General features: G+C 43.2%; 176 protein-coding genes, 1 tRNA gene and 1 riboswitch (2 of these 178 cut by a window edge). Of the genes, 73 read left to right on the top strand and 104 right to left on the bottom strand.

The window, feature by feature from the left end; all coding sequences use genetic code 11:
- Both AC1XUD_RS01345 and rodA read left to right on the top strand, forming a co-directional pair.
- Nucleotides 1-1,101 carry the 3' portion of a penicillin-binding transpeptidase domain-containing protein gene (locus AC1XUD_RS01345; protein ID WP_483359137.1) on the top strand. It extends 762 nt beyond the left edge of the window, so 1,101 of the gene's 1,863 nt are visible here — the last part of the coding sequence; the start codon falls outside the window, past its left edge; the stop codon is at nucleotides 1,099-1,101.
- 36 nt (nucleotides 1,102-1,137) lie between these two features.
- The gene (gene rodA / locus AC1XUD_RS01350) at nucleotides 1,138-2,421 is read left to right on the top strand and encodes a rod shape-determining protein RodA (RefSeq protein ID WP_483359138.1); all 1,284 of its coding nucleotides are present in this window, start codon (nucleotides 1,138-1,140) and stop codon (nucleotides 2,419-2,421) included.
- A gap of 136 nt (nucleotides 2,422-2,557) precedes the next feature.
- Here rodA and AC1XUD_RS01355 read toward each other — a convergent pair whose 3' ends face one another.
- The 4 genes from AC1XUD_RS01355 to AC1XUD_RS01370 all read right to left on the bottom strand — a co-directional run bounded on the left by AC1XUD_RS01355 (nucleotide 2,558) and on the right by AC1XUD_RS01370 (nucleotide 4,963).
- The gene (locus tag AC1XUD_RS01355) at nucleotides 2,558-3,016 is read right to left on the bottom strand and encodes an RES family NAD+ phosphorylase (RefSeq protein WP_483359139.1); all 459 of its coding nucleotides are present in this window, start codon (nucleotides 3,014-3,016) and stop codon (nucleotides 2,558-2,560) included.
- A gap of 1 nt (nucleotide 3,017) precedes the next feature.
- The gene (gene parS, locus AC1XUD_RS01360; RefSeq protein ID WP_483359140.1) at nucleotides 3,018-3,515 is read right to left on the bottom strand and encodes a type II RES/Xre toxin-antitoxin system antitoxin; all 498 of its coding nucleotides are present in this window, start codon (nucleotides 3,513-3,515) and stop codon (nucleotides 3,018-3,020) included.
- Between the two features lie 174 nt (nucleotides 3,516-3,689).
- Nucleotides 3,690-4,226 carry a DinB family protein gene (locus AC1XUD_RS01365; protein ID WP_483359141.1) on the bottom strand — a complete coding sequence of 179 codons (537 nt, stop codon included), beginning with the start codon at nucleotides 4,224-4,226 and terminating at the stop codon, nucleotides 3,690-3,692.
- A 359-nt stretch (nucleotides 4,227-4,585) separates the two neighbouring features.
- Complete coding sequence (locus tag AC1XUD_RS01370) at nucleotides 4,586-4,963, bottom strand: DUF423 domain-containing protein (RefSeq protein ID WP_483359142.1); 378 nt, start codon at nucleotides 4,961-4,963, stop codon at nucleotides 4,586-4,588.
- A 186-nt stretch (nucleotides 4,964-5,149) separates the two neighbouring features.
- Between AC1XUD_RS01370 and AC1XUD_RS01375 the strand changes: the two genes are divergently transcribed.
- On the top strand, nucleotides 5,150-6,211 hold the full coding sequence (locus tag AC1XUD_RS01375; RefSeq protein ID WP_483359143.1) for a glycosyltransferase family 9 protein: 1,062 nt from the start codon (nucleotides 5,150-5,152) through the stop codon (nucleotides 6,209-6,211).
- Between the two features lie 311 nt (nucleotides 6,212-6,522).
- On the opposite strand, the gene AC1XUD_RS01380 is transcribed toward AC1XUD_RS01375, so the two are convergent.
- Entirely contained in the window at nucleotides 6,523-7,185 is a 663-nt protein-coding gene (locus AC1XUD_RS01380) for a YggS family pyridoxal phosphate-dependent enzyme (RefSeq protein WP_483359144.1), read from the bottom strand.
- Nucleotides 7,186-7,323: 138 nt separating this feature from the next.
- On the opposite strand from AC1XUD_RS01380, the gene AC1XUD_RS01385 reads away from it, so the two are divergent.
- The 9 genes from AC1XUD_RS01385 (at nucleotide 7,324) to AC1XUD_RS01425 (ending at nucleotide 15,195) form a co-directional block, all read left to right on the top strand.
- Nucleotides 7,324-8,265: a hypothetical protein gene (locus AC1XUD_RS01385; RefSeq protein ID WP_483359145.1), complete on the top strand. Its 942-nt coding sequence runs from the start codon at nucleotides 7,324-7,326 to the stop codon at nucleotides 8,263-8,265.
- A 241-nt stretch (nucleotides 8,266-8,506) separates the two neighbouring features.
- On the top strand, nucleotides 8,507-8,881 hold the full coding sequence (gene rpsF / locus AC1XUD_RS01390; protein ID WP_483359146.1) for a 30S ribosomal protein S6: 375 nt from the start codon (nucleotides 8,507-8,509) through the stop codon (nucleotides 8,879-8,881).
- Nucleotides 8,882-8,884: 3 nt separating this feature from the next.
- Complete coding sequence (gene rpsR, locus AC1XUD_RS01395; protein WP_483359147.1) at nucleotides 8,885-9,136, top strand: 30S ribosomal protein S18; 252 nt, start codon at nucleotides 8,885-8,887, stop codon at nucleotides 9,134-9,136.
- Nucleotides 9,137-9,155: 19 nt separating this feature from the next.
- Entirely contained in the window at nucleotides 9,156-9,602 is a 447-nt protein-coding gene (rplI, locus tag AC1XUD_RS01400) for a 50S ribosomal protein L9 (protein ID WP_483359148.1), read from the top strand.
- A 593-nt stretch (nucleotides 9,603-10,195) separates the two neighbouring features.
- A complete protein-coding gene (locus AC1XUD_RS01405) occupies nucleotides 10,196-12,436 on the top strand; it encodes a hypothetical protein (protein ID WP_483359149.1) in 2,241 nt (746 codons plus the stop codon).
- 219 nt (nucleotides 12,437-12,655) lie between these two features.
- Nucleotides 12,656-14,242, top strand: a complete 1,587-nt coding sequence (locus AC1XUD_RS01410; protein ID WP_483359150.1) for a M6 family metalloprotease domain-containing protein — start codon at nucleotides 12,656-12,658, stop codon at nucleotides 14,240-14,242.
- 30 nt (nucleotides 14,243-14,272) lie between these two features.
- Nucleotides 14,273-14,491, top strand: a complete 219-nt coding sequence (locus AC1XUD_RS01415; RefSeq protein ID WP_483359151.1) for a hypothetical protein — start codon at nucleotides 14,273-14,275, stop codon at nucleotides 14,489-14,491.
- Between the two features lie 40 nt (nucleotides 14,492-14,531).
- On the top strand, nucleotides 14,532-14,915 hold the full coding sequence (locus tag AC1XUD_RS01420; RefSeq protein ID WP_483359152.1) for a hypothetical protein: 384 nt from the start codon (nucleotides 14,532-14,534) through the stop codon (nucleotides 14,913-14,915).
- 1 nt (nucleotide 14,916) lies between these two features.
- Complete coding sequence (locus tag AC1XUD_RS01425) at nucleotides 14,917-15,195, top strand: hypothetical protein (RefSeq protein ID WP_483359153.1); 279 nt, start codon at nucleotides 14,917-14,919, stop codon at nucleotides 15,193-15,195.
- A 138-nt stretch (nucleotides 15,196-15,333) separates the two neighbouring features.
- Here the strand turns inward: AC1XUD_RS01425 and lysM are convergent, their stop codons facing one another.
- Nucleotides 15,334-15,786 carry a peptidoglycan-binding protein LysM gene (gene lysM, locus AC1XUD_RS01430; protein ID WP_483359154.1) on the bottom strand — a complete coding sequence of 151 codons (453 nt, stop codon included), beginning with the start codon at nucleotides 15,784-15,786 and terminating at the stop codon, nucleotides 15,334-15,336.
- A 239-nt stretch (nucleotides 15,787-16,025) separates the two neighbouring features.
- Between lysM and AC1XUD_RS01435 the strand changes: the two genes are divergently transcribed.
- Complete coding sequence (locus AC1XUD_RS01435; protein ID WP_483359155.1) at nucleotides 16,026-17,687, top strand: glycerol-3-phosphate dehydrogenase/oxidase; 1,662 nt, start codon at nucleotides 16,026-16,028, stop codon at nucleotides 17,685-17,687.
- 2 nt (nucleotides 17,688-17,689) lie between these two features.
- Nucleotides 17,690-18,748: a beta-ketoacyl synthase chain length factor gene (locus AC1XUD_RS01440; protein WP_483359156.1), complete on the top strand. Its 1,059-nt coding sequence runs from the start codon at nucleotides 17,690-17,692 to the stop codon at nucleotides 18,746-18,748.
- Nucleotides 18,749-18,878: 130 nt separating this feature from the next.
- Here the strand turns inward: AC1XUD_RS01440 and AC1XUD_RS01445 are convergent, their stop codons facing one another.
- From AC1XUD_RS01445 to AC1XUD_RS01455, 3 genes are read right to left on the bottom strand one after another with little or no spacing between them, the layout of a single operon-like run.
- Nucleotides 18,879-20,120, bottom strand: coding sequence for an NAD(P)/FAD-dependent oxidoreductase (locus tag AC1XUD_RS01445; protein ID WP_483359157.1), 1,242 nt, complete (start codon nucleotides 20,118-20,120; stop codon nucleotides 18,879-18,881).
- A gap of 2 nt (nucleotides 20,121-20,122) precedes the next feature.
- Nucleotides 20,123-21,652 carry a phytoene desaturase family protein gene (locus tag AC1XUD_RS01450; RefSeq protein ID WP_483359158.1) on the bottom strand — a complete coding sequence of 510 codons (1,530 nt, stop codon included), beginning with the start codon at nucleotides 21,650-21,652 and terminating at the stop codon, nucleotides 20,123-20,125.
- 55 nt (nucleotides 21,653-21,707) lie between these two features.
- Nucleotides 21,708-25,556: a 1-acyl-sn-glycerol-3-phosphate acyltransferase gene (locus tag AC1XUD_RS01455; protein ID WP_483359159.1), complete on the bottom strand. Its 3,849-nt coding sequence runs from the start codon at nucleotides 25,554-25,556 to the stop codon at nucleotides 21,708-21,710.
- Nucleotides 25,557-25,704: 148 nt separating this feature from the next.
- On the opposite strand from AC1XUD_RS01455, the gene flxA reads away from it, so the two are divergent.
- The 19 genes from flxA (at nucleotide 25,705) to AC1XUD_RS01550 (ending at nucleotide 44,515) form a co-directional block, all read left to right on the top strand.
- Nucleotides 25,705-27,234: a flexirubin biosynthesis tyrosine ammonia-lyase FlxA gene (gene flxA / locus AC1XUD_RS01460; RefSeq protein WP_483359160.1), complete on the top strand. Its 1,530-nt coding sequence runs from the start codon at nucleotides 25,705-25,707 to the stop codon at nucleotides 27,232-27,234.
- Nucleotides 27,231-27,962 carry a flexirubin biosynthesis SDR family reductase FlxB gene (gene flxB / locus AC1XUD_RS01465; protein ID WP_483359161.1) on the top strand — a complete coding sequence of 244 codons (732 nt, stop codon included), beginning with the start codon at nucleotides 27,231-27,233 and terminating at the stop codon, nucleotides 27,960-27,962. Before flxA ends, flxB begins: the two co-directional genes overlap by 4 nt.
- Nucleotides 27,963-27,964: 2 nt before the next feature.
- Nucleotides 27,965-29,182 (top strand): beta-ketoacyl-[acyl-carrier-protein] synthase family protein, encoded by a 1,218-nt coding sequence (locus AC1XUD_RS01470; protein ID WP_483359162.1) that lies wholly within the window; start codon nucleotides 27,965-27,967, stop codon nucleotides 29,180-29,182.
- Between the two features lie 369 nt (nucleotides 29,183-29,551).
- Nucleotides 29,552-29,818 carry a phosphopantetheine-binding protein gene (locus AC1XUD_RS01475; RefSeq protein ID WP_483359163.1) on the top strand — a complete coding sequence of 89 codons (267 nt, stop codon included), beginning with the start codon at nucleotides 29,552-29,554 and terminating at the stop codon, nucleotides 29,816-29,818.
- 2 nt (nucleotides 29,819-29,820) lie between these two features.
- A complete protein-coding gene (locus tag AC1XUD_RS01480; RefSeq protein WP_483359164.1) occupies nucleotides 29,821-30,693 on the top strand; it encodes an LpxL/LpxP family acyltransferase in 873 nt (290 codons plus the stop codon).
- Nucleotides 30,686-31,102, top strand: coding sequence for a hotdog family protein (locus tag AC1XUD_RS01485; protein ID WP_483359165.1), 417 nt, complete (start codon nucleotides 30,686-30,688; stop codon nucleotides 31,100-31,102). The genes AC1XUD_RS01480 and AC1XUD_RS01485 overlap by 8 nt, the downstream gene beginning before the upstream one ends.
- 96 nt (nucleotides 31,103-31,198) lie before the next feature.
- The gene (locus tag AC1XUD_RS01490; RefSeq protein ID WP_483359166.1) at nucleotides 31,199-31,624 is read left to right on the top strand and encodes an acyl-CoA thioesterase; all 426 of its coding nucleotides are present in this window, start codon (nucleotides 31,199-31,201) and stop codon (nucleotides 31,622-31,624) included.
- A complete protein-coding gene (locus AC1XUD_RS01495; RefSeq protein WP_483359167.1) occupies nucleotides 31,621-32,715 on the top strand; it encodes a beta-ketoacyl synthase N-terminal-like domain-containing protein in 1,095 nt (364 codons plus the stop codon). Before AC1XUD_RS01490 ends, AC1XUD_RS01495 begins: the two co-directional genes overlap by 4 nt.
- Entirely contained in the window at nucleotides 32,712-33,332 is a 621-nt protein-coding gene (locus AC1XUD_RS01500; protein ID WP_483359168.1) for a hypothetical protein, read from the top strand. Before AC1XUD_RS01495 ends, AC1XUD_RS01500 begins: the two co-directional genes overlap by 4 nt.
- 189 nt (nucleotides 33,333-33,521) lie before the next feature.
- On the top strand, nucleotides 33,522-33,785 hold the full coding sequence (locus AC1XUD_RS01505) for a phosphopantetheine-binding protein (RefSeq protein ID WP_483359169.1): 264 nt from the start codon (nucleotides 33,522-33,524) through the stop codon (nucleotides 33,783-33,785).
- Nucleotides 33,786-33,837: 52 nt separating this feature from the next.
- The gene (locus AC1XUD_RS01510; RefSeq protein ID WP_483359170.1) at nucleotides 33,838-34,920 is read left to right on the top strand and encodes a metallophosphoesterase; all 1,083 of its coding nucleotides are present in this window, start codon (nucleotides 33,838-33,840) and stop codon (nucleotides 34,918-34,920) included.
- Between the two features lie 18 nt (nucleotides 34,921-34,938).
- Nucleotides 34,939-36,138, top strand: a complete 1,200-nt coding sequence (locus tag AC1XUD_RS01515; protein ID WP_483359171.1) for a beta-ketoacyl-[acyl-carrier-protein] synthase family protein — start codon at nucleotides 34,939-34,941, stop codon at nucleotides 36,136-36,138.
- Between the two features lie 97 nt (nucleotides 36,139-36,235).
- Complete coding sequence (locus AC1XUD_RS01520) at nucleotides 36,236-37,159, top strand: beta-ketoacyl synthase chain length factor (protein WP_483359172.1); 924 nt, start codon at nucleotides 36,236-36,238, stop codon at nucleotides 37,157-37,159.
- Nucleotides 37,149-37,919 (top strand): polysaccharide deacetylase family protein, encoded by a 771-nt coding sequence (locus AC1XUD_RS01525; protein WP_483359173.1) that lies wholly within the window; start codon nucleotides 37,149-37,151, stop codon nucleotides 37,917-37,919. The genes AC1XUD_RS01520 and AC1XUD_RS01525 overlap by 11 nt, the downstream gene beginning before the upstream one ends.
- Complete coding sequence (lolA2, locus tag AC1XUD_RS01530; protein WP_483359174.1) at nucleotides 37,906-38,532, top strand: flexirubin biosynthesis/transport protein LolA2; 627 nt, start codon at nucleotides 37,906-37,908, stop codon at nucleotides 38,530-38,532. The genes AC1XUD_RS01525 and lolA2 overlap by 14 nt, the downstream gene beginning before the upstream one ends.
- A 23-nt stretch (nucleotides 38,533-38,555) precedes the next feature.
- Complete coding sequence (locus AC1XUD_RS01535) at nucleotides 38,556-38,912, top strand: ApeI family dehydratase (protein WP_483359175.1); 357 nt, start codon at nucleotides 38,556-38,558, stop codon at nucleotides 38,910-38,912.
- 158 nt (nucleotides 38,913-39,070) lie between these two features.
- Entirely contained in the window at nucleotides 39,071-40,231 is a 1,161-nt protein-coding gene (locus tag AC1XUD_RS01540; RefSeq protein WP_483359176.1) for a DUF2062 domain-containing protein, read from the top strand.
- A gap of 258 nt (nucleotides 40,232-40,489) precedes the next feature.
- Nucleotides 40,490-43,105, top strand: a complete 2,616-nt coding sequence (locus AC1XUD_RS01545) for a sodium-translocating pyrophosphatase (RefSeq protein ID WP_483359177.1) — start codon at nucleotides 40,490-40,492, stop codon at nucleotides 43,103-43,105.
- Between the two features lie 177 nt (nucleotides 43,106-43,282).
- Complete coding sequence (locus AC1XUD_RS01550) at nucleotides 43,283-44,515, top strand: multidrug effflux MFS transporter (protein ID WP_483359178.1); 1,233 nt, start codon at nucleotides 43,283-43,285, stop codon at nucleotides 44,513-44,515.
- A 143-nt stretch (nucleotides 44,516-44,658) separates the two neighbouring features.
- On the opposite strand, the gene AC1XUD_RS01555 is transcribed toward AC1XUD_RS01550, so the two are convergent.
- The 6 genes from AC1XUD_RS01555 to AC1XUD_RS01580 form a co-directional block, all read right to left on the bottom strand.
- The gene (locus tag AC1XUD_RS01555) at nucleotides 44,659-45,597 is read right to left on the bottom strand and encodes a nucleoside hydrolase (protein WP_483359179.1); all 939 of its coding nucleotides are present in this window, start codon (nucleotides 45,595-45,597) and stop codon (nucleotides 44,659-44,661) included.
- A 75-nt stretch (nucleotides 45,598-45,672) separates the two neighbouring features.
- Nucleotides 45,673-46,272 (bottom strand): alpha-ketoglutarate-dependent dioxygenase AlkB family protein, encoded by a 600-nt coding sequence (locus tag AC1XUD_RS01560; RefSeq protein ID WP_483359180.1) that lies wholly within the window; start codon nucleotides 46,270-46,272, stop codon nucleotides 45,673-45,675.
- The gene (locus AC1XUD_RS01565; RefSeq protein ID WP_483359181.1) at nucleotides 46,256-46,504 is read right to left on the bottom strand and encodes an Ada metal-binding domain-containing protein; all 249 of its coding nucleotides are present in this window, start codon (nucleotides 46,502-46,504) and stop codon (nucleotides 46,256-46,258) included. The genes AC1XUD_RS01560 and AC1XUD_RS01565 overlap by 17 nt, the downstream gene beginning before the upstream one ends.
- A gap of 2 nt (nucleotides 46,505-46,506) precedes the next feature.
- On the bottom strand, nucleotides 46,507-47,220 hold the full coding sequence (locus AC1XUD_RS01570; protein ID WP_483359182.1) for a 2OG-Fe(II) oxygenase: 714 nt from the start codon (nucleotides 47,218-47,220) through the stop codon (nucleotides 46,507-46,509).
- A 145-nt stretch (nucleotides 47,221-47,365) separates the two neighbouring features.
- Nucleotides 47,366-48,259: a ribokinase gene (gene rbsK, locus AC1XUD_RS01575; protein ID WP_483359183.1), complete on the bottom strand. Its 894-nt coding sequence runs from the start codon at nucleotides 48,257-48,259 to the stop codon at nucleotides 47,366-47,368.
- 592 nt (nucleotides 48,260-48,851) lie between these two features.
- Nucleotides 48,852-50,252: an enolase C-terminal domain-like protein gene (locus tag AC1XUD_RS01580; protein WP_483359184.1), complete on the bottom strand. Its 1,401-nt coding sequence runs from the start codon at nucleotides 50,250-50,252 to the stop codon at nucleotides 48,852-48,854.
- Nucleotides 50,253-50,634: 382 nt separating this feature from the next.
- Here AC1XUD_RS01580 and AC1XUD_RS01585 point away from each other — a divergent pair.
- Nucleotides 50,635-50,707, top strand: a tRNA-Lys gene (locus tag AC1XUD_RS01585).
- A 267-nt stretch (nucleotides 50,708-50,974) separates the two neighbouring features.
- On the opposite strand, the gene AC1XUD_RS01590 is transcribed toward AC1XUD_RS01585, so the two are convergent.
- The gene (locus tag AC1XUD_RS01590) at nucleotides 50,975-53,401 is read right to left on the bottom strand and encodes an FtsX-like permease family protein (RefSeq protein ID WP_483359185.1); all 2,427 of its coding nucleotides are present in this window, start codon (nucleotides 53,399-53,401) and stop codon (nucleotides 50,975-50,977) included.
- Between the two features lie 563 nt (nucleotides 53,402-53,964).
- Here AC1XUD_RS01590 and AC1XUD_RS01595 point away from each other — a divergent pair.
- Nucleotides 53,965-54,201 carry a hypothetical protein gene (locus AC1XUD_RS01595; RefSeq protein ID WP_483359186.1) on the top strand — a complete coding sequence of 79 codons (237 nt, stop codon included), beginning with the start codon at nucleotides 53,965-53,967 and terminating at the stop codon, nucleotides 54,199-54,201.
- Nucleotides 54,202-54,478: 277 nt separating this feature from the next.
- Here the strand turns inward: AC1XUD_RS01595 and AC1XUD_RS01600 are convergent, their stop codons facing one another.
- From AC1XUD_RS01600 to AC1XUD_RS01640, 9 genes are all read right to left on the bottom strand, one after another.
- A complete protein-coding gene (locus tag AC1XUD_RS01600; protein WP_483359187.1) occupies nucleotides 54,479-54,748 on the bottom strand; it encodes a hypothetical protein in 270 nt (89 codons plus the stop codon).
- A gap of 173 nt (nucleotides 54,749-54,921) precedes the next feature.
- A complete protein-coding gene (locus AC1XUD_RS01605; RefSeq protein ID WP_483359469.1) occupies nucleotides 54,922-56,364 on the bottom strand; it encodes a TolC family protein in 1,443 nt (480 codons plus the stop codon).
- Nucleotides 56,357-59,560, bottom strand: coding sequence for an efflux RND transporter permease subunit (locus AC1XUD_RS01610; protein ID WP_483359188.1), 3,204 nt, complete (start codon nucleotides 59,558-59,560; stop codon nucleotides 56,357-56,359). The genes AC1XUD_RS01605 and AC1XUD_RS01610 overlap by 8 nt, the downstream gene beginning before the upstream one ends.
- Before the next feature lie 26 nt (nucleotides 59,561-59,586).
- The gene (locus tag AC1XUD_RS01615) at nucleotides 59,587-60,669 is read right to left on the bottom strand and encodes an efflux RND transporter periplasmic adaptor subunit (protein WP_483359189.1); all 1,083 of its coding nucleotides are present in this window, start codon (nucleotides 60,667-60,669) and stop codon (nucleotides 59,587-59,589) included.
- Between the two features lie 169 nt (nucleotides 60,670-60,838).
- Entirely contained in the window at nucleotides 60,839-61,249 is a 411-nt protein-coding gene (locus AC1XUD_RS01620; RefSeq protein ID WP_483359190.1) for a hypothetical protein, read from the bottom strand.
- A gap of 488 nt (nucleotides 61,250-61,737) precedes the next feature.
- Nucleotides 61,738-64,344: a phosphatidylglycerol lysyltransferase domain-containing protein gene (locus tag AC1XUD_RS01625; RefSeq protein WP_483359191.1), complete on the bottom strand. Its 2,607-nt coding sequence runs from the start codon at nucleotides 64,342-64,344 to the stop codon at nucleotides 61,738-61,740.
- A 17-nt stretch (nucleotides 64,345-64,361) separates the two neighbouring features.
- A complete protein-coding gene (locus AC1XUD_RS01630; RefSeq protein ID WP_483359192.1) occupies nucleotides 64,362-65,201 on the bottom strand; it encodes a polysaccharide deacetylase family protein in 840 nt (279 codons plus the stop codon).
- Nucleotides 65,202-65,221: 20 nt separating this feature from the next.
- Entirely contained in the window at nucleotides 65,222-67,408 is a 2,187-nt protein-coding gene (locus AC1XUD_RS01635) for a response regulator (RefSeq protein WP_483359193.1), read from the bottom strand.
- Nucleotides 67,409-67,542: 134 nt separating this feature from the next.
- A complete protein-coding gene (locus tag AC1XUD_RS01640; protein ID WP_483359194.1) occupies nucleotides 67,543-68,238 on the bottom strand; it encodes a LytR/AlgR family response regulator transcription factor in 696 nt (231 codons plus the stop codon).
- A gap of 324 nt (nucleotides 68,239-68,562) precedes the next feature.
- Here AC1XUD_RS01640 and AC1XUD_RS01645 point away from each other — a divergent pair, with 324 nt between their 5' ends.
- Both AC1XUD_RS01645 and AC1XUD_RS01650 read left to right on the top strand, forming a co-directional pair.
- Nucleotides 68,563-69,129, top strand: a complete 567-nt coding sequence (locus tag AC1XUD_RS01645; protein WP_483359195.1) for a hypothetical protein — start codon at nucleotides 68,563-68,565, stop codon at nucleotides 69,127-69,129.
- Between the two features lie 110 nt (nucleotides 69,130-69,239).
- Nucleotides 69,240-69,575 (top strand): BON domain-containing protein, encoded by a 336-nt coding sequence (locus tag AC1XUD_RS01650; RefSeq protein ID WP_483359196.1) that lies wholly within the window; start codon nucleotides 69,240-69,242, stop codon nucleotides 69,573-69,575.
- 4 nt (nucleotides 69,576-69,579) lie between these two features.
- On the opposite strand, the gene AC1XUD_RS01655 is transcribed toward AC1XUD_RS01650, so the two are convergent.
- Complete coding sequence (locus AC1XUD_RS01655; RefSeq protein WP_483359197.1) at nucleotides 69,580-69,861, bottom strand: hypothetical protein; 282 nt, start codon at nucleotides 69,859-69,861, stop codon at nucleotides 69,580-69,582.
- Nucleotides 69,862-69,918: 57 nt separating this feature from the next.
- On the opposite strand from AC1XUD_RS01655, the gene AC1XUD_RS01660 reads away from it, so the two are divergent.
- Nucleotides 69,919-70,155 (top strand): hypothetical protein, encoded by a 237-nt coding sequence (locus AC1XUD_RS01660; protein WP_483359198.1) that lies wholly within the window; start codon nucleotides 69,919-69,921, stop codon nucleotides 70,153-70,155.
- 44 nt (nucleotides 70,156-70,199) lie between these two features.
- Here the strand turns inward: AC1XUD_RS01660 and AC1XUD_RS01665 are convergent, their stop codons facing one another.
- The 4 genes from AC1XUD_RS01665 to AC1XUD_RS01680 form a co-directional block, all read right to left on the bottom strand.
- The gene (locus AC1XUD_RS01665; protein WP_483359199.1) at nucleotides 70,200-70,703 is read right to left on the bottom strand and encodes an META domain-containing protein; all 504 of its coding nucleotides are present in this window, start codon (nucleotides 70,701-70,703) and stop codon (nucleotides 70,200-70,202) included.
- Nucleotides 70,704-71,072: 369 nt separating this feature from the next.
- On the bottom strand, nucleotides 71,073-72,368 hold the full coding sequence (locus AC1XUD_RS01670) for a beta-barrel domain-containing protein (RefSeq protein WP_483359200.1): 1,296 nt from the start codon (nucleotides 72,366-72,368) through the stop codon (nucleotides 71,073-71,075).
- Entirely contained in the window at nucleotides 72,368-74,575 is a 2,208-nt protein-coding gene (locus AC1XUD_RS01675; protein ID WP_483359201.1) for a peptidase domain-containing ABC transporter, read from the bottom strand. The genes AC1XUD_RS01670 and AC1XUD_RS01675 overlap by 1 nt, the downstream gene beginning before the upstream one ends.
- Nucleotides 74,576-74,879: 304 nt before the next feature.
- Nucleotides 74,880-75,533, bottom strand: coding sequence for an alpha/beta hydrolase (locus tag AC1XUD_RS01680; protein ID WP_483359202.1), 654 nt, complete (start codon nucleotides 75,531-75,533; stop codon nucleotides 74,880-74,882).
- Between the two features lie 1,570 nt (nucleotides 75,534-77,103).
- On the opposite strand from AC1XUD_RS01680, the gene AC1XUD_RS01685 reads away from it, so the two are divergent.
- The 4 genes from AC1XUD_RS01685 to AC1XUD_RS01700 all read left to right on the top strand — a co-directional run bounded on the left by AC1XUD_RS01685 (nucleotide 77,104) and on the right by AC1XUD_RS01700 (nucleotide 81,329).
- Entirely contained in the window at nucleotides 77,104-77,364 is a 261-nt protein-coding gene (locus tag AC1XUD_RS01685; RefSeq protein WP_483359203.1) for a YdaS family helix-turn-helix protein, read from the top strand.
- A gap of 188 nt (nucleotides 77,365-77,552) precedes the next feature.
- Complete coding sequence (locus tag AC1XUD_RS01690) at nucleotides 77,553-78,341, top strand: DUF3050 domain-containing protein (RefSeq protein ID WP_483359204.1); 789 nt, start codon at nucleotides 77,553-77,555, stop codon at nucleotides 78,339-78,341.
- Nucleotides 78,342-78,655: 314 nt separating this feature from the next.
- Nucleotides 78,656-79,144 (top strand): (2Fe-2S)-binding protein, encoded by a 489-nt coding sequence (locus AC1XUD_RS01695; RefSeq protein WP_483359205.1) that lies wholly within the window; start codon nucleotides 78,656-78,658, stop codon nucleotides 79,142-79,144.
- A gap of 22 nt (nucleotides 79,145-79,166) precedes the next feature.
- Complete coding sequence (locus AC1XUD_RS01700) at nucleotides 79,167-81,329, top strand: xanthine dehydrogenase family protein molybdopterin-binding subunit (protein ID WP_483359206.1); 2,163 nt, start codon at nucleotides 79,167-79,169, stop codon at nucleotides 81,327-81,329.
- A gap of 73 nt (nucleotides 81,330-81,402) precedes the next feature.
- Here AC1XUD_RS01700 and AC1XUD_RS01705 read toward each other — a convergent pair whose 3' ends face one another.
- The 3 genes from AC1XUD_RS01705 to AC1XUD_RS01715 all read right to left on the bottom strand — a co-directional run bounded on the left by AC1XUD_RS01705 (nucleotide 81,403) and on the right by AC1XUD_RS01715 (nucleotide 84,621).
- The gene (locus AC1XUD_RS01705) at nucleotides 81,403-82,947 is read right to left on the bottom strand and encodes a phosphatase PAP2 family protein (protein ID WP_483359207.1); all 1,545 of its coding nucleotides are present in this window, start codon (nucleotides 82,945-82,947) and stop codon (nucleotides 81,403-81,405) included.
- A 92-nt stretch (nucleotides 82,948-83,039) separates the two neighbouring features.
- Nucleotides 83,040-83,972, bottom strand: coding sequence for a hypothetical protein (locus AC1XUD_RS01710; protein WP_483359208.1), 933 nt, complete (start codon nucleotides 83,970-83,972; stop codon nucleotides 83,040-83,042).
- A gap of 124 nt (nucleotides 83,973-84,096) precedes the next feature.
- Complete coding sequence (locus tag AC1XUD_RS01715; RefSeq protein ID WP_483359209.1) at nucleotides 84,097-84,621, bottom strand: hypothetical protein; 525 nt, start codon at nucleotides 84,619-84,621, stop codon at nucleotides 84,097-84,099.
- A gap of 227 nt (nucleotides 84,622-84,848) precedes the next feature.
- Between AC1XUD_RS01715 and AC1XUD_RS01720 the strand changes: the two genes are divergently transcribed.
- Nucleotides 84,849-85,349: a DUF6265 family protein gene (locus tag AC1XUD_RS01720; protein ID WP_483359210.1), complete on the top strand. Its 501-nt coding sequence runs from the start codon at nucleotides 84,849-84,851 to the stop codon at nucleotides 85,347-85,349.
- An 11-nt stretch (nucleotides 85,350-85,360) separates the two neighbouring features.
- The gene (locus AC1XUD_RS01725) at nucleotides 85,361-85,885 is read left to right on the top strand and encodes a DinB family protein (RefSeq protein ID WP_483359211.1); all 525 of its coding nucleotides are present in this window, start codon (nucleotides 85,361-85,363) and stop codon (nucleotides 85,883-85,885) included.
- A 3-nt stretch (nucleotides 85,886-85,888) separates the two neighbouring features.
- Here the strand turns inward: AC1XUD_RS01725 and AC1XUD_RS01730 are convergent, their stop codons facing one another.
- From AC1XUD_RS01730 to AC1XUD_RS01740, 3 genes are all read right to left on the bottom strand, one after another.
- Nucleotides 85,889-86,377 (bottom strand): DUF1440 domain-containing protein, encoded by a 489-nt coding sequence (locus AC1XUD_RS01730; protein ID WP_483359212.1) that lies wholly within the window; start codon nucleotides 86,375-86,377, stop codon nucleotides 85,889-85,891.
- Nucleotides 86,378-86,629: 252 nt separating this feature from the next.
- Complete coding sequence (locus AC1XUD_RS01735; protein ID WP_483359213.1) at nucleotides 86,630-88,645, bottom strand: thioredoxin domain-containing protein; 2,016 nt, start codon at nucleotides 88,643-88,645, stop codon at nucleotides 86,630-86,632.
- A 47-nt stretch (nucleotides 88,646-88,692) separates the two neighbouring features.
- On the bottom strand, nucleotides 88,693-90,327 hold the full coding sequence (locus tag AC1XUD_RS01740; protein ID WP_483359214.1) for a T9SS type A sorting domain-containing protein: 1,635 nt from the start codon (nucleotides 90,325-90,327) through the stop codon (nucleotides 88,693-88,695).
- A 144-nt stretch (nucleotides 90,328-90,471) separates the two neighbouring features.
- On the opposite strand from AC1XUD_RS01740, the gene AC1XUD_RS01745 reads away from it, so the two are divergent.
- Nucleotides 90,472-90,930 carry a hypothetical protein gene (locus AC1XUD_RS01745; protein WP_483359215.1) on the top strand — a complete coding sequence of 153 codons (459 nt, stop codon included), beginning with the start codon at nucleotides 90,472-90,474 and terminating at the stop codon, nucleotides 90,928-90,930.
- Between the two features lie 79 nt (nucleotides 90,931-91,009).
- Nucleotides 91,010-92,320 carry an MFS transporter gene (locus AC1XUD_RS01750; protein ID WP_483359216.1) on the top strand — a complete coding sequence of 437 codons (1,311 nt, stop codon included), beginning with the start codon at nucleotides 91,010-91,012 and terminating at the stop codon, nucleotides 92,318-92,320.
- A gap of 98 nt (nucleotides 92,321-92,418) precedes the next feature.
- On the opposite strand, the gene AC1XUD_RS01755 is transcribed toward AC1XUD_RS01750, so the two are convergent.
- From AC1XUD_RS01755 to AC1XUD_RS01810, 12 genes are all read right to left on the bottom strand, one after another.
- A complete protein-coding gene (locus tag AC1XUD_RS01755) occupies nucleotides 92,419-93,336 on the bottom strand; it encodes a helix-turn-helix domain-containing protein (protein ID WP_483359217.1) in 918 nt (305 codons plus the stop codon).
- A gap of 12 nt (nucleotides 93,337-93,348) precedes the next feature.
- Nucleotides 93,349-94,248, bottom strand: a complete 900-nt coding sequence (locus tag AC1XUD_RS01760; protein ID WP_483359218.1) for an NmrA family NAD(P)-binding protein — start codon at nucleotides 94,246-94,248, stop codon at nucleotides 93,349-93,351.
- 120 nt (nucleotides 94,249-94,368) lie between these two features.
- The gene (locus AC1XUD_RS01765; protein ID WP_483359219.1) at nucleotides 94,369-95,442 is read right to left on the bottom strand and encodes a hypothetical protein; all 1,074 of its coding nucleotides are present in this window, start codon (nucleotides 95,440-95,442) and stop codon (nucleotides 94,369-94,371) included.
- Nucleotides 95,439-97,763, bottom strand: coding sequence for a hypothetical protein (locus AC1XUD_RS01770; RefSeq protein ID WP_483359220.1), 2,325 nt, complete (start codon nucleotides 97,761-97,763; stop codon nucleotides 95,439-95,441). The genes AC1XUD_RS01765 and AC1XUD_RS01770 overlap by 4 nt, the downstream gene beginning before the upstream one ends.
- A gap of 12 nt (nucleotides 97,764-97,775) precedes the next feature.
- Nucleotides 97,776-100,016, bottom strand: coding sequence for a hypothetical protein (locus AC1XUD_RS01775; protein ID WP_483359221.1), 2,241 nt, complete (start codon nucleotides 100,014-100,016; stop codon nucleotides 97,776-97,778).
- A gap of 19 nt (nucleotides 100,017-100,035) precedes the next feature.
- Nucleotides 100,036-102,312, bottom strand: coding sequence for a hypothetical protein (locus AC1XUD_RS01780; protein ID WP_483359222.1), 2,277 nt, complete (start codon nucleotides 102,310-102,312; stop codon nucleotides 100,036-100,038).
- A 27-nt stretch (nucleotides 102,313-102,339) separates the two neighbouring features.
- Nucleotides 102,340-104,469, bottom strand: coding sequence for a hypothetical protein (locus AC1XUD_RS01785; protein WP_483359223.1), 2,130 nt, complete (start codon nucleotides 104,467-104,469; stop codon nucleotides 102,340-102,342).
- Nucleotides 104,470-104,492: 23 nt separating this feature from the next.
- Nucleotides 104,493-106,952 carry a hypothetical protein gene (locus AC1XUD_RS01790; protein WP_483359224.1) on the bottom strand — a complete coding sequence of 820 codons (2,460 nt, stop codon included), beginning with the start codon at nucleotides 106,950-106,952 and terminating at the stop codon, nucleotides 104,493-104,495.
- A 33-nt stretch (nucleotides 106,953-106,985) separates the two neighbouring features.
- Entirely contained in the window at nucleotides 106,986-109,718 is a 2,733-nt protein-coding gene (locus AC1XUD_RS01795; RefSeq protein ID WP_483359225.1) for a hypothetical protein, read from the bottom strand.
- A gap of 12 nt (nucleotides 109,719-109,730) precedes the next feature.
- Nucleotides 109,731-110,750: a peptidoglycan-binding domain-containing protein gene (locus AC1XUD_RS01800; protein ID WP_483359226.1), complete on the bottom strand. Its 1,020-nt coding sequence runs from the start codon at nucleotides 110,748-110,750 to the stop codon at nucleotides 109,731-109,733.
- A 197-nt stretch (nucleotides 110,751-110,947) separates the two neighbouring features.
- Complete coding sequence (locus tag AC1XUD_RS01805; protein WP_483359227.1) at nucleotides 110,948-111,904, bottom strand: O-fucosyltransferase family protein; 957 nt, start codon at nucleotides 111,902-111,904, stop codon at nucleotides 110,948-110,950.
- Nucleotides 111,905-112,167: 263 nt separating this feature from the next.
- Complete coding sequence (locus AC1XUD_RS01810; RefSeq protein WP_483359228.1) at nucleotides 112,168-113,379, bottom strand: C39 family peptidase; 1,212 nt, start codon at nucleotides 113,377-113,379, stop codon at nucleotides 112,168-112,170.
- A gap of 223 nt (nucleotides 113,380-113,602) precedes the next feature.
- On the opposite strand from AC1XUD_RS01810, the gene AC1XUD_RS01815 reads away from it, so the two are divergent.
- The 3 genes from AC1XUD_RS01815 (at nucleotide 113,603) to AC1XUD_RS01825 (ending at nucleotide 116,627) form a co-directional block, all read left to right on the top strand.
- Nucleotides 113,603-114,082 (top strand): GyrI-like domain-containing protein, encoded by a 480-nt coding sequence (locus AC1XUD_RS01815; RefSeq protein ID WP_483359229.1) that lies wholly within the window; start codon nucleotides 113,603-113,605, stop codon nucleotides 114,080-114,082.
- A gap of 166 nt (nucleotides 114,083-114,248) precedes the next feature.
- Nucleotides 114,249-114,716: a hypothetical protein gene (locus AC1XUD_RS01820; RefSeq protein WP_483359230.1), complete on the top strand. Its 468-nt coding sequence runs from the start codon at nucleotides 114,249-114,251 to the stop codon at nucleotides 114,714-114,716.
- A 534-nt stretch (nucleotides 114,717-115,250) separates the two neighbouring features.
- On the top strand, nucleotides 115,251-116,627 hold the full coding sequence (locus tag AC1XUD_RS01825) for a TRAFs-binding domain-containing protein (protein ID WP_483359231.1): 1,377 nt from the start codon (nucleotides 115,251-115,253) through the stop codon (nucleotides 116,625-116,627).
- A 111-nt stretch (nucleotides 116,628-116,738) separates the two neighbouring features.
- Here AC1XUD_RS01825 and AC1XUD_RS01830 read toward each other — a convergent pair whose 3' ends face one another.
- From AC1XUD_RS01830 to AC1XUD_RS01865, 8 genes are all read right to left on the bottom strand, one after another.
- Nucleotides 116,739-117,815 carry a serine hydrolase domain-containing protein gene (locus AC1XUD_RS01830; RefSeq protein WP_483359232.1) on the bottom strand — a complete coding sequence of 359 codons (1,077 nt, stop codon included), beginning with the start codon at nucleotides 117,813-117,815 and terminating at the stop codon, nucleotides 116,739-116,741.
- A 226-nt stretch (nucleotides 117,816-118,041) separates the two neighbouring features.
- Complete coding sequence (locus AC1XUD_RS01835) at nucleotides 118,042-121,251, bottom strand: TIR domain-containing protein (RefSeq protein ID WP_483359233.1); 3,210 nt, start codon at nucleotides 121,249-121,251, stop codon at nucleotides 118,042-118,044.
- Nucleotides 121,252-121,284: 33 nt separating this feature from the next.
- Nucleotides 121,285-121,743 (bottom strand): toll/interleukin-1 receptor domain-containing protein, encoded by a 459-nt coding sequence (locus AC1XUD_RS01840; protein ID WP_483359234.1) that lies wholly within the window; start codon nucleotides 121,741-121,743, stop codon nucleotides 121,285-121,287.
- Between the two features lie 10 nt (nucleotides 121,744-121,753).
- Entirely contained in the window at nucleotides 121,754-122,440 is a 687-nt protein-coding gene (locus AC1XUD_RS01845; protein WP_483359235.1) for a hypothetical protein, read from the bottom strand.
- 2 nt (nucleotides 122,441-122,442) lie between these two features.
- Nucleotides 122,443-123,102 (bottom strand): hypothetical protein, encoded by a 660-nt coding sequence (locus tag AC1XUD_RS01850; RefSeq protein WP_483359236.1) that lies wholly within the window; start codon nucleotides 123,100-123,102, stop codon nucleotides 122,443-122,445.
- 399 nt (nucleotides 123,103-123,501) lie between these two features.
- Complete coding sequence (infB, locus tag AC1XUD_RS01855) at nucleotides 123,502-126,639, bottom strand: translation initiation factor IF-2 (RefSeq protein WP_483359237.1); 3,138 nt, start codon at nucleotides 126,637-126,639, stop codon at nucleotides 123,502-123,504.
- 66 nt (nucleotides 126,640-126,705) lie between these two features.
- Complete coding sequence (gene nusA / locus AC1XUD_RS01860) at nucleotides 126,706-127,947, bottom strand: transcription termination factor NusA (protein ID WP_483359238.1); 1,242 nt, start codon at nucleotides 127,945-127,947, stop codon at nucleotides 126,706-126,708.
- A gap of 88 nt (nucleotides 127,948-128,035) precedes the next feature.
- On the bottom strand, nucleotides 128,036-128,521 hold the full coding sequence (locus AC1XUD_RS01865) for a ribosome maturation factor RimP (RefSeq protein ID WP_483359239.1): 486 nt from the start codon (nucleotides 128,519-128,521) through the stop codon (nucleotides 128,036-128,038).
- A 155-nt stretch (nucleotides 128,522-128,676) separates the two neighbouring features.
- Here AC1XUD_RS01865 and AC1XUD_RS01870 point away from each other — a divergent pair, with 155 nt between their 5' ends.
- On the top strand, nucleotides 128,677-129,786 hold the full coding sequence (locus AC1XUD_RS01870) for an endonuclease/exonuclease/phosphatase family protein (RefSeq protein ID WP_483359240.1): 1,110 nt from the start codon (nucleotides 128,677-128,679) through the stop codon (nucleotides 129,784-129,786).
- Between the two features lie 32 nt (nucleotides 129,787-129,818).
- Here the strand turns inward: AC1XUD_RS01870 and AC1XUD_RS01875 are convergent, their stop codons facing one another.
- The gene (locus tag AC1XUD_RS01875) at nucleotides 129,819-130,160 is read right to left on the bottom strand and encodes a DUF4907 domain-containing protein (protein WP_483359241.1); all 342 of its coding nucleotides are present in this window, start codon (nucleotides 130,158-130,160) and stop codon (nucleotides 129,819-129,821) included.
- Between the two features lie 6 nt (nucleotides 130,161-130,166).
- Complete coding sequence (locus AC1XUD_RS01880; RefSeq protein WP_483359242.1) at nucleotides 130,167-131,198, bottom strand: Kelch repeat-containing protein; 1,032 nt, start codon at nucleotides 131,196-131,198, stop codon at nucleotides 130,167-130,169.
- 544 nt (nucleotides 131,199-131,742) lie between these two features.
- Here AC1XUD_RS01880 and AC1XUD_RS01885 point away from each other — a divergent pair.
- The 4 genes from AC1XUD_RS01885 to AC1XUD_RS01900 all read left to right on the top strand — a co-directional run bounded on the left by AC1XUD_RS01885 (nucleotide 131,743) and on the right by AC1XUD_RS01900 (nucleotide 138,520).
- The gene (locus tag AC1XUD_RS01885) at nucleotides 131,743-133,146 is read left to right on the top strand and encodes a DUF4270 family protein (RefSeq protein WP_483359243.1); all 1,404 of its coding nucleotides are present in this window, start codon (nucleotides 131,743-131,745) and stop codon (nucleotides 133,144-133,146) included.
- Between the two features lie 225 nt (nucleotides 133,147-133,371).
- On the top strand, nucleotides 133,372-136,125 hold the full coding sequence (locus AC1XUD_RS01890; protein ID WP_483359244.1) for a DUF6797 domain-containing protein: 2,754 nt from the start codon (nucleotides 133,372-133,374) through the stop codon (nucleotides 136,123-136,125).
- Between the two features lie 144 nt (nucleotides 136,126-136,269).
- Nucleotides 136,270-137,067: a hypothetical protein gene (locus AC1XUD_RS01895; protein ID WP_483359245.1), complete on the top strand. Its 798-nt coding sequence runs from the start codon at nucleotides 136,270-136,272 to the stop codon at nucleotides 137,065-137,067.
- A 256-nt stretch (nucleotides 137,068-137,323) separates the two neighbouring features.
- Nucleotides 137,324-138,520, top strand: a complete 1,197-nt coding sequence (locus AC1XUD_RS01900) for a hypothetical protein (protein WP_483359246.1) — start codon at nucleotides 137,324-137,326, stop codon at nucleotides 138,518-138,520.
- A gap of 193 nt (nucleotides 138,521-138,713) precedes the next feature.
- On the opposite strand, the gene AC1XUD_RS01905 is transcribed toward AC1XUD_RS01900, so the two are convergent.
- From AC1XUD_RS01905 to AC1XUD_RS01925, 5 genes are all read right to left on the bottom strand, one after another.
- Nucleotides 138,714-141,869 (bottom strand): efflux RND transporter permease subunit, encoded by a 3,156-nt coding sequence (locus tag AC1XUD_RS01905; RefSeq protein WP_483359247.1) that lies wholly within the window; start codon nucleotides 141,867-141,869, stop codon nucleotides 138,714-138,716.
- Nucleotides 141,870-141,954: 85 nt separating this feature from the next.
- Complete coding sequence (locus AC1XUD_RS01910; RefSeq protein ID WP_483359248.1) at nucleotides 141,955-143,085, bottom strand: efflux RND transporter periplasmic adaptor subunit; 1,131 nt, start codon at nucleotides 143,083-143,085, stop codon at nucleotides 141,955-141,957.
- Nucleotides 143,086-143,151: 66 nt separating this feature from the next.
- Nucleotides 143,152-144,492 carry a TolC family protein gene (locus tag AC1XUD_RS01915; protein ID WP_483359249.1) on the bottom strand — a complete coding sequence of 447 codons (1,341 nt, stop codon included), beginning with the start codon at nucleotides 144,490-144,492 and terminating at the stop codon, nucleotides 143,152-143,154.
- 430 nt (nucleotides 144,493-144,922) lie between these two features.
- Nucleotides 144,923-146,623, bottom strand: coding sequence for a sodium:solute symporter family protein (locus tag AC1XUD_RS01920; protein WP_483359250.1), 1,701 nt, complete (start codon nucleotides 146,621-146,623; stop codon nucleotides 144,923-144,925).
- A complete protein-coding gene (locus AC1XUD_RS01925; protein WP_483359251.1) occupies nucleotides 146,620-146,763 on the bottom strand; it encodes a hypothetical protein in 144 nt (47 codons plus the stop codon). The genes AC1XUD_RS01920 and AC1XUD_RS01925 overlap by 4 nt, the downstream gene beginning before the upstream one ends.
- Before the next feature lie 240 nt (nucleotides 146,764-147,003).
- Between AC1XUD_RS01925 and AC1XUD_RS01930 the strand changes: the two genes are divergently transcribed.
- From AC1XUD_RS01930 to AC1XUD_RS01945, 4 genes are all read left to right on the top strand, one after another.
- Nucleotides 147,004-148,743, top strand: coding sequence for an alpha-L-rhamnosidase-related protein (locus tag AC1XUD_RS01930; protein ID WP_483359252.1), 1,740 nt, complete (start codon nucleotides 147,004-147,006; stop codon nucleotides 148,741-148,743).
- Nucleotides 148,744-148,890: 147 nt separating this feature from the next.
- Nucleotides 148,891-149,865: a DUF3078 domain-containing protein gene (locus AC1XUD_RS01935; protein WP_483359253.1), complete on the top strand. Its 975-nt coding sequence runs from the start codon at nucleotides 148,891-148,893 to the stop codon at nucleotides 149,863-149,865.
- A gap of 459 nt (nucleotides 149,866-150,324) precedes the next feature.
- Nucleotides 150,325-152,031 carry an FAD-dependent oxidoreductase gene (locus AC1XUD_RS01940; protein ID WP_483359254.1) on the top strand — a complete coding sequence of 569 codons (1,707 nt, stop codon included), beginning with the start codon at nucleotides 150,325-150,327 and terminating at the stop codon, nucleotides 152,029-152,031.
- 92 nt (nucleotides 152,032-152,123) lie between these two features.
- The gene (locus AC1XUD_RS01945; protein WP_483359255.1) at nucleotides 152,124-153,317 is read left to right on the top strand and encodes an ROK family transcriptional regulator; all 1,194 of its coding nucleotides are present in this window, start codon (nucleotides 152,124-152,126) and stop codon (nucleotides 153,315-153,317) included.
- A gap of 481 nt (nucleotides 153,318-153,798) precedes the next feature.
- Here AC1XUD_RS01945 and AC1XUD_RS01950 read toward each other — a convergent pair whose 3' ends face one another.
- From AC1XUD_RS01950 to AC1XUD_RS01975, 6 genes are all read right to left on the bottom strand, one after another.
- Complete coding sequence (locus tag AC1XUD_RS01950; protein WP_483359256.1) at nucleotides 153,799-157,584, bottom strand: metallophosphoesterase; 3,786 nt, start codon at nucleotides 157,582-157,584, stop codon at nucleotides 153,799-153,801.
- 62 nt (nucleotides 157,585-157,646) lie between these two features.
- Nucleotides 157,647-158,501, bottom strand: coding sequence for an SdiA-regulated domain-containing protein (locus tag AC1XUD_RS01955; RefSeq protein WP_483359257.1), 855 nt, complete (start codon nucleotides 158,499-158,501; stop codon nucleotides 157,647-157,649).
- The gene (gene ppk1, locus AC1XUD_RS01960; RefSeq protein ID WP_483359258.1) at nucleotides 158,498-160,549 is read right to left on the bottom strand and encodes a polyphosphate kinase 1; all 2,052 of its coding nucleotides are present in this window, start codon (nucleotides 160,547-160,549) and stop codon (nucleotides 158,498-158,500) included. Before ppk1 ends, AC1XUD_RS01955 begins: the two co-directional genes overlap by 4 nt.
- 8 nt (nucleotides 160,550-160,557) lie before the next feature.
- Nucleotides 160,558-161,817, bottom strand: a complete 1,260-nt coding sequence (locus AC1XUD_RS01965; protein WP_483359259.1) for a Pycsar system effector family protein — start codon at nucleotides 161,815-161,817, stop codon at nucleotides 160,558-160,560.
- 39 nt (nucleotides 161,818-161,856) lie between these two features.
- Nucleotides 161,857-164,265 carry a GAF domain-containing protein gene (locus AC1XUD_RS01970; RefSeq protein ID WP_483359260.1) on the bottom strand — a complete coding sequence of 803 codons (2,409 nt, stop codon included), beginning with the start codon at nucleotides 164,263-164,265 and terminating at the stop codon, nucleotides 161,857-161,859.
- A gap of 359 nt (nucleotides 164,266-164,624) precedes the next feature.
- Nucleotides 164,625-165,485, bottom strand: a complete 861-nt coding sequence (locus AC1XUD_RS01975) for a hypothetical protein (protein ID WP_483359261.1) — start codon at nucleotides 165,483-165,485, stop codon at nucleotides 164,625-164,627.
- Between the two features lie 679 nt (nucleotides 165,486-166,164).
- Between AC1XUD_RS01975 and AC1XUD_RS01980 the strand changes: the two genes are divergently transcribed.
- From AC1XUD_RS01980 to AC1XUD_RS02005, 6 genes are all read left to right on the top strand, one after another.
- Nucleotides 166,165-166,437: a hypothetical protein gene (locus tag AC1XUD_RS01980; protein ID WP_483359262.1), complete on the top strand. Its 273-nt coding sequence runs from the start codon at nucleotides 166,165-166,167 to the stop codon at nucleotides 166,435-166,437.
- A 29-nt stretch (nucleotides 166,438-166,466) separates the two neighbouring features.
- A complete protein-coding gene (locus tag AC1XUD_RS01985; protein WP_483359263.1) occupies nucleotides 166,467-167,537 on the top strand; it encodes a sterol desaturase family protein in 1,071 nt (356 codons plus the stop codon).
- Nucleotides 167,538-167,618: 81 nt separating this feature from the next.
- Nucleotides 167,619-169,250, top strand: coding sequence for an arylsulfatase (locus AC1XUD_RS01990; RefSeq protein ID WP_483359264.1), 1,632 nt, complete (start codon nucleotides 167,619-167,621; stop codon nucleotides 169,248-169,250).
- A gap of 90 nt (nucleotides 169,251-169,340) precedes the next feature.
- On the top strand, nucleotides 169,341-172,400 hold the full coding sequence (locus AC1XUD_RS01995; RefSeq protein WP_483359265.1) for a SusC/RagA family TonB-linked outer membrane protein: 3,060 nt from the start codon (nucleotides 169,341-169,343) through the stop codon (nucleotides 172,398-172,400).
- 63 nt (nucleotides 172,401-172,463) lie between these two features.
- Nucleotides 172,464-174,032 carry a RagB/SusD family nutrient uptake outer membrane protein gene (locus AC1XUD_RS02000; protein ID WP_483359266.1) on the top strand — a complete coding sequence of 523 codons (1,569 nt, stop codon included), beginning with the start codon at nucleotides 172,464-172,466 and terminating at the stop codon, nucleotides 174,030-174,032.
- 193 nt (nucleotides 174,033-174,225) lie between these two features.
- Entirely contained in the window at nucleotides 174,226-176,535 is a 2,310-nt protein-coding gene (locus AC1XUD_RS02005) for an arylsulfatase (RefSeq protein ID WP_483359267.1), read from the top strand.
- Between the two features lie 74 nt (nucleotides 176,536-176,609).
- Here the strand turns inward: AC1XUD_RS02005 and AC1XUD_RS02010 are convergent, their stop codons facing one another.
- Both AC1XUD_RS02010 and AC1XUD_RS02015 read right to left on the bottom strand, forming a co-directional pair.
- Nucleotides 176,610-177,527 (bottom strand): helix-turn-helix domain-containing protein, encoded by a 918-nt coding sequence (locus tag AC1XUD_RS02010; protein ID WP_483359268.1) that lies wholly within the window; start codon nucleotides 177,525-177,527, stop codon nucleotides 176,610-176,612.
- 63 nt (nucleotides 177,528-177,590) lie between these two features.
- Nucleotides 177,591-178,601, bottom strand: coding sequence for an aldo/keto reductase (locus tag AC1XUD_RS02015; RefSeq protein WP_483359269.1), 1,011 nt, complete (start codon nucleotides 178,599-178,601; stop codon nucleotides 177,591-177,593).
- Between the two features lie 310 nt (nucleotides 178,602-178,911).
- Between AC1XUD_RS02015 and AC1XUD_RS02020 the strand changes: the two genes are divergently transcribed.
- Complete coding sequence (locus AC1XUD_RS02020) at nucleotides 178,912-180,720, top strand: sulfatase-like hydrolase/transferase (RefSeq protein WP_483359270.1); 1,809 nt, start codon at nucleotides 178,912-178,914, stop codon at nucleotides 180,718-180,720.
- 62 nt (nucleotides 180,721-180,782) lie between these two features.
- A complete protein-coding gene (locus AC1XUD_RS02025; RefSeq protein WP_483359271.1) occupies nucleotides 180,783-182,315 on the top strand; it encodes a sulfatase family protein in 1,533 nt (510 codons plus the stop codon).
- Nucleotides 182,316-182,400: 85 nt separating this feature from the next.
- On the opposite strand, the gene carB is transcribed toward AC1XUD_RS02025, so the two are convergent.
- The 5 genes from carB to nuoB all read right to left on the bottom strand — a co-directional run bounded on the left by carB (nucleotide 182,401) and on the right by nuoB (nucleotide 190,293).
- Nucleotides 182,401-185,244 carry a carbamoyl-phosphate synthase large subunit gene (gene carB, locus AC1XUD_RS02030; RefSeq protein ID WP_483359272.1) on the bottom strand — a complete coding sequence of 948 codons (2,844 nt, stop codon included), beginning with the start codon at nucleotides 185,242-185,244 and terminating at the stop codon, nucleotides 182,401-182,403.
- Between the two features lie 220 nt (nucleotides 185,245-185,464).
- Entirely contained in the window at nucleotides 185,465-187,186 is a 1,722-nt protein-coding gene (locus tag AC1XUD_RS02035) for a BamA/TamA family outer membrane protein (protein ID WP_483359273.1), read from the bottom strand.
- Nucleotides 187,187-187,418: 232 nt separating this feature from the next.
- Nucleotides 187,419-189,104 carry a hypothetical protein gene (locus AC1XUD_RS02040; protein WP_483359274.1) on the bottom strand — a complete coding sequence of 562 codons (1,686 nt, stop codon included), beginning with the start codon at nucleotides 189,102-189,104 and terminating at the stop codon, nucleotides 187,419-187,421.
- A gap of 109 nt (nucleotides 189,105-189,213) precedes the next feature.
- Nucleotides 189,214-189,744 (bottom strand): NADH-quinone oxidoreductase subunit C, encoded by a 531-nt coding sequence (locus tag AC1XUD_RS02045; protein WP_483359275.1) that lies wholly within the window; start codon nucleotides 189,742-189,744, stop codon nucleotides 189,214-189,216.
- Nucleotides 189,745-189,753: 9 nt separating this feature from the next.
- Nucleotides 189,754-190,293, bottom strand: coding sequence for an NADH-quinone oxidoreductase subunit NuoB (gene nuoB, locus AC1XUD_RS02050; RefSeq protein WP_483359276.1), 540 nt, complete (start codon nucleotides 190,291-190,293; stop codon nucleotides 189,754-189,756).
- Nucleotides 190,294-190,599: 306 nt separating this feature from the next.
- Between nuoB and AC1XUD_RS02055 the strand changes: the two genes are divergently transcribed.
- Complete coding sequence (locus tag AC1XUD_RS02055; RefSeq protein ID WP_483359277.1) at nucleotides 190,600-191,331, top strand: hypothetical protein; 732 nt, start codon at nucleotides 190,600-190,602, stop codon at nucleotides 191,329-191,331.
- Nucleotides 191,332-191,418: 87 nt separating this feature from the next.
- Here the strand turns inward: AC1XUD_RS02055 and AC1XUD_RS02060 are convergent, their stop codons facing one another.
- From AC1XUD_RS02060 to thiS, 7 genes are all read right to left on the bottom strand, one after another.
- A complete protein-coding gene (locus AC1XUD_RS02060; protein WP_483359278.1) occupies nucleotides 191,419-191,892 on the bottom strand; it encodes an NADH-quinone oxidoreductase subunit A in 474 nt (157 codons plus the stop codon).
- Nucleotides 191,893-191,993: 101 nt separating this feature from the next.
- Nucleotides 191,994-193,022, bottom strand: a complete 1,029-nt coding sequence (moeB, locus tag AC1XUD_RS02065; RefSeq protein WP_483359279.1) for a molybdopterin-synthase adenylyltransferase MoeB — start codon at nucleotides 193,020-193,022, stop codon at nucleotides 191,994-191,996.
- A gap of 3 nt (nucleotides 193,023-193,025) precedes the next feature.
- Nucleotides 193,026-194,141, bottom strand: a complete 1,116-nt coding sequence (thiH, locus tag AC1XUD_RS02070; protein ID WP_483359280.1) for a 2-iminoacetate synthase ThiH — start codon at nucleotides 194,139-194,141, stop codon at nucleotides 193,026-193,028.
- The gene (locus tag AC1XUD_RS02075) at nucleotides 194,131-194,901 is read right to left on the bottom strand and encodes a HisA/HisF-related TIM barrel protein (RefSeq protein WP_483359281.1); all 771 of its coding nucleotides are present in this window, start codon (nucleotides 194,899-194,901) and stop codon (nucleotides 194,131-194,133) included. The genes thiH and AC1XUD_RS02075 overlap by 11 nt, the downstream gene beginning before the upstream one ends.
- Entirely contained in the window at nucleotides 194,895-195,518 is a 624-nt protein-coding gene (locus tag AC1XUD_RS02080) for a thiamine phosphate synthase (RefSeq protein ID WP_483359282.1), read from the bottom strand. Before AC1XUD_RS02080 ends, AC1XUD_RS02075 begins: the two co-directional genes overlap by 7 nt.
- Before the next feature lie 8 nt (nucleotides 195,519-195,526).
- Nucleotides 195,527-196,126, bottom strand: a complete 600-nt coding sequence (locus AC1XUD_RS02085) for a thiamine phosphate synthase (RefSeq protein WP_483359283.1) — start codon at nucleotides 196,124-196,126, stop codon at nucleotides 195,527-195,529.
- 1 nt (nucleotide 196,127) lies between these two features.
- Nucleotides 196,128-196,331 (bottom strand): sulfur carrier protein ThiS, encoded by a 204-nt coding sequence (thiS, locus tag AC1XUD_RS02090; protein ID WP_483359284.1) that lies wholly within the window; start codon nucleotides 196,329-196,331, stop codon nucleotides 196,128-196,130.
- Between the two features lie 69 nt (nucleotides 196,332-196,400).
- A riboswitch (TPP riboswitch) is annotated at nucleotides 196,401-196,496 on the bottom strand.
- A gap of 220 nt (nucleotides 196,497-196,716) precedes the next feature.
- Here thiS and AC1XUD_RS02095 point away from each other — a divergent pair.
- Nucleotides 196,717-197,214: a GNAT family N-acetyltransferase gene (locus AC1XUD_RS02095; protein WP_483359285.1), complete on the top strand. Its 498-nt coding sequence runs from the start codon at nucleotides 196,717-196,719 to the stop codon at nucleotides 197,212-197,214.
- Nucleotides 197,215-197,314: 100 nt separating this feature from the next.
- Here AC1XUD_RS02095 and AC1XUD_RS02100 read toward each other — a convergent pair whose 3' ends face one another.
- From AC1XUD_RS02100 to AC1XUD_RS02195, 20 genes are all read right to left on the bottom strand, one after another.
- Complete coding sequence (locus AC1XUD_RS02100; protein WP_483359286.1) at nucleotides 197,315-198,421, bottom strand: bile acid:sodium symporter family protein; 1,107 nt, start codon at nucleotides 198,419-198,421, stop codon at nucleotides 197,315-197,317.
- A gap of 217 nt (nucleotides 198,422-198,638) precedes the next feature.
- Nucleotides 198,639-199,526, bottom strand: coding sequence for an RraA family protein (locus AC1XUD_RS02105; protein WP_483359470.1), 888 nt, complete (start codon nucleotides 199,524-199,526; stop codon nucleotides 198,639-198,641).
- Nucleotides 199,527-199,805: 279 nt separating this feature from the next.
- A complete protein-coding gene (locus AC1XUD_RS02110) occupies nucleotides 199,806-201,080 on the bottom strand; it encodes an amidohydrolase/deacetylase family metallohydrolase (protein ID WP_483359287.1) in 1,275 nt (424 codons plus the stop codon).
- Between the two features lie 211 nt (nucleotides 201,081-201,291).
- Nucleotides 201,292-201,750 carry a RidA family protein gene (locus AC1XUD_RS02115; protein ID WP_483359288.1) on the bottom strand — a complete coding sequence of 153 codons (459 nt, stop codon included), beginning with the start codon at nucleotides 201,748-201,750 and terminating at the stop codon, nucleotides 201,292-201,294.
- A 113-nt stretch (nucleotides 201,751-201,863) separates the two neighbouring features.
- Nucleotides 201,864-203,423, bottom strand: coding sequence for a SusD/RagB family nutrient-binding outer membrane lipoprotein (locus AC1XUD_RS02120; protein ID WP_483359289.1), 1,560 nt, complete (start codon nucleotides 203,421-203,423; stop codon nucleotides 201,864-201,866).
- A gap of 22 nt (nucleotides 203,424-203,445) precedes the next feature.
- Complete coding sequence (locus AC1XUD_RS02125) at nucleotides 203,446-206,898, bottom strand: SusC/RagA family TonB-linked outer membrane protein (protein ID WP_483359290.1); 3,453 nt, start codon at nucleotides 206,896-206,898, stop codon at nucleotides 203,446-203,448.
- 200 nt (nucleotides 206,899-207,098) lie between these two features.
- On the bottom strand, nucleotides 207,099-208,202 hold the full coding sequence (locus tag AC1XUD_RS02130) for a FecR family protein (protein ID WP_483359291.1): 1,104 nt from the start codon (nucleotides 208,200-208,202) through the stop codon (nucleotides 207,099-207,101).
- A gap of 418 nt (nucleotides 208,203-208,620) precedes the next feature.
- Nucleotides 208,621-209,235, bottom strand: a complete 615-nt coding sequence (locus tag AC1XUD_RS02135) for an RNA polymerase sigma factor (protein ID WP_483359292.1) — start codon at nucleotides 209,233-209,235, stop codon at nucleotides 208,621-208,623.
- A gap of 202 nt (nucleotides 209,236-209,437) precedes the next feature.
- Nucleotides 209,438-209,896: a RidA family protein gene (locus AC1XUD_RS02140; protein ID WP_483359293.1), complete on the bottom strand. Its 459-nt coding sequence runs from the start codon at nucleotides 209,894-209,896 to the stop codon at nucleotides 209,438-209,440.
- 35 nt (nucleotides 209,897-209,931) lie between these two features.
- Nucleotides 209,932-211,410, bottom strand: a complete 1,479-nt coding sequence (locus AC1XUD_RS02145) for a PQQ-dependent sugar dehydrogenase (RefSeq protein WP_483359294.1) — start codon at nucleotides 211,408-211,410, stop codon at nucleotides 209,932-209,934.
- A gap of 17 nt (nucleotides 211,411-211,427) precedes the next feature.
- Entirely contained in the window at nucleotides 211,428-211,856 is a 429-nt protein-coding gene (locus tag AC1XUD_RS02150) for a c-type cytochrome (protein ID WP_483359295.1), read from the bottom strand.
- Nucleotides 211,857-212,105: 249 nt separating this feature from the next.
- Complete coding sequence (locus tag AC1XUD_RS02155) at nucleotides 212,106-213,848, bottom strand: PQQ-dependent sugar dehydrogenase (RefSeq protein ID WP_483359296.1); 1,743 nt, start codon at nucleotides 213,846-213,848, stop codon at nucleotides 212,106-212,108.
- Between the two features lie 48 nt (nucleotides 213,849-213,896).
- The gene (locus AC1XUD_RS02160) at nucleotides 213,897-215,147 is read right to left on the bottom strand and encodes an amidohydrolase/deacetylase family metallohydrolase (RefSeq protein WP_483359297.1); all 1,251 of its coding nucleotides are present in this window, start codon (nucleotides 215,145-215,147) and stop codon (nucleotides 213,897-213,899) included.
- A gap of 51 nt (nucleotides 215,148-215,198) precedes the next feature.
- Complete coding sequence (locus tag AC1XUD_RS02165; RefSeq protein ID WP_483359298.1) at nucleotides 215,199-216,422, bottom strand: aminotransferase class V-fold PLP-dependent enzyme; 1,224 nt, start codon at nucleotides 216,420-216,422, stop codon at nucleotides 215,199-215,201.
- Nucleotides 216,423-216,822: 400 nt separating this feature from the next.
- Entirely contained in the window at nucleotides 216,823-218,406 is a 1,584-nt protein-coding gene (locus tag AC1XUD_RS02170) for a SusD/RagB family nutrient-binding outer membrane lipoprotein (RefSeq protein ID WP_483359299.1), read from the bottom strand.
- A gap of 19 nt (nucleotides 218,407-218,425) precedes the next feature.
- Nucleotides 218,426-221,824, bottom strand: coding sequence for a SusC/RagA family TonB-linked outer membrane protein (locus tag AC1XUD_RS02175; protein WP_483359300.1), 3,399 nt, complete (start codon nucleotides 221,822-221,824; stop codon nucleotides 218,426-218,428).
- A 112-nt stretch (nucleotides 221,825-221,936) separates the two neighbouring features.
- Nucleotides 221,937-222,959 carry a FecR family protein gene (locus AC1XUD_RS02180; protein ID WP_483359301.1) on the bottom strand — a complete coding sequence of 341 codons (1,023 nt, stop codon included), beginning with the start codon at nucleotides 222,957-222,959 and terminating at the stop codon, nucleotides 221,937-221,939.
- A gap of 69 nt (nucleotides 222,960-223,028) precedes the next feature.
- On the bottom strand, nucleotides 223,029-223,571 hold the full coding sequence (locus AC1XUD_RS02185; RefSeq protein WP_483359302.1) for an RNA polymerase sigma factor: 543 nt from the start codon (nucleotides 223,569-223,571) through the stop codon (nucleotides 223,029-223,031).
- Between the two features lie 277 nt (nucleotides 223,572-223,848).
- Entirely contained in the window at nucleotides 223,849-224,961 is a 1,113-nt protein-coding gene (locus AC1XUD_RS02190; RefSeq protein WP_483359303.1) for a lactonase family protein, read from the bottom strand.
- Between the two features lie 115 nt (nucleotides 224,962-225,076).
- Nucleotides 225,077-225,817: a carbohydrate-binding family 9-like protein gene (locus tag AC1XUD_RS02195; RefSeq protein ID WP_483359304.1), complete on the bottom strand. Its 741-nt coding sequence runs from the start codon at nucleotides 225,815-225,817 to the stop codon at nucleotides 225,077-225,079.
- Between the two features lie 294 nt (nucleotides 225,818-226,111).
- On the opposite strand from AC1XUD_RS02195, the gene AC1XUD_RS02200 reads away from it, so the two are divergent.
- From AC1XUD_RS02200 to AC1XUD_RS02210, 3 genes are all read left to right on the top strand, one after another.
- On the top strand, nucleotides 226,112-227,644 hold the full coding sequence (locus tag AC1XUD_RS02200; RefSeq protein WP_483359305.1) for an MFS transporter: 1,533 nt from the start codon (nucleotides 226,112-226,114) through the stop codon (nucleotides 227,642-227,644).
- 156 nt (nucleotides 227,645-227,800) lie between these two features.
- Complete coding sequence (locus tag AC1XUD_RS02205) at nucleotides 227,801-228,052, top strand: DUF6814 family protein (protein WP_483359306.1); 252 nt, start codon at nucleotides 227,801-227,803, stop codon at nucleotides 228,050-228,052.
- 124 nt (nucleotides 228,053-228,176) lie between these two features.
- Entirely contained in the window at nucleotides 228,177-229,358 is a 1,182-nt protein-coding gene (locus tag AC1XUD_RS02210; protein WP_483359307.1) for an acetyl-CoA C-acyltransferase, read from the top strand.
- A 14-nt stretch (nucleotides 229,359-229,372) separates the two neighbouring features.
- On the opposite strand, the gene AC1XUD_RS02215 is transcribed toward AC1XUD_RS02210, so the two are convergent.
- The gene (locus AC1XUD_RS02215) at nucleotides 229,373-229,870 is read right to left on the bottom strand and encodes a GtrA family protein (RefSeq protein ID WP_483359308.1); all 498 of its coding nucleotides are present in this window, start codon (nucleotides 229,868-229,870) and stop codon (nucleotides 229,373-229,375) included.
- A gap of 259 nt (nucleotides 229,871-230,129) precedes the next feature.
- Between AC1XUD_RS02215 and AC1XUD_RS02220 the strand changes: the two genes are divergently transcribed.
- Both AC1XUD_RS02220 and AC1XUD_RS02225 read left to right on the top strand, forming a co-directional pair.
- Nucleotides 230,130-230,651: a hypothetical protein gene (locus tag AC1XUD_RS02220; RefSeq protein ID WP_483359309.1), complete on the top strand. Its 522-nt coding sequence runs from the start codon at nucleotides 230,130-230,132 to the stop codon at nucleotides 230,649-230,651.
- A 10-nt stretch (nucleotides 230,652-230,661) separates the two neighbouring features.
- Nucleotides 230,662-230,686, top strand: the start of a protein-coding gene (locus tag AC1XUD_RS02225) for a hypothetical protein (protein WP_483359310.1). It continues 536 nt past the right edge of the window; 25 of the gene's 561 nt are visible here — the first part of the coding sequence; the start codon lies at nucleotides 230,662-230,664; the stop codon falls past the right edge of the window.

The following is a 230,686-nucleotide window of genomic DNA, read 5'->3' on the forward strand; positions in this document are numbered from 1 at the left end:
GTTGCGATCGAACCTAAAACGGGTCAGATTTTAACAATAGTAAGCGCACCTTCATATGACCCTAACTTGCTGGCGAGCAGGTATTTTTCGAAGAATTTTGCCGCGCTGGTACGTAACCCATATAAGCCTTTATTCAACAGAACTGTTATGGCCAGCTATCGGCCGGGTTCAACTTTTAAATTGATTCAGGCGTTGGTGGGCTTGCAGGAGGGAGTTATCACTCCGAGCAGTGGTTTTACACATGCGAATTGCCCAATCGGTTGCCATAGCCACGCAGCTACTCCAACTGTTGCATCCGGGGTAGCTATTTCATGCAATCCCTATTTCTACAATGTTTTTCGGAGGATCATTTACAACAATGATATTAAAAATACCTATAAAGCGTCGGCGTATGGGTTAGATGTCTGGTCTGGCTATGTGAGTAAATTTGGAATCGGGCAGCGGCTGGGGGTTGATATCACGGGCGAATACAAAGGGAATTTGCCCAACAAAAAGTACTACGATAAAATTATCGGAGAAGGGCGGTGGAAGTTTTCCAATATTTATTCATTGAGCATTGGAGAAGGAGAGCTATTGGTGACGCCGATGAAAATGGCAAACGTAGCGGCTATTATCGCCAACAGAGGCTATTTTTATACACCTCATGTGGTAGCAGGAGTAGGCGATAAGCGCAGGCTTGATACCACTTATACCAAAAGACATGAAACTGGAATAGCTGCAAGGCATTTTGATCCTGTTATAGAGGGGATGATTGGAACGATTGAGGCTGGAACAGGTAAGTCGGCAAGAATACAGGGGATAACTGTGGCGGGGAAAACGGGAACTTCCCAAAACAAGGTTGGAGATGACCATTCTATATTCATCGCTTTCGCCCCGGCTGAAAATCCAAAAATAGCGATTGCTGTTTTCGTAGAAAATGCGGGGTTTGGTGGCTCCGCGGCGGCTCCCATCGCCGCATTGGTTATGGAAAAATACCTTTCCGGTAAGGTGACGAACAAAGCGCTAGAGAAAAGAGTGCTAGAGGCTGATTTTATGAAGAAAGTGGTGATAACCGGACAAAGGAAGCCGGTACGTGCTGATAGTAGCAAAAAAGAAGACTAACAATATGTTCGATAACATATCAAGATATCAGCGTTCATGACAGAAAGTAAACCAATTACCAAAAATGTCGATTGGGTTGTACTCCTGATCTATATAGCCTGTCTGTTTATCGGCTGGGTGAATATCTACGCGGCTGTATATAATCCTGAGAATCATACAAGTATGTTTGATTTGTCCAACAACGCAGGCAAGCAGTTGATGTGGATTGGCACGGCGGCGTTACTGGTAGTATGTATTTTAGTAATCGATTATAAGTTTTACGAAACCTTCGCTTTTGTCATATATGCGTTGGTAATATTTCTGCTGGTTGTCGTTTTATTTGCCGGATCCAATATCAATGGATCGCGCTCCTGGATCAAATTTGGGTCATTTTCGTTGCAGCCAGCGGAGTTTTCCAAGCTTGCAGTCAGCCTGGCCATTGCCAAATATCTCAGTGACCCGACGATCAGTCTGACCAAAAAAATTGAGAGTTACTATCCGATTTTAGGTATTATCGCTTTGCCGGCAGTGTTGATTCTCCTTTCTAACGAAACGGGATCAATGCTGGTTTTTGCGTCCTTCGCCATCGTACTATACCGCGAAGGAATGCCTGGAATCATACCTGTCGTAGGGATGGTGTTGGCTGCTTTGCTGATCATTACGCTGCTTTTCGTGAAGTGGTATATTGTGGGAACGATTGTCGTAATCGCGGCAATTGTGATATGGTTAATGCCAACTATGACACGGCGAAGAGGTGGAATGGTGGCCACTATTGTAGTCGCGGCGATACTGAGTGTCTTCGTTTTTGGGGTGGATTTCTTTATGAATAACGTTCTGCAGAAACACCAGCGAGGAAGAATTATGGTACTGCTGGATCCCGATTCTGACCCGCGGGGGGACGGCTGGAACGTAATTCAATCTAAAATTGCCATTGGTTCCGGAGGTTTGAGGGGTAAAGGTTTCCTCGAAGGAACACAGACAAAATTCGATTTTGTGCCTGAACAAAGCACTGACTTTATCTTCTGTACGGTGGGTGAAGAGCATGGGTTTCTTGGCACCTTAATCGTAGTATCATTATTTGTCGGACTTATATGCCGACTCGTCGTGCTGGCGGAGCGACAGCGGAGCCGATTCGCGAGGGTATATGGATATTGCGTGGCTGGAATCATCTTCTTTCACGTTCTTGTCAACGTTGGCATGACGATTGGACTGATGCCTGTTATCGGGATTCCATTGCCGTTTTTTAGCTATGGCGGTTCATCCTTATGGTCATTTTCGATCCTGCTTTTTATCTTCCTGAAAATGGATTCCCAAAGACCGTTCACGCTGTCAAGAAACTAGGACTGATTTGCTTCTATACTTTGGAGATATCGATGCGACTGCTGGAAAAGTTGCAGTAAGGTTTGATTTTCCCCCAAAGCCGCAGAGGTACTAAGGTTAATTGGCTATTCTGAGAAGTTTTCCAAGAAGCCTAATCTCACTTAAATATTCGCTTATCAAATGGAAATTTCTCAATTGACGTAATTTCTATTCTGGCGAAGTCTTTATGATTCGGATTGATCAGGACGTTGTAGTCGCCTTTCGTTACCACGGAAGGTATCCGGAGGAGACCATATTTATTCTCAAATACGAAATCGTCTCCAAACCTTTGGGTTGCGACAGGATGGGGAAAGTCTTTCCACGCCTGTGGTAGGTTAATTTCGTTGACTTCCTTTACCTGAGTATCGTCAGGAACGGTGATGGTAATCATCATATAATCATCCGGTAGGGTGGCCAGGGTGAAATGTACTGCTACTTCGGCCATGGCCAGCGAACGGTTACTGGCGGTATATATCAGTTCCACGCCGATAGAGTTCCATCTTGCCCCCTTGATTGCTGCGCCTTTTCCGGAAAGTGGTGTTGCAAATTTCTCTCTAGAAAGCCTGAATAACTCCATATTAAACCAATATGCCGTGGTTTATTCTGGTTAACTCAGAAATTACCAGCTCTTTACCATATGAATCTTTGAGTAATTCAATCGGTTTAAGACTTCCCAGCGCGTAGTTAGGAGTGTTGAGCCACAGTTTTAGTTTGTCCATATTGCCAAATACATCCAATCCCACCTGAGTCACTTCTGCCATTTCAATAATCTTTTCGGAGTGAATGGCTTTGAATGAATGATCAGAGGCGGTTTTATATCGGTGCAACGACTTTGTCGAGATATCCAGAAAATCTGCCCAATCGTTTTCGGAGAAAGGAGCGTAATCCTGAATCAGGTCAAACAGGGAATAGGGGATTCCGGTTCTGATTGCAAAAATGATCAGCATTTTATCATTCAGGAACTCATTGTAGCTCACGTTGCTCCTGATCTCAAAATGGAATTTTTGAGTTTGCGGCTTTTTCAGTAGCAAATTTATTTCCCTATTAAGCTTCTCCTGAATGTTTGAATTTGCCATACTCGTTCTTGGACATTTGTCTGTAAATTTAAGACAAATATCTGTAAATAACAATTTACCGTTCTTATGAAATTGGCACACAACGGAGGGAGAAAAAAGGAAAGGTCGACAAGGTTAGTGTTCTGTCAACTTTGCGTTAGCTTACATTACTTTGCGTGCAAAAAAGTGCCTGGTTTATAAATCTTCACCACTTCTAAACACCCAATCCGGGGCATGGTCGATCCCTTGTCGCAGCAGTAAGTTGAGTTGCGCAGCGTGATGCTGAACATGCCGCATATTATAAAGCAGTATTTCCAGAACGGAGAAATCCATGCTTCCCGACTCGTTGATCCATCGGTCGCTTAGTCCTTCCACTGTCAAACTCGCGATTACCTGACGGCATTTTGTCCGACAGAAATCCAGATATTGGAGCAACTCATCCTTGGTATATACCCTTTCCGGCATTTCGTCCTCAAACTCCGAAAAAGTAAACGGCGCTGGCGGCACGAATTCCTTAGGCTCCATGGTCAGATAATAGTCGAGAAAGAAAAGGCAGTGGTATGCATTATACCAAAACTTCTGTTCCGTATCCCAATACCACTCCGGACAAAGCACAATCGCATTTTCAAGCATTTCTACGCTCGCGGAGAATTGGTGGTGGAGGGGTTGGGCGATGGGGTTGGGCATTTTAGGTGGCACGAATGAATATTGATATTTCTTGTCGACATACATAAAGCTGTTCTCCGAAATTCATTGCGATCCATGGCTTTTCTCCATGGTGGTCTGATCCTTTTGCTGATGAAATGATGTACTGAGCAGCTTTTCGTTTGCTATTAAAATCGATAAATTCAGTATTTAAGTTCAAAAAATTAGCCTGGTTTTGCCAGTGTAATGAATTACATCTGGAACATTTATATACTCTCCTGGGGGGAAGTCCTGCAAGATATCTTTTAAGGTATTCATGGTTCTGGATGTAGTTCTTTAAGTTATCTATTTTTTAAGCTTACTCACAGTTGTAACTAAACTTTATCTTGATTTTTTACCCTGATTACTTAGATGTCAACGTTCAGGAAACTAAAGTTTTTTCCCCCTCACATCTTCCCAGCCGCCAAAATCAGCAAAACCCAACCCACAATCAACGCCAATCCACCAATAGGGGCGGTCGCTCCGAATTTGGTGATCCCTGTAAAGCAAATTGCATAAAGAGAGCCAGAGAAGATAATTACTCCGGCAGTGAAGGCGTGGCCAGACCAGCCTAGCATTTTGGCGGCTTCTGGGGTCGCCCTTTGGAGTAATATTCCAACCAATACCATCGCGATGGCGTGGTAGAATTGGTATCTGACAGCGGTTTCAAAGGTTTCGGTTCGGCCTGAGGCTTCGAGCATTCCTTTTAATGCGTGTGCGCCGAATGCGCCAAGAGCTACTGCCAACGCACCCAAAATTCCTCCTGCCTGAATCATAAATTTCATAGTATCAATCTGTTATATTTTTGATGGAATTACCGGACGTCGCGCATGGAGCAGATATATTTCCATGAATTTGAGCTGATACGTGCCGGTTAGTAACTGGTAAAGTTAGGGGTGGGCAGGAGGCCATACAAGTGATATGAAAAGATTTTTCTTTGTTAATTTGCAGCTCAGTTCTAATTACAGGCAATGACCACACAACGATTTATCCAGCTCTGGACACACCGCTATCATAAATATTCCCATATCGCAAAAGCATATTTATTGGGTTTTACTGCAACACTTGGTTTTCTGGTCAAAAGAATTTTCCTGCCCAAAGGCAAGCAGTTGATCGCCATTATACGCACCGAGCATTTTGGGGATATTGTAGCCGCGGAGCCGATATCACGTTATGTCCGAAGCCAATATCCCAATGCCAGGATCGTATGGTTTGTCAAACCGGTTTTCCGGGAGCTGGTTGATTATAATCCGGCTATTGATGAGGTTTTTACGGAATTTTGTGTGACGCAACGAAAGGTTATTCTTGCTTCCAAAGTATTTCACAAGGTATTCGAACTCCAATTCCGGAACAATAACTACTGCCCAAAATGTGACGTATATACCGAAAATCCAGAGTCGCAACAACGAAATATTAACATTCATAACTATCTGGAATACGGCAACCTATTGGAAATATTTGCCCAGAGCGGTGGTCTGATTCCGCCGAAATCTACATTTCCGGGTGACGATCAACCGCGGATCTTCACAACGGAAAGGCATGTTGAAAAGGTAAAGAGTCTGAATATTACGAAACCATATATTGTTATCCATTGTCAGTCCAATTATGCTCCGAAAGACTGGCCGGCAGAACGATGGAAGCAGTTAGTAGATTGGTTGTCAGTGAAATATGATTTTGATATCGTTGAGATCGGGTTAAGGAGCAATTTGGAATGCGGGCTTGAAAACTACCACAACCTCTGCGGCTCGCTTACATTGCTTGAAACGGCTGAAGTTATACGCAATGCGGAGTTTTTTATCGGCCTCGACAGCGGTCCTTCCCATTTTGCCAATGCATCCGGTACTTTCGGGATCATATTAATGGGCGCGCTCAATAATTTTCAAAGTTATAATCCTTATTCTGGCGCTTATGGACGGCTTGAAAATGCAGTTTTGGTGAGGCAGACCGGGCTGTTGTGTGCGGAGTTGCCATTTGAGTTTGTGAGGGAGACGGTGGAGGAGGTGTTGTTGAAACGCAGAGTTTGGGGAGTTTAACGCGGAGTTCGGGGAGTTTTCTATAAGTTTATATATGCATAGGGAATAGCTTTGAATGGTAAAATGTTTGCCACTCTGAACCTGTCGAAGAGTTCGCGGGAGGGCTCATTATTAATTTAAATTGCTGTTTTTTAGCTATTTAAGCTGTTAGTGACGGCCTTCAACCGCAGATCAAGAACGAAAACTCGGGCTGACAAGCTTATTGCAAGTCCACTGATGATTTAATATGTTTCAAAAAACTCCGCGAAACCCAGCGTTATACTCCCCAAACTCGGCGTTTACAAAACAAACTCAGCGTTTACAAAACAAACTCAACGCCCCCCGAAGATGGCACTGCCGATTCTTACCAGTGTACTGCCGTGTTTCATGGCTAACATGTAGTCTCCACTCATGCCCATGGATAATTCCTGCATGTTAATGTTCGGGGTTTCGAGAGCTTTGAAACTATCGAACGTGTTTTTCAATCCGGCGAATTCATTTTCAACAATTTGCTCGTCGTCAGTGTTAGAGGCCATTCCCATGAGTCCCTTGATATGGATATGGGTCATGTTTTTTGTTTCTTCAGACAACAGTATCGCTTTTGCTTCATCTTCCGAAAGTCCAAATTTGGTTTCTTCGCTGGCTATATGAATTTGGAGAAGACAATCGATAATTCGATTGTTTTTTACGGCTTCCTTATTAATTTCTTTCAGCAATTTCATGCTGTCTACACCGTGGATCAGGCTTACATACGGGGCTATATATTTCACCTTGTTGCTCTGTAAATGCCCGATCATATGCCATTCAATGTCTTTCGGCAGAATTTCATATTTACTAGTCATTTCCTGTACCTTATTTTCCCCAAATCGCTTGAAACCAAACTGATACGCTTCCTGTAAGTCTTCAATCGGCTTTGTTTTTGTAACCGCAACCAGATTTGTGTTCGGATGTAATTGCGAGAGGATTCGGGTCAGGTTTTGCGGGATTTCAGACATAGGTTGCTGTAAAATTTTGATAATTAGTGGATTAAACCAATATTTTGATTATAATCCGGTACAAATAGATCCATACTTATTTCAAAATTGAAAAAAACATAGTTCTTTTACCAATCAATACTAAAATTAACCTTCTTTATGGACTATAACCAGGAACAAAAACAAGATCGAAAAACTCTTTTATGGGCTGCTTTGGCGGTTTTGTTAATCCTCAATCTGGTGCTTGTTTATTTCATATACCATGAGAAACAAGAAAATAAGGTGAAGGACGACATCATCACGGCTAAAACTGAGGAAGTATTATTAACCAAAACAAAACTGGATTCGATATCTGCCGAGTTGGATCAGAAAATTGTGGAGATCCAGCAATTGGGTGGAAGTGTCGATTCTCTAATTGCGCTGAAACGTCAGTTGGAGCGTGATAAAGATGATCTGAAAAAGGCCGGCAGTTTCTCGTCTGAAAACTATAAGAGGAAAATTAAGGCATATGAAGATGTGTTGAGTCAGAAAGATCTGGAAATCGCACAGCTAAAGGAGCAATTAGGTATTGCAACCAGCAAAAATCAGGAGCTAAACGAACAGGTGACGGGTTTGCAAAGCGAGAAACAGCAGCTCGCGGACTCTGTCACGAATTATTCTGCTCAGAATCGGGAATTGAGTGAGAAGGTTACATTGGCTTCTGCATTACGAGCGGAGAATCTGGAGGTGAACGCCATTTCAGCAAAGGGGAAGGAGCGCGAAGGCGGAAAATATAAGGCGAAACGCATTGATAAACTGAAAGTAAGTTTTGTCCTTGGAGAAAACGCAGTAGCCAAACAAAACGAAAAAGACATTTATCTGCGCGTATTGGATCCGGATGGAGCCGTGCTTTCTGATATGGCAACGGGTTCAGGATCATTTATTTACGGTGGTAAAGAGATCATTTACAGCTCTCGTCAGAATGTGAATTTCAATAATTCCAAACAGAAAGTTGATATATTCTACGGTCGCGGAGGGGTTACAATGAAGGACGGGAAGTACGTGATCGAATTATATAGCGAAGGTTTCAAGATCGGTCAGGGCGATTTTACGGTAAAGTAGGGGGCGGCTATCGGCAGTCGGCTTTCGATGGCGTCAATCAGGCCCTCAGCACTAGATTCTGATGATTCTGGTTACGGTTATTTTTCCACTAGCTAGTCGTTGAATGCCGATTGCCGAAAGCCGAAGTAATAATATCATCCTTAGGGCTTGGAAATTAACTTTTCAAGCCCTATTTTTGCACCCTCATTTTGAGTTATTTACAAAGTGAGGACATTTTAAATACAATTTAATCAATTACCGTATGTCTAAGCATTATGAAACGGTGTTCATTCTAACTCCCATCTTGTCTGAGGCCCAGACGAGGGACGCCGTTGAAAAATTCAGTGCCATTATCACTTCTAATGGTGGTAATCTTGTGCACGAAGAAAACTGGGGATTGCGAAAGCTGGCCTATCCCATTCAAAAGAAAAATTCAGGCTTTTACACTGTGTTAGAATACAACACAGAAAATGGTGGCCTGGTGGATATTCTGGAAACAGAATTCCGTCGTGACGAACGTATTTTGCGTTTCCTTACTATCGCTCTTGACAAGCATTCATTGGCTTACAATGAAAAGAAGCGTAAAGGACTTGTAGGTAGAAAAAAAGAAGTATCAACTGAAACAAAAGACGCATAAGCTATGTCACTAGTTAACGAACCGGTTGAAAAAAATAGTAACCGCAAAAAATACTGCCGTTTCAAAAAGGCAGGTATCAAATATATCGATTACAAGAATCCTGATTTCTTATTGAAACTTGTAAACGAACAAGGGAAAATACTTCCACGCCGCCTTACTGGTACTAGTTTGAAATATCAGCGCAAAGTATCTGTGGCAATTAAGAGAGCACGTCATTTGGCTTTGATGCCATTCGTTGCGGATCAATTGAAATAATTAGAAAGAGCTACGAACAATGGAAATCATATTATTAACAGATATTGCTGGTGTAGGCTATAAAAACGATATCGTATCAGTGAAGGCTGGTTTCGGTCGTAATTACCTTATTCCACAGGGATTTGCATTATTGGCAAATGCCTCAAACAGAAAGATCGTTACTGAAAACGTACGTCAGGCTGCTCACAAAGCTGAAAAGCTGAAGAAAGACGCAGAAGATATTGCTGCTGCTATCGGAGCATTGGTTATTGATATCAAAACTGTTGTTGGAGAAAGCGGCCGTATTTTCGGACGTGTAACTAATACTCAGGTTGCTGATTTCCTTAAACAAAAAGGATTCGATATCGACCGCAAGAAAATCACTGTTGACGATGTAAAATCAATAGGTACATATTCTGCACTTATTGACCTTCACAAAGAAGTGAAGCACAAAGTTGCTTTGAACGTGGTTGCAGCAGAAGACTAATTCTGACGAAATCAATTAAAGAAAGGGCTATCCGAAAGGGTGGCCCTTTTTTTGTGCCAGGTGCTGGATAAGTTTGAAACGCAATAGCCGCGATGGTTTTCGCCATGGGGCGCTAAGACTTCGGGTAAATTTGCAATTGTTTGATAATTAAGTGATTACTGTGTAAGCCTGAGCCTGTCGAAGTGCCAGCTACCAAGGTTGAATTGTCAATTATTGAAATCCTGGATGGTACGAAAAGCTACTTAGGTCTTCTTTTTTGGAGATTCTTTGACTTGATCAACATATATCATGAAGATGGCCTAAACTTCTGATTATGAATAATATATTATAGTCGACCGGGTTCCGACGAACTCAGCCTGATAAGCATTTTGGTGATTCAAACGCTGTAGTTACGCCCGCTGACCTTTTAACCGCCGCCTGGATTCTGCTTATTTCCTTCATGGCTAACCGTTTAATCAAACAAAATCTCGATTTGTTTCCATTTTGACGTGCAGCCCGACTAACGTTTTCGGTGAGAGTTTCTAACACAACTCATCCGGAGCAGGCTGAAAATCCGATTAAGAGTAAGCGCGACAATAGCAATTAAAATGGTTATGAAAGAAGATTCAGAAAGTAGCATAGTCGTAAGACTATCAAAGGAGGCCGGCGTTGAAAATGCTGATGATCTTCGGGTTTATGTCGTTTCGTCTGACGGAACAATTGTAGAAGAAGCAAAATTTGAGAATTTGGAGGCCAGGCTGGAGTCTTCATTTGATTCTCGTTTGAAACCGGGACGTATTTTAATACGTGAAAAGCTGCGTCTGTATGTTTCGCAGGCTATACCAAAAGAAGCAGAACAACAGGATGAGGATGCACTGAATACAATGGGCGCATACCAGGTTCCACTCAACTTCGAGAGGGATAATGCCATTATTATCAATCGGTTACCATCAGAAATTTTGAAACCGTTTCCCTGGTATTTTTGTCATGTGAAAGGTAACGTAAGCAAGACTTTTAGCATTGACGGGCAAAATATAAAAAGCCCTGTTTGCCATGCGCGTGTGCATATATGCGATGTGAAAAAGATCTTCTTCTGGCCAATATATTTGCGGCCGAAATTCAAGCTTCCTGACTGGGTTCTGGAGGATTTGAAAGTGAAGTTTTTAAATCTGGAAACGTCGCTTCCGAAGTTCAAACTTTCAGATAAAGAGGATATTCGGAATATAAGGAACACCGGAAAGACGAAAATTAACCTGCCACTTCGATCCTTACCAGAAAGAAAAGAGATATTCTCAAAAGACAGTCTGGAAAAGAAACTTCGGTATCACAAGCTGGAGCCACTTCCTGAAAAAGTGTTGGCAGAAATTACGTCCGAATCTTTGGAAACCATGCGCCGTGCATTGGTCGACTATCACGAGTTACTATTTCCATATATCTGCATCTGGCCCATTTTTTGGCCATGGTTTTACTGGACTCGTCAGGAAACTGTGGTTACTACGGACTGTAACGGAGACTTTGATGCATGGCTTTTCACCTTCAACAATACCAATCGCAACATCTACATCTGGGTTGAAGTGGAGGTCAATGGTCAATGGGTGACTGTATACCGGCCGCCGGTTCCTTGCCGTACATATTGGGATTACAAATGCGGAACGGAGATTAATATCAATGTAACGGATTCGCGTGTTCAACCATGTGATTGTGATACGGACGGACCTGCAGATGCGGTATGGTTTACATCCATCGGCGACTCGGCTTCTGCGCTGCATATCGAACAAACTATTGGAAGTGTTGCTGTTCAGGGAGCTTCTATGAATAATGGCGGATGCACTGATATACTGGGAGTCGATGAAGGCATGAAGATTAGCCCGTTTGGCGGCACGCTTAATTTCAATTTATTCTGTGGAGCTAATATCTTTGCTTCGGGCGCCACCCATTACAGATGGAAACGAACCCGCTTGTTTAATGAGAATCAGCTTCCTGTTCCTCCTGAAGTGGCTTATCTGGATGGCCCGGTTAGCCGCCCTTATCTTGTAAAACTTTCGGCGACTCATTATGAAACGCGGGCCGTGTCGTTGGGTACGGGTAGCGTATATCCGATTCCTCATCAAAATATTGCCTCAGAGCCGTTGATTCCTGCTGCCGACCAGCTGTTAAGTCCGCAATGGTCGCATTTCAATTTCTTGAGCGCATCGCTGAATACCGCTTCGTTTGATCCGTCGGGGAATTTAAACCTTCATGTAGACAATGGTATATATAAATTTGAACTGGAGTTATTGAAAGATGTCGGTGGGTCGTTTGTGAACGTCCCGGTACCGAAATCAACTTTCCAGATCTCGGAATTGAACAATATCGGAAATAGCATGGATGCGCCGGATAACTACCTGAATCTTTCCGGACCGGCGACTGCCACTTCATATAAGATGTTCGTGAGAATCGACAATCAGAAATGCGAAGCACAGATACACGATGCTATGTTGATAGAAACAGGCGATCTCTCCGGTGTTTGCGGTTTTATCCAGTATTCTGATCCTGCGCAAAATGTTCAGATCAGTTTCGAAGCTTCTCACCCCCGGAACTTCGCTAAGTATTCTTTTGGCATAGTCAAAGGTAACGGCACAGAAGGGACAGGGGTTGGCGATTCGGGATTTGTGATTTCCAGCACCTCGCAGTTTACATTGTTCAGCGGAGACTTTTATCAAAATGTTCCTGTCAGTCAGTTACTTGGATCTTGTCCCGGTCAAGCTGCATTCTCTGAAAATCTGTACGTTACAGCGCTGGCTACCAATGGCACAAGTCGGCTGGATAGCTACGACGATTCAGATGTTAATGCTTTTGCGTTGAGTAATACCTAAAACGGTAGTTTTGTTTAAATCCCTCGACAGAAAATTAAAACTGTCGGGGGATTTTTTGTTGCCTTGATTTCGAAAAAATTTGAGGACTGAATTTAATTTTTTAACATTTCTCATAAAAAAAGTAAATTTTTTGTTTCCATAAATCAATTCGGCTCGACTAATACCATACAAAGCAATCAGCTTTTGTATGGTATTTTTTCACCCTTAACAATCACGCTTATGTCGAGTCGTGTTTCTTCGGCGGGTCATTTATGTGCAATGCCGCCAGCTCCGGATTTAGAGGAGCGAATACTTAAAACGAAAGCCTCCTTATTAGCAGCAGCCGATTTGAGTGGTTTTTCAGATGTTGATGTGTTGGATCTCCGTGCTTATAGCCAGATCGTCGGTCGGCCCCATAAGTCGAGGGATCATGATTTTGTTGGAGAAAATCGGGAAGCCGCGCCTGTCACAGGTACGCGGAAAGCGATTGTTCTCCTCGTTGATTTTTCGGATAAGGTGGCTACGCAATCCAAAGCTCACTTTAATCAGCTGTTATTTTCAACCAGCACATTGGCAACCGGAAGTATGCGTGACTTTTACAAGGAAGCGTCATATAACCAGCTGGATGTAACTGGTGCAGTTGAAGGCCAGGGTGGACCAACCTCGGGGTGGTTCAGAGCTCCCCGTGCAAAAAGTTATTATACTAACGGGGACTTCGGGTTCGGTGCATATCCTAAGAATGCACAAAAGCTGGCGGAAGACGCTATTGATCTTGCAAATCCATTTGTCAATTTTTCACTATATGATAATGACGGAGATGGTTTTGTGGAAGCACTTGTGATTATCTGTGCCGGAGTTGGAGGCGAAGAGACTGGTAATGTGAACGATATATGGTCGCACAAGTGGAATATCACACCAAAAACAGTGGATGGCGTAAAAATCGATCGCTATTTTATGGCGCCCGAAAATGGTCGGGTAGGTGTGATGGCGCACGAACTGGGTCATCTTTTATGTGGTTTGCCCGATCTCTACGATACTGACAATACTTCCCGAGGTACTGGTCGGTTTGACCTGATGGCGGGTGGTAGCTGGAACGGAAGCCCGCAAGGTGATACCCCGGCCCATCCAACAGCCTGGTGTAAAGTAAAATCAGGCTGGATCAACCCGACTGTAATTTTCAACGCGGAGCAGGAGGTGACCTTGCGTCCATACAAAACATTCAAGGATGTCTTCAAATTGCCTATAGGCAGCGCTGCAAGCACTGAATATTTTCTGATATCGAATCGTCGTAAGGAAGGTTTTGATGCCTTTCTGCCAGCTGAAGGATTGTTTATCGAACATGTCGACGAAAGTAGAACGGGGAATACGGACGAAAATCACTATCTGGTTGATATCGAGCAGGCTGACGGTTTACGACAGTTGAACATAAACGCCAATTCAGGGGATGCCAATGATGCATATCCGTTGATCGCAAATACCTCTTTCACGGTAAGCTCAACGCCGAATAGCAAGTCATATGCGGGAACTGATTCGAAAGTTTCGATCACCAATATCGCTCGATCTGGCAACAATATTACCTGTCGGATAAATGTTGGCGGTGTGGCGGCACTGGCTTTGGTATCTAACAAAAAAGTTCTTCAGGTTTACAGTACAGCCGATTCAATGAATGCCTGGGCCTATATAGAGACCCTCGGCTGGAGAAAGATCAAACCTACGTCGACTGACGGAGTTACCAGTATATTGCTCGCTTTGGTTCAGGCAAGAATTAGCAATCAGACCGTTACAGTTCAGGTTGACAGTACATTTATCTATCAGGTTTATTATTAATCAATCTCTCACTTTTAAATTTTTACAAACATGAACTTCTCAAAAAAAATACTTCAGGTATATTCGACAGCGGATACTAAAAATGTATGGGGCTATATCGACACCATCGGCTGGCGTAAAGTGAAACCGAATTCCGCTGATTCAAGCACCAATATGGCAGCGCTTTTAGTGGCGGCCAAGAGCAGCGGGGTTGTGGTTACCGGTATAATCGAAGATGCCACCAGCCAGATCACCACACTATATGTTTAGTTTTTCAAATCCAATTTAGAACAAATTAAACACGAATGATATGGTAACTATCAATGTATTTCCGCCCAACGCGTCGACGGCAGAGCCGGTTCAGACTGGGGGAGGACAGCCAACCGGAATAAACCCGGGATCAGCGGAAACGGCCTTTTCTGCCCCGGATCCGGTTTTTTTCGAGGCAGGTAATTCAGAAGCTCCGGCGCCAACTTTACTTTCGGACTCTTTTGCAGACTTGCTGGCATCCTCCGAATCTGCACCCGCGCCAACTTTAACACCTTTCAATACAAGTTCTGACATAGAATTTTCTCAGCCGCTGGAGAGCTTTTTGCAAGGAGAATTTGACACGGATGGAGCACCTGCGCCGACACTTATTCCCGGAGGGGCAGCGGAACTTCCAGAACCTGTGGAGCCGAAAAAGAAAAAATAATATGCAAGCAGAACCAAAAATTGTCAGATGCAGAATCCTGATTTTGGCGGTCGCCCAGGATGCGAATGTAGAAGGTAAATTTTACCTCACATTTAAACTTTTAGAGGCCCCGGATGAAGTCAAGGAAAGTGCTTTTTTTTATATCGGCACAGACCTTTCAGGTTACACTTTCGACAATGTTGAAGGTTTGAAACAATCTCTGGAAGTTACAGCCGATGTGGTGTTTCAAGGAGGCCCCGCCAGCCGCAATTATCAGCTCAGTAATTTCTCGATGAATTAACATCTGATTTTTAATTAACAAAAAATGACAGCCCACAAGAGTTGTCATTTTTTGTTAATCGAGAATTTATTTGCAATTAAATTTCTGAAAAAGAGTATGTTAGATAGTGCTTCGCTTTCGCTAACAGCTAACAGCTCCTCACAGCGCCGGAATCCGCAAAACCTGTCCCGGATATATCTTGTCTGGATCAGAAAGCATTGGCTTGTTTGCTTCGAATATGATCGGATATTTCATCATATCTCCATATACGGTCTTTGCAATTTTCGATAAAGTATCTCCTTTTTCCACTGTATGATAGGTGGCTTCCGGTTCTGGTGTCGCAACAACAAGCTTGTTGTTGACTACCGCAACACCTTCAACATTCCCAACAGCCAAAGCTATTTTTTCGGCATCTGCCTGTTTGGTAACTTCTCCGTCAATAGTTACAGTGTCTCCTGAAGTTTTTACGGTTAGTGAGTTATACGGCAATCCTAGAGCTTTCACATGCGCGAGTAATGCACTGGCTCTCAGTGGCTCTGTTTCTGGCGTAGGGGCTGGTTGAGCCTTAAGGACCGGTTCGCCTCCACCCTTGAAAAATGATAATAAGCCCATATTAGTCGTGTGTTTTTTTGTGTAAGAAATTGTATTAATTGATTCAAATCTAGATTAATTTCTGGATCGAACAACTATTTGACATAAATTTAACGCTTACGTCACTCACGGCTCATATTTAAAATATTAACGTTGCCGACTCAGAATATTGTAAGTTAAATTTCCACTTCTGTTGAATTGCACCAATCGGAATTGGTATTTTTACAGAGAAATCTTTATCGCCCACCCCATCGTAAGTTATGAATAGAGCAAAGTCGTTGTCGAGTCTGGAGCTGGAGGAGTTTGATATATGTATTATTGGAGCAGGGGCAAGTGGCGCGGGATGTGCTTTGGACGCAGTGTTGAGGGGATATAAGGTAGCGCTAATTGATAAAAATGATTTTGCGGCCCAAACTTCTTCCAAGTCGACTAAGCTTATTCATGGTGGCGTTCGATACCTGGAACAGGCGTTTAAAAAACTGGACTTTGGTCAATTGAAACAGGTGAAGCATGGTTTGGAGGAACGGCATCTGGTCATAAAAAATGCACCTCATTTGGCCAGGCCATTGGCACTCTTAACACCTGTGGAGTCTTGGATTGAAGGTCTTTATTACAGTGTCGGTTTATTTTTGTATGATCAGTTTGCACAACATGATACACTTCCAAAGAGCAAATGGCTTTCCAAAAAACAGGTTTTGGAAAGGATGCCAACTTTAAATCGTCATAAATTACATAGCGCAGTTTTATACTACGACGGTCAGTTAGATGATGCGCGGTATTGTCTTGCTTTGGCGAAGTCAGCCTCCGAAAATGGAGCGGTTGTTGCCAATTATATTGAAGTCAAAAGTTTTGGCAAGGATGAAAAAGGGACGATCAAACAGGTAAATGCCATAGATGTTGTCTCGAAAAAGGAAATAGGTATTCGGGCAAAACTGGTGATTAACTGCACCGGCCCTTATTCGGATCATATCAGGTTACAAGCCAATTCAGCTCTTGAAGAAAGAATAAGACCGAGTAAAGGTGTTCACTTGATGCTTCCGTACGAAACTTTGAAGAGCAACGACGCAATGCTTATTCCCAAAACATCCGACGGTCGTGTGGTTTTTGCCATTCCGTTTGAAGGTGTGACCATGCTCGGAACCACGGATACGGACGCTGAGGGATTGAAAGAGCCACTGTTAAATCAGAAAGAGAAAGAATATCTGGCGGATACCCTGAATCCGTATCTGGAAAAACCAATTGATCCCGATCATATCAAATCGGGCTTTGGAGGCTTGCGCCCTTTACTTGCGGCGAGCTCCTCCAAATCGACTAAAAGTTTGGTGAGAGATCATGAAGTCGAAGTTGACGAAGCTTCGGGTCTGGTGAGTTTGCTGGGTGGAAAATGGACTACCTACAGATTAATGGCCAAGGATACTCTGGATACCGTTGACAGTATTTTCAAACGTGAAAACAGCTGTAAAACAGCAGATTATATTTTGTCTGGCGGGAAAGATTATGATTACCTGGTTTGGAAAAAATTAAGTTCCAGATATGAAATTCCGGAAGACGTAGCGAAGCATTTGGCAGAGAAGTACGGAACGGAGGCCGAGCAGGTTACGATGTTAGGGCTGGGAAGTCCGGACTTGCTGGAGCGAATTCATCCTGATTATCCATTCATCAAAGCAGAGGTGATATATACGGTGAGAAATGAAATGGTGGTGAAAATCCGTGATTTTACTGCCAGAAGAACGCGGATGGAGATCATGGATTGGCAGGACACCCTGAATAGTATTCAAACCGTTGGCGAGCTGATTGGAAGCGAGCTGGGTTGGGATAGTGAAAAACTGACAAATGAAGTGTCTAAATATTCAGAAAAGCTGCACCATTTTATAAAAATGGCGGGTACGGATCAGATCAAAACACGCGAGTCATTGTTGTAAGAATGATATATATTACTGACCAAACGAGTATTTCGCCACAGCACACTTTTGATAATACCATTTTTGAAGGAGTATTGAAAGCCCACCAGGGAACGCGCTATCTGGCAATAGAACCTGACTATGCCGGGATAATTCCTGCCGGACTTTTGAGGCGGATGGGCAAAGCTGTGCGAATGGGAGTAGGAGCAGGACTGCAATTATTACAACGGCATTACGAAATTCAGGGTATCATTTTGGGTACTGCAAATGGTGGTTTGGAAGATTGCCTCAAATTTCTCAATCAAATAGTTGATTATAACGAAGGAACTCTAACTCCCACCAATTTTGTACAGAGCACTCCAAATGCAGTGGCTGGCAATCTGGCACTGACTAATAAAGTGACCGGCTACAATATGACCCATGTTCACAAGGGTCTTGCTTTTGAAAACGCACTTCTGGATGCCTGTATGCTTTTGGAAGAAGGTAAATACGACAATCTGTTGGTCGGAAGTATCGAAGAAATCTCGCAATACAACTATAATATTGATTCCCTAAACGGATACTTCAAGTGGGAAGAGACTTCCTCTGAGAGTCTGCTGACGAGCAACACCACCGGATCGGTACACGGGGAAGGCGCAAGTTGGTTTGTGATTTCCAACACATCTGGCGAACACCCTCTGGCAGAACTTATAGATATTGCTCAGACAGGAAATTTGGGTTTGAATGAAGTAGAGGGTTGGATATCAGCATTTTTGCAAAAAAATAATTGCGAAGTAAGTGATATCGAATTGCTGATGAATGGCAGATCCGGAGACAAAGACTCTGATGTTTTTTATACCAAAACAGAGGAAGCGCTCTTCGTCGAAACGCCGGTTGCAACATTCAAAAATTTAGTTGGGGAATATCCAACCGCTACCGCATTTGCAGTCTGGATTGCGTCACAGATTCTAAATGGAAAACCAATTCCTGAAAAAATGATATGGCATGGAGAAGTTCCAACCCAGCCTCAGAGTATATTAATATACAATCATTTTCGAGGTGAACAGCATGCGCTGATATTGTTGAAAAGGGTTAACAAATGAAAAGGTGAGGGGTTAATAAAGGGCGTTTTACCCGATTAAATTGCGGCCTCCTTGTTTTGGATGTAAAAGTCAAAACAAGAAGGTTAATCCGGCCACTCGGTTAACCATTAACCGTTTGATCATTAATTCTTTAAATCTCGCCTCCTGCCGCTTCCTTCATCTTTATAACCTTCGCCAAAGTAGGTAAAATGGTATCATGCTTTTTGACGAATGGGTTGGTCTGATCCCAAACATATCCTGCTAAAACCGAGCATATCTGGTTTTTGAAAACGGGATCGACTTGTTTGGCGAATACTATGGTCTGGAAATCTCCGCTATACCAGCCGGTTACGTAGCTTCTGAAGACGTTGATACCATTTTGAACCACATCTTCGTAATCCTTTTTCCAGTCGACGGTTTCGCCGTTCAGATATTTGTGAACCATCTTTGCAGATAGCAATCCGGATGCTGTGGCAAAGGTTACGCCGGAAGAAAAAATAGGGTCCAGAAATTCGGTACTATTCCCGGAAAGCACAAAACCGTCACCCCACATTTTCTTGACACCGATGGAATATCCGAGAATATGTCTGGGTTCAAATCGCAATTCGGAATCTGAAAAGCGGCCACCCAAATCTTCAAACGATCGGATAAACTTCTTATATCCTTTCCCACCTTGTTCTGCTAGTTCAACGATTTTTTCTTTGTCACCCACAATACCGACCGATGTAGTCCCGTCCGAAAACGGGATGGCCCATATCCAGGATTTATTGTTGTCAAACGAGTGGACGAAGATATTCTGGCTTGCTATTTCTGTACGGTTTTTATCCTGAAGATGTGAAAAAATCGCTCCCCTTGGAGTGAACGCAGACGGTTTACTTAAATCAAAAAGTCGTGGTAAAACCCTTCCATACCCACTGGAATCAATGATGAAACGCGATCGGACCTGATGCGTTCTCCCTCTATTGTCTTTATATTCAACCAATTGTTCATCGGCCGAACAATCGACGCTCATTACTTCACATTCAAAATTTACGCTCACACCCTTTTGCTCAGTCGCCATGGCGAGGGTCATATCGAAATCGGCACGTTTTACCTGCCATGTCCATGTCCAGCCTTGGGTATATTGCTCTTCGAAAAAAAACTCACAGCGTTTTTCGCCTTTCATAAAAGCTGCACCTGTCTTTTTCTGAAAATTTTTCGTTTTAACAGCTTCCAGCAGTCCCGCCTGATCCAAATGCTCCATGCAACACGGCAATAGACTTTCACCGATCTGGAACCGGGGGAATTTTTCTTTTTCCAGAATAATTACCTCGTAACCCTGATTTTTAAGATAGGATGCAGCGACCGTCCCTGCCGGGCCTGCCCCAATTACGACAACATCAAAAATTTGCATATCTAAGCGTTTTTTACTTTCTCTACGAGTTTATCTCTGTCAAGGAACGAGAAGCACGTCACAAAGGCACTTACCGTGACTCCCAAAATGCCATGGAGTGAGACGTTTTGGCCCGTCAGGTGCAGGTTGGGAATTCTCGTTCTTGTATTTATTTGTGATCGCGCAGGCGATGTCGAGTTCTTTTTAATACCGTATAATGATCCGTCCTGATTTCCTATATAGTCTCTGAATGTCAGTGGCGTGGCACTATGTACAGACTTGATTTTTGAGCGTATGTCAGGAAAAACCTTTTCGAGGTTCTTAAGCACCTGCTCTTGTTTGGATAATTTGAATTCATAATATTCCGCATCCCGAGTGCCTGGCTCAGCGATTGTATGACTTGACCTGTCCCATTTTTCCGTTTCGCTCGCATTCATATATGTCATGACAGACATCGAATCTGCATATAGGTCACTTTTCGAGGAGGCGGGGGTACATATAAAATAAGTTTCCGGCCAAATATCCTGATTGTAGTGAATCCCTTCCCAAACGTCCTCAATATGATGCTGGTAAATGTTGTAATTCAGGTAGGGAAACGTGTTCTCTTTAAACGATATGTGTACCAAAAAGGTGGAAATACTGTTTTCCAGATTACGGATTCGTGAATTGTATATCTTGAGGAAACGTTCCTCACCAAAAATATCAATTGTAACGGCCGGATGCACATTCGATATAAACTCTTTTCCTTTGAAAACGTTACCCGTTTTGCTCACCACGGCGGTGATATGCCCTGCTTCATCGAACTCAGCAGAGACAATTCTTTCCCGTTTCAGAATTTTGCCACCCAGCTTGCGTATCTGTCGACTGAGCAAAATCGCCAGCTGGGATCCGCCGTCTACGAGTTTATAAGATCCTGATAAATAGCTGTTTATGATTAGTGCATGGACGTAGAAAGGTGTCTTTTCTTTGTCTCCCGCGTAGAGTAAGTTTGAGCCAGCTAAAACACCCCGGAGTCTTTCGTTGGAAGTGATACTGGCGATATAGTCATGTGCGTTGAGCTGCATGAGCTCTTCGTTATATTGGTAATTATTACCGCTGGTTCTCAAATTATAAAGCGGGAACTGACTGCATATTTCCAGGACCTTTTCGCTAAAGGTTTCAATCGCGAGCGCTTCATCCGGAAAATATTCAATCATTTTTTTCTTGAATGCCTCATGCCCTTGCGCATAATTATATTCCTGACCGTCCTCAAACCGGATAGTGTCAAACCGATCTTCATCAAGTTTTTTGAGCTTCAGATCATCAAGGATACCGAAGTATTTGAAAAATTGGTAAAGATTCTCGCCGGGATTCATGCCGCCGATATAATGCACTCCCGTATCGAAAATGGTTTTATCGCGGCTGTAAACCTGCAAGTTGCCGCCAATCTGGTGGTTTTTTTCAAGAACCAGTACGCTTTTTCCTTCGGAGGCCAATATATACGCGCAAGCCAGGCCGCCCAATCCGCTGCCTACGATGATGAAATCATATTCTTTGCCGGCTTCCTGATTCATTTGATGACAGATATCAATTGAGATTTAATAGGCTGAAAGTGTGTTCGTTAATAGCTTAATTTAATGGTATTGCAGCGGATTGAGGCGATTTTCGAAGAACAAACAGCACGTTGGAGGTTGTACTGGAATGCTCCATAATTTCAAATCCTAATCCAGTCTGACGGGCAAATTCTTTAATATCCGATCGGCTGAAAAAATGGAATTCGTCTTCCTTCTTGTTGAAAGAAAATATGCCCGTCGACAATTTTTCGGTCAACTGTGTGTTTTTGTGCTTTTCTTTCAAGTCAGTAATTCCGTCGCGGATAAATAAAATACCATTTTCTGATAGTGAATCAGCGCATCGCATCAGCAATGTAGTTTGTTTTTCTTTTGATAAATAATGGAGTACATCATTCAGGAATATAACATCCTGCTTATCAAATGAGTAGGTCATGATATTTTCGTAAATAAACTGCAGATTCGCGGTTTTGTTATAGCTATTCCGGGCTATAGAAATCTTTTCTTCATCATAGTCCACACCGGTTATAAGTCTCGTTTTATTCTTATAATGCAGGTAGAAAGAAAGGTATCCATATCCACAGCCAACATCCAGAATTTTCCGGCGGCTACCGATCAGCTCGTTGTAATATTTAAAATTCGCTGCTTCAAGTCGCCATTTGGTTTTGAAATACCATTCCAATACGGGCCCTTTGAATACATAGTTGGTGAAAATCCGGTGTTTGAGATATTCCGGCGTTTCCATTTCCATCACGAAATTTTCGTAATCAGATTTGAAAATGGTTGATATGTTTTTGGTCAATGTCCGCAGGTCGGTCTGTCCTTTCGCGTTGCTGATTCTTGGCTGAACGCGCACATTCAATTGACCCGAACTGATGAGGAAGTCGTTTTTGGGTAAAACTTCCGATGCACCGTGTATGAATATAGGTTGGATATCAAGGTCTAATTCTTGCGCCAAATAAAATGCGCCTTTATGGAAACGAGTAATTTCACCGTCTTCTGAGCGGGTGCCTTCAGGAAAAATAAGCAGGGAATATCCGTCAGCGACGAGCTCTTTCATCTTCTCAATATTGTCTTCTGTCCCGGATTCTGAATAAATATATCCTGCATATCGGATAATAGGCCCAAAAAACGGTGATTTGTAAACCCATCCTTTGACCATCAGTACGATCTTCGGATTGAGCATTATAGCCAGTAAAATATCCAGGAATGAGGTGTGGTTGGCGATGAAAATGACAGGTTTGTCCGGATTCAGGTTTTCAATCCCTGAGAAATTCTTTTTGACATGAGGCCCTGAATATATGACCGTCTTTGCATAAAAGGATAACGATTTGTTAATCATAGCCTTTTTGCGTTTTTTAGATATCGGTAATAATAGAATCGTTACCAACTTAGAATGTAAAAAGAGACAGCCTGACAGAAAATAAGTAAAACTACTGATGCTGATTAACAAGGTGAAAAAAGTCACGGGCGCCTTCTTACGTTCGATTCGTTTTTGAACAAAAAAATTGAACAGTATCGGTTGGAAAACAAACGATATCAGCAAAATACAGGCCATCCCAAGCATGCTGATCGTGGCGATAGAGCGAATGGCCGGATGTTCAGCGAAGATAAGTGTGCCCGTGCCAATAATGGTTGTGAGCGCGGAAAGCAAGATCGCGCTCCGGTACGATTTCATATTATCCTTTCCGTCTCGGTATTTGGTGAGTAGACCTTCCGTTACAAAAATACTGTAATCGTCACCTAGTCCGAAAATGAATGTAGTAACTACAACGTTGACGAAATTGAATTTGATGCCCAGCAGCGCGGCTATCCCCAAAATCCATATCCAGCTGATGACCATGGGTAAAAATGTCAATAGCGCCAGTTCTATTCGTCCGTATACTATTATCAATGTCAGGAAAACAACTCCCGCGGAAATGAAAAGGATATAGTTGAAATCGTCTTTCACCATCGTGAGCAGATCGCCGGCCATTTCACCACGATCAAAAATCTCCACGCCGGGTATCTTGCGCAACTCAGCTTTTACATCCGTCAGATATTCAGTCGGCACTACAATAGGGGTGATATAGGTGGTTTTTCCGTCCTTGCTTTCCACGAGGTTATCCATCCCGACTTTTGCCAAAATAGCGGTCTCGGGCATTGGTGTTGCTGGAGTTTTCAGCCATTTTTGGAAACGGCCGAATGCATCGCCGCTGAAACCGTTTGCGGATGCTGACTGGTTAATTTTGGAAAGCAGATCTGATTTCTTTTCCGTTGTCCAGTATTGATTCCAGGTGGCCGCCCTTTTTTCCTGTACAGCCTTCGGTATAACAAACAGCGCGGACGAAACAAAACCGGAAATCAGACCTTGTTCCTTTAGCTCGTTCAATTTTTGAAATATAGTATAGTTGTTTAAGGAAGCAACCGGCTCGGAGGTAGCAGATGCGAATGCATATATCCTTTTTTCTTTGTTTGGATTGAGACCAGTAAAGGCTTTTTCACGATTTTTCAGGTCGGCATTCTGGATGCTCAGGTTTTCGAAATTACTGTCGAATGTGATATATCTGGAATAATATCCAAAAACGAAAGTCAGCAAGATCATAATCGAAAATGCTGCTTTTCTGAACCCAAAAGGCTGTTTAGGAAATTTAACCCCCAATGGTTTCGCCTCAGTTTGGTAGTCGATGCCAAAAAATTCAGTTAAAACCGGAAGACAAACGAGGGTGAAAAAGGCTGCGCCGAGTAACGCCAACGAGGCAAAAAAGCCAAAATCCTGCAACACTGCGGATTTGGCAAAATGCAACGCACTGAAAGCCATAATGGTTGTAAAACTTCCGGTCAGTAAAGGTGTGCTTACTTCTTTGATTGTCAGGGGAATCGAGCGAACGTGGCGTAGGTGGGTGAAGAAATGAAAGGAATAATCCAGTAGAATACCGAAAACGACTGCGCCGGTAGCCAGGGATATTCCCGAAACTTCCGGCCTGACATATCCGGTAATTCCCAAGGCAAAAAGTCCGCCGAAAAGGCCGGGAAGGGTCAGGAAAAGCGGCATCAGCAGTTTTCGATAGTAGCCCATCAACAGTGCCAATATCCCGCCCAGGGCAAAAAGCATGGTAGTGAAACTATCCTTTTTCACCTGGATCGCATTCCTCGCCGATATCTCGAACACTCCAAAATAATCCAGTTTGTTCTGTGGCTGCTTTTTGTTCCAGGCCGATTTATATTTTTCGATCTGATTGTAAAGCGCGACGTCCTTTTCTGAATTGCCTGATTTATAATTTGTTGTGGCCGTGATCAATATGCTTTTGTGATCAGCCGAAAACATGATTCCGTCTTCTATAACAATTCCTGAACTATTGTTGACGGCATTCAGCTTTTTGAAATAAGCAGAACTGATGCCTACGGGATCATTGAGCAGAAATTGTTTGAAAAAGCTGCTTCCGGGGGAAACCAGTTGATTTTTAACATTGATAATCGCAGCATTGACAGAATCAGCCACGATTTTTTCAGATATACCTTTATAATATGCCGGGTCGATCAGCAGTGGAAAATGATCATATTCATAGTCATATACTTCCTGAGCGATATCCGGCCGATTATATTGGATATGGGAAAGTAAACCATTTGAATGCGTTTGAAGCGAATCCGCGAAGGTTCTAGCGATATCTACCGCATCCATTTCATCTTTTTCAATATCATATTGAATCGAAAATATCACCTGGTTGAGAAAGCTTTTGCTTTCCACCAGTTTATTGAACTCTTCAAAAGATTTGCCTTTCGGGAGCGCCGCAAAGATGCTTTCCGTCACACGAAGCTTCGATATCCCTAATCCAAGAATGGAAACGACTATCAACAGACTTGAAAAAAATACGGTCTTATGCCTGGAAAGGAGGGTGTTAAGTTTCAATAATAGTTCTCCTATCATGGATTCGTACTAAGGGAGTAAGGGGCAAAATTATACAAATGTAACAGGACTGTCAACAAAATCGAGTTTACGGCAACAGCGCCATGCGGTTTGTCAAAGCGGTAAAAAAAGATTTATTTTACACTACATTTAATGCTAAAAATCGTAAATGGTTCGGATTTCCCTCGCTCAGGTAGAGCAGTATGCAATTGATAAGAAGGAGTTTGTTTTACCGGAAGATGTACTCAATAGTGTCAGGAAGTCATTTGATTTTCTGACGGATTTTTCAAAGGATAAAATAATATATGGTATCAATACAGGGTTCGGGCCGATGGCTCAATACCGTATCGAAACCGACAAGCTCAACAGTTTGCAGTATAATCTGATCCGGAGCCATTCGAGTGGAGTGGGCAAAGCGCTTTCCGATATATATGCAAGGAGTGTAATGCTGGCTCGTCTCAATTCATTTCTGCAGGCGAACTCAGGTGTAAGCACAGCGGTGATCGAGCAGCTGGTTTTGTTTTTGAACAACGATATTGTTCCTGAAATCTTTGAGCACGGCAGCGTAGGAGCCAGCGGAGATTTGGTGCAGCTTTCGCATTTAGGTCTGAATTTGATCGGCGAGGGATATGTATATGATGGCGGTGTAAGAAGAAAAACTGCTGACGTCCTGAATGAAAAGGGGATTGCGCCGCTAAAAATGCAGTTACGCGACGGGTTAGGTTTGATAAATGGAACATCATGTATGACGGGAATCGCTGCCGTCAACATCATATATGCACAGCGACTTGTTCAATGGGCGATTGCTGCTTCCACGATGATAAACGAGATCATGGAAGCTTTTGACGATTCATTTTCGAAAGAACTGAATGCGGTGAAGCACCATGCGGGACAGCAATATGTCGCGGAACAGATGCGCGAATTTGTAAAAACAAGCAAGCTGATCCGGAATCGGGAGGAATTGTTTAAGGATGATACCGCCATGCACCGGACTGAATTTGAAAGGAAAATACAGGAATATTATTCAATACGTTGTGTGCCACAGATCATCGGGCCGATAGTGGATACGATCAATTATGCGCAGCAGGTCGTTGAAAATGAACTGAATTCGACAAACGATAACCCGATAGTTGCACCTGATGAGAACAATGTTTTCCACGGTGGCAACTTCCATGGCGACTATATCTCGCTGGAAATGGATAAAGTGAAAATAGTTCTGACCAAGCTCTCGATGTTGATGGAGCGCCAGTTGAACTTCCTGATGAACAGCAAGTTAAATGGTAAATTCCCTCCGTTTCTGAACGCTGGAGTGTGGGGCCTCAATTTCGGGTTTCAGGGGGTACAGTTTACCGCGACGTCGACAACGGCAGAAAACCAGGCATTGTCAACTTCAGTATACGTCCATAGTATACCCAATAATAATGATAATCAGGATATTGTGAGTATGGGAACGAACAGTGCGGTGATTGCGAAGCAGGTTTTGGAGAATTCGTTTCAAGTGATGGCCATACATATCATGGCCATTTGTCAGGCGATCGACCTGTTAGACAAAGAAGAATTTGCCGGCCTTTCTGAAAAAGCGATGTCTATATATCATCAAATAAGACAGAAGGCGACATTTGTAAAAGAAGACGTACCACAGTTTGAGAGTATTGCAGCGGTGTGCGAATATATCAAGGAAACCCCTATTAAATTATGAGTTGTGCATTGGTAACTGGTGCGTCCCGAGGTTTGGGAAGAGCCATTGCAGTTCAGTTAGCGAAAGATCATCAATTACATATATTGATAAACTATTCGACCAACCAGGCCGCGGCGGAAGAGACTTTAAAGGAAATTGTGACCGGTGGAGGATCGGGTGAGCTGATTCAATTCAATGTGCAAACCAAAACGGAGGTGGACGGGGCATTGAATCATTGGAAAAAAGAGAATCCCGAAAAACATATCAGTGTGTTGGTGAATAACGCAGGTATCACCCGTGACGGACTTTTTATGTGGATGCCTGAAAAGGATTGGGATGATGTAATGAATATTTCGGCAAAAGGGTTATTCAATGTTACCCAAAATGCGATTGATCAGATGCTCAGGAAACGATCTGGACGGATTGTGAATGTGGCGTCAGTTTCCGGCATGAAAGGAGTTGCAGGACAAACTAACTATTCTGCGGCAAAAGGGGCGATTATCGCGGCGACGAAAGCGTTGGCGCAGGAAGTTGCCAAACGCAAAATTACAGTGAATGCAGTTGCGCCGGGCTTTATCACAAGTGATATGACGAAAGATTTGAACGAGGCGGAGCTGAAGCAAATGATTCCGATGAATCGATTTGGGAAACCGGAAGAAGTGGCTCATGTGGTCAGCTTTCTAGTATCTGATAAAGCTTCCTATATAACAGGAGAGGTAATTAATATCAACGGCGGCATCTATTCCTGATTATGAATAACAGAGTAGTAATTACCGGAATCGGAATTTATTCTTGTCTGGGCGAAAATCTGGAACAGGTTACCAAATCTCTATATGCCGGTAAAAGCGGAATTATATTTGATCAGCAACGCAAGGATGCTGGCTTTCGCTCTGCTCTGACGGGTATGGTCGCGCCTCCCGATTTGAAACCATTTTTGTCAAGAAGGCAAAGATTGGGTATGCATCAGCCCGCGGAATATGCTTTTATGGCTACAAAGGAAGCACTTGAAGTGGCTGGTTTGGATATTGATTTTCTTGAAAAAACGGAAACGGGAATTATTTTCGGTAATGACAGTACGGCCGCCTCTATTGTGGAAGCGAACGATAAACTACGCGAAAAGCGTGACTCCATGCTAATCGGCAGCGGCGCTATTTTTCAAAATATGAATAGCACCGTGAATATGAATTTATCAACGATCTTTAAGTTAAAAGGCATCAATTTCACATTGAGCGCGGCCTGCGCCTCCGGTTCTCATTCCATCGGAATGGGGTATCTGATGATTAAACAAGGACTTCAGGAACGTGTGATATGCGGTGGTGCGCAGGAAATAAACCTCGAATCCATGTCCAGTTTCGATGGATTGGGTACTTTCTCCGTTCGGGAATCGGAACCTGAAAAGGCTTCCCGACCTTTTGACCGCAGTCGCGATGGCCTGATTCCAAGTGGTGGAGCGGCTACAGTAATACTTGAGTCATACGAAACTGCCGTAAAAAGAGGTGCGCCGATATTGGCCGAACTGATCGGATATGGCTTTTCTTCTAATGGAGATCATATTTCAAATCCAAGCATGGACGGTCAGGTGCGGTCATTGCAAATGGCTATCAGTCAGGCAGGTATTAATATTGGCGAGGTTGATTATATCAATGCACACGCCACGTCTACACCAGTTGGTGACAGTAGCGAAGCGAAGGCCATATATCAGGTTTTTGGAGGAAATACTCCTGTAAGTTCCACAAAATCAATGACAGGCCATGAGTGTTGGATGGCTGGAGCAAGCGAGATAGTATACGCTATGCTAATGATGCAAAACGACTTTATTGCCCCAAACATTAACTACGAGAACCCTGACGATGATGCGGCAAATATTAATATCATAAGTCAGACAAAATCTCAAAAGCTTAACTGCTTCTTATCCAATTCATTCGGCTTCGGCGGGACTAACTCTACTTTGATTGTCAAGCGATTTTAATGTTAAGCTTTATGGACTTTCAGAGGTATTTTGGTCAGGTGTTGTCACGAAATAGTCATTTTTAGTAGGGATCCTGCGGCAATAGGCGGGAAAGCCAGTTCCTTGTAACCAGCAAGGTTTTGTAGAGAATTTATACGGAAACTGGCAAAAGGTTTACGCGGAGCTGACTAGAACTCATTCGAACTTCAAGTTATCAAACGGCTTGGTGGCTTTGAATGCGGTTCCGTACATTTGTATCATTCAAATATTTGCTGTCCTTTCAGGTTTTTGATTACAATTGTCAAAGTAATTGTAAAAAATCGTGTCGTGTGCCGCAAAATTTGAAGGCTTTGTGAAACTATCATAAAAGAATACTATATTTTTGCAGCTATGTTAGTTAATGATGTAAAAATGAGTTTGGAAGAAATAATTGAAGAAACCAGAGAATTTTTATCCGAAGAATTCGAAGTGGATAGGAGCGTGATTCTTCCTGAAAACAATTTAAAGGAAACCTTGGATCTGGATAGTCTTGACTATGTAGACCTTGTTGTCCTTATTGAAGAGAATTTGAACGTAAAAGTGACCGGCGAGGATTTCAAAGACGTTGTTACTTTTGGAGATTTCTTTTCAATGGTAAGTAAGAAACTAGCTCTTTAAGCATGAGCCGTTGGGACGGTAAAACCAAGGGATCACTTGCTGGATACAAAATTTTCCTGTTCTTTATCAGGTATTTAGGTCTTGGTTTTGCGTACGGTCTGCTCAGGTTTGTTACCTACTATTATTATCTCTTTGCCGGCGGTCCCCGCAGACATCTCCTTTCTTTTTATCATAATATTCTCGGTTTTTCCAAGCGTGAAGCCCGTCATCTGGCAAGGCGCAATTTCTATATTTTCGGTCAAACGCTGGTAGATCGTGCGGCTTTTCTAATTGGGAAAATGGGTGCATTTACGCATCGGTTTGAAAATGAGCAATATCTGGTGGATATGCAGCAGGAAGGGAAAGGCGGGATTCTGCTCAGTGCGCATGTCGGGAATTGGGAAACTGCCGGAAATCTGCTTCGTGGACGGATTACGCCTACTATTAATATTGTGATGCTGGATGCTGAAGTGGAAAGCATTAAAAAATATATGGAGTTTTCGACCGGTGGCCCAAGGTTCAATGTGATCCCCATTAAAGATGATCTGTCGCACGTGATATCTATCCGGAACGCGTTGCGGAAAAATGAGTTTGTTGCAATTCACGCGGATCGTTATATGGAGGGGGCAAAGTTTTTTGAAATGAATTTCCTGGGAAAAAATGCCAGATTTCCACTCGGACCTTTTATCATTGCTTCAAAATTTGACGCGCCCGTTACCTTTGTTTTTGCCAATAAGGATGGCCTGCACAGCTACCATTTGAGTGCGACCGAACCGATCAGGGAAAAAACAAAACCTGAAGAAATAGCCAGGTTATATGTTTCTGAGCTGGAACGAAAAGTGAAAATGTACCCCGAGCAGTGGTTTAACTACTTTGATTTTTTTAATTATGCCTGAAAAGCAACACATATCGTACTACCTGCCTCATCGTCCACCGTTTTTGATGGTCGACAATTTGGCGAGTATCGAGGAAAACCGGTTTGAAAGTGAGTTTTTGATACTGGAAGACAACATTCTCGTAAATAGGGGTGAATTCCTGGAGTCGGGTTTAATCGAGAATATTGCCCAGACTTCCGCAGCCGGTTTTGGTTATTTGGGGGCTCAAAAAGGCGAGGAGCCGAAGGTTGGATATATTGGTTCGGTAACGAAAGTGGAGGTACATAAACTCCCGCCCGTCGGTGCGACCATTATTACCATTGTCGAAACTTTGGCACAACTTGGAACTATTGTTTTGGTTCGTGGTGTAAACTACCTGAACGGTGACAAGTTGGTGGAATGTGAAATGAAAATTGTCATTTCAGTATAAATTCAACCTTTTTAGATGCCATCTTGTGGTATCCTGCCCGTAGTATTCAAAAAAATATGTATTCTTGTTGCCTTCCGACATAATCCGGGATAGAATATGCTTGCTACTGAAATAGAAATAGAAATAAGATTTAGTGAAACTGATGCAATGGGTGTGGTTTGGCATGGCAACTATCTGAAATATTTTGAGGATGGTCGTGAGGCGTTCGGGAAAGAATATGGCCTGGAGTACCTCACAATCTTCTCCAACGGATACTTTACGCCAATCGTCAAATCAGAAATTGATCATAAAGCACCTGTCTATTACGGTCAAAAAATTAAAGTCATCACAAAGTATGTTCCTACGAAATCAGCCAAAATACAGTTTGATTATCAGGTAATTAATGTGACAACCGGGGAGATTTGCGCAGTAGGGAAAACAATGCAGGTCTTTTTGGAAAAAAACTCACGCACATTGGAGCTGCTCAATCCGGAATTTTATCAATTATGGAAGGAAACTAACGTCTCCGAAAGCCTGACTTGAAAACTTCCATGGTATATATCGGAGCCGAATCTATCATTAGTCCGCTAGGGGATACAGTCGTCGCAAATTGGTCTTCCCTGTTGGCCGGTCAGTCAGGGATTTCTCAATATAAACAGGCGGGTTTCGGTGGTAAGGATCTCTATTTGGCCAAAATTACGGACAGACCCGTGAACGGGAAATTTTCCAGCCTTATTCTCGCTACCTTGAAGGATCTGCAACAAAAAGTTGATCCGTCCATTTTTATTTCTGAAAAAACACTCCTGATCATCAGTTCTACGAAAGGAGCAATTCATGATGATATTCATGACCAGTTTTCGGGTATCGTTCAAAAAACTTTAACGGAATTTGGATTAAAAAACTTACCTGTTGTTGTATCAAATGCTTGTATATCAGGGGTTTCTTCGCTCAATATGGCCGGTAGTTATATTCGAAATGGTTTGTATGATCACGTCGTGGTGGTCGGTTGTGACGTCGTCTCGGATTTTGTTGTATATGGGTTTCAGTCGCTTTATGCAATAAGTGATACCGCATGTCGGCCATTTGATTCGGCAAGAACAGGTATTTCACTGGGAGAAGGATGTGCAGCAGTTGTTGTCTCTAATTCACGCGATGTTTATGAAAATGAGCCACTTGCGCTTTTTGATGGCACAACTTCCAACGACGCGAATCACATTTCAGGCCCCTCCCGAACGGGAGAAGGATTAGTGCGCTCTGTTTCAAGGACACTGGCCAAACACAAGTTATCGACAGCGAATATAGATTTCATTTGTGCGCACGGAACGGCGACGGTATACAATGACGAAATGGAGTCGATTGCCTTTGGTAGATTGGCTATGGAGCATATTCCAATCAATAGTTTGAAAGGGTTTTACGGACATACATTAGGCGCCGCTGGCGTGATTGAAAGCGTAGTTTCGTTACAAATGCTTCGTAATGATTGCATGCTGAAATCTTACGGTTTTGAGCAAAATGGAACATCCGTAATACTCAATGTATTGACTGAAAATGTATCAAAACCTTTTCATACAATATTGAAAACAGCCTCTGGTTTTGGGGGAGGAAATGCATCTTTAATCCTTCTGAAGCTATGAGCAGGATTTCAGGATATTGTCATATCAAGGGTGACGCGGCTTATTTGAATGGCCGAAAGTTGTTACACAACAGCCTGACCTCAGAGGACAAATGGTTAAAACAAATCTATAAGTATCTGAAGATCAGCTATCCGAAGTTTTATAAAATGGATCAGCTGGCGCAGGCAGGATTTTTGGCTTTCGAAATGCTTCGCGCCGACAATGAGCGGATTAATAACTTTGGAGAAGATGAAGTGGCGATGATATTTGCCAATCGATCTTCGAGCAGTGTGACTGATTTGCGTTTTCAGGAATCCTATGCGATCAATGAAACACCAAGCCCGTCGCTGTTTGTATATACTTTACCGAACATTGTGATAGGTGAATTGGCGATCCTAAACAAATGGTTTGGTGAAAATATGTTTGCCGTTTTACCTAACTTCGCACCTGACTTTTACGTCAATTATGGTAAAGCATTATTCCACGACAAGGCCGCAAAAGCCATGTTAGGAGGATGGATTGAGGTACGAGAAAGTGACGTTGAAGTGTTTTTGTTTTTCGTGGAAAGCAATTCTGATCTGGGAGTCGATTTCACAAAAGAAGGATTACAAAATAATTTTGACCTCCGGGAGGTATAATGTTGCACGCAAAGTAAAGAAGACTAAAGGGAAGAGCACAAAGTTTTGCTTTAACGTCTTCGTACTCTTGGGAAACAGCATTTGCGGCTTTCCACGACACTGTTGAGGCAGAAAAAATTAAGGACAAAAGATGGATAGTTAGGTATATCTAAACGAAAAGCTAGCCCCTAACTCCTAAAAGCTAAAGAAATGGGAAATTTAAAAGAAGAGTTAAAGAAGCAATTGATTGAGCAGCTAAACCTGGAAGAGATTAGTGTGGCTGATATTCAGGATGACACATATCTTTTCAAAGATGAAGGTCTTGCGTTGGATTCGATTGATGCATTGGAATTAATCGTTTTGCTGGAAAAATACCACCAGATACAGGTAACCAATCCTGATGAAGGAAAAGAGGCGTTTGTATCAATCAATACGCTGGCGGAATATATCGAGCGGAAAAAGGCGGAAAAGTAGGGGAATGGCGTGTGAAACTTTAAGTATTCGTTGCTAGACCAAAATTGCGCATATGAAGACAAGGTTACTAAATTGGCTCGCTTTCTTGTTCCTTTTGATTGTGTCGAATCATTTATCGGCTCAGAAGAAAACTTACGAGGCTCCTAAATTAACTGATCCGCAATCGTGGTCGATCATTATACTACCCGATCCGCAGACTTATGTGAAGTTTGAAAGAAACCAGCCCATATTTGAGCTCATGACTTCTTGGGTGAGTGAGAATATCGATCCGCTGAAGATCAAGATGGTTTTGTGTACAGGCGATCTGGTTGAGCAAAATGACATCATTTCAACCGAAGGGATCAATGGAAATCAGCACAGTATCCAGCAATGGAAGTCGGTCTCGCGGTCTTTTGGCAGGTTGGATGGAAAGGTGCCATATGTCGCCGCGACTGGTAACCATGATTTTGGATATAAAAGCGCAGAAAATAGGAACACGCGCTATAACGACTATTTTCCGGTAGACAAGAATATCCTGTCTCAAAAGTTGCTCCGGGAAACGGGAACGGATGTAGATGGCAAACCAACGCTGGCCGACGCAACGTACGAATTTACCTCACCTCAGGGAAAAAAATATCTGGTGCTCGTGTTGGAATTTGCTCCGAGAAATGAGGTGATTGATTGGGCGGTGAAAACCATCGCGCAAGAAAAATATAAGGATCATCAGGTGATCGTGTTGACGCATTCGTATCTGAATTCAAAAAACGAGCATATCATAAAGGAAGGATACCCGCTGACGGATGTTAACTATGGTGCTGCGATGTGGTCGAAGTTAATTCAGCCGAGCAAGAACGTTCGAATGGTGTTTTCCGGACATATTGGTGCGCCTGATTCGGCCAGAGAGCATGTCGGATTCAGAACAGATCAGAATGCGGCTGGAAAAAATGTGCAGCAAATGGTTTTCAATGCTCAGGCGATGGGAGGAGGCTGGCACGGAAACGGTGGCGATGGCTGGCTGAGAATTCTGGAATTCCTGCCTGATGGTAAAACCGTAAAAGTGAAAACTTTCTCTCCGTTGTTTGCTATATCTCCCACAACTCAGCAATTCGCCTGGCGCACAGAGCCCTATGACGAGTTTACTTTTTCTCTTGACTAAATTTCACGCTTTTAAAGAATGGCAGGTATCCATATTACAGGTTTAGGTATTGTGTCGGCGATTGGTAATTCTGTAGAGCAAAATCTAAATTCGTTGCTGGAATGTCGATCTGGAATTGGAAGAGCAACTTATTTGAGAGAACGCGATGGACTTCTGGTTGGCGAAGTGAAAATGAGTAATGAAGATATCCTGGAGCTTAACGGGTTGTCCGATAAGTTGTTATCGCGGACGACATTGCTTGGTCTGATGGCAGCAAAAGAGGCTTGGGGAGATAATGAAAATGTGAGTGAGCTTCGGACAGGCTTTATTTCCGCAACGTCCGTTGGTGGGATGGATCGTAGTGAGGATTTTTATAAAGATTACCTTGATAGTAAATCACCGGACTTTAATATTCTAAAATACCACGACAGCGGTAATACTTCTGAGCGTATCGCGAAGGAACTGGGAATATCAGGATATATAAACACGATATCAACGGCGTGCTCGTCAGCAGCAAATGCGATGATGTTAGGAGCAAGATTAATAGAACAGGGCCGGCTGGATCGTGTTTTGGTGGGTGGTGTGGATCCTTTAACGAAATTCACCGTCGCTGGTTTCAGATCATTGATGATATATGATGATGCATGGTGCCGTCCGTTTGACGAGTCGCGTGCGGGGTTGAATTTAGGAGAAGGGGCCGCATTTCTGGTTTTGGAAAATGAGAAAAGTCTGAAAATAACTGGGCATAAAACCAGATGCTATTTAAAAGGCTGGGCAAATGCTGCTGATGCATATCACCAAACCGCGTCGTCTCCTGACGGAAAAGGCGCAACTTTGGCAATTCACAATGCATTGAAAAAAGCGAACCTGTCGCCGGATGATATTGACTATATCAACGCTCATGGAACCGGAACTAAAAATAACGACCTTTCAGAATCTGTTGCGATTCAAAATGTTTTTGGAAGAAATATCCCGGCTTTTAGCTCGACTAAATCTTTTACCGGACATACATTAGCCGCAGCAGGTGCAATTGAAGCGGTTTTTTCAATTCTGGCGATTGAAAACAATATGATATTCCCCAACCTGAATTATACGAACGCGATTGAAGAAACAGGATTAGTGCCTGTTCACGGAGCAGTTTTACGAGGGGAGGTGAATACCGTTTTGTCTAATTCTTTCGGTTTCGGGGGGAATAATTCCTCCTTGGTTTTTTCGGGAGGGAATAAATTGAAAACTTAATTGAACCATTCAGACATTAAGAAACAGTAAGACTTCCCTTATATTTTCTTAACTTCTCAATGGTACATATCAAAGCAAGAAAATAAGTTAGATCCAATTGTACTACATAAAATCAGCATCGTCAGTCACTCATCAGCCTTCCTTTCAGAATAAAGGATTTTCGGCGGAGATTTCTCCCTTGGAAGGTGTCTCAGAGCTTATACAGCCTAATTATAAGGAATATATAGATGCCGGACTGCTGCGGCGAATGAGCAAGATATTGCGAATGTCAGTTGCCTGCGCAATCGATTCTTTGAGGACAGCCGGTATCGAACAACCCGATGCTATCGTTGTTGGAACAGGATTGGGTTGTTTGCTGGATACTGAGAAATTCTTAAATAATGTGCTTAGTCTGGAGGGAATGCTGCCGCCCACTTCCTTTATCCAGTCGACGCATAATACCATTGCCGGACAAATTTCCCTCAGCCTTGGCAACCATGGATATAATATGACCCACACGCAGAATACGCTTTCTTTCGAACATGCATTGCTGGATGCAATGATGTTACTCGCAGAAGGCGGACACAATATCCTGGTGGGTGCTGCGGACGAGCGTATTCCTTTTCTTGACGAAGTGGCTGATAATCTGAGTTTTACGGGAGTTCCACTTACTTCGGGCTCTTCTTTTTTTACGTTGAGCAACGAACCGGAAAATGCCCTGGCGGAGATTCTGGATGTTCAAGCAACCGGATTTGTTGAAAATGTCGACGAGGTAATCGCCGGATTTTTGATTAAAAATGGGTATAAGTTATCAGATGTTACGCGGGTTTTTACAGCTGGAAATTCAGGGAAAGAGCAGGGGGGAGAGGGAATCGAATCCGTTGATTTTTTAAAATATAGTGGCTTATATGCTACTGCTGCAGCTTTTGGGTTACATTTGGCTTTGGACAAGATCGCGGATGGCAAATCGCTGACTTTGATCTGTAACCAAGTTAACCAATCCAATTTAGGACTAATTTTATTTAAGTCTATTGAAGCATAACATCACCACATTTGTCGCCGCGACGGCCCTGGTTGTCCTCGGTTTTATTTTTTGGGAGACGGACTTTGTATATTATATCCTGGGAGGAATCGCCTTGCTATATCTCGCAGCGGTGGCTTACGGAAGTTTTAATATTCAGTCAAATTATTTCCTGACTTCGATCAATACTGGGAAAAAAAAGTCAATTTCACTCACGTTCGACGACGGCCCTGATCCGGATATTACTCCGAAAATCCTGGATATTCTTTCCGAAAAAGGCGTAAAGGCGACATTTTTTGTTATTGGAAAAAAGGCCGAAAGTCATCCCGATATCATCCGCCGCATTATTTCCGAGGGACACGTCATTGGAAATCATTCCTATTCTCACAGTTATCTTCTCGGCTTCTTTTCGACTTCCCGGCTGCGGGCCGATATTGAAAAGGCTAACCAAATCATTCTTGATATATTCGGACAAAAAACCTTGTATTTTCGTCCCCCTTTTGGCGTAACCAATCCACGTTATCGCATGGTCTTGAAGGAACTGGGTATGACCTGTATTGGATGGTCCCTGCGCAGTTTGGACACGAGGGCTAAAACCAAATACCAGTTGATCGACCGGATTATAACGAACATAAAGAAGAAAGATATAGTCTTATTGCATGATAACCAACAGGTTACCCTGGATTCGCTGGAAGATATAATTGAACATTTTAAACAGAAAGGCCTGAAAATGGACGTCCTTTCCGAAGTTATTGATGACAGGCCATATGATGAGAATTAGTTTAGTTGCAGGTTTTTGGTTTTTGATATCAGGTTCACTGTTCGCTCAGGGATTTCAACCTCTCAAAAACCCTCAATCTTTAATTGAATTGTTAAAAAAGACGTCAGCGATTACGCAGAGTATTCAGGCGGAGTTCAGAGAGCAGAAGAAATTGGCGGCTTTGAAAGAACCTCAGAAGACTTCCGGAAGTTTTTTTTACAAACGTCAGAACAAAATGCGGTGGGAGCAAAAGACCCCCAATAGCTATATCATTCTGATTAATGGGGATCAGATGAAAATAATCGATCGGGGTAAAGAGAAGAAGATTGCAGGTGGCGGTATGGCTAGCCAGATCAAAGGTTTGTTAATTGGCTTGGTAAACGGAGATTTTCAGGATAATAAGGCATTTTCGAAGACTTATTTTGAAAACCAAAACGAATATCAGATCGTACTTACCCCAGTCGCAAAACGGTTGAAAAATGTGTATACCTCTATGAATCTGACATTTACTAAAACGACTCTACGTTTGAAAAATATATCTTTTTTTGAAAAAGGTGGAGACCAAAGCGAAATGGAGTTTTTCAATGAAAAGATCAACGCCCCAATTGCCGACGGTATATTTGATAAATTGTAAAACAAAGGCGTAACGAGTCACAAATGTTTTTAAACACTCTATTTACCATTTCTTCAATCGAACAGTCTGATGGACAAGTCATTGCTTCAATAAGATTGAATGCGAAACATCCGATTTATGAGGGACACTTCCCCGGTCAGCCTGTTACGCCGGGTGTAGTACAGGTTGAAATCGTGAAGGAAATACTGCAACAGGTTCTGGATAGAAAATTGAAAATGAAATCCATGAAGAGCTGCAAGTTCCTACAGATTTTGGATCCGGGAAAAACGCCGGTAATCGAGTTTAATATAAAATATTCGGACGATGAGCTTTTGGACGTAGCCGCTTCTGCATCTTCTCAAGACGTTGTGTTTTTTAAGGCCACTCCAACTTATTGGTAGTGCATGTTACTGTTTGTATGTCCGGTTTTGTATTTTGGATGAGTATTGTCAGGAGGTGGTAATGGGCGCGAAACCTTATAATTGTGTAATTTCTATCGTTTTGTCGTTCGAGAGGTATATGCCTGTTGAAACGTCATCTAAGTTTTGTCATTCCTTATATGCTGCTTGAAGATATCCAGGGCTGTATTCTAATTCCGACTTATAATAACCAAAAAACGCTGAAAAGGGTTATTGACGGGGTTTTGCAATATGCCAAAGGCGCCGATGTGATCGTAATCAATGATGGGTCAACCGATGATACTGCTGCCATATTGAAGGAATATGCTGAAACCATCCATGTTCTGGTCAACGAAAAAAATAGGGGGAAAGGGTATTCACTGCGTAAAGGTTTTGCTGAAGCGATTCGTTTGGGATACAATAACGCCATTTCCATCGATTCTGATGGCCAGCATCTTCCATTAGATATCCCGCGATTTATTGAAAAAGCTACTGAAAATCCTGGTGCGCTGATCATGGGCTCCCGGAATATGAAGCAGGAGGGAGTGCCTGGAAAAAGCTCTTTTGGAAACCGCTTTTCAAACTTCTGGTTTTGGCTGGAAACTGGTTTAACACTCCCTGATACGCAAACTGGTTTCCGTCTATATCCATTGGAACCTCTGAAAAAGACCACCTTATTTACCAATAAATTTGAAACAGAAATAGAGGTAATCGTCAAACTTGCCTGGAGGGAGGTTGATATTATACCCATGGATATTCAGGTTATATATGATAAGGATGAGCGTGTGACACACTTTCGCCCGTTTCGCGATTTCACGCGTATAAGTATTCTGAATACTTATTTTGTGGTTTTGACGCTGCTTTATTACCTTCCGAAACGGTTATTTAAGTATATCCAAAAGAAGGGATTGTGGCAAATTGTCAAAAATGAGGCGTTGAAGCCTGACGAGCCCAATTTAAGTAAAGCGAAGTCCATTGGATTCGGATTTTTTATGGGCATTGTTCCTATCTGGGGTTTTCAACTTCTGATTGGAATACCAATTGCTGTTTATTTTAAGATGAACAAGGTTTTGTTCATTACCAGTGCCAATATCAGTTTGCCTCCGTTTATCCCTTTTATCATTTTCGGAAGCTATAAATTTGGTGGCCTTTTCTACAAAAATGGTGTGCAGATTACATCCTGGCGTAACCTCACGCTTGAATCCATTCACGTGAATTTCGTACAGTATTTTCTGGGCGGTACCCTGCTTGCCCTTTTCATTGGGTTGACGGGTTTTTCGGTATCATTAGCCATTTTAAGCCAATTTAGAAGAAAACGCTAAGTATTTCACAAACAAGGTCTTATATATAGACTCTCCTTTTTCTCTAGAATTTTTTCGGCGAAAACACCGTCAAGTAACTGACGGGGATAACCTCTTGATAGTGAGAATATTTAGGTATTTCCTATTTAGTTGAATCTTAGTTAACTGCAAAAAACTGTTCAAATTGCCCAAAAAAAGTGATTTTGCGTTTTGATATGGCAGGGCAATCTCTATATTTACGCATATTTCTTTCCATAAACCAAAATCCTAAACGTTCGCATGAGTTATATTACCTATTTGGTGCCGGCACTTGGTGTAGTTGGCTTGCTTGTCATGTTTTTTAAAAGAGGCTGGGTCATTCGGCAGGATGCGGGTGACGCAAACATGCAGGAAATTGCCGGAGCGATAGCCGATGGTGCGCTTGCTTTCCTGAAAGCGGAGTGGCGCGTATTGATTATTTTCGGAATTATAGTCAGCATATTGTTAGGCTATTCGGGTACACTGGTTGAAAATTCAAGTATTTTCATCGGGGCCTCGTTTTTAATAGGCGCCTTTATTTCTGCATTTGCGGGATATATCGGAATGAATATCGCGACAAAGTCAAATGTTCGTACGACGCAGGCGGCCCGTACCAGTCTTAAAAAAGCGCTTGAAGTCTCCTTTACAGGTGGCTCTGTAATGGGTATTGGTGTGGCGAGTTTGGCAGTTATTGGTCTTGGGAGCCTATTTATAGTATTGTATAAGGCATATGTGGGAGACAGCGCGGATGTGAACGGTCTGGCGATGGAGAAGGTGCTTGAAGTATTGGCAGGGTTTTCGTTGGGTGCTGAATCTATCGCTTTGTTTGCACGTGTTGGAGGAGGTATTTATACCAAAGCGGCCGACGTTGGTGCGGATTTAGTTGGTAAAGTTGAAGCAGGTATTCCGGAAGACGATCCACGAAACCCCGCAACAATCGCGGATAATGTGGGGGATAACGTTGGTGACGTGGCCGGTATGGGAGCCGATTTATTTGGTTCATATGTGGCCACGATCCTTGCCACGATGGTTTTAGGTCGTGAGATTGTTTCGCAGGGAGACAATTTCGGTGGAATTGCTCCGATATTGTTGCCAATGGTGATCGCAGGGGTTGGTTTGATCGCTTCCATTATCAGTATGCTTTTGGTAAAAGTAAGCTCCGATACGGGAGACGTTCAGGGAGCTCTAAACAGAGGGAACTGGGGTTCTATTGTGATTACACTTATTGTTTGTTTCCCGCTTACCAAATGGATGTTGCCAGAGGGAAGCATGAATATTCGTGGGGTTGATTTTACTTCCATGGATGTTTTTTACGCAATTTTGCTTGGTTCAATTGTTGGGGCTATAATGGCCTTAGTGACCGAATATTATACTGCTATGGGTAAAAGACCTGTGCAGTCGATTGTGAATCAGTCTTCTACGGGTCATGCGACTAATATCATTGGTGGGCTTTCAGTAGGTATGGAATCTACCGTGATACCAACGCTTGTATTAGCGGCCGGAATTTATATTAGTTATGAGTTTGCGGGATTATATGGAGTTGCAATTGCAGCAGCGGGTATGATGGCGACAACTGCAATGCAATTGGCTATCGACGCATTCGGACCGATTGCAGATAATGCAGGCGGTATTGCTGAAATGGCGCATTTGCCGGAAGAAGTTCGCGGACGGACAGATATTCTTGATGCCGTAGGTAATACCACCGCTGCTTCGGGAAAAGGCTTTGCAATCGCTTCGGCAGCACTAACTTCCCTTGCGCTTTTCGCTGCGTTCTGCGGGGTGGCGGGAATCGATTCCATCGACATATACAAGGCTAATGTTTTAGCCGGGTTGTTTGTCGGCGCCATGATACCATTTATATTTTCCTCATTGGCAATTGCCGCTGTAGGTCGTGCGGCGATGAAGATGGTGGAAGAGGTTCGTCGCCAGTTCCGTGAAATTCCAGGGATTATGGAAGGAACCGCAAAGCCGGAATATGACAAGTGTGTTGCCATATCAACGCAGGCATCTATTAAAGAGATGATAGCGCCCGGTATGATTGCGTTGATCGTGCCGGTTATTGTCGGCTTTTTGTTCGGCCCGGAAGTATTGGGTGGAACGCTGGCCGGTGTGACCGTATCTGGTGTGTTAATGGGTATTTTTCAAAATAATGCGGGTGGGGCCTGGGACAATGCGAAGAAGTCATTTGAAAAAGGCGCGGTGATCAATGGAGAGACGTTTTACAAAAAATCAGAACCGCATAAAGCGGCTGTAACTGGTGATACTGTTGGCGATCCTTTCAAAGATACGTCAGGTCCGTCTATGAACATTCTGATCAAACTGATGTCTATCGTTTCGCTTGTTATTGCTCCGCATATCGCAGTGATTTCAGAAGAAGTGGTGACGGAAGAGATTATAGAACTGCCTGTTCCAGTAACGACAGAAACTGCCATACTGGAGTTGAATGGAATGAAACTGAACATTGCCGCAGTGGGTAATCCGGTTGAGTCATCATTGCTTGAATTCATCAAGTCTGACGCGCCGGTGGATAAAGAGACCTGGTTTGATTTTGATCGTTTGCTTTTTGAAACCGGGAGTGCTAACCTAAAAGCAGAATCACAAGAACAATTGGAAAATGTCGCGGAAATTTTAAAGGCATATGACAACATAAATGTCAAGTTAGGCGGCTATACCGACAATACAGGAGATTCGGTGGCAAACCTCAAACTTTCGACCGATAGAGCTCATTCTGTGAAAAAAGCCCTGACAGACTTAGGTATAGATGCTTCCAGGTTAGAATCTGAGGGTTATGGGGAAGAGCATCCTGTTGCATCGAATGACACGGAGGAAGGACGATCAAAGAACCGCCGTATCTCAATTCGTGTAACTAAAAAATAATAATATGAATACATTACGAAAGCCGGGTTCGATTTTGTCGGATCCGGCTTTTGTTATATTTCATGGCCCTTAAAATAGTTAAATATAACTATATGCATAACTTGTTATAATTATCAGGTTTGAGGAACTATGACGTCTCTTTTTCCCGTTTTTCCTGCATAACAGTGCAGTAATTAAATGAGCCGCAAGCGATATTCATACATTATTCTTATTCTGGGTTCCCTCGCAACCGTCAGTCCTTTTTCGATTGATATGTACCTTCCGGGCTTCCCTTCTATTTCATCCGACCTGGGGACTACTATTGATAAAGTGCAATTGTCCCTCACCAGTTATCTGATCGGTATTTGTGTGGGACAGGTTGTCTACGGGCCTTTAATCGACCGTTTTGGTAGAAAAAATCCTTTGCTGATCGGGTTGTTTATATATGTTCTGGCGTCGCTTGGCTGTGCGTTGACATCATCAGTGGAGTCGTTAATTGTAATGCGATTCTTCCAGGCAATTGGCGGCTGTGTTGGGCTGGTGGCATCTCAGGCGTTAGTTAGTGATCTGTTTCCGGCAACCAAACGGGCGGAGGTGTTTTCGATGATTCAGCTTGTTATTGCAGTTTCACCCATGATCGCCCCTACGGTTGGGGGGTATGTAACTATTGGTTTTGGATGGGAATGGCTTTTTGTGATACTGGGCGGAATCGTGCTGGCCATGATGGCCGGTGTGTATTTCTTTTTACCTGTTGGTAAGCCAGCAGACCAATCTGTGTCACTGAAACCCGCCGCTGTAATGGGAAGCTATCTGACGGTCATTAAACAGCCACAATTTTTGGTTTACACCCTTGCTGGCGGCTTAGCAACAGCTGCGCCATTTGCTTACATATCCGGATCTTCGGATGTCTTCATGAATTTGTATAAAGTGAGCGAACAGCAATATGGTTGGATTTTCGCGTTACTTGCGTTTGCTATGATCGGTTCGACCCAACTAAATCATATCCTTTTACGTCGATTTACTAGTCAGGAAATTATCCGGGCAACTCTTATAGCTCAGACCCTTGTTGGCACCCTTTTAATTATTGGCGTTTGGAAACATTGGTACAATCTATACAGCCTGATTGGAATGATGTTCATTTTTCTTGCCGGGCAGGGTCTTACCGGTCCTAACACATCGGCATTGTCTCTGGCACCTTTTAGAAAACATACGGGAAGTGCTTCTGCCTTGATGGGAAGTTGGAGAATGGGAGCTGGGGCCATTATTTCAGCGATTGTAAGTTTCCTTCATAACGGCACTGCTCTTCCAATGGTCGGAATGATGGCGGTATGCTCGATCGGTGGGCTTTTGATCTTATTCTCAGGAACCTCTGCCGTTCGTCACAGAGCTTCCAAAGAGTCTGTTGAAGACGAAGTTTCGGTTGTTCTTTAAGCAGGAAGTATTTCGGATTGAGGTTGGTTTTGACCAAGCGGGTGGTCTGCTCAGGTGTTGTCATCAAATGGTCAGGGACGTCTCGTTATTCCGTTACCAAAATTATTTAATCATAATGTGTTCGCACCTTGTAGGGAACTAGTTTAAGGCAACTTCCTAATAGCGTCGGCCAGAAGTTGGATATACCTTTCCCGATCAATATCAAACACAACTTCGGTGTTGGGTTCCTTATTTAGGACATTGTAAAAGTCTACCACTGTTGCTCCTGTTGTTAGTTTTCCGGAAGTTTCTACGTCGACAAAGCAAGGTTGGGAAGTGAACATATCCGGTTCGAGCAGCCAGGCGATCGCGCACGGATCGTGCAAAGCGGCGCCGCCGTCCAGTTCTGTCCTGTTCTCCCGGTAAAATTTAGAGAAGAAGTCCAGCATATCAGCCGCAGCGACGCCGGTTTTATTTCCTATCGCTCTGAACATATCTATATCTTGTTGGAAAACAAGTGCCTTATGCGTCACGTCCAATCCGCACATCGTAATTGGTACTCCGGCATTAAATACAACTGCAGCCGCTTCGGGATCTGCGAAAATATTAAATTCAGCTAACGGCGTCATATTACCGCGGGTTATGCCACCGCCCATAAGTGATATCCGTTTAATTTTGGATTTCAAGTGCGGATAGGCCAGGAGGACCACGGCTATATTCGTGAGCGGGCCGGTAGGAACAATAGTGATTGGGGTGACGCTGTTGGCTAAGATTTCACCAATCCCTTCGACAGCGTTCAGTTTTTCATGTGCAAAAGCAGGCTCAGGCATCATCGGGCCGTCCAGACCTGTCTCTCCGTGCACATAATCGCTAATCACCAGTTCACGATACATTGGTTTTTCGCACCCCCGATAAACTGGAACGTGAGCGCCAATGAGCGTCAATATCCGCAACGTATTATTGAGCGTTTTATCCTGAGTTTGATTTCCCGCAGAGGTTGTTACAGCTTTAACGTCAAATTTCTGGCTTCCAAAAGCAAGCATGAGCATCAGCGCATCGTCATGACCGGGGTCGCAATCGATGATAACCGGTATCTTGTTCATAGTTTGTTGGATATATAATTAAGGATAGGGGATGTCAGCTAGAAGTTCATTTGAGGACTCTTCTGTTGGACTAAATTACAAAACTATTGTCCGAAAGGTCAAATTAACTCTCGGTCTGGTCACTAGTTTTGTAGGTGGTAGACGGTGAAGCCAGTGTGTTTGCGTGGGTCCTTTCATCACGAGCATACTTCCGTGTTCTAAAATAAGCGAAACGCATTCTTTCGTCTCTTTATGTTTAAATGAAAACTTACGCTCCGCACCAAAGCTCAGTGAGCCAATCGCACCATCTTTGATCAAATCCTTTTCCGCATCGCTATGCCACGCCATTCCTTCTGATCCATCGTGATATAGATTTAGCAAGCAGGAGTTAAATTTTTCGCCCGATTCTTGTTCGATTATCTCTTTGATCTTCAGTAATTCGTCTGTCCAGGCTAGCGCTTTTTTTGTGATTTTAGAGTAAGTATATTCAAACTCAGAATCTCCATACCAGGCAACTTTCCGTTTTGTTGTAATTAGTTTTCCATATATAATCGCCTCATCGTTTTTCCATTCAATATGCTTTATTAATTTGTTTAAATAATCATCAGAGGTGCCCACGGAAAATATTCTCCCATAATAATTTACAATCCCATCTTTGGGTAATAGATTAGTTTCCTTATTAGTGAACAAGTTCATTCTTCCATTTTTTATGTTGATCTTTCATACAATGACCGCAAGGTCTAAAATTATTTTGGAGGGCCTCGCCTTCTGTTTTAAAAAATACCCGGTTGTCTGTTTTTATTCGTTTACCGGATTTGCAACTCAGTTTGCCATAAATTTTTAATCTGATATTGCCTCCAAAAAGAATTTCTGATTTTCGAATTTTATTTTTCAAGTCAATATCGCTGATGTCAGAGTGGTTGGTCATAGCTAGTTCAAAGCGTCGTGAAAGATGATACCCACCGTATGTCGCTCACCTTCATGAATCTCGCTCACACCATGTTTCATATTGGTTCGAAAATAGCCACTTTTGCCTTTAACGGGGCGAAAGTTGGTTGCGAAAGCCAATAGATCCCCTTTTTTTGGTTTCAGAACGATGGCTTTGGACTGTGCTCTGGGCGTCTGTTGTACCAAAACAAATTCACCGCCTTGATAATCAACATCTGGCTCATTCAAAAATAAAACGATTTGAATCGGGAAATACACATCGCCGTACAAGTCCTGATGCAAAGTATTGTACCCGCCCTTGTCATATCTGAGTATTAACGCCGTGGGTTTATTCTGATTATTTGCTCGACACTCATTTAAAAATTCTTCATGTGTTTCAGGAAATATTTTTTCAATTTTTAATAATTTGAACCATGTATTCGCGATAGGATTTAATTTGCAATAAATTTTAGATCTAATATTTTCAATGAATTCGGGTAAGGGATAATTAAAATATTTGTACTCTCCCAGGCCGAATTGATGCCGTTCCATTACTACCGTTTTTCTATATAAATCTGATTTTTCATATAGGTTCTTCAATTCTTCTGAAAGTTCATTGGTGAGGAATTTTGGGATAATGGAATACCCTTTTATATTCACCTCATCTGCGAATTTGGCCCAATCTATTTCTCTATTTTTTGTTTTAATGTTTTGCATATAAAATTTATTTTTTGCAAAACTGGGAAGATATAATCGCCAGACAAATCCGAAACTTGCTGAGATCAGCAAATAAACTGGCAGGCGCTTGGGCTGTTGAGACTTGCCCGGCTTTCAAAACCTGGCAAGTAAAAAGCATGGTAATTTACATTTCGTGCAAAAAAGGAGCAGAACTTTGAGCCCCTTGTCGTGTAACCGAAATTGCAGCAGCCCGGCAAGCGAATTCACACGCGAGTTTAATATCTTTCCCAGAAGCTAGCGCGGTGGTCAGAGCTCCATTGAAGACGTCGCCGGCAGCAGTAGTGTCAACTGCCTCCACCACCATCGCGGGTATGAATTCATCATATACGTCCGTTTTCAGGTATATCCCTTTTTTACCTAAAGTGATGATCACCTTATTGACACCAAGACGGTTCAAAGCAATTGCTGCTTCTCTGGTCATATTCTCGTCGGTGGGTTGTATGCCCGTGATGATTTCGGTCTCGGTTTCGTTGGGTGTAATGAGGTACAGGTCTTTTAGTATCTTCGGATCGGGTTTTGTCGCAGGAGCGGGGTTGATAATCACATTGATTTGCTTTTTCTTGCACTGTTCAACTATATAGGCGACTGTTGTTAAAGGTATTTCAAACTGAATTAATACCAGGCCGATATCCTGGAAAACCACATCAGGCAAATCTTCAGGATTAAGATCCATATTAGCTCCGGACGCCACCGTGATTGTATTTTCTCCCTGGTCATTTACTGTGATCAATGCTACTCCGGAAGGAAATTTGGTGGATACTGGTGAGAAATCGATATTGATTTGTTCTTTAAGGAACCCCTCCCGCGACTGAGCACCGAATACGTCATCGCCTGTTTTTGTGATAAACCTGACATCGGCCCCCAAACGAGCGGCGGCCACGGCTTGGTTAGCACCTTTCCCCCCTGCATTCATCAGGAATGTTCCTCCTAAAACCGTCTCGCCAGGATTAGGAAATGCTTTCGTTTTGACCACCATGTCTGTATTAGAACTTCCTATTATAAGTATTTTGAGCGTCATTATTTATTTTATTTTTATTCAAATTGTTCGAATCGGACGAAGAATAGCTGCTATTTGAATTTATTCGAATATTAAGGGTTTTGTGACCGTTATTTAAGGAATGGTATTTTTTTATTAACAGGATTTTGCTGGAGTTGTAGGAATAGTTATAATTATCAAATTTAATTTTGGTCGCTGAGAGCTCAGGCTAGATACAGTGGCCAACTCTCGATTTTCATTTTAATATAACAGATTCTATACTGAGACCGAAGATAATCTCATATAAGTTATCGAACTTTGTTGTACCGAAGTGTCGGTAAAATTTGATGTAATAATGTGATTTACAGTATTTTAAACTAGATTCTTGATTGCGTTATCCAGTCTTTTGATATAAGATTTTAAAGTGTAAACTTTATGAAATATTAGCATGTGAGATGGCACACAATTGAGTTTCATTGGGAGTAATTTCTTTGAAAAATATTATTTTAATACAAGACAGTTTTGTGGTGTTTTTGAAGTTGGACATGCGCACACATTTGTAAAAAAGCTAGCGTTGGTAGTTATTATAGGATCTCCTTTCGGTGGGGGATCCTATTTTTTTGAGGAATCGAATTTATGCACCTTTTATAATATCTTCATAGTGATGTGAAGGGGCAAAAATCCCACCGCTCTGCGCATAAAAAGTCTCGTCGGTTTGATAAACACCTTTCTGCGTTTTTACCCATGTTGCGTTCGGGTAGGGGTGGTAGGTCGCCAACTTATCCCAATTTTTATAGTATTGATGGCCATTGGTTTCCTGAAGCCCAATACTCATGCCTGGGAATGGTTGAAGACGTGCAGCGACGTTTTTATTCCAATCCGCCAGGATAGGATTCACAGTCAGGTCAGCACAAAAACATGGAATATTTTTCTCAAAAGCTAACTGTGTGATTTTCATCGTCATACTCAATGTTTTCGCGATTGCTTTGACTGCAATGGCAGAATATCCAAGTTCAATCCTCCTGGCCGCGTCCTCGACGGTATGAGCACTTTCATCCGCCGCAACCGTTACACCTAAGTCGCCCACAAAAGTTTCGTTGCTTTCCTCAAAAGGCTCTTCAATCACAGCGATTTGGTCGAAAGCACCGATTTTTTTGGCATGGTCCAGAAATCTCAGTAGTGTCTCTTTCTTTTCATATCTGCCGTTTGCATCAAAGTAATAGGGTATCTTGCCGTTATGGGTATATGGTGTTTCGTAGTGACCGATCGCCTTGTGGACGTCGGTCAGGAAAGCGATATCCTTTTCGATCATTTCCTGTTGGGTTCCGGCGGCCCCGGTTTTTAGCTTCAAAATGAAATACCCGTCATCGGCCGCGTTTTTGATTTTCTCAATGGAAGTACCTGCGCTGAAGGAAGGGATGCTAGCCACTTTTTTGTGCCTGTATGCAAGACCTGGCCTGTATTTCTGAGGAATCATCTCATCGAACTGAGTTATGTTGTTTTCAGCAGCGTACAACAACCATGCTGCATTATCGACGCTGACTAACGCATTTAACGCAAAAGTTTTTCGAAGCTCCCGCCGATCTGTAATTTTTCGTCCATAGGCGAGTACTTCCGGAAGCAATTGGTCCAGCAATTCGATAGGATCGGTAAATGAAGTTCCCTTCAACATTTGCAAAGCACGTTCGGTCATGGCGTACATCAACGCATTTCCACCCGTCTCGGAGTGTTGATTGAATACCTGAGAATCAGACCATAACACTCCCTGGGTTCCGAGGCCCAGTTTGCGTATACCCTGTTCCGATTCTAGCAACGATATGACCTGCCAGCTGTCGGTAATGGCACTTCCTTTAAACCGGTATGGATTTAGCGGCTCTCTCTGGAAATTCGAATTCACTCCCGTTATTTTGATGGTTTTCATACTTTGTGAAGTTCCCGGAATCTTAAAATCAGGTGCGATTGCAGAAATTAAGGCAGCGGAGCCTGCTTTTTTTAGAAAGTCCCGTCTGTTAAGCTCGTTTTTAATAGAGTACATATGGAAGGAATATAATCCTGTATTTAACTTTCATAAGTCCTCAACTAGCCGGGTTTACTTAATATCGGCATCGCTGAACAAGCGATCGACTTTAATTTATCAATACTACGGTTGGTACTGGTATTAATTATAAAGACATATTGAACGGGAAAGAGCATTAAAGCCCTATATTTCCAATAAATTTTTATCATTTTTATTATATTGGATATCAGACAATTGTATATTATTTTCGTTTCAGGTTAAAAAAATAGGAAGTCAATACTTGCGTTGAAATATTAAATTATTACTTTTGCACCACGATACGATGTGCCACTAAGAGTAACACAAAGGTCCAGGGCTAAGCTGGGAAGATTTTTATCTCCGAAATTGAATCCAAAAAAATGATTCCGTAGCTCAGCTGGTAGAGCAATACACTTTTAATGTATGGGTCCTGGGTTCGAATCCCAGCGGGATCACTTGAAGAAATAACAAAAAGCATCAAAAGCCTGCAAATCAACAGATTGCAGGCTTTTTTATTTTCCCGATTATCGCAAATTTTTCAATTTTTCGCAGGAAAATGGTGAGTGATTCGGTGAGTTCAAGGATTTGCAACATTTCCAACGAGTAGCATCAGCTAGAATCCTGAAAAGAACCTGTCTTTTTTCAGGATATGATTTCGTTCACGTTTCGTCTGGATATAAATAAGACGCACTGAACTAAACTGTATTTTTTTAAAAACCTGTTTACTCGCTTCTGAGTGACTTAACTGGATCGAGTAATGCGGTAGCGATGGTTTTCATACCGATCGATATTAGAACCATCAGTAGCATCGTCAATGCGGGGCCTGCGAACAGGTAGGGCGTGAGCGTTGCGCGCGTCGAGTAATTGTCAAGCCAGGCAATGGCCAAAAAATACGTAACAGGCAAGCCGAGCGCGATGGCTAGGGTGACAAGCTTCAAATACTCTTTAGACAACAGCACCACCAGGTTGCCTGTGGTTGCTCCGATTACTTTTCGAATGCCGATTTCCTTGGTTCGTTTAGAGGCAGTGAAAGTAGCCAGGCCAAACAATCCCAGGCAGGAAATTACAACCGCGATGATGGTCAAAAAGCCAAAAACCTGACGGAAGCGGTCTTCGGTTTTGTACTGCTTATCGTACTCGCTGTCCAGGAAAAAATAAGTGAAGGGAGAATAAGGGAAATTTGTTTGATAAACGCGTTTTAAAGTTGCCAACTGCTCGGCTGGATTGCCGGGTGCGAATTTTACGCTCGCATAACGGTCGAAGCGGGGTGAATATAAATGGATGATGGGGATATGAGGAACTTTGGGCGAATCGTAATGATAGTTATCGACTACCGCACGAATTGTAGCCTGATTACCCCAGAGATCGACCCGCCTGCCGATCGCTTCCTGCGGCGTTTGGATCTCCCACAACCGGAGCGTTTCCATATTGACGATCAACTGCCGGTTGGTGGTATCTGCGAAGCCCAAAGTGGTCGAGGCATCGAAGTTCTTACCGGCCAGAAGCCGGATCGACATTTGTTCGATGAACGAGGTATCAATGGCGGTAACGTGGTAGTTGTAGTAAGTTTTTTTTGCAGTACCCGAAAGATTGACGCCGGTAGTCGTCCCCATTCCGGCCGTGCCCATTCCCGGTACGGTGCCAGAAAACGAAACTCCTTTTACCTGCGATTGTTCGAGTAGCATTTGCCGAAATGCATTGTAAGTCTGGCGGATGTCGTTCCCGACAGGCGCTTTCACAACCAGTGTGTGGTCAATATTGAGCCCCAGCTCCTGCTCCCGCAAGTATTTAACCTGGCGGTACACGACCACGGTTTGTACCAATAAAATTAATGTCACAGTAAACTGGAAAACAACCAGCGACTTGCGCAGAAGGGCCCCTCTCACTGAGGTTGAGAAATTGCCTTTCAACACCTTCACCGGCTCGAATGAGGCGAGCACTATAGCTGGGTAAAAACCGGACAGCAACACGCTGCATACCAGAAACGCTGAGGCGCTTCCCCAGAAAAATGCATCGTCCAGCACCGCAAATTCTTCCGGTAAGCCAGTAATTTCGATAAATTGCGATTGAAGTAACGACACCATGCCCACAGCCAGACCTCCGGCCAGCAAATTGACCAAAATCGTTTCTACAAGCACTTGCATCCGGATCTGCTGCTGGTTCGACCCAACAGCCTTTCTCACGCCGATTTCCCTCGCACGGTCCAATGCCCTGGAAGTCGTCAGGTTTACATAATTGACAAAAGCACCCAACAATACCAAAACCGCCACACCAAGCAGCAGGTACACAGACCGCGGGTCGCCATTCGCTTCTGTTTCAAATGTTTTGTGGGAGTATAGATGAATATCGCCGATTTTCTGGGCTACCACGCGCTCATTGTTGAACCTCTTTTCCTGCAATAGACGGGTAGTAAATCTCGTAAGTGATTGAGCAAAAACGTCCTGGGAGGTTCCAGTGGTCAGTTGCAGGTAGGTATAGGTATTATTATTGTTCCAATTGTCTTCGTCCTCCCCCAAATCCGATAGCATCGTCGGGTAGGAAATTACCATATCGAATTTCAAATGCGTATTTGCAGGAGAATCCGGGACGACACCCACTATTTCAAACAAAATACTACCGTTGGATTTGGGGATCTTTATCGTTTTCCCGACTACATCCAGCGTATTGAAATAGGTCCGCGCCATGGTTTCAGTTAGAACAGCTTCCCTTGGCCTGCCGAAATGCCCACGCACCGTGCCGCGAAGCAGTGGATAGTTGAACATTCTAAAAAAGGACGAATCCACAGCATACACATTGGAAAGCTGGTAATACCGGTCACCGATCTGTACTGCCGAAAGCCGGTTGCGTAACGGATAAGCGCGCGCATAACTTTCCACCTCCTTCATTTCCGCTAATGCTCTCGATGCGATCGGCGGGTAGGTCTCGGCATCCTGAGCGTCCACGGTTCCACCATTCATATAGTCCATGGAGAGCCGGACGATCCGGTCTGCCAGCGGATTCTCATGCTCGTAGCTTAACTCGAAGCGAACGTATTGCGCAATGAGTAGCGCCACTGCAAGGCCTGTTGCCAGCCCGAATACGTTGATGATCGAAAATGTACTGTTCTTCCGCAGATTGCGCCAGGCGATAATGGTATAGTTGAGTAGCATATTTCGATAATTCTGATTTTTGCCGTCGTCTCTTGAAAAGTCCCGAGGTAAGTCGTCATCCTGTTCTATTGTCCGGAAGGCCAAACAATCGTACCTGGCTCAAAAAATATCCGTTTTCATTCAAATAGCCATTTTTTCGATTTAATCTTGTCCGAAATCGGACAGGTCAGTCCGCTATTGGGCATCCTTCATTTTGTCCAAATTACAAAATGAAAGTTTCAATAACTCAGCCCCACGTAGTTGATTAGGTGGTGAAATTGCTTGCCTGATCCGTCGAACTGGCCCTTTGTTTTGCAATCTTTCTCGTGTTTGCAGTTTGGGTATTTCATTTCACGGGTGCTCCGGCGGATGCGAAGTCGCAGGAGTTTGTTGCTCCTTAGCAGGATTTTATTTCAGGTACTTTTTAGGAAAATCTAAAGACAGGTCGGCTCTCTATTTTATTATTTGCCACAGTATTTGGAATCATTTTTGCTTTCAATATCGTTTACGAAACTTAGGGAAAAGCCGAACTGACTCACTCTGATTTGAAACGAACGAGATATACCACAGATAATAATAGAACTATGTCTGAAACACAACTTACCGGCTTGCAGAAACGAGCTTCCAAATATCTCAACAAAGCAATCGACTACCGGATCGCGCCAGATGAAACGATTAGCGGCTACTTCATTGGTTTTGACAAAAACTCAATAGACCGGGCTGTTATACAGATGTCAAATGCTGCCGACCGAACTACTTTGCCTTTGATGTCGGTGGTGAACTATTTTGAGGGGATTGGGGAGGATGAAAATGAAATATGAAAGATTGCGTGAGCACTTTCGAGAGAATCGGGCTGAAGGAGCAAGGTGCCTGATATTAATAATATAGCATCAATTATTTTTGAAGCGTCAATTAAAAAACTCCCGAAATTCCAGCGGGGATATAGTTTTTTGATCTTGAACAATTTACTGAATGATTACGGATGTTCGAAGCATAATGCATATGCGATTTCGCTGACCGACAAACCGGTAGTTGAAAGTTTTTTCTTCGCCTTCTCAATTATTTTTTCATGATTATGCTGCTGGGCATATATACCCGTCAGCGGACGCAACCATCGCTCAGGTAGCTTGGAGAAAGATGGAGCTGTTCCACTGTCCAATTCAGCATTTTTGATATTCGCTTTTCGAACATTTCTGAGTCGGGAATAGATAGAGGAAAAGGATCGAACATGGTAATATGCACTGGAGGTTTCAGAGCTCTTACATAGCCATATTCTTCCGCGAAGTTCAGGCGCTCATCGTGAATCCTTGCAGATAATTCCGGTGGCGGCATGATTGCGAACATATATAGGTGGGATGAAGTTTCCATTGTATAAATTGTTGGGATAGGATTGTTAACTAATTTAAAACCAAATTGCCCGAAAACAAACAAGTAAGGAATGGTTGTTTCGATATTAAAATGAATTCGCAAGAACAAAAAAAGCGCCCCCAAACGAGGCGCTTCCCAATGCTAATAAACTACTTATTCAATTCAAATATCCCTCAATTCCAACCCCCACCTAAGGCACGATAAATATTAACCGTTGCATTCATTTGGGCTGTTTTTGTTTCGATCAGGTCGAAGCGGGCTTCCAGGGCGTCTCTTTGGGTTAAGAGTACTTCCATATAGTCGGCGCGTGCAGAACGGAAGAGACCATTGGAAATCGTTACTGATTGGGTTAGTGCCTGAACTTCTCTTTGTTTCAGATCATAGGTCTGGCCCAGGTTATTGATATTGTTTAGCTGATTCACTACTTCAATATATGCGTTTAGCAGCGTCCGTTCATAATTGTAAACGGCCTGGATTTGCTTGGCGGTCGCATTGGCGTAGTTCGCTTTTATTGCGTTCTTGTTAATCAATGGTCCGGCCAAATCGCCTACGAGGGTAGCTAACAATGATTCAGGTAATTTGGCAATGTAAGTCGGGCTGAATGCCTGGAGACCTAGTGTTGCCGAAAGACCCAAAGAAGGGTAGAAGTTGGCTCTCGCTACTTGTATATCAAGTTTTGCTGCCAATAATTCCTGCTCTGCTTGTCTGATGTCCGGACGGTTTTGCAGTAATTGTTGCGGAACCCCAGTTTGTGCAATTTGCGGTGTCAACGTCTCGAAATCCTGAGTACTCCTCTGAACAGGCTGCGGATATCTACCCAACAAGAAGTTGATCTTGTTTTCGGTTACGGTAATCCGTTGTTTGATGCCATATTGCAAGCTTTGCGTATTCAACACCTGCGCTTCAAAACGGCGAACTGCGAGTTCGGTTACCCTTGTGGCTTCCTTTTCCATTCTTACCACTTTCAAGGCGTTGTTCTGAATCTCAATGTTCTGTTGGATAATGGCCAACTGACGATCCAATGCCAGCAATTCGTAATATGAATTAGCGATTTCGGCGATCAGATTAGTCATCATGAAATTCTTACCCTCCACGGATGCCAGATATCTGTTAACCGCAGCTTTTTTCGCATTCCGCAGTTTATGCCAGATATCGACTTCCCATCTTGCAAAAGCGGCTACCCGAAGATCGGGTAGGGGCTCCGGCATTTCTTTTCCCGGCTTGATATCTGTCGTAGCTTCGGCTGCGCCCATATTGGTATATCGGCCCAGTTTCTCTACGCCAGCTCCGCCGCCAAGGCCAACGAATGGCATATATTCCCCTTTTCTGGCCTGAATCTCGTTTTTGGAGATCTCAATTTCCTGCAAGGTAATATTCAACTCCTGGTTGTTTTTGAAGGCTGTGTCGATCAGCGCTACCAGATTTGGATCGCTGAAATATTCTCTCCACAGTACCTTTCCCGAGTTGCTGGTCGAGTCGGTGTTCTCCGAGCCGGTGTAGCTCGCAGAGACATTTTTGCGCTCCTGTTTCTGCACGGTGTTGGGTGCGTTACAGGCGGCGAATGCGAGGGTGACAAACGCCACCCCTATATAACTGGCTATCTTTTTATTATACATGATCTTCTTTCTCATCGCTTTGGGTAAAATTGTCAACTGCATGGACAAATCCTTCTGACAACGGACTGTCGTCTTCATCTCTGATCATTTGTCGGCCATCAGCCAAACTGCCAAATATGAAGTACAAACCAGGGATGATAATAACCCCAAAGATGGTTCCGAATAGCATACCACCGAGAGCCGATGCACCGATGGTACGGTTACCAATCGCTCCGGCGCCGCTTGCCGTGATCAACGGGATCAGACCTGCAACGAACGCGAACGAGGTCATCAGGATTGGACGGAAACGTACTTTCGCTCCTTCGATGGCAGCGTTCAGAATCGTTTCGCCCTGCTGTCGCTTCTGGACGGCGAATTCCACGATCAGTACGGCGTTTTTACCCAACAACCCGACCAACATGATCAAACCGATCTGAGCGTAGATGTTGTTTTCCAACCCCATCAATTTCAACAACAGGAAAGAACCAAATACCCCAACCGGAAGCGAGAACACAACAGCCAAAGGAATAATGAAACTTTCATATTGCGCAGCCAACACAAAGTAAACGAAGGCCAATACGATCAGGAATACATATAGCGACTCATTTCCGCGGCTCGCTTCGTCATATGAAAGACCTTCAAAAGCGATATCATATCCTTTTGGCAAAGTTTTCACCGCGACTTCGCGAATTGCCTGGATGGCGTCAGCAGTGGTATATCCCTTGGCCGGAAGACCCTGGATCGCTGCTGAGTTATATAAGTTGAAGCGGGTAATCTCGTTTGGTCCCTGCCCTTTTTTAAGCGTCATGAATGACGAGTAAGGTACCATTTCGCCTGCGTCGTTTTTCACGAAAAGCTTCAGCAAATCAGATGGAAGTCTTCTGAAGCTTGGATCAGATTGTACATATACTTTAAAGAACTGGTTGAACTTGATAAAACCTTGTTCGTAAGTACTACCAATCATGATGTTCAGGTTATCCATCGCTTTTCCGATCGATACTCCTTTCTGCATGGCCAGTTTATTGTCAATCTCCAATTCGTATTGAGGATAGTTCGCGGCAAAGAAGGTAAACAAACCTGTCAGCTCTTTGCGCTTGCCAAGGTTAGCCATGAACTCCTTGTTGATTTTGTCGAACTCGCGGTAATCAGTATCGGTTGTTTTATCCAATAGACGCATCGAGAAACCACCCGAAGTACCGAAACCTGGAATGGCCGGTGGTTCGAAGAATTCCACTACGGCACCCAATCCTCTGGTTTTGCCTTCCAGTTCTTCCATGATTTCCTTCACGTTTTGCTTCCGATCGGACCATGGTTTTAAGTTGATCAAACAAGTACCGGCGTTGGAACCCCGACCCTCTGTCATAATCTCATAACCAGCCAAAGACGATACCGACTCAATTCCATCAACTTCTTCACAAATCTTTTGAAGACGACGGGATACCTCGTTGGTTTTTTCCAGCGTAGATCCTGGAGGAGTCTGGATGATCGCATAGATCGTACTCTGATCCTCATTAGGAATAAAACCTGCGGGCAGAATTTTATTCTCGTAAGCAATACCCGCACAGAAAGCTAGCAGGATGACAAAAGTCAATACTCTTCTGCTCACGATCAACTTCAGCAAGCCCACGTACCATCCGGTCATTTTTTCAAAACCCTGGTTGAAACCGTCTAGTGCCCTGCTCAGAATGTTTTTCTTTTTGGCGTGTCCATGATGGTTTTTCAACAACATCGCACACAATACCGGCGTAAGCGTCAAGGCGATTAAGGCCGAGATGACGATGGAGCTGGCCATTGTGATGGAGAACTGGCGATAGAAAGTACCGACTGGTCCTGACATAAACGATATCGGAAGGAATACCGAAACCATTACGGCTGTGATGGCGATAATCGCACCACTAATTTCACCCAACACTTTTTTGACAGCAGAAAACGGCGATAAATGAGGCTCTTCTTCCATTTTAGCATGGACGGCCTCGACGACGACAATCGCATCATCGACCACAATACCAATCGCAAGTACAAGGGCAAAAAGTGTGATGAGGTTGATGGAAAGTCCAAAAGCCTGAATCACAAAGAACGCACCGATCAGGGATACCGGAACGGCAAGGATCGGAATCAAAGTTGAACGCCAGTCGCCAAGGAATATAAATACCACCAGGGCCACAAGGATAAAGGCGTCACGCAAAGTATCAATTACCTGCTCTATTGACGCATCGAGGAAGTTAGAAACGTCATAACTGATTTTATAGTCCACGCCCGGAGGGAAGGATTCTTTCATCACGGCCAGCTTCTCTTTTACCTGCTCAATTACGTCACTGGCATTACTACCATAGTTTTGTCTCAATACAATCGCGGCAGAAGCCTTTCCATCCAAATTGGAATAGATATCAAAGAATTCACTACCTAATTCAACTTTGGCAATGTCCTTAAGATGTATACTTTCACCCTGAGAATTGGCCCTTACTATAATATCTTCATATTCTTTAGGATCGCTATATCGCCCTTTGTAGGTAAGCACATATTCAAGTGACTGTGCAGCTATACCAGAACTTTGACCAATACGACCCGGACGACCGATGATACTTTGCTCACCAATCGCTTTCATTACTTCTTCTGTCGAGATACTATATGCACGCATACGTTCCGGATTCAACCAAACACGCATCGCATATCTACGGCTACCCAATATTTGCGCCCTTGCTACCCCTTTGGTACGTTGCAGCTCGGGGATCATTTTTACAGTGGCGTAGTTGAAAAGGAATTTTTCGTCGATACTCTTTTCTTTTGAAAAAAGGTTGACGTACATCAACATACTTGGCTGAACGGGCGAAATAATAACCCCTTCGCGCTGAACTAGTTCTGGTAAAAGAGGCATTACCTGATCCACCCTCGTCTTTACCCGGATCACCGCTACGTTGGGATCCGTCCCGGGCTCGAAGATAATTCTGAGGGTTGCTTCACCAGCACTGGTTGCATCGGTTGCGATATAACGCATATCCTGAACCCCGTTGATCGCCTGTTCCAGCGTAATCAGCGTGGACTTGACCAACACATCGGCACTGGCACCGGGGTAAGCGATAAATATGTTTACAGTCGTTGGCGCAATATCCGGGAATTGGGAAATAGGTAATTTCTCAATTGCCAGGATGCCTATAAAGACTATCATGATCGATATCACGATAGCGAATACAGGTCTTCGTATGAATTGATTAAACATGTCTTTTGATTTTTTTTAATGCCTCCTTATTCGGCATATAGACTTAAATGAGACATTACTGAGTCAGGCTGTACGAAAGTGGCGTGGATCTTTTCGTTTTCGTGTACCTGGCGTAAACCTTCAAGCAGGATTCTGTCATCCTTTTTAAGACCAGCCGTAACCACGAAAATGTGAGGAAGTTCTGCGCCGACAGTGATTTCTCTTGAACGAATCACATTGTCTTTATCAACCACATAAACATATTTCTTTTCCAATACCTCGAAAGTGGCTTTTTGCGGGATCATCAACGCATGCTTCAGCGGCGTAGTGATAACGATACTGCCCGTTTCTCCATGTCTTAAAAGGCCTTTTGGATTTGGGAATGTAGCACGGAAAGCGATGTTACCCGTTTCATTATTAAAATCAGCCTCAATCGTTTCAACAATCCCGGTATGGTCAAAATATTCGTTGTTGGCCATACGTAGCTTCACGACTTCTTTATTGTTGGATTTCAGACCGTTCTGATAATTCAGATATTCAGCTTCCGGTACGTTGAAGTATACCCACATTTTGCTGTTGTCTGAGAGGGTAGTTAACAAGTCTCCCTCGTCAACAAGACTTCCCAACCGCACCTGGAAGTGATCCATAATACCATCAAAAGGCGCTTTCACCTGTGTAAAACCAAGGTGAACAGATGTCAGGGATAGCTCAGCTTTGGCCTTGTCCAATTTTGCTTTCGCAAGAGCCAGCTCATTTTTCGAAACGATATTGCTGTCTGCAAGTGCCTTTGTATTTCTGTATTCAACATCGGCAAAATTTGCTTCTGCCTGCGCTTTTTGTTGTTCTGCCTCATACAGCATCGGCATGATCTGGAACATCATCTGCCCCTTTTTGATATGCTGACCTTCGTCAACAAATATCTTTTGCAAATAACCCTTTTCCAAAGCCCGTAATTCGATATGGCTGATGGCGCGGATTTGACAAACGTAATCTTTGTCAATAAGGGTGTCTTTTTCAACCGGACTGGTCACAAGGAATTTGACTTCCTCTTCCTTTTCTTCTTTCTTGGATTCACAGCCTGTTTGGTAAAACAACGCAGACAAGCTCATGAGCATGAGAATTCTCTTCATGATAATTTTTGCTATTTAAGACAATTTGATTTTTTGATAATTATTTAATTGAGTGATAGCATGTTGTAACATGCCAGGGGTTTGGTGAGCTGAAAGGTCGATATTGTCTTTACAGCAAAAGCAATGAAATGAAAGACTATGGATCCAACTTCCCTCTTTGAATTGCGGCTCAAAGTCGGAGAACTTGTAGTGTTAGATACCTTGAAGACCCGTTCGCCAGATGTTGAAAAAAGATCAACTGTTTTTGGGTTTCGGAAAAAAGATATCTGAGTTTTTGAATATAAGGAGCGGTAAAATAGTGGCTGGCAGAAGCTGTTTTTCTGGCAAAATCAAATTTTAGGGAAGTATCTTCTGTTTCTTCGGAGAAAAACTGTTCGTCGTTCTCAATGCCTGATATAGCATATTTGATAGTAGCACGCTCGACTTCAGTGCAGGTTGAAACGGCGCATTCTGACCTTTGAAGAATTTTGCCTGTATCATTTCCGTCAAAATCCTCTTTGACATTGGCGTGTACAAAACCATATCCGCCTAATAAAAGAGTACATAACGTCAGAATATATTTCCTTAATACTTTTTTCATTCAGAGTTAGGGTTTGAGCAGATGGAAGAAACTTTGGTTTGCATATCTTAATTCACTCAGCGGAAATGCAATACTTCTAGTCGTCTTCAAAGTGTCATAATATTGATATTCAGTGTATATGAGGTCAATGGTTTTAGTTTTGACCTGGAAACAAATTATCAGCAGATTCTTCGAATATTGCGGGAGGAGTGGTGACAAAAAATTACATTTTTCATAGAAGTGAGCTTTTAGTAAAACATATACAAAAAGCGTATATTTTCCTTAACTACATGTTAAAAGCGTGTTAAAAGGCCATTAAAATGTAGGTCAAAAAATTCCCTAAACGGAGAAAAATGACATTTTTTGGGCAATGGTTATAAAAAATGGGATTAAAAAAAGAGCTGTTTCCAGGCAAAAACGTCCCGAAAATTTGTGAGCGGATGATTTGTACCAATTGGGTAACAATGGTAGAAAACGAATTTCTTGGTAATATCTGACCGGAATCGTACCTAAGGTTTAATAACCTTGGTCAACACCCCAGGTACCTTAAAAAGATCGAAATCCTGGTCGTATAGCAGATACTTATTGTGCCACTCGGGAGAGAATTTTTCTTTATACGCCCGCAGTCCCTGATAGTGAGAAAATGACCTGATTTTCTCATATGCGAACTTCATCGATCGCTCAGGAAAGTTTCGAGGATCCGTAATGCCGGACAATGGCGCAAAGCCCAGATTAACAGAGGAGTAACCCTTGGCTTTCAAGAAATAGAACATCTCAACCATGATGAAATCGATGACTCCGTTGGGAGCGTCTTTTGTCTTGCGGATCAGATCGTAGGTCCCTTCCCCAGTGGCGTAATCTGGGATAATATTGAGGAATGCAAATACTTTTGATTCAGCATTTTCAATCGTGATAATGGTCTGATGCCTAAGCTCTTCGTGGATAAACATTCCCTGAGAAAAAACAATCTCCGAACGGTTCGTTTCTGACAGCCATTCGTTTGAAACCGCTTCGAGTTTACTTAGTACATCGTCGCCAACCGGAGTACTGTATATTTTGCTAACGAATCCCTGATCTTTTACTTTTTTAATGGCATTCCGAATTGATTTCTTAGCTCCCCCATCCATGCTAAACGACGTCAGGTCAAGCACACCTTCTTGGCCTAGAAACAGTTTCTTTTTTGATGGGAAAGCAAATAACTTTTCCTCGGGAACTCTGAAATAAATGCTTTTCAGGCCATGCCAGTCACAATATTCGTCAAAGGATTTGGCACATTCCAGCAGGTTTTCTTCCGTTGCAACAGGGCACTCCAGTACAACCGCGAAGTTTCCAACGATGCGATATGACACAAACCCGCCTGTCACTTCGCACCGGAAAATAAGTTTGTCAAAATAGGATTTGAAATAATCGAGCGGTGAATTTCCGTATTTGACTAGCTCCACTTTTGCCCACTCCAGGTCGGTTTGATATACTTCGGAGTTGACAAAGTATGGTCGTACGAGCGCATAAACAAGAAAAGATATCGAAAGGAAACCGCTGATATTCAGAGTGTAAAGAAAATCCCGGGCGAAGTCGTCACGTGCGTTGAGATCAGCACTGCCTACTAAAAAGAAATTAGCAAAGGTATATGTAACAGATTGTTTAAAACTAAAATCTATTCCGAAATGCTTTTCATCTAAAAAGTAGAATCCAATGCAACCATATATCAAAACCGCCACGCAGCTAAATGAAGTGACGACAATGCCCATGATTCCGAATCGGCGGCTGTTTTTAATATAATAATCTTTTTTTGATACCAAAAGGATGATTCCGACCACAAGGGAAAAAGCAGATTCTTCATAATCAATTGCTTTTGTAAGGTTGCCGACCAGTGAAATGAAGCAAAGCGCGATGGCAAAGTACCATGCCATTCGCAATCCTTTAAACAGAAATGCTGCAGTCACCAACAGGAAAAGACCAGTCAGCAGGACAAAAAAGTTGGATACTGCGATGGCACTCATCGGCAGAAATTCTTTCAAAAAATGAAGGCGTGTGCCTATGGCTGGTGTGACGACAGAAATGATATTGATAATACCAAGAATGAATAGAAGCATCGCCGGAAATATCCTCAGCAGCAGCTTATTAATCTTGATCAAAAAGCTCAACGCACCGAGCATAAGGGGTAACCAAAACTCAAAAAATCTGTAGAAAAAGGTGACAGATATGGCGTCCACATTGCTGAATCCAAACCGGATCAGAACATATGTCATAGAGAATTCGATGGCGCCGATACCTCGGAGAAACGGGGAGACGATCAACAGAATCACCGAAGTGATATACCCTAAAATTGCGACGGACAGAGAGGGCTCAAGGTGTAACGCGAGCATAGCGACATAGAGATGTGCTATTCCCGTCAATTCTATCACTACGCTATAAAATACAGTTAGCAAAAAGAATTTGGACTGTATCTTGTTGCTAATCAGATTGTCCAGGTATTCCTCCGCGACCGGCCACTGATCGACCAGTCTTTTGTAAAGAAATCCTCGAGTTTGAAAGGATCGATAGAATGCATATGCAATGATTATCAGAACGATGGTTGCGCCGAGAGCTATCCATTCTCCGTAACCAAGGCCGCCTGTTGTCAACGCTACCAGAAACGCTGGAATGGCGACAATTACCACCGACAGGATGCCGACGAAAGCATATATGGAAGAGGCAAAATGTACTTGCGTTTTCGTAATGCCTTTATCTTCAATCGGTTTTGAGAAGAAGGCCAGAGACGATATTCCTCCGGCAGGCAAAAAAACGCTGACAAAATTTCGCTTAAGAAAAAGGACAATGGCATCTGCCCAAGACAGATTTGTTCCGATTGCAGCGAAAGAATTGATATACATCAGTGCCTGAAGTATGACGTAAAATATGGTCAGGAGCGTCCCGACAATAATCCATGCCCATTTGGAGGTCGACAAAACTTGTTTTACCTGATGTAGCTCCCCCTGCTCATGTTGGAAAAACCAAACAGCCAGGGCGAGAGAAAGTACGGTAAATATCGATTGGAAAATGACCTTCAGATTGTCCTGAACAAATTGAATCTCTGACTTTCGGAAGAATCGAAACTGTTTGGCTGTTAAATTCATAACGTGAGTATAAGTGCTTACTTCCCTTTCAGAGGATAGTCCTGCAGTTTTGCAAAAGAGTAGCCGTTTTTTTGCAGAATGGGAAGTGTTTTTTCAAGTGCCTCAAAGTTGTTCCATTCCGGATGATTGAAATGCATAATAATCAGTGCGCCCGGTTTGACGTGGGTCAATATACTTTCCTCAATCGTTTTGGCGGGTGTAAACGGAACCGCGTCACCAGATAGCACATCAAAACTGATCATAGTGACCCCCAGTTGATGGGCAATTTTGGCACAGGCTTCATCGGTAAAAGCCGTAGCTGAACGGAAAAATGTGGGTCTCCTGCCTGCTATGAACTCGATTTTTCGTTCGTTGGCTTCTATTTCGTCAAATGCATCTGGGACGTCCGGTGTTCCTTTTATCCCATATTCACTTTCGCCATCTACTGAACAAGGACGGTGATTCAACCCATGATTTTCGATTTCAAAAAGCGGGTCTTTGCTAAGTTCCAGAAACGTTTTGTAGTTCGCATCAATCCACTTTCCGGTTACAAACAATGTGGCCGGGATCCTTTTTTCTCTGAGATAATTGATCAGTTGCGCATCATATCCGCTGCCGTGTGGGCCACCACATGCATCGAATGTGAGGGCCAGCAGCTTTTTGTTTGTTACCAGGTCAGTGTCAACGCCTTTTACAAATTCGCCCCAGCTGCCGGGAGTGGCGTGGGCGAATTCTTTGTCAACCTGATCTTTTTTTGACATGTAAGATTGATCCTGATATAACTGCCGTAACCAGGTCCCATTGTCCGGTGCGATTGTTTGAGCTTTACAAAAATTCCCGAGACTTAATCCGAGAACAAGAAGTAATAAATATTTCATGGGTAGAATTGCATGATGGTTTACTGAAAATGGAGGTAATATGACCGGGCCTCTTTCAAGGCCTCGCCACAGATATCGTTTATTCTATTGAAAATTTCCCGCTGGATCTCCTCGTCGGATAAACTATGTGATTTGAGGGCGTCGAGGTCATCGTTCAAAATTTCGCTTAGTCCCATAATCGAAACAGTAGAAATCATATCGTGCGCTATCCGTTTAACCTTAGTTGAATCTCCCCGGTTTAAAGCTTTTTGCAAAGCGCCAATTTGTTGTGGAATCAGGTCAACGAATTGACTTGTGGCTACTTTTTCATATTCCAGATTACCCCCGCTTATTTCCTTCATATATCGAAGGTTAATCAGTTTATATTCTTTAATATCAATTGGTTGTTTTGGTGGAGAGGTATTGTTAAGCCCGATATACTTTTCAATAGTTGATTTAACTTTAGTCTGGGAAATTGGCTTTGCGATATGATCATTCATTCCAAAACTTATGCATTTTTCTCGTTCTCCAGCCATGGCGTGCGCAGTCATTGCAATAATCGGAAGGTTAAGCTTTAGATTATTCCTGATCTCCATAGTTGCGGCATATCCGTCTATTTCAGGCATTTGAATATCCATAAAGACGAGGTCAAAGGATTCGTGTTTCAGAATTTCAATCGCATCCTTCCCGTCACCAACTGCTCTGTATGATATTCCGAGTCCGTTCATATACTGAGCCATTAGAGACTGGTTCACAATATTGTCTTCAACGATAAGCACCTTTATTCCTTCGTGTTGAAGCGAATCACGATGTGCCGCAGGTGAACTTTGCTGAGTTTGATCAGAGGAAACTGTATGATAAGGTATGCGGACAATTACAGTGGTGCCTATTCCCGGTGTACTTTTTAGTTCAATGGTTCCATCTTGTAAATGAACCAGATCCCTTGCTATCGAAAGTCCAAGTCCGGTTCCGCCAAACTTGCGGGTTGTAGCATCTTCGGCCTGCCGAAACCTTTCGAATATGCTATCAATTTTGTTTTCCTCAATTCCAATTCCAGTGTCATGAATATTAAATTCGATATCCACCTTATTGGCACCAGTTTTCTGCGCTTTGATTGTGAGGATAATGCCTCCATTGACTGTGAACTTTACTGCATTCCCAATTAGATTAACAAGAATTTGTGAGAGGCGTGTTGCATCACCATTCAATAGATCCGGGGCGTTCTCAGGAAATTGAGTAGTTATGAAAAGACCCTTATCTTCAATTTTGTGGGTAAACATGGTCGTCACCGATTGAACCAGTTCTTTAAGGCTGAAAGGGGCGTTCTCAATACGCATCATTCCTGATTCGATTTTAGACAAATCAAGAATATCATTTACAATTGTTAGCAATGTCTGTCCAGACTGCTGAACGGTTTGAATATGAAGGCGGGATTCGGAGTCGAGCTGTTTTTGCTGGATCAGATCGGTATACCCCAGGATGGCGTTCAACGGAGTCCTGATTTCATGACTCATATTGGCTAGAAAGTTCTCTTTGATCTGCGCCGCATCTCTAAGCTTACGTTCACTTTCATTGAGCTTTGCAATTAATTCAGCCTGTTTTTTATTCCGGGTCGAAATGAGCAGAAATCCTCCCACGATTAAAAACAATACCAGAAACAGAATATATTGGTTATACTTCAACACCTTATTGCCATTCTGATCCACCGCCTCGGTTTTTTTGGCCAGGGCGTAATTCATGGAGATATTGAGCTTGTCGATCAGGTTCTTAATACCATCTCCACTCTGGAGTGGTTCTTTTTCGCTGATCAATCGAACCGCCGCAGGTCTTCCGGCCGAATAAAAGTTGTCGATTAAAACTCGGTCAAACTCCATTCTCTGCTCAAGCATTTTGCTGAGTTGAGCAATATCAGGTTGATACTCCGAGTCACTATTCCGCGTCAGGAAAAGCGCATGCTCCCTTATTTTTGCAATGTGGGTATCGATGTTGCCAATGCTGATGGAGTCGCCCGTGATGACGGCGAGTTTGATTCTATTTTCGACGATCAGCAGATCTTTTTGCAACTCCGTCAAATGCCCACTCATCGCGTAGTGTTTAAGCAACACCTCATTACTCCTTATAAGGGTTTTGACATTGCCGTTTGTGAAATATTGCACAACGAGCAGGAGTGCTATTCCAATTGCGAAACTGGTTGCAATGAAAGTAAAGGAGAATTGCCTGATTTTCATATTGACCTGATATGCTAACTATTTTAACTCAACATATAAAACTACGTCAATCCCAAAGCATAGACAATGCACCGGAGTCAGACAGGCCTGTTCTCTCGCTCAAAGGGTAAGAATGATCGTTTAACAGGGGGGCATTAGATAATTCTCAGGCGTTTGCTGAGCGCTGACCGATATGTATCGGCAACAGGAACGGTCTTGCGGTTAATGATCAACGTGCCACCTTCGATGGTATCAATCTTACTGACTTGAATGATAAAGGAACGATGCACGCGCAAAAACCGGGTATCGGGCAGTTTGGCTTCGACCTGCCGGAGCGTAGAGTGAATGGAGTAAAAAGATTCTGAAGTATATAGTTTGACATAGTCGCCGGTGGCTTCAGCAAAAAGTATATCATCTATATTAATCCTGCGCACAATATTCGAATCACGAATAAATATGAAGCTGTCGTTTTCAACTTTCACTTCCTGACTTCTGCTTCGCTGAATTTCCTTCGCCTTTTCAACTGCTTGTAAAAAACGCGCGGGCATTATAGGTTTGGTGATATAGTCGGCTACGTTGAGCTCAAATGCCTCGGATGCGTATTCACGGTTGCCGGTTACGAAAATAATGATGGTCTTTTTATTAGAAAGGCTTTTTACCAGCTCGATGCCGGTCATACCTTCCATTTCAATGTCAAGGAAAAGCAAATCAATACTTTCAGACATAATTTTCTGAAACGCTTCAATGGCATTTTCATATTCTCCAAGAAGTTCGAGATCATTGGTCTGTTGAATCAATTGCTTCATTGCGCCGCGTGCAATGATGTTGTCGTCGACGATTAGACAGTTCATAATTTAAAACCTGATAGTTCACCTGTTGGGGTGAGTTTCTTTGAAAACGGATACAATGATAGAAACTTGAAAGCAAAGAAAGTAGAGTTTTGAGTCAACTTTATTTGGAGAAAATTGTAACCGGAAATACGCAAGTTCTTGATGGCGGAGTTGTTACATGTCCAAAAAAAGCCGCATATATCAATACAAAGGCCGTTCCGTCCGAAACAAAAGACACTTTGGAGGGTTTTGCCGACAGGTTTTGCCTTTCTACCTATTTTCTATTTCCGGTTTTGAGTGCCGGATATAGTTTTGGATCATTGATTCACAATCACCAAAAAAAAGATGAAAAAGATAATCGCATCCGTCGCTGTAGCACTTTTCGCAATTGTATCGCTACAAACCCAAGCTCAAACCGCAACTAAGGAGGTAAAAAAAGAGCAAAAAACAGAAAAGAAAGCCGAACGTAAGGCATTACGTAAATTAGAGGGCAAACGAGTTAGCCAAACGGCCAAAAATTCATTTTTAGTCGATTTTGGAAATGTTTCGGGTGCAACGTGGATTCGTGGCCCGCAATTTGACGAAGTTACATTTGTTCAGAATGGCACTAAAAAGACGGCATATTATGATTATTATGCTAAGCTTGTTGGCACCACAACCAATGAGAAGTTCTCAGATATTCCGGCCAATGCCCAGAAAAATATTCAGAAGGACTACAAAAGCAAAGGATATGTAATTGGAGCAGTAGTGAAGTACGACGACAATGTGAATAATGATTCTGATATGCTGATGTTTGGTACTCAATTTGAGGATGCTAACCATTATTTCGTGACAATAACGAAAGATGGACACGAGGAAGTGTTGATGGTTTCCTTGGATGGAGAAATTTCATATTTCAAAAAAGTTTCTTGATCGCACACGCGCATTGGTATAATCTCAACCTGTGCTAATGCGCGTTTCCGGTTAGATCCGGAATATTGTTACTTCGTCAACAAACAAATCATAAGGAAACGTTTTGAATTATGCGTGCGAATTCCGAAAATACAGAATACTGGAGCGATGAAGATGCTCATGAACAAACAGACCAGGAGTTGACCCAAAACATACTGGCTGCGCTTTTTTTACATGAAATTCATGCTGAATTTATTCGTGTCCGCGTTCTGCACAGAGATGCATATCTGGAGGGAACAGTGGCCGATGAAAAAGAAAGGATGCTTGCCCAGGAATATGTCGGGGATATTTTCGGTGTAAGGACGGTAATCAACTATCTGACTTTTCCCCACAAGCATAAATATTCAGTAGTTTTGATAAAAACAAAGAGCTTGTCTTCCGGGAAAGGCAGGCTCTCTGTTTCTTAAAAGCTCATTTGAGTCTGGGCTTTTCCCACGCGATATTGATCTGATCGTTGATCACTTTTGATACTTTGCCATCCGGCCCTTTTACAAATATCATTTTCCGGTTGATCGTCTTGTCAAATAATTTTGTATCGGAAATGGCGCCACTTTGTAAAAGTTTGAGGGAATCGAATCCAAACCATTCAATCTCTAAAATACCGTATTGAATCGTTTTTTTACAGAAAAACGTCTTTTTCTTCTTGCACCAAAAAATCTGGTTTTTTCTCCAAAAAATTCTTTTATTGTACATGGATTGGTGCCTGCTATGGGAAGCAGGTGTGGTGATTAATGGAAACAAAAATATAAGATGGGAAAGGGTAAAGATTTGTTTGGCCACTATTACGATTTGGGTTCGTCAAAAGGTTTGAAGAGCAAGGAATATGAATATGCGTGCGTTTTGTTTCAGGCACTATTGATGGTGGGAGAAAGAAAGGTATACGAGCTTCTGGAAGAGGCAGACGCAACGGGGCAAAAGCTTACTTTTGTTTATCCGGAAGGTGCTAACTCTCAGACACCTCAAGGGATTGTACTCACGGGAGGGTAACTACGTATATTACTAGCGTTTGTTTCGAATTTCAAGACGCTATTTCAGTATCTTATGATGCCGAACATAAGCACCAGTTGATTGTTATGATAGAGGTTGAGTGTCTGGTCTGCGATATCGAATTCGAAAGGTGTTTTGAGCAACTTTGAGAAGTCTCGTTCCAACTGGTTATTAGCATCGTTTTCGCATATCATTAAAGTAGTCATGATTTTGCTGAAAGAGATTTTTCCATTTTTCACAACAAATTGCCCCGTCATCGTATTGCAGCCATTATTGCCATTGAAATTACCAGTCGAACGGTCCAGAACCAGAAAAGCGCCATCTGCAACAGGCGACTTTCCGTTAATTTGTATCAGTTTCCAATTATTTGATGTAGTGAAAAGCTTTTGATAAAGGCTATCATTTATGATCACATTATTTGTGATTTTACTTTCCTGGGCTTTACTGTCAATTTCAGGTTTTTCCTGTTGCGCCAAAACGTCCGACTGAACCGATATAGCTATGCATAATCCAAGAATTTTCTGGCCGAATTTTTTTTGGAACATCATAGTTGCAGTTGAGATATTTTTGCAGGATGTTTATTTAAGCAGTAAAGAGTGAGTAGTTCGCAAGCTGTTTAGAGATCCGTTGGTTTCCGCTAGGTCAATCGCCATCAAGTTGACGGTGATATCGAACTTTTCGGGTTATCAAAGGTACAAATTTGCTCGTTTTTTAAATCGGCCTATTGCTGCCTTCGATCTAAAGTAGCTGCCTCAGCTATCGTACGGATCAGAATTTGAGGTCATGCTTATGTTGATATTGTTTGGGGCGGTATATTGTAGCCCTCAAATTATTATCTCAAAGCCTTTTTGGGAGAAATTTTGACAGCCTACGTTGTTAATAAACGACAATATGAAAACAGGTTTCTTTTTAAGAAATCAACGGCTAAGTAATATCCTTCTTCCTTGATAGAATAGACGTTCAATTAGTCTGAGATCTTCAGTAATAATTTCACCCGAAGCGGCCATGCCTGTTTTATATACAAGTATTTTATTGAAATTTGTCGTGAGCCCATGGGGTAGGGATACAGTGGCTGCAAAATATGTATTATCCGGTGATGGAACCTTTGAAATGGAAGTGATTTTTCCGTCCACTGCCCCATATTCCTCAAAGGGGTAACCCTGAAATTTTACCAGGATACGCTGTCCGATGCTTACTCGGCCGGAGTTTGCTTGCGGGATACGGATTTCACCCATATATTTTTTTGTGTTAGTGCCGATATACATCACCTCCGTTCCCGACCTAAGTGACTGCTTTTCCTGTAAAATAGTTGAAAAAAATACATTTCCGGCCGTAGGAGCAACAAGCAAATATCGAGACTTCCAGGATTGGATTGCACTACGAAGGGTGTTTAATACCTGTCCAAAATTTTCAGTCTGCTCCTGGACAGTCCTGTCGAGCTCTAACAATTCATTCTGTTTTGCATTCATCTGTGTTTCGTTGTTAATACGAGAGGTCTCAACATTTTTAATGGGTAGTTGTTTTGCTAATACCTTACTTTCTTCTTTATATATTTCCAGATCAGCTATTACTTTTTCCGTGTGCAGTTTTTTATTGACCTTATACTCCTTTTCTGCCAGTTCCGAATCCCTCACATATATATCCCGCTGTTCACGCAATTGTATATCCATGGTTTTCGCACGCTCGATGTCATTTACCAACAATTCTCGTTTCTTGTGATAAAACCCATCTGCATACAAAGCTTTTATTTGTACAAAACTCTGTTGAAAACTTTGGTAGGCATTCTGAACTTCTCCCAAATGCTCGAAATTACGCAATGGAATTAGTCCAATCTGGGATATATTTTTCCCCTTTACAACATTTCCTATCCTATCTAATTCTCTTTCAAGATTCAATATCTCCTCATGAGCGGACGTACTTTCTACATATGCCAGTATCTCTCCCGTCTCGACCTGTTGATTTTCTTTAACAAACAACTTTTCAATGTGCCCATCTGTTTTAAGTATCACCGCTTTGGGAAGGTTGTCCGAAATGAGCCTGAAATCTACGCTGACAATGGTGGGGTAATGTATTAGCCACCCGATTGCGAAGACGATCATTAAAACAGCAAATAAAGACAGCGTCCCCCAGCGTACAAGCCATTGGGAAGGTTTCTCGAGAAAGTCACTGACAGCCTCGCTTCTTAGATCTATAACTTCGTTTGTATCTTCCATCAGTTTCCAAGCTCTAACTGGTTCTTCACTAAAGTGTAGTAATAACCTCTATTCGCCACCAGTTCCGGATGTGTCCCTTTTTCAATAATAGATCCCCGGTCTAAAACAATAATCTGATCGGCGTTTTTTACCGTGCTTAGGCGATGAGCGACAATCACTACCGTTTTACCCCTAAAAAATTCATCCAGATTTCTCATAATCACAGTTTCGTTGTTGGCGTCCAAAGCGCTGGTTGCCTCATCAAAAAAAATGTATTCCGGGTTTTTATAGACTGCCCTGGCGATCAGGATGCGCTGTTTTTGTCCTCCACTGATTCCCATCCCGCTGGTTCCTATTTTGGTGTTATACCCATTGGGTAATTCTTCAACAAAACTCCCTATGTTGGCAACTTGAACTGACTGTTTAAGTTTCTTGCGATCGATTGCACCATTTTCGTCTGACTCGCTTATATTTCGGGCGATCGAATCTGCAAAAATATATCCATCCTGCATCACAACTCCGCACTGCTTCCGCCAAAAATTATAGCTTATATTTTTTAGATTTCCATTGCCAGCCTCTATTTTTCCAGCAATGGGTTCGTGATATTTAAGCAGCAATTTTAATAAGGTCGTTTTCCCGCTCCCGCTTGCACCTACTATGGCTGTGATTTTGCCTTGCGGAATATTGAAGCTGATATTATTAAGCACCAATGGCGAACTGCTACTTCCGTAGCGGAAATCCAATCCTGATATCCGGATTGACTTGTCGTCTGGCAATTCATTGATCAGTTGCTCGTCAGGGTTTTCTTCATTAGTCATATTGTGGATTTCAGCAAGACGATCTATGCTAAGTTTAGCATCCTGATAACTCCTGATAAAAGCTATAAAGTTGTTTATCGGAACGTTCATCTGTCCAATAATATATTGCACAGAAAGCATTGCTCCCAGTGTCAGTTCTCCATTAATAACCGACCTAGCAGCTATGTAGCTAATGAATATGTTTTTAACTTCATTAATAAATCGGCCACCTTCATTTTGAGACTGGGATAAAGAGAGGCCGGCAATATTTAATTTGAACAATCTTGCCTGGACTGCTTCCCATTCCCATCGCCTGCGTTTTTCGGATCCGTTCAGTTTTATTTCCTGCATTCCGTCGATGAGCTGAATCGTACTGCTCTGATTGCCCGAGGCCTGGTCAAAATACTGATAGTCAATTCTAGCCCTTTTGGCCATAAACAATAATACCCAACCCATGTATATCCCGGATCCGACAATGAAAACGAAAAAAAGCTGAGGATTATAATGGAAAAGTATTGCACCAAAAATGGTTAATATTACCGTAGAAAAAAGTGCATCCAGTGTGGTTGCAGATAGAAACGCCTGTACGCGGTTGTGATCCTGGATTCTTTGCATAATGTCGCCTGTTGATTTCGATTCAAAGAACGAAATAGGTAAGTTCATCAGCTTCATCAAAAAATCTGACAACATACGTAGATTTATACGGCTGGTTATATGCAACAATATCCAGTTTCTGATCACGCTAAGACCGGACTGGGAGATGAAAAGTGCCAGCTGTGCCATCAGCACCACCGTTACGAAATTTAAATTACGAGTATTGATTCCGGTATCCACAATTCCCTGGGTCAAAAACGGCAGTCCTATCTGGAGTAGACTGGCGAGGAGCAGGCCCAGGAAAAGCTGCCAAACATAACCGCGGTATGGCCTGAAATAGCGCGACACAAACCCTGTCATTGATTTTTTCGGAGTATCACTGCCCTTCTGGGTAAAGAATGCAGGAGTGGTTTCGAATAACATCAGTATTCCTTCGGAGTCTTCCTTCGCATTCTTTTCAGGTATCCACCCTTTCAGGAATTCTTGCTTTGTATAAGTAATTAGTCCGTGTCCGGGATCACCTACAATTATTTTGGTGGGTGATGCTTCGTATACAACTACATAATGATGTTGTCTCCAATGGGCTATGCAGGGAAGCGGTATTTGTTCTGCCAACGTACGGTAATCTGCGCCGAGTACCAACGTACCAAATCCAATGTTCTCCGCTGCGTCCGCCAAGCCCCCCATCGTGGTGCCATCACCTCCAAGATTGGCAATTTGTCGAAGATAGGTGCTGTCAAAAGATTTGCCATGAAATTTACTGATCATGCGAATACATGTCGGACCACAGTCCATACGATCGTATTGGCGATAGAAGGGGTATTTTTTGTTTAACAAACTGATTATTTAATTTCTGTCATTTTTGTTAGCTCTTCCAAAGTCCCAAATTCCTTTTGGCCGCTTAGCGGCCAGGAAGCCGAGGACAGACTGAAGTAATGGGATTTTGCATTTACTCTCTATATCAGAGAGAAAATAGCAAAACAACGAAGGCTCCAAAAAAATAGAATCGTCTTCGTAATTCAGCAACTGAATTAAAGCAGGGACTTCCTTATAAAACTCCATAAGGATTGTATTGGATAAGGATAGCCGATTAAATCCAATTAAATCAATATCCAATTTGAAACTATTAATTTTCATAGTATTAAAGGGTAAACCGCTCCAAAGTTCCAATAATATGAAAGGGTTCTAAAACTTGAAACAGTTGCATATGTCCGCCTTTATAATTCACATTTATTTGTTGTTTATTCCACAAAATATTGTCAGTAGCTCTGGTTATTTTGTCATCCTGTCCCCAAAAAGCAATGGTTGGGACAACATGGGGTAGGATTTTGGAGTAATTTTGAGGAAGCTTTAAATTTGGTTTGTTTAATCTCTGCAATACGCCATTCAAATTAAGCATTGCTGAATCTAGGACAATAAAATCCGGCTTTTCTCTGGCAGCCATGGGAAAATATCCTCCCATTGAAAATCCCAAAACACCGATTTTCCCTTTTTTCCTAGCCTTCACGTCTTTGAATACTGCCTCATAGTCGGTCAAAAACTCGCTATGAAATAGTAGCGTGCTGTCAATTTTGAAATTTGAGCTTTCACCAAATCCTCTATAATCAAATAGTATTACATCAAACCCACCTTGTAGTAGACCTTTTGTTTGCTGCATATAATACCCCATATTGCCTGCATCACCGGCACAAAGGATTATACATACTTGTTTTTTAAGCGGCGATACAGCTTGAATTTCCCAAACATTTAGGTCAATGTTATCGTGTGTCTTTACCTTATATTCTTTATATTTCATCCCAAAATCGCTGGGACGGTTGTGGTAGATTCTGTCAGGTTTTATCGTAAACGAGTACTGGGAACAAAGACCAATGATTAGAAATAATTTTACAAACACTGCAATCTTCATCACATTTTAAATTTAACTATGCATATTATGAATTGGGCGGATTAAAATACATTAATCTGCCAGGTATTGTTTCAGATTGTGACACAATATTGAGAAATGGGTTTTAAAAATTCTACTACCCTGGTAATAATTTGAGTCATCGATCTCTAATCCAACTGTTTGAATAATAAATCAACATTAAATATTAACGGTTTGCGATGCATATTCTTTTCAATTGTCTCATAATTAGGTAGATATCATTTCTTTCGGTCGAGTCCTTGCGAATTACCAGAAGAATAGTCAACTATTTTGATAGTCCGGTGATTTCGTAGCTTGTCTCAACAGCACTGTCGAAAACTTATTTCAGAGATTGAAAGGTAATAATTGAGCAAGAGCATAAATAATAACCTGCCTTTTAAACGGGTGAGTAAAAAAATGAGTTTTGAGAAGGGATTAGACACCTGCCAGGTGTATCAAATACCGAAGCCTAAAATGGCTGAGAAGTTGAATTCAATCCAGGGAGACATTCATAGCTTCCTGATAAATTCAGTGTAGAGTATCTTAGTTTTCTTCTTAATATTTAATCGTCTAATATGACAATAATAGCGAAGGCCTTCGGGCTGATGAATTTTAAATAATAGTACTTATTCTTAATTAATACGTAAAAACGATAGGTGGTCGTTATTATAACTAAGATTGTGATAAATGTTTCAATAAATACCTCAATAATTGTAGATGTTGCCTGCAATATAAATTATCTTTTATCAAAAATTAAGTTTACCAAAAAGTGTCAAGGTTTCGCGTTAAATAAATCGCTGATATAAATTAACTATTTTCTATCTATACTCGATTGACAAATTGATAGCACTAATTAAAGTGCTACCAATTTGATATCCCGTTGACCAGGTGTTAGTTCACAGGTGGAACAACCACTGGTTCCGGTGTTGCTGCTGGTTGACAGTGCTTAGCCTTGAGGGCCCATATTAGTAAGCAACAGCCACCGCTTATTGCTTCTAGGTTTCCTTTAATTTGTCCTGATTTCTGAGCTCTCAGCTCTTCCAAAGATAATTTTTTCATTACTAAATTTGATTTTAAATAATTGATAAATCAACCTTCCACTTCCTGGCCAGGTATTGTTTCGGATTGGGATGCAATATTGAGGAATGGTTTTTGGACGACCAACTACCAAGGTAATAATTTAGGTTATTGATTTCAGTCTAGTAACGGAGACATAAAAAATCAGATAGTTATTTTAATATCACATGTAAGGTAAAATATAATATTCTGAGAAGTAGGTGATTAGAGAAAAGTGCCGATGGTGAATTTGCTCGACCGCGCTGACAACTGTTTTAATACTTAGAACAGTTCCATATATTTGTTTTCACAACGGTGTAGAAAGCTTCTTTTTGAAAGATTGAAATTTACCAAATTGGTCAGGTTAAAATTAAATGACCTGCCTTTCAAACTTTAAAGTTGCTTTATGACAGCAGAGGAGGCGCTACACGCATATTACGTCGAAAATCAAGTATCGCAGCCCGAAATTGCCGAAAGGCTGAATGTGAGCCAAGGTACAATACATAACTGGCTGAGCGGTAAAAAGAGAATTCCGATGGAGAGGTATCTCATGATTTCGCGGCTTTGCAGTGTTCCCCTATCTAACTTATTGCCGGATAGCTGGAACTTGGTGCTGAGTGATCACGTTTTCTTGGATCAAACGGAAAAGTTGAGGGATAGCAGATAAATTATTTGTTTTGCATCCCTGGAAGAAAAATATTACTCCTATCTAGTACAGAGACGGAAAGATAGGACCCAAAGCAGTCTTGGCAGAGATATAGAGGGTCAAGACAAATTCTTGCTGGAAGTTAAGCAAGTAGATTAGTAAGTCTGAGGTTTTCAGGGATGAGTTGATTAAAGATTTAATAAGAAGTAATGAGTAACCACATAAACAGAATAGCTGAGGCAATCGAGCCCTTGAGGAATGAGATTATCAGTCACCCGCTATATTCATCGATTGCATCGCCCGGGGATTTACGGGTTTTTATGAAATACCATGTTTTCGCGGTTTGGGACTTTATGTCGTTGCTAAAATCGCTGCAAAACGAGCTAACCTGCACATCGGTGCCGTGGTTTCCGAAGGGCGATCCTGAAACGCGGAGCCTCATCAACGAGATTGTGGCTGGAGAGGAATCGGATGTCGACAGTTTTGGGAACAAGAAAAGTCATTTTGAACTATATCTTGACGCCATGGAGCAGTTGGGATGTGATTTGACTCAGATTAATGTTTTTACCGAGGCACTTCAGAATGGAGCAAGCATTGAAGCAGCCTTTGATCTGTGCGGAGCTGAACCGGAAATCAGAGATTTTGTTGGCTACACTTTCCATACCATCCATAGCAAAAAGGACTACCTTCAAGCTGCTGTTTTTACGTTTGGACGAGAAGATCTTATACCTGGAATGTTTGTTTCGATCGTAAATGACCTGAGCGAAAAGTTTCCGGAGCGCATCTCGATTTTTAAATATTACCTGGAAAGGCATATTGAGGTGGACGGAGATCACCACAGCCATCTGGCGTTACAAATGACGGCAAATTTGTGTGGTAACGATAACGAAAAGTGGAATGAAGCGACCAAAGCCTCCGTTTTGGCTTTGCAAAAAAGAATATCGATTTGGAATGGCGCACTCGCAGAAATAACTCAAAAACAGGAAGCTGTTGTTTAAGGAAAATTTCCTGCTTTGGAAGAGACTGAACTAAATTCGGTCTCTTTTTTTGTGATGTACAAATTCTTCCAATTACCGATTCCGAATCTGCGGGAACATTTTCAGGAGGCAAATCGTGTCGTTCAGGCGGATAAGGTTGATTTTCATCGATAATCGTTCCAGAGCTATTTTAGGTATTGTGTATTTGAGGGTTTTTTAGTTAATTTTAAGTAGTTAACTATTGATTTTTGAGTTACTTTTTGTGCTGGAATTGAGCCATATTCCGCTGATTTAGAAGTCTATATTCACCATCATTGTATCTTGATTTTATTGCTATGAGCATTTACAATCTAAGCGTAAATAATAAAAAAATTAAAGTTGACGTAGATCCCGATATGCCTTTGCTTTGGGTTGTACGTGACTTTGTGGGCCTGAAAGGAACCAAGTTTGGTTGCGGAATGGCATTATGCGGCGCATGCACCGTTCATGTAAATGGGCAGCCGACAAGATCCTGCGTAACTGCAGTATCGACATTGAATAAGTCTGATAAGATTACAACCATAGAAGGTATTGGCGAAACACAGCTACATGCTGTTCAGAAAGCATGGATAGAAGAACAGGTTCCGCAATGCGGGTATTGCCAGTCAGGGCAGATAATGGCGGCCGTGGCTTTGATTAAAGAAAAACCTGATCCTACCGATGCCGATATCGATACTGCGATGGCGGGAAACCTTTGTCGCTGCGGTACCTATGACCGAATTCGAAAAGCGATTCATAGAGCAGCTGATTCTATGAAAGTTAGCGGTAACCTGGGCGGTAAATAACTCACTTCAAACTATATCGACTTTGAAAAATATACAAGCTACAAGAAGAGATTTTCTTAAAGTTTCCAGTCTGACATCGTTTGGGCTGGTACTTGGGGTTTCTTCATTTGCAAAAAATGCCGTCGTAACCAAAATTGCTCATGCGGCGATTAAGCTGGAAATTAATCCATTTATTATCATTGATACGGCCGGGAACATATCGCTCATCAACCCTCGCCCTGATATGGGACAGGGCTCCACTCAGGCGGTTCCTTCTCTGCTAGCGGAAGAACTGGAAGTGGCGTTAGAGAAGGTATTGATTTTACAGAGCGACGGAAAAGATAAGTACGGAAATCAAACAGCCGGGGGAAGTAGTTCCGTGAGAGGACTCTGGATGCCGATCAGAAAGGCGGGTGCGGCGGCAAGAGAGATGCTGACGACCACTGCAGCGTCGCGTTGGGCAGTTCCGGTTACGGAATGTAAAGCGGAAGATGGTAAAATCATTCATATTCCATCAGGTAAGACATTCACGTATGGTGACCTTGCCGACGAGGCTTCCAAACTTGAAATTCCTAAAAATCCGAAATTGAAAGACCCAAAAGATTTCAAGATCATTGGGAAATACAACAAACGACTGGACGTCCCTGAACGTGTGACCGGACAAGCCGTTTACGGAATAGACATCGATGTGCCAGGCATGGTCTATGCTGCGATTGCATATTCCCCTGCCATACACGGCAAAATTGTTTCTATCAACGACGCTGCTGCTCTTAAAGTGAAAGGGGTGACCAAAGTTGTTCGTACGGAGAGGAAAATGCCGCATCGGACAGCTGAGGCCGTTGCTGTTATCGCGACAAATTGGTGGGCAGCGCTGAAGGGTAAAAAGGCTCTGGAGGTCAAATGGGATGATAGTGCCTTCAAAAAATCGATAGATACTGCCGATTATTTCGAAAGAGCATATGCAGCCTCCAAAAAAGAGGGAGTGAATTTTGAGGAAAAGGGCGATTTCGGTGCCAAGTATACTGCAGCCGCTCAAAAACTTGAATCGGTATATGAGACGCCATTTTTGGCTCATGCGCCGATTGAGCCTGAAAATGCAGTCGCTCATGTCAAGGAAGACGGAAGCATCGAGATATGGGCGCCTATTCAGGGGCCAGACTGGGCTTTGCGTGATGTATGTTCTTATATGAATGTGAAGCCGGAACAGGTTAAGATCAATGTAACTTTGTTAGGAGGAGCTTTTGGCCGAAAGGCGTATCATGACTTTTTGCTGGAGGCATGCTCACTTTCCAAGGAATTGAAAAAACCTGTGAAAGTAATATGGACCCGCGAAGATGATATTTCACAAGGGCCATACCGTCCTGGTATGCTAAGTCATATGCAGGGGTTTGTCGAAAATGGAAATGTTGCCGGCTTTCATCACCACGCAATTGGAGAATCTATTTTAGGCCAGGTTTTTGGTGGCTTGAAGAGTGACGAAGCTGATGGATGGGTTGGCGAGGAGCTAAGTGTTGAAAACAATAAATACCATTTTGGGACGGCTTCTAAAATCAGCTGGACGAATGTAAAAACAGACATTCCTGTAGTTTGGTGGCGTTCGGTATATGCGTCCAATTTTGGTTGGGGACAGGAATGCTTTATGGACGAACTGATTCATTTGGCTGGTAAAGACCCGCTTAAAGCCAGAATGGAAATGATCGGGGATGAACGTTTTAAAACCGTGCTCAAAACTTTAGGAGAAAAAACGGGTTGGGATCAAAAACTGCCGTCTGGCAGTGGTCGTGGGTTGGCAGTGTTCAAATCTTTTGGAAGTATTGCCGCTTGTTGTATCACAGTTTCGAAGGAAGGCACTGGCGTGAAAATTGATAAAGTGGTTACTGTTCTGGATTGCGGGCATTACGTAAATCCTGACAATGTGAAGGCACAGACAGAGGGTAATATCGTGATGGGAATTACGGCTGCTATCAAAAACGGCATTACTTTCAAAGATGGCGCGTGCGAGCAAAGCAATTTCCACCAGTATAATATCATGCGTCTCAACGAAATGCCTCCCATAGAAATCCATATCGTCGATAGTGGAGCTGAACCGGGGGGAGTAGGGGAGCCGGGCTTGCCGCCTGTGGCTCCTGCGTTGGGAAATGCGATTTTTGCGGCAATTGGCAAAAGGGTGAGAAAGCTTCCTTTCGATATATACAATATAGTTTAAGCTAAACCGAACCAATACTAAAAAAGCGGCTTTTGTTTGTCAAAGCCGCTTTTTTATTGTCGCTGAATCGAATTTATTCTGCTCCGTCTGTTTTTGCTCTTTCTACTGCAAAAGAACCAACTTTGTGGCCAGTTTCAAGTCCCGCTTCACAATCAAAACGGTAGTGTATCAAACCGTAAATTCTTGATAAAGAGGCTTCGAGCGCCATTGCATTCAGATCTTTTGCCTTGTCTGGGAAAATGTGAGCCAGCACTTCCGCCGCCGCTCCCGAAAACATTGAATGTCCGGATGTGTAGGACGGGAAGTTGGGAAGACCCACCGATGTCCGAACTTTCCTGTTCATTTGGTTCGGACGAGGATAATAATAATAGTATTTAGCATCCCAGCAGCATATACCGGCATCTTCCATCGCAGTTCCTACCAATGCTAAAGTCCTTGCGGTACGCACCTCGCTAAACTTGTTGTCGTGAGCAAGTGTGGCTGCTCTGCGGTGCCAGTGGCCGGGAGGAGTATAACTTCCCACCCCATCAGACCAATAGCTTGCAATCCGGGCCTGCTCACGGGTTTGCTTCTTTGCAACTTCGAGAAGTTCATCTATATTGGCCTGATATTCAGTACTTCCAAGCGCGGGTGGAGGCAATGGTCTTAGTGTGGCCACTGTAGCTTTGCTAAAATTCCATGGCAAAACCTCACCGAAAGTCGGCAACATTGGAGGGCGAAGCGGCAACTCCTGACTGATCCATGGCTCCGTTACTCCAATAGCCTTGGCGTTCGCAATCATTTCAGCTGTTTTCGCCTGGTTATTGGCAGCACCCATTCCGTCCGTTTTGGCTCTTGCCATCACTTTTTCTCCAACTGATTTACCTAACGCCGCACCGGCATCTATATCGCTTTGAACATTCATCCCAGCCAATATTCGCGCTGCTTTGTGCTCTGCAAGTTTAGCGTCCAAAAACGGAACCTCGCCCGGAAACATGGCTTTCAATATCATATAAGAAGCTTGAGCTACGACGGCATCCTCTGAAGGGTATGCAGGAAGGTCTGTTTCCGGCAATGAGGTCACGATCGACTCATCCACTTTCGCCGGGGCTTTACGGTTGTATTTGAATTTATATTTCCATGCACTCACCAACGCGTCATATTGAGCCACACTCAGATAAGCAAGCGCACGCGAAGTATACGGAGGATTCGCAAACGGAAACTTCGGGTCCGCGAGTGGATTTGCTGCATCAGGAACAGGGTATTTCCCCTCTGCATTGGAGGCAGGAGGAAGGTTGTAACGGGCTGAAAGTTCTCTCGCAATTTCATTCCACCGATATACAGCACCAGCGCCCCAGTAATTGATTTGTTCTTTTTGCTGACCGGTAATTTTGGTCATGGCATCTTTTACTGCCTTTATTTCAGCCTGATATTCAGCTGAATTTGTAGCCGTGGGCTCTGGAACGCTAAACTCTTCTGCACTTGAGAGCAGATATGGTTTCCAGTCTCCTGCGTCGGCATCAAGGCCGGAAGGGTTGCTGATAGATGCGGACGGTTCATCAACTGTTTTTGAACAAGCAAATGTCAAAAATGCAATCAATAATGCCGCATATGTCGATTTATAAATATTGAATATCATGGGTGTCTTGTTAGCTTTTATTTTCCTTACTGCAGGATGTTAGTTATCTGTAAATCAGCGGATCGTTTCGAGTTTAGTAAACTCAAAGATTCCTATTGCTTGGATGATTTGATATAATAGAACTGGTATAGCACACCAACAGAAAAGGCGGTGGTTTGTGCTACGTTGGTTCCATCGATGACATATGATGCGCGTGCATTTATACCTAGATGCTTTGGCTGAAATTTGGCATAAACACCTACGGTAGTTGCCTTCATATTGTTAGTAGGGAAAGGCATGTCGTTGCGGCGGATATCGTCACCTCCATCACACCCTGTACGCTCGTAAAACGCTTCTGCCTGAATACCTCTTTTCAGATATCCGGCCCGGGCAGAGAAGTCATATGCATTGGGTACACTAACTTTATTGGTATAATAAACCCTGTCACCAGATTGATACGCGTCTCGGTCTATTTGGATGTTGCTCCTGAAAATGTAACTTCCTGAAACGGTCGCATAAGCTCCCGATTTGTGCCGATAACTTGCCATCAACCGCGCTGTTGCAGTTTTGCATTGAATACCGATAGACATCGGGAGGAAGTCCGGAATATAATTCGTCAAAGGCAAAGAACCACCACCAATTGCATGTAACGACAATCCGTTTTTATTTAGAAAACGATATTTAACAAAGACTGAAAGGTCCTGAACACCTTTTTGCCATTTCAGGTTTCCTGCACTAGCCTGGGTCCACATATAGGGTGCTCCAATAATCAGGTTTAAGTTGTTGGTAAACCCAACCGCGATCATGGGCATCACTGATTGGGTGGTAAGGGTACCAATGTTCTGATTTTCTCTTTTCAATTTGTTCTCCCAATATTTATCCCACGAACCATGCCCATAACTCATTGCAATACAAGCCTGGTTTTTGTTCATATAGATAGCATCGTTCGGCATTTGAGCGAAAACCTTCGCGCCGATTAATAGTAGGGGTATGGCCAGGATCAGCAATTGTCTGCAAATCCGGTTAACAGGTATAAAGTCTGTCATATATCGTTTCTGAAAAATGGTGATTACCGTTTTTACGGTATTAAAACTTATAGCCTACCAGCCGCTTCCCCACCCAAACGCGGAAAGATGTAGCGATTAATGTAAGCAATTTAGAATCAGGATTTTAACAAACCTCAGGAGGTGGCGATAAGTGACTGTATTTTAAAGTCTCATACAGATTGGTAAATTCGCGAAACAAATTCCGCTGGGTGGACGCAATATTTTCAACCATATAGTTTGAGAAGATATCCTTTTTTGTATTAAGGTATACCTTAACCAAATTGCTCAACAATTTGACAGGGTCCGTCGGCGAATTTGTTTTGGATTCCTGATGCGAGGCGTTCTGAATTTTGTCAGCAAGCTCAAAAAAGCGGTCCCTTGCATTCAGATTTGATTTTAACGTTACGTACAAGGTGTCGTTTTCGAGCAGAATGTTGGTCGTATTATAAAATTGACCATCGCTTTCCACAAGCCCTGGAAGCCCATCCTCGTTTTGCCAGCTACTGGTATATGGCAGGGAAGGAACTTCAAATTTCATGATCTTCCATTGGTCCCCGGCGGCAGCGGTGGTGGCAGATTTAAAATCATTTTTGAAAAAAAGAACAGCGAAGCTCAACCCGAGTGTGTTGTAGAGCAGCAGAGCAAGCATTAATGTGGCTGTTATCCTTCCCAATGTTTTGGTAATTTTCTATACAAAATTATAAAAAAATGAGGGACAATAACAAGCTTCCTCGTCTGGATGGCCTGATAAACATATATATTAGTAAATAAACTACGGGCACATTATGAATATTTGCCAATAGGCTTGCCTCTTTGCTATTTCATTAGGTATATTTAGTTGAGCTTTTTCCCTCAATTTGTAATCATATTTTTACGATGGAACGTAATGGACTATATGTCGCCGGATATTCCTTTGCGATTTTGATAGCTGTATGCTGTTTGGGAATGCAGAGTGATAAGGGTTTTTCAAAAACGGACTTCGAGAAACTGCATATTTTATTGGGAAAGTGGAAAATGGTGAAGGGGGCTTCGGCAGTGTTTGAAGAATGGAAGATGGATAAGGGCAATCAATTGAAAGGGCTAAGCTACAAAGTAACTGGATTGGATACGACCTATTTGGAAACGGTTCGCCTATTTCATCATAAACAAAAAATAATTTACGCGCCCACGGCTTACGGTCAGAATGGTGATATGGAGGTGCCGTTTGGACTAGTGGATATAGAAGGAGACAAATTTACGTTCGAAAACGCAAAGCATGATTTTCCACAACAGATTGTATACGAGGCAGTTGGTCAGGATTCAATTCACGCTTATATTCTTGGGACAATCGACGGAAAGTCCCGCCGTTCCGATTATCATTTTTCAAAAATTAAATAAATCACTCTGTTATGAAGAAATCGGATATAAACCCGATGCCCCCTTTTTTTGATAGGTATATTAATCTGGCCGAAGATATTGATTTGCTTGAAGGCCTTCGGAAATATGCTCCGGAGAAAGTGTATCAGGAAGTTGAAAAAATTAAACTTTTAGGAGACTGGGTATATGAACCCGGGAAATGGACGGCGAGGGATATACTTCAGCATGTAATTGATAACGAGCGTGTTATGGCATATCGCGCATTACGGTTTTCCCGAAACGATAAAACGGTTCTGCCTGGCTACGACGAACAAATATTTGGGTCAAATACTATAGCCGCCGATCGCTCTATTGACGATTTGCTGGATGAGTTTAAGGAGGTGAGGGCGTCAACTATATCCCTGTTTCGGTTTATGGACGAAGATATGCTGGTAAGAACCGGAACGGCATTCACAACCGAAATTTCCCCTCTGGCTCTTGGCTTTGTTATAATAGGACATCCGATTCATCACATGAATATCCTTAGTCAGCGGTATTTTCCGCTTTTGGAACAATGAAATTTACTTTTTTGAAAGTGGGGAGGCTCCTGTCGGTATGATATATGCTATGGGAATCCCCACTGCAACTATTAATATGCTCATTCCCAGTGCGATCAATAGCGGGTTTTGGGGTGGTAGCGAGCCGAAAGTAGCTGGTAAAACGATTAGGTTCATGATCAGCCATATGGTGATACCATAGAAAATGCCGCTGATCAGCCGTTGTTTTCTCAAAAAATCAATATAGGAAATAAGAATAAAGTAAAAAGCAGAAAAAAGGAAGGTATTAAGAAAATGAAATGCGAGACCTGCTAGCGCCATAAGGATTCCGCCCTCGAAAGCCGATTTGCCAAAAACACCACTTGCGATATATTGCAGAAGCCGGATGGGACTCGTCTGTTCCATGATGAGCGCATAAACAACAATAGCAAAAACGATATCAAAGGTGCCGGCAAGAAGAGTCGCGCTCAATATTGCTTTAACCGACAAGTTATTGATTCTAAATCTGCTCATCGCTGACCGGAAAGTTTGGGAGTTGTTTGAAATTACGAATTTGAGGAGATTTTCGCAAGCTTGTTTGTTAAACGCGGGGTTTAAGGAAGTTCTGCGTGGAGTTACGCAAAGTTTTTTACTACGAAATCAACCATGTCCCGCGTCTCCACGGGACCCATTTATCAACTTCCAAAAAGTCCCGCAGCGACATGGGGCACGGTCGGATTTATCAGCGAAACTCCGTGTCAAACTCCACCACTCTGCGTTTAAAACCTACGAAGCCACAATAATATCCAGCGCATCTTCGACAGTCGTCACCGGCAACTGGCAGGTTTTGTCATAACACACATATATTGCAGTTTTGCCATTCATATCCGATCGGTTGACCAGCAGGGGCAAGTCGGAGGAGGAGAGAGTTCCCATCACTATTTTGTTGGGAATGAAAAAGCGATCCAGATCTTTCCTCAAACTTTCAAAATCTTCTCCGATAATGGCTATTTCAGCGGTGGGTGAAGCTTTCAGACAATAAAGTGCCGCCCAGTTGGTGGCCCATTGCACATCGGCCAGGAGAATCTTCCTCATTTTTGAAAGCATTTCATCTGAGTACTTGATGTAGTCTTTTTGATCCAGCATCATGCCCAAGTAATGCAGGTTATGCGCCATAATAGAGTTAGAGGCTGGAATTACATTGTCAAAAAGCTCCTTTTTCCGGGCGATGAGTTTTTCTCCGTCGATATCTGTAAAACTGAAATATCCTTCTGAATGGTCATAAAAATTACTGATCGTATATCGGATTAACTCATCCGCGAACTTCAGCCATTTTTCCTCGAATGTGATCTGATATAAACCGAGATATCCCTCGATTACCGCCGCATAATCTTCCAGAAAACCTGTGATGCTGGCTCTGCCATTTTTATATGAGTGAAGCAGTTTAACTCCAGAAGTCATTTTTTGGGAGATGAATTCTCCGGCATTCACCGCCAGATTTCGAATGTTTTCGTCACCAATAGCCCGATATGCGTCAGTCAATCCTTTAATTAACAGCCCATTCCAGCTCGCAAGGATTTTATCGTCCAGTCCGGGCCTTATTTTTTGTGCCCGAGCAATTGAAAGTTTCTCCAAGGATGATGCATATCTTTTTTCCAGATCGGGGATATCGATTCCTTTTTGATGGGCAGTTTGTTCGACAAACTGGGTGAGGTGCAAATGGTTATATCCATGCTCCCAATTTCCTCTTTCGCTGATATTATAAAGTTTGGCGAACCATGAAAAATCCTCGCCGAGGATTGACTCAAGCTCCGCTTTCGTCCATATGTAAAATTTGCCTTCAACTCCCTCACTATCAGCATCCAAGGCCGAATAAAAACCGCCTTCCGGACTTAGCATTTCTGTGCTCAGCCACTGAACCGTCTGAGTTATTCTATCATGATATAACTCGTTTGCTGTAAGGCTGTAAGTTTCTGCATATATGCTCAGAAGCTGAGCATTATCATAAAGCATCTTTTCAAAGTGTGGTATAAACCATTCATCGTCAACAGAATACCGTGCCCATCCGCCACCGACGTGATCATATATTCCGCCTAATGCAATTCGATCCAGCGACAACTCGATTTGGGAAAGTGCTTCCGGATGTTGGGTCGTATCGTAATATCTGAGCAAAAATTTATAAATCGATGGCATCGGAAATTTGGGTGCCCGGTTCATCCCACCTTTGATATCGTCAAAATTTTGCTTCAATTTTTCGAACATCAGATCCAGTTCATCAATCGTAAAAGGATCAGCAGTATAATTGAGCCCATATTTTTGTGATTCGGATTCAACCATGTTCTGGACAAAACCAGTTGCCGAATTAACCAATTCTTCATAATGCCCGGTGAACGCATTGTTTACGCTTCCCAGCAGCTGAGTCCAATTTTGGGTCGGTAAATACGTCACCCCATAAAAAGGTCGGGTATCTGGTAAAAGAAAAACATTCAATGGCCAGCCGCCACGCACGCCCATCGCCTGTACGGCATCCATATATACGGAATCCACGTCAGGCCGCTCTTCCCGATCCACTTTGATACATACAAAATGTTCGTTCATCACATCTGCAACACGCTCATTTTCAAAACTTTCGTGCTCCATTACATGGCACCAATGGCAAGCCGAATAGCCAATACTTACCAGAATAGGCTTATTTTCCGTTTTGGCTTTGGTCAATGCTTCTTCACCCCAGGGATACCAGTCGACAGGGTTGTTGGCATGTTGTAAAAGATATGGGCTGGTTTGTTGAGCGAGACGATTCATGGGATTTTGGTTTAAATGCACGATCTGAAAAAGATGTGGCGTGGGTATTATTGAGCAACCACCACTTTGCGTGTGATGGTGCTTTTCTCTCCTTTGAATCTGGCAAAATACATGCCATGTGGCAGCTTTGGCAAAATCAAAGAGGTTCTGAACTCAGGACTTTGAACAGTAATTGTTTGTTTTTCAAACTCTTGTCCCCGGTGGTTAACGAGTGTGAATTCCACTGAAGAGCCGGTTTTAAAACCTGACAATACCGCATTGAGTTCGTAACTCACCGGATTGGCAAAAACATAAACATCAGTAGCGTCTGGCTCCAGTCCGGTGACGGTGTCGTTCATATCAAATTTACAAAGGAAAATTTCCTTGCCCGTAACTGATATCGTTCTGGTCCATTGCTTGTAGTTCAAAGTAATGGAAGTTTGCTGATTATCAGCTGCATATGGGTTCTGTGCCGCGATCAGGATTTCATTGCCTTTAGCGACACCACGCCAAACCGGATTTTGAAGTTCCATATTTTCCCGGGCGGACATCGGTCTGACCAATTCGTAATTGCCCTGAAACATATCTTTAAATTCCGAAAGTCGATATAGGCCATAAATAAAGTGCTCATATGCAGCGTAATTTTCCTGACGATCCCCCGGATAAGAAGGATTTTCCCATAACCAAAGTCCCGCTGCGCCCGCGAAGAATGGGAAAATGGCCGTTGCTTCTGCTACAAAAGGTTCAACAAAAGGCGTCGTCGGGTCATAGCTATCATGTATCCGTAACCAAACCAATGGAACAATCGGCTTATCACTCCAGGCGCGGTTTACCTCGATATGGAAAAGCAGATAGGAGAGGTAATCCTTTCCAAAAGGGTTATTGTAACCATAATAATAGTATATCGAAGGTGAAAGCAGGGAGTGTTCATTATAGTAACTTCCACCGATTTTACCGCTATCGTCTTGGGCGAGATAATGCGTTCGGGCCGGGTTGGTCGTCCAGTCCGTCCACGTGTTTGCCATGATATTGATCCAGGTATTCCGAACGGGCACGTCGCTGTAGCTCGTCAATGGTATATTAGGACGTTTAGCCTTGAATCTCTTCATAGCTTCCGTATACCACCAGCGAATATCTCTTTTGTATGTGGTCAGAAAGTCGGCGTCATTCAGGTTTCGGTAGGCTTGAGGGATCGCTGAATTGCTCTTTAATGCCAGAATATCCTTGTCTTCACGTTGCATTCTTTCGATATCCAGACAAACCAGGTCTGCGTCATATATAGAGGCTGCATAATTGTCCCAATAATTGCGGTATGCAACCGTATCATTTCCCCACGGGCTGCAAAGTTTGGAATCGGCCCATGGTTGCGTCACTCCGCTATTTGTTGCAACGCCATACCAAAGGTTGGCGCGTTGAGAAGGGGCCAGAGAGCCGGGTTCGGACCCGCTGAAAGTCGCAAGTTGGCTAAAACCATGTTTTATAGGCTGAGATTGCGTATCTCCGAAACGGGGAGCATTGTATATGATTTTAAATGGAAGGCTGAATTCTGGAAATTTGTTCCACTCAATCGTGTTGTTTGACGTAACCGGCGTTAGAGAAAAAGAGGGTTGGCAATTTTGTGCAAAGGTATTTATATGGCTGGCTATCAGTAATATAAATATACATAGTGTATGGCCGTATGCTAATTTGGTATTGTACATCATATCAATTCGTGAAACAAATTCGTTAACTTTGAAGGAATTTGAGTTAAAAAAGAAACCGCAAGGTAAAACTTTGGAAATATAATATAACCAATTTTCTCAAATACAAGCGTCACTATTCAAACGATATACTAGCCAGAAACCACAATGAAAAATTTTATTAATACCTTTTTCTTTTTAGCCCTAGCGATCTCGATTTTCTCATGCGGAAGCAAGGATGATCCTGGAACGCCTACGCCGGCGGAAACTGCAAAGGCCAAGATACTAGTAAATTATCCATGGAAAATGACGGCTGTCAAGGATCTTTCCGGGAAAGTAATACCAGCAAATCAGCTAAACACTTTGACTCAGGCACTACCTACCATGGAAATTCTGTTCCAGGCTGGAAATAAGGTGGTTGCAAAAGATGAGGCACTGCAGTTCCCTAATGGGGGAACCTGGTATCTGATTGAAAACGAAACAAAGCTTGATATCAATATTACTGGCTTCGCCGGAAAGTTCGGGGTAGAGGAATTGACAAGCAGCAAAATGAGGCTAAAAAGTTCGATGCCCGTGAATGGCGTGGATCAGGAGACGATCATGGAATTCGCTCCGGTGATCAAATAAATTTTTTTGATACTTATATATTGAAAGCGGCGGAATTATCCCGTCGCTTTTCTTATTTTGTATCGAATGGTTTCAATATATGGAAAAGAACAACCCTAAGATCATCCGCGCCTGGTGTATGTACGACTGGGCTAACTCGGTTCATGCGCTAGTTATCGTATCAAGTATTTTTCCGGTTTATTTCAATGCCGTTGCTTTGAAAGCTTCCGGGGGGCATGAGATGGAGTTTCTGGGTTTTCATATCAAAAGTTCGGTATTGTTTTCTTATACCGTGTCAACGGCATTCCTGCTGACAGCCTTAATGATACCGCTTTGTACTGCCATTGCTGATTATTCAGGCAAGAAAAAAAGCTTCATGAAGTTCTTTTGCTACCTCGGGGCGGTGAACTGCATGCTGTTGTTTTTCTTTACCAAAGAGACACTCACGTTAAGCGTTATTTTATTCGGATTAAGCCTTGTTGGATGGAGTGGGAGTATCGTTTTCTATGACTCCTATTTGCCTCAGATAGCCACGGAAGACAACTACGACAGGGTTAGCGCGAGAGGGTTTTCAATGGGTTATTTCGGGAGCGTATTATTGATGCTGTTCAATCTGACGATGATTTTGGCACCGCATTGGTACGGCATAACTGACAAAGCAATGCCTGCGCGAATCAGCTTTTTTACGGTGGGTGTATGGTGGATATTGTTTGCGCAGATACCTTTTAAGCACTTGCCAAATACTCCCGGCAATCAGCGCGGAACTCCGGGGAGATGGATTTTTAACGGATTTAAGGAGTTAAAAACCGTGTTTTCCGAATTACAGCAACAACCTTATCTGGCCAAATTTCTGGCAGCATTTTTTATATATACCATGGGTTTGCGTACAGTCATGTACGTGGCAACAATATTTGGTGCTTCTGAGCTCAAGTTGCCATCCGATACCTTGATTATCACTGTTTTATTAATTCAATTGGTTGGGATTGCAGGCTCTTTCTTCTTTGCCTGGTTATCATCTCAAATCGGCAATGTATATGCATTGATGATTGGCGTTACGATATGGATAGGAATCTGCGCAGGGGCATATTACACGCAAACAGCCGGGGAGTTTTACGTTGTCGCCTGCGCGGTAGGTATGGTTATGGGTGGCTTGCAATCGCTTTCCAGATCAACATATTCCAAGCTTTTGCCAACAGAGACGAAAGATACGGCGTCCTATTTCAGTTTTTATGATGTCACAGAAAAGTTTGCGATCGTAATCGGAACCTTCATTTACGGTGGCGTAGAGCACATGACAGGCAGTATGCGGAATAGTATTCTAGCCTTGCTGGTGATATTTGTGTTGGGTTTGATATTGCTTTCCCGGATACCTTCGCGCCGTATATATAGCTACGAGATGGAGGAAAGTTAGGGACGAATTTTGTGAGATTTTGATAGGAGTATTGTCCGGGAGTTGTTATTTTATTAGTAAAGGCCTTAACGGTTCGGTTTTAAATTTCGTTGGCAAAACTAATTAAACGACTGTCGGAATTTGAGCGGAGAAACGGCAGTTTTTGTTTTAAATAGCTTACTAAAAGACTGAGAATGCCCGAAGCCTAATTCATATGCAATCTCGCTCACGGACAAATTCGTTGTCGATAATTTTTCTTTTGCTTTATCTATCAACTTATTATGAATATGTTGTTGTGTGCTCTGCCCTGTCAAGAGTTTAAGCATAGCACTCAGATAGTTGGGAGAGATATTCAACTTTTCTGCCACATATTGTACTGTTGGTAATCCTTTCTCGGCGAGCGCGTCGCTGTTGAAGTATTTTGCCAATAAATCTTCCATTCCATCCAGAATTTGATGATTCGAAATTTTTCGGGTGATAAACTGACGGTGGTAAAATCGCTCGGAATAGTTTAGCAGCAGTTCAATTTGCGCAATGATAATCTGCTGACTGAACTTGTCAATATTCGAATGATATTCCTGTTGGATGTTTTGCAGGATACCGACGATAATTGACTCTTCCTTATCCGAAAGAAACAGTGATTCGTTCACCGAATAGTCGAAATACTCGTATTGTTTAATGGTTTTGGCCAAAGGCGTGTTCCATAAAAAGTCGGGGTGGAGCAACAACATCCACCCCGACTGATTAATAGTGGTATCTTCTTCAACCTCAATTCTCAGAACCTGGCCTGGAGCCATAAAGAACATCGTTCCTTCATTGAAATCATATTCTTGCTGGCCATACTTCATTTTAGCAGTGAAATTACGCTTCAAAGCAATTGAATAGAAATCTTTTACAAAACTGGCCTCCTTGCCCGGTAATCTGTTCATCGTGTCCACATTAATGACGCTGATCAACGGATGCTCCGGTTTCGGCAAATTTCTATATTGATGAAATTCACTGATCGTTTTAAATCTTATAGGTTGCGTGCTAGCCATATCCGAAGTTAGCTATTTGTTGTTGAACACGGCCGCGAATTCTTTGGCAAAATCGACCAGCTTCACCTTACCCATATTTTCCGGTTTATTGTGATTATAATCTTCTGCAAGTTTACCATTGTAAAGACTGCCATACATTTCAACCAAACCGGCGGCGATGTTAGGGTTCATTCCAAAGGATTTTAAGCCATTTTCGGTCTCTTCGTCAGAAATAAGAACCCATTTTAAATCAGGTTCTCCGATAGCTTTGCCTAATATACTTGCAGTTTCATCGCCCGTCAGTTCTTCGCTTGCCACATAGCGCACTTTTCTACCTTTCGCTGGCGTTGAGAGTTCTTCGGCAACTGCCGCCGCAATATCTGCGGGAGAAACCCATGGAATTGTGTGATCGGCACCATAATTAGCTGCGATAACGCCACCATGTTTGATCATATCAATATACCCAAATAAATTGTAGTAAAATGAGGTAGGCCGCATATGCGTTATCGATACTTCAGAAGGAAGACGATTGAGAATAGCTTCCACGTTGTGAGCTCCCCGCAAAATGCCGTTGTCCTTTTCCATATGCGCTCCGATTGTACTAAGATTGACAACGCGTTTTACGCCAGACTCGGCGATGGCCTTTGCATAATTGTTGCCTATTTCATGGTAGTGAGCGAAGATATCAAGGCTTTGATCCAGATAGTTACCCGGCGGTACCATGGTATAAACAGCATCCGCACCAGCGAAGGTGGCTGACAGAAAATTCCAGTCTTTTAATGTGCCGATGGCGGCCGTAGCACCCAGTGCTTCAATGTCACTTTGTTTTTCAGCCTTGCTGCTGATCACCGTTACGGTGTGACCTTTTCCTATCAATTCCTTAGCCAGCGGGTGGCTGATATGTCCCAACGATCCTGTGATTACAATTTTCATGTTTTTTCTGTTTTTTGATGATGCAAAGTTGGGCAGCATTCAATAAACAGATGTAGCCTGATCTACTATTGTTGTAGTCGAAAAGAAGGATTACTGACAACAATGTGCTTCAAGGTATTGTCAGGCAGTCCAAAACTCATTCACCTTATCAATTGTATAGATCGCATATCCACGACTTTCAGGATCTTCTTCGATCCCTACGTGGATCTTATAAAAGTTGATAATATTGGAGAAGTCGGCACCATATACCGTGCTGTTTCGGGGAATGATCATAACCGGATGTGGTGCGTAATGTCCGGAGTAGCTTCGTTCATAATCTGAATATGTGCCGAGATATCCGGCAATGCATTTGATACCGGTATCCCCAACAAAACGACCGGGATACGTTCTGCGAATACCCCTTTTTACATACCCTTTCAAATCTGCGAGCGAACGTGTGAAGGTAGTTTGAGAATTGTCGGTTGGGAAAAACGCTCTGTCAACGTCGTAATATTCGTTTACGAAGGTACCGTTTACCGTAATCGTGAAGGTATCCGAATCCACCAGATTGGCCATTGGTTTACTCTTAAATTCACGGGTTTGCATAAATTTGTAAAGCGTGTCAAAATAGGCACGCGGAAACAGACAACCCCAGACCCAGGCATATCCATCTGACGCGAAAGCGGCACGAAAATTTTTCCAGTCAGCTTCGGGCATATTCTCTGGGAGAAAATCTTTGGTACGGCCGTCGCGATCCCATGGGTCGCGGGTGTTGGCAGTATCGCCTGAGGAGAACTCGCTTCGTTGAAATGAATTCAGGAGGATCGGCCCACCAAACCAGCCATGACCGATGAGACTCAGTTCGAAAAGTGAGCCTGGTTCGGTAGCACCCAGATTGATAACATATTGGTATATAGTCGTAATCGACATCAGATTATTTTCCTGCTGTTTTAAATGCGACTCAGTATAGTGGTTTCTGCGATTGACAGCATCATTTGACTGGGATTCAAGAACCCAGGTTCCTGCGCCCGGCGTCGAGTTATTTCGTTCAATGCGACCATTTTTGACGTCAAATTTTACGAAGACAACATCAGAATCATTGCGCCAGTCAGGATGCAGATCGAGCAGATTTTGCCTTCTTTGATCGGCCGATTGAACGAACGTTCCACCGTTCTGATATTCATATCCGGCAACAAGCAGTATGTATTTTTTCATGGCTGAATTTTAACGATTAACTGATTTTCTTCAATTACACTAAACTCTCCTTTTTCTTTACTCCCGTCCTGAAAACGCTTCACCAATCTCCACTGGACTTTTTCACCGGGGTCGAAAATCTTAAGTATTGGGGCAGGGACATTGGCCCCTGCGAATACAAGTGAATCTTGTGTTTCGATGCCGCCATTGGTTCGTTTTAGTTCCACGGTAAGTGTCTTCAATCCCAATGCATCGGGCGACGGTCCTATCCATTCAAAACTTACCTTTCGGATGGTCGTATTTTTCAAGTCAATAACGAGGGCGTTGGTAGCTACCGGCCCGTCGCTGATATCAAGAATTTTACCTTCTTTGGTAATTGCGGTAGCTTTAAATGATATCTTGTCTTTTTCCGAATGTAGCAAAACGTCGATATCGCTGGTGTCGAAAGCAGGTCCTTTGATTCGGTAAAGATCTTTCAGCGGATCAGTCAAATCGGGCGAGTTGATGATTATTTCAAGCAGAATCTCAACCACTGCATCGTTCTTACCTGCAATAACCGGAATGATTTTAAACGTTGACCGAAGAAATGGTTTATTAATAATTACTTCGTTATCAAGTAAATAGGATGGCGCTGTGCTGATCGAAGGTCGCTGATCACTATAGAAGAAATTTTTAGTAACCTCAAGATCCAATGCATCTTTATCTTTCCCTCTAACCGACAGCAAACCGTTTTTATGCGTTTCGTCAATAATGATAGTTTCTGACTCAATCACTTCTCCAGCGTTGTTTTTCAACTTGACAGACACGTCGACAGTCTTGATCTCATCGAATGAGATGTTTCCCTCCCGAATTTCTACACGTCTGAAAAAGATATAGGTATCCGGATATATATTGAGTGATTCGCTGGTACTGAAAGTAGGTGGTGTAACAATTTCGGCCGGACTGATGATATCCGTTTTATTGGTATCATATACAAACCGCAGCTGATAAAAATAACCGATCGGCTCCGTTCTCTCACAGTTCCAGGCAATGGAAAGCAGTCCGTTGCTTTGCTTGTTGAAGCTCACATTCTTGAGCGGCGCTGCACCGTCAGGTAATGAAAACCGACCTTCTTTCACATTCTCTTTGACTCCATCCTTAGCTCGCCAAACGATTAGTTCGACGTTTAAAAGATCGCTTTCAGGTAAGGTAAAATCATATACTAACTGAATTTTCAGAACCTGCTCGCGCCATATATCGCTGAAAACAACATGTTGGATATACTGGTCGCGATTCGCCTGAATCTGTTTTCCAAAAACCCATAAATGAGATTGCGGATTATGAGTTCTGGTCACAGTCGAACGCTCCCGGAAATCGACATCGATCACCTTGTCATGGGATATCTTTTCCGATGTAAAGCGATATGCAACACCAACCGTTGGCACCAGACCGGCCGCGGTATTTGCTGCTGCGCCGGCGACTGCGGCCCCAACATTGGGTGTCTGAGGATTTACATATGGCCTGAACATTTCCTGTAAGATGCTCGTTTTGAAATCTTTAACCATTTCGTCGATCATCTTTTTGGTCTCGGCATCTTCCGCCTGGCTCAGAACCTCTATCTTCATATCACCATCTTCAATCAGTTTTCGGGTAACCCACTCAAGTTCAGCTCCCAACGAAAATTTGACATAGTAAGTGAACTCTGCTTTGATGCCGAGCTGATGAGATACGCTGTCGTAACATCTGCCCAGATTGGCCCATATCCGAAGGTCGAGTGCCGGACGAATGGCGAGATATTTCAAGTCATATAGTACCCCCGCGACGTTGCCTGCTTCGCCTTCAAGTCCTGCCAACGTGAGTGCGGTGCCCCTTCTGTCGAGTCTGACATTGAATATGCTTTTCAAATCGGAAGACATCAGCGACGGTTTGTTGGAGCCGATGATACTTTTTACAAATGAGTCTCTATCAATGGATGTTTCTTTGGTTGTAATCGAATCCAGCACCATCAGATTGACGCTGCCGTCCGTCCATGGCGGTAAGGTTGCACTCAGATTTTCAGGAAAAACAGCGCTTCCTTTCAATTTTGCCATCGCCTTTTCCAGGCGTTTGGGAGCGACTGCGCACTGGATACCTAGGGACAATATCGACCCTGCCGATTTTCGCAGATCGTCCAGACTGCCCTCGATCGTGCCGCCTTCGTTAAAAACCTGAAAGAATAATTCGTACAAACCTTCAGCTCCTGCGCCGGTTTGAGGAGCCAGACTTACTTCGTCGGGAAAATAGTAGACCAGCGAGGTCAGTTCGTGGTCGCCATAGAAAATTACACCTTCGTGTATGCCAAGTGGTTTCGAAAGATCGAGCATAATATTGTTCTTTTACCAAATGTTGTCGGGGAGTAATATATTGATGCTTTCGAGCTTCTCTGTCACCCAATCCGACTTATAATTATCTCCACTGCTGCTTTTGGCTCTGATGCGATATTTGTATTCCTTTTTGGTGAAATCTGGCATTGAATGCCTGAATTCCACCTTATCGCCTTTTTTCTTAAAAATCAGCCTTTCGCTCACGGCGTTAATGTTGTTTTTGCTATCCTCATAAGTGATTTCTACACTGGCTTGCTGTATATCCTTGGCCGTGAAATCAGGTGCGGAAGCTAGTGTTACGCGTATGATGCGCTCGGGAACAATCTGGTCGGTGATGACGAGAATACCATCTTCATTTCGTAACCAAGGACCATGAACGACATTCGCGTTGGTGGTTAGCCGTGTTACCTTATAATCAAATGTTTGTGCGGGGGTATCGAGACTTGTGGCCGCAATGAGCTTATTATCAGTCGCATCCTTTGTGAAATCGAACTTCATCGTGATTGGATCAGTTCGCTCGGCGTCTGTAATTCGAGTTTCCAAAATGATCTTGCTGGTCGTTTCCCAATCGGCGTTGCAAATCAGATCGACCGACCATTTGTTTTCAAATGGATTCGGAATGAAAAATATTTCGTTGGATATATCCGTCACCTTGTTTTTCAATTCTTTGGAAGCAGAAATGAAATATGTGAGGTCTAGATCAAATTCAATCGGCAGAAGTTTGCTGACTACGACGGTCAGCGGTTTTTGTTCATTTAATGATTTTTTGAAAAAGTAGGTATGCTTTAAAAACGGTGACTTGTCAGTTTTGTTAACAACCGCCAAATCCGCCTGAACGACCGTGACGTGCTCGAAAATATCGGTGTCATCAAGAATAATATTGATCGTCCGGGTTTCGAAATATTCTGGGGCGTTGAAATAGACATATGGATTATCAATCGGCGTCCAGTCGGTTACGAGCTGATCCGGCATATTAATCGACTCACTGTCAATGTATATCGTCGCCCGGTATTGATAGCTGTATGTTTTTTCCTTGTCACGGATAAAGCCCAGTTGCTGAGCCAGTTCCTTGTCATTATTGAAAACAAACGACTGGCTGATTTTGGTTTTTTGGGTATCGACTTCCGTTACTTTGCAGTCAATCATGACCGATTTGATATTGGTAGTACCAAACGTATCGGCAGCCAAACGGATATCCACTTTCTGATCCAGAAACGGTAGTTCGTCAAGCTTGATCCATTTTATTTTATCCTTAATTCCACCGGCCGCTTTGATCAGAGACGGGAGCAGGGCCTGCGGATTGAACGGATAAGTTTTTACGTTTTTTTGCGAAAGATTAATGATCGTTTTGGAAAGATGAGCCTCATCGATATTCCGACGAATATGGTGCGAACCGATAGCGATTGCAGAAACAACCCTGCTGACGCCATTTGCAATCCGATCTTCCCACTTCGAAGAAGCACTTAACGGCGATGATGCTGGCTGGAAAAGTTTTTTAATTACCTCGGTTTTCAGCTCATTCAAAAGCGTTTTTAAGGCATCTGCTTTTATTACCGGATCCAGTTCCTGGATTTCAACCTGTATCGCGCTTGTTTCTGTCAATTTGTCAACCGTAGCCGTAATCTCGTCGGTATAGAAAATCAGGTTCAGCTTGTCAAATTTCTCAAAATGATGATATACCGAACTCCAGTCGACCGTCATTTTGGCCTTAAAAACAGGGGCTATACCTGTGATCTCCAATTCATAATTGACAGACGCGGCGACCGTGTCCGAGTTCAACGCGGCAATTAGCAGCTGCGCGTCCTTTCCCGTGGCACGAATAACCAGTGAGGCAATGTTATCTCCAAAAATTGAAGGTTTAACTTCCTGAGTAACAAACCATTTTTTTGGATCTGGCTCGTCACCCGCCGCGGCCAGGATCAGGAATACTTTTCCGGCGTATACTGGTGCTGATACCAAAGATTTAGCCTCTTTTCCCCATTCTTTTTTGATGGATTTTAAAGCCAGGTCCCGCTGCGTATCTGATATCTCAAGACCGACGTCCATCACCAGACTGGCTTCCAGAATGGCTTCCGTTTCCGGACCCGCACCCGATTCACGCAGTATCGCAAAAGCGTCAATTTTGGGATCGCCATTCTGATCTTTCATGATAACCGGCTGGTTACATGCATAATAGAATGTATCCGGATCCAGATCGTCAGTGAATATCGTCAAGTCGCCCGCTTCCAGAAACGGTGGTTTATAGTTCAGCATAATTCAAAAAATTGCGGTTTCAGGCGTCTTTTAAAAGTAACATATTGCCTTTGCTTGTTCCGGTTCTTTCCACAGATGTCCCGTCTTCTTTGATCAGCGTAAGATTAAAGCTATACGAAGTGGCGTCCATTGTAGTCCGCGGGATAAACCAGCTGAGTGGTTTACCTCCCGAATCCGCATCCAGAAACAGCTCCTTAGTATTGGTGATCGCGCCGTCAACATGGGTCAGCGACAGAAGAGCGTTTACGTAGTTAGTACCAAGTTTGAGCAAAGTCGCATTGATAGTCACTTTGAATATTGGCAAAATGATCGTTTCCTCCGACTCTTCGCCTTGAATCCAGCCGCTTTTCGAGATATTATCATCGGCCATAATCCGGTACCTGTATTGGTATTTCCGTATGGATTTATCTAACAACACGAGTTTGATAGAAGCGGGCTCCCAGCTTTCTTCTCCTGAGAGCTCTACTTTGTCAAAACTTGAGAACTTGTTGACAGTATCTTCATATTTGAACTCAACAATGATCTTTTTCACGCTGGCGTCCGGAGCAGTTGCCAAATCCACATTAAGCGAAAGTGTATCCTGATACGGCGACGGTACTTCGATTTTTTCCTGATTATTTTCGCTGAGGTAAGATTTTTTAACGTCTGACTTAACCGAACTACCATCTTTTGCAAAATAAGTAGCCGTCCAAACAAGAGGAGCGTCGACCAGTTTTCCGATAATACGCGATAGCTTTTCGCCCTCAGGTTTGTCTGTCTTAAGTATCAAACTATCACTAAAATGGTCAGGATCGCCTTCCTCTTTGTATGAAACATCCACCTGGACAGCTACAACTGTGTTATTGCCGGTAAGAGAACTCAAAATCGGATGAGGTGTAAAAATCGCATCGATTAAACCGATTTTACCCACGTTGATATTGAGTTTGGACGAATTGGTCTTTGTTGGTTTTGTAACAGCTGGCTGCGATATGCCCTGGAAATAAACTTCCGTGGTATATACGGCCTCACCGCTGTCGTTTTTAGGCCTTCTGAAGTGCCAGGTATCCGTTTCGCTTCCCTTTTTGAATAAGACTGAGTGTTTTTCCTTGGCCGACGGATATTCTATATTCACTTTGACAGCGCTCACAAATGGCTCCTTATCCCAAGGGGCGTCGGCGGAAGTATCAATTGTAATAGTTTCCACGACCTTTTCACTGAGGTCAACAACTTTGGTAATCTGTGCTTTTCTGTTGTCGGGAATGTTTTCCAAAAAGTTCATGATCGTGCCTTGCGGAGATATCTTCCACTCAACCACGTCTTCTTGTGTAAAACGGAGTTCCACAAAAGAGCGGACCTCTTCAGTCATTACCTTAATCAGAGAATTCTGGCGTTCCTCCTGGGTCATCCCGTGAATACGGCTTTTAATGATTTCCTGAACTTTATCCTCGATCAGTTTCATCGCCATAGTCCTGAGCTGGCTCACATATTCGTCTGAAATTTCAGACGAGCCTTTCCGTATTTCAACGTTCATCAAGCCTTCCTCTGTCAATTTTTCCGTCACTTCCGTTACATCAATACGTTCCACATCCGCATCTGAACAGCCCTGATCCACATTTTTCCAAACGCGTTCTGCTTTCCTGTTAATCTCACTTTCCTGCGTCGAACCCGCCCATGCTCTGATTTCCAGACTTGGAAGCCGCAACTGAAATTTAAGATCGAACCGGATACTGATCGCTTTTACACCTGCCTGCAAAGATTTGAGCCATATGGCTGCTCCTTTTGGATTCAGACGCAAGGCAAAGGCAGCATTGTTGTTTCCGATCAAACTGGCAGGACCACCCGCCGACGACCAGCCAACCAATTCTCCTGCCTGCTCTTCAAGCAACGTAACGGTGCCTTCGGTAAAATTCAAAGCACCATATCTGATTTCCTGAATTGGTGGAATATCCGGATCCGGCACCGTAGTCTGACCTCTTGCTTTGGCGATCAGTCCAAGGCGTTCGTTTTCCTTTTTGATCAATATCTTTCTCCGATTTTCCTGCACCCGACCCGATTTTAGCTTATCGGTAATTTCTTTTAAAACAGCATCGCTAACCCCCAAATGGGCGTCAAAGTTGATCCAGGCGCCGCCGAGGCCTGCGGTTTGCCCAGCCGCACCGTCCGCTTCGTCGGTCCAGAAAAGACCGCTGAAAATAGGCGTCCCATTTTCTACCCGGATTTCAGGAGTGGTTTTGATGGCATAAAACAAATTGCAGTCTTCGTCGTCCGGGTATACGGCAACATCTTTATGGTTAAGGACACTAGGAATCGTTATCATGACATTGTTAATTTTGAAAGTTGGTAACTAAGCAAGCTTTTCTGGTCTCACACTGAGGAAGTTACTGGATGTGGATTCAGGCGTGATCCATTGCGACCATTTCGGATCGTCCAACACGTAATGCGTTCCGATCCTGTATTCATAGGTTCTGCCAGTCAACTGTTGAGAATTGAGAATCTGCGAAATGGAGCGTGCCATTTTTACCGTTCCCGCAGGAGCGGTTCGGGTAAGGTTTACTGAAAAGGTATTGCTGTTGGGGCTTCTCACTTCTACTTCCACACGGCTGATCTGCAGATAAGGTTTAAGCGTTTCCGGATCAATATCAGTCCATCTTTCGAAAAGTGGACAATTGATCTGAAGCTCCCATACCTCCGGATCGCCCGTGGCGTAGTCAATCACTTTGCCAAGAAGGATATCGGGATCTTCGGTCAGCGATACGCTATATGGCTCAGCAACCAGATTGGTCCAAAAGCTGCCATCGGCGAGCGTGTCAATATCCTCAGTTTTCAGATTTACCAACTTTGATTCCTTTCCTACGAAATCTTCGACCCAAGGTGGTTGAACGCCTATTTCATAGTCGGCATCGTATATCGTGCTTTTGATTTCGGAAAGTAGCGTCACCTCCACACCTCCAATTTTGATAGGAAAGTTGTTGGGATTTGTCAAATTGAAACCTTTGATAGAATCTTCAGTGTCAATTACTCCGAAGTCGACCGGAATACCGGCCAGTTTACGGATATCGAGATATACCGGAACCGGCTGTGTTAGCACCTGAGGCCCCTGAGCATTTTCGAAAGGAAGCTCGAAATTGATATCACCAATCGAGAAACCGTCTTTTATTTCTTTTTTAAGAAAATCGAAAGACTCCAGAGAACAGTCGATAGTGAGTGTAAAGCCTGAAACGGGGTCAATTTTATCAATTTTTTCAGGAACCTTACCCCGAAAAACGGCATTGTCACCCGCAAATGCATCTCTCAAAGCGAAGTTCGCGGCGCTATATCCGCCCATCCGAAGGTCACAATATTTGATGACACCTTTTGATTCTTTGTCCAGAATCGTAAACAAATCCTTTTTTGCTCTTGGATTAAAATACGGAACAACCTGTATATTGAGCTTGATCCGATAACTTTCCGGATGCTCTGCACCTTCCGCAGACGGAACCATCGCTATCGAGATTTTAGGTTCACCCGAATATTCATTCACGCTGATCCTGAATTCCTGCGGAAGGAAATAAAAAGTATCCGGGCTGGACGTCGGACGGTAATTGATGGTATAATTCCCGGTGTTTTTGGTCAACGAATGACTTTTCCAAGTCAGTTCTTTTATTTCAAACTGATCCGAAAAGATCCCGAATACGGAATTGTCTTCCTTAGAATATTGCGCAATGATCTCTGCACTCAGGGCGATCGTACCCGAAGCAGGCTGAGGTGGCGGCGCGGGCTGGGTCTGCGCAAAATTGACCAACAGTGTAGGTTCCACCGCCATCATCGCCACTCTTCTGTCAGCAAATGCAAACGGCCTCACTCTTCTGTCGACGACGCTCCCAACTGTTTTTGGCAACGGTCTGGTTATTACCTGGGGTCTGGGTTGAGGCTGAGGCTGCGGAGCCTGAGCAATTTGGGCCCACGGTAAATTAGAAGTAACAACCAGACTGAATGTCGCCGGAACATTATTGGTTAAACCCACGATCATATCCTTGATTTCGTCCCAGGATAATTCCACCTCGGTGTGAAGATCCTGCAGGATATTCACAGCGTTGATCAGCGGAGACTGCGTGAGCGTCATTGGTTTACTCACTTTGGTCGGGCCTGACTGGAAGGAAAGCGTAATCCCGAAATTGCTTGGTATCAACGGATGAACATCCGGCTCATCCCGGTATATCTCGATGATACTATTCAGTTTTATTTTTCCTGTGCCTTCATCTTTTGTAAACCAGAATGCGTCGGAATCGGCCGTAACGCCACCTCCTGATCTGGTTTTGATCCTGAATTTCGGTTGCCCGTATTTATTGCCATTCGCAACATATACCCGGTTTGGATCTGACGGCTCTTCATTCAACATGTTCGGGGCCGTGATCGGGATATATGCGAGTAAAGACGTTTTAGCTTGCAGGGTGTATAATGCAGGCCTTATCTTAAAATTATCAACAGTTTGCATTACTAATTAAGTTTAAAGATTGATCAAGCCTGTGGTGCTTTTAGTAATAAATATCCTGATGTGATTTCTTTTTCTTCGACCATCACTGAATCAGAGCCATCGGCCTTTTCAAACTGGAGCGCGTATTTAAAAGGCTTGCCGATAGAGCTGAAAGCCAGTGCATTGAAGTCGTATTTCTTTTGTTCGGGATCTATTTTTACCGTCTCATTTACGAAATAATCGCGGTCTTCCTCGGTATAGCTAAGCGTTACCAACACGGCGGAGTAGGTCGTCCAGTTAATGGAGCTGCCATCCACGGTAAGCTTCTTTTTATATCTCCTCAGGTTGATCGGCGCAATATCTTCGTCAGAATCAGCTTCGGTCCATATAGAAGTAAAGAGAACACCATCTAGATACTCCACGAAATAGCGATACTTGAATTTGCTGCTGGCTTTGTCACGCTGAGGCATTGTCCAGTTCCAGGTTTCTGTTTCCTTAAACCAATGGTCGTATTCCTCTTTAATGCCAAACTGGGTATCCTGATAAAGCACTTCAACCTTCGCGGATTTAACAGAATTCGTGTCGACGATCACATCAAAAGTAGCCTTCACCCGGCCGGTGAGCATATCGTCAACGATCAACGTATCGCGGGACTCCGGTTTGACCTCGCTCGTAGTTTCCGAGCCGTCGATATGGTGGTACTTGACGCTGTAGTGATAATCCTTGCTCTGGTGTCCGTACATGTAGCAACGCCAGCTGCCGGTAGGGGAGGCCTGCGACAGTTTGATATCCTTTTTAGCATCTGGTTTGCCGCGAGCGTCCTTGTATTCCAGGCTAACAACAGCCTCTTTGATCACGCTCCAGTCGATATCGCCTGCAGTAACATTGACGGCAACAAAGCCAAGACGGTCATATGATATCACCAGAGAACGATCGCTGATTTTGTCCAACTTGATTTCCGGTGGCGATTCCGCGGTTCCGGTATATGCTATTTTTGCTACAACATCATAATAATCAATCAGTTCTCCCTTCTCGTTTCTCGCCATCGTCACGCGGAAGGTGTTAACTTCTTCGCCGGTTTTGTACATGAAGGATTTGGAACTTTCGCGAACCACCCCGCTTTGGGCGTCTTTCTGACGATACGATATATTAACAATTACGCTGTAAATATTATCCAGTTTAAAGTCCGCATTGACCGCAATCTGAACCGTCAGGATCTGCACCAGCGGGCTGCTGACATCGATATATTTAATGAGATCAGTGCGTTGCTTTTCCGTCAACTGCGTAATCAGCGTCGCATTGGGGAATCTGCGAAATTCTACGGTTCCGTTCTTTTTAAAAGTAAAGTTCAGCGTGTTGATCTTTGACTTATCAACATTGTTTTTAAAAGAATAATAGGTATCAACTGTAGGTTTGGTACGTTCCGCCTCGGTCACGCCCATTTCGGGGTTGGGCTTGATGGGAGTACCCGCCGCATCCGTTTTTTCTTCTTGTCCGATAAACGCTGATTCAAAGAAATTCGGGATGATCGTGCTCATGATCGTATCCATGAGCGACGAACGCAAGCTGCTTTCGATATCCTTGATGTCAGCGCTGTTCGCTGCAACATCGCCAAAGTCCGTTATTTCAATGGAGATTACCTTGGCATCTATCATTTGCTCTACCAGTGAGGCAACATCATATTTGCTGGCGGTGACGCTCCTCGCGTCCGTCGTCGAGCTTCCGCCAACCCAGGTTTTCTTCCTGATATATCCACGGTTTTCTTTCCGGTAATCTTCAGAATAGCTTTCCATGTAGTTGTACATCTGCGTAGAATTGGCATATACCTTTGCTTCAATATTTGGCACGAAAGCAAATCCGCTCAGGTCATATCTGACAATGGCCTGAAGTGGCGTTGTTTCTGCGCCTTCGCCGGTGTATCCCTTGGTAAGCGCATCGTAGTATATCTGCGATCCTTCAATACCGAAGGTGGCATAAAAACTGGATGAATTTGACCCAATCAGCGAAGGCTTCACTTCCGCACTCGAAGACTTTTTGAAAGTGTCACCCAAACCTTCCAATATTTCAAGTTTGGCGGTTCCTTCTTTCCAGGTATTCGGCGTGCCCAGTTTAATAACTGGCTTATTATTCCCGGCAGCAGCGATGAATCCCGCTCTTTTCGACAATGTGCTGTAAAGTCTGACAAATCTTGAAGTGGGCGTCGTCAGAATCCCTTCGAGATACTCGGTGATTTTTTTGTGCTCCTCTTCAGTTAAAGCCAGGTCAACAGTTAACAAGAGCTGGCCTAGCTGTGTTTCTACCAAATCTTTATTTGGACTACTCGCATATGCGATATCGGCATTTCTTGAAAAAAAGTTAAACGACATCTGTGGATTCCCGGCTTCATCAACGGCGATTTTCGGACGCCCGCGGAGCGCATAAAAAGTATCCGCTTTTTCGTGGTCGCGAAAAATTTCAATATCGTCTAGTCCCGGTACTTTCACGGTGGGGAATAACATTAGCATGACTAATACAAATTTTGGTGAGAAAATAGATTTTTAGATGTTGGCAATTCTGAGCATGAGTTCGTCCAGCCCGGATGGAACCACGATATTGAGTACTTCTTCGGCACCGGTAGTTCGGAAAATACGGGCTACCACGCTGAGTGGATCCGCAACGCCGACACCTTTCAGTACAACAACGTCTTCGGTTTTTGCTTTGCGAAGAAGTACCGTTTCAAGAGGTGCTTCTCCATTTTGCGCGTCGTTTTCAAAGATCTGAACTTCGATGGCGGCTATCGTCCCTTCGAAGGTGGAAGCTCCAAGTAGTGTGAAAATCTTTAGAACTTTTAATCCGCTGTTTTCCAGGTTAATAGCCGGTGTATCGGTATTGTATGTTTGTTCGACTCCAGTTACAATTTCGCCGTTGGTCAACAAAAACTGGGTTGTTGCACGCCATATTCTTGGTTCGTCCTCTTTCAGCACAACCGCAAATGTTGGCTGTAATGCATTATCGTTCAGCGGAGTTAAAACCAGAGACTTGCTTAATTCTTCTCCTTCAATATTGGTAAAGCTGATTTGAACGATGGCCTTTGCAATGATCTGCATTTTATCGCGGACAATCGGAGATATCGTCAAAACGCCGGTTCTTGGGCTGTTAACAATTACCTGTGAGTCTTTTTGAGCCTCAAATTCTTCTTCAACGGAGTCGTCTTTAAAGAAAAACTCCTGACGTTTAAAGTATTGGTATTTGTTAGGAACAGCGGGCGCGATCAGGAATTTCTGCAGATCCGACGCGTTTTGGCGGAATATAGTCGTCCTTCCATTAGATTCCTTCGCAGGTGAAACAAATACCTGAACCGACTGTATCCCGTCGTTTGAGAATATGATATTACCAGGCTGAATTTCAACGGGGATCAGAGGTGAGTGATCGGAGATATTGACTGCAATGTCTTTTTCCGTAACATTCTCGAAAAGTCTTGATTTGATCTTGGTTTCGTGAGTTCCGATGATCGATCCGGCCTTGTGGATAAATTCCACGTAATAATCATATACCAGCGTACCGAATTCATCTACAAAAAACCGGATGGCTTTCCGAGGTGTATTGTTGCTGACGGCAATGCTTTCGTTGTATTTTCTTTTCGACTTGTCGCCTTGCGCTCCTGCAAAACCGTAGGCAATATGTACAATGGCCTCTGAAATCTGGAACTCATCAAAATCAAGTGCAGCTCTGATCTCGATCGTAATTTCCTTGAAAGGACCATCCCCTAAACGGACCAGCATCACTTGTTTATCTGCATCAAACTGAGTGCCTTCCAAAGTTAAAGCGCTGGATGGGTGATACATATTCGATTTTGCTTCGGCTTTATCGAATACAAATGTGCGTTTCGTTTCCTGAGAAATCGAACGGTGTTTCAACGAGTATCCCGCGTTGATATTGATCTTCGTCTGCACCTTTTCCTCCTGCGGCGGCGTGGTTGACGTCGTTGGCGTGGTCGGGGTTGGCGAAGTAGTTGTTGGCGTTGTAGGGCGTGATGGCGTCGGCGTTGGTGTAGTCGGCGTTGGGGTCGGGGTGGTCACCGTAGTTGTCGGTGTCGTCGACGACGGTGTGGTCGAGGTTGTTGGTGTTATACGAGGCGGTGGCTCCGGAGTTGGAGTTGGGACTGGCGTTACACCGTCATTGCTCGGCGGCACCAAAGTGCTTGGCGACGGTCCGCCGCCACCTCCCAAATTGGTGTTGGTTGTTGTTGGTGTATTAGTTCCTACACTGGTGGAAGGTCCGCCGGTGGTCGGAGTTGTTGGGGTCGGCGAAGTTGGACTTGTTGAAGTCGTCGGCGTGCTCGAACTAGGTGTCGATGTGGTGGACGTCCGTGTTGGAGTAGAACTCGTTGCCGTTGAAGTCGTTGTTCCTCCAGTATTAGGTAAAGTACTGGCGAGCACATTGTAATCTTCTCTTGGTATGGCGGTAGCCTCAAAAAGAGAGGGAGACAGCAACTCGCGCACGAGTTTCATCGCGTTAGGATCGTCGGCTCCCAAAGGTCCGCCCGTTCCGCCCCCGGTGTAATCGACCTGTTTTACGGTGATAGCACCGGTATTGACCAGGTTTCTCATAATCAGGTCAATATCGTTATTGGAAACGATCTTCAAAGAGCCGGTGTCCAGGCTGAAATCAGCGTCAATATGGTGTTGCCAAAAGTCTTCCGTTGCCTTAAAATCAACCGTAATTTCAAGGTGATATGCCGGTAAAACTCCGAGATATTCAAGATCATACACTATACCAACCTGTGTCTGTGAGCCCTTTTTAAGCAGGTTCCACATGATTTGCGCCTCTTTTCCACCTAATTGCAGCGAAAATACCGCAGTTTGTCTCCCAAGTAGTGCCGGTTTAGTAGACCCCGCAACAGTGAATTTCACAGAAGGATTGTCATCTCCCCCCTCACTACCAAACATAACCAGTTTTACGGCTCCATCCTTAAACGGAACCTGCGCGAGGCGAACTTCGCCGGTACCTGCCGAAGCAAGTTCTGATCTGACTTGCTCAATTGTGTTTTCGTCAGGCCCCAGCTCAACTTCCAGCGTTAGAAAGCCACCTTCGCGATCCAGATCTTTGCTGAATTCCGGGTCGGTTCCTTCCAGTACTTCGCCATCAATATAGGCTACGAATTGAATACCTTTTCCGTTGTTGGCAATTTTTACCTTTTCTTCGGGTAAAAAGTAGTATTGACTAAGATTCTGAAAGTCACGGTAAACTGTAAGTCCCTTGATGACTTGCTGATGTTCAATAGATAGCATGATTTTTCACTTTTAATGTTGCGTAACAAAATGTCGGGTGTGCTCAAAAAATCGCAGCAGGTCGGGTTTGGTCAGATGTTTTTCGGCAAAAAAGTCGTTCTGGAATTTAATGAGCGAACTCATCGTCTCCCTTTCGAAACGACCGTCCAATATGCCGGAATAGTAAGGAGTGGTGTTATTGTGGGTTGTGACGGATGATAATATACGTTGCGCTTTTCGGATATATTGACCAGATGCTCCGTACCTAGTCTCCGAGGAGGGAAGTCCTGGGCCGCGGGCGTTAAAATCATTATAACTGAATAAAAGCAAAATGTATTTGGAAGCCAAGTCCGGTTCAGATTGATTGAGGGTATCCATGAACCTTGCCCAACTGTTCCATTTACCACAATTCGGCGGTCGGCTCAAATATGCCGTGGGCTGACCCACAACAGTGATGCATCCGGAGCTGCTGAATGGCATTCGAAGTGCGGCAAGACACTCTTCTTCGGAATTATTGAAATTCCCCAGAGGTTCCATTCTTCCGGCATGCAAATTGTCGCCGGGGAGCAGGATTTTCTCTTCTTTTTGATTAAGATCGAAATACAGACGTCGCTTCGTTATCCTGACAGACGGAATGGATACGTGTCCGAAATCATCCATTAAAAATGCCTGATGACGCTGAAAACTGCCATCTTCCCTGGGATGAAGGCCTCTTGTCAGTTCATATTTGCCAGGTTCGAGTATATTAAAATGCGTTAGCGCCTGTTGATTTTCAAACAAATATTTAACTGACGGAACCGTACTTCCGGGAAATAACGAAACTCGATCCGTCTGCCTGTTCCATATACCTATTGTACATCTGCTGGTGGTATAATTCAATCGGCTTGATTGTACCCGATGCTCTTTTTTGGGCTCAGCAGAAACCTCGGGATTTCCACTCAAAACTGACGGTGGCAAGCCACCTCTGATCCCAAACAATACAAGTCGCTCTTCTCCAATTTCGTATTGGAAATTGCGGCAAATATTCGACAATATGGTACCAGATATTTTCAAAGTATTCCAGGAAATCTTTTAATACTATAGTCTAAACTTATATAAATTTGATGTGGCAAACAATTTATGAGTACTTAAATTTAATGACCTAATTAATCTTCTTATTTATCGGCAGTGTGCTGGTAATCAATTGTATGTGTAATCGAAATTAGATAGAGTTTATACTACAATTGTATAAAAATAGGTCTTGATACTATTTATTGAATATGTATGTCGTCGCACTGGTCACGACCTGTAATGCAAAGCCAGTGGGGATGATTGCCTTCCTCAAACTCGAAATCCGTTTCGGTCAACGATTCATGAAAAAGTACCCGTTTGTCCAGGCGAGGAGCATATACTATGGCCGAACTGAGAAATGCGGCCCACCAGCTGAAAGATGAATTGGCTCTAAATATCACCTTTGCAAACATGAGTTTCAGAAAATCTTCAAACCATGAAAAAACAACATCATCGTAATACATCGATCCCTCAGGATAGCTCCAGTAATCTTCGTATTTCACAGACTGAACACCCCATTGCCCGGTGCGGTCGTCAGTTACCCAGGTTACATCGGCATATTGATAGCCATATTTTTCAAAAGCCTTTTTATATGAATTTAGCGATATCAACGAGTATCCCTGATTAGAAACATTCTGGGCATTGGCTATATCGTCCCTTCTCAAATGAGCAACTATATAAGATTCTTTTTGTGCTTCCATTTTTCTGTACAAAGGTGAAGCTTTCAAAGCAGGCGAAAAGCGGCAATATTCATTCAAAATTTTATCCCTGGAATAGCGTGTGAAAATCGAGGAATGGTAGGAGCAAAGGCTATCAATACAAACATTCACTTTTCCATAGTCACCCGGTTCATCGGGATTCATATAGATCACATTGTCACCGGTTCGTTGATTGTATCTGTAAATCGCATTCATTCTAGCATCTAGATTATCAAGCTCCGGCATGGTCTGATTGAGATAGAGCCGCAACTCAGCATCGGGAATAATCTGATGTCCCGTATGATCGAACAAATAGTCGCCTTCCCACTTAGACGGAACCCAAATGTCCAGATTGAATTTATCAGCATAGTGTTTCAGAAAAACATAAGTGAACATCCGGTTTCCGAAACGACCGTTCCAATGTAATAATATGATCTTGTTTCTCTTCTCCGTACTCATTGCGAATCCATCCTTGAAATGGTAAACCTCGTTAACGAACCGAAACAAATATAGTGTGCTCCACAACAATCTGGTAGCGTATTTTTACGCACCTTATTTAATGGTAATTAATAAGGTGTAGCGGTATAAATTTAGGCAGCCTGATTTACTACGACTGTTGGCTGGAAATGATTTTCCTGTTTCGACCCAAATTTTTCTATAAAAAAGCCGAATTCAATATGGATTCGGTCTTTTTTTCGATGTCAATTGCAATTTCCTACTTCTTATACTAAAGTCAGAACGGCAGTGAATGTTCTGCGATAGGTCTGATTAGCAAAGTTTTCCCATCGGGTTACAACACCACTGGTCGGTGGCCATGGATCGTAAACCAGTAAACCTTTGAACGTATTCCAGGGATTAAAGCGGGTTTGTGTATATCCGGCGACTGTTCGGGAGTGGCCAGGCACAAAACTGATCAATGGTCTGTTAGCATCTATTTCATTAACAAATTGGCTCCATGTCGGAGTGGTATTCATCGTCGCATTCAATGCATTTCGGCTGAGGCGCTCAATCGTGGTTACGACATCGTTGTCTCTCGAGTACGGCAATCCGTTGGGATTGGAAAGCGTACCCAAGCCAAGTTCCGTTGCCAGTCTCGCCTGAGTATAATTGTAACGATAAAAGTCCAATAGCATCTGCACACTCGCACCTACACACCACACATTGGTAAGTTGGCCGCGGAGCTCGTAACAAATATTGTGATCATCGTCATTCGAACTGTAATGAAGCTGTCTTGTCTTAATAAGAGAGAACACAGGTATCAATTCGAGGGCAACAAACCGGTCTTTAATCAATTGATTTTCAATGAATTTGAATTCCCTAGGAGCTTTGGGAAAGCGTTCTGACGGCCATTGTGGGCATATATCATCCCAGTTTGAAAGATATTTTTTGAAGGAAACGAGGTTCTTTTCATGAACTTCTTTGGGAATGGATTCTATAAATGACCATCTTTCAAAGTTGGATAATTCCTCATTTGGTTTTTCTGCTGTTTTCGAAGGCACTCTGGCCCAGGAGAATAATTCCAGCATTTCCACCTCTTTCCCTTTTAATAGAAATTGGAAGGCAAGTTTCGGATAGCTATATGCAACGAGCCGGATCTGATCGTAAGTATCCGCTCTGCTGATTTTTCTGAACTGCTTTTTAGCATCTTCAAGTAGTGACTTTTCATCCCAGGGGCCGAAGCCTACGGCAATTATAGGTTCAATAAATGCAGAATTTGCCGCAATGTCGGCATATCCCGTTTTTGATCTTCCTTTTGTGAGCGAGAGGCGGTAAAATAGCACTTCACCATTTATGTCATAAATGATCGTAGGTTTTGAAAGAATTCGAGCCTTGTCAAAATTCTCGGCAGGTAAAAGTTCTGCCGCCAGAAGAGAGTTGAGCTCGAGGCCCGCCACACGTTTGACTGTTTTTACGTCCAGAATTTGCTGTCCCATTTGTTCAATATTAGATGGTTTATGTAGATTGAAATTGAGAATTCAAAAATCTTAGTCGAGAATCAGAGGGTGCAGGGAAACAAACGGAAGGGAAAAAATTCGATATTCCTGTGGGTTTTATAAAATGCGATTTTGATCCACAAGAAATATTCCCGTTTTTGTTCAGATTTGTGTTGTCATATTGTAGAAGAACACCGGCCAGAATAGTGAAATTTAGATATATATGTTTCTCAGAATAGAACTACTTCCCTTAAAAAAGCTCGTAGGAAAGCATAGAAGAATGTCACTTGCAGTGAACCGGACACGGGAGTTGTGGCAAAATTTTATGCCGGATCTTTTGAAAATTGAGAACAGGGTAGGTGATGAGCTATATGCAGTTCAGATTTATAATGAGGGGCACTTTGCCAATTTTGACCCTGCTACTGAATTCGAAAAATGGGCAACAGTGGAGGTAGAAAACCAGCGGAATATTCCGACCGGAATGCAGGCTTTTGAAATTCCTCAGGGATTGTATGCAGTTTTTTTGCACAAGGGGTCTGCCAGTACGGGAGATGTTACTTTCAATTATATTTTTCAAACATGGCTTCCTAATTCCGGTTATGAGCTGGATAATCGCCCGCATTTCGAAATTTTGGGAGCGAAGTATAAAAACAATTTACCCGATTCGGAGGAGGAAATTTGGATACCCGTTAAGTTAAAGTAGGCTTTGATAAAACGTACCTTAATATGGCGGTCGGTCAAAGCAAAAGAAGTGAAAGGCGGAGATCTCAAAAGTTGCCATGACACTTTGTTTGCGGTCTTGCTTTTTTTCTTGCCAACTTCGCGTGACGATATCCGACGTTTAGAAATCCCCAAAAGAATATCTATACATGTTTTATACGATTCTGTTATTCCTGCATTCCTTAACGAGATGGCTGGTTTTGATCACGCTGATATTGTCTGTTGTGAGGGCCACTGTTGGTCTTGCAAAAAAGCAAAACTTTTCTAAATCAGATGATTCGCTAAGAAATGGGACTATGAGTATATCACATATGCAACTCACAATCGGCATCCTGTTATATGGGGTTAGTCCGCTCATCCTATATTTTTGGTCCAGTATTAAACAAGCAAAAAACGAAAACGACCCGCTTTTCTTCGGGCTGATCCATATGGTTTTGATGGTAACAGCGGTCGTGTTTATTACCGTTGGAGCAGGGTTGGCCAAACGCAGAACCGGAGACAAAGAAAAATTTAAAACAATGTTGATTTGGTTTTCGGCAGCTTTGCTGATTATCCTGGTAGCCATTCCCTGGCCATTTTCACCTTTGGCATTCAGACCGTATATTCGATTTTTTTAGAAACTATTTCCTATAGTAGCTATCCGAATCCATCGCCGACTTTGTCGACATACTTATTTCATTTTTTCTTATCAGGTCAAAGGTTTGTGTGTAATACATACGTCTACGACACACACGGATTTGTGCCTCACCGTTTAGTAATTATTTGACTTTTTGCGGAAAAGTTCACGGTAATTTCAGTAGTTTGACACTTCGTAAGTATTTCATTAATAAATACTTATTGACGTTACATTTGGATATAAAATTACCCTTCGTTATGAACACTTATCAAACCCAAGTTCGTGTTAATCGAGCTGGCAACAGACCGGACGATTTTACCCACTCCTTTGAAATTTACCAGGCTTTCGGATCGAACCACAATGGAGTCTGAAAATCCTGATCAGATACTACTCAAGCCTGCTCCAAACAAATATTAAATAAGAGTCTGATAGACTTCAGTGAAGGAAGCCTCAGATTCAAACATCGTAAAAAGACTTTTCGAGGCTAATATCGGAAGGTCTGGCAAATATTTCCAACCTTAACAAGTGCTTCCATATGTCCACGCCGGATCAAAAAAAGTGTTTTGTAGTGATGGGTTTTGGTATCAAAACCGATTTTGCAACGGGCAGGAAGCTCAATCTGGATAAATCGTATCAGGCTCTGATCAAGCCGGTTGTCGAAAGCAAAGGATTTATTTGCGTAAGAGCTGACGATATCATTCACGCAGGTGCAATAGAGCTGCAGATGTTTCAGGAATTACTTTCCGCCGACCTCGTTATCGCGGATTTATCAACCGCCAATGTGAATGCATTCTATGAATTGGGCGTCCGGCATGCGCTGAAACCCAAAACAACGATCATGATGTCAGAGTCATTATTCACTAATCCATTCGATATCAGGCAGTTCGTGATCAATACATATGAGCATCTTGGGGAGAGTATAGATTATTTTGAAGTGATGCGTTTTCAAAAGAAGCTGGGTGAAATCATTGACACGGTCATGGGCGACGAGAAACTCATCGATAGCCCGGTATATACCTTTTTGGATGACCTGATTCCCCCCAGTTTACAGGAAAAGATTGACAGGGCGATTGATGATGCCACTCCTCCTCCAGCTGCTCCGGCGTCCCTTTCCACTGCATTGACCACGAAATCAATCATGGTTGAACAGGCTGAAAATGCGCTGAAAAACAAGCAGTTCCAAACAGCCAAGGTGCTTTTTAAAGCAGTAATAGACCTTTCCGGCCAAAGTTCGGATACGAAACAAAACGCGAGCGATCCATATTTGATGCAACGTCTGGCACTTTGTACCTATAAAAGTCAGCAACCCGACCTTGTTACTTCACTTCATGAAGCACTCAGTGTTCTGGAAAAAATTGACCTGGACAGAACGAACGATCCCGAAACGGTCTCATTGGCCGGTTCAATTGAGAAACGGTTATTCGAGGAGGGGCAGGGAGATCAGCATGTTAACGATGCAATTTTGTATTATCAACGCGGCTTTTATCTTTTACATAACAGGTATAATGGCGTCAATCTGGCGTATCTCCTCACTGCCCGTGCGACAACTTTATTGGATATCACAAAAGAGGAAAAAATCGCTGATATCGTTTGGGCAAACCGCGCCAGACGCGATGTGCTGGAATTGTGCGCAAGAGACGCCGGGCGCGTGGCGTTTATGCAGACGCAGACAGATGCATCTTCTGAGAATATAAAGAAGGAGCAAAATAAAATGCTCGACGAAGAAAAATTCTGGATCGCAGTAAATAAGGCCGAGGCCCACTTTGGTTTGCGGAATCTGGAAGAATATGCCAAAAGTCTGGAGGAAGCCAAGAATATTCCCCACGACGAGTCGATGATGGAAAGTTTTTCATCGCAGGTCGCGAAGCTGGAAACAATAATTGGAAAGCTGATGGCAGAAGGGTTGATGTAGCTATTAGCATTTAGCTTTTAGGTTGGAATTCTCTTGTTGTTTTTTGGGGAAGAATAAGAGCAGTAAGAAATTTCCGCGCAACTCAGCTTACTCTGCGTTTAAACAGAAACCTCAGTTCGTCAAGTCGTGCATGGCTTTCCAGTCCGTCGTCCATTTGGTAGTTAAATATGGCTCAACGGTTTTTAAGATATCAGAGAAATGTGCGTGATTGCCCGCTACATTCGAAAAATAGGCGATCTTCAAATCCTGACTTGGAATCATTAAAACGGCATTGCTGAATCCGCAAGTCGATCCCGTATGTGTTAATTCGTAACGGCCGGTGTTATTAATTTCCTGGAAAAACCATCCGAATCCATATCCGGAATTCTTCATTTGCGGAAATTTATAGCCTACTTCATTGATCTTTTTTTGCAGATCAACAAGGCGGTTTTCCATGATTGCCTGATACCATTTTAAATAATCCTCAGCGGAGGTATATACACATCCATCGCCCTTCGTCGCGCTCGTCAGGCTTTGGTCTGATAAGACAATATGACCCTTTTCGTCTCTCGCATACCCCATTCCTCTTGGATTTTGAGGAGCCTTACTGTTATAAATAAATGTGTTCTTCAGGCCAAGCGGACCAAAAACGTGGGCTTGCATAAAAGCATCGTACGGCAAACCTGACACCTTTTGAACAACTAAAGTCAGCAGACAAAAAGCGGTATTGCTATACTTAAACCGGGATCCGGGCTGGAAGTATCCCTTTGACTGAGTTCGGAGTAACTTTGGTATATCTTCGTCTAAGATCTGAGTTTTCCAGGTTGCGTCCATCAGATTTTCGTAATCCGGAATTCCTGAAGTATGAGTCAGGAGGTGAGTCAGCGTGATTCGGTTGGCCAGTGAAGGCGGCAGTTCAGGAAAGTAATCGGAAAGTTTATCGTCTAGTTTTAGCTTCTTTTCTTTTTCAAGCAACAATATCGCCATTGCCGTAAATTGCTTGGAAACAGATGCCATCCGGAACGTAGTAGCAGATGTAATCGGAGATCTTGTTTCCAAATCTGCAAGCCCAGAACCGTTCTGATATATTACTTTTCCGTTCTCCCAAACCAAGATCGCCGCCCCTGGTTGATTGGGATCAAAATTTTTTCTTAACAAAGAGTCCAGTTCATTTTTCAAACCCGATTGTGCCTGAGTTGAATTTGTCAAAAGAAAACAGTTAAACCAGATGAAAAGAAAGGCATTTAATTTCATAACGTGACATGGTGTCGATTCAAGCCGTTTTGCTGAAAGCAGATGATCATCTTTTGATAAGTGCCCAAAAACAAAAGATGCAGCTCTATGAATCCGCTCCGGTCTTTCTATGGTGTTCTCCTGGCATCTCTTCGCTGCAATATAAGCAACCTGCGACTGAACGAAGTTCTCAAGGCACCTTTTAAATTTTTAACTTTAATTTGAGTTGAGCGATGATAGTTTTCCAGCTTTCGTCATTGTCAGGTTTGCCAACAAAATACTCCTTTTTGCCTGCTTCGTTAGGGTTGAGTTGCATCTGATATCGGTTCAGGTCCGTCTCATTCCAGCTGCAAGGCTGTAGTTCGATCGGGAATATTTCGCATATACCGCGCGCCTCCATATCCAAAGCTTTTTTGACCTCTATATCCATGATATACGAAGTAGCCAGGAAATCAGGACTGATCAGGAATATGACAATATCCGACTTCTCCATCTCAGTTCGAATCGTGTCGTCCCATTTGCTACCGGGCTCAATCATCCGGTCATACCAGGGCTCGATATGCTTGGCGGCTTTCAAAACAGCCAGGTGAGTTTCGAAACGGCGGATAAAATCTGAATTCTTGGAGGAGTAAGAAATAAATAGCTTTTTGGGGAGTTTGGGGAAAGAAACCAAATCTTTGAAGTCGTTGATACTATACCTCAGATTTTCTTCTTTGAAAGTGAAAATGCCCTTTTCTGCGTTTTTCAGCAACGTTGTAACAGGAAAATATTGGATACTATCGCTCGATACTTCCTTAATATACGACCAGCCTTCATTTAGTTCTTCCAACCTTTGTTCGAGTTCCCGCTCCAAACCCGTTTTCTGAAGAGGATACATTGTCCGGATTTCAATCCGGCATGTCGTTTCCTCCTTCACAAAATTCACAAACACCATCTGGTTTTGATCTTTACTTTTTTTCGAAAGTATCAAACCATTGCGCCAGTAATATACTCCCTTTGTCTGCGCATTTTCGTCCTGATTTTCGGTTTTTTGTTTGAGAAAATCCGCAAATAATGACATCAGCAAGGATTTATGAAAATAGGCTTTGTATATAAACCGGATGTTGCAGTGAACAAATGCCTGGATAAAATGCTGAATACTTTCTTCTGCATCAACGGGTAAAAAATGAGGAACAAGATATTGATTCGGCCCCAAAGTAACGATCGACCTGTTTTTCTGCAGCAAATTGAGCAGTTTGTCAACATGATCCAGTTTGCTGACATCGTCGTAAGTGAACAATCCCTTTTTGTCGCCGAGCTTGGCAATATTCATTAAGTCCTTTATCTGCTCGTTCAACAATCGAATTTGAGTAAACACAATGCCTTCCTGCGAAGCACTTTCAGATCCGGGCAAAAAATAAACGATTCCCAGATTTGTCAACACCGAAGCAATCGTCCGTGCATCTGCAAGGTCCAGTACAATATCAGATTTTGTCAAAGACTGGCATTTGTCGCGAAACTGGCTGATCGTGAGTGCCTCAAACGGCATATCGCTTTTAATATATGCCTCTATAATTTCGTGTTGGTAAGTTACTAAAGTACGGCCTGCCAGATTCAGTTTTCCGATGCAATCGTCCAGCACATCGTTCAGGAGTGAAGTCCTTTTTTTTGACTTGATGGAGATATTGAAGAAGTGGGAGATATTGGCATATTTCTCTTTCAACAGCGTTTGATTCAACGTCGCCTCGACATTTGGAGGATCAATTTTGTTCTGTAAGACAAGGACAGGAGCCGATTTGGCCAGATCCGGATGTTTGATTTGCAACGGTTCCACCTTTGCCGGACCAGCCTTTTTATCATTGGATATACTTTGACCCAACACAGGTTGCGGCCCCTTCAAGCCGGAAGTATAGTCCACCGTTTCTTTACCGTAAAGATTATATTGAATCGATTCAAGCCAATATTCTATAGGGTAGTTTTCGTAGATCAACTTGGTTGTGTCTGTCAGCGGTTCTTCTTTTTCTTGATATTTATTGGAAGAACTGTCCCACAAAAGAACATATGCAGTGTCGTGTGAATAGTAAAGTCGATGCGAATCGTGGTAATAATCCTGGCCGCCAAAGTCGAAGATATTAACCAACATCGGTTCGCCATCGGCTGACTTCAGGAAATCCGGATACCAGCTTTGAATATCTAAAACCTGAGTTGATATATGGTCATTTTGAACCGTTTGGTTTCGTAAGAGCTGGCTTAGATTGGTTTTTCCGACCCCACTGTTTCCGACCAGGATCAACTTCATGATTTCCAACTTTTTGTAGCCGTGGATATTACCCTTGTTAAAATGGTCTAATATGGCTTGCTTACCTAAAGGAATAATATCAATCGGGGGCTCCGCAATCGGATTTCCTTTCACAAAGATACCTGGCTCATCCAGTTTGAGGGCGTATTTGATATAGACAGTTAAGTCTCTGTCTATAAGATTCTTGATTGGCTCAAGCGATGTGATGACGTTATCGGTAAGGATAATTCTTTTAATATTGGGCAGTTTTGCCAGTGCCGACACATCCTTTATTTTGTTGCGTCCCAAATAAAGTGTCTCGAGCTTTTTGAGTTGAGATATGCCCGTCAGTTTTTCAATATAGTTAGTTGAAAGTCCCAATAATTTCAACTGTGTATTTTTTTCAAGCCCGGATATCTGGAGCAGTTTATTTCGTTCCAAATCCAGGTATTCCAGTTTGGTTAACTTTTCCAGATTCTCAATAATCCCAATTCCATTATCAGACAAATCCAGATAGGTCAGCTTTGTGAGTGAGGCTAGATTTTCAATTTTTCCAATGCCATTTTTTTGCAACTCCAGTTTGGTGAGCCAGGAGAATTCCAAAATATCCGGTGGAATAATGGTCAGATCACTATCAGAAAGATCCAGTGATTCCTGTTGAGTTTCCCGTACTGCTCGCAGTCGTTCACGGGCATCACGGTTTTGTAACAGCGTCTGAAGTCTGAATATATACTCCTCAATCTCACCGTAAACATCTTCCTTGGTGATAGAATCATTCGGAGAATTTCGGACAAACGAAAATGTTTGATATTTCTCTAAATCGTTGACAGCCCAGTCACATTTTTCGAGTATAATAGGAACGATATATGCGGTTCCCGCTTTAACTCTGTTAGTGATTTCAGGGAGTTCGCCACTGGTAATAGTTGAAGATTGCAGGTAATAATTAGAAACCAGTAATATGAAAATATTCGACTCTGCCCACAGATTCTGCAATTGGTCCTGCCAGTCTGGGGAATTTGAATAGATCAGCGTATCAGAAAGAACTGACAGATTGAGAGTGGACGACAACCACCTTTCTATTTCTTCTCTACTCTCCGTGTTTCGTTGGGAATAAGAAATAAAGACCTTCTGAGGCGGCGCAATCATGGAAGACATTTGCAAAATGGCAGTTGGTGAATTATAAAAAAATCAAAGAGTCGTCATCACGTCAATCACCCGTCGAATGCCTTTGGCAATTTCGGTATAGGCTATGTCAGGATCAGAAAACTCTGTCACAGGTTTGGCATCTGTGGGTAGTGCCTGAAGTTTAGAGTATGGCATATCTGTATAATCGCAGCTTCTTAATATGATGGGGATTACCCTCGCTTCGCCTTTTTCGTGTCTTTCCATAGAGATTGCGAGCTCCTTCTCCCAGATATAATCGGAAGCGTTGAAGTCAGCGCTGATTAATAAAACTACAATATCGGCGGTTGCGAGCTCCTCTTTAATAGCTGCATCCCATTCCTGTCCCGGAATGCATTCACGATCTTGCCAAACTCTTATCTTGCCTGACCGGATCAAACTGATCAAAAATTTATTCAGCTGAGTTTTCATCGCTTCATCTTCATGAGCGTAAGAAAGAAATACTTTCAGACTGGGAGCAGGCATATGTTAGCTCTTATAGGGTGATTTTTGGATTGTATTTTTCAATGAGAACAGCTGCTTTCATTACTTTTTGGTAGTCGCCCAGCCAAACTTCAAGCTGACCAGACGGAGCTTTGATTGCGTTTTTGATAACAGGAACTTCTCTGGTGGGCACAAGTGCCTGGCCAACAATTTTCGCTACGCTATCTGCAAATGGCTTATCTCCATCGTTGAAATATTTTACGCCAGTTCCGAAATTGATATTACGTATCAGTTCTTTTCCCGGGACGTTAAAATTATTCTCTTTCAAAGTCGACATTACCGTCGTGCTTTGGTCACTATATGAGGGCTGATACTGTAAATAGATCGTGATTTTACGACGATAGGCTATGTTTCGGATAATCAGTTTTTCACGTTCCTTCGGATCTGTCGATGAAGTTACAGGCGGTGGGGGTGGAGTAATAGTGGTTGCAATTTTACTGGTACACTGATCCAACATATTTTGCAAAGTGGTTTTTTCGGTTGCGATGGAATCTTTCACAAAATCCAATCTGAAAATAGCGCGATCTGCACGTTTCTGCTCCTCTTTCAATTCTCCCATGAGATAGAGAATCACGCATGCCAAAGACACGAAGCCAGCCACACCCAGGATCGTGACGCGCTTCGACTTCTTTTCGTTTTCGATGAAGCGTGACAATAAATCGTTATCGTTCGCTGCCATGCCTATATATAGGTTGAGATGTTAGTAGGGTACCACACTTTTCGGATGATAAAAAGAGCGATGCAAAAAAACATAAGCGCGACGAGAATCGTCGCGCGGAAGTCGCCAAAGGTACTTTGCGCGTAACTCGTTGCGACAACACCCATTGCCAGAATGACCGCAGTTAAGATATAATAAAATGCTTTGTCGCTTTTGATCTTTACGGGCGTATTATCGCCCAAAACTTTTGCTCGCAAGGTTTGTATGATGGTCTTGAAAACCAAATTCGGATTTTCAAAGGTATCGATAGGTTGGTCGGGGTGGGGTAGGATATGTTCCCGCAGCGCAGCAAGGTTATTATCACTTTCCCAGTCAAAACTGCTGATGAGAATCGGGATATTCTGCTTCTTTTCTTTAATTCCGTTTACCAATAATGAGAGGCACTGGTTGTCATTCTCAAAATTGATACTCAAAAGGTGCACAATGGCGTCGGAGCCTTCAAAATTCTGTTGAATTTCTTTATCGGGTTCATCGCCGGGTTTAATGAAACTCACCGACCATGGATCTATTCTGTCCCTGATAACCGAAAGGTGCAGCGACAGATTATTATACATCTTCACATCTTCCTGATTACCTGTTGAATAGTTTAAAAACAACTTTTTCCTGGGAAGTGATGTGTCCATTTTTTTGGTTTAGTTTTACTTATCTAAAATATTAAATAAATGATCAAGTAATACTACCATTCGGTAAATTTTGCTGTGAGAGCGCGATTAATTTGTTGGAATTTTGGAGAGAGCTATGTTAATAGTCCATGTTTCTGTCATTATAATTAATAGAAGGGCTGAATGACAAAAAAGGCACGGCTTCGTTATCCGAGAGATGTGTGTTAATGATATGCTTAAATGAAAGGTTCGGTTTTTTCGGTTCTTAAAACGGAAAGGAATTTTAATCTAAAAAGCAAATTTCAGCCACTTCCTTCCTCCATTCTCTCTTTTATCCTCACCTCCCAATTAAAACTCCCGTAAACCAAAAAGATCCGCCTCTAGGTCTAGAGACGGATCTTGAATAATAACTTATTTATCTTAAAGCGAACGCTTCACTTCACGAAGTTCAAAGCTTTCAATCACATCACCGACTTCGATGTCGTTGAAGTTTTTGATACTCAAACCAAACTCGTATCCGTTACGCACTTCTTGTACATCGTCTTTGAAACGTTTCAGCGAGTCGATTTCTCCGGTTAGTATTACGATACCATCACGGATAATTCTGATTTTGTTGCTCCGTTTCACATATCCATCTGTCACATAAGATCCGGCGATCGTTCCTATGCGGCTGATCTTGAATACTTCACGAACTTCGATATTACCAGTGATAACCTCTTCAATCGTCGGAGCAAGCATACCAGTCATGGCGTCTTTGATTTCCTCGATTGCGTTGTAGATAACAGAGTAGTGACGAATTTCGATTTGATCCTGTTCCGCCATCTTCTTGGCATTAGACGAAGGTCTAACCTGGAAGCCGACGATGATCGCATCAGAAGCAATCGCAAGGTTCACATCCGATTCAGATATTTGACCCACCGCTTTGTGGATGATATTCACCTGAACCTCGTTAGTTGATAGTTGCAATAATGAGTCAGAAAGTGCTTCAACAGAACCATCCACGTCACCTTTTACAATCAGGTTCAACTCACGGAACGAACCAATAGCTTTTCTACGTCCAATCTCTTCAAGTGTAATATGCTTACGAGTCCTGATGGTTTGTTCACGTTGGATTTGCTCACGTTTGGTAGCAATATCACGCGCATCTCTCTCATTTTCGAAGACATTGAACCTGTCACCCGCCTGAGGCGCACCGTTCAAACCAAGAAGCTGAACAGGAGTCGACGGACCGGCAGATTTGATTTTTCTTCCCAGGTGATCGGTCATCGCTTTCACTTTACCGAAGTGTGCACCAGCCAGAACGGCATCGCCCACTTTAAGTGTACCGGTTTGAACCAGGATCGTTGTTACATAACCACGCCCTTTATCAAGGGATGCTTCCACAACAGTACCAGATGCACGACGCTCCGGATTAGCTTTCAGTTCAAGAAGTTCAGCTTCAAGCAATACTTTTTCAAGTAACTCATCGATACCAAGTCCTGATTTCGAAGAGATTTCCTGAGTTTGGTATTTACCACCCCATTCTTCTACCAAAAGGTTCATATTGGCAAGTTCTTCACGAACCTTTTCAGCATTCGCACCCGCCTTGTCTATCTTACTAAAAGCAAAAACGATAGGAACACCGGCAACCTGTGCGTGGTTAATCGCCTCGCGGGTTTGCGGCATGACACTATCATCCGCCGCGATGACGATAATTACAACGTCGGTAATCTTGGCTCCCCGTGCACGCATCGCCGTAAAGGCTTCGTGACCCGGAGTATCCAGGAATGTTACCTGTTTGCCGGTTTTTGTTTTAACGCTATATGCACCGATGTGCTGAGTGATACCACCTGCTTCACCGCTTGCCACGTTTTCCTGACGGATATAGTCAAGAAGGGAAGTTTTACCGTGATCGACGTGACCCATGATCGTAACGATCGGTGCACGTTCTTTCAGGTCTTCTTCACTGTCTGTTTCTTCAACCACGTCATTTTGAACTTCTTCTTCTGCCGATATGAACGACACCTCGAAGCCGAACTCATCTGCAATGAAGGTAATTGCTTCTGCGTCCAGACGTTGGTTGATGGATACAAACATACCCATGCTCATACAAACCGAGATTACCTCCTGAACTGTGACGTCCATAAGAGAAGCAAGGTCGTTTGCCGAAACGAATTCTGTTACGCGCAATACCTTTGTTTCCTCATCATCATGTGCATTCGCATCGTTCTGGTCTGCACGGTCACGACGACGAAGGGATTTTCCACCTCTTCCACCACCTCTTGTGTTAGTACCACCACCCATACGGGCCATGGTTGCTTTGATATTATCAGAAACTTCTTTGTCAGAAACCTCTTCTCTTTTAACACCACGCTTGTTTCTGTCTCTTCCGCCAGCGCCACCGCCTGTGTTGCCACCAGCTGTGCCAGTTTTCGGAGCATTTCCAGCAGCAGGACGATCACCTGGTTTAGCAGGAGTCTGACCGCTTGCGTTGTTGTTATTATTCTGAGTATTGGATGTTTTGCCGGGAAGTGGATTTGAAGCAGTACCCGGTGCGCCAAGTCCTGTAATTGCAGGAGGCGGCGTTGAGCCAGGAGCTCCGTCGCGAATTCTCTTCCTCTTTCTTCTTCTCTTTTTATCAGCAGAATCTGTTGAAGCAACAGGATCTTTCTTTTTAAGTTTGTCAGACGGCAGCTCGATTTTACCGATTACCCTCAAACCTCTTAATTGCTCTCCTTTGGCTTCGATCAATTCACCTTCTTCGCTGCCTTCGGTTTCTTTTGTAGTTTCGGTTGCTTCTGCAACAGGAGCTGGTGTTGCAACAACTGGTTCTGTTGGTGCGGCTTTTTGTTCAACTGGTTTCGCTACCGGTTCAACAACAGCCTTAGGAGTTTCCGATGCAGGAGCAGACTCAACTGGCTCTGCTTTTGGAGTTTTAACCTCAGGAACTTCAATAGTTTTCTCTTCTTTTTCAGCCACAGGAGCTACTTCTTTCACTTCTTCTTTTTTCGGTTGTTCAGTCACAACCGGCTCATCTTTCGCTTTTACAGGCGCTGCTTCTTCCTTTATAACTTCCACTGGTTTCGATTCAACCACAGGAGTTACAGGCGCGGAATTTTCCACAACAACAGGAGCTGGAGCTGGCTGTGCCGGCTCAGCAGGAGGAGCAACTGGAACAGAACGTTTCGCGTCCAGATCAATTTTGCCCACTACTTTCAGGCCTGGGAGACTATTATCAAAGGGTACAGTTTCAGGTGCTGCAGGAACTTGTGGTTTCTCTTCAGCAGGTTTGGACGGGGTATTCCGGAAATATAAAATTTCGTCCACGTCACTTTTGATTTTTTCCTCTTTGTGTTCAAAAGGGGTATCTACTGGTGCCGGTTTCGACGCCAATGACTCCTTTAGGAAATCAGATTTGAAATCCTTGGCAAGAAAGTCAATCTGGTCCGCGTTAATTTTGGTATTTGGGTTACTCTCCACCTTATGCCCACTGGCAGACAGATGATCTACGATCGTGGTAATTCCCACGTTCAGAATCCGTGCCACTTGGCTAAGGCGCATCATTTTATCTTCTGCCATATTAGCAATCAGTCGAAAAAGTTTTGCATTTGGCAGAGCCTGCAAAAGAACAAGCTCTACATATTATTATTCAAATTCTTTGCGAAGAATGTCAAGGATATCATCTATGGTGCTGTCCTCAAGATCAGTTCTTCTAATCAATTCTTCTTTACTCAATGCGAGTACACTTTTGGCTGTATCCAGACCAATTTTGTGTAGTTCGCTGATCATCCAATCGTCGATCTCGTCAGAGAATTCTGACAAATCCACGTCTTCATCGTTTTGTTCTTCGATATCTCTGAAGACATCGATCTCCATTCCAACCAACTTCCCAGCCAGCTTAATATTCTGTCCTCCTTTTCCGATAGCCAGTGAAACCTGATCAGGCTTCAGGAACACAGATACTCTTTTTCCTTCCCGGTCAATTTGCATCGAGCTCACTTTCGCGGGACTCAGCGCACGGCTGATCAGAAGTTCAAGGTTGTCCGTGTAGTTAATTACATCGATATTCTCGTTTCCTAGCTCACGTACAATCGAGTGAATTCTGGAACCTTTCATACCCACGCAAGCTCCTACCGGATCTATGCGATCGTCGTATGATTCCACAGCAACCTTGGCACGCTCGCCAGGTTCACGAACCACACGTCTGACAGAAATAACTCCGTCATATATTTCCGGAATCTCAACTTCAAAAAGTCTTTCCAGGAACACAGGAGAGGTACGCGACAACGTAATTTTAGGCGAGCCATTGTTCATCTCAACCTTGTGAATTACTGCTTTAACTGATTCTCCCTTTCTGAAACGATCTTTCGATATTTGTTCCAATCTCGGTAACGACAATTCATTTCCTTCGCCATCCACGATAATCACCTCATGGCGCAAAGTCTGGTATACCTCCCCGGTAATCATCTCTCCAACCTGATCCTTGTATTTCTCATACATGATCTCCTTTTCCATATCCTTGATCTTCTGGATCAACGTCTGGCGGGCAGTTTGAACAAGGCGACGGCCGAATTCAACCAGTTTTACTTCTTCGGCAACTTCTTCGCCAACTTCAAAGTCATTTTGTATTTTTCTCGCTTCGGCAAGTGGAATTTTGTTGTATTCCCAAATATCCTCTGAGTTGTCGTCTACAATTTCCCGTGTACGCCACATTTCAAGGTCACCACTTTCCGGGTTGATAATCACATCAAAGTTGTCATCAGTACCGTATTTTTTGCGAATCATTGTCCTGAAAACTTCTTCCAAAACGCTGATCATCGTAGGACGATCGATGTTTTTGGAACTGGCAAATTCCGCAAATGATTCTATTAATATTCCGCTATCCATTGTTATGATTATGAATATTTGCTGATCTTAGATTATACATTATATGTCTTCAATATGTTCAGTATCAAGTCACTGAACTTCCATTGGCCTATTTGAACGATATCTCGATCAAGGCTTTTGCTATATCTTCCAGTCGAATATCCCGTAACAAAGATACTTCTTCCACGACAGCTTTGGTTTTTTTCTTTTTCGGTTCAGGAAGTTGAATTTTTATGGCATCAACGCCCGCTTCCAAAAGAGTGCCTGAGAAAGATTCGCCGGATTTGAGGCTGATTTTCAAGTTTCTACCGATGTTCTTTTGAAACTGGCGAGGCAAAATCAACGGTTGATCCAAACCGGGAGAAGATACTTCAAGATTGTAGGCATTTTCAAATACTTCCAGATCTTCAAGTTGTTTCGCAAGCCTGCGACTTATAGAAGTACACTCCGAAATTGTGATACCTTCATCACTATCCACCAAAATTAAAACTTTTTGACTTATTTTGGAAGGCTTCAGAACAATGTCGACAAGGAAACAATTGCTTGTTTCCAATATCGGATTGAGCAAATCTTCCAACTGTTCTTTTACTGTCATGTAAGATAGACTACAAATAAAAAAGGGGATTTATCCCCCCTCATTCAACCGATCAATATAAAATTGTGATGCAAAGGTAATACGATTTTCTGACTTTCGCAATGATGTATTAATAAATGGTTGTTCTAAATTTGCATTTTTAGAAAGTTAGATTTATGGTTCGACACGCTATTAAATGGGCGACGATTCTCTGTGCGATTTATACAATTACTGTTTACGGCTTAGTTTATTTCGCCTTCGCGTCCAGCTGGGTTGCGGGTTTTATGATGATGTCCCTTCCCGTAATTTATCTCGTTAATGTAGTCTTCTTTATCTATTGGCTTTTTAAAAAGTCAGGTACGGTTTTGATTCCGGGAGTTATGTTAGTTTTAGGACTTGCATTTCAACCCAGGACGTATAGTTTCAACGGTGATGAAAATGAAACTGTTCAGGAAAAAAGGGATAAGTCATTGAAGATCATTAGTTTCAATGCACATGGTTTTTATATTGGGCCAGGTAAGACTTCTGAGCAAAAGGCAAACCTCAGGGCAGGACTCGTAGAGATAAAGGATTGGCTTTTGAGTCAGAATGCGGATGTATTTTGTTTGCCGGAATACTTTTCAAACAAGTATTCAAGGCCTTATGACATGAATCGTTTTTTCGCCGAAAGCGGGTATCCTTACCGGGTTCTTATGCGGAGAGACGGCCGCGTCGTTCCAGATGAATACATGGGCATGGCCATATTTTCAAAGTATCCCATCGTTGCCTCTCAGGATATTTCTTTTAAAGATACCAACGGGTTAATATCGGCGGACATCAAAGTTGGTGCGGACACAGTTCGCATTGTATCCGTTCATTTGCACTCTATGACCCTTAGAGTCAACCGGATATTCGAACAGGAATCCATGCCTGGGTTGGAATATCAGGTGGAGACTGCGTTTCAGCGAATGAAGAATGGTTTTATCAAAAGAGCTGCGGAAACGGAAAGGCTGAAGCCGTTTTTTGAAAATTGTCCATATCCGGTTGTCGTTTGCGGGGATTTTAACGAGACCCCGTACAGTTTTACATATGGACAACTTAGGGAAAAGTTAAGCAATGCTTTTGAGGAAAAGGGACAGGGGTTTGGATTTACCTATAAGGCGATGCCGAGTTTTATCCGGATCGATAATCAGTTTTTTGATGACAGCCGGTTGCAACTTCTCGAATTCAAAACGCTGAAAGGTGAAAAATTTTCAGATCATTATGGCCTTTCAGGTACTTATCTTATTAAAAACAAAGCCGACTGATCAGCCGGCTTTGTTCAATTTTATAAATCTTTCTAATATTTAATCCCGAGACTATCCAATTCTTTTGGAGTAATAGTGGGCGGGAATATCCCATGATCCAGTTTGTCTTTAACCAAACGGCCGGTTTTCAGGGCCATTTCCTCAGTTTCAAATCCCCGCGACCCTGGAATACCTGGTAATACTTTCTGTTCAATGACCGGGACAGTATCCTGATAAACCCGATATCCCCAGCCACCTATGGAATCCTGAATGGATTCAACGCGAAAGCTGACTGCCTTTGCTTTTTCAGAGTCTGAACTTTTCTTACAACCAGAACCGATTGTAAGAAAAGAGAAAGCAAGGGCAATCAGCTTTAAATATTTGTTTCTTCTCACAAATGACTAGTTATCATCGTCATTGATTTCAGCAGTCGGATCAAACGCCCAGAAATCATCCTGAGCACTAGAAGCAGACGCTCCACCTGTTCCAACATAACCCAGATTCCCAACGGAGAATCCGCCAGAAAAACCTCTTTGAGTCAGGAAAGGCGCAACTTCAGTCCACGTGTTTGTTCCCGGAACATATTCCCACACATCAGATCTTCCTTCACCGCCCACGATATAGGCTTTATTGTTAATTACAAGAGGAAGTGCATATGCACGGGTCGGGAAATCATCGTCATCGTCATGTTCGATCTTAGTCCAAGAACCTTTTCCGCTGTTACCAGCAGGATCGAACTTGTAAAGATCTTTTGTATTACCACTGGAATTGCTGTTACCAAATCCTACATATGCAATGTTATCAATTGTAAATGCAAGAGCTCCACGACGCTTTCCACCTGTGAATGTTGCGATTTCTGTCCAGGCATCCGCAGCAGGGTCATATTGGTAAAAGTCCTGATAATAACCTGAACCATTGTATCCCAAACCTACATAGCCTTTACCACCAACAGTGAAAGCCGTTGCATACTGACGCGTACCTCCTTTGAAAGTAGCGATTGAATCCCATTTGTTGGTATTAGGATTGTATGCATAAAAATCACTTTTATATCCACCGTCTGCCGCAGAAGTTACTCCGTCGAAACCGGTTCCTACATATGCCTTTTCGCCAATCACAAACGCAGTAGCGTTATTTCTTCCCGAACCAGGAAAATCTGCAATTTGAGACCATATTTTGTCGCTTGCGTCATAAGACCAAATATCTTTAACGCGTTGTACTGTTTGATTGGTAAAACCGGTTCCGATGTAGCCCTTGTCTCCAATTAAAAAACTAACAGCACTACTTCTTGCGGCACCACCATAACTTGGGATACCATCGCGGTACCAGTTTCCTAATTTATCTGCATCCGCATCATCATTATTGCAGCTCATCTGAAACACAGCCGTTGAAGCAACTAGAAGGGCTAATGATGTCTTTTTTAAAGTATTGAACATGAAAAAAATATGGTTTGACAATTTATTACTTACTGTGAATAATCGATAATTTTTATAATAAAACTAAGATTGGAGCTATGTCGAATTAAATTGAGTTATAAAAATTTGTGCAAACATAACATCTTGGAGTTGGTAAGTAAAATTATGCTTAGTGTTTTTATTAAAACTTTTGTCTGTACAGGTTCAGATAACGGCAAAAACGTGTAACCTGGTATACGTTAATTCATGTGGATATCAGCAGGCTCTTCTAATCTTCTCCACCAACATACTACCTGGCCCATCTCAATCGTTTTATACATCGTTTGCCACAAAAGATGCTCTGTTATCGTATTTGGTTGTATCGCTTTTCAATAAAGTTTACTTTTGCGGCAGCATTTGTAAACGGGCGTTTGGTATTGAAAAGCAGCATTTAATCTGTAATACGTACGATTTTGGGGTTTTGTTGCAATGTTAACATCTCACAGGAATTGTACTTGTTTGCAACATTCGTGTTGTAAATCTGTTCACATCTGATAATTTTGCATTTTTACTGTTCGTTTTATAAATGAAATTTCATTCAAGTTCTGTAAAGGCGTTATGTTCCCGGGCTACCGGGTTTTTGATAATACTTGGTTTATCTGCTTCTATATCAGGCTGTCAATGGGGAGATGAAATAGTTTCTCTTGTTCAGCCGAACCCTGATGAATTTGCGGTTTTCTATAACGATTCATCATCCGTCAGTTTGTCAACCGTTGCATTTGATTCGATCCAGACAGGAGGTGCATCCAGATTATTGATTGGAAGATATACCGATTCCTATTTTGGGAAAGTAAATAGTGTCCCTTACATGCAGCCCGCATTGGACGCAGCTGTAACTCTGGGAGATAAAACAGAATACGATTCAATTATCGTGTCGTTGAGGTACGACAAATATTTTTACGGAGACACGACCAAATTGATGAATGTAAAAGTTCATGCGCTCCAAACTGACATGACCGACGGGGTGAGAAAATCGTTTTTCAATATCAGTAAATTACCTTATGATGCAACGCCACTGGGCAGTGCGACATTCTATCCCCGCCCTGTAACAGATACGGTGATCAACATCCGTCTTTCCGATGTGTTTGGGCAAAAAGTTTTTACAATGGCTAAAAACAACTTGTTAAATACTTCTGATGACTGGTTTAATGTAATAAAGGGAATCACAATAATTCCTGACGCAAACTACGATGGGACTGTTTTAGGCCTTAATCTAACCGAATCTTCCATTCAACTTCACTACCATACAGTTGATTTTGACGAAGTTAATGAGGATTATACATCATTCAAGGTTAGGGCTGGATTCGGGCAGATCACTAGCGACAAGACCGGAACGCCATTGACAAAGTTGCAGTCAACCCATCGACTCTCAACTCCTTCATCCCAAACCGGCAACATGTCATACATTCAGGCTGGTATTGGATTGGTTACAAAAGTGATGTTTCCAACAGTGCGGGAGATGAGATTTAACAAACGCAATGTCGTTAACCGGGCATTCTTGAAGATGTATCCGGTCAATCAATCTACCAACAATTATTTGGCGGCACCCACAGAGTTGTTTATGTACAGGGTTGATAAAAATAATGGCTATTATCTTAGTTCTTCTGGCGCGCAGGCTCTAACAACGCTCGCAGGCACAGCAGTTACTGCCAGGCTACAGACAGATTACTTGAATAATGAGCAATTCTATCTTTTCGATGTTAGTTCTTACGTTCTCAATGCTGTTTTAAGTGACTATGAACTTGAGGATGGTATGCTGATTTTACCATATCAACTAAAGGGTGGAAGTTCTGAAAGCGTATTTTATCCTGAAATTGGATCAGAATATGCTACTAGTGTAACCAGACTGGTTATTGGTGATCAGAAGTCAGCCAGCAAGCATCCGTCACTTCAAATATATTACACTACTGTCGACGTGGAAAACAAATAGGCTTTTCGCGAAATATATCGAGGGAAGGCTTCCGTAAGGTGGCCTTTTTCTTTTTTAGGGGTAGGCCAAGCATTTCGTTGTCTTCATGTCATGGTTAGTTCTGAAGGGAAAATAAGCCCTGATTACTTAACTTTGATAACTGAATGCGTCTTTCGTCGCATGTCTATCCTGAACCTATATAAATATGAAGAGCCAGTCCGGCAGGGATAGCTCTCCCCCAACATTATGCTTCGTAACATTAGTAAGAGAAACTCTTTGAAATTGGTTTTGGCAGGTGTCGTGACGGCGTCTGTTTTTTTGACAAGCTATACTGATAATCAGTTTGTTAGTTCGGAGTCCTCCGATTCGATTCGCCTTAATTCGTTTGTAGAAAAAGGATTTCCATATATACCGACTTCGATCGACGGACGGAAACTCGGCCCCGGATTTCCAGACGATAATGTGGCCGCGAGGACGCTGGCACTTGAACTGGGCGACAGTGCTTATGCCTGTTTTGACACAGATTTATTACGCTGGTCGGTTGCCTGGACAGGCAAATTCCTGCCGATGGTATTGATGGCGCAAATTTCTTACGATGACTTTTTCAACAAAAATAATAAGCTGGCATATGTACCGGGTGTACCTCAGTTTGCGACCGGCTCATATGCAGGCTGGTATAGTGGAGGCACAATTGAGAAGCACGAGCATTGGATACCTATGGATGCGGCAAAAGGGCGATGGAAAGGGTCGTATGTATTTGAAAATAAGGTCATTTTGAACTATACAATTGGCGAAGCCGAAATCTTTGAATTGCCTGGTGCCGGGTCTTTTGCCGGGCAAACAGCTTTTTCGAGGACCTTTCAAATTGAGAAACAGGCTAATGATCTCAAGCTAATCGTTGCCGAAGTAAGGAATGCCAAAAAGATTGAGGTAAAAGACCAGGTAGCCTATATATATCATGGTGCCAACGGCGATACGGTTACGGCAGTCAGTCTGGCAGGGAAGAATAAGCTATCCTGGAAAACAGATATCAAGGATGATCAGTATCTGACGGTTCATGTTCCTGCTCACGAAAGTTCAGTTCAGGCAGCAGTCGTCATTTGGAAGGGACCGGTTAAAATGAAAAAAGCCTTTGAAAAATATGCACGAGGCTTGGATTTGACCTTACCTAATTTCAAAAAAGGCGGCACAGACAAGTGGAAGGAAACCGTAGTCACGAAAGGAACACTGTCCCCGGATTCAGCAGCTTTCGTGACCGATATACTGACGTTGCCGCTGGGAAATCCATGGAAACGGAATGTTCGTGTTGCAGATATTGCTTTCACAAAAGCCGGGCGTGGTGTTGTGGTCACTTTTGAGGGTGACGTATGGACGATTGACGGAATTGATAAAAACCTGAATAGTCTGAAGTGGAAGCGTTTTGCTTCAGGCCTTTTTGAGCCGATGAGCGTGGAAGTGGTTGACGACAAAATCTATGTTTTTGGAAGGGAAGGTATCGTTCGTCTGAACGATTTGAATAACGACGGAATGGCCGATTTTTATGAAAATTTCTCAAATATCATGCCTCAGTCTTCAGAGTCGCGGGAGTGGGCAGGTGATATGGTTCCTGCTCCCGGTGGGGGTTTTTATATTGCAAAAGGGGGTACACAGGACAACGGCCCGGGTCTTACTGAGCGGGTTGCAAAAGGTTTCAGAAAGGGGGCTCGGTTGAACGGGTCCGTTTTGAAAATAGCTGCTGATGGACTTGGTTATGAGATAATAGCAACGGGCTTGCGGGGACCCTATCTGGGGATTAATCCGGTCAATGGCATATTGACCGGATCCGATCAGGAAGGAAACTTTGTGCCATCGACGCCAATCTATTGGATTAAAAAAGGTGATTATTTTGGTGTTGAGCCCACCAAATTTCGAGATGACAACCCGGTAGTTACTCCCCCTCTAACCTGGATTCCTCATAACGTAGATAGATCAAGTATCAGCCAGTCGTGGGTGACTGGGAACAAAATGGGGCCGCTTAGTGGCAACCTTATCCATTTTTCATTTGGTCGTCCAGGGTTATTCCGGGTATTGATCGACAGTAGCGCAAGTATTGTTCAAGGTGGGGTTTCAATCATTCATGCCAATTACCCTGCGCCGACTTCGAAAGGATCAACAAATCCCGGAGATGGACAGTTGTATGTGGCCGGGTTCAATTTATGGGGCTCTACTTCTACGGGTATCAGTGCTTTGTTGCGACTGAGATATACCGGAAGACCTAGCTATATGCCCAGTCAGTTCAAAGGAACAAAGGAAGGAATTGTGATCGGTTTTGATAGCGAGCTTGATGAAAAATCTGCTTTAAATGTTGCCAATTATCAGGTGATGCGGTGGAATTATAAACGCACGCAGGAATATGGTTCGGGATATTTTAAACTGGATGGTACCAAAGGACAGGAAACAATGGCGGTGGCTGGAGCATATCTTTCGGCTGATAAGAAGAAGGTTATTCTGCTAATTCCAGATATGAAGGAGGTCATGCAAATGGAACTATCATATGATATTACGGCCAAAGATGGTCAAAAAATGAAGGACCAGTTTTGGTTTACCGTAAACAATATGAGTGAATTGAAGGCGGCCAGTTACGGAGTCGATAAAGTAGATTTGACGCTTTTGACAAATTATAAATCGGAAAAATCCGCAGCGGTTTCTGAAGAACCAATTACTGTCGAAAAAGGGCGTGGTTTATTTCAAAAAATGGCTTGCGTGGGGTGCCACTCTCCTGGAACAAAAACAGACGGAATGTATGGACCACCTTTCAAAAATATGTATGGTTCTGAACGGCATTTTGAAGACGGAACATCTGCCGTTGCTGACGACAAATACCTGGTTGAATCAATTTTGAGTCCATCAAAAAAAGTGGTGAAAGGCTACAGTGCGGAAATGCCTTCTTTTGAAGGGATTTTATCAGAATCTGATATTCAGTCGATAGCCCTGTACATAAAATCATTGTCCGGAAAGTAACAATTTGGTAACCACTCGACGTTATGTAACATTCGGTGATAATTTTGGAAATAAAAGGGCTATCATTTCTGGTAGCTCTTTCGTTTTTATGTCAACAAGAATATATTTGACAAAAAACTACTTCCTTCAACAACCTAAAAAACCATGAAAAAATCCCTGGCATATCTGACGCTTTTCGTCGTTTTCTTGATTCCGAAGTTGATTGCCCAAAATTTCACCGAAGAAAATGCGGGCGTCGCAACGAAGACATATTTCCTTAAAAATAAGAAGGTAATGGCCACGTATTACGATTTGGCCGGTCGTCCGATACTGGAATGGTGTAACAGACCGGATATTCTTAATAACTTGGAGCCATATCCTTATGTCAGGTTTTACCATTATGACGGCCTGCTGACAACTACAACCAGCTATTCTGCCAGCCTAAAGAACGATAAGGAAATCGTTTTTAATAATCCACTATATCCTCTTGTACGCGTTTCTCAGATGAGGGCGGATGAATTCGTTTCAGTGTTTGACTGCTTCCCGGATATTAACAAACCGCATTTTTATATTGAGGATATTCCAAAAACGGAGTTGAAATTTGTGAATGAAAAAATGTTCGCGAGGTCGACGCAACTCGTTCAGGATGATGGCGCTACCAGAATTGAGTTGTATCCATATTTTTATATTACTACTAAAGAGGCCAAGAAACACAAAGAGGAAGTAAAGGGGTTTATGGGGCGGCCGTTATTTAAAAGTGTTACCTACTATAACAAGGATGGGCGTGTGGTGAAAAAGGAAGAGTATATGACAAAAGATTTTACTTTATCAAAAACACCAGTCTTTAAGGTTAAGGCCGAATACGGGTATATTTATGATGACCTTAAGACCGAGCATATTTTCATCAGGAACAGGCAGAGGCAGAAAACTTTCAAGATATTGGTGAGGAACGATTTTCATTAGGTGCTCGGTTTCAGAGTTTCACGCAAAGCGGAAATTAGGAGAGCAAATCATGCAAAAGGTGTAAATTGGTACCCTTTTGCGCGCTTTGCTTTTTATCTTTTTTGCTTTGCTTGACCGCGCAGGGCGATATCAGTAGGGTATACGAGGCTCCGCCTTTAATAGTATTGGTATCACGCCCCATTTATTCAAAATCACGTCCGAGATCACAATGGAATCAAAGGAAGCATTTCACGCTCTTGCGAATAATTGCGGAGATATGGCAAACAGTATAGCTGTCGCCGCGGAACAGGCAAATCAGTATATCAGGCAATCAATTACGGATACAGCGTTTTGTGCTTCAAATATACAGGTTGTCGCGAATGCCACGATAAGATTGGCGGGGGACATTGGGACCATTTTCGCGATCTTAAATGCCATTGAGCTCGACAACGATATTTTCTCGATTTGCAAGCGTGCCTTGGAAATAGGGAAAGATATTGGACATAAAATTGAAGTCCTTTCGCAAGAGGCCATGGATACTTCGATCCTCACTTCACAGGTTTCTGTGGATCAAATACTTGATTTGGCGAAAGAGATTTCTGATATGATGGGCAATCTCTTGAAAGATATCAATCTGGATGTTGAAAGCGCGCCTCAGTATATCGATACCTTAGAAGGCGAAGGCATTTCAGTTTTGGACCCTACCTCTGAAAACATCTCCGAAGACCCGATAGCTTTGGCCAGTCAGATAATAGATGCTCAATCTCTCGTGGACCGGTGTCTTGACATAGTTAATTTGTGTAAAGACAACACTGCATATATTCTTGAACTGTCAGGAAAAGCTGAGAGCAGGCAGATTAGAGCAAGCTCATATAAAATATTGGCTGAGGATATAATTCAGAAAACCTTGTCGCTTCGAGGCAATATTGAAATCGATTTGAGTGAGATGCAAAGAGCGGATGAAATGGCTAAGAAAGTCGCGGTGGGTTTCCAAACATTTGGTGGTCTGACAATTAGCTTTGTGGAACTGGTCAGTAACCTGAATGCATTGGTAATTAAGAAAAAAGCATTAACTCCTTGGATACCTGATGATCTTCTGAGCAGGTGTTATGCGGCTGATCGCGACGCTACAACGGTGCTCAGTTTGACCTCCGTTGCAATAAAATCCACGTTAGCAGAACTTTCCGCAAATGTTTCATCACTCGCATCGCTTTCTTTATTGAATACGCAATCACACTTATTGCTCGAAAAACTTGTTGGCGATGCATCTGCGAATGACTCGGAAACAGACTCGTCACTTCGATTTTATCTGGATCAAAACTACCTTGAAGCAGCAGAATATTGCGAGAAGACAAATTGGGACTACGTAATGGCAACCAACCAATTGAACACTGCCGTTGACGATCTGGGCACAGCTCAGGCGCAATTATCATCGCTTAAAGCACAACTGGGAAGTACAAGCGAAGGTGTTTGAGGATAATAAGAGTCGAATTTCCCAGGATTTATTCAGTTCATCATCAATAATATCCTCAATGTTATTTGGCCAAATTGCAAAAAAAAGGTGCAGATCGCTCCACACCTTTTTACAAATCTGAATCTCATATTTAGGCTTCGGCAAACAATCAGGCGACCAACCGAAAGCCAACCGCCAAAGTCCGAAAGCCAAATTACATTTGCTCCGGATTCGCATCCAACTTTTCTTTCCTGCGTTTGTTGGCAAGTTTTTCGATAGTAACAAAAAGAACTGGCACCACGAAAATAGCAAGTGAGGTAGCAGCAAGCATACCACCGAATACGGTCCAGCCGATTGTCTTTCGAGATTCGGCCGCGGCTCCGCTCGCAAAAGCAAGTGGAAGTACCCCTAGTATAAACGCGAGAGAGGTCATGATGATCGGTCTCAAACGCAATTGGACTGCATCCAAAGTTGCCTCAATAAGATCCATCCCACTGTCAACCCGCTCTTTGGCAAATTCGACAATCAAAATCGCGTTCTTGGCAGCAAGCCCGATTAGGGTAATCAAACCGATTTGGGCATATATGTTGTTGGACAAATTCGGCAGCAATGTCAGTGTCAAAATGGATCCGAATGCGCCAATTGGCACGGCAAAAAGTACTGAGAAAGGAATCGTCCAGCTTTCGTAAAGTGCTGCCAGGAAGAGGAACACGAACACGATAGATATACTAAAGATAAGCGTAGTGCTATCTCCCGCCTTGATCTCTTCGAGACTCATCCCGGAGAATTCATAACTATATCCTGCCGGCAATGTTTCGGCCACCTCACGAAGGGCCTGAATCGCCTGTCCACTACTGAAGCCCGGTTTCGGAGTTCCGTTAATTTCGATTGAGCGATATATATTGTAGTGAGAAATCAACGCAGGGTTTTCTACCAACTTGCTTGACACGAGCGTATTCAAAGGGATCATATTGCCTTCAGAATTACGAACATAAAAGCTGCTCAGCTTGTCTAACGACGAACGGTAGCTGCTATCAGCCTGTACCATGACACGGAAATTCCTCCCATAAAGGTTGAAGTCGTTTACATAAGAACTACCTAGCAGGGTTGAAAGTGTGGTGTACACATCTGATATTTTAACACCCAGTTTTTTCGTTTTTTCGCGATCCACATCTATCTGGTAACTTGGAGTTCTCGCGTTGAAAAACGTATATGCCAGCCCGATTTCAGGTCTTTTATTCACTGCCGCCATGAAATTACGGGCCACAGTTTCAAATTGCTGAATATTGTCTGTACTAGTCGATTGTTGTAGTTCAAACGTAAAACCTGAAGTAGCACCCAAACCTGGAATTGCCGGAGGCGCAATAGGCAAGATACGGGCTTCCCGAATATCTCCGGTTCTTTTGCGAATCTCTGCGATCACCGCTTGAACGTGATGTTCTGCGCCTTTCCTTTCTGCCCATGGGTGCAAGTTGACAAACATGGTACCCACGTTCGATTTGTTAGAGAAGCTGATTACGTTCAGACCGGCAAGACCACCGACAGTTCTCACTTCTGGAATAGCGGCAACACGCTTCATTACCTCTTTCATCATGGCAATGCTTCGGTTGGTAGAAGTACCTTCCTGCATTTCGTACGTCACAAAAAGACGACCTTCGTCTTCCAATGGAATAAATCCTGTCGGTTTGTTTTTAAACAAGAAGAACAGACCAACGAAGAGACAAACCATCATAACAAGTACTAGAGGCGTTGCTTTAATCCATTTGGAAACAGAACGGGTATATCCGTGCGAGACTTTATCAAACCAGATGTTGAATCTGTCGAAGAATCGCTCTAGGAAATTCTTTTTATCTGTCGCCAGTTTCGAAGGTTTTAACAAAAGAACACATAAAGCTGGTGTCAACGAAAGTGCAACGAAAGCTGAAAGCAACACGGAAACAGCAATCGTAATGGCGAATTGTTGATATAGCCTGCCGACAATCCCGGGAACAAAACTCACCGGAACAAACACCGCTGCGAGAATCAAGGCGATGGCAATTACCGGCCCAGATATATCCTTCATCGCCTTGATCGTAGCCTCTCGTGGCGACAACTTGCTATGGTCAATGTTATGCTGCACGGCCTCGACGACCACAATCGCATCATCCACCACAATACCAATTGCCAATACGAACGCAAAGAGTGTCAGTGTGTTAATCGTAAAACCAAAAGGAATAAAGAATACAAACGTACCAATCAAAGACACCGGTATCGCCAGAATCGGAATCAATGTTGCGCGCCAGTTTTGAAGGAAAATAAACACCACAATGATTACCAGTATCATCGCTTCTGCGAAAGTGTGCAACACCTCTTCAATGGAAACCGTCACGACCGACGCAGTTTCAACCGGAACAGTATAATCGATATCCTTCGGGAAAGTCTTCTTCATTTTTTCAAGAGCTGCCATAACACCATTGTAGGTATCAAGCGCATTAGCTCCCGGAGCCTGATAGATTAAAACAAAAGCCGCAGGTTTTCCGTCTACAAAAGCGTTGGAAGAGTAATCAAATTTACCCAACTCTACCCGTGCAATATCACGCATATATACTACACTTCCATCTGCGGGAGAGGAGCGTACGATGATATCTTCAAATTGTTCTTTTGTATTTAACCGGCTGTTCGTCAATACACTATATTCAAATGTCTGCGCGTTAGGCTGAGGGTTTCCACCGACAGTTCCTGCCGCAATCTGAAGGTTTTGTTCTGCCAAAGCGGCTGAAATATCTGCAGGCGTCATTTTCAAGCTGGCCAGTTTTCCCGGATCCAGCCAGATTCGCATACCAAAATCATCCGCACGGGAAATAATATCTCCCACACCTTTTACACGTTGCAAAGCATCTTTAATATAGATATTGGCAAAGTTTCCGATGAACTTGGCGTCATGTGTTCCGTTTGGCGAAAACACCGCCAGGGCGATCATGATACTTGGCTGACGCTTACGAACCGTAAGCCCCAATCTTTTTACGGCATCTGGTAGGGTAGGTTCAGCCACACTCACGCGGTTTTGAACATCAAGCGCCGCTATATCTACGTTTGTGCCAACGTCGAAGACGACGTTGATACTGCTTTGTCCACTACTGGTACTGTTTCCAGACATATACGTCATGCCCGGGGTTCCGTTAATCTGGGTTTCGATTGGCGTGGTGGTGGTCTGCTCCACCGTCGCCGCGTCCGCACCCGTAAAGTTACCCGACACCGTCACTGTTGGTGGCGTTACGTCGGGGTATTGGGCTACGGGTAAGGTAGTTAAGGCGATAAGGCCGACCAATACCAAAACCACAGAACTGACTATGGCGGTGACTGGCCTGTTAATAAAAATATCTGCAATCATTTTTTTCTGAATATCTGATGAAAGAAATAGCGACAATCATCGGCTGACGGAGAGCTCAAATGAGGTATCCGTGCCATTATGTTTTTTAGTGTGCAGCGGGTGCGGCTTTTGGCGCCTCCGTACTTACCACAGCACCTTCTCTTAAATTCTGTACACCTTCCACAGCGATTTTTTCGCCTTCTTTCAGCCCGTCTTTAATGATGATGTTTGAGCCAATGATAGTACCAACGTCCACTCTTCTCTGGTTCACTTTGCTGCTGTCGCCCAACACATATACAAAATATTCACCAAGTTGTTCACTAAGTGCTTTGTTAGGTATAAGTATCGATTTTGTTCCTGCATTAGCCAAAACACGAACAGTTCCGTTCATGCCCGCGCGAAGTAAATTGTCGCGGTTCGGGAAAATAAGACGGGTGCGAATTGTTCCGGTCTGAGGATCAACCGCGCGGTCGATCAATGAAATTTTACCCGGGTATGGGTATATATCGGTTCCGAATTTCAGTGTGAAAGTGGAATCCATACTTTTTCCATTTTTGAGGAAATTACTGAAACGGTATATCTCTTTTTGATCCACATTAAAATCAACAGCAAGCTGACTGTCTGTTGAAACCGTGTTCAAAACCGTTTGACCAGCACTGACTGGCGAGCCTACTTTGACAGTTGAAATACCGATAATTCCATCGAAGGGAGCCACGATTCTGGTATAACGAACATTGGTCTGAACAGCCTTGATATTGGCTTTCGCTGCTTCTGACTGCCTTTTTGCAGCTTCCAACGCGGCGTCTGCATTGTCTACCAACTGTTTCGCAACCGCATCTTCTTTATCAAGTGCATGGAAACGATCTGCATCTTTTTGGGCTTTCACAAGATTTGCTTCCTGAACAGCAAGCGCCGCAACTGCCTGGTCGTAATTAGCAGTATATAGTTGAGCATCAATGGTATATAGGAGTTGTCCCTTGCTGACGTGTGCGCCATCTTTGAAATGAACACCACTTACAAAGCCGGAAACCTGCGGACGAAGTTCGATCTGGTTAAGCGGTACAACTGTTCCGGGATATTCTTCGAAGTATGCGCCATCAGCGGTTTTCACTTCGTCGAGTGTCACCTGAACTGCCGGAGGAGCAGTCATTTGTTGTTGCTGATTTTTGTCCCCGCAAGATGCCAAAACAGCGGCTAGAAGAGCTATTGGGAAATATTTTTTAGATTCTGAAAACATATGATAGGTAGCTTTTTCTCTGAGTTTCTCTTTGTTTATTTTTTCATTCCAATATTCGGAATAAAATTAAAAGGCCAGTTGACCAAGTGATTTTTGAACGTCAATCTTACTTGCCAGAACCTGATACATGGCGTTGAAATAATTGATGCGTGATAACCTCAGCTGAGCTTCGGCGGTAACCACTTCCAGATAGGTTTTGATACCCGAACGGTACTGAAGCTGAATCACATCATATACCTCTTGCGCCAGGTCCACGTTCTCTTGCTGCGCTTCCAGATCTGCCAGATTAGCTTTGTAGGCCGCTCGCGCATTTTCATACTCAGCATTAATATTGAGTTTCAACTTCGTAATTTCCAGGTCGGTACGACGCAAGTTCCATTCGGCAGCGTTGATATTCGCTTTCCGTTTTCCACCCTGAAAAATAGGTAAGGACACCGTAAGAAGGCCATATGAGTTAGCGTAATTCTTGCTATATAAATCCGAGAAATTGTTGTTCAAAAAGTTGAAGTTATAGGCGCCGTTCAGGGCGACATTCGGAAGATATGCCCATTTGTTATAGGTAACGTTGGCATCGTCCAGTTTACGCTGAGTTGTAAGTATCTGATATTCAATCCGGTTGTTATATTCCGGCAAAAGGGTAGTGTCAAGTAATAAGCTTTCCTTCAGCTTCAAAGTGTCGTAAACCAAACGTAGTTCCTGCTCGGCAGGAAAACCCATAATCGATTTAAGGTACTCAGTTTTAGCTTTCAACATTTCTTCATTGGCTTTTTTCAAAGCCTTGCTGTTGTTTAGCGAAATCGTCGCCCTTTTAAAATCAATTTTATCAGCTAACCCGTAAGTATATTGGTTTTTGGCATCTTTCAAGCTTCTCTCCAGTCTGACAATGTCTTCTTCGGAAACTTTAATTTGCTCGTTGGTAGCCAGGACATCGTAAAATGCTTTGGATACATCCGCCGTCAGGTTGATTTTATTATTAACCGTATTTTGACTGGCCTGGAAAAGCACATCGTTTTTTGTTCTGTTAGCCAGCAGGACATCTCTGTTAAAAATCTGCTGTGTTACTCCAAACTGGGCTGCCGAGGTATTTCTTACACCAAGTTTTACAGGATTTCCAGCGATTATAGAGGTTTGCACTATAAAATTGTGCTGCAAATTGTAATTGAAATTGACTTGAGGATACCAGTCTGCCAGTTTGCTTCTAACCTGACTCTCTGTTATCTTTTCATCAATTACTGACTGTTGGATACCCGGCTGATTCGCCAGTGCATATTGAATTACGTTTTCAAGAGTTGCATTATCCAGGTCTTTTGAATTTTGGCCAAATAACAGGAAAGGAGTATATAACAAAATAAAGGCGAGACTAAGCGACAAACGCATTATTTTTCTTTGCTTAGACTTACAATTCATGTAAATAAATTTGATAGTGATTAATTGATTTCCGGCGTCCATTGCTGCATTACTAACCAGCGGACACATAGACACCATTGTTTTGACAATCAGCGGGAGTTACAATTAAGTAACCGATTGTGAAGGTTGGAGTAATAATGAGTGATTCATAACGAGAGGTTTGACTAGGTAAAAGGGCAGAGCGGGAGCGATAATAACAAACCTGATAGTTTTCCCCCGTACTTGCAGATTGTATTTATAAAGGATTTTTAAGGTCGAATAGTTTCATTTCAGAGCTGAAATTTTTTATTTATCGACCTAAATCATTTGGAATATCATTGTCACCCGAAAACAATTTCAAAGCAATCTTGCTGATTTTGAAATGCTTAAAGAACGTGATATAAATAAGAGAAATATATCGCACTCCCAGTTTTACTCCAATCGTGCAGTGTTATGAATTTGCACTTTGAACTTTTTGAGGCCAGATATTTTCAATAATCCATGCGAACCCAATGACAAGAACGCACCCGATCAGGTTCAGCCAAAGAAACGCTGTGAGATCAATCCAATAGCAGATAATTACGAAAATTTCACCGATGATAGTTCCCCAAAATACGGCACGTCCGTTGATTTTCTTGAAATAAAAAGCTACCAAAAAGATTCCTAAAATTACCCCGTAAAACAGGGAACCAAGAATATTGACAGCCTCGATCATACTCCCAAGCCGGGAAGCGTATTGCGCCACTCCTACACAGAAAACGCCCCAGAAGAAAGTCGCCCAGCGCGATGAGCGCACGTAATCATACGCGTCGGAGTCCTTATTATAGATCCTTTTATATATATCCATAACCGTGCACGACGCCAGCGAGTTATATGCTGAAGCCACAGAACCCATCGAAGCCAACAATATCACAGCGATCAGTAAGCCTACCAAACCGACTGGCAGATAATCAATTACAAATTTTAGAAAGATATAGTTAACATCATTGACCTCCGATCCGGTAGCTTTTGATAATACCTTATCTGCTTCTTTTCTCACCGCCTTTACGTCATCTTCCAGCTTGGTCAGCGTTGTCCGTTCTTTTGCAATGACAATCTCGTCATCCTTTTGAACCGCATCCGTTAAAGCCAGTACGTGACCGTGCTTTTCATTTTGAATGGCCAGATGTTGTTTTTCAAGTGCCTTATATTCATTGGCATACTGTGATTTTTCGACACTATTAACCGCGTTTTGATTGAAATAGAGCGGTGGTGTTGTGAACTGGTAAAATGCAAAAACCAATACACCAACCAACAATATCAGGAACTGCATGGGTATTTTGAGTAACCCGTTCATCGCCAGTCCCAACTTGCTCTGACCTTCCGATTTTCCCGTCAAAAACCGCCCAACTTGCGACTGGTCTGTTCCGAAATAGGAGAGTTGGAGGAAAAAGCCACCGATCAGACCCGACCAGACATTATATCGATTGCTCAAATCAAAACTAAAATCGATCACATTTGTCTTACCCATTTTTCCTGCAACATGCAACGCGTCCGTGAAAGAGACGTTATCCGGAAGCATTTTCACAACCATAAATCCAGCCACAACCATCCCGACGGTAATAATCGCCATTTGTTGCATATGGGTATGGGAAACCGCTCGGGATCCTCCTGTAATGGTATATATTAAGACCAGTCCGCCGGATATAATGTTGGTCCAGGTGATGTTCCAACCCAAAATCGCGGACAATATCAGCGAAGGAGCATATATCGACAAGCCCGTCGAAAGTCCTCGTTGAAGAAGGAAAAGTCCTGAGGTTAGCGTCCGGGTTCGGAGATCAAATCGTTTTTCCAGGAACTCGTACGCCGTAAAAATCTTGAGACTATGAAACTTCGGCACAAAGGTGATACACAATACAACCATCGCCAGCGGCAATCCAAAGTAAAACTGGACAAACCGCATACCGTCGGTATATGCCTGTCCCGGAGCGGATAGAAAAGTGATGGCACTGGCCTGCGTTGCCATCAACGAAAGCGTCACGTGATACCACGGAAGGGATTGCCCCGCCAATAAAAATGAGTCGATCGTATGTTTTTCGCGGCTGCGATATACTCCGTAAGAAACTACAAAAATGATAGTGAGGGAAAGTACAATCCAGTCAAGATAGTTCATTGGAAATTTTTCATGAATAGATAAAAGAGGATGATAAGCGCGACCAGCGTAGCGATCAGTATGATATACAGCTGCTTCCAGGAATTTACAAATGGCGGCAGCCCGTCGCGGTCTGCAGGGAACTTATCATTTTCTTCCATGTAGGGTGAGTGGTGGTTACGGTCTCATGAAGGACAACAAAAATAGAACGGATTTGCTTGGCTTTTAGCATACCATAAGATAAAGATGAGGCACAAATACTACGTTTGACTGCATGCAATCGACAAACAACGGTTTTTTCGCGACGAATGACAGGATTGGGCAGGTTAGTTCTGATGTTGTGCATGCTTTTATTTGCAAATATTTTCCACCCCTAATCCCAGCTACCTGTGAACCGATTAATGCTGCTTGTTTTTTTACTGATTACCAGTTTTTTTGCTACTGCTCAAAAGCTTCCTCCTGCCTTTGGTGACGATATTCCTTTTCTGAAAGACTCCCGCACGCGGGCATATCTGGCGCCGCAACGCATCGTCTGGCAGTCGGACAGAACTGGCCAATATATCAAGGACGCCAGTAATTTGCTGAAGCAGGGCATAGGCCAGGCGGATTTGGTACATCGTAATTTTGCCGTTTTTTCCAGTAAGGACAATGAAAAACCGGGGATTGTTCTGGATTTTGGAAAAGAGATTCAGGGTGGTATTCAGCTAGTAACAGATCAGCCTGCAGACCATACCCCAATCCGTCTTCGTATTCGGTTCGGAGAATCAGTCAGTGAATGTATGTCGGATATCGATACCATCAGCGGTGCCACGAACGACCACGCCATGCGGGATTTTACAGTTCAGGTGCCTTGGCTGGGTACATTGCAGGTAGGCAGTTCTGGTTTCCGCTTTGTTAGAATTGACCTCGTAGACCCAGATCGTGAACTGCAATTAAAAGAAGCGAGAGCTATTTTTGAGTACCGCGATATACCATATCTGGGTTCTTTTAAATGTAATGATAACAGATTGAACGAAATTTGGAACACTGGTGCCTATACGGTTCATCTCAATATGCAGGAATATTTGTGGGATGGAATCAAACGTGACCGGCTCGTATGGGTGGGGGATATGCATCCTGAAGTGATGACGATCAATACGGTGTTTGGAAAAAATGAAGTGGTCGCGAAAAGTCTGGATCATGCGCGCGACATCACACCTTTGCCCGGTTGGATGAATGGAATTAGTGCATATTCTATGTGGTGGATTCTGATTCACAAGGATTTATATAAAAATCAGGGTGATCTGGAATACCTGCGCAAACAACAGCGATATCTGGTCGGGTTGCTGGAACAATTGATTGCGAAAATCGATGGCAATAAGGAAGTGCTCGACGGTACAAGGTTTCTTGACTGGCCTTCCAGCGAAAATGCGGAGGGTGTTCATGCTGGTTTGCAGGCCATGATGGTGATGTCGTTGGAAGCTGGGGCGGAGTTGTGTCAGATATTAGATGAACCTGCTGAAGCGATAAGATGTAAAGAGGCCGTAACTCGTTTGAAATTGTATATACCCGAAATGAATAACTCCAAGCAAGCGGCCGCGTTACTGTCGCTGGCTGGTATGGTTGATCCTGTAAAGGCAAATTCTGAGGTAATATCGCAAGGAGAGTGTGAGCGATTCTCGACTTTCTATGGATACTATATGTTGGAAGCCAAGGCAAAAGCTGGTGATTATCAGGGGGCTTTGACTTGTATTCGTAATTATTGGGGTGCGATGCTGGACATGGGCGCGACGACTTTCTGGGAAGATTTTGACCTGGCCTGGACTAAAAACGCTGCGCCGATTACCGATATCGTTCCCGACGGTAAAGATGATATCCATGGTGATTTCGGTGCATATTGCTACAAGAATTTGAGACATAGTCTTTGCCACGGGTGGGCTTCCGGACCAACAGCCTGGTTGTCGGAACATGTGTTGGGTGTGAGCGTTGTTGAACCGGGCTGCAAAACCATTCGTATCAAGCCAAATCTGGGAGATCTCACCTGGGCGGAGGGGACTTTCCCGACACCATACGGAGTCGTCAAAATTCGTCATGAAAAGCAGGCGAATGGAACCGTCGTTTCTAAAATTGATGCGCCTAAAGGAGTGAAGGTTTTGAAGTAATATCGGAAGAATCAAAAGCAAAAATTTTGCATTTTACTAGACTAAAATGCCATTGATTGAGTTATAATATCAAGTAATCTGGATTTTTCTCATAGTCATCTAGGGGCGTCCGGATTACTTTTTTGTTATAAGTGTCAGTAACTCAACATGAAATTCTTCCGGTCTATATCCTACACCCGTTTCAAATTATGCCTTTTGTTCTCTGTACATATGTTCTTTTCGGGAACTGCGTCCGTTGTTTTTGGGCAAAGTTACAGTGACGTTGCAAAAATAATCGACCTGACAAATTCGATTAACAAGGCTCGACTACAAGTTTCCTGCGACACGAACTGGCATAAAATTCAGATCGGTGCGAACGTAACTCAAGGGAGTTTTAGCACAAGTTGGCAGGGTGGTGGTGGAAGCACTGCAGGCCTTGCTGTTTTTGTTAATGCGCTTTTCGAGCAAAGGAAAGGGAAGTTGTCCTGGCGCCAGGATTTTCAGGCGCAATATGGTTTTTTGAAAAACCACAATCAGGGTTTCAGAAAAAGTCAGGATCGGATTTTTTATGACTTGAAGCACAGCTATCAGATGCACAAAAGCTGGATCTTTTTCGCAAATGCCAATTTTCAGTCGCAGTTGTCAAAAGGATATGACTATTCAATGGTCACAGATTCAACGCCTCAGCCAAGGCAGATTTCGGGTTTTCTTGCCCCGGCATATATCACCGAATCTATTGGTATAGAGTTCAAGCCGGCACCTTACTTTTTCGTAGATTTTTCTCCCGGGGCCTTCCGCCAAACCATTGTAATGAACAAAAATCTTTATATGAATACGCCTGACCAGTCTAATTATGGTGTGCTTTGGGGAAAAAGAATTCAATATGATGTGGCGTTGATGCAGCTCGTCGCAAACTTTGACAAGAATATCGCCCCGAAAGTGAATCTAAAATTCAGATACCAGTTTTTCTCCAATATCAAAGATCCACTGGACATCGACAGCCGTCTTGACGCCGCTATCACTGCCAAGGTGCACAAGCTGGTAAATGTTAATCTAAATGCAATCGTAGTATATAACGACAACCAAAGTACTGACATTCAGTATGCTCAAGGGTTGAATCTTGGGGTTGTCTATCAGTTCTAAACGCAGAGTTAAGGAGTGCAACGCGGAGTTCCGCAGCGTTGTTTTCCTTGGTGATGATGGTGTGTTTGGAGCTATCAATCCCTCGGGATTTTTTGAATAATGACCATTTGTTTTCTATAGTAGTGTTAGCCTTTCCAGGCTTCTTTGGCATATCTAGAAATAGTAAATGACATTTCAAAAATCCCGAAGGGATGAAACTATTATAGGTCAAGAAGAAAGGCGCAAGATGAATCCCGAAGGGATGAAATTATTCTCCATTATCATATAGCGTTTTGCATCTTCCATTTTAACTTCCTGTACTCCACGTAAAACTCCGCCTACCCTGCAAGAACCTATTGTTTTAATTAATAATTCTATTTATTAAGTTTGAAGCAGTAAATAATATTCTAAATTTACTGAAAGTAATTGGCTGTAAAACTATTGAGTCATTATCCCACTGGAATTGAAAAACTTATATAAATGAGAAGGAGACATTTTATTGAAAGCCTTAGTGTCGGAGGTTTATTGGCAGGAATGCCGTTGTTTACTTTCGGAGAATCCGCAGGTGTGCAAGCCCTGGAAAAGGCAAAAGAATTAAAAGCGGATGTGGTAATTGCAGGGGGTGGGCTAGGCGGTTGCGCCGCCGCACTGGCATCCCTCAGAAACGGGCTTTCTATGATATTAACTGAGGAAACGGATTGGATAGGAGGACAGGTTTCACAACAAGGAGTACCTCCCGACGAGCACCAGTGGATTGAAACGCACGGAGCTCCAGCCACTTATCGTCAATTCAGAAACGGTGTCAGAGATTATTATAAACGAAATTTTCCATTAACAGCCGATGCGAAATCGCGTCCTTTTCTCAACCCTGGTGATGGAATGGTATCCCGGTTGTGCCATGAACCAAGAGTTGCGGTTGCCGTGCTTTTGGAAATGTTGGCGCCGTATATCAGTAACGGTAAGTTGATATTGTTGACCGAATTTAAGTTTACAGCTGCGGATGTTTCAGGCACTCAGGTAAAATCGCTGAAAGGAAAAAAATCGATATCAGGGCAGGAGTTGCTATTGACAGCAAGCTATTTCGTCGACGCAACGGAAACTGGCGAACTGTTGCCGTTGACAGGAACAGAATATGTTTCCGGCGCTGAATCGAAGAAAGATACTGGCGAACTGCATGCCCCTGAAGTTGCCAATCTGCATAATAATCAGTCCTTTACGATGTGTTTTGCGATGGATTATGTGAAAGGCGAGAACCATGTAATTGAAAAGCCTGCGGATTATGCATTTTGGCAAAACCTGGTTCCACAAATGAAAAATCCATGGTCCGGGAGGCTGCTGGATTTGGCATATTCCGATCCTAAAACATTGAAAAAAAAGATGCTGGGCTTTCATCCTGAAGGTGTGAAAACGGGAGACAGCCTTAATCTTTGGAATTATAGAAAGATCATTAACAAGGATAACTTCCTGCCGGGTACCTATGCGGGTGATATCACGGTTGTTAACTGGCCCCAAAACGACTACTTTTTGGGAGATATATTGGACGTTTCGGAAAAGGAGTTCAAAAAGCATGTCAATAGTGCCAAGCAATTGAGCTTGTCGTTTTTATATTGGTTACAGACGGAGGCTCCCCGACCAGACGGAGGTGCGGGATGGCAAGGTTTAAGATTGCGAAAAGACATAATGGGAACCGACGACGGGCTTGCCAAGTATCCATATATCCGCGAGTCCCGGAGGATAAAACCAGTATTCCGGATTTTGGAAGAGCATGTGGGAGCTGATAACCGGAAGATGTTAACGGGCGACAAGAATCCGTTAAAAGCGGCTGATTTTAAAGATAGTGTGGGTGTTGGATATTACCATATTGATTTACACCCAAGTTCAGGTGGAGACAACTATATTGATTTTGCATCACTGCCATTTCAAATTCCGATGGGCGCTCTGATACCGCAGCGAATGGATAACCTGTTGCCGGCCAACAAAAATATCGGGACGACTCATATCACCAATGGCTGTTATCGCCTGCATCCAGTTGAATGGAGTATTGGCGAAGCGGTGGGTATGTTGGTGGCGACGGCTGTGAAAAGCAAGACGATTCCGAGAGGCATTCATTCGGACGCGAACAAACTAGCCGATTTTCAGAAGATGATTATATCACAGGGGGTGGAGACGCATTGGAAAGAGGTATAAGGATTTCAGCTTGACTGCATTAAATTGCCCGTTTGATAGTGAAAGCAAGCCTGAATTTTAAAAACTGAATATCCAATTTTTGACAGACTATTATGAGTATACTTGGCGTAACCAACCGGCAAAATCATTTAAAGCGTTCGGTTTTGGGCTATTTTGCCACTTCCGGTAACACCACCATTCCCGATCTGGCACGAGAACTGGTGATCAGCGTTCCGAAAATTACGTCGCTCATCAGTGAGTTGATACAGGAAGGTTTGATCCAGGACTTTGGAAAAATTGAATCGACCGGTGGACGTAAGCCCTCGCTATATGGTCTGATAGGAGACTCGGCATTTTTCATTGGCGTTGAAGTGAAGCACGACCAAATCAATATAGGAGCCACAAACTTGAAGAGTGAGCTGATCAAAGTATCGGAAAAGCTTCCGTTTGACTTGAACAATACGAGTGATTCGCTCGATATCCTTTGTGAATATATTTCATTCTTCATCAAGGAATTAGGGGTAAGTCAGAACAAGGTATTGGGTATTGGCATTAATCTTACGGGTCGGATCAACTATAAAACGGGGCATAGCTACTCCTATTTTTATTTTGAAGAAAAACCGCTGAGCGAGATCATCGAAAGCAAAATTGGTATTCCTGTTTTTCTGGAAAACGACACAAGGGCAATGGCTTATGGCGAGTTTTCTACCGGCGTTGTCAAAGGCGAACGCAACGTGTTATTCCTGAACCTGGACTTTGGAATCGCAGTCGGGATATTGGTTGATGGCAATATCTATTATGGAAAGTCTGGCTATGCTGGCGAATTCGGCCATATGCCAATGTTTGACAATGAGATAATATGCCATTGCGGGAAAAAAGGGTGCATGGAAACGGAGGCTTCGGGCTGGGCTTTGGCGCGTATGTTTCGGGAGAAAATTGATGAAGGATCTTCGTCGGTAATTACGCAGGCTGGTATTGCACCCGAAGATGTAAAAATGGAGCATATCATCCAGGCTGTTCATGATGACGATGTGCTTTCTATCGAATTGATCGAAAAAATTGGAGAACGAATCGGACGCGGTATAGCGCTGCTAATCAATATCTTCAATCCGGAGCTTATTATTTTGGGAGGAAGGATCTCATCAACAGGTGACTATCTGCGCTTGCCGGTCATGACGGCCATCAATAAATACTCACTCAGCCTGGTGAACAACGACAGCAAGTTGGAAATGTCGAAACTCGGTGACCGGGCTGGGATTATTGGTGCGTGCATATTAGTGAGAAATCGGGTGTTGCATTTGAAGTGAGGTTTCCTTCGAAGATAATTCAGCAACAGATGACTTTGACCATATACCCGAATTTCTTCCCGACCCTTATACTTTCAGCAATTTTCTCATCCTTCATAAATCCGGCCTTAGATAGACTGAATGAGCAATGATTTTTGAAATTGCCCAACATATATAAGTAATCACCTTTATATGATTAATGCGGTGTTCCTCACTTAATATCCTCTCAAACATCAGGGCATGTTTCCAGGATAATGGCCCCTAGATATTCCAAAATTAGCTTTGCAAACTCTTCTGATTTCTCGATATATAGGTCTACTTTTTTTGTTTTGGTTGTTCATGGTGTGTGAGTTGGTTTGATTCAAGTCCAGTTGATATATCAATGGTCAAAATGTAATGGACTTTCTACCTGAACGTGCCATTACATTGAATTCAGCGAAACTCCGCGCCCAACACTGGGCGTGCCCCTCCCATAACTCAGCGTTTAAAAAACAACTCATCACTAAAACCAATACCCCAATTGAAACGAAATCCGGGGCTTTTCCTCATTCCTTTCTTTCGGAATAAATGCACCGACAGCAAGCGTAAGTATATCTACCGGAGCAAACCAAACGCCGCCGCCGTAGTTGAAGTGCCAGTTTTTTGAAGGGTATTCCTCAAGCCACACGCGACCATAATCGAAGCTTCCGAAAAGGCCGTAGGTGAGGGGTAAAGTCGGGTTGTAGCTGCTTCCCAGGCGAAGTCGCAAATCTGTGTCGTGCCACAAAGAGCTCTTTCCGTAAAATCTTTCCGTACGGTATCCTCTTAAACCTTGTTTGCCACCCAGTGTTGGCATTTGGAAAAATTCAAATCCTTTTCCAAAATTTAATCCAGTGCCGATTTGGGTAGCGAGGATCAGATTTTCTTTGCTGTCGAGTGCGATGTAATAGGAAAATTGAGCACGGAGCGAGGTGAAATCTTCGTTGGTTTCCAAATGTTTGGTCCAAGCTGCTTCTGTCCGGAATTTGATACCAGCGTGTGGGGAAAACAGATTATCGACGCTGTTGAAGTCAAAGAGAAATTTAGCACCAGTGAAAAATTTGGACTCATATACATCACCTTTCAAACCGTTTTCGGGTGAAGTGATGTACCTTCCTGAGGTCGCCTCCAGATCAGTGTACTGTGCAAATGGGCCTAATGTCATAAAACCACTTGTGCCTGCAAATCGCTTTTTAATGGCGGGATATATATATACCGAGCTTTGATGCGCACGGTAATAGTTGGGATCGTCGACGGGACGAACCGATTCGTTGCCCAAACCGGCGTAGTTGAATGTAAACGACGGACCGTGGTAATAGCTATCGAGATAAAAATCAAAAGCCTTAAATGCATTGATAAAATCCCCGGTATAATTGATTCGAAAGGCCCTTGTGCCAAACGAATATGCACCCCCAAAAATCTGACGGGAAGCATATGGCTCTTTTTTAAACCCATATTTGATATAGTTGGCGTTCGCCCCGATCACTACTCCGTCGTCCGGGTTGTATCCGACGATCGGCAAAGGCATCGTGATATCGTAATTGCTATCTGTACTCCGTCGATCATATACATTGAAACGATATAGATTCGTACGCTTGTCTTTGGTGTCAGGCCCTTTTTGAATCGTATTTTTTCCTAAGTCGTCATATACAAAGGCCTTTCCACCAGGTGATTGTACGTTCGAGCTATCGACGAAAACATCTTTTCCCAACCCACCGATCATGCGGATTTTGGTGCTTTTATTGACGTCACCTTTAACCAAAAACTCATCATCATCCCCATTGCCGTAAAGGTTCACGGAATTGGTTAATTTGTTTTCAAAAACGCGTTGAAAATGAGTCGATTTGATATTCCCTTTCTTCGAAATCTCGTATACCGTTACCTTCGTATGCTGATTGTCAATTCGTTCTACGACAAATCGCTCTTTTTCCTCTGTTCCTATCACATTCACTGTTTTGCTCAAAAACTCATAGTGCTCACGGGCGAGTGTTTTCAGTTTGTCTCTTCTGGACTTTATACTTTTGATCAGAAACGGAGCGGCCATTTTCCTTGCTTCGGCCGGCCATTTTTCAAAGGATTTTTCAATGTCTTCGTCGGTCAAATTTTGCTGTACGAAATCGATTTCTTTTTCCCACGCAGCCCAATCCAGACTATTTAAAAATGTCCTGTCATAAAGCCGGGCGCTCCATGTATTCCATTTCATGTTCTTAACGTCGGGATTGAAACTCTGAAGCTGGCGCAAAAATGGCATGGTAAAATGCGCTACAGAAACGACCAGACCGTCGTAATCCGAGAACGCCTGATCGCGGTCGCGCGGGATGGGGCGATGGAGCTTTGTGCCGTCCTTCTGTTTAAGAACAGACCACGCCCACTGGTCATCGTGCCGGTCCCAGTCGCCTACCAGAAAGTCCAGCAATCGGGTTCGTAATGCCCACGGCTCGTCTATCTTGGTATCCGGGCTGTCCAGCATTTCTTCCACCAAATCAGGAGTTTTAGTGATCTTGTCCGGATTTCCGAAGAAAGCTGCATCCTTCCAGACTTTTCCGTCTGGTCGTTCTTCAAAAAGATTCATCGTACCACCAAAAATGGAATTGAATGATCCCAACCCCGGCTGGGCAGGGACATAAACCAGCGAGGGATTGGTATGATATACGCTGATCGCATCGGCTAACACCGGCATGTTCAGCGGAGCGAATGGATTGGTTGACAGGAAGTTGTCTTCGGCGATATATTGCGCTGCGATCATCTTATTGAAAGGAAACGGCAGGAAGCGCGAAACGTCTTTGGTCAACCCCCGTAATACATATTCCCTGCCGTCTTTGGCTTCAAGTCTCAATGAATTGGTCTGGTTTCCGCCGCCTTGTTTGGTGGCCACTAAACCACCTTTGGCCTTTGCAAGATCCAGCACCGGGAAGTAATATTTGGGGATATACAAAGGGCGGTTGTGCTCTCCCAAAAAGAATTTATGAAAGCCACCAACTGCCTTCGTTTCCTTGGTTACATATTGCAGAACAGAATCCTTTTTTTGTTCATATTCCGCGAAACTGATCGTACTGTCGACAGGGGGAAGGGGCGGTTTTTTGTCTATTTTTTTCTGGTAAATGATCTCGGCCGACTTTCCATCAGGACTCACTTTCCAATATTTTACCCAGGTTTCGCCACCTTCGTAAAAGCTCAACGTGCTGAATCCTAAATCAGTAGTCGCGAATTGGGAACCCTTACCCATTCCAACCGGACTGTTTTTCGAACCGCTGCCACTTACAATGAATTCCTGTTCATCATTTTCAATAAACTGGAGCGTATGCTCATGTCCGCTGGCGAAAATGAAATTTCCGTTTTTCTTCGCACCGGCTAAAATCACTTTCCGCAAGTCTTTGTAATGCCTGTTAGCGATATCCTGGCGTGAGCCAATCGTTCCTCTGAAAACAGCACTCAACGTTCCTATAACCGGTAGCGGAATCCACAATTTCGGATTCATTTCAGTCAATGGGAACAGGTGCTGTTTGGCTGTATATTTACCTCCATGCGGACCATAGGTATAAGAAGGATGGTGCATAGCGATCACCACATTTTTGTTCCGGTATTTCCGGATCACATTTTCAAAAACAAACCCGAACTGTTCTCTGTTTTTAATCTCGCATCCCTCGTTGATTCTCGAATCTTTGTCCCAATCAGTAAGCCACCACTGCGAATCTACCACGATAACTACCACATTATCATTTAGTTCTACGACTTCCGGTCCGGAGCAGCCATCTTTAGGTAAGAAATAGTCTTCATATTGTTCCTTGTCTTTAACTCCCCGGTTTCCATTGAGATATTTCTGGATATACTTTTCCTGCCGTTTCAATCCTTTAACGCCCCACCCACGCCAGTCGTGATTACCGGGCATAAAAATCGGCCTTCCTTTAAAATCTTTCAGGGTTTCAAGTTGGGAATCAATACGGTATTCCGCGACTTTCCGTTTCGCGCTGTCCTCGGCTGGCGGCATGCCATATTCGTAGATATTGTCGCCCATGAAAAGTGCAGAGCTGGCTTTCGGCTCCGTTGCCAATTTCATTTTTAGATATTCAAGGACGGGCGCTGGATGTTCCGGAGAATCGTTTCCGGCGTCGCCAATGAGATACATGGTGTGCTTTAAAACCAGTTTGGGGTCCGGGGATTCTGACTGCCAGTTTTTTGCTTCTTTCGAATACTGAGTTTTATAACTGGCACATGACCAGATGGATATGGTGGTGGCTGCGAATAGTAAAATCTGTAAAAGTATCTTCATCGGAGTGTCAGATCTGGCAGGCAATACTGTTGTATTGGAGCGGAGTCGTGCGTTTTCGTTAATTATTTGAGCCTCAGAAATTTCAGGATATTCCCTTCCGAAATATCATCCCCCTCGTTGGAAATGTATAAGTTCCCCAATTTGTCAAAAGCGATACCTTCTGGCTGCGTGAAGGCTCCGCCACCTAAATGATATGCTCCTTTAACCTTCCAGTTTTTATCAGTTACCACCAGTAATTTGCTTACGGCCGAAATGATATACCATTCGTTTGAAATGGGGTTAAGAGCAATACCCGACGGCTTGAACACTTTCCCTGACTTTTTGTTAAAAGCTTCTATTTCCTCAACATTGATACTGAAAGTCTGCACAGTGGATAGGTTAGCCTCAGGGTTTAGCACAAACCCACTTACCAGTTTTTTTGAATTATCGTCAGCGCAATTTTTACATACGACGAAAATTTGTCCTGATTTCTCGTCGCCAAACATGCCTTCATATTCTCCTTTGGGTAAGATTTTGTCAAACTCTTTTACTTCAGCCGGCTCATCTGAGGTAGCCTGAGTCAAAGGAAAAGAAAAAATATTGCCATTACTTTTTAGAATATATACTTGATCGCGAATGATACTTACATCCTCATAATCACCTTTTTTACCAAATTTGGTATGGTATTGCGTCTTGACATTCCATGGTAACCTGAACAACTTCCCTTCTTCGTCCTGAACTGCATATATGGTGTCGTTCTTCCCCCGATTGAAAGTAATTCCTGAGATTTCAAACAAGCTTTCAGGCATATTAAATTCGTCGGGTTTGCTCAAGTCATATTCCTTCAGCTCCTTTTCCTGCTCCTGGCTTTTTGGGTTACAGGACGCGCCGACCGTGCTGATTATCAATATTATAAGGGCTGTGTAAATTGCTTTCATAAAGTTGTGGTCGAGAGTTCGTGATGGCATGACCGTGCAATTTCCTTGAGGTAATCATAAATCGCCTCTTGAGAACGGATGCGCTCATTGCTGTTGTCAATGTGCTCATTTTCAAGTTGTTCATTGATATAAACAGCTTTTACATTGTCTGCCCATTGTAGCTCGAGGATATGCTTAACCTGGATTTTCAGGTTTTCCTGATAAACGGGGAAACAAACTTCGATGCGGTGATATATATTTCGGTTCATCCAGTCGGCGGAGCCCATAAATACTTCCGGTTGACCACCATTTTCAAATATAAAAACCCGGCCATGTTCCAGATAACGATCCACAATACGTTTGATAGAAATGTTCTCACTTTGGCCCGGAACACCTGGGATTAAACGGCATATACTTCTGACAATCAGTCGGATGTTGACGCCGGCGCCGGATGCTTCATAGAGCTTCTGTATCAGCGTTTCCTCTTCTAAATTGTTTAATTTGATGAATATACCCGCTGGCTTTCCGTTTTTGGCGTTCTCGATTTCCCGATCAATGAGCTCCGAGAAACGGCTGTGAAGATTAAACTGAGCAACCAACAATTGATCGAAATTCAGTTCTTTGGTATCCTGGTTTTTTTTCTTTTGAGCCAGGAAGTTGAACAGATTTTTAGATTCCTGCAGCATACCTTGCGCGGAGGTCAACAATATATGATCAGTATAGAATCGGGCGGTAGTTTCGTTGAGATTTCCGGTTGCAAAAAGCCCGATATACTTCGTTTTGTGATTCCTTCTTTTGACCAAAGCAAGCTTTGCATGGACTTTCAGCGTGGTAGCACTATATATGATTTTGACACCAGCGGCCTTCATTTTCTTGGCCCAATTAATATTGTTGGCCTCGTCAAATCGTGCTTTGAGTTCTATTAACGCGGTCACTTTTTTACCATTTTTGGCTGCACTGATCAACGCGTGTCCAATACGTGAATCACTCGCGACGCGATATAGAGTTGTATATATCTCTGATACTGAGCTATCTATCGCCGCTTCATTGAAAAAACGAAGAATGGTATCGTAATTTTGATAGGGGGTGTGCACCATGATATCCGATGCCTCCATGGCTTCAAAAAGCGTCTGTCTACCGGGAGAAAAATCAGGGCATCCGACAGCCGGCCAGGATGGATAGGTCATCGCAGGAATATTAGCGGGAAATGAGGCAAGATCTTTCAGGTTGTGATATCGGCCACCTTCAACCTGCGAAGCTTTGTGCAAATTCAGAATGCTGGTTACAAAAAGCAGGTGTCGGGTCGGAAAACCCGGTTCATATAAAAATCGGCTGGCAAATCCGTAGTCGCGCGACTTCAATTGTTCTTCGATATTTTTTGCCATAACATCGTCATCGTCCGCATCTAAGAGATAAAGCTCCGCATCGCGCGTGATCTTTATATTATATGATTTGATCTCGATTGCATCCTGAAAGATAAACGGCAGGCAATGGCGAATGATATCCTCCAAAAAGAGAATATGGGTACCTTTTTTGCCAGGAAAAGTCACGAATCTTTTCAATTCGTTGCTCGGAATATTAACCAAACACACCTGCTCACCTTCAGGCTTCTGAACAATGGCAATCAGATACAACTGATTGTTTTCGGGAAAGAAACGACAATTGGCGTCCAGGACAATTGGCTGCAGAAAACCTGCAATATGCGTAAAAAAGTAGTTTTCAATCAGTGGAATGATCGGCTCGGGTATTGGTTCATTATAGTAAAAATGAAAACCGTTCTCCATCAATTCTGGGAGAATCTGCTCTCTCAATATTCGTCCATACCGATTTTGCTGTCCATTCACGATTCTGGCAGCTTCCAGATATGCTTCCGGATTTCTTTGTTCCGTCTGCATTCTTTGAAGAACCGGCATGCGAACCCGATAAAACTCATCCAGATTGGAAGAATAAATGGACAGGAATTTTATTTTTTCAATGAGTGGTACACTGTCGTCGGCAGCCTCGGATAAGAGCCGCTCATTGAACGACAACCAACTAATATCGCGATTAAAGAAGAGTTTTCCGTCCATTCCGGTTTTCAATATGGTCCAAAAAACAGAGATGCGATCACAAAGGATATTACGGAAGCGACGATGCCAAACATAAAAACGTTATAGGCGATACGCAGCAAACGGTATTTTCTTCCGAGCACCACGCCCTGACTGTAAACATCTTTGGTAAGGCTACCATATAGAAAGTCGCGGTCGGCCATCATCGCCTTCATTCCGTTTGAATAATCGGTGAATGGCATGCGATAAAAATTACCGAAAAACAGCAAGTTTACATTCTTGTTCTCGATCTCTTCTTCGGTAAAAACGCCCCGCGGGATAGTAGGACGCGTAGCGAGGATTGAAAAAACCATCGTAATCACGCATATGGTGAGTAAAAGGGTCGTGGGTATGATCAGATAGGAATTGTCTTCCAGCTTTCTGATCAGAATACTAAGGAGAACCGATATAATAATGGAAGTGGTTGTGATCATGATATGTGCTTTATTGTCAGCCATATCACTCAACCGCTGGTGATTGTTGGAGCTGATCCGAAACATGGTCTCGATCCCCTTTTCAGGCCTATCCGATTTGTCCTTTTTCCCTTCTGACTTAATTTCTGACTTGCTCTCTGATTTCACTTCAGATTTACCCTCATGCGTGTGTTCTTTCACGGGTTCCGCCACTACCTCAACCTGTTTATTTTCAGGGGCTTTCTGCGCCTTTTCTTTGAGCTTTGCTATGTTTTTTTCCTTGGTCGGCGTTAAAATGGTCCGGCAATAATCTGTATGATAACTATGCTTTTCCATCATCAAAATCGTCTTTTCCCGCCACTTGTCTTTATCGATCTCCATTCCGAGGCGAACTTCCATTTCCTTTCTGACGAGCTTGTTCTTCTTTGAAAAATCGTCTGTTCCAAAATGGAAAAGGTCCGCATCGCCGACGATCTGTTCCAACAAATTTTTTGGGCTTTGTGGAATATGGGTAGCCAATATACAACCTCTCACGGCCTCAATCGTTTCATTATCAATACCATCCTGAGCCAAATATTCCGCGGCCAGATCAGCACCTCTTTCTTCATGGCGTAATGCGGGTCCGTTGTAATATCCCGTGTCATGAAACCACGCAGCAGTACCTACAATGAAAGAATCACGGTCATCGAGTCCATAATGGTTCGCAATTTTCGCGGCGCTGGAGACCACGAATTCAGTGTGGGCCAGGTTGTGATAAATGAGTGGAGTAACGTCCTTGTTTGCGAAAAACTGTTGTATATGATTTCTGACTTTGTCGAGCCGGTGATTATATTTCATAGAAACCAGGATATTAATTGCACTTTGTTTAGTTAAATATTAGTTCCACTGGGTATTCAGATTGACGCCGATTCTCAAAGCTTTCAGGCCTGTAATGCCTTGGAGATCCTCAAGATCCAGGTATTCCAGATCGTCCAGCAGTGTGTTTTGCTCTTGTAAATATCTTATAAAGTCCACATACTCTTCCACCGCTTTACTATTGAAATAGATCAGCGCAATTTTGCCTGGTTGTGTCAGTCTCTCGTCCGTGCCTTTGATATGCACCTTGTCGATCCGCTTTTTAATGATCTGATACCGGATATTGTAAGAGCCTTCTACGTCAAAACGTCGCTCGTCGTCACGGAAACTGATATCTATGCTATTCGCGTGGATAAATATAAGCTGTGTTGTCAAAAGTGGCTTTTCCATTTGGGGGATAAGCGAGTCGGTAATCCGTGCAATCGCAGCCATGGATGTCAGCTGCCAAAGACGTATATTCTTTAAATACAGCTGGTTAAATGGCTTGTCGGGCTGAATTGACTGGCCGATATAGATATCATATTCAACACCGTCCGTTCTGAATTTCTCAAAATAGGTTGGATAGGATGTTTGGATTTCGTTTTTGAAAAGATCAAGGTACAGGTTAACCGCCGAGTTTACTTTTTGCATCGACAACTCGAGCGCACGTCTTTGTGCATACGCTTCACCCGTTTCTTCGTCCGTGATTTCCAGATAACGGTCTATCGCATCTACAACCACGTCGGAGGTTTCTTCAACAGGCCCTCTGTCGAGTACCGCTAACTTTGCAAGTGCCTGATTCTCTTTAAAATGTATCAGAAATGGGTGAACTTCAAGATCGAGAAATTCGCGAACCTTAAGTTCGTCATTGTCCATTCTGTTTTCATTGATTTTCGCAAGCCATTTTTTGCATTTGAAAACCATTTCGTCGGCCAGGGTAAAGCCCAGCTCTTTTTTCAGAATGGCAAAAGTCTCAATCAATACTTCAAATTGCAGTTTCAGGTCTACCTGTAGCGCCAGGTTTCGCTCAATTGTTGAGTTTCGGATATCGACTGCACCGTAAAGAGGGTATACGTTTTTGAAATTGATACTCTCAATGGTGGCCGTTTTGGGTGTCAACGTTTTATCCCGAAGGTAATGCCACGCCACCTCCTTAAATTTCCACTGCACTGCTGGCTGTATGGAAGTGAATTTTTCCTTCACCACATTTTCCAGCGAAGCATGAAAATCTTCAATATTGATCGTCAATACTTGTTCGATAAACGGCAATGCTGGCGCGACAGCAGCAAGTGTCTTTTCGTCCAGTACATCGGCTTCCGTTGCATATAGCTCAAGAATACCCATCATCTTATTTTCCCGAAAGATGGGTAGCAGGGCATAAGATTTGACGCCGTCGTTTTTCAGAATACGGATGAAGTCATGTTTCACATCTTCTTCCGTGAAGCTGCTCATGAAAATCACCTTCGGATTCTTGTAATACTCTTCCGCCAACGATAAATATGCACTTTCAGATAGGTTGTCCTCGAGCGCCGCGTCGACCAGTTTGCTGTGCAGGATCGTACTTTTATTGAAGATCAGCTTATTGTTTACTTTCAGCATGGGCATCAATCCAAATTCCACTTTCGGATTTTGAACCATCATTTTCAGTGATTCTGAAAGTTTGCCGTAATATGCCTTCGAATTATAGGTATTCCTGTTAAGGATAATATTCTTTAGATTTTCGACAGCACTTTCCGTCGTCACATCGGTGAGGGTTACGATAGAAAAACCTTCAAATCGAAAGAGCGAAAGTGGCAGAATACTACTCAAAAACTCAACATCCAGACTTTCCTGTAATTTCCTGCGAACAAGTTCAAGATCGAGAACAGGTAATTCCCCTTTTGGAAATACCGAAGCAAAGCTGTTGTCGACATTCAGGCGGAAATATTTATTAAGTCCGGGTACGTCAGACTGCATATCAACAATCATATCATACTTATGAATAATCGGAAATTCGTACAACTCTTCCAGTATAAACGAATAGATCGATTGCAGTTTTTCTTTAACCGAAAATGCACTGGTATGCAGCAAACCGCATTGAACCGAGTTCACGTCAATGCAGGCGGCCAAATTATAGAATGCGGGCGTACCAAAAAACAACTCGGGACGGAGTGGCGTACTCAATGCCCAAAGAAGTTTTGTCTCATCGGTGATGAGCGGGGTGATGGTGTTAAATATCAGATTGAGCTGCTCTTCATAGTTTGATACCTCGTTAAGTAGTATGTTCTCCAGGAATTTCGGATCCTGCACCAGCTTATTATAGGTATCTTCAAACAGTGATTTTCGCAGGCTGTTGACGGTTTCTTTTTTTTCGGCAAGGTAAGCGATGTATTTTCTGAACGAAATGTCAGATTCAACGGCCAGGGTTTCAAGTTTTGAACTGCCGGCTACATCCAGTATTATTGACTTCATCGATTTTGAGTTCTTCTTTTTGCCAGGTGGTAAGTTACTAAATATTGAGAAGTGTATTTATCATTTTGTCAGTTAATACACTTATCCACAGGCATATATTGTTGGTAATAGGTCACGGATGAGATTTATAATAGACCCCACTTGGAAATGGAACAAATAAGAGGAGAGCGAAATTCCATTTTGAAGGTGAATAGTTACTGAAAATCAGGGAGGCTTTTTATGGATAAAAAGTGTTGTGTTTCTGTTTAACTGGTTGAATACCAGTATAATTATATTTTACCATTAATTCAGAAACATTAAGTCTTGATTCTCTTAATTCCTTATTGGGTTTTAAAGACAGCAACAATTCTAAGACCAGTCTATTGAAATACCTTATATATCGATTTAGCAATAAAGGGAGCTGCGGCGTCCCGGCATGGAGCAAAACTTGGCCAGTCGTTAAGATCGATAATCTTAAAATTTCCTTCTTCATCCACAATCGCGTCGCCGCCATAAATGCGTACACCCACGGCCAATGCTGCCGCGTTTGCTGTCTCTTTTAGCTGGTGCTCACTGAATTCATGATGCTCCACACCGCCGTTAATTGACTCATATTCGGAGTATTTATGATGCTTATAGTCGTAAGGGTAAAACCAGAAAAAGAAATTAGTATTCAATACACCATAAAATTTTACCAGATCGCCCGTCAAGTGTTCGGATATCAGCGCATCTTCAATCCCGCGCAGCCCGTATTCCCTTAATATCTCGTGGCCTTCCTGTTTGCTGCTTACAAAAGTCACGTCCTCACGATGCATTGCATGAAAATCTCCTCTCTTTATCCAGAAACGATTATCCGGAAAGCCGTCAAAAACACCCGAGTCATTGTAGAATGTAGAAACAACCATACTTCTGGGAACAGGTATATTGTTGTTTTCGAGCGCCTTTTGCATATTAATCCGATAAGAATTTTCAATGCTGAAGCCGGAGTTGATAACTTTTGCACCCCGATATTGAAGCGATTGCAATTTTTTGACGACCTGCTTTTGACGGGCCATCGTGATAATATTGTTGAAATTATTGTAGTCGTGTTCAAAGAAATCATCCTCGTCGACCAACTTTACCATGCAGCCTAGCTCTTCGAGTTTGGTGATAGTCAGTGCAAATATAATTTCGTCGTTCCCGATGTGGTTGGGCGAGTATTTCTTGTTTCGGCTCACTGCCAGTATTTCAGTTTTTTTCATCTGTTGCCAATAAATCTTAGTATCTTGACTTTTACAAGTGGTTACATCAAAAAGGCTGTTCGCCTAATTTATAATATAACTTTTATATGCCAATTGGAGGATTGCAGTTTATAATATAAGTTATTAAATAAATGTTTTAAATGCTTGTTTAAATGTAATATAAATTTTTTTACCGAAGGTTCTTTAATTCATAAAATCTTCCGAAAATGACTGTTCACTCCCTTGTAATGGCATTTTCATACTAGACCTAATATCGAATATTACCTGTCGCAAAAGTCTGTAATAGCGATTGCAAAACCAAAAAATGTTAAACTAATTTTTTAAACAGGTGTTTAAATCGGCCGGGTCCGAGCACGGAACATAAGTTTTGAAAAGAAATTTGCCGACTTTCTTGTTATTATGAAAATTAGAAATTTACTTTGTCTATATATTTAATAGACTAATCTTCGAACCACCCGAAGTGAAGTGTAAATCAGAAGCTCATTTTATATGAAGACTGTAAATTTACTTTGCTCAAAAAAATCTTATCGGCATAGCCGGGTGGTACATCCTGTCATTTCCCATGCATTCACACGAATGCGTTGCTGTTGCTGACCTTCAATTCTCATAACGAAATTCAATAATTGCATCATGCAATGGTATTCCCGTAGGACGGCTTGCCGGAATACCTGGATCATCGGTGGTTGGCGATTTAGATTTCCGGGAATGCAGCCTCGGGAATACCATTGCTGGTGCAATCAAATATTTTGACGTCGTATATTATACAACGGTAGCGCTGCTTTGTGCTAAAAACGGCTTTTTTAAAATATCATTCAATATTAAAGGTGTACTAATGACAGTCTCAGACTTTGCATTGCTTGCCAGGAAAATAGCAGTCGGGATTTTTCTTACTGCCTTGCCTTTTGTGCTTATTGCCGGTGGCTTATGGTTGCTCACGAACCTATTGAAATAGTCCATAATTGCTTCAAAATCAATAAAATAATGAAAGTTGAACAAAACCTTACCCATCGGATAACTCGAGACGCGACGATCAGCGTGTTTCTGTACCTGGCACCTATTCTGCTGATGTTCGGAGCCTTTTACATCACTGGTTATAAGCCCTGGAGCGGAGCCAACGAATTCCCATTCAGAGTTCCTCAGTTTTTGGAGGCGGTTTTTAAGAATCTCAGTTCCTGGGGATTAACAGCAATTGTTCTTGCAATCGGCGTGGCTGAACTAGCTGCAGGCTTGTATGAAAACAAGTTTACGAAAAACGAAAACCTGCTGAATATAGCCTGTTTTGTTATTCCGAAAATCGTTATCAAGCCAGCCGTAACGTACTATACTTTGCTGCTGTTACCAGCAATACTTCCGGGTCAAAAGGATATCTTTTCATGGGTTCCTTTCTGGTGGGCATTCGCGATCATCGCCGTTGCCGACGATTTGACGCAATATTGGTATCATCGTTTGCATCATCAATTGCCTTGGCTGTGGCGTTTTCACCGCACACATCACAGCGCACCTTATATGGGAATGGCCATGGCGAGTCGCCAGAATATCATTTACACGATTTTTTTCTCACAAACATACCTGACTGCTGCACTGACTTTCGTTGGCCTGGGATATGCGGCTTTGTTTGTGAAGGTAATAAAATCGCTGATTGTAACAGGTGCTCACTCCAGCATTCCGTGGGACAAACCTTTTTACAAATACAAAGTGCTGCATCCGGTGGCATGGGTATTGGAGAGGTTAATATCCACACCAGCAACCCATTACGCCCACCATGCGGATACATTTGACGATGGAGTAGGGTATTACAAAGGGAATTTTGGAAATATGTTTTTTCTCTGGGATATCATTTTCGGTACCGGTATTATCACCAGAAAATATCCATCGAGCTTCGGGATTAAGCATTATATGGAGGAAGAATGGTATGCGCAGTTTTTGTGGCCAATATTCAAATCCAGAAAAGAAGGAAGCGAGCTTTCAGCCGACGGACCGATGGTAGGAGATGCTCCCGCAGAGCCAAAACCTATTGAACAATTGGTATTGAAAACAGAGCATGCCGTCTGATATTTCTTAGGGGTATTGCATTAAGAATAGCCTGACCGAAAGAAATTTCGGACAGGAGAGTCATGGGTTAACCTTATCAAAATGAAGAATATCTTAGGGATCATTTTTGTATCCTCACTCCTGTTACCTGCATTTGCGCAAAAAAGTAAAGTCAGTAAGACGGCAACCAAAAAGCCTAACATCCTCTTAATCATGGCAGACGACCTTGGTTTTTCGGATATAGGGAGTTACGGCTCGGAAATTTCGACGCCGAATCTCGATAAATTGGCGAACAGCGGAATCCGCTTCCGGCAGTTTTACAACAACGCCATATGCGCTCCAACGAGAGGCTCCCTGCTCACTGGTCAATATCAGCATACCTCGGGGATCGGATATTTCAATATCAATCTGGGAACACCTAATTATCAGGGATTTCTGAGCAAGCAAACGGTGACACTGGCCGAAGTTCTGAAAGGCGCAGGATATAACACGCTTTTATCGGGTAAATGGCACGTTGGCGATGACAGCCTATCTCAGTGGCCGTTGAAAAGAGGTTTCGACCATTTTTATGGAATCATTGGCGGGGCAAGCGACTACTTTGTTGTAAAGCAACTTCCTAAAAATAGACGCAGCTTCTTCGTTCGCGATAACCATATCGAAGAGCCTGAGAATGAGGATAGTTTTTACTTTACAGATGAGGTTACGAAAAATGCAATCGGATATTTGAAAGATAGTCAGAAAACAGAAAATCCTTTTTTCTTATATCTGGCCTATACTTCGCCGCACTGGCCGCTTCAGGCGCTTCCTCAGGATATACAAAAGTATAAAGGCAAATATGATATTGGCTGGGATTCGTTGAGAACGCTGCGATTTGAAAAGCAAAAGCAACTTAAAATCGTTGGTGAAAATCAAAAGATCAGTGTCAAAAATAATAACATCCCAGCGTGGAACAGCCTTACTTACGATGAGCAAAAACTATGGGCAAGCAAAATGGAGGTATATGCAGCTCAGGTAGACAACCTCGATCAGAATATCGGACGGGTGCTGGAATATCTCCGTGAGAGTAATCAGCTGGATAATACTTTGGTTGTTTTTATCTCAGACAATGGTGCAGCGGGTGAAGATGTGGCGCACGGTTTTGGAGGAAGACAGGCAAGAAACTGGGGGCCTGTAGGAACGGCCGGATCTTATGATTCTTACACCCGTAGCTGGGCATATGCTTCAAACACGCCACATAAATCTTTTAAAGGTTTTCAATATGAAGGTGGTATCAGCAGTCCGTTTATTGCGGCTTTTCCAGGCAGGATTGAAGCGGGGCAGTTGGTTGACGGTGGTGCGCATTTAATTGATATCGCTCCCACTTTGTTCGAAGTTGCCGGAGCCAAATATCCTCAAAATTATGCCGGTCAGAACATTCATCCGCTGGCAGGTGAGAGCCTGGTGCCTTTGTTGTGCAAAAAGGAATGGAAGCGTTCGCAACCGATTTTTTGGGAAAGGGCTGGAAATAAGGCGGTTCGGCAAGGCGACTGGAAGTTGGTATCTGTTCGCAGCGACGCCTGGGAGCTGTATAACATAGCAACCGACCGCGGTGAAACCCAGAATGTAATATCGGCGAATCCCGAAATAGCAGCTTCTCTCGAAAAACTGTACAGCGATTGGGCTAAAAAAGTAGGCGTAGCAGACTGGAAAGTGATTGGAAAAGGAAAAGGGTTTGAAGCAAGTTTCAACCCGTAGTGTCATATTGCGTATAATGTAAATCGTTACTCGGGTAGGCACACGCTCGGCCCAGATTAAATCGGAATATTTATTTAACATCAAATTAGAATGGTCAGAAAGAAATTTTACCTGATATGGTTATTAGGTGTGTTGCTCCTTGCATACACGACGGCTGAGGCCCAAGACGTGATTAAAGGAGTGGTTAGGGATGAAAGCGGACAGGGTTTGCCTGGCGCGACGGTGGTAGAGAAGGGAAGTAGTAAGTATGCTCTTACGGATCTCGATGGAAATTTCTCGATCCCGGCAGCCAAGGAATATCCGTTCACTCTGCAGATCAATATTACTGGTTTTCAACAGCAGGAAATCGATATTTATGAACTGAGCGCTGAGAAAATTGAGATCGTTTTGAAAACTTCCAACTTGCTGGACGAAGTAGTCGTGATAGGTTATGGAGAGCAAAAAAGGAAGGATATTACAGGATCGGTGGCCTCAGTTCCAACTGAAATTAAGAGCCAACCGGTCGCTTCTGTCGAGCGTTTGCTTCAGGGGTCTGTTGCAGGTGCGGTTGTGACACAAACTTCGGGTCAGCCAGGTGGTGGTGTCAGCGTGCAGATTCGCGGAAATAATTCCATTACGGCAGGAAGTGATCCGTTGTATGTAGTGGACGGCTTTCCGATCAATAATGATTACAGCGTATCCGATGCCGGAGTAACCAACGGTTCACAGATCAACCCGTTGTCTTCCATCAATACTGCTGATATTGAGAATATTGACATCTTAAAAGATGCTTCGGCAACGGCTATATATGGCTCGCGTGGCGCGAACGGAGTTGTAATTATCACAACAAAAAGTGGTTCGAAAAATAAATCTTCAATAAACTACGACGCGTATTACGGTAGCCAGGAGGTGATCAGAACTTTGCCACTACTGAACGCCGCCGAGTGGTGGGATTTGAGAAAAGATGCTGCTAAGAACTCTGGAAAAACGGTATCCATTCCGTCAGTACAAGGTTATTCTCTTGATACCACCGGCGTTGGAACGGATTGGCAGGCAGTAGCTTTCAGAAAAGCGTCGCTCCAAAGTCACAATATCTCCATTCTTTCGGGATCAGACAAAACGCGTCTTGCGATTTCAGGTAATTACTTCAAACAGAACGGTATATTGCAAAATACTGACTTCAGAAGATATGCTGCCCGCATTAATCTGGACCATAATTACAGCAATCGTTTCCGGATTTTTACCAGTATCAACGCCAGCAATACGAAAGCAAATGTTGCCCCTGCCGCTATCGTTGGTAACCTATTGCTCACGCCTCCTTCTTTGCCGATTTATCAGGATAATGGTACTTATGTGATCAATAGCCCGTTTGAGTCAGCTTTGCAAAACCCGATCAACTCGCTATATAACCAGTTGAATGAGTCGATCACCAACCGCTTTTTGGGAAATGCATATGGAGAATATACCATTCTGGAAGGTTTGAAAGCGAAGATTCTGGTGGGTGCTGACATAGTCGGTAACAAGCAAAACAGATATTTGCCAAGTACCACAGCAGAAGGGCAGGCTTTGAGTGGAAATGCAATCGTAGGTTCGGTATTTACTACCAACTGGCTGAACGAGAACACTTTGAGTTATGACAAAGAATTGAATGAAAAAAACCGCATTAACGCAATCGTTGGTTTTACAGCACAACATTCCATTTCAAAATATACCATTGCAGAAGCTGCAGGTTTTGCAACTGACGCCTTTGAATATAATAACCTTGGAACTGGTATCACAAGCGTAGCGCCCCGTTCTAATGCCAGCGAATGGTCTCTGGCTTCCTATTTGGGTCGCATTAACTATGTTTTTGATGATCGTTATCTTTTCACTTTTACACTTCGTGCAGATGGATCGTCTCGCTTTGGAGCAGGTAACAAATGGGGTTACTTCCCATCAGCTGCTGTCGGCTGGAATTTGAGCAATGAAAAATTCTTTCAGCAGTTCAAAAAAATCAGTTTGTTTAAATTGAGAATAAGCGCAGGGTCGACTGGTAATCAGAGTATTCCACCATATCAATCCTTATCGCAGCTGGCATATTACCGCTATAACTTCTCCAATACCTCTGTCTCAGGATACGCGCCGAACTCGGTTCCGAATCCTAACTTAGGCTGGGAAAAAACCTTTCAGGTTAATGCTGGTATTGATATCGGTTTGTTCAAAAACAGGATCAGTATTGTTGCGGATTATTATTACAAAAAAACCACAGATCTGTTGCTCACCCGCACAGTTCCAGGTACTTCCGGTTTATCGGATTTCTATAATGGACAGGCTTCTACGATATACCAGAATATTGGCGCAGTGTCGAACCAGGGAGTTGAATTATACATAAACTCGCAAAACCTGACTGGCGGTTTTAAGTGGAATACTACTTTTATCATTGCTAAAAACACCAACAAAATCCTTGATTTGGGAGAAGGCGTTTCGCAGATCATTCCTTCCATATCAGCTCCATCCATTGCAAAAGTTGGGTATCCCCTGGGATCTTTCATCGTCTATCAGACAGACGGCATTATCCAGAGCGGGGAAGCTCCTCTTACCCCGCAGGCAAACAAAAGTCCGGGTGGTCAGAAGTACAAGGATATTAACGGCGACGGCGTGATCACGCAAGCCGGTGACCGCGTGGTGATCAAAAATCAACCTGCGTTCACGACTGGTTTAACAAACACTTTCAGCTATAAAGGATTTGATTTGACGGTATTCCTGCAGGCATCTATCGGAGGTAAACTATACAATGCCAACAGAGCGAATCTTGAATTGAACACTGGATATACCAACGCCTCCAGGGAAGCACTTGACCGCTGGACTCCAACTCATACGGATACTCAGGTAAAAGCTGCTTACCAGGACCCTGCGATCACTATTTCTGACCGCTTCATAGAGAGTGCAACTTATGGTCGGTTGAAAAACCTTTCTTTTGGATATGCACTGCCAAAGTCATTATTGTCCAAAATCAAAATCGATCAATTGCGGGTATATGTTTCTGCGCAAAACCTGATCACTTGGACCAACTACACAGGCTACGATCCTGAGGTAAGTTTGAACGGTCAGTCTTTGATTAATAAAGGTGTAGATCAGGGAGTCTATCCAAATAACAAATCATTACAAGCAGGGCTTTCGCTCAGTTTCTAACCGAACAGTATCATGAGATTATTACCATGGAACTTAACCGGTTCCGCTTCAAAAATAAGACAGATGAAAAGTTTCAAATACCTATTGTTGCTTGGCCTGACGGCGGGACTAGGCTCGTGCGATGATTTTCTGACCGAAAAACCGGAATCATTTCTTTCAGAAGATCAGTATTACAAAACGCAAACCGATGCAATTAACGCGGTGAATGCGGTGTATTTCTTCCTTAATTCAGGGGGATCAAGTATTCAAACTCCGTACAATACTTTGTTCAACACTGGTATGAATATGGCTGGCGACGACGAAGATCCGGGGCCTGGAGCCACCAACCCAGACGTTCGTTCACTGGCGGTTTTAGCGCACTCGTCGACCAACTTGCGGATTTATGAAATTTGGCAACAGCATTACGCGGCGATTAAAAAAGCCAACGTGGCGCTTGAAAAGCTTCCGGACATTCAATTTGACGACGCCTTGAAACAACGTTTGTTGGGCGAAACCAAGTTTTTGAGAGCGTTGTATTATTTCAATCTGGTTCGTTTATACGGAGAAGTGCCGTTAATTCTTGAATATCAGAAGTTTGTGGATGCACAGTCATATGCCATTGCTAAATCAACACAAGCGGAAATTTATACGCAAATCGAAAAGGATTTGAACGAAGCAGCGGCCATTTTGCCTGCAACCTATGCGTCACCAGACGTTGGAAGGGCGACTTCAGGAGCCGCGAAGGCACTTTTGGCGAAGGTATATCTGACGCAGGCTTCTCTGCCGTTACGTATTGATGCACAATATCAAAAGGCAGTTGCCAAAGCGGAAGAGGTACTTTCTTCAATTGACGGAGGAACCGGCAACTACGGTTATGATCTGAATGCCGATTATGCGCAGGTCTTTTTACCAGCAAACAAGAACAATAAGGAGCATATCTTCTCGGCTCAGTTTAAGGCCAATTCATTGAACCAGGGAAACAACGAAAACCCTCGTGCAATACTTTCGGGGGTACCGGGGCTTAGCGGAAACTACGCGCATATGGTTCGGTTTTATACCAAAGGTGACGATAAGTTTTTCAGTGTCTATAAGTTGTACAGTGCAGGCGACAAGCGTCGTGATGTCACTTTTGTAAGAAACTTCACAAGTCCTACAAACGGTCGCAAATATGGTTTGCCAATTGCCAATACAGCTGTTCCGGGAGATTCGACTCCGTTCTGGCATAAATGGTGGGACCCGGCTACAACTGCGGTAACCAGCCAATCGGCGGCCAACGTTTCGATTATTCGCTATGCGGAACTGTTGCTTATTCATGCTGAGGCTGAAAATGAAGCAAACGGTCCTACTGAAAAAGCATATAAATCATTAAACAGGGTGCGACTGAGAGCTGGTTTGCCTGCACTGGAAGCTGGATTGACCAAAGATCAGTTCAGAGAGGCAGTATATCTAGATCGCCGTTTGGAGCTTACCTACGAATACCAGAGATGGTTTGACCTGATCCGGCAACGCGACGCAGCTGGAAAATCGACCTTCGTAGCGAACCTTCAATTGGTGGGTAAAACAAACGCAGCAGAAAAGCATCGCTTTTTTCCGTTACCGCAATCTGAAATTGACAACAACAACTTACTGGTTCAGAATCCAGACTGGAAGTAGAAATTAATTAAGTACTGTGCGCAATTTGATTTGAACCATTAAGAAGTTTAGGTCATCAAAACCTTAATGTTCTTAACTTCTTAATGGTTAAGTGAATTATAACCGATTTATAATCAAACACATAAATAAATTTTTGATCGGTTTACAAACAAACTGGAGTACAATATCTGGCTATTAAAATTTAAATAAGTTAATGATGAAAAATTTAACTTTTCCGGTAAAACCTCTCGCTTTTGCGGCACTCGCCTGGCTGGGAACAAGTTTGGGTGCAGAAGCTCAATATACTCCGACGCAAGCCTATAAAGGTAAAATCGGTAAAACGGTCAAAGAAACGCAGGAAGCATGGCCCGAAAAAAAGACAGCCCCCAAAGGAGCGCCTAATGTGGTTTGGATTCTGTTAGACGATATTGGATATGGAGCGATCAGTGCTTTCGGTGGTTTAATCAACACTCCGACACTTGAAAATCTGGCCAATAATGGTTTGAGATATACCAATTTTCACACCACAGCTATATGCGCACCTACTCGTGCAGCATTCCTGACCGGCCGAAATTCGCACTCCGCCCACATGGGTTTGTTTCCTGAAACTGCCATTGGTACTCCAGGATATGATGCCCAAATTCCTTTTGAAAAAGGAACTGTGGCCGAGATTTTGAAAGAAAATGGCTACAATACTTTTGCACTCGGGAAATGGCATATCACGCCACTCGCAGACCTGACACCTGCCGGACCATTTAACAGATGGCCAACGGGACGTGGATTTGAACAATTTTATGGATTTCCGTCAAGAGGAAGTATAGACCAGTGGCATCCCGAACTTTGGGAAGGAATTCAGCGCGTGAAGGATGAGCAGGATGGAGAGCATTTCAACAATAAGATCGCCGATCGTGCGATCAGTTATGTATCGGGACAAAAGTCTGGTAATCCCGATAAACCTTTCTTTTTGTATATCGCAACCGGAGCTGGTCACGCACCGCATCAGGTAGCGCCAGAGTGGTCTGCAAAATACAAAGGAAAGTTTGACGAGGGTTGGGATGCATATCGCGAGAAGGTTTTAGCTAATCAGATCAAATTGGGTGTTGTTCCAAAAAATACCGCTTTGCCTCCGAGAAATCCTGGGGTAAAGGAATGGGCTTCGCTTTCCGCTGACGAGAAAAAGCTATATGCCCGTTTCATGGAAACCTATGCAGGATTTCTGGAATATACTGATTATGAGATCGGTCGGGTGATTGACCATTTGAAAGAATCCGGTCAGCTGGACAATACTCTGATATTCGTTTCGGTGGGCGACAATGGTGCCAGCAAGGAAGGAACTTTCGTGGGGACGGTGAACAACTACGGGGCGGGCATAACCGAGGAAGAACGGTTGAAAAAGAATATTGAAAATATAGACCTGATCGGGACTGAATTCTCAAAAGTGAATTACCCGCTCGGCTGGTCAGCTGCAACGAATGTTCCTTTCCGTCACTGGAAACAGGATGCTAATTCAGAAGGTGGAACGCACAATCCGCTCATCGTTTTTTATCCGAAAGGTATCAAGGAGAAGGGTGGAGTTCGCAACCAATACAGCCATATAGTTGATATTTTGCCAACTACTTTGGAGCTGATCGGTGCAAAAGTACCGGAGTCGATTAATGGGTATAAGCAGGATCCGATTGAAGGAACCAGTCTTGCATACAGCTTGAACGACGCGGCGGCAAAAGATCGCCATTTGGTTCAATATTATGAGATCAGGGGATCGCGGTCGATATATAAGGATGGCTGGAAAGCCGGCTCTTTACATGTTAAAGGTCAGCAGTTTAGCGAAGATAAATGGGAGTTGTACAATCTGAAATCCGAATTCAATGAGATAACAGATCTCGCAGCTCAGAATCCCGATAAATTGAAGGAACTGAAAGCATTGTTTGACAGCGAAGCAACGAAATACAATGTATTTCCATTGAAGGACGGAACGGAGCCATTCGTATTGCCAACTGCCTATAAGGATATTGACCGGGTGGTATTGTATCCGGGCCAGTCGACTATTGTGGACGTAGGTGGTCCGTTTGCTGTGAAAAGATCTTTCAGTCTGATCGCGGATGTCGAATTGGATGGAGTGCAAACCGAAGGGGTAGTGCTTTCACGGGGTGGTTTCGAAGGCGGACTTAGCTTCTTTGTCCAAAATCACAAACTGAATCTTGTATATGCTGTAGGCGACGGGACGAAATATGTGATTTCTTCCGACAGGGCAACCTTGCCATCAGGGAAGGTTCAGTTGCGCGCAGACGTGGCATATCAGCAAAATGGCACCGGTTTGGTAAGCCTTTTTGCCAATAACATTAAAATTGGGGAGTCAAAACTGGAAAAAACAACTGGTGCTGTTTACCTCCATGAGGGTGTGAACGTCGGGTTCGACGACCTGACGCCTGTTGCAGACTCGTATAAGGTTCCATATGCGTTCACTGGGAAAATCCACAAAGTAGTGATTGACTATAGTGGTTTACAACAAGCGTCATTGAGGTAAAGCTTAAAAACTAGTTTGATAGGGTTATTTTAAAATCCCGCTTGCTCGATCAGGCGGGATTTTTTTTCTGAAAATCAATTAAATGAATGCCGGAATTCCAGAGGCGACAGGTTGGTTTTGCTCTTGAAAAGTTTGCTAAAAGACTGCGGATATTCAAACCCAAGCTGATATGCAATTTCGCCGACAGACAAATTGGTAGTAGCCAAAATCTCTTTTGCTTTGTCGATCAGCTTGTTATGGATATGTTGTTGCGTATTCTGCCCAGTCAGATTCCGAAGCATATCACTCAGATAGTTCGCCGAAACATTAAGCCGACCTGATATATACTGAACGGACGGTAGTCCATGTTCTCGAACTTCTTCGCCATTGAAATACTCGGATAGTATATTTTCGAGATTTGTAACCAAATCGTTGTTGGCATTTCGCCGGGTAATAAACTGGCGATTGTAAAACCGATTTGAATAATTAAGAAGCAGATCAATATGAGAGACGATGACATCCTGGCTGTAAGTGTCTATGGATGAACGATATTCCTGCTCAATATTCTTCATGATAGACGTGACCATATTTTCCTCTTTTTCAGAAAGATGCAATGCTTCGTTGGCTGCGTACGAAAAGAAACCATAGTTTTTGATGGCCTTTCCTAATGGATAATTTTGAATAAAATCGGGATGGAATACCAGACACCAACCCGAAGGTGGGCTATCCAAACTGATATCAGCCAAAAACTGATTCGGTGATAAAAAAGACATGACGCCCTCGTCAAAATCATAATAATGCTGACCATATCTGACTTTGCTCGAGCAGCCCTTTTTGATTGCGATGCAATACAGGTTGAACATGATTCTCGAAAATTGCGGATCCGTGTTGTAACGCACATCCTCAAAATTGAATACGCTCACCAACGGATGTTGAGGTTTTGGCAAAGAAAGGATCCGATGCTGTTCGGAAACGGCATTAACGAAATAGGGTAGTTGCTGATCTTTTTTCATCTCGAGAAGTTTAACAAAATCAAAGGAGGTCGTCGTTCCCGGCAACCTCCTTTGTTTCAATATCTATTGGTCGATCGTTGCCATAATACCCGGATCGTATCGGTCGCCTGTTATCGTGCCTAATGGCACAATCGATTCCAGTCTTTCCAATTCATCGGCAGATAAAATAATTTCAGTAGCGGATATATTTTGCTCTACATATTTTATTCTTCCTGTTCCAGGAATTGGTAATATTCCTTTTGAAATTATCCATGCCAAAGCTAATTGAGATATGGTTATATCTTTCTCAATTGCTATTTGGTTAATTTCATTAACCAATTCTATATTTTTATAAAATTGTTCTCCCTGAAATTTAGGAATACTTCTTCTAAAATCGTCGGCTGGGAAATCATCTGGTGATTTAAGTTCTCCATTCAGAAATCCTCTTCCCAAAGGTGAATATGCTACGAATCCGATACCCAATTCTTTCATGGTATCCAATATTCCAGCCTCTTCCACGCTTCTTTCAAACAAGGAATATTCTGTCTGAACAGCCGTCAAAGGATGCACAGCATGCGCTCGGCGAATGGTTTCAGATGACACTTCCGATAATCCGATATACCCCACCTTTCCTTCTTTTACTAACTCACCCATCGCACCCACGGTCTCTTCAATTGGTGTGCTCGGATCCAATCTGTGGAGGTAATATAAGTCAATATAATCGGTACCCAGGTTTTTTAAAGAGCGTTCAACGGCTTTTTTGACATACTCTTTTTGTCCGTTAATTTTCCATGTAAGTTGCTCATTGTCATCTATTTCAAACCCGAATTTTGTGGCGATTGCATACTGGTCCCTGTTGCCCTTGATTGCTTTTGCAATTAATCTTTCGTTGTGCAGCGGTCCGTATAAATCGGCAGTATCCAAAAAGTTTCCACCCAATTCCAGCGAACGGTGGATGGTTGCGATAGACTCGGCTTCGTTCGCCCGACCATATATGTCTGCTCCGGCGATTTGAGTCATACCCATACATCCAAGCCCAATCGCTGGCACTTCCAGTCCCTGTCTTCCCAGTTTAATTTTCTTTATGTTACTCATTTTTCAGTTTTTAATTTTTTACAGAACAAAGGTCGGAAATGGGCGGGGAGAAAAAGTATCCAAAATACTTTTTGTTGTATCCAAAATGCGGACCTGCGAAGAGGATTGTATAGGTATTGCCAATTTGAAATTGAAGTGGTAGACTACGAATAGGTACATTTTTTTACTTTGAATATAGCGCACAATTATCTATTTTGTCAATTAAAATTTCCATCAAAACTTATTAAAATTTTAGCAAATATTTGTCTTATATTTTAAATATTTGGGGGGCTAATTAGTCAATAAATTAAATCTTAAAGGAGTGCTATTTATGAAAAAAATATTTCTGCTTTTTGCCTTGGTAATATTTGGCTTTCAGGTTTTTGGTCAGGACAAACCCAATATTTTGTGGATTGTGAGCGAGGATAATATACCTATGCTCGGCTGTTACGGAGATAAATTTGCCACCACCCCAAATTTGGACTCATTTGCTGCACAGGGTATTTTATATGAAAATGCTTTTTCAACAGCACCCGTCTGCGCACCTTCCCGTCATACGCTGATTACAGGGATGTATCCTCCATCAATGGGTACTGAGCATATGCGCAGTACATATCCTGTTCCTGATTATATTAAGTTCTTTCCCAGGTACTTACGTGAAGCTGGTTACTACACAGCCAACAATTCGAAAAAGGATTACAATACAGTGGATCAGCTTGAAACGTGGGATGAGTCGAGCAACAAGGCCACTTATAAAAATCGCAAAGCCGGCCAGCCCTTCTTCGCAGTTTTCAACTTAAATGTGACGCATGAAAGCTCTCTGTTTGAGCCGGTTAAGACATTAAAACACGATCCTGCAAATGTTACCTTGCCTCCATATCATCCGGATACCCCTGAAATGCGCCATGATTGGGCACAATATTATGATAAGGTACAGGATATGGACGGACAGTTTGCAGCGTTACTCGCAGAGTTGAAAGCCGAAGGTTTAGCTGAAAATACCATCGTATTCTATTACAGCGACAATGGCGGAGTATTGGCTCGAAGCAAAAGATTTATGTACGAATCAGGGCTTCATGTGCCGTTAATCGTTCATTTACCTAAAAAATATGAGCATTTATCCACCCTCAAACCTGGTTCAAGAACAGACAGATTGGTCACGTTTTTAGATTTCGCACCAACTATTTTAAGTATGGTTGGTCTGAAAGTACCAGATTATATGCAGGGTAGAGCCTTTTTGGGCTCGCAGCAAAAGCCCGAAAATCAGTATGTATTTGGATTTCGCGGCCGTATGGACGAGCGAATTGATATGTCGCGGTCAGTGCGGGACAAGAAATTCAGGTATATCAGAAACTATCTGCCGCACAAAATATACGGGCAATATCTCGAATACCTCTGGCGGGCACCTTCGGTTCCTTCATGGGAAAATGCGTATAAATCTGGTAAGCTGAACGACACACAATCCGCTTTTTGGCGGGAGAAACCGGCAGAAGAGCTGTTTAATATTAATGCAGATCCATATAACATCCATAACCTGGCGACCGATCCGAAGTACGCCGCCGAGCTGGCGAGATTAAGAAAAGCCAACAAAGACTGGATCGCTAAATCGGTAGATGTTGGTTTTATTCCGGAGGCTATTTTATCAGAAATTTCAGCCAAAATACCTTTGAGAGCCTACGCGCAGACGAAAGATTATCATTTCCAGGAGATATATGAAACCGCTGATTTAGCGTCGTCTCGAAATCCAGCATATACCAAAGATTTGATCAAAAGGCTCGCCAGCCAGGATGCGGTGGTAAGATATTGGGCGGCAACAGGTTTACAGATTTTAAAGGCAGGCGAGGGGGAAAAGGCTTTGACAACTGCACTAAATGATACTGAACCGGCGGTTCGGATAGCTGCCGCGGAAGCACTTTATTATATTGGTGAAAAGCAGGTGGCAGTTAAGAAATTGATTGAAAATCTGAGCGTTACGAACTCAGCTGCACGCGTCCAGGCGATTAATGCGCTTGACAATATTGGAAAAGATGCGCTGTCGGCGTTGGACATTATAAAAACTTTGATCAAAACAGAGCCAGGTATGCTGGATTATGACTCCCGTGCAGCAAAGGCTTTTGTTGACCGAATAGATAAAAAATAGACGGATAGTTCTTTAAAAATCAGAGCCATCCATCTGCCTAAAATTTTGTAAACGTCCAGAACATGTTCCGAATCCATATCAAACTTACCCTTTGCATTATATCCGCCGGTTTTGCAGCAGTTACCATTTTTGGTTTCAAGTCGCAACGTGCTGAAAACGAGGATCAACGAGCGACTAACAGACCTAACATTATTTATATCCTGGCGGATGATATGGGATATGGAGATGTTAAATATCTCAATCCAAAGGCACAACTGCAGACGCCAAATCTGGATAAACTGGCAGGAGAGGGAATGGTATTTACGGATGCTCATTCCGGTTCTGCGGTCTGTACGCCGACACGATATGGGATTATTACAGGACGATATGCCTTTCGTTCGCGTTTAAAAAAGGGAGTTTTGGGAGGATATTCACCTGCTTTAGTTGAAGATAGCCGATTTACGGTCGCCGATTTGTTGAAATCTGCTGGCTATCAGACCGCTGTGATAGGGAAGTGGCACCTCGGATTGGATTGGGTGAAGCAAGATGCTTCAAAAAATATTGACCCCGAGGTTTATAACAATTGGGAGGTGACAGAAAATCTGAACATCGCGGAGGGCGTCACAAAAGGACCTAACGATCTGGGTTTTGATTTCAGCTATATAATTCCGGCGTCACTGGATATAGCGCCCTATATATACCTTCGAAATGGAAAACCGGTCGACGATAACCTCTTTGAATTACAAGGAGTGAAAGAGCCAAGAGGGGTTTTCTATCGCACAGGTCAAGCTTCTAAAAGTTTTGATATTGACCATACACTTCAGAATTTCGGCCAACAGGCTCAGGCTTTTCTGATAGAGAAAAGCAAAACTGATAAGCCATTTTTCTTGTATTTGCCTCTATCCAGTCCGCATACACCGTGGCTACCTTCGGACGAGTTTAAAGGGAAGTCAAAAGCAGGTATATATGGTGATTTCGTGATGCAGACGGATGCGGTTGTCGGCAGGGTCATTAAGACTTTGGATAGTTTGGGGCTGTCAGACAACACCCTCGTTATTTTTACCTCTGACAATGGAGCGGACTGGAAGCCGGGCGACAAAATATTGTTTCCGGCGCATCAGGCCAACTATATTTTCCGGGGTGAAAAGTCGGATATATGGGAAGGAGGGCATCATGTTCCATTTATCGCCAGGTGGCCGAAAGTGGTGAAGAAAGGAAGTATATCGACGCAGACAATATGCCTGACAGACCTTATGGCGACTGTTGCAGCAATCACGGAACAGAAAATACCAACAGATGCAGGGCAGGATAGCTTTAGCTTTTACACGCTATTAAAAGATGCCAGTGAAAAGAGACCTGTTCGTGAAAGTACCATTCACCACTCAATCGAAGGCATGTTTGCGATCCGAAAGGGCAAATGGAAATTTATCGATGGAAAAGGGAGCGGTGGCTGGTCTGCAAAGGGTGAGGATATTGAGCCAACGGGTCAGCTATATGATCTGGAAAAAGATCCTGTTGAAAGTAAGAACCTATACTCAGACTATCCTGAAATAGTTAAAGAATTAGCAAGGTTATTGGAAAAACAGAAAAACCAGGGATATAGCACGGATAAATAAATAGCCCTAAGGAAATTTCATAAATCAACGCCCAAAATAAAAGCAGCCTTTCGGGCTGCTTTTATAATATTAAAGGACTTGTATTTTATCGGCTCAGATAAAGATTTCTTTCGCCGTATATTTTCTGGAAAAACTCGTCCTGAAGGTCATCGATAAAGTAAATAGCTTCACCTGTCGACTTCATTTCTGGTCCCAACTCCTTATTTACATTCGGGAATTTATTGAACGAGAAGACTGGAATTTTGATCGCCCATCCTTTTTTCACCGGATTGAATGTGAAGTCTGAAACCTTGTTGACGCCCAACATCAACTTGGTTGCGTAGTTTACATATGGTTCCTGGTATGCTTTACAGATGAACGGAACAGTACGGGAGGCCCTTGGGTTTGCCTCGATCACATACACAACTCCATTTTTAACCGCAAACTGAACGTTAATCAATCCTTTTACGCTCATCGCTTTTGCGATTTTCTTGGTATGCTCTTCGATCTGGCGTACCTCATCGTCTGTCAGGTCAAAGTGAGGAAGTGCTGCGTGAGAATCTCCCGAGTGAATACCAGCTGGCTCGATATGCTCCATTACACCAATGATGTAAGAATCTTCGCCATCGCAGATTGCATCTGCTTCTGCTTCCAAAGCTCCTTCCAGGAAGTGATCCAGAAGTATATTATTGTCTGGTATATCATGAAGGATTTTCACAACATGTTGTTCCAGCTCTTTCTCGTTAATCACAATTTTCATGTTCTGTCCACCCAAAACGTAGCTTGGACGAACCAGAAGCGGGAAACCAAGATCACGCGAAACTTCTACGGCAGCGTCGGAAGTACGAACTGTCGCGAATTTCGGGAAAGGGATATCCAATTCTTCAAGAAGAGAGGAGAAACGTCCGCGATCTTCTGCCCAGTCAAGTGACAAATAGCTGGTTCCGATGATTTTGATGCCGTATTTGTCAAGTTTCTCTGCCATTTTAAGGGCAGTCTGACCTCCGAGCTGAACGATTACCCCTTCAGGTTTTTCGTGTTCAATGATATCAAACACGTGCTCCCAGAAAACGGGCTCGAAGTATAGTTTATCTGAAATATCAGGATCAGTTGAAACCGTTTCAGGGTTACAGTTGATCATAATTGTTTCATAACCAGCTTCTTTTGCCGCCAATACCCCGTGTACACAAGAGTAGTCAAACTCGATTCCCTGACCGATACGGTTTGGTCCAGATCCTAGAACAACAACTTTCTTACGGTCAGATACAATCGACTCATTATCAGGGGTTTCCTGAGAAGAGTTGAAAGTAGAATAGTAGTAAGGGGTTTTGGCCTCAAATTCGGCTGCACAAGTATCCACGCATTTATAGACACGCTTGATGCCCATTTCCTTACGCTTTTCGTAAACCTTGCTCTCTTTTGTATTGATCAGATGTGCGATCTGGCGATCAGCATATCCTTTCTGCTTGGCAGTCAGAAGTAATTCCTTTGGCAAATCTTCCAAATCAAATTTCTCGATCTGATGTTCAAGTTCGATCAGTTCTTCAATCTGGCGCAGGAACCAGGAATCGATTTTTGTAAGATTCTGGATGGTTTTGAACGACAATCCAATTTTGAATGCGTCATATATATGGAACAGACGATCCCAGCTCGGATGCGCAAGGCTATGTTTGATCGCTTCCTGATCGCGAAGCTCACGGCCATCAGCTCCCAATCCGTTACGTCGAATTTCAAGAGACTGACATGCTTTTTGAAGTGCTTCCTGGAAGTTACGTCCAATACCCATCGCTTCCCCTACAGACTTCATCTGAAGTCCTAAAGTGCGATCCGCTCCTTTAAATTTATCAAAGTTCCAACGCGGAACTTTCACGATTACATAGTCAATAGACGGCTCGAAGAAAGCCGAAGTGCTTCCTGTAATCGGGTTGATCAGCTCATCCAGATCATATCCGATCGCCATTTTAGCAGCGATTTTTGCAATTGGATATCCGGTTGCTTTCGAAGCCAAAGCCGAAGAACGAGAAACGCGTGGGTTGATTTCAATCGCAATGATCTGATCGTCAGCAGGATTAACAGAGAACTGTACGTTACAGCCACCCGCAAACTTGCCGATGCCGTCCATCATTTTGATCGACAAATCTCTCATTTGCTGATACAGGGTATCCGGCAAAGTCATTGCAGGAGCAACAGTGATACTATCTCCTGTGTGAACTCCCATCGGATCGAAGTTCTCGATAGAACAGATGATGATGAAGTTTCCTTTGGCGTCACGCAAAAGCTCAAGCTCGTATTCCTTCCAGCCCATAGCGCTTTGTTCAACTAGCACTTCGTGAACCGGGGATGCGTGCAAACCGTTGTTTAATGCTTTGTCGAAATCTTCTTCTCTTTCAACAAATCCTCCACCCGTACCGCCGAGGGTATAAGATGGGCGGATAACCAGCGGAAAACCTATCTCCTGAGCGATTTCTTTCCCTTCCAAAAACGAGCGGGCTGTACGTCCTTTCAAAACGTTCACACCCAATTCGATCATTTTCAGACGAAATTTCTCTCTGTCCTCGGTGGTTTCAATCGCTTTAATATCAACCCCGATAATGTCTACATTATATTTTTTCCAGATACCTGCTTTGTCACAGTCAATAGCAAGATTAAGGGCCGTTTGACCACCCATTGTTGGAAGAACAGCATCGATTGGCCTACCCAGCTCCTTGTGTTTCTCAAGGATTTCGATGATATACTTTTTCTCTAATGGTTTCAGATAAACATGATCAGCACTGATAGGATCTGTCATGATCGTCGCAGGATTTGAGTTGATCAACACAACCTCAATTCCTTCTTCGCGCAAAGATCGCGCTGCTTGTGAACCTGAATAGTCAAACTCGCAAGCCTGACCGATAATGATGGGACCTGAACCGATAATTAGAACGGACTTGATATTCGGATTTTTGGGCACAGTAATTGATATTTGAAGGAAAATAGAATTTTTTTGTGTTTTTGGAGACCTTTCCAACCCATCAAATTGATGGCAATTTTAGGGGTACGTCCAAAAATTCCACAAAGTTACTCCGCAGATCTCAAAAAGTGTATACCCGCTGCCATTTAAATTTTAAATTATTGCAATAATAATTTGATAAGAGCGGCTATAGTTGAAACGTGATCCATATCGAAACCATCTACTGAAGAGGCACAATAGTGGGTTGACTTATATCAAAGTCCCTGAGCCTCAGAGGAGTATTTCCCTCAATGGCAAATTTGAAAGGAGCCGAGTTGCCTGGGATATTGGGGAAAAAGCTGAAACGCAGCTGCAGTGTACTGATGACCAAACTTTCATTACGAAGCCGGAGTCCTATCCCATATCCCGCATAAACCGGGCCGTGAAAGACGGATCTGGGATGTGTATTTACCAGTCCAACATCAATAGTGGCAAAATAAGCGATCCGGAAACCGAGAATGCTTTTGTCTGAAAAGAATACTGATTCCAGTCCTATGGTAAAATTTTTCGTGCCAATTAGCTGGTCACTGTTCAGACCACGAATTCCCCGGCTTCCGCTGATATTGAGATAATCCAAGGTGTCGCGACTGAATCCGTTAGTATAATTAATATTTACAAACTGACGGAAAAAGCCTTGTCTAATAGGTATCAGGTTGCTGAAATAGTTCAGTTGAGCATGAACAACGCCCTGCTGCGCTTCACGGCTTTTAAAATAGCTGCCGTAGTTTAGAAGCGCATACATATATCCAATGTTCCAGGGCAGGTATTTACCTTTAGCAAACTGAAAACCGCTATAACCTCTTATTCCAAATTCAGTGTTTTCCTGTCCAAAAGTTACTGAGAATGAATTACCAACGGGAACGTCCTCTGTTCGTCCAAATGAATAAATCAAGACATCTCGCTTATAATTTCGGTTTGAATAGCCAAGACTGATCAGGTTTGCCCGTTTATCCCAATAATTCTTGTTGAGGTCCGCAGTGACCTCTGGTCGGTCCCTGTAGTTATAATTATTGTGGCGGTAGGCAACAACAAACCTTGAGTTTTTGGTGAAAAGTTTGTTCTCGAAAGGAAATTTAAATGCGCGGCCCATCCAGAAGTCATAATAATAGTAACTGACCCAAAAACTTTTTCCAAATTCGGGATCTTTCAAAGACCTTTTGTAAAGCCGTGACGCAATATGGCCTGCGTCGATAGAGCCTGCATATTTGGTTTCAGTGGTTAAGAAGTTCCGGTAAAAGTTAAATGATTGCTGATTCAGGTCCCGCTCATATATAAAAGTTGCCTGGCCAGTGATAAATGTCTTGCCAATGTAGGGAACAGTATATATCGTCCGAAAATGGAATCTGGGAAGGGTATCTTGGTTATCCCATTGAATACCAGTTAATTGAGAGTGGGTAGTTCCCGCTACGTTGGTATTTTCCACCTTAAAGCGGAACTTGTTGAGGCTGCTATATCCTACACCAAAGTTGAGTGACCACGCGTCCTGGATAATTACCATTACGTCGGCCATCCAGGTGGAATCTTTACGGGGGATGACCACAAACCGGGCATCGACGATTTGCCGGTTTGTACGCAAAAGACGTTCATTGTCTTTTAGTACCTTTGAACTGATTTTGTCTCCCTCTTTGAAGAGCAAAAACGATTTTCGTATAATTCCTTCCCGTGTATTGGTGTGAAGTTTCTGGCTGATGAACTGCTGACTTCGATTACCCACTCTGGCGGTGTCATAAACTGACTGCCCCATCATGTCCAGTTGCTTGATGATGATTTTGTTGATCGTCATCCCTTCGAATTCAGTGAAAGGATTTGTCTCAATGGTCTTTACTTCTGTAACCTTACCTTTGTTGTATACATCTCTGAAAAGCAGTTTGTATAAAGATTTTGATACTTTATTTTTATACATTCTGTTCTTCAGGTTTGTGTATCTCAAGCTGTCCATATTCACGGTACTGGTAGGAATTGAATCCTGGTCCTGCGCGCGAACAGCAAAGCTGATAAACAAAAGAAGAGTCAAAAATTTATACATGGTCCTTTTATACCGCAAAATCCGCGCCGTAAAGAATGAAATAAGATAACGAGATTTTTCGAACAATCCATATCAGTCCAAACGTGTAGTATTAAATAGCGTGAAAGGATTATTTTCCCGCACCAAGTAATAGTGGAATCAATTTTTCGGGCTCGCTGGGAGGTGGAGCGTCCCTGGTCAGGAATTTACCATTGGGTTTAATAATCGCATATGCTTCGCTTTCGGAAGTTCTCATTTTGAAAGATAGGATATCAATCATCTGATCAAGGGTTAAGAACAAATGTGTTCCTTCCATATGGTGTCTGATCACAAATTGTTTTACCAAATCTTCCCCGTTAATTTCAGATTGTTCTTTGCCATGCAAATAGATAAATTCCACATCAGAAGGGAGTTGCGCACGAAGGGAGGCCATATGATCCATGTTTTCCCGGCTCTTTGCATCATCGATACTCCATAAAACAAGATAAATTGTTTTGCCCGACATGGTATTAAAGACCTCGTTCAGCCACGTACCGCCCCGCGCGTTTGACTGAGCCCCCCAATAGCCTGGTACCACTTCGACCGGAATATCTCTCACTGCCCGGAAGTTTACAAACTTGCTGATATTCACGCTATCCTTTACCTCAAGATCAACAAGCTCGGCCAGGGATTTTTGAAATTGCGGGTTTGTTAGACCTTTTTGAATATGCTTACCTAGCATCAACTGGTTTTTGTATGTGTATTTGTAGAAATTCTTGGGCAGAAATCTGGCATCGAGAAATTCCGCAGCAGAATTTTGGAAGATGTCATGATACATTCTTTTTTCACGTTCAAAGTCAAACAGCGCATTTATTTCGGTCTCATTGCGTGAAAATAAAGAGCTCAGAAAGTCGATATCACTTCGGGCTGAAGTACCTTTTGCACTCAACTCCATGAGCTTTTCTCTTTCTGAGGGAGAAAGAGGTTTGATGTGATCCAAGAATAGATTGGCCATCGTTTTAACGGGAAGAGAATTCTTTTTTCCAGGTTGCTGGTAGTTTTGTTCTCTTAGAATTGCATCAGCATATTCGCCGAAACGATCGCCCAGTGTAACCTTTTGGACAGTGAGCGGCCAGGCCACCAAATTTGTTAATTCATTGACGACCGTGGTTTGGGTCTGCATATTCCTCGATAGGACGGCTTCAAGTAAGTTCTGACGCTCTTCGTCTTCGGCGATTGAATTCATCCATTGAACGAAAACTGGATCTTTTGGGATGGCGGACGACTGTCTTTCCAGAATCTGCTTCCGCCAGATAGCTCTTGAGCCGGCGGACGAAGCAGCGTCTTTGAGACTTTTGTCCCAAAATGTCTTGTAAAAATTAACACCCAGTATTTTATCCGCTTCAAACTGCTTTTTCTCTTCCTCTTTATACTGAAAATAGGCATTATTCGCCCCGGCATTCACGCCGGAGAAGTAAAATATCCTTTTTGCTTTGCCCAGGGAGTCGCCATTAAAGGTGATATTGACTTCTCCTGCAGACCCTAGAAAGGAAGTAAAGGCACGGCCACCGTAATCTACATAGATTTCTTCTTTCGAATAAATAATCGGTAATGATATTCGAAAGCTCCCGTCGGGCTGCAGGGGAGCCTGCCTGGATAGCTCGGATTGAGGAAGTAATATATTGTTTCTGGAAAATGTGACAGACGGAGCCTGTCGGTAAAGTCGTCCATTGAGATTCAGCATTTGACCTTTTATGATCAGAGAGTCGGTCTGAGCATATGAATTCAAATTACTAAGTGTGCAAAGCGCCAATAACAGGGCCAAATATTTAAACATTGTCAGGATTTTTATAGCGAAAAATAGTGAGCGTTTGCTTGCCAAACAAATTTCACTTCCTGATTTGCCCGCTGCACCTGCAGATTTAACACATGTTTATAAATCCAACCTACTCACGGCCATCCATCTGTGGACTGCCGTCCCCATAACGAACATAAATTCCGTGGTATTTTTCTTGAGCATGGTAATCTTTTCGAAGCGGATGCCCTTCCCAATCTTCCGGCAAAAGGATTCGTCGCAGATCGGGATTGCCCTCAAACCGGATTCCCAAGAGGTCATATGCTTCTCTTTCATGCCATTCCGCTGTTTTCCAGATATGGCTCACCGAAGGGACGACTGGCAAATCATGACCTTCCGGATTCCTCGGAAAAATCGTTTTTAATGTCAGATCAAGGTGATATGGAATGGATCTGAGATTGTATATCACCTCCATCGTCGCCAGACCCGGGCCGTTATCTATTGCGGTGATACAAGCTAGAAAATCAAAGAAAAGCCGGTTGTCGGTATACAAAAACTGGCAAATCTCAGCGACTTGTTCCGTCTGAATTTCAATAAACGGCTGAATTGCCTTGTTGTTTGAATCGACTATTCCTTCCGGGAAGGCGTCAATCAATATTTCATGTATATCGTCAAAAGTCATATCGAAATCTTAAACTGCCACTTTCTGAGCTGCTTCATTTGTTTCCGCCTGCATTTCAAGAAATAATTCCGGTGCAAAGGGATGTTCACCACGAATTTTTTCCTGCAGTTTCATAAACCCGCCAATGAGTGCCTCAGGTCGGGGAGGGCAGCCAGGTACATATATATCGACCGGAATAATGCGATCAACGCCTTTTACCACATGATATCCATGTTCCCAATAAGGCCCGCCACAATTAGAGCAGCTTCCCATTGAAATAACATAGCGTGGCTCAGGCATTTGCTCGTAAAGCCTTCGTATACGATCAGCCATACGGAAGGTGACAGTTCCCGCTACGATCATCACATCAGACTGCCGAGGGGAAGGTCGTGGTAAAATACCGAATCTTTCCAAATCATAATTGGAGGCATATGCGGCCATCATTTCTATCGCGCAACAAGCCAAACCAAAGCCCATAGGCCACAAAGAAGATAACCGGGCCCAGTTCATCAGGTCTTCAGCGTTGGTAAGAATAATACCTCCGTCTCCGGTTTTGATTCTTTCGGTCATGTTCTAGGAAATTTTAATCACCATTTAATTGAACCTGAAAATATTCAATAAAATTCGATTTCAGCTTAAAAATTGAGATTTGAGTTGTGAAGTGCTCTTTTACAGCGTGTTATTGATTGTGAAAATCCGGATCAGGCAATTGAAAAACAATTTCACCGGCCTCGTTTTGGAGGAGGGATCAGAAAACTGCAACAATTTGCGTTTTACAAAAGTATATATAATTGAACGTATCCAAGAGTGTTGTCCAGGTAGCTTCACATGCTTATCAAGGCTTCAGGCGCAAACTCCTAATCAAGTTATATTAATATGAAAAATTTAATTGTTTACTCTGTTCTGCTTTCATTACTAATTTTTCACCAGGCAAAAGCCCAGTCTGACTCGACCGAAAGCAAGCACTCTACTGGCTTTGCTATTTATTTCGAAACCGGATTGCTGAACAACAGCAGCATGACCAGTATGCGAAAGTCGCTGAATACACGTAACATCGAGCCCTTTAAAAACGCGATGAACTCGCTGGTGCTTGCGCGGAGAAGGGAGAGTGCACGTTGGATAAGTGAGGGTCGGTTAATTTTCATGACCTCAAACAAAGATGACAACGAATTGGATAAAAAACGAGCTACGTTAATGGGCTTTGGAGTTGGTTTTGTCACTGGCCCGAAGTTGGTTAATACCAAACACTGGAATGTCTTTATTCCCATTGGCCTGGATTTGATGGGATATCAAATGAACATCAAGAGCAACTACTCTGCGAGTCTGGCTGCGATTACCTCCGATCCGTCGAAGTATCTGGCCATAAAACTTTATTCAGGAGCGTTGAATGCGTCTGTGGGTGGCGGAGTTGATTATAAAGCCAATATTTTCCCCAAAAAACTGAGCAAATTCTATATCAGCGGGAAACTTACTTATCAACTTCCTGTCTATACTACAGGCCAGTGGAGAGGCGAGAACTCGCAGATAAACGACATGGCTGAGTTCAAACCAAATCAACTCTACGCGCAGATCGGAGTGGTGCTCGTTCCGAAATTTTCGATGCATTGATGTAAAAAGGCAATATAGTAATATGAAAAAAGGCTCCCGGGCATTTGACCGGCAGCCTCTTTTCATATTATAACTCATGAAAAACAATCACTTTTTTCGTTCATATCGCTCGTTTACAGCCTGATAAAGGTCGCTGGGTACGGGTGAGTTAACTTCAGGTATGCGTGGCGTAGGACGTACCCAGTCCAGATATCCTTTTGCCCAGGCATATGCCAGACCTAATATCAATATACCGACAAAGACCGTCATTTCAGCCATTGCAAACCAGCCCCATTGACCATTTGTTTGGGCAATTAAATCTTCGTTTCCAAAGACAACTGACCACGGGAAAAGAAACAGTAATTCCACCTCGAAAAGAACGAATATCAGCGCTACGACATAAAACCGGACGTTGAACTGCACATTGGCATTTCCTGTCGGATCTTCACCCGACTCATAAGTTGTCAGTTTTTCCTCGTTGGGTCTTGACGGGCGCAGAAACTTGGCAATCATCAGCATGGTTACGATGAACGCTATTCCGCAAATTATGAAAAGCAATATGGTGCCAAAATCAGATATCATAGCAGGGTTCAAGAGTGATTTAGCAAAAGTACTTATTTTCGGTCAGGAGGGTGGTTTTATGATGGATAATATCGCATTTAGGACAGGATTGAGCCGCGTTGCTACGCCTTCATCCAGAAAACTTCCCCCGAATATCCGGTTTTTTGAAGAAGATTTGCGGCATTTAAACTTCGCTTTCCGCTCCTGCAGTAAAATACTATGATTTTGTCGGAAGGTATCTGGTCTAAGTTTTCTGACAAATCAGGTAAAGGAATGTTAATTCCGCCGATTGCATCTTCTTCAAATTCATATTCTTCCCGGACATCCACCAAAAAATAGTCATCCGGCTTGTTCTCAGAAATGTGTTCAAATTCTTCCAGTGCTATTTCTTCGGCGTCCTTACTTTCCTTTTTCAGAATGGGAGCGGGGTGGAGGGGCGCAGTCAAAGATCCAAATTTGAAGATATTTGTTTCGTTGGTTAAGGTGTTAATGATCATCAGTTTACCAGACAAAGTTTCACCTGCACCACATATGATTTTCACCGCTTCATTCGCCATATAGGTACCTATAATGCCTGGCAAAATACCAAGAACCCCCGCTTCCGCACAGTTCTCACCTTCTTCGGCATCGGGGAAAAGGGAGCGGTAGGATGGCCCATTTTGATAATTAAAAACCGAAACCTGACCTTCGAAACGGAGTATAGAGCCAAAAACCCAGGGTTTATTAAGCGCTACACACGCGTCGTTTAACACATATCGCGTCGGAAAGTTGTCTGAGCCGTCGATAACAAAATCAAAATCTTTGATAATATCCCTGGCATTTTTTTCATCAATGCGTTGCGATATGGGCAGGAATGTCGTGAAAGGATTTAATATGGCAAGTTTAGCCGCAGCGGTTGTTGATTTGCTTTTTCCGATATCATCCGCCGAATAAAGAATTTGTCGGTGTAAGTTGCTGATATCCACCATGTCATCGTCCACTATCCCGAGCGTACCCACACCCGCAGCCGTTAAATATTGCAGAACCGGACACCCCAAGCCACCAGCACCTACGACAAGTACTTTGGCGGCCAGTAATTTTTCCTGACCTTCCAGGCCGATTTCCGGCATGATGATCTGTCTGCTATATCTTTTACGCTCTTCTGGTTGCATCTTTTAACTCATTTGTAAAACCCTGTCCCAATCTTTCCAAACGGGTTCATATCCCTTTTTTCTGATCATTTCGGCGATTTCGGCTGGCGATCGTTCGTCGGAAATCTCAAACTGTTCCAATGACTCCGGCTCTACAATATACCCACCCGGATTGGTTTTGGAACCCGCGCTGATGGATGTAATCCCCAGTGCGATACAGTGGTCTCTGAATTTCTGCGATTCACGGGTCGATAAGGAAATTTCAACTTCCTCATTCAGAATCCGGTAGGCGCATATCAACTGCACTAATTCACGATCGCTCATTTCTACTTTCGGCTCCAGTCCTCCCGAAAAAGGACGAAGCCTTGGGAACGACAAACTATAACGCGTCTGCCAGTAAGTACGTTCCAGATATCCCAGATGCATCGCCGTAAAAAAGCTGTCTGTTCGCCAGTCTTCCAGCCCAATCAATACGCCCAATCCGATTTTGTGAATACCAGCCTGTCCTAATCGGTCGGGCGTTTCCAACCGGTAGTTAAAGTTAGATTTTTTTCCTTTCGGATGATGCTTTTTGTAGTCTTCCTGATGGTAAGTTTCCTGATATACCAAAACAGAATTCACGCCTATTGTGATCAACTCGCGATATTCATCCAAATCAAGCGGCTGGATTTCCATCGATATCTGGTCAAAATGTGGCTTGATGACGTCCAGTGCTTTTTTGAAATATTCAACGTGAACAGTTTGATTGGCCTCACCCGTTACGAGCAGCACGTGCTCATATCCAAGCTTTTTTATAGCCTGCACTTCCCGTAATATCTCCTGCTCAGTAAGCGTTTTACGCCGCACTTTATTATCGAGACTAAACCCGCAATAGGTACATATATTGGTGCACTCATTGGACAAATACAACGGCACATACATTTGTATCGTTTTTCCAAATCGTTTTTGCGTAAGCCGGTGACTGAGCTGCGCCATTTCTTCAAGATAGGGTACTGCGGCGGGAGAAATCAAAGCTTTGAAATCTTCCAGTGTGCGTTTAGGTGCACAAAGTGCTCTTTCAACATCCGTGGCTGACTTGGCATATATACTTTCCTTTACAGAGTCCCAGCCCGTTTTTTCAAATTCTGCTCTAAAAGTCATCGTCTAAGAATGAAGTGAATGGGCTACTGGCCAGGGCATGATTACTTTTCGGGGCAAGCCGTGCTTCAAAAGCCATTCTTCCGGCTTCAATGGCTAATTTGAAAGCAGTGGCCATCGCAACCGGATTTTCTGAAACGGCAATGGCAGTATTGACCAAAACCGCATCAGCTCCGATTTCCATTGCTTTGGCTGCGTCAGAAGGAGCTCCGATTCCTGCATCGACGACTACTGGTATTTTACTTTGTTCAATAATAATCTCCAGAAAGTCAATCGTTTTCAAGCCCTTATTGCTGCCAATAGGGGAGCCTAAAGGCATAACAGCCGCTGCTCCAGAGTCCTCCAGTCTTTTACACAAAACCGGATCTGCATGGATATATGGCAAAATTACAAATCCGAGTTTGGCGAGTTCTTCCGTTGCCTTCAGTGTTTCAATTGCATCGGGCATGAGGTATTTTGGATCGGGATGAATCTCAAGTTTAAGCCAATTTGTTTCCAGAGCTTCTCTCGCGAGCTGAGCAGCAAAAACTGCCTCCTTTGCATTTCTGACACCAGATGTATTCGGCAATAAATTGATATGGGCGTGATTCAGGTAGGAAAGTATATTGTCTTGCTCACCCCCAAGATCGACTCTCCGAAGAGCAACCGTCACGAGTTCCGAGCCCGAGGCAATGATGGATTCTTCCATAAGGGTAGCGGAACTAAACTTTCCCGTCCCGGTAAAAAGTCTTGACTTGAATTCTTTACCTGCTATTTTTAACATAATGCGTTGTTTATGAATGAGATAAGTTGAGATGGGTTGTCGCTATTGGTGATCGAACCTGATATAGCTACACCGTGTATTCCAATTTCTTTTAACAAGGAGATATCCTCCTTCACCACGCCGCCAATTGCTATTAGAGGCATATTCAATTTATATTGCTTCATTTTTTCAACGATTTCAGCATATCCTTCAAAACCCAATATCGGACTCAGATTCTTTTTTGTATTGGTAAATCTCAATGGGCCAATCCCCACATAATCAACACTTTCTGAAATTCGAAGCAACAGGTGCTCCCAGGTGTTGGCGGTGCCGCCGATGATGATATTATTCCCTGCTATTTGACGGGCTTCGGCAACAGGCATGTCTTCCAAGCCGAGATGAAGGCCATATGCATTTACCTCTCTCGCGATTTGAGGGTAATCATTGATTACTAATTTCGCGTCAAATTCATCGCACATGGTTTTTGCCTGGTGAGCCATATCCAATAAATCTTCGAAAGGATGGTTTTTGACCCTGAGTTGAATCAACCTGCATCCTCCGCGGAGCGCAAGTGATATGCTTTCAAGGTGACCACGCTCGGCTGTTTGATTTGAAATGAAGTGGAGTTTGTTTATCAATGCTTTACCTAGTTTTTAATGATTTCTTGGATATTTTTGAACGTGTCGACAGCATGCTCGGGATCGTTCCATATCGCGCCCAGCAATCCTGCTCCATCGAAATTCATTTTACGAACTTGATCTATATTAGCTTCGGTGACCCCACTCAGTGCAAATACTTTGGTCGATTTACCTGATTTGTCAATCACGAAATCATCGGTCAGGGAAGGTTCATAGCCTGGCTTTGAAATGCTGTTAAACACGGGTCCGTAAAACGCGTAATCAAAATGCATGATATCGTCGAGCTCCGAAATGTGATGAATGGAAGTGCTTAAAATGAAACCTTCATTTTTTCGTTGCTCAAGCCTATTCAAATCAGTCATCTTGCGCAACCGCTCAGTAAAATGTAACCTCTTCGATCCCATTGAAATTGCCATGTCGTGTTGCTGATGCCACGCGATCATAGGCCAGAACTCAACCCTAATAGTTAGCAATAGCGTCAATAATTCTTTCGGGCGTATATCCGGTTTTCGGATATGAAAGAACGAAAGGCCGCTCTCGAAAAGGCGATTGATAATTACACCTTCGAAAGGGACGGGATCGGGCGATGAGATCACGACTAACTCCATCTTATCCGCCTTGGGTAGCTCTTATGATACTTACTTTGTCAGTGGATTTCAGAAAAATAGTATTCCACTCGGCGCGGAGGACAACTTCGTTGTTGACGGCCACGGCTACCCCTTTTAATGAGCCCGGAAATAAATCGGAAAGGATCGAAAGGATTGTTGCGTTACTCTGAACTATCTGTAACTGATTGTTGATCAGGACCTCCATTCGTTAGCTGCGAAAAGTTAAGCTTCAGGAATGGAGTTTTAAACCCTAAGAGAAAGACGAGTACGGTTATAGGCGTACATTACTTTTTCCTTCGGCAGTATGAACTGCATCAGGTTCAAAGGGTATAATCTCAGACCACAACTGTGGACACCCCTAAAGCGCTGGTAAAACTATTGGAAATTAATGTAGATAAAAAATCTGCGTGATCAACTTTATAATAATATCCGCAAGTATTAATATAGTTTGGTAATTATAGAATAAATTTGAGCTTCAGAACGCTATCCTGACTAATTGAGTTTTTGTTAGCAAATGTGAAATGAAAGAGGTTTATTTTATTCACAACCTGTTAACTCGACGATAACACCGAAATACTGAGAATACATTGATGGAGCTTAAAATCAGAAACGCCACAAAGCACGATTTACCGACTTTATTGGAGATTATCAATGACACAATCAAGACATCCACCGCTATCTACGATTACGACGAAAGAACGCTTGAAGAGCAGACGGCATGGTTTGATAAAACACTCGAATCTGGGATGCCCATCATTGTGGCAGATGTGGAAGGAGAGGTGATCGGATATGGCTCTTACAATATATTTCGACCTAAAATAGGCTATCAATTCAGCGTAGAACATTCTATTTATCTTGATGAAAAATCGAGGGGAATGGGAGTTGGTGGTAAACTGTTAGTCGGGCTGATATACCGTGCGCGTGAACAAGGCTTGCATACCATGATTGCAGGCATAGATGCTGCAAACCGTGGAAGCATTGAGTTTCATAAGAAACATGGCTTTGTCGAAAAAGGATATCTGAAGGAAGTGGCTTATAAATTTGATCAATGGCTTGATCTGGTATTCATGCAGTTGCTTTTAGAATGAGGTGTTTTACCACAAGGGCACGAAGAATTTAATATCGAACATATGAAAAAGCCGGATGAATTCACGATTGTGATCCATCCGGCTTTTTTATGCTAATATATCAATGCGGTCTCCCCGTCTCTACATAAGTTTCTTCGTCGCCCGTTGGTTTTCCCTGCCACCACGACGCAAGGATCGAACCCGTAATATTCATCAAAGGCCCGAAAATAGCAGGTGCAAGACCAACAGTGGCCATTTTGCCCATTTCCTTTGCAATCCCTGATGCCAGACCGCCATTCTGCATACCTACCTCAATAGCAATTGTGCGGCAATCACGTTCCGACATTTTAAATAACCTGCCTGACCAATATCCCAGTGTATATCCTGATAGATTGTGAACCAAAACCAATAACAACAACATCGGTCCGATACTTAACAGACTGTCGCGTCCGGCTGCGGTGATGATGACGATGATAAAGGCAATACCGCCCATCGATACCAACGGCATCAAATCGTCAAGCCATTTTGCTTTTCCGCTGAATAACTTATTGAATATCAGTCCTGCACCTATTGGAATAATCACCATTTTGATGATATCCCACATCATATGCAAGGTATCAATTTCAACAAAAGCACCTGCGAGCGTTTTCATCAGAAGTGGCGTTACCAGTGGAGCCAACATCGTCGAGATCGCGGTGATGGTGATCGAGAGCGCCAGATTTGCTTTGGCCAGATATGATATTACATTCGATGCCATACCATTGGGGGAGCAACCGATCAGGATAATTCCGGCTGCTATTTCAGGTGGAAAGCCACTGATGCTGGCTAACGTATACCCGATAGTTGGCATAATGATAAAGTGGCTGACTACACCAATGAATACCCCTTTTGGCATTTTCACTACCCCAACAAAATCGCCGAAACTCATCGAAGTACCCATTCCAAACATGATGATCTGGATTAAAGGGGTGATCAAAGTCGCAAGTTTGAACCCGTTATATTGCTGAAAATATTGCGGATAATACAAGGCGGTTGTTACAGCGGCAAAAATAACGGTGGTATATGTAAAGCCTTTGAGTTTTTCAAATCCCCGGAAACCAAAGGCCATCAAAAGAAAGAAAGCAATGAAAAATGGGCCCGCTGCCGGCAAATTTCCCGATAGGGCCATAAATAACGCAACCAATAGAGAAGCAAACGCCAATCCTAATAGTAACTTATAAATATTCATGTTTTTATTGTTATTGTGCAAACGAAAAATAGATATAAAATTAACTGGCCGGTCATCAGCCAGTTTCTTAAAAATGAGTTGTCAATGGATAATCTTCAAAAGACTGCTTGGTAAGTGTTCTTACTTGGCGGAAAGGGTCAATGGTTAATGATCAAAATGGTCAAACGGTTAACGACCCGCGTGCGCCCCTTACCCCAAGCCCTATGCCCTAAACCCGTTACCACGTCCGCTTTTTCATATACTCATCCAGTTCTGAACGTTTCATTGGTATTTCCTTTGGATTTTTGTCGAGCCATCTAAGGAAGTCTTCTTTCAAAGCATCAGTCCACTGGTTGTCGATCTGGCCGGGTTGATATTTGCCTTCCTTCAACATTTGAATGGCAAATTTGTCGCGGATCGAAAGGAATTCTGCTGTCAGAATCACTTTCTCAGCCATATGGGCTGGTATGAAAATCACGCCCTCTTTTTTTGCCAATACCAGATCTCCCGGTAAAACAATTGCGCGTCCAATGCGGATAGGCGTATTCAATCCAGTCAGCACCACATCTTTTAAGTAGGAAGGATCAAAATCTCTCACGAAAGCATTGAACCCGGTAATTTTCGAAAGTCCGTCCAAATCTCTTGCAGACGCGTCAAAAATGACTCCATTCCCTGTTTTGGAGAAGATAGAATTACCAAGATTATCACCGATCAAAGTTCCCTGGGCAATCTTCCCAAAGCCATCGGCCACATATACGTCACCTTTCGAAAGTTGCTCGATCGGCCAGGAATTAGTGTTGCCAGCGCGGCCGTTTTTATTTCCCCGGTCTTTGATACTCTTTTCCAAATCAGGTCTGGACGGCATAAATTGTGCGGTTAGCGCACGTCCCGACACGGTGATATCGTTGATCATTTTCCAGTTACCATCAAACTGACAATTGTAGCCTTCGTTCTGGAGTACCACCCAGGCTTCTTCAATGTTTATATCTTTTACCCGACGGACAAGATCGTCAGATACTTTCGGACGCCCGTCGGCGAATCTTTCTCCTTTCCATTCAGAGGTAAGGAAAATCAACTCTTCTTTGGGAATCGTTTGTGCTTTCAGAATCGAAATACCGCAGGACATACATGCGGCTGCTATTATGGTTAGTGCTCTTAATTTCATTTTTCTAGCTGTTAGTAATTAGCTGTTAGTTTTTAGTTCTCTCTTGCGATAGAAAGAATATTTCACGCAAGGCAGGTAAGATTTTCGCAAAGTAAGCAAAGAAAAACTCCGCGAACACTGCGCAGAACTCAACTTTACTCTGCGTTTTAAAAAGAAAATGAAACCGGAACGCTTGAAACAAACGCACCGGTCGAAAACATCGTCAGAATATAATTACAATTAAAAAATTCGGAATTCATATTATTTTTTGGTCAACACGAGCGGTTCCGTCAGGCCGTTCAGGTCGTACACGACCTTACCCGCACGGATGGTAACTTCCGCCTCAAGCTTCTGTTTTCCCTGAATTTTGGTTCCTGTATAATCCCAAAAACCAAATGTTCCGGTATCGTTCAACTGAAATTTGCCATCCAGAATGCGTAAAATTGAGATGTCTGCTCTTGACCCAACTGACAGATTTCCAAGCTCTTCACGGTGAATAGCCTGTGCCGGCGCCCACGTACTTGCTTTGATCACACTTTTGAGATCCATACCCATCGCCAGGAATTTAGACATCACGTTCAGCATATCCTTCATCGCGTTGTTCATGCTGCCTGTATGGATATCCGTACTGATCGTGTTTGGATAGAATCCGCTTTTAACCGCCGGGATGGCCTGCGAAAAAGCGAAGCTGATACCGCCATATCCCACATCAAAAATGATACCCTTTTTACGCGCTTCATATACAAAAGGCTTTACTTTACCAGTAGCTACGTCGACGATAGGTTCGCGGCTGGAAAGCTGTCCAAAACAGTGTGTGAAAATGTCGCCGGGGCGTAAGTATTTTGTAAAAAGTTCTTCTAATGGCAGCACAGGATTGCTACCACCAAAGTCGATCATCACAGGAATATTAGCCATTTTGCCAGCTTCAACAGCTCTCGCGGTTGGTGTCCAATTATAGCCGTTATAGTGAGCCAGCTTCACGCCGACCACATAGTCCGGGTTTTCCTTTGCCACTTTGGCGGTTGCTGCAGCGTCCATATCGTCAATATTTTGCTCATATGTACCACCACGCATACCTTCTCCAACAATATTCAGGAAAGCCAGAACACGTGTCTTAGATATGTCAATCGTCTGTTTTTTGAAGTCAGGAAATGATTTCCAACCAGAACATCCGGCGTCGACTACGGTCGTTACTCCGGTCCGGAAAGTGAAACCGTCTGGCGCAAGGGCATTAGGTCCGTTGCTATATGTCTGGTCCATTTTCGTGCCATAGAAGTTGTGCGAGTGCATATCGATCAATCCCGGCGAAACAATAAGACCTTTGGCATTGACAACCTGCCTACCTTCTTTAGGGTCAATATTCTTGGCAACACTCATAATCGTATCGCCTTTCAGCGCCACATCCATAATGGCATCTATATTGTTTTTAGGATCAATAACGCGCCCTCCTTTGATGACAACGCTATATTGTTGCGCATGAGCGAGTTGAAAGCCCAGCGCAAATACGCTTAGTAGAGTGATTAGGTTTTTCTTCATAGAAAGGATTTAGGGGAAAGGGGTATGGGGAGGAAAGGACTAGGGAGGAAAGTGAGAAAGGGTGGGGGAAAGGTTGAATGTTTAACGGTTAATGGAGCGCCATTAGCCGTTAAACATTCAACACCTTTGAAAGAAGCATATGCGCTTGACGCACCCCAGGGTTTTAGCCACCGCGCCATTCCTTCCTCCCTTTCCTCCATTCTCCTTCTTCCTATATATAAGCTATACAGTCAATTTCAACCAACGAGTCGCCTGGTACGCCACCGTATACTGCCACAGTTGTGCGGCATGGTGGCTTGCTCCCGAAGCGGCCTTTATATGCTTCATTCATGGCTTTGTAGTCGTTCAGGTCATGGAGGAAAACGCTGCATTTCAAAACTTTTTCCATGGATGATCCTGCTTTTATGAGTTCTTTTTCCAGTTCATCCAACACGTGTTTGGTGTGAGCAGTTATATCTCCCTCAAAATGAGCACCTTTTCCCGCAACAAAAACCATATTGTTAAATTTGGTGTGGCCAGAAAATAGTGGCACATCCTGCAACATCTCCACGCTACCCACTTCTTTTTCCGGAGCGGATTCAGCGACAGCCTTCGACCCAAGACCGATGCCGGCAACGCCTGCGATGGAGGCAAACATTTTTTTGAGAATTGATCTGCGTTCTGATTTCATCTTTTTAATGTTTTGTTAGTAAAGTTCAGATTGAAATGAGCCAGGAAACGTTGGTTTGAATTTCCGTCTCGCTGGCCCATTTCGTTGATATGGATGGTATTTAGAAAATCAAATTACTTATCCCACCATACGACACTAGAAAGCGTGTTTGTCCCCCCCTGTCTGGTGCGAGCTTCTAAAAAATTTACTTCATTATATAATCCTTCTGAATCCGGGATCACAAAACGTGTCGGGATTTTGCCACCTGTGAGGTTACCAGGATAGTTTGTAGGTATCAACTTAGGATATCCTGTGCGTCTCCAGTTTGAGAAGATTTCGTATTCATCTTCTAAAAACAATGATACCCATTTCTGCGTATGGATTTGTTCCATTTGTTCCTCCAGCGTACCTGAAGTTTTGAAAGCATTTGCTGCCAGATATGCATTGATCTTCGGTTCTGAAATAACACCCGCCGATCCAAATTTTGCCCATTGTCTCAAGCCTGATTTAACCGCACTGCTATATTCCTCGGAAGCACTTCCGGAATACCATCCTCTCAACGCCGCCTCTGCAAGCAACAAATGCGATTCCGCAGGAGTCAACACCAGAAGTGGCGCGCTGTATTTCAGGATAGTTGCCGGATTTGGTTCTGAATAAGTATTAAAATCAGCCGGAAGGTTATTAAAGGCTGCATTCGGCATACCTTTCTGTAAAGCTGTTGTAGTATCCGCGGTGAAAGTTTTGCCGTCGGTTGTTGTCCAAACGATGGATATGACATTCAATCGAGGATCGCCGGTTGTTTTCAAATGGTCGATCAGTGTTTTTGCCAATTTTCCGCCTTCCACATTGTCTCCGCCTGGCGTTACGTAGTCGGTGGCCATCAATCCCGCGGATATGAAGTTTCTGTTGGATGTAATGGAGCCGTCAACATATGCAATTGTAGCCATATCCGCATCGTCCGTCAATACACCACCGGCTATCGCTTTCTGAACCCAGGTTTTAGATAATGCAGCATCCACTTGCGTTAAGCGCATTCCCAAACGAAGCATCAGCGTATACCCGAATTTCTTCCACTTTGCTACATCACCGCTATAAATAAGATCCGCAGTTCCGAAGGTTGCTTTCGAAGGATCCATTGCAGCAGTAGCTTCATCCAGCTCTTTCAACAAATCAGAATAAATGGCGGATTGCTCATCATATTTTGGTGAATAATTTTTGTCAGAAAGTGCCTTCCCTGCATCAGAATAAGGAATATCTCCATACAGATCCGTCAAACGGTGATATAGATATGCTTTCCATATACGTGCTACCGAAAGTTTATTCACATCGTCGGCCGACTTTGAAACCGCGTCAATCACCTGATTGATATCTATCACTGAACCTGTTGTGGCAGGGTCGGTTCCGCCGTATAAACCCCAACTTCCGGTGGAGTAAGAAAAGTTAAAATATTTGTCGCCCGCAGCAGGAACCTCTTTATAGGTTGCAAAATGCTGCATGGATCCACCAATTGTCAGGTAAGCCGCGCCGGTGTAATTATTGGCTACTGTTGCGAGCTGAGCTCTGGTAAAAAGGAAACCTGGAACCACCTCTGTTGATGCGTTTGGGTTTACGTTCATGTCCTCAAACCCATTGTCACAGGAAGAAAGAAACAAGGCAAAAGGTGCCAGATATAGTAATTTCAATAGCTTTTTCATATTCACTAAAATATTTTAATGATTAAAATTTCACTGTCAGGTTCACGCCAAGGCTTCTTGTTCTTGGAACACCAAATGCTTCCAGACCCTGGGCATTTCCGTTGGTATAGCTTGACTCAGGATCGAAGAATTTGTTCCTTTTGTCTTTGTAAAGCAACGCAACGTTACGTGCCACGAGAGAAAGCGATGCAGATTGCAATTTGAGCGCTTTTATGCCGCTAACCGGAAGGTTATAGCTCAGGATGATCTGACGAAGCTTTATGAAATCGTTTTTGAACGTGAATATGCTTGTGTAGTTTTTGTCATTGTCATAGTAAGTATCGATTTCTTCTTTCTTCCATGTTTTGGAAAATGCTGCTCCTTCCGGAGTTACACCCGTCACAGTTATACCAGTTTCGCGACCCGGAAGGGTTTCTTTCGGCAAACCGAAACGGTAGGCATATTGGTACATATTGGAATAAACCACGCTACCGAATTTGCCGTCTACCAAAATGTTCAATGAGAAGTTTTTGTATTTGAAATTGTTGGTGATACCCATCGTTGTCGGAGGAATACCGTTGCCCAATCTTTCGATATCACCTCTTACAGCATATCCGCTTGCGCTGTTGAAAACAACGTTTCCATTGGCGTCTGTCTTCTTTTTATATCCCCAAACTTCACCATAAGTTCCGCCTTTTACATTGCGAATCGTTCCGCCACCAACCCCGTCACCCACTGTCAGGCTCGGCAATCCCGGGGCGAGTTCCACGATTTTACTTTTGTTATATGCGAAGTTATAGCTCACGTCCCAGCTGAAATTTGCTTTCTTGATCGGCGTCCCAGTGATCAATAATTCAACTCCTTTGTTGCTCAATTCACCCACATTCAGCAAAGCCTGAGTATATCCTGACGAAAGCGCGATGTTGCTTTGAACGATATCATTTGTGGTCTTACGGTTATAGAAAGTCAGATCCAGGCCTAAACGGTCATGTAGAAATCTGGCTTCCAATCCCACTTCTGAAGTTGTAGAAGTCAGTGGTCTCAAGTCAGGGTTAGGTACCAACGACGAGCTCAATTGCTGAACCGGCTGACCGTTATGGCCACCTGGTGCCATGCTGTAGCTTTGGTATATCTGATATGCAGCTACGTTTGCTCCACCCACTTGTGCCCATGATCCGCGCAATTTGGCAAAGTTGATTGCGGAAGGAAGTTCAACAGCCTCAGAGAGGATGAACGTTCCACCAATGGCAGGGTAGAAGATATGATTGCTCGCAGTATTCAAAACCGAAAACCAGTCCTGTCTTCCTGACATCGTGATATATGCCATTCCTTTATATCCCAAATCCACTGATCCGAATAACGAGTTGATACCACTCTTTGAATAAGTTGGCGTTACAACGGACGTAGCTAGGTTGGTGAAACTATAGAAATATGGAATTGTAAATTCTGTTCCGTCGAATGCCGTCTGGTCATAAAGGCTGCGCTGCATGTTACCACCTGCAAGAGCGGTGAGGCTCAGATCTTCAAACAAATTGGTATTGTAATTCAGCGTCACCATCCCGTTTGTTTCGGACGACGTGATCTTTTTGCCCGCATATGTTCCCTTTGGCTGGTAGGCATTGTTGGTAGGAACGATAGCCTCGTAAGAGAAATTGTAGTAATCCTGACTTACGCTGGCTTTCACAAAAAGGTTGTCAAGGATATCGTATCTGATGTTCGCTTGCCCCAGAAATCTGTTTTTGCGGTCATCGTTTTTGAATTTGTTCACCACAAAATAAGGGTTAGGAGCTGCCGGAACCGGATTCCATTCCACTTCTTTGCCAGTTGCTTCATCATACCCTGGCGAAAGGCTGCGGATATCTACAGTGTTCGCGATCAGGTAAGTTGCCCAGTGCGGGTTATAATCTGCATATCCAACTTTCGGACGATTGTGACCATTTTCAATATTATACTGAACCACTGTTTCGATGCTCAGTTTTTTGCCCAAAAACGCGTTAACGTTCAAATTGGCAATCCTTCTATTGAATGTAGAGTTTGGTACAATACTGTTCGAGCTGGTGTTGTTCAGGCCAAAACGAAAGTTGATATGCTCGTTGCCACCTGTAAATGAAAGTGAGTTGATATAGTTGGTACCTGTTCTGTAAAAGTTTTTCAGGTTGTTTTTCTGAGCAGAATATGGATGCATCTTGCCGTCCACCTGCAGGTAATCCTGTCCGTCCATTTTTGCTCCATATGAAAGCCGTCCTGTACTTTTAGCCTGCGCAGCTGTGGTTGGTTTTACACCATCGGTTCCCTGTCCATATTCATATTGCCAGTCTGGTACAATCGTCAGATTCTCTGCAGTGAAGTTGCTGTTGAATTCCACGCCGATTCCTTTTTGAGATTTACCTTTTTTGGTGGTGATGAGGATAACACCGTTCGAAGCGCGAGCTCCATAAAGCGCAGCAGCAGGACCACCCTTCAAAACGCTTATAGACTCGATATCGTCGGGGTTGATTCCACCGATACCGTCACCGCGGTCGGTGTTGTTCCCATTTCCGTCCGATGCATTTCCGCCACCTGGAGTGCTGTTGTCCATCGGCATACCATTGATTACATACAATGGCTGGTTGTTTCCGCTCAAAGATCCGTTTCCACGAATGATAATCCGGCTCGATCCACCCGGGCCTGTTGCCATACCCGTAGCGTTCACACCGGCGATTTTACCAGTCAGTGCATTCGCTACGTTGTTTTCACGAGCCTGTGTAAACTCACTTCCTTTTACTTCTGTTACGGCATATGCAAGCGCTTTTTTCTCGCGTGCAATACCCAAAGCCGTTACAACGACTTCATTCAAAGCCTTCGCTTCCGGGGCTAATTGAACTGATATATCACTTTGCGTGCCAACAGTTACTTCCTGCGAAACATAACCAACAAAACTGAAAATCAGCACAGCCGTGGTCAATTCCTGGTCGGGTATGTCAATTTGAAAACTTCCGTCTGCGTTAGAAGAAGTTCCACGCTGCGTGCCTTTCACCAATATACTTACCCCCGGTAGGCCTGATCCTGTTTCATCCAGCACTTTTCCGGTTAAGTTCTTTTTTGGCGAGATCGTCTTATTAGCTGGAATTGCCGTTTCTTCCAAAGCCGCAGGCAGTCCTCGTTTCAAAATGATTTTGTTCTGAACTACTTCGTATGATACTCTATAAGGTGTCAAAATATTGGTCAGTACTTCGGAAAGTGCCTGATCCTGAAACTTATAAGAAGCCTTCAGGTTTCCGGAGAAAATCTGAGGGTTATACATAAACTTAACTTTGGCAACGTTTTCAATTTTCTCCAGAGCCTGATCTACATCGGCATTGGTCATTTTTAGCGTTACTTTTTGTTCCAGAAGTTTTTGCGCACGCAGATCTTCTGCGTGAACGAAAGCTGTGAGTGCAACAGATAAGAGGGCTTGATACAGAGTAATTCGCATGATTTTCTGTAAAGCATGATGGAAATGTACTGTTTTTGACATAATTTTGATTGTTGTCGGTTAAAATTCGGCATTACGTTTCCCTTCATCCCGAAAGGGATGTGTGTAAGAGGTTACCATTTTGGGGAGCATTCGGGTCGATGATGTTACAGCATCATCGACTTATTTACTGAAAGAGATCAGCAGTATTTCAGTCATAGGCATTAGTAAGGTTAAGTGCAAATCTTTCAAATTGAAGTTCTTCAGTAACAACCTTTGCTGGATATTATAATGTTCGCGTCCATCTGCTGATAGTTGGCGCCAATGGTCTTGCAGATCAGATTAATCTTCTCAAACAGAGGTTCATCCGATAGTTCGGCAGTAAGGAAGCAATTCTTCATAATCTCATTATCAAACACGATTTTCACACCGTATGACTTTTCCAAAGCGGCAAATACATTTTCAATTGGCGTAGCTTTGAAAGTAAACGACTGGCGTTGAATCGGTAAGTCGAGTACGGCAGGATCTTCCACCAGACTTCTCGTCAGGCGCTGTTCGTTGGGCGTAAACACAATCTGTTGATTTGGCGTCAGTACCATTCCGGTTAACTTATTGCTCGATTGTTGTTCCGCGATCTTTTCTTCGGTAATAGGGAAAACGGAAACTCTCCCCGTTTTGACAACCACTTTCACCTCCTGGTCTTCATCAAATGAAGTTACCTTGAAGCTTGTTCCTAATACTTTGGTAGCCAGTGAGTTGGCGTATACAAAAAACGGTTTGTCAGGATTTTTTGCAACTTCAAAAAATGCTTCTCCAGTCAGGAAAATCTCGCGACGCTTTCCCTTGAAATTAGCAGGGTATGCAATTCGGCTTTTAGGCTGAAGAATCACCGAGCTTCCGTCGGGCAATATCACCAGCTGTGGTTTGTCGGAAGTATTGTTTTCCTTGTGAAGCGGCTCTTCAATCTGGCTTAGTATTTCTTTATATGTATCGCTGTTTTTACGATTTACAGTCTGCCTGCTAAACCACCAGCCCGCGCCGATCACCAATAGGATGGTAGCGGCGATGTTGTACCAGGTCGGCCTGAGCCAACGACTAATAGTAGGACGCTTTGCTTTATTTTCACCAATTTGATGTGACAGGCGATATATTTCTCCTGATATCTCTTCGTCGGAAATCTGGTCGAATGCGGAGTTAGCCCAACTGAGGTACTTTTCAGCTTTCTCTACCATTTCGGTCTTGTCTGGATTCAGCTCCAGCCATTCTTCCCAAAACGCCTGTTCTTCTGGCGCATCAAAAAGAACCCATTTCCTAAATGAAGGATCAGCAGCAAGCTCTTCTGGTGAGTAGTTACGATAATCTGGCATATAATCCGTTAAGTTTTTGGCGGAATTGTATAAAGGATGCAGGAATGTTGTGTCAATACTCTTTTTTAAGAAATTATTTTTTGTTTAATGTTATAAGAGGAGAATAAGCTTTGTTTTGGAAGGTGTGTTTTGGGGAACGGAGTGGGAGACAGGGATGTTGGAAGTGGTTGAATGATAGGGGTTTGGAGGTTAGACGGCTTGAGGCTGGTAATTTGGTTGGTTGCTGGAACTCCTTTCTATATTAATTCCAACACTCTCGTGTTTTTGGAAAGTCCGGAGGACTGACACTATTGTAGCTAAATGTATAAGAATAGAAAACTAACCACGGAGTGGTGACACAGCAAGTCCCATAATTCGCATTAAATAACAAGCGGGAATACCGTCAATGCCTTAAGGGAGGTCTGTTTCTATGCAAAATTCAAAAGAGACATATACCCGCAAGTAATATCAAAAGTATCTGAATAACAGGAATTTGGATCTTCAGCGTGGATATGGCTTTGAATAAAAGATTCGCTACCGATTGGCGGTTTACCTGCATGAGATCTGCGATTTGCTCGTTTTCCAGGCCCTCGTAAAATTTGAGAAATATTGCTTCTTTTTGACGTTTCGGAAGATCTTCAATTGCGTTTTTAAGCCGATTTTTGTTTTCCAGAAAAGACTCCCGTTGTTCTATAACGGTCTCGGCGTTCTCGTTATCTGAAATGAAATTCGCGCTTTCCAGATCGATAAAAGTGTAGGAACGATTGGTTTTGCGAAAGCCCTGCAGGAGTTGATTGCGAAGGGCTTTGAGGAAATAGATGTTAACATACTGAATATTGATATGCTCTCGTTTTTCCCAAATATGAATGAGCAAATCCTGAATGGCGTCCTTGGCAAAGTCTCTGTCATTGCAGAAGTTGATCGCGTAGTTGAATAATGTGCGGTATTGTTTTTCGGCGAGCTGACAAAACGCGACACTATCTCCTCCTCTGGCCTGATCCCAAAGTTTAAGCAATGTCTCATTCTCGAGAACGATACGTTGACGTTTATTCAATGTTGAGTTAGTCTGATAGGAAAAAGTATGTTAAATAACAGTATTACGGAATATTTAACAAGTTTTTAGTCAGGAAATAAAATTAAAGTTTGAGGAAAAGGAGAAAGGGAGGAGGGATGAAAGGAGGAAGGGAATAGAACTGTCAACGCTTGGAACCGTTTCGAGCGCCCCCTTCCTCCTTTCGTCCCTTTCATCCTTCTTCCTAAATATAAGCAATACAATCAATCTCAACCAGCGAATCGCCTGGAACTCCGCCATATACTGCCACTGTGGTGCGGCAGGGCGGTTTGCTGCCGAAGCGGCCTTTGTAGGCTTCGTTCATTGCTTTGTAGTCGTTCAGGTCATGCAGAAAAACGCTGCATTTCAATACCTTTTCCATCGATGACCCGGCCTTAATCAACTCCTTTTCAAGCTCGTCAAGTACGTGTTTGGTGTGGGCGGTGATATCTCCCTCAAAGTGAGCTCCTTTACCAGCTACAAAAACCATATTGTTGAATTTTGTATGACCTGAAAATAAGGGTACATCCTGATACATCACGACATCACCGACCTCCTTTTCCGGTGCTGGTTCTGCCATCACTTTCGAGGTTGCTCCAATACCGACAAATCCGGCTGCGGAAGCGAATAATTTCTTAATGATTGAACGTCTTTCTGATTTCATAATTCTTTGGTTTAGTATTTTTACAATAGTCAATATTAAGCTTTTTTCTTCTTTTTGGCCATTTTAGGGTCGCCTGGTAGTGTTATCTTCCATATGCTTCCTCCCGCTTTGTTGCCACCCTGTTTTCCCCCATACTCAATGATATAGACTGTATTGCCGATCTGCAATGCGTCTGTCGGCGAGGTGAAGCCTTCGACGATTTTAGTGGTTTTTACTTTATAATTATCGGTTGCTTTGTCATAAGTCATATCCAGATGCAGCAAATCTTTCCCTTCCTTTCTAAGCGGACTAGGATTAGGTACGCCATTTCGTGGACCACCTGCATATCTGATTACGAAACCATCCCCTTTGAAGTCTTTTGAAAGTGCTTTTTCATTGTCAAAAAACAAGGCGAGAGGAGAGGAGTGAGCGTTGAAAGTTCCGACAGTTACGCCGGTCGAGTCGCCGTCCATAACGATACCCGTTTTCTTGTCGCGATATTCGTTGGCGTCGGGCCCCACGTTCTGGACTGAAGAAGTGAAAGTAACACCTGCAGGTTTTTTCGGGAAGGTTGGATCATTGTGAAAGTATTTCATCAACCATGCGAATGCAAATTTACTAAGAAACGGATCTGTTTCCGGATTAGGTTGATAGTCAGGGTTTTGTTGTGGATTTTCAATACCACCCATCACCCAGGGAAAGCCGTAATGGCGTCCTTGTCTTACCCAAAACATATCTTCCGGATGGTCATAATCACCGGAATTGGATACTGCAAAGAGATTGCCTTTGGGATCAAAAGCCATATCGTATGCGTTGCGTATTCCTTCTGCATATAGGTAACCAGCTGCCTTATTTTTTGGAATATCATCTTCCAGCAGCAAATTTTTCGAGTCAATCGGGAAACGGTATATCTTCGCAGTAAGTGCGTTGTCCCGCGCGTTCGGATATTCGCCGCCATTGTCCTGCACTTCGCCATGGTCTGTTCTTGCTCCTGTATTGACAAAGATGTACTTTCCATCCGGACTGATTTCCAGGGCATTCCAACCATGATCGAAAGTAGTTTTGTTTGCCCCATATTCGACCGTATTAAAAACCTCAGTCATCGGAGGTTTGGCTGATCCGCCACCCATATCATAACGAACCATGCGACCTTTGTTGCCCTTGTTGTTATTGACATTGATATTTCCTGCCAGAAAAAGCGTGTTTTTGAAAAACGCAGCGCCTTGCAAACGGGTGATTCCATGGTCTTCCGCAGACAAGATTTTCTTACTGACAGGAGTACCACTATCTATGTTTTCGATCTGGATCACATCGCCGAAAAAGGTAGTATAATAAACATCCTTCGTCACCGGATTCTGGATAATCCGAACGGCTTCGGGCTCGACTTTCATGAAAAATTCGACTGATATATCACTTCTCAACGCTTTGGGTGGAGCCACTTCTTTTGTTCCCTGCGAGAATCCTATGATTGGTCCGGTGATCAGGATAGACGCAAGGGCGATGTTTTTAGCAAATATTGTATATAAGCTTTTCATGTTAAGGCTGTTAGGGGTTATTCAGTCTTTGCGAGTTTGCGTAGATACGCCACGAGCTGCCATCTTTGTTCGACAGAAAATACATCCTGGAAAGGGGGCATATTTCCACGTCCGTTGGACATTTTCCAGAACAATGCACCATCCGATTGTCTGGTGACGAGTGTGTCATGAAAATTCGCTGGTTTTTCGCCCAGTGCGCCACCAGCGGCCCCGTCGCCATATCCACCGTCGCCGTGGCAGGAAGCGCAGTAAAGCGTGAATAACTCTTCGCCATGAGCCAGCGTTAGCGGCTCTTCATGAAAGGGGCTTTTAAGGGTATCGGCCCATGCGGGAGCCACCCAAGGTTCTCTGGTCATGTGGTTTTCGTTGAAATCAGGTGAAAACCCGACTAGCGAAATGCCTGCTGTAAAGATAATAGCTGCGGCTATTTTGTTATTGTTGATCATTCAAATTGAACTTTTAACGGGATTTTTCATGGTTGATATTGAAAGGGGGTATTGCTTTATTTGGGCTCTCGACTATCGGCTAGGTTTGAATTAGTATTTTATCATAATTCTCGCGTTGGAAACGCTTGACCATTGGGTACCGATTTCAAATCGGCACCAGCGCTTGGATTTTGATTTTGTCGTTAGTTCGCGTTGCAAACGCTCAAACATGGGGCACCGATTGCAAATCGGTGCCAGCCGCCCGCTGCCCTACTTTTCCGCTTCGATTGCCTTTCGGGCTGCAGCTACTTCTTCGGTTGTAATCTCGCTGGCTGTGTTCCCGAAACTCGAGCGGATATGCGTAAGCACCTCGGATATCTCCTCGTCTTTCAAAAAGCTATGTTGCGGCATAACGTTGTTGTAAGACTGGCCTTTTACTTCAATCGGCCCTTCCAAACCTTTCAACAGCACTCTGATCAATCTTGATTTATCGCCAGTCACCCATTCCGAACCGGTCAGAGGAGGGAATCGTTGCGAGTCACCGCGACCATTGCGTTGATGGCAGGAAGAACAATAGACGCTGTAAACTTTTCCTCCGGCCACTGGTTTGTCCTTATCCAGATTGTCTTCCTCAATATCGGGAGTGCGGATATTCGACATCATTTTGCGCTTCTCCATACCAGCCAAAGCCTTTTTCGAAAACTTGTTTTTCTTTCCGGTATATGTAATTTTCCATATTTTGCCTTTCTCCGTTTCGGCGAAGTAGACCGAGCCATCTGGCCCCATGGCTATACCCATTGGTCTGTATTTTGCGTCGCTGGTATTTACAATTGGATCGACCCCGGCAAAACCGTCTGCAAAAACTTCATATTCTCCGGAGGGTTGGTTGTTTTTAAAAGGCACAAAACCAATGAAATAGCCCGATTGTGGATATGGAGCGCGAATAGTAGATCCATGGAAGGCGATAAACGTACCATTTTTATAATGTTCGGGGAATTGATTTCCACGATAGAACATCATATCATTAGGTGCCCAGTGACCCGGAAAGCCGATTAAAGGTTTTTCATATTGATCGCCACGACCAACAATTTTGCCGTCGCCACCATATTCCGGTGCAAGTACTTTTTTGCCCTGAATTTGATCATAATAGCAATATGGCCAGCCCGCGTCTGTTCCATCTTTAACTCTCAAAAATTCCTCGGATGGTAGCATGGCGCTTTGCCATGGGTTGTATGACTGTGGCCAGAGACGTAGTAAATCATCGCGTCCATGAACGACTGCGAACAGGTTATTATCCTCAAAATTCCAGTCCATTCCAACCACGCTTCGAAGTCCTGTCGCATATCGGTAACCATCTTTTTGAGTTTGGCCAACTTTATTGGCATCAAACCGCCATATGCCGCCGTGATCCAGCAGCAAAGGACATGGGTCGATTCCGACGGAACCAGGCACGCGGTTTTGTTCCTGACAAGCGTTCGAAGGAGCGCCGAAAGCAACATACATATTGCCTTTTGAATCGAAAGTGAGAGGCTTGGCGATATGCTCGTGCATTCCGTGCGGGTGGTCGTCGGTCAGGATTACCTCTTGTTCACTCTCCGGAACGAGTTTCCCGGGCGTCAATTTGTAACGATATACGATCAGTTCCGAACTGAAATACAAATATCCGTTATAGATCCGCATGCCTGTTCCATATGCACGCTCTCTGGTGTTTCCACCAAATCTTTTGATGATATCTGCCCGGCCATCACCATTTGTATCTCTGAGTGCAATCACCGATTCGCCTTTATCGGCAAAGCGGGCTTTTACATATATATCGCCGTTGTCGTTGATCGCCAGATGTCGCGCTCTGCCGGGTAGACTATCGACAACAACTGTTGCTTCAAATCCTTCGGGCAGGAAAAGACCTCCGTTCTTATCGTTGACTGCGGGTAAATCTTCTGAAAATTTTTGGGTAAAACCGGCCAGTATTATCAATCCGGCGGAGAGAATGAATTTCAACTTTGGCGTTAACATATTTAAAAGAGCAGGTTTAGGAACTGATAGGGGTATCGCTCTGGGGTATTATCTTGAATAAACAGGGTTAGCGATGCCATTGAGATCATATACAATCTTGCCACCCATGATGGTCATCTCGCATTCCAGTTTCTGCTTGGATTCCATCTTGTAGCCGGTTTTGTCGTAGAATCCAAACTTGCCATCGCGCATCGAGAATACGGCCACATCGGCAATCGCATTTTCGGAGATATGTCCCAGATTTTCTCTATGTATTACTTTCGCAGGCATCCATGTGCTAGCCTTGATGACTGAAGGCAAATCCATCCCCATTGCGTAGAATTTGGACATAATGCTAAGCATATCCTTCATAGAACCATTCATACTTCCGGTATGCAGATCGGTGCTAATGGTAGTCGGCAGAAAACCAGCCTTGAGGGCCGGAATGGCCTGAGAATAATTGAAACTGGCACCTCCATATCCGACATCAAATACAATACCCTTTTTAATCGCTTCGGTTACAAATGGTTTTACCTTTCCGGTCGCTTCGTCAACGACGGTTTCACGAATGTCTCCTGGCAAAAGAGTGTAGGTGTGAGTGAAAATATCACCTTTACGAAGGTGTTTCATGAAAAGTTCTTCCAGAGAAAGTGGGGGAGTGCTTCCGCCAAAATCAACAATGACAGGCATATTGGCCAGTTTACCCGCAGCAACGGCGTTATCAACCGGTTTCCAGTCACGTCCCTGAAAGTGTGCTACTTTGAAACCTACTATATCGTTCGGGTTTTTCAGGGCAACGGCTGCGGCCATTTTCGGATCCATATCAGAAGTATCCTGCTCATAGGTACCGCCGCGCATCCCTTCACCAACTATATTCAAAAACGAGAGTACCCGTGTTTGGGAATTGAAAATGATATTCTTTTTGAAGGTATTGAAGTTTGTCCAACCCGCTCCTCCACAATCGACAATGGTAGTGACACCGACGCGAAAAGTGAACCCGTCAGGCGGCAATGCGGTAAATCCGTCGCTCAAATAATGGTTTTGTTGGGTGCCTGCGAAGACGTGGCCATGGATATCGATCAGCCCGGGCGTTACATACATGCCCTTCGCATCCACCACTTGCCGCGCCTCTTTGGGATCTATATTTTTTGCTATTTTTTTGATTTTCCCGTCGAAAATCCCCACGTCCATCACTTCATTCAGGTTATTCTTGGGGTCGATAACCGTCCCGCCTTTGATAACAATACTGTAGGTTTGGGCACTGACAGGAAATATACTTGCACATAAAAGTAATGCTGAAATCAGAAATGATTTTTTCATATTGTTTCAGGAAGTTGGGCTTAGGAAATGTCTTTTTTAGAATCGGATACCTTAAACTGCTGCTTTGGAAAGTTCTTCTTTCAAGCGGGTAGCTACAATTTTCTCTTCTCCAGGCTTCAACATCCAGGTTGTGATATTGATACTTTTATCACCGCTTGGCATGATTTCGATCGATGGGCTTCCGTTTCTCAGACCTTCCTGCAAAGCTTTGGAAGACAGGTTTACAATTGAACTATCCCATGTTATTGTCAGGGTAGGCGTGTGATTGCCCAGTTCAGGTACCGCAACGCTTGTCGTTACACCTTTCACACTTGTCGCCGCGCCGCCGATATGAGCCACTCGTTCTTCCCAGGTTTTCCATTCTTTTTTGTGATCCATATTCACAAATTTTTCAATCGCCACATACATACCCAGAATCTCTTCTTTATTTACCTTCATACCGCGACCGATCGTCGATCCGCGTGGGGGCATGCTCAATCTCGCAGCTGCGATCAGGTCTTTTTTGCCCATTAATATACCTGCACTCTGGGGACCGCGCATGGCTTTTCCGCCAGAAACGCAAACCAGATCAAAGCCCATATCGTTGAATTTCCAAAGATTTTCAACCGGTGGTACATCAGCGGCCATATCAATCATGGTTGGTATGCCATGTTTTTTAGCAATCGCGATCCATTCTTCATGTTTGATCAATCCTTTGTCTGACTGGATATTCAGGAACCATAACAGCGCCGTTTTGTCTGATATCGCCTTTTCAAGTTCTTCGACCGTTTCAATTTCAATAATTGTGCAACCCGTATTGGTCAGTGCATGAGAATATCCGATGCTATGCCCCTTTTGAAGAATCACTTCCGACTTCATGCCCGTGCCTTCCAGATGCGGCAATGCTTCCACCTTCTTCTGATCCATACCTGTCAAAACACCCGCCAATCCAAGTGTAAGGGCAGAAAAACAACCGGCGGTCACTACAGCTGACTCGGCATGTGTGATGGCGGCAATTTTTTCACCCACTTTGGTCTGTACTTCGTCGAGCATCATAAACTCATGCGAAGCACCCTGAATAGTCGCCATTACTTCTTCCTGCATCAATGAACCTGTCATGGCAGTGTAGGTTCCTGCTGCGTTGATAAACGTTCTGATACCTAGTTCCTTAGCAAGGTTTCGAACTGGTACTTTTGCAGCAACGGCCGTAAGCGGGCTAAGGCGGGTTTCACCCAAAAATCCACCGAGCAGGGGCAAGGTCGACAGATGCTTAATGAGGTCTCTTCTATTGATCATAATTTGATAACTGGACAGCGTATTAGTAAAATACGGATTGGACAAATTGTTAAATAGGATTACCACAAAAAGATGCTTTTTCTATGGCGTAATACTCTATTTGTGGTATAAATATTTATAGAATATTGAAGCGGTAGAATAAAGTTTGGCGTGTGGTTTAGTTACGAGGTGTGAGTTAGTGCAAGGGAATGTTCACTATACCGTAGGCTTGACGATATAATTTTTATTGATTGGAGTGAATTATTACCTGGAGAGCCAGATTAAGCTTTTTTTGAATACCGTCCTTTGAAAGAAGGCGCTATTAATATTGAAGAGTGTGTTAATTTCCAGCCTTCAGGTGGATAAAAGAATCGAGATGGCAATAGCCATCCCGATTCTAGAAAAGCGTCACAAGTTATAATTAGAAGTTTGCAACCGCGCCAGTATCCCACCATAAACGAGTGGCGATATCATCTTTGGCGCCAGATCCCATACCAGCCACCGCCGCACTGACAGCTTCAGTATTACCAGTTCTTTCTGCGTTCACAAATGGCATTCTTTTGATCCACTGATCGGCGGTGATCACACCCCAGTCATTGTTGCTATCATTTTTGGCCACATGTGGAATTTTAGGATAACCGGTTCTTCTGAAATCAGCCCAAGCTTCGATAGTGTTCGTGAATGTATTGAGGTATTTCTGAGTAATAATTTTCTCAAGTTTCAATTCTTTCGAATCTGCTTCATTCCAAGCCACTGTAATTGTCGAAACTGCGGTGAAGTTATTTCTGGCGTCGATAGGATCTACGTAACTAATTGGTTTGCTGGTTGCATCAGCAATATAGGCATCCACACCACCAGCACCCCAGTCGGCGAACGAAAGTTTTATTCCTTCTTCGTAGTTAGCTTTTGGATCTCCGGCGCCTGCCCATCCTCTAAGTCCTGCTTCTGCTTTCAGGAAAGAAACTTCGGCAGCAGTGAAGTTTCTTCTTGTCTGAACAGTCTGGAAGCTTTCGGCCACTTTTGAGAAAGGAACGTGATCCGCCTTGGCTTTAATATATGCACCATTTCTGATTCCTTTATATGGCACTGTAGGGTGGTCAGCGTACAAAGCTGAGCTCGCAGCGGCCATTGGAGCAAAATATTGAGAAATTCTGCCATCTTTAAGACCAATCAAAAACGATTCCATCAAAGCACCCATACGGGTATCATCCCATTCATAGCAAATTTGTGCAACAGGGATTTTATTTCCGTTCAAAGAGTTGACAAAGTTGTCTGCATTAGTGGTAATCAATCCGGCAGGGTCAGCCAATGCTTTTTCTCCTTGAGTTTTGGCCAATGCAGGATCTACTTTTGACAGACGAATGGCTAATCTCAGGCGCAAGGAATTAACCACCTTTTGCCACTTAGGGATACTCCCTTTGTAGTTTGAAGGGTCAAATTTGGCAAAACCTACATATTCCTTGTTGGCGTTGAAGTCTGTTTGTATAGAATCCAATTGACTGAAAAACCGCGCGTAAAGATCCGATTCCTTGTCGTACGGAATGGAGTTAGCGGTGCTCCCGTATTGAGAGTAGATTACAGGACCATGCATTGCAGTCAATTTTGACATACCGTAGATCTGAACCAGCTTAGCCCAGGTTGCAAAAAGAGGCAGGTTATTTTCTGCTGCAAGGCGAATCACTTGTTTGCCTGGAGACATTACGCTACCGTAGATACGACCCCAGTATGAGTTCCAGCGAATGTAATAGGTTGTATTGTTTACGTTTCCAACAAAGTCGGTCGGCGTTCCCATATACCCCATCCAGTTGTCAGCGCAGAGATCTTCTTCGATCTGATGACCGTTCAAATTGAAGATCATGTTAGAAAAAGGAGAGCCCACGAGGTTAAAGTCTTCTTTTAACAGCTCATCCGAAATTTGATTTGGGTTCTGGTTCGTTTCTACAAAGTTTTCTGTACAAGCCCCGAGCGCAATCAAAGATATCAGTGCAATTATTACTTGTTTCATGTAAATAATTTTAAAGTTTTTAAAGTGAGAACTTCAGGTTCAACCCGTAAGATCTTGTAGATGGCAAGCCAAATACGTCCATAGACTGCAGGTCGTTGCTGGTGCTCATCGCTTGCTCAGGATCAAACGGCGCATCTTTGTAGAAGAAGAACAAGTTTCTTCCAACGAACGACAAAGAAGCATTTTTGAATATAGGATTCGAACTTTTTGATTTAAAGTTGTAACCTATCACAAGTTGTCCCATTCTGATGTTCGTTCTTTTAAACAAATATGGCTCCATAATTTTATTTCTGTCACCAACAGCAGAGTAATAAGTATATGGATCGATTGAAGAAACAGCTGTTCCCTCAGGAGTAACCGCGTTGATTGGTACGCTTCCCGCGTCTCTTGCTTCGGCAGTTCTTTGACTTACACCATAAGAATCAAGGAATGCCTCTGTTTTAGAGAAAGCCACTCCACCGAATTTTGCACTAACCAATGCGCTTACAAAGAAGCTGCGGTAATTGAAGTTGTTATTCCATCCTACAATAAGCTTCGGGTTAACATTACCAACTTTCTCCTGTGTAGCTGCCTTTGTAGGTACACCATTTTTGTCCAAAATAATAGCTCCTGCGTCATTGCGGGCAAATTTATAAATATAGACGTCGTTGAAAGAACCTCCGGCTTTAATTATTGATGCAAAACCTTCGTTGTCACCACCTACTTGATAGTTCGGGTTAGATGCGATCAGCTCAACAATTTTGTTCGTGTTTCTTGACGCATTCAAAGAAGTATTCCAGCTGAAATGATCTGCACGGAACACCTCTGCATTAAGGGTCAACTCAAATCCTTTGTTTGTGATTTTTCCAGCGTTCACATAATAAGTGGTATATCCAGAACCAGAAGGAGCCGACAATGAAAGGAATTGGTTGGTGCTCACACCGTTGTACAAGGTAAAGTCAAGTCCAAGTCTGTTTTTGAAGAACTTAAGTTCAAGACCGTATTCGTTTGCAACGATTTTTTCTGGTTTCAAATTGGTGAATGGCACTTGAGTTGGTCTGTTGATACCACCAATACCCGCAGGACCACCTGCTCCACCGATACTACTCAAAGGTAGGACCACGTTATAAGGCACTTCATTGGCAGTTTGCGAGAATGAAGCCCTTACTTTGAATAATGAGATCGCCTGAGGCATAGTGAACATTTGACTTATGATAGCCGATCCACCAATAGATGGGTAGAAGTAAGACTCGTTACCTGTGAGCGACAAAGTAGAAGCCCAGTCATTACGTCCAGCCAGATCCAGGAACAAAAAGTCTTTGAAACCAACAGACAAGTTTGCAAACGCACCTTGTTTTATCACTTTGCTGTAGTTGCCTAGTGCTGTGAACATTACGTTGTACGGCATGTTCGCAAATGTAAATACGTTAGGATACTGAAGTGAAACGGTACCATTGTTAACGGCTATACCATCGTTGTAGGTGTTCTTTTGGTAGCTAAGACCTGCCAACGCGTTGACACTGAATGCTCCAAAGGTTTTATTGTACGAGAGAATACCATCAGCGTAAATCGATTGATCTGTATATTTTCTATAATCCCATTTTCCGTTAGGGCTAACACTTACAGAGTTACCACCTGCCGCGTAGCGCTTATCATCCAAAACGTTATTATAGTCGATATTACCCCTTACTTCAAATTTAAGATTCTCTACGATGTCATAGGAAAGCTTCATGTTGGCAATAATCCTTTTGTACGTCTGAAGTTTCGGATTCTTGTTCAATTCCCAATAAGGATTGTTTTGCTTCTCTTCAGTCGAATACCAGTTCATTTTCATCATGTTCCGGTCCTTGTTGAACACCGCATAGTTGTCTTTGAAATCACTGAAGTTGCGATCTCTACCGAACAGATATAAGCCGGTCAGTGGGTTGTTGTAATAACCTGCACCAGGACGGTTTTTAGAAGTTTCAGCAGAGAGAATTACGCCTGAACTCAAAGTAATTTTATCCTTCAAAAGCTTGGTGCTTTGTCTGAAAGAAAAGTTGTTTTTATTGTAGGTGTTTGTTGGCATTACACCTTTCGAATATACATTTCCGTATGAGAAATAAACGTTTGATTTGCTATTTCCACCAGTGACAGAGACAGTGTTGGTAGCGGTTATACCAGTCTGGAAGAAGTCGTTAATATAATCTTTCTGATAACTGTCTGATTTAACAACGGCTGTTCCGGTTGGAGTCCAGCTATAGTCACCACCAACAGTTCCATAACGATATTGGAACTTAGGCAGACCTGAAACTTTTTCCAAAACTGTACTGGAATTGAAATCTACGGATACTCTGCCTTCTTTGCCTTTTTTGGTGGTAATCAAAATTACACCATTGGCTCCCTGGCTACCATACAGAATAGCAGCATTAGCACCTCTCAAAATACTGATACTTTCGATGTCGTTAGGGTTAATAGCAGAGAGACCATCTCCACCATCTGTTCCACCATAAGAACCTGGCTGTCCACCTTTGTTGTTAACCATTGGAATACCATCGATCACATAAAGCGCTTCACTTGATCCTTGTAGCGATTTGTTCCCCCGAAGAACCGCTCTTGTGGAACCACCTGCACCTGAACTACTTACTTTAATATCAACTCCCGCAACCTTACCTGTAAGTGCGTCCACGAAGTTGGTATTGGCAGCTCTGTTCAATTCCGTGCTGGCAATCTGCTGAGTAGCGTAGGTCAGTGATTTTTTATCTCTCGAAACACCAAGTGCCGTCACAACTACTTCGTTAAGCGTCTTGTTGTCCTCTTTCATTGTGATATTCAACACTCCGTTTGTTCCCACCTTTTCTTCATGTGGTAAAAAACCAATAGAGGAAAACACGAGTGTTATATCCTCAACAGCAGTAGTTAAAGAAAATTTGCCTTCCGAATCGGTAGTGGTTCCATCGGCCGATCCCTTAACGAGTATGTTTACGCCTGGCAAACCGTTTCCGGCCGGATCAAGAACTGTACCCGTAATGGTTCTGGCGGCAGCATTCACCTTAACCTCGGCAGGCGTGGCAGGTGTTGCAGCTTTTGCAGTTTTCGGACTGATCACGATATTGTTATCAACTTGAGTGTAACCGAGTCCGGTTCCATCCAAAATCGCATCCAATACCTCTTTAACAGGTTTTTTGTCGACAGAAACCGATACCTTTTTGTTTCTGTCAATTCTTTCAAGACTACTTACAAATTTAAAGTCGCTCTTTTTTTCTATCTCTATAAATGCGCTTCGAAGTGAAGCGTCGTTGAGATGAAGCGAAATTTTAACATCTTCTATACTTTGGACTTTCCCCGCCACAGCCGCAAATGATTGGCTGACCGCGAGGATCCATAATAGAAGAAAAGCGAAGGGCATCCTGTTCCAGCCATGTTTACCGGAATAATGAGCGTAGATCTTTTTTCTCATTCGTTTGGAAAAAATTAGTGTTAGATTAATAGAGGTATTATAATTATTAAGGCACTTTTAATAATTCAGAAATTGGATTTTAAGGTCGTTCAAAAGTTTTACAGGCCTCCGGTCAATTGCAAATCCCGCCACTGACCGTTACCACTTTTGACCCGATTACATACTCGAACGAATTAGATATACTCAACAATTTGAGAATATCCTTAAGTGTGGCATCCCGATTAAAACTGGCCATTACTCTGCAACGTTTTAATCCTTCATTTTTAAAGATAATCTTCTTTTCAAACCTCATCTCCAGCTGATCGGCAACCTCCCGATACGAATTGTCTCGAAATACCAAGGGATCGAGCCGCCACTGGGCGATACTTTTTAAGCTAACGTTGTTTATATACGTTCGTGTGTTTTCCAGATCCGTAACTAGCTTCTGACCTGGTGATAGTTTGTTAGATGTTCTTGCTTCGTCGTTCTCGCTGACCACCTCCACTTTGCCAGTAACTACGGACACTTCGTTTTCTTGCTGCCCTGGGTAAGCTTTTACCTCAAAAGAAGTTCCAAGTACCTTCGTTACCATACCATTGCTTTTGATAATGAATGGCTTGTCTTTATTCGGTTTTACCTCAAAAAATGCATTTCCCTTTAAGTTAACAATTCTGTCTTTCCCTTCAAAGCTTGCTGGATACTCCAGTATGCTTTTCTTGTTTAGCCACACCACAGAACTGTCCGCAAGCACTATTTTGTACATATCGCGATTGCCTGTAACCGTCTGAATCAGTGAGACTTCTGCCAGCGTTCTTCTTCTGGTTTTGTTCTTATAAAAGTTAAACGCCATTCCCATAATGAGCACAATGCTTGCTGCGGCAAACCAGGTATTAACACCTATAATCAGACGAGTTGGGGGGATTGAATTACTTTCATTCTCATCAATTTTTGAGTAAAGCAAATCCAGTCCACGACTCACGTCGAACGCATTACAGTCATCTGAAACCTGTTGGTTCCGCCAGGTATTTTCAAGCTGTTGAAATAACAGATGGTTTTCCTCTTGCTCCAACCAGGTCTCCATGAACAACATTTCCTCGGGGCTGCACTCGCCGGACAAATATTTTCCGATGATGGGCCATAGTATGTGATCTGTCATGAATTTCTGGCTATCTGATGTAAGGACAATTGTTGCCCTGAGAAACCCCCATTGGCTCCAAAATATTTTTTATACGGTATAGGACTTTTGCAGAAGTTTCATTTGCTTAATCGCTTTACCCATTTGGTTTTCTACCGTCTTCGAGGATAATGTAAGAATTTCGGCAATTTCATTATAAGTGAATCCCTCGAAGCGATTTAGCTGAAAAATAACCTTTCTTTTTTGAGGAAGTATATCTACAAGCTTGTGCATATTTGTTTCGAATTCCTCATACATTAATACTTCCATCGGGCCAGGGTTGCTTTCTACGAAGTCGTCGCTCAGATCCTCCATGGTGTGTTTTTCCTGCTTCATATAGTTGATGCTGGTATGGCGCGTGGCTGTAAAGAGGTATGACCGAAGATTACGGTCAATCATCAACGTCTCGCGTTTTTCCCATATTTTGAAGAAAACGTCCGCGACAATTTCCTCGGCGAGGTCGGATCTGCTAGTGAAATAGGCAGCAAAACGGCACAATGAAGGATAGTACTTCCTGAAAAGACTTTCCAGAGCCTTGCTATCTCCTTTTTTAATAAGGGAGACCAGAAGCAGATCATTTTGATTGTGAAGCATAATATACTTTATAATCTTACTTAAACCTTATTTAATCCCTTTTCGCAAAGTGTGGTTGCCCAAGGTACGCCATCTAAATTGTAGGAGCGATATTTACCTGCTTTGGTTGTCTTGAATAAAAAAGGTTATATTTTATTCTGCCATTTTGGTGCTTTGACAAACAACTGCGTTCGTTTGGCTAAATTTATAAAAGTATATTTGAATAGAAACAACACAGCGCAAATTTATTTTAAAGAATTTGCACTGTGTTGACGAACACACTCAGCTTAGGAGTGACTTAATGAACTATAAAAAGCTGCTTAACACATACCGGGGTAGGTATGCTGATCTCTTTTCCGGTATAGGTAAGTTGACCTGTTTTATCGTTCAGATTGAAGAAAACGACATTGTTGTTATCCCTGTTTGTTACAATTGCGAATTTTTCTTTTTGGTCAATCATAAAATTTCTCGGATGCTTTCCGTGCGTATCCGCGTGGCCGGCAACCGTTAATTTTCCTGACTTGGCATCTACCTTATATATCGCCAGACTCTCATGTCCCCGATTGGAGGCATACAGGAACTTTCCGTCGGGAGAAAAATGGATATCGGCAGCATAGCTTTTTCCGGTGAAATCTGAAGGCAACATCGTTACTCTCTCAAGTGGAGTTAATGTGCCGTTGGTCTTGTCAATTTTGAATGAATTAACCACCGACGCGAGTTCACATGCTGAATATCCGAAGTTTCCGTTAGGGTGAATTGCGAAGTGGCGGGGACCGTCACCAGCTTTTACTTCAACATACGGCTTTTCGGCGGGAATCAGTTTGCCGGTCTGCGGGTTAACCTTATACACCATGATTCTGTCAATTCCCAAATCCGAGGCGTATATATACTGGCCGTCAGCAGACGGGATAATAGAGTGCATATGAGGCTTTTGACCTTCAGCTCCTTTATCCTGGATACCATCCGTCAGCTCGCCGACAGATCCATCTGCGTTAATGCGATATACTGCCAATTGGCCGCTACCATAATTGGAAACATACAAAAAACGACCTTTTGGATCAACGCTCACGTGGCATGGCCCTTTTCCACCTGATGACTGTTCATTCAAAAAGGTAAGTTTGGCGGTTGCTTGGTCGATAGAATAGGAAGTCACAGTGTTGTTACCTTCGTTAACCGCGTACAAATATTTATGGTTGGGATGAAATTCCAGAAAAGACGGGCTGTTCTTATTTGGCAGGACCTGTAATTCTTTGAAAGACATATTCTTACGGTCGAATTCATAAACATATATACCTTCTCCCTTTTGAGAATAGGTCCCGATATACAGGATTTCTTTGGTATGTTGTGCAAAGGCGGTCACTGTGCTGAGTAGCATGAGGCAAATGGAAAGAAGTGTTTTTGGGATTTTCATGGAGATATAAAAGGTTAAAGTTTTAATCGGCTTTTAGGTGTTAGCAATTAGATTTTAGTTTTTTTACCATCAAGACTCAACTTTCTGAATTTCTTAATGGTTAAAAATCAGCGAGTTATTCGAATTTAAGCGTTCCGAATTTCAGGAATTCATGAAAACTGCCGTTGGTTTTTTGCCATGAGTAATATGCAGGTTCGGAGTCGTAATCAATTCTGTAGAAATTCCCACGCCAAACCGTTCCAGACTTCGGTGTTTCGGGCACAATAGGGTTCATGAGATTGAAAGGGATAAAAAACTCAGCCTTCCAGCCAGTAACGGCAGCTATGCTTTTTTTCTGTCCGCCCTGAGCTGTTGTGGCATGTCTGACTTTGTTTCTCTCGTTATAATTCCATGGTTTCCACCCTTGAACACCACCTTTCAGATGCGGAACAAGAATGACGAGTTCATAATCCAAAGGCGAAATTTCATATTCGAGGTATATCGGAACTGACGTATCGGGCCACAGGAAAACTTCTACAACGTCCTCTTTAAACAACAGTCCAAAATCTTCCATGATGGTTGAAGTCAGTCTTTTGTCCTCACAGTCGAACAAAAAATACATTCCCTTTTCGGAATACATGATTTTTACCCGAGATGAAAATTCATAACCAGGCTTTTTCTGCCCGGCTCCGTTTTGAACTTTGATGGGAACCCATTCGGCCGCCGACCAGTTTTTGGCGTTCCCCTCACCGTTTACTTCAAAATCGGTGGTTTTACGAATAAGCATCGTAGAGTCTGGCCCGGACGCGCGGGCAGTCGAAAGGATACTTCCAAGTCCTATCAATAACGAGAGGATCGAAATAAATCGGATGTGCATCTTAGAGGAATATGGTTTAGGACAATAGACGCCGGGCTATAATGCAGCCGCGAAAAGTAAATATCGCTGCGCAAGCGAGGCATATGGAAGCAGCAATTTCAACAGGTTTTTAGATTTTACCAAATGCAGATTTTGTGACTGATCTTTTACAATAAAATACTTTTTAGCAAACACAATGAGTAATGTCAAGTACAATCTGACTTATTCTGCTAAAATCATATACTATTCCAATCTTTATATCTGGTCTGAAAAGTCGGATATTCTGTAAATCTGATCCTTACCTACTCTTACTCAATGAGTTCTTCTAAAGACAATGTTACTCAGAGCATTACCAAAGTAATTGCGGCGTCATCCCTTGGTACCCTCATCGAATGGTACGACTTTTATATTTTTGGAAGTTTGGCAGTAATCATAGGAAACCAACTTTTTCCTTCTGACGCAGGCGCTTCTTCTCTTATTAACACACTCGCGATTTTTGCTGCAGGTTTCATCGTAAGACCTTTCGGAGCTTTGGTTTTCGGGCGTTTGGGCGATTTGATAGGCCGGAAGTATACCTTTCTGTTGACGCTTGTCCTGATGGGCGGGTCCACTTTTCTTATTGGATTGATACCTTCCTATTCAAGCATCGGATATGCCGCACCTATACTGGTTTTAATTTTACGACTAGTTCAAGGTCTGGCGTTGGGAGGCGAATATGGAGGGGCAGCAACCTATGTTGCGGAGCATGCGCCTGTTGGCCGTCGTGGCTTTTTTACAAGCTGGATCCAAACCACGGCAACCCTGGGTCTTTTCCTGTCTTTGGGTGTGATCGTCATTACCAAGAATATTCTGGGAGCAGAAGTTTTTGCTGACTGGGGCTGGAGAATACCCTTTCTGTTGTCGATTTTACTGGTAGGTGTATCGATTTATATCCGGATGAAAATGCACGAGTCCCCGGTTTTTACAAAGTTGAAAACGGAAGGAAAGGTATCTGCTAATCCTTTGAAAGAAAGTTTTCAGCACAAAGCGAATTTTAAAATGGTGCTGCTCGCTCTTTTTGGAGCAACGATGGGGCAGGGGGTAATATGGTATACCGGTCAGTTTTACGCACAGTCTTTTCTAGAGAATACCTGCAAGCTCGATTTCAACGAATCAAGATATATCCTGCTTTGGGCTATACTTTTTGCAACACCGTTTTTCGTTGTTTTTGGTGCATGGAGTGATAAGGTAGGGCGGAAATGGATCATGCTTACGGGAATGTTATTGGGAATTGTATTTTATCGCCCGATATATCAATACTTTATTGATGCAACGGATGTAAAGGCGATGCAGAAAATTGAAGCAGCTATAATACAGGAGGAAAATACCAAGTCGGAATACGATAAGCAGACACAGGATTCAACCATTACCACAACCTATTCCAAAACGCTTCGCGGCGGAATCAGTTTCGACGAAATTCAAACCAGAAAAGTGCCGGGCGACGTCCTCGCAGAGATCCCAGCCGTTCAGACGATCATCAAAGATGTTGTTTTACCTACGAACACCTATATCATTTTTATTGCACTGGTATTTTTTCAGATATTATTGGTAACGATGGTTTATGGTCCTATAGCAGCTTTTCTGGTAGAGCTTTTCCCGACAAAAATCCGATATACTTCCATGTCTTTACCATACCATATTGGCAACGGCGTTTTCGGAGGACTCGTCCCATTCATCGCGACGCTGGTTGCGTCGTACAATGGCTCAACGCCCCTGTCAGGCCTTTGGTATCCGATATCGATCGCTGCGCTGTCGTTCGTGATTGGCGCGATTTATATTGATGAAGGGAGGAGGGGAGGAAAGGGATGAAAGGAGGAAAGGGTGAAGGGAGAAAAGGGATAAAGGGGATAAAGGGGAGAAGTGAGGAGTTGTGATAAGGGAACAGATCACTCAGCGCAGTACTCCCTTAACTCTGCGTTTAAAATTGAACAATGCAATCGAAAGCCGAAGTAAAAAAAGAAACATATGACCTTACTTAAAAAATACCTTGGATTGTTGTGGATGGCTTTGGGGCCAATTGTCATCATATTCCTGATCACTCAGGCGAGCGATAAAATTTCCGCTGCCACAGCCGGCATTGCGCGGATGAACACCAGTTTGCAATGGGGGATCATCATTTTAATATTCATACCGATATGCGCCGGATTGGTAATATTTGGTTATTACGGTTGGAAAAATGAATATGATAAGCTGCCAACGGGGTCGGAAGATTTCTAATAAGTCTTTCACATTTATCATTGAAAAGCCTTTACCTGACCGTAAGGGCTTTTGTATTATTAAGTTTTGCTAATCCGCAGATTATTGGTTTACTTGATATATAGCGTATCATAAGAATTAGACCATGGGAGACGAAGTATTCATCATATCAGCAGCACGAACACCAGTTGGAAGTTTCGGGGGCATATTGTCAACTGTTTCAGCAACGCGACTCGGTGCAATTGCAATCAAAGGAGCTCTGGAACGGGCAGGAGCACCGGTTGCTGAAAACGTAGACGAAGTTATTATGGGAAATGTCATTTCCGCAAACCTTGGGCAGGCACCGGCACGCCAGGCAGCGATATATGCGGGGTTGCCGCCGTCGGTTATATGCACGACAGTCAACAAGGTTTGTGCATCAGGGATGAAAGCGGTGATGCTTGGAGCTCAGTCTATCCAACTGGGAGACAGTACCCTGGTGGTAGCTGGAGGGATGGAGAATATGTCGCAGATTCCATATTATCTTCCTAAAGCGCGAAATGGATATATTTTCGGAAACGGGGAGGTCGTAGATGGACTTACCCGGGACGGGCTAACTGATGTGTACGACCAGATTGCGATGGGAGTTTGTGGCGACAAAACGGCTGTTAAATACGGAATCAGCAGGGCCGATCAGGATCATTATGCCATTGGTTCATATCAGCGGGCTGCGCAGGCAACTGAGAATGGGTATTTTGAGAATGAGATAGTTGAGGTGGAAGTGGTTGCAAAAGGAGTGACAAGCCTCCTGAAAGAGGACGAAGAGTACAAAAAAGTGAAATTTGAAAAGATCCCGCAGTTAAAACCTGCCTTTTCGCCCGATGGATCTGTTACGGCTGCGAATGCTTCAACCATTAATGACGGGGCAGTGGCGATAGTATTGGCAGGGAAGCAAAATATGGAGAAGTATAATCTCAAACCCAGGGCCAGGATTGTTGCTTACGCCGATGCCGAGCAGGAACCTCAATGGTTTACAACAACACCGGTTTTAGCTACTCAAAAAGTGTTGGCAAAAGCGGGCTTGTCCATCCAAGATATCGATTATTTTGAAGTGAATGAGGCATTTGCAGTTGTCGCTCTCGCCTATATGCAGCTACTTGAACTTGATCAGGAGAGGGTCAATGTTTTTGGCGGAGCTGTCTCGCTTGGCCATCCTCTGGGAGCTTCTGGCGCACGGATTATCGCCACGCTACTATCCGTTTTAGAACAAAAAAACGGACAATATGGACTGGCAGCCATATGCAATGGCGGTGGCGGAGCATCGGCAATAATTATAGAAAGACTTTAAAAAGTCAGGTAGTCTTAGCGCATCAGGAACTTAAGGCGATCGTAAAACCCGGTACTTTTAAAGGTGAAGGTTTTGTGAAGGATGTAGTTGCTCACAAAACTAAACCCCATCCCGATGATATTACTCACCATTTGATTAACATTCACCTGCTTGTCAGAAGAGGGAATGGTGAACATATATTTATCAAAATAGGCGTCTGAAACCTTGAGAGCCATAATCGAAAAGAAAACCGTGACAAAACCCGAAAACGTAGAGACCATCAGAAATTTGATCATTTCACGCCGGGTCTGGTTGCTGTTTCTTGCATTGAATGCAAACAATTTGGTAAGACCGAAACCTACTACAAAAGAGGCCGCATAGGCCACAGGCACCGATTCCTGAAAAGTAAGACCGAACCAGTCCTGAAATAAACTTCCGCAAATGAGCTGAACAACAGCGCCGGTCCCGGCAACAAAGAAATAAGCAATTAGATCTTTTGAATTTAAAATCTTATCGGTACCGGTTTTTTTCACTGGGTCGTTTATTGATGGTTCGTGTGCTTAACAGGCCGCAATATTAGAAAGAATTTACTGCCCTGCCAAGGTGCTGTATAAAAATTGACTGAATGGAAAGTGTTACCTTTCGACGTTGCTATGTGACTAAAACAGTATATTGGGGTCAGAAAAAACTGACAGGGTTTCAAATTCAATTATCGGTTATTATGGCTCGTCTCTTAGCGTATTTAAAAAAAGTACCGGCTGGTTATGGCCGGAAATATGTACAATAACAATTATGAAAACATTCAGATACTCAATTTTAGCAATATTATTTAGTCTTTATATCGTTGATTCTCAGGCTCAGACAAAATCCTGGGCAATCGGATTTAAAGTGGGGGAGCCCACCGCTGTGAGTTTAAGGAAATATGGAAATAGAAATGCATTGGATGTAAGTTTCGGAACTTACACGGGTTTGCTGAAAAAGAAGAGAGAATATCGCGGTGGGGAATATGCTGCTATCGGGTTGATGTTCAATGCAACCTATTTATGGTATGTTCCTATCGCGAACCAGAAAATGATGGGATATGGCGGGGTAGGTGCTCAAATCAACAGTCGTAAGTACTATCCGGATGCCTCAAGGAAAGATGTTCACGATAACGGTATATCAACAGGTCCATCGGGAACGGTCGGAATTGAGTTTTTCTTTGGTGAAAGGCCAGGCTCGTTTTTCATCGAGGGAGGTGGGTATCTGGAGGCGTTACCGAAATTCTTCTATTTTAATCCCAATCTGAGTATTGGTTTGAGACATAACTTTTAACCTAAGGATCATGGAAAGGATGTTTCGGTATGTTC

Source organism: Dyadobacter sp. HNCC25DJ184 (genome assembly GCF_056895215.1).

What these genes read in the sequence shown, in the direction of transcription:
- AC1XUD_RS01920 (WP_483359250.1), bottom strand. Translation starts at nt 146,623, where the DNA reads ATGAACTATCTTGACTGGATTGTACTTTCCCTCACTATCATTTTTGTA.
- AC1XUD_RS01835 (WP_483359233.1), bottom strand. Translation starts at nt 121,251, where the DNA reads ATGTCTTCCATGATTGCGCCGCCTCAGAAGGTCTTTATTTCTTATTCC.
- AC1XUD_RS01765 (WP_483359219.1), bottom strand. Translation starts at nt 95,442, where the DNA reads ATGAAAAAATACATACTGCTTGTTGCCGGATATGAATATCAGAACGGT.
- AC1XUD_RS02220 (WP_483359309.1), top strand. Translation starts at nt 230,130, where the DNA reads ATGAAAACATTCAGATACTCAATTTTAGCAATATTATTTAGTCTTTAT.
- AC1XUD_RS01775 (WP_483359221.1), bottom strand. Translation starts at nt 100,016, where the DNA reads ATGCTGAACTATAAACCACCGTTTCTGGAAGCGGGCGACTTGACGATA.
- flxA (WP_483359160.1), top strand. Translation starts at nt 25,705, where the DNA reads ATGGTTCGGATTTCCCTCGCTCAGGTAGAGCAGTATGCAATTGATAAG.
- AC1XUD_RS02000 (WP_483359266.1), top strand. Translation starts at nt 172,464, where the DNA reads ATGAAAAGTTTCAAATACCTATTGTTGCTTGGCCTGACGGCGGGACTA.
- AC1XUD_RS02125 (WP_483359290.1), bottom strand. Translation starts at nt 206,898, where the DNA reads ATGTCAAAAACAGTACATTTCCATCATGCTTTACAGAAAATCATGCGA.
- AC1XUD_RS01590 (WP_483359185.1), bottom strand. Translation starts at nt 53,401, where the DNA reads ATGCTACTCAACTATACCATTATCGCCTGGCGCAATCTGCGGAAGAAC.
- rpsR (WP_483359147.1), top strand. Translation starts at nt 8,885, where the DNA reads ATGTCACTAGTTAACGAACCGGTTGAAAAAAATAGTAACCGCAAAAAA.
- AC1XUD_RS01635 (WP_483359193.1), bottom strand. Translation starts at nt 67,408, where the DNA reads ATGAAAATCAGGCAATTCTCCTTTACTTTCATTGCAACCAGTTTCGCA.
- AC1XUD_RS01415 (WP_483359151.1), top strand. Translation starts at nt 14,273, where the DNA reads ATGAACTTCTCAAAAAAAATACTTCAGGTATATTCGACAGCGGATACT.
- AC1XUD_RS02175 (WP_483359300.1), bottom strand. Translation starts at nt 221,824, where the DNA reads ATGAGAAAAAAGATCTACGCTCATTATTCCGGTAAACATGGCTGGAAC.
- flxB (WP_483359161.1), top strand. Translation starts at nt 27,231, where the DNA reads ATGAGTTGTGCATTGGTAACTGGTGCGTCCCGAGGTTTGGGAAGAGCC.
- AC1XUD_RS01745 (WP_483359215.1), top strand. Translation starts at nt 90,472, where the DNA reads ATGAAAAATTTTATTAATACCTTTTTCTTTTTAGCCCTAGCGATCTCG.
- AC1XUD_RS01475 (WP_483359163.1), top strand. Translation starts at nt 29,552, where the DNA reads ATGTTAGTTAATGATGTAAAAATGAGTTTGGAAGAAATAATTGAAGAA.
- AC1XUD_RS01965 (WP_483359259.1), bottom strand. Translation starts at nt 161,817, where the DNA reads ATGAAATATAATCACCGGCTCGACAAAGTCAGAAATCATATACAACAG.
- AC1XUD_RS01355 (WP_483359139.1), bottom strand. Translation starts at nt 3,016, where the DNA reads ATGGAGTTATTCAGGCTTTCTAGAGAGAAATTTGCAACACCACTTTCC.
- AC1XUD_RS01890 (WP_483359244.1), top strand. Translation starts at nt 133,372, where the DNA reads ATGCTTCGTAACATTAGTAAGAGAAACTCTTTGAAATTGGTTTTGGCA.
- AC1XUD_RS02130 (WP_483359291.1), bottom strand. Translation starts at nt 208,202, where the DNA reads ATGCCAGATTATCGTAACTACTCACCAGAAGAGCTTGCTGCTGATCCT.
- AC1XUD_RS02115 (WP_483359288.1), bottom strand. Translation starts at nt 201,750, where the DNA reads ATGAAATCAGAACGCAGATCAATTCTCAAAAAAATGTTTGCCTCCATC.
- AC1XUD_RS01925 (WP_483359251.1), bottom strand. Translation starts at nt 146,763, where the DNA reads ATGGAAGAAAATGATAAGTTCCCTGCAGACCGCGACGGGCTGCCGCCA.
- AC1XUD_RS01410 (WP_483359150.1), top strand. Translation starts at nt 12,656, where the DNA reads ATGTCGAGTCGTGTTTCTTCGGCGGGTCATTTATGTGCAATGCCGCCA.
- AC1XUD_RS01810 (WP_483359228.1), bottom strand. Translation starts at nt 113,379, where the DNA reads ATGGGACAGCAAATTCTGGACGTAAAAACAGTCAAACGTGTGGCGGGC.
- AC1XUD_RS01510 (WP_483359170.1), top strand. Translation starts at nt 33,838, where the DNA reads ATGAAGACAAGGTTACTAAATTGGCTCGCTTTCTTGTTCCTTTTGATT.
- AC1XUD_RS01955 (WP_483359257.1), bottom strand. Translation starts at nt 158,501, where the DNA reads ATGAAAGCAATTTACACAGCCCTTATAATATTGATAATCAGCACGGTC.
- AC1XUD_RS02150 (WP_483359295.1), bottom strand. Translation starts at nt 211,856, where the DNA reads ATGATCAACAATAACAAAATAGCCGCAGCTATTATCTTTACAGCAGGC.
- AC1XUD_RS01990 (WP_483359264.1), top strand. Translation starts at nt 167,619, where the DNA reads ATGAAGAATATCTTAGGGATCATTTTTGTATCCTCACTCCTGTTACCT.
- infB (WP_483359237.1), bottom strand. Translation starts at nt 126,639, where the DNA reads ATGGCAGAAGATAAAATGATGCGCCTTAGCCAAGTGGCACGGATTCTG.
- AC1XUD_RS02110 (WP_483359287.1), bottom strand. Translation starts at nt 201,080, where the DNA reads ATGAAGAAAAACCTAATCACTCTACTAAGCGTATTTGCGCTGGGCTTT.
- AC1XUD_RS01710 (WP_483359208.1), bottom strand. Translation starts at nt 83,972, where the DNA reads ATGACAGACTTTATACCTGTTAACCGGATTTGCAGACAATTGCTGATC.
- AC1XUD_RS01665 (WP_483359199.1), bottom strand. Translation starts at nt 70,703, where the DNA reads ATGATGTTCCAAAAAAAATTCGGCCAGAAAATTCTTGGATTATGCATA.
- AC1XUD_RS01540 (WP_483359176.1), top strand. Translation starts at nt 39,071, where the DNA reads ATGCTGCTTGAAGATATCCAGGGCTGTATTCTAATTCCGACTTATAAT.
- AC1XUD_RS01680 (WP_483359202.1), bottom strand. Translation starts at nt 75,533, where the DNA reads ATGAAATATAAAGAATATAAGGTAAAGACACACGATAACATTGACCTA.
- AC1XUD_RS01445 (WP_483359157.1), bottom strand. Translation starts at nt 20,120, where the DNA reads ATGCAAATTTTTGATGTTGTCGTAATTGGGGCAGGCCCGGCAGGGACG.
- AC1XUD_RS01815 (WP_483359229.1), top strand. Translation starts at nt 113,603, where the DNA reads ATGTTTCTCAGAATAGAACTACTTCCCTTAAAAAAGCTCGTAGGAAAG.
- AC1XUD_RS01620 (WP_483359190.1), bottom strand. Translation starts at nt 61,249, where the DNA reads ATGAAAAAAGTATTAAGGAAATATATTCTGACGTTATGTACTCTTTTA.
- AC1XUD_RS01610 (WP_483359188.1), bottom strand. Translation starts at nt 59,560, where the DNA reads ATGTTTAATCAATTCATACGAAGACCTGTATTCGCTATCGTGATATCG.
- thiH (WP_483359280.1), bottom strand. Translation starts at nt 194,141, where the DNA reads ATGACTTTTAGAGCAGAATTTGAAAAAACGGGCTGGGACTCTGTAAAG.
- AC1XUD_RS02205 (WP_483359306.1), top strand. Translation starts at nt 227,801, where the DNA reads ATGACCTTACTTAAAAAATACCTTGGATTGTTGTGGATGGCTTTGGGG.
- thiS (WP_483359284.1), bottom strand. Translation starts at nt 196,331, where the DNA reads ATGGAGGTCCTGATCAACAATCAGTTACAGATAGTTCAGAGTAACGCA.
- AC1XUD_RS01985 (WP_483359263.1), top strand. Translation starts at nt 166,467, where the DNA reads ATGAAAGTTGAACAAAACCTTACCCATCGGATAACTCGAGACGCGACG.
- AC1XUD_RS01560 (WP_483359180.1), bottom strand. Translation starts at nt 46,272, where the DNA reads ATGAACTTGTTCACTAATAAGGAAACTAATCTATTACCCAAAGATGGG.
- AC1XUD_RS01750 (WP_483359216.1), top strand. Translation starts at nt 91,010, where the DNA reads ATGGAAAAGAACAACCCTAAGATCATCCGCGCCTGGTGTATGTACGAC.
- moeB (WP_483359279.1), bottom strand. Translation starts at nt 193,022, where the DNA reads ATGCAACCAGAAGAGCGTAAAAGATATAGCAGACAGATCATCATGCCG.
- rplI (WP_483359148.1), top strand. Translation starts at nt 9,156, where the DNA reads ATGGAAATCATATTATTAACAGATATTGCTGGTGTAGGCTATAAAAAC.
- AC1XUD_RS01735 (WP_483359213.1), bottom strand. Translation starts at nt 88,645, where the DNA reads ATGAATCGTCTCGCTCAACAAACCAGCCCATATCTTTTACAACATGCC.
- AC1XUD_RS02010 (WP_483359268.1), bottom strand. Translation starts at nt 177,527, where the DNA reads ATGAAAAAAGATCAGCAACTACCCTATTTCGTTAATGCCGTTTCCGAA.
- AC1XUD_RS02195 (WP_483359304.1), bottom strand. Translation starts at nt 225,817, where the DNA reads ATGCACATCCGATTTATTTCGATCCTCTCGTTATTGATAGGACTTGGA.
- AC1XUD_RS01975 (WP_483359261.1), bottom strand. Translation starts at nt 165,485, where the DNA reads ATGAAAAAAACTGAAATACTGGCAGTGAGCCGAAACAAGAAATACTCG.
- AC1XUD_RS01505 (WP_483359169.1), top strand. Translation starts at nt 33,522, where the DNA reads ATGGGAAATTTAAAAGAAGAGTTAAAGAAGCAATTGATTGAGCAGCTA.
- AC1XUD_RS01945 (WP_483359255.1), top strand. Translation starts at nt 152,124, where the DNA reads ATGAGTATACTTGGCGTAACCAACCGGCAAAATCATTTAAAGCGTTCG.
- AC1XUD_RS01485 (WP_483359165.1), top strand. Translation starts at nt 30,686, where the DNA reads ATGCCTGAAAAGCAACACATATCGTACTACCTGCCTCATCGTCCACCG.
- AC1XUD_RS01720 (WP_483359210.1), top strand. Translation starts at nt 84,849, where the DNA reads ATGGAACGTAATGGACTATATGTCGCCGGATATTCCTTTGCGATTTTG.
- rodA (WP_483359138.1), top strand. Translation starts at nt 1,138, where the DNA reads ATGACAGAAAGTAAACCAATTACCAAAAATGTCGATTGGGTTGTACTC.
- lysM (WP_483359154.1), bottom strand. Translation starts at nt 15,786, where the DNA reads ATGGGCTTATTATCATTTTTCAAGGGTGGAGGCGAACCGGTCCTTAAG.
- AC1XUD_RS01375 (WP_483359143.1), top strand. Translation starts at nt 5,150, where the DNA reads ATGACCACACAACGATTTATCCAGCTCTGGACACACCGCTATCATAAA.
- AC1XUD_RS02100 (WP_483359286.1), bottom strand. Translation starts at nt 198,421, where the DNA reads ATGAATATTTATAAGTTACTATTAGGATTGGCGTTTGCTTCTCTATTG.
- rpsF (WP_483359146.1), top strand. Translation starts at nt 8,507, where the DNA reads ATGTCTAAGCATTATGAAACGGTGTTCATTCTAACTCCCATCTTGTCT.
- AC1XUD_RS01650 (WP_483359196.1), top strand. Translation starts at nt 69,240, where the DNA reads ATGCGTGCGAATTCCGAAAATACAGAATACTGGAGCGATGAAGATGCT.
- AC1XUD_RS01625 (WP_483359191.1), bottom strand. Translation starts at nt 64,344, where the DNA reads ATGAATTTAACAGCCAAACAGTTTCGATTCTTCCGAAAGTCAGAGATT.
- AC1XUD_RS01565 (WP_483359181.1), bottom strand. Translation starts at nt 46,504, where the DNA reads ATGACCAACCACTCTGACATCAGCGATATTGACTTGAAAAATAAAATT.
- AC1XUD_RS01705 (WP_483359207.1), bottom strand. Translation starts at nt 82,947, where the DNA reads ATGATATTCAATATTTATAAATCGACATATGCGGCATTATTGATTGCA.
- nusA (WP_483359238.1), bottom strand. Translation starts at nt 127,947, where the DNA reads ATGGATAGCGGAATATTAATAGAATCATTTGCGGAATTTGCCAGTTCC.
- AC1XUD_RS01970 (WP_483359260.1), bottom strand. Translation starts at nt 164,265, where the DNA reads ATGAAGTCAATAATACTGGATGTAGCCGGCAGTTCAAAACTTGAAACC.
- AC1XUD_RS01405 (WP_483359149.1), top strand. Translation starts at nt 10,196, where the DNA reads ATGAAAGAAGATTCAGAAAGTAGCATAGTCGTAAGACTATCAAAGGAG.
- AC1XUD_RS01470 (WP_483359162.1), top strand. Translation starts at nt 27,965, where the DNA reads ATGAATAACAGAGTAGTAATTACCGGAATCGGAATTTATTCTTGTCTG.
- AC1XUD_RS01850 (WP_483359236.1), bottom strand. Translation starts at nt 123,102, where the DNA reads ATGGACACATCACTTCCCAGGAAAAAGTTGTTTTTAAACTATTCAACA.
- AC1XUD_RS01870 (WP_483359240.1), top strand. Translation starts at nt 128,677, where the DNA reads ATGGTTCGACACGCTATTAAATGGGCGACGATTCTCTGTGCGATTTAT.
- AC1XUD_RS01480 (WP_483359164.1), top strand. Translation starts at nt 29,821, where the DNA reads ATGAGCCGTTGGGACGGTAAAACCAAGGGATCACTTGCTGGATACAAA.
- AC1XUD_RS01605 (WP_483359469.1), bottom strand. Translation starts at nt 56,364, where the DNA reads ATGTATAATAAAAAGATAGCCAGTTATATAGGGGTGGCGTTTGTCACC.
- AC1XUD_RS01490 (WP_483359166.1), top strand. Translation starts at nt 31,199, where the DNA reads ATGCTTGCTACTGAAATAGAAATAGAAATAAGATTTAGTGAAACTGAT.
- AC1XUD_RS02190 (WP_483359303.1), bottom strand. Translation starts at nt 224,961, where the DNA reads ATGAAAATCCCAAAAACACTTCTTTCCATTTGCCTCATGCTACTCAGC.
- AC1XUD_RS01995 (WP_483359265.1), top strand. Translation starts at nt 169,341, where the DNA reads ATGGTCAGAAAGAAATTTTACCTGATATGGTTATTAGGTGTGTTGCTC.
- AC1XUD_RS01570 (WP_483359182.1), bottom strand. Translation starts at nt 47,220, where the DNA reads ATGCAAAACATTAAAACAAAAAATAGAGAAATAGATTGGGCCAAATTC.
- AC1XUD_RS02180 (WP_483359301.1), bottom strand. Translation starts at nt 222,959, where the DNA reads ATGACAGATCACATACTATGGCCCATCATCGGAAAATATTTGTCCGGC.
- AC1XUD_RS02085 (WP_483359283.1), bottom strand. Translation starts at nt 196,126, where the DNA reads ATGGAGTTAGTCGTGATCTCATCGCCCGATCCCGTCCCTTTCGAAGGT.
- AC1XUD_RS01715 (WP_483359209.1), bottom strand. Translation starts at nt 84,621, where the DNA reads ATGCTTGCTCTGCTGCTCTACAACACACTCGGGTTGAGCTTCGCTGTT.
- AC1XUD_RS02075 (WP_483359281.1), bottom strand. Translation starts at nt 194,901, where the DNA reads ATGTTAAAAATAGCAGGTAAAGAATTCAAGTCAAGACTTTTTACCGGG.
- AC1XUD_RS01805 (WP_483359227.1), bottom strand. Translation starts at nt 111,904, where the DNA reads ATGAGTACGGAGAAGAGAAACAAGATCATATTATTACATTGGAACGGT.
- AC1XUD_RS02105 (WP_483359470.1), bottom strand. Translation starts at nt 199,526, where the DNA reads ATGTCCTGCGGTATTTCGATTCTGAAAGCACAAACGATTCCCAAAGAA.
- AC1XUD_RS02210 (WP_483359307.1), top strand. Translation starts at nt 228,177, where the DNA reads ATGGGAGACGAAGTATTCATCATATCAGCAGCACGAACACCAGTTGGA.
- AC1XUD_RS01555 (WP_483359179.1), bottom strand. Translation starts at nt 45,597, where the DNA reads ATGAACAAGATACCGGTTATCATCGATTGCGACCCCGGTCATGACGAT.
- AC1XUD_RS01935 (WP_483359253.1), top strand. Translation starts at nt 148,891, where the DNA reads ATGAAATTCTTCCGGTCTATATCCTACACCCGTTTCAAATTATGCCTT.
- AC1XUD_RS01885 (WP_483359243.1), top strand. Translation starts at nt 131,743, where the DNA reads ATGAAATTTCATTCAAGTTCTGTAAAGGCGTTATGTTCCCGGGCTACC.
- AC1XUD_RS01785 (WP_483359223.1), bottom strand. Translation starts at nt 104,469, where the DNA reads ATGCAAACTGTTGATAATTTTAAGATAAGGCCTGCATTATACACCCTG.
- AC1XUD_RS01615 (WP_483359189.1), bottom strand. Translation starts at nt 60,669, where the DNA reads ATGAAGAGAATTCTCATGCTCATGAGCTTGTCTGCGTTGTTTTACCAA.
- AC1XUD_RS01695 (WP_483359205.1), top strand. Translation starts at nt 78,656, where the DNA reads ATGAGCATTTACAATCTAAGCGTAAATAATAAAAAAATTAAAGTTGAC.
- AC1XUD_RS01825 (WP_483359231.1), top strand. Translation starts at nt 115,251, where the DNA reads ATGTCCACGCCGGATCAAAAAAAGTGTTTTGTAGTGATGGGTTTTGGT.
- AC1XUD_RS01910 (WP_483359248.1), bottom strand. Translation starts at nt 143,085, where the DNA reads ATGTTTTCAGAATCTAAAAAATATTTCCCAATAGCTCTTCTAGCCGCT.
- AC1XUD_RS01660 (WP_483359198.1), top strand. Translation starts at nt 69,919, where the DNA reads ATGGGAAAGGGTAAAGATTTGTTTGGCCACTATTACGATTTGGGTTCG.
- AC1XUD_RS01455 (WP_483359159.1), bottom strand. Translation starts at nt 25,556, where the DNA reads ATGATAGGAGAACTATTATTGAAACTTAACACCCTCCTTTCCAGGCAT.
- AC1XUD_RS02200 (WP_483359305.1), top strand. Translation starts at nt 226,112, where the DNA reads ATGAGTTCTTCTAAAGACAATGTTACTCAGAGCATTACCAAAGTAATT.
- AC1XUD_RS01930 (WP_483359252.1), top strand. Translation starts at nt 147,004, where the DNA reads ATGCTGCTTGTTTTTTTACTGATTACCAGTTTTTTTGCTACTGCTCAA.
- AC1XUD_RS01440 (WP_483359156.1), top strand. Translation starts at nt 17,690, where the DNA reads ATGATATATATTACTGACCAAACGAGTATTTCGCCACAGCACACTTTT.
- AC1XUD_RS01640 (WP_483359194.1), bottom strand. Translation starts at nt 68,238, where the DNA reads ATGAACTGTCTAATCGTCGACGACAACATCATTGCACGCGGCGCAATG.
- AC1XUD_RS01770 (WP_483359220.1), bottom strand. Translation starts at nt 97,763, where the DNA reads ATGCTCGATCTTTCGAAACCACTTGGCATACACGAAGGTGTAATTTTC.
- AC1XUD_RS01895 (WP_483359245.1), top strand. Translation starts at nt 136,270, where the DNA reads ATGAAAAAATCCCTGGCATATCTGACGCTTTTCGTCGTTTTCTTGATT.
- AC1XUD_RS01755 (WP_483359217.1), bottom strand. Translation starts at nt 93,336, where the DNA reads ATGGCTAGCACGCAACCTATAAGATTTAAAACGATCAGTGAATTTCAT.
- AC1XUD_RS01550 (WP_483359178.1), top strand. Translation starts at nt 43,283, where the DNA reads ATGAGCCGCAAGCGATATTCATACATTATTCTTATTCTGGGTTCCCTC.
- AC1XUD_RS02155 (WP_483359296.1), bottom strand. Translation starts at nt 213,848, where the DNA reads ATGTTAACGCCAAAGTTGAAATTCATTCTCTCCGCCGGATTGATAATA.
- AC1XUD_RS01900 (WP_483359246.1), top strand. Translation starts at nt 137,324, where the DNA reads ATGGCAAACAGTATAGCTGTCGCCGCGGAACAGGCAAATCAGTATATC.
- AC1XUD_RS02060 (WP_483359278.1), bottom strand. Translation starts at nt 191,892, where the DNA reads ATGATATCTGATTTTGGCACCATATTGCTTTTCATAATTTGCGGAATA.
- AC1XUD_RS01515 (WP_483359171.1), top strand. Translation starts at nt 34,939, where the DNA reads ATGGCAGGTATCCATATTACAGGTTTAGGTATTGTGTCGGCGATTGGT.
- AC1XUD_RS02160 (WP_483359297.1), bottom strand. Translation starts at nt 215,147, where the DNA reads ATGAAAAAATCATTTCTGATTTCAGCATTACTTTTATGTGCAAGTATA.
- AC1XUD_RS01450 (WP_483359158.1), bottom strand. Translation starts at nt 21,652, where the DNA reads ATGAATCAGGAAGCCGGCAAAGAATATGATTTCATCATCGTAGGCAGC.
- AC1XUD_RS02025 (WP_483359271.1), top strand. Translation starts at nt 180,783, where the DNA reads ATGTTCCGAATCCATATCAAACTTACCCTTTGCATTATATCCGCCGGT.
- AC1XUD_RS01365 (WP_483359141.1), bottom strand. Translation starts at nt 4,226, where the DNA reads ATGTATGTCGACAAGAAATATCAATATTCATTCGTGCCACCTAAAATG.
- AC1XUD_RS01645 (WP_483359195.1), top strand. Translation starts at nt 68,563, where the DNA reads ATGAAAAAGATAATCGCATCCGTCGCTGTAGCACTTTTCGCAATTGTA.
- AC1XUD_RS01880 (WP_483359242.1), bottom strand. Translation starts at nt 131,198, where the DNA reads ATGTTCAATACTTTAAAAAAGACATCATTAGCCCTTCTAGTTGCTTCA.
- AC1XUD_RS01630 (WP_483359192.1), bottom strand. Translation starts at nt 65,201, where the DNA reads ATGAAATATTTATTACTTCTTGTTCTCGGATTAAGTCTCGGGAATTTT.
- AC1XUD_RS01780 (WP_483359222.1), bottom strand. Translation starts at nt 102,312, where the DNA reads ATGATAACGATTCCTAGTGTCCTTAACCATAAAGATGTTGCCGTATAC.
- AC1XUD_RS01790 (WP_483359224.1), bottom strand. Translation starts at nt 106,952, where the DNA reads ATGCTAATGTTATTCCCCACCGTGAAAGTACCGGGACTAGACGATATT.
- AC1XUD_RS01840 (WP_483359234.1), bottom strand. Translation starts at nt 121,743, where the DNA reads ATGCCTGCTCCCAGTCTGAAAGTATTTCTTTCTTACGCTCATGAAGAT.
- parS (WP_483359140.1), bottom strand. Translation starts at nt 3,515, where the DNA reads ATGGCAAATTCAAACATTCAGGAGAAGCTTAATAGGGAAATAAATTTG.
- rbsK (WP_483359183.1), bottom strand. Translation starts at nt 48,259, where the DNA reads ATGACGCTCAAAATACTTATAATAGGAAGTTCTAATACAGACATGGTG.
- AC1XUD_RS01435 (WP_483359155.1), top strand. Translation starts at nt 16,026, where the DNA reads ATGAATAGAGCAAAGTCGTTGTCGAGTCTGGAGCTGGAGGAGTTTGAT.
- AC1XUD_RS02045 (WP_483359275.1), bottom strand. Translation starts at nt 189,744, where the DNA reads ATGACTTTTGACGATATACATGAAATATTGATTGACGCCTTCCCGGAA.
- AC1XUD_RS01580 (WP_483359184.1), bottom strand. Translation starts at nt 50,252, where the DNA reads ATGTACTCTATTAAAAACGAGCTTAACAGACGGGACTTTCTAAAAAAA.
- AC1XUD_RS01420 (WP_483359152.1), top strand. Translation starts at nt 14,532, where the DNA reads ATGGTAACTATCAATGTATTTCCGCCCAACGCGTCGACGGCAGAGCCG.
- AC1XUD_RS02040 (WP_483359274.1), bottom strand. Translation starts at nt 189,104, where the DNA reads ATGTTTAAATATTTGGCCCTGTTATTGGCGCTTTGCACACTTAGTAAT.
- AC1XUD_RS01730 (WP_483359212.1), bottom strand. Translation starts at nt 86,377, where the DNA reads ATGAGCAGATTTAGAATCAATAACTTGTCGGTTAAAGCAATATTGAGC.
- AC1XUD_RS01600 (WP_483359187.1), bottom strand. Translation starts at nt 54,748, where the DNA reads ATGGAAACTTCATCCCACCTATATATGTTCGCAATCATGCCGCCACCG.
- AC1XUD_RS02035 (WP_483359273.1), bottom strand. Translation starts at nt 187,186, where the DNA reads ATGTATAAAAATAAAGTATCAAAATCTTTATACAAACTGCTTTTCAGA.
- AC1XUD_RS02020 (WP_483359270.1), top strand. Translation starts at nt 178,912, where the DNA reads ATGAAAAAAATATTTCTGCTTTTTGCCTTGGTAATATTTGGCTTTCAG.
- AC1XUD_RS01950 (WP_483359256.1), bottom strand. Translation starts at nt 157,584, where the DNA reads ATGAAGATACTTTTACAGATTTTACTATTCGCAGCCACCACCATATCC.
- AC1XUD_RS01500 (WP_483359168.1), top strand. Translation starts at nt 32,712, where the DNA reads ATGAGCAGGATTTCAGGATATTGTCATATCAAGGGTGACGCGGCTTAT.
- AC1XUD_RS02095 (WP_483359285.1), top strand. Translation starts at nt 196,717, where the DNA reads ATGGAGCTTAAAATCAGAAACGCCACAAAGCACGATTTACCGACTTTA.
- AC1XUD_RS02140 (WP_483359293.1), bottom strand. Translation starts at nt 209,896, where the DNA reads ATGAAATCAGAAAGACGTTCAATCATTAAGAAATTATTCGCTTCCGCA.
- AC1XUD_RS01690 (WP_483359204.1), top strand. Translation starts at nt 77,553, where the DNA reads ATGAGTAACCACATAAACAGAATAGCTGAGGCAATCGAGCCCTTGAGG.
- AC1XUD_RS02055 (WP_483359277.1), top strand. Translation starts at nt 190,600, where the DNA reads ATGAAAAATTTAATTGTTTACTCTGTTCTGCTTTCATTACTAATTTTT.
- ppk1 (WP_483359258.1), bottom strand. Translation starts at nt 160,549, where the DNA reads ATGGACGGAAAACTCTTCTTTAATCGCGATATTAGTTGGTTGTCGTTC.
- AC1XUD_RS01655 (WP_483359197.1), bottom strand. Translation starts at nt 69,861, where the DNA reads ATGTACAATAAAAGAATTTTTTGGAGAAAAAACCAGATTTTTTGGTGC.
- AC1XUD_RS01425 (WP_483359153.1), top strand. Translation starts at nt 14,917, where the DNA reads ATGCAAGCAGAACCAAAAATTGTCAGATGCAGAATCCTGATTTTGGCG.
- AC1XUD_RS01385 (WP_483359145.1), top strand. Translation starts at nt 7,324, where the DNA reads ATGGACTATAACCAGGAACAAAAACAAGATCGAAAAACTCTTTTATGG.
- AC1XUD_RS01760 (WP_483359218.1), bottom strand. Translation starts at nt 94,248, where the DNA reads ATGAAAATTGTAATCACAGGATCGTTGGGACATATCAGCCACCCGCTG.
- AC1XUD_RS01905 (WP_483359247.1), bottom strand. Translation starts at nt 141,869, where the DNA reads ATGATTGCAGATATTTTTATTAACAGGCCAGTCACCGCCATAGTCAGT.
- AC1XUD_RS02165 (WP_483359298.1), bottom strand. Translation starts at nt 216,422, where the DNA reads ATGATCAATAGAAGAGACCTCATTAAGCATCTGTCGACCTTGCCCCTG.
- AC1XUD_RS02145 (WP_483359294.1), bottom strand. Translation starts at nt 211,410, where the DNA reads ATGAAAAGCTTATATACAATATTTGCTAAAAACATCGCCCTTGCGTCT.
- AC1XUD_RS01940 (WP_483359254.1), top strand. Translation starts at nt 150,325, where the DNA reads ATGAGAAGGAGACATTTTATTGAAAGCCTTAGTGTCGGAGGTTTATTG.
- AC1XUD_RS01845 (WP_483359235.1), bottom strand. Translation starts at nt 122,440, where the DNA reads ATGGCAGCGAACGATAACGATTTATTGTCACGCTTCATCGAAAACGAA.
- AC1XUD_RS01685 (WP_483359203.1), top strand. Translation starts at nt 77,104, where the DNA reads ATGACAGCAGAGGAGGCGCTACACGCATATTACGTCGAAAATCAAGTA.
- AC1XUD_RS02170 (WP_483359299.1), bottom strand. Translation starts at nt 218,406, where the DNA reads ATGAAACAAGTAATAATTGCACTGATATCTTTGATTGCGCTCGGGGCT.
- AC1XUD_RS01370 (WP_483359142.1), bottom strand. Translation starts at nt 4,963, where the DNA reads ATGAAATTTATGATTCAGGCAGGAGGAATTTTGGGTGCGTTGGCAGTA.
- AC1XUD_RS01535 (WP_483359175.1), top strand. Translation starts at nt 38,556, where the DNA reads ATGTTTTTAAACACTCTATTTACCATTTCTTCAATCGAACAGTCTGAT.
- AC1XUD_RS01740 (WP_483359214.1), bottom strand. Translation starts at nt 90,327, where the DNA reads ATGATGTACAATACCAAATTAGCATACGGCCATACACTATGTATATTT.
- AC1XUD_RS01795 (WP_483359225.1), bottom strand. Translation starts at nt 109,718, where the DNA reads ATGCTATCTATTGAACATCAGCAAGTCATCAAGGGACTTACAGTTTAC.
- AC1XUD_RS01545 (WP_483359177.1), top strand. Translation starts at nt 40,490, where the DNA reads ATGAGTTATATTACCTATTTGGTGCCGGCACTTGGTGTAGTTGGCTTG.
- AC1XUD_RS01595 (WP_483359186.1), top strand. Translation starts at nt 53,965, where the DNA reads ATGTCTGAAACACAACTTACCGGCTTGCAGAAACGAGCTTCCAAATAT.
- AC1XUD_RS01865 (WP_483359239.1), bottom strand. Translation starts at nt 128,521, where the DNA reads ATGACAGTAAAAGAACAGTTGGAAGATTTGCTCAATCCGATATTGGAA.
- AC1XUD_RS01820 (WP_483359230.1), top strand. Translation starts at nt 114,249, where the DNA reads ATGTTTTATACGATTCTGTTATTCCTGCATTCCTTAACGAGATGGCTG.
- nuoB (WP_483359276.1), bottom strand. Translation starts at nt 190,293, where the DNA reads ATGACCGAAAGAATCAAAACCGGAGACGGAGGTATTATTCTTACCAAC.
- AC1XUD_RS01380 (WP_483359144.1), bottom strand. Translation starts at nt 7,185, where the DNA reads ATGTCTGAAATCCCGCAAAACCTGACCCGAATCCTCTCGCAATTACAT.
- AC1XUD_RS02015 (WP_483359269.1), bottom strand. Translation starts at nt 178,601, where the DNA reads ATGAGTAACATAAAGAAAATTAAACTGGGAAGACAGGGACTGGAAGTG.
- AC1XUD_RS01915 (WP_483359249.1), bottom strand. Translation starts at nt 144,492, where the DNA reads ATGAATTGTAAGTCTAAGCAAAGAAAAATAATGCGTTTGTCGCTTAGT.
- AC1XUD_RS02185 (WP_483359302.1), bottom strand. Translation starts at nt 223,571, where the DNA reads ATGCTTCACAATCAAAATGATCTGCTTCTGGTCTCCCTTATTAAAAAA.
- lolA2 (WP_483359174.1), top strand. Translation starts at nt 37,906, where the DNA reads ATGATGAGAATTAGTTTAGTTGCAGGTTTTTGGTTTTTGATATCAGGT.
- AC1XUD_RS02120 (WP_483359289.1), bottom strand. Translation starts at nt 203,423, where the DNA reads ATGAAAAAGCTATTGAAATTACTATATCTGGCACCTTTTGCCTTGTTT.
- AC1XUD_RS01725 (WP_483359211.1), top strand. Translation starts at nt 85,361, where the DNA reads ATGAAGAAATCGGATATAAACCCGATGCCCCCTTTTTTTGATAGGTAT.
- AC1XUD_RS01670 (WP_483359200.1), bottom strand. Translation starts at nt 72,368, where the DNA reads ATGGAAGATACAAACGAAGTTATAGATCTAAGAAGCGAGGCTGTCAGT.
- AC1XUD_RS02005 (WP_483359267.1), top strand. Translation starts at nt 174,226, where the DNA reads ATGATGAAAAATTTAACTTTTCCGGTAAAACCTCTCGCTTTTGCGGCA.